Below are 219,603 nucleotides of genomic sequence, written 5' to 3' on the forward strand. Positions count from 1 at the left end.
CTGCACAGGTTCTTGCCCAGATCGATCCCCAGGATCACAATGTTCATGGCTCGCTCCTTCCTCTCAAATCAGCACCAGCATCCTAGCCGATGCTTCTCAGGAGGGGCGGGCCATCCCATAAAACGCTGTTCGCCCTTGAGCAGGCCCGCACCGATATCGCACGGCGACGCCAGCGCTGGCGCTCCTGGCAGTCCGGTCTTGATCCGCAACGCCTGGTCTTCATCGACGAGACCTGGATCAAGACCAACATGGCGCCGCTGCGAGGCTGGGGGCCGAAAGGCAAGCGCCTGCGCGGCTTCGCTCCACACGGCCACTGGCGAACCCTGACCTTCCTCGGCGCGCTGCGCTGCGACCGGCTGACGGCGCCGTGCGTCTTCGACGGGCCGATCAACGGCCAATGCTTCCGCGCCTATGTCGAACAGCAACTCGTACCGCTGCTCGAACCGGGCGACATCGTCGTCATGGACAATCTCGGCTCCCACAAGGCGGCCGCCATTCGCCAGATCATCTGCGCGGCCGGCGCACGGCTCTGGTATCTGCCGCCCTATTCGCCCGACCTCAATCCGATCGAGCAGGCCTTCGCAAAGATCAAACACTGGATGCGAGCCGCTCAAAAGCGAACCATCGAAGAGACGTGGCGACACGTCGGCAACCTCGTCTCAACCATCGAACCAGGCGAATGCGCCAACTACTTCAAGAACGCCGGATACGCTTCCGTCAAAACATGAAATGCTCTAGGCGGCAGGGCCGGCGCCTTCCGGCTGGCCATGCCGGCCGTCAGGACGACCGGTTCGCCCGCGCCAGCCCGTGCGCCACCAGCCGATCGATGATTTCGGGATAGCTGACGCCGCTTGCCGCCATCGCCTTGGAATACATGCTGATGTCGGTGAAGCCGGGGATGGTGTTCAACTCGTTGACGAGAATGCGCATGTCCGACGTCACGAAGAAATCGACGCGCGCCATGCCGTCGGAAGGCCCTTGCCGCCATCGCGCGGAGCTTGCCTTCGACCTCTTCGGGCAGTTGCGCCGGCACTTTCAGGGCCGCTCCGTCTTCATCGATATATTTGGCGTCGTAGCTGTAGAAGCCGTGGCTTTCGGCGGGCACGATCTCGCCCGGCCGGGACACGAAAAGCCCGCCGTCCGCGTCCTCCAGCACGCCGCATTCGATTTCGCGGCCGCTTATGAACTCCTCGGCGAGGAGCTTGCTGTCGTGCCGGAATCCCTCGGCCAGCGCCGCCTCGTATTCGCTTGCGGTCGCGACCTTGCTGACGCCGACGGACGAGCCCTGGCGTGCGGGCTTGACGAACAGCGGCAGCCCAAGCGCGCGCTCCAACTCCGCGAATGGCGGGACGGCGTCTTGGCGGATGGTGGCCGAGCGGGCGGCGGGCAGGCCGGCTTCGTTCAGCAAGCGCTTGGCGATGTCCTTGTCGAGCGCGGTGGCGGAGCCGAGAACGCCGCAGCCGGCAAGCGGGACCCGCGCCACCTCGGCCAGGCCCTGCGCCGCGCCGTCCTCGCCGTGCAAGCCATGCAGGACAGGGAACAGGATGTCGATCTTCGCCGCCTCGCGAGGCGAACCGTCGGCTGCGATCGCCACCATCCGCCCTTGTCCGCCCGGAACGAGGCAGATTTCGGTGCCGCTGGCGGGCTTCGCCAGCACGCCTTCGTCGAAGCCGCCCAGCAGCCAACGCCCCTCGCGGGTGACGAAGACGGGAACCGCATCGTATTTGGCCGGGTCCAACGCCCGCATGACATTGGTTGCCGACAGCACCGAGACGTCATGCTCGGCGGAACGTCCGCCATAGAGCACGGCAATGCGAAGCCTGTTCGAGACCATGCGATCCTTCCCGTGAATCTCTACGCTCGTATAGGAGATACTGGATCAGATCGATGCCGGGGCCAATGCGGCGTGTTGCACCCGGCCTTCCGGCTGGCGGCTGTCGCTCAGCCTTGCCAGACGCCCTCCCGGCGCAGGTCGTCCATGGTGCGCGAGATGCCCTCGCGCAGGATCGCCACCATCTCGTCGATCTGCTCTTTCGTGATGGTCAGCGGCGGCGACATCACGCACATGTTGATCAGCGGCCGCACCAGCAGGCCGAGTTCCTGGCAATGGGCGTCGATGCGGTTGCCGACGTCCTTGTCCAGTTGCAGGGGATTGCGGCTTTCGCGGTCGGCGACGCATTCCACGCAGGCCATGAGGCCGAGACCGCGCACTTCGCCGACCAGCGGCAGTTCCTCCAGCGTCTTCAGCCGGGCCTGGAAATAGGGTGCGACGGTACGCACATGGTCCAGCACGCCTTCTTCCAGAAGGTCGAGATTCTTCAGCGCCACCGCGCAGCCGACGGGATGGCTGCTGTAGGTCAACCCGTGCGAGAACACCGCGTCGGGATGGTTGGAGCGCCGCAGTTCCTCCATCAGGCGGCCGGCGATGACCACGCCGCCGAGCGGGAAATAACCCGAGGTGACGCCTTTGGCGAAGGTGATCATGTCCGGATCGATGCCGAAGACGTCGCCGGAGGCGAAGACATGGCCCAGCCGCCCGAAGGCGGTGACGACCTCGTCGGAGATGTAGAGGATATCGTTTTCGCGGCAGATCTCGCGGATGCGCTTCAGATAGCCGTCGGGCGGCACAACGACGCCGCCGGAAGCCTGCACCGGCTCGCCGACGAAGGCGCCGATCCGGTCGGCGCCGACCCGTTCCACCGTGGCGCGGAATTCCTCCACCAGTGCATCGCCGAAGGCTTCCACGCTCATGCCATTCGGCCGGCGGAAGGGATCGGGCGAGCCGAGCTTGACGACCAGCGCGTCGGCGCCGTCCATCCAGTCGCGGTCGCGCGGGCGGCCGTTCAGCGAGGCCGACAGATAGGTCGAGCCGTGATAGGCGCCGCCGCGCGACAGCAGCAGCTTCTTCTCCGGCCGGCCGCGCACATTGTTGTAGAACTGCATGAAGCGCAGCGCCGTCTCGACGGCCGACGAGCCGCCGGTGGTGAGGAACACATGGCTGAGTTCGCCCGGCGCGTGCCCGGCGATACGGCGGGCAAGTTCCGCCGAAGGCGTGCTCATCGTATACCAGGGCGTGTTGTAGGACAGTTCCATCGCCTGGTCGTACATGACCTGGGCGAGTTCCTTGCGGCGGTGGCCGACATTGACGCACCACATGCCGGCGGGGCCGTCGATGAGCCGCTTGCCGTCGGCGTCGATGATGTAGATGCCTTCGCCTTCGCCGATCAGCGTGCGGGCTTCCGCGCCGACGGAGCCCGCGGCCGGCCAGGGCTGCACCAGATGGCGCTCGGCCATCGACACGGCGTCGCCGCCGCTGCGTCCGGCCGCCTGTTCCGTCGCCTTCAGGTTCTTTACCGCCGCCATGGCTCGCATCTCCTGTCCGAATTCCGCCGGTCCGGATGTCTTCTGGATCGTGACGACCCTGCCCGTGCCGGCTGTGGAACATGCTCTTCGGCGAGCATTTCTCACATCATATTGAATGTCTGTTCAATCAATATCTCAGAAATAGCGCTTGATTTCAATCCGTGAATGCGCTCATCATGCAGAAAGCCGGCAAGCCAGAACGCCGGCAGGAACCTGCGGTCTTTCGCACCCTCCGGGTGCCGGCGGCCGCCGCAGCCGGGCGGCTCCGGCGCGAGGGCACGCCTGGGGACCGGCGCGGCCTCAAAATGGGAAGGCAGCATGGCGGGACGACCCGGGCCAGCGACCGAACCGAGATCCGGGACCCCGCTGCGGGGTTCAGGGCGGCGCGGGTTCGAACAATGACGGCCGCTGCGGAACGGTCTCCCGCTCTCGCCGCCGGCCGCGGCCGCAGCAGACAGGCTTTTCTGCAATCGGAATCCTTCCAGGGCCTGGCTCTGATCAGCCCCACTCTCCTCTATGCGCTGGTGCTTCTGGTGGCGCCGATCCTGGTGGTGATCGCCTATTCCTTCTGGAGCCAGCACTATCTCACCGTCGACCACAGCTTCACGCTGGACAATTACCGCGCCGCGCTGACCGAACCGATCTACCGCGACCTGCTCTGGCGTTCGCTCTACATCTCGCTGACGGTCAGCCTGTTCACGGTGGTGCTGGCCTATCCGATCGCCTATTTCATTTCCTTCCACGGCGGACGCCACAAGGGGCTGTGGCTGTTCCTCATCACCATCCCGTTCTGGACCAGCTACCTGCTCAGGGTCATGTCGTGGAAGGTGATCCTCGGCTACAACGGCGTGCTCAATTCGGCGCTGATGGGGCTCGGCATCACCAGCGAACCGTCCACGGCGCTGCTCTATAATTCAAGCGCCGTCATCATCACGCTCACCCATGCCTGGGCGGCGTTCGCCATCCTGCCGATCTTCGTGTCGCTGGAGAAGGTCGACCGCACGCTGGTCGAGGCGGCGACCGATCTCGGCGACGGGCCGCTGCGTTCCTTCCTGCGCGTGACGCTGCCGCTTTCGGCGCCCGGAATCGTCTCGGCGCTGCTCATCGTCATGATTCCGACCGTGGGCGACTACGTCACGCCCAAGCTGGTCGGCGGCAAGGACGGCGTGATGATCGCCAACGCCATTCAGGCGCAGTTCGGCAAGGCGGCCAACTGGCCGCTCGGCGCGGCGCTTTCGGTGACCACCATGATCGTGGTCAGCCTGATGGCGGGCGCGGCCGTCTTCATCATCCGCTCCGCCGCGAGGCTGGCAAGATGAGCGCGCGCGGCCGCGGCCTCAAACGCCTGCTGCCCGGCGGAAGCTGGCTGTCCGCTTACGCGCTGGCCTATGTCGTCTTCCTCTACCTGCCGGTGCTGTTCCTGCCGATCTTCTCGATCAACACCGCGGCGACGCCGAAATTCCCGCTCTCCGGCTATACGTTCAAATGGTACGAGGGCCTGCCGCATACGCCCGAACTGCTCGATGCGGCCTGGAACAGCCTGATCGTCGGCGTCTCCGCCTCCGTCCTGTCCACCGTGTTCGGCATATTGGCGGCGCGGGCGATCACACGCTACCGCTTCCCCGGGCGCCGGCCGATCGCCGGCCTGATCATGGCGCCGCTGGTGCTGCCGGAGGTGATCGTGGCCATCTCCATGCTGCTGGTGTTGCTGCAACTGGGGCTCAGCCTGTCGCTGTTCACCGTCGTGCTCGGCCATGTGCTGGTCTGCATCCCCTATTCGATGACGGTGCTGACCTCCGGCTTCGAAGGCTTCGACCGCAGCCTGGAGGAAGCCTCCGCCGATCTCGGCGAAAGCGCCTTCGGAACCTTTCGGCGGGTGACGCTGCCGATGGTGGCGCCGGCCATCATCTCCAGCCTGCTGGTGTCCTTCACCATCTCGCTGGACGAATTCATCATCGCCTTCTTCCTCACCGGCACGGAAGCGACGCTGCCGATCTACATCTGGGGGCAGTTGCGCTTCGCCGCGAAGCTGCCCGGCGTGCTGGCGCTCGGCACGCTGCTGCTGATCGGTTCGTTCCTGCTCTTGTCGATCGCCGAAATCCTGCGCCGCCGCGCCGCCCGGCGCACGCAATCCGAAGGAGTCCTCCATGGCTGACCGTGCCGGGCCCGATCATGTTGGACACGCCGGACCTGGCCGGTCCGGCCGGCCGATGATCGAGATCCGCGAGGTGACGCGCAGCTACGGTGCCTTCAAGGCGCTGGACGACGCCAACCTGACCATCAACGAAGGCGAATTCTTCTCGCTGCTCGGGCCGTCCGGCTGCGGCAAGACCACCTTGCTGCGCATGATCGCCGGCTTCGACACGCCGACCAGCGGCTCGATCACCGTCGACGGACAGCCGATGGACGGCATCCCGGCCAACCGGCGCCCCACCAACATGGTGTTCCAGAGCTACGCCATCTTCCCGCATCTCAATGTCGAGCAGAACGTCGCCTATGGGCTGAAGCGGCTGAAGCTCGGCGCCACGGAGGAGAAGCGCAGGGTCGAGGAGGCGCTGGCGCAGGTGTCGCTGTCCGGTCTGGGCAAGCGCGGCGCGACCGAGCTTTCCGGCGGGCAACGGCAACGCGTGGCGCTGGCGCGCGCGCTGGTCATGCGGCCGAAGGTGCTTTTGCTGGACGAGCCGCTGTCGGCGCTGGACAAGAAGCTGCGCGAGCAGATGCAGGTGGAACTGCGCCGGCTGCAGCAGGCCGTCGGCATCACCTTCATCCTGGTCACGCACGACCAGTATGAGGCGCTGGCCATGTCCGACCGCATCGCCGTCATGTTCGGCGGCCGCATCGCGCAGGTGGCGTCGCCGAAGGAGATCTACCAGCGCCCGGTCAACCGGCAGGTGGCCGACTTCCTCGGCGGCATGAATTTCGTCCGTGCCGAGATCGTGGAGGAGAACGGCTCGACGCTCACCGTCGACACGCTCGGCTTCGGCCGGGTGCGGACCCGGAAGCCGGCCGGTTTCGCCCGCGGCGGGCCGGCAGCGACGCTCGGCATCCGGCCCGAACGCCTGCGCCTGCTCTGGGACGACGAGACGTCGGAGTTCCAGGTGGCCGGCAAGGTCATGGAGCGCCACTATTTCGGCGAGATCACCCATCTGATCGTCGACATACCGGGGCTGGAAAAGCCGCTGTCGGTGACCGAGACCAACGATTTCGGCGCCGACGACATCCCGGTCGGCGCGCCGATCCGGCTGGCCTACGATCCCGACGCGCTGGTGGCGCTGGCCGATTGAGCGGCCGGCAACGCCCTATTTGTCCGTGATGATCTTGACCTTGTCGCCGGCCGATACCGTCGCGCCGGGGGCAAGCGCGTTCAGCACGCGGAACAGGTCGAGCTTGCGGTCCACGCCCACCATCATGGCCGACAGCGTGCCGATGTTCTGGCCGGGTTTGACGGTGACGACGCGGATGCGCAGCGGCTTCAGCGCCGCCTTTTCCTGGGGCGTGAGAACGTGGAAGGAGCCGCTGACGGCGCGCGCCACGGAAGCCAGCGCGGTGCTGGATGCGGGCGCCGCGGTGAGCAGCCGGTAGACCTGGTCGCCGGCGCGGATGACGGTGATGTCGAACTGCCAGTTGTCGGCGCGGGCGCTGGCGACGGCGGCCTCGTTGCCGTTGATCGTCTCCTGGCGCACGCTGGCGTCGTCCAGCCCGGTCACCCAGCCGCTGCGGATGTAGTCGGTCAGCGAGCGGCCCTTGTCGAGCGAGACGCCGTCGAAGCGCACGGCCATGTCGCCCGGCCCGGCCGCCGTGACGGCGGCGGCGGAATTGTCGATCACGAAGCCCTCGGGCACGGAGAAGGTGATGCCGAGCCTCGGATGCAGGAAGACGTTGCCGCGCACATAGCCTTCCTCGGCGGTGTCGCCGTAGAGAATGCCGTCGATGCCGGCCAGGAAGGAATCGCGGTCGCGGGTGCCGACGCCGGGCTGGCCGAACTGGCGCGCGTGGCGCTGGGCCAACTCGATGCGCTGCGGCGTGTTGGGATGCGTGGCGAGGAAGTCCAGGCTGGCGTCGGTGGCGCCGCTGATGGAACGGAAATCGGTATAGGCCGACATGGATTGCAGGAAACGCGCGGCGGCATAGGGATCGTAGCCGGCTTCACCGACCGACTTGATGCCGATGGCGTCGGCTTCCAGTTCCTGGTTGCGGGAGAACTGCGCCAGCCGCAGCTTGTTGCGGATCAAGGCCGCCCGCGCCGTCGGACTGTCGCCGAGGATGTCGGAGACAACCTTGGTGGCGAGCCCTTCCTCGGCCTCCAGCTTCTGCCTGGCCAGTCCGTGATTGGCGGTGACATGGCCCATCTCGTGCGCGATGACGGCCGCCACCTCGGAGGAATCGTTGGCCAGAGCCAAAAGCCCGCGGGTGATGTAGAGATAGCCGCCCGGCAGCGCGAAGGCGTTGACGTTGGGCGAGTTCAGGATGGTGATGCGGTAGGCCTGCGTGGGATTGGCCGAGACCGTGGTCAGGTTGCCGACCACCTTGGCGACCATGCGCTCCAGCTTGGGATCGGAATATTCGCCGCCATAGGTGGCGAGGATGCGCGGGTGCTGCGCGCGGGCCAGTTCGGCCAGCTTGTTGTTGGCGGTGACGCTGTCCACCGTCACCGGCTTGTCGGAAGGCTGGAAGCTGGATTCCTCAAGGCTGCCGGGCAGCATCGACTGGCAGGCGGCAAGCGACAGGGCGAGCGCCGCCAGCGCGAAAGCGCGCGCCAGCGTCTTCAGTGCGGCGGTGTTGCGGGCCGTCGACAGGTCGGCTTCCTTTCAGCGTCGTTGCGGCGAATCAGCCGGCGGTTGAGTCGATCTCGCGCTTTTCAAATCGAAAGCAGCCACACTCAACCCTGCATGGCAAGCAAGCGCCCCGATCCGGGATGGGGGTTTGACCGTAAATTATGTCCGCTTGCGGGCAACATCGCGTGATACGTCCTCATTGTTGCCGATATAGCGCCGGAATGCCTCGGGTCCAGTGCCGGTGAAGAAGTCGGCGGCCGAGCCGGAAGCCGCCACCTTGCCGTCCTCGAGGAACACGACGCGATGGGCGATGCGGCGGGCATCCCGTGGCTGGTGGGTGACGAAAAGCACCGTCATGCGCCGCTCGGCCTGCAAATTGTCCAGCAGGTCCAGCATATCGTCGCGCAAGGCCGGGCCGAGCGAGGCGAAGGGCTCGTCCAGCAGCAGCACCGGCCGCTCGCGCACCAGCACGCGGGCAAGCGCCACGCGCTGGCGCTCGCCGCCGGAGAGTTCGCGCGGCAGGCGCTGCTCCTTGCCGCCGAGGCCGGTGCGGGCGAGCGCATCGGCTATCGCCCTGCGGTCCTCGTGCGACAATTTCAGCGAAGGAGAACGGCCGAGGCCGACATTCTGCGCCAGCGTCAGGTGCGCGAACAGGTTGTTTTCCTGGAACACCATCGACACCGGCCGTTGCGCGGGCGGCGTGGCGGTGACGTCGGCGCCGCCGATCAGGACGCGGCCGGCGGCCGGCGCTTCGAAACCGGCGACGAGGTTGAGCAGCGTGGATTTGCCGGAGCCGCTGGCGCCCATCACCGCCGTGATCTCTGCGGCCGGGAAGTCGGCGTCGTAGACGAATTCGGCGTCGCCATAGCGGAAGCGCACGTCGTCCAGCCGGACCGGCAGTCCTGCCGTATTCCTCGCAATGCCGCTGGCTTGCAGGTCGTTCATGCGGGCCGTTCCCTTCCCAGCCGCCCGGCGGCGAGCGTCAGCGCCAGACACACGGCGCCGAGCAGCAGCGCCAGCCCGGCGGCGTCGGCCGTGCGATAGCTGCCCATGCGCGCCAACAGCAGATAGGGCAATGTCTGCACGGAATCGCTGCCGAACAGCGCGATGACGCCGAGATCGCCGAGCGAGAGTGCCATGGCGAAGGCGAAGGCGGTGGCGAGCGGGCGTTTCAGCCCCGGCCAGTCGATCAGGCGCAGCCGCGTCCAGCCGGCAATGCCGAGTTGCGCGCACAACCGCTCGTGCCGCTCGCTGGACGCGTCATAGGCAGGGCGTACGGCCCGGATGGCGAAGGGCACGGCCATCACGGCATTGACGGCCACGACCATGACGGGGGCAACCGCAAAGACGTCGCCGAAATGGCGCAGAAGCATGAACCAGCCCGCGCCGACGACGATGGGAGGCACCACCAGCACGAAGCCCGCGCCGGTGTCGGTCAGCGTTTCCAGAAGCGTCCTGCGGCGAAGACCCCGGCCGAGCGCAAGGGCGCGGCGCGCCATTGCCAGGGAGAGCGCAAGGGCGGCCGCCAGCAGGGCCGACAGGAAGGCCAGCACGATGCTGGTGAGGGTCGCCTGCCGGACCGAACTCTCCGCCGCCAGCCGTGCGAGGTCTGCCTGGAGGCCGGCCGCGACGGTCGCCGCCATCGGACCCGCGACGAAGACCAGCGCCAGCATGATGAGGACCGCGTTCATGATGGTTTCGGCGCGGCCGGGCGACAGATATCGGCGCGGCGCCACCGGCAGGTTGGCGTCGCCGGTCGTGTTGGCGCCGAGCCTGGCGAGCGCGATGACGACGACGGCGGTGAGTGCCACCTGAAGCAGGGTCAGCGTCACTGCCCGCGCGGGGTCGAAGTCGAAGCGCAGGGCCTGGTAGATGGCCACTTCCAGCGTCGAGGCGGCGGGGCCCCCTCCCAGCGTCAGCACGATGGTGAAGGAGGTGATGCACAGCATGAACACCAGCCCGGCGACGCCCGGCAGGGACTGCCGCAGCGCCGGCCATTCGACCAGCCGGAAAGCCGAGCGGGCGTCCATGCCAAGCTGGCTGGCCAACCGCCACTGGTCGGCCGGGATGGTCTGCAGGGCTTCCAGGAACAGGCGCGTGGCCAGCGGCATGTTGAAGAAGACATGCGCGATGAGGATGCCCGACAGGCCATAGATGCCGGGCCAGGCGCCGCCCGACAGGCTACCGAAAATGCCGGTGAAGTAGCCGGCGTTGCCATAGAGCGCCAGGACGCCGAGCGCCGCGACGATGGCGGGCAGGGCCAGCGGCACGGCGAAGAGCTGAAGCACGAACTCGCGGCCGGGAAAGCGCGGGTGGCGCGACAGCGCCCGCGCCACCAGCAGTGCGGGCAGGACCGACAGTATGGTGGAAAGCGCCGCCTGCCACAGCGTGAAGCGCGCGACACGCAACAGATAGGCGTCGAAGGCAAGCGCCGCGCTGCCGAAATCTCCTGCTCCTTCGGCGGCGAGGCCGGCGAAGGCGCCGCCGATCAGCAGGCCGATGAAGGCGAGGGCAAGGATGCCGGCAAAGATGCGGAAATCGGGAGAGGCCATCACTACCGGGCACCCCCCTCTGGCCTGCCGGCCATCTCCCCCTCAAGGGGGGAGATCGGCAGCTTCGCGGCCGCTACCCATCCCACTGCTCCGGTGATTGGCGGAAGCCGTGCGGCCGTTGGCCGGTAGGCCAGAGCGGGGTCAAGGCCGGCGATCACCCTGGCAATCCTTCTATTTGCTCATGACGGACAGCCATTCGTCCACCCAGGCCTTGCGGTTCTTCTCGACCTCCTCGGGGCTGAAGATGAGCGTCTTGGCGGGCTTCACGAGCTTGTCGAAGGCCGGATTGAGCGGCTTGTCGGTCTTGCCGGCGGGGAACATCCAGTTGGTTTCGGGAACGGCGTCCTGGAAGTCGGGCCCGGTCATGAAGGCCAGGAACTTCTGCGCCAGCGGGTTCTTCGCGCCGGTGGTGGTGATGCCGGCGACCTCGACCTGAAGATAGTGGCCTTCCTCGAAGGAGGCGGCCTGGTAGCGATCGGTCTTTTCCTCGACCATGTGGTAGGCCGGCGAGGTGGTGTAGGACAGCACCATCGGCGCCTCGCCCTTGGTGAACAGGCCGTAGGCCTCGCTCCAGCCGGGCGTGACGGTGAGCACCCGGCCCTTGAGCTTGGCCCAGGCGTCCGCGGCCTTGTCGCCATAGACCGACTTGACCCACAGGAGCAGGCCGAGGCCCGGCGTGGAGGTGCGCGGGTCCTGGATGGCGATCTTCTGGCTCGGGTCGCCCTCGACCAGTTCCTTCAGGCTTTTCGGCGGGTTCTTGAGCTTCTCGGTGTCGTAGACGACGGCGAAATAACCGTAGTCGAAAGGCACGAAGATGGCGTCGTTCCACCCGCCGGGCACGTTGACCTCTCCAACCTTGCCATGCGGCACGAAAAGGCCGCTCGCCCTGGCGTCGGCGGTCAGGTTGGTGTCGAGGCCGAGCACCACGTCGGCCTTGGTCGCCTTGCCCTCGAGCTTGACGCGGTTGAGCAGCGCGACGCCATCGGCGACGGAGACGAAATCGACCTCGCAGTCGCACGCAGCCTCGAAATTCTTCTTCACCACCGGGCCGGGGCCCCAGTCGGCGGTGAAGCTTTCATAGGTGTAGACGGTGAGTTTGTCCTTCGCCGCGGCCGGCAGGGCCGTGGCGGCCAGCGCCAGGGCGGGAAGCAGGAACGACAGTATCTTGCGCATCGGCGCCTCCTTGCAGGTGTTGCGGGAATTGAGGCGCCGGGTTTCCGAACGTCTAATCCCTCCGCCGGTACAAACCGGATCAGGTTCAGCGGGTTGGCGATCACGCCTCTCAGCCGGTCCGCGCGCAGCGTCCGGCACCCCGTTAGAGCATCCGGACACATAGGGCGGGCCGCGGTGCCGCGCAAGCTAAGTTTGCGGCGCGGGCGCGCTGCAGGGCCTGCAAGGCAGCCTTTGCGCAGGCGAGCGGGCCGCGCCCGAGGCGCGGCCTTCCGTTTGGCCGACCGGACTGGTAAGGCGAGGCCATGAGCCGTTTCACCCTCCTGCTCGGCGGCGACCTCGCGCGCACGCCCCGCCTCGACCGCCAGATCGCCGGCAGCCGCGTCATCGCCGCCGATTCCGGCATCCTCCATGCCTTGCAGTTCGGCGTGACGCCGGAGCTCTGGGTGGGCGATTTCGATTCCGCGCCGCCGGATCTTCCGGCCAGCCTCGCCATCGTCCCGCAGCGGAAATTCCCGGCGGAGAAGGACATGACCGACGGCGAACTGGCCGTGACCGCCGCGCTGGAGCAGGGCGCGACCTCGCTGGTGTTGGCGGGTGCCTTCGGCGGCGCGCGGGCGGACCATGCCTTTCTGCACATGGCGCTGGCGCTGCGGCTTGCCGAGGCCGGAACCACGGTGCTGCTGACCAGCGGCGCGCAGGAGGGCGTGCCGCTGCTGCCGGGCCGGGCCGCCTTCGACTATGAAGACGGGACGCTGTTTTCCGTGCTGGCGTTTTCCGGGCTTTCCGGCCTCACCGTTCAGGGGGCGAAGTGGCCGCTCGCGAACGTCGAAGTCCCGTTCGGCTCCTCGCTCACCCTTTCCAACGAGGTGCGCGGCCGGCTGGAGATCGGGCTCGGCCATGGCCGGGCCTTGCTGCTTGCCCATCCCTCGCGAGCATGAGTGCCGCGTACAATCTGATATATCAATTGATATATCAAATGAAAACGAACGCCTATCATAAGTCACCGGGAAACGCGTAACTGACATGGCCCCTCCGCTCCTCAACCTTGCCGGCATCAAGCTGACCTTCGGCGGCACGCCGTTGCTCGACGGTGCCGATCTGGCCGCCGGGCCGGGCGACAAGATCGCGCTGGTCGGCCGCAACGGCTCCGGCAAGTCGACGCTGCTCAAGATCGCCGCCGGTCTGGTCGAGCCGCAGGACGGCGAGATGTTCCGCCAGCCTTCGGCCACGGTGCGCTACCTGCCGCAGATGCCGGACATGGAAGGCTTCGACAGCGTGCGCGCCTATGTCGAGGCCGGGCTTGGGCCGGCGGACGATCCGCACCGCGCCACCTATCTGCTGGAGCATCTGGAACTGACGGGGGAGGAGCGTCCGACGGACCTTTCCGGCGGCGAGGCGCGGCGGGCCGCGCTTGCCCGCGTGATGGCGCCGGAGCCTGATATATTGCTGCTCGACGAGCCCACCAACCACCTCGACCTCTCCGTCATCGAATGGCTGGAGGAGGAGCTGATCCGCACCTCGTCGGCGCTCGTCGTCATCTCGCACGACCGCCGCTTCCTGGAACGCGTCTCGCGTTCGACGGTGTGGCTGGACCGGGGCCGCACGCGGCGGCTGGACAGGGGCTTCGCGCATTTCGAGGAATGGCGCGACCAGGTGCTGGAGGAGGAGGAGCGCGAGCAGCACAAGCTCGGCCGCCAGATCGTACGCGAGGAGCATTGGCTGCGCTACGGCGTCACCGCGCGGCGCAAGCGCAACATGCGGAGGCTGGGCGAATTGCAGGCCATGCGCCAGCGCTTCCGTAGCCACCGCGGCGCGGAGGGCACCGCCAGTCTGGTGGCAAGCGATGCCGCGGAGTCCGGAAAGCTGGTGATCGAGGCCAAGGCGATCGACAGGAGCTTCGGCGACAATTCTATCGTGAAGGGTTTTTCCACGCGCATCCAGCGCGGCGACCGTGTCGGCCTGGTGGGCCCGAATGGCGCCGGCAAGACGACATTGCTCAAGATGCTGACAGGTGAGCTGGCGCCGGATGCGGGCACGGTGCGGCTCGGCGTCAACCTGGAAATCGCCACGCTCGACCAGAAGCGCGAGGCGGCCCATCCCGACGAGACGCTGGCGCACTATCTCACCGACGGGCGCGGCGAGAACCTGGTCATCAACGGCGAGCAGCGCCATGTCGTCTCGTATATGAAGGACTTCCTGTTCAAGCCGGAGCAGGCGCGCACGCCGGTGCGCGAGCTTTCCGGCGGGGAGCGGGCCAGGCTGCTGCTGGCGCGCGTGCTGGCCCGGCCGGCGAACCTGCTGGTGCTGGACGAGCCGACCAACGATCTCGACATGGAGACGCTGGACCTGTTGCAGGAACTGGTCGCGGGCTTCGCCGGCACCGTGCTGCTGGTCAGCCACGACCGTGATTTCCTCGACCGCACCGTGACCAGCGTGATCGCGCCGGACGGAGGCGGGCGCTGGGTGGAATATGCCGGCGGCTATTCCGACATGCTGGCCCAGCGAGGCGGCAAGCGGCTGGAGGAGCGCAAGACCCGCGACAAGGCGGCCGGTTCCGAGGGCCCGGCGGCGCCGGCCTCGCGGCCGAAGGAGCCGTCGAAAAAACTCTCCTACAAGCAGAAATTCGCGCTGGAGGCGCTGCCGAAGAAGATCGAGGCGGTGACGGCCTCCATCGCGCGGCTGGAGGACGCGATCGCCGATCCCGCCTATTACGAGCGCGACCCCGCGGGTTTTCAGAAGACCATCGCCGCGCTCGACAGGGAACGGGTGACGCTGGCTGCGCTCGAGGAGGAATGGCTGGAGCTGGAGATGCTTAGGGAAGAGCTGGAGGGGTGAGGAGTGGTCGGCCTGTGGCCGACGAAAAGCCCCTGAATGGGCTTTTCGAACGACGAACGCCCGAGGCCATAGCCGAGGGCAGGAGTGGAACGACGAACGGTGAAAGTCCGGTTTGCCTTCGGGCAAATCGGAACGTCCGGTGGACGTTTCGAAGGACTTGAACGCCCGAAGGGCAGAAGGCCGGCCTACGGACGGTAAAAGGCCGACCCCTCCATGCCGCCGGCTCCGTTTTGCGCCACGCGGCGCCATCGCGCCAGGTACGGTTCCGCAGGTTGGCGGTCGCGCTGCGGCACGGCCAGCAGCCCGGCGACGTAATAAAACAGGAAGCTGCCGACGACGTAGGGCGTGATGACGTCCACCTCCACGAAGGACCGTACCAAAAACATCGTGGCGATGCCGAAGGCGATGAGGGATGCCGGGTCTTTCCGGGCACCTGCGAAGCGCCGCAGCAGGCCGAAGGGGATGCGGATCATCAGCAGCGCGATCAGCAGGACGCCCACGACGCCCAGCTCCACCAGCACCTCGATATAGGTGTTGTGGAAGTGGAAGCCGGCGCGCGAGCCGATGTAGAATTCGTCCCACAACCGCTCGGCTTCGGAAAACCCCTGCACCCAATAGGCCTGGTAGCCGACGCCGAAGACGGGCGCGTCGGCCGAGGCCGCCAGGCCCTGGCTCCACAGATAGGTTCGCCCGGTGAGGGTGGAATCCTTGCCGAAGGCGCCAAGCACGAGATCGAAGGCGCCCATATTGGCGGCTGCGAAGACCAGCACCAGCGTCACCATGAAGCCGGCTATCAGGGCGCCCTTGCGGGTGGACGGCGAGAACCACATGGCGAATTTGAGACAGAAGAGCACGGCGAGCGTGGCCACCAGCGCCAGCACCGAGGTGGCGGACTGCGCCTTGACCAGCGTTACCGCGGACAAGGTGGCGCAGACCGCGGCCAGAATCCGCACCAGCCCGCGTTCACGCAGGGCAAAAAGCGCTGCGAAGCCGAAGAAGATGCCGAGCGAGGAAAACAGACCGACCTGGTTCTTGGAGGAAAAGGCGCCGACGAAGCTGTAGGTTCCGTCGAGCGGGTCGAAGTCGTACTGCCCGACCATCAGCGAATAGAGCAGGACGACGAGGATGCCGGCCATGGCGCCGACGCTCATCGTGCGGATGCCGACCGTGCGCGCGGCGATCAGGGCGCAGATCACATGCGACAGGAGCTGGATCGCGGCGCGCAACGTGATGGACGGCGCGGCCGACCAGAAGACCGACAGGCAGGCGAAGACGGCGAAGGCGATCACCCAGAGAAAACGCCAGTAGCGATCCAGGACGCGCCGGTGGTCGACCAGCACGAGCGGCAGCCAGCAGGCATAGTAGGCGAGGATCGAAACCTGACCGAAGCGGGTGGAATAGGCGAAGACGAAGATGGAGAGCGCGACGGCGGCTGAGCCGTACCAGAAATTGCGGTCGGGATCGACCAGGAGGGCCTTGGGGATCTTCATCTCGTCGCTCTCGACGAAGGGGCGCGGCCAGGCCGGACCCCTTCACCGCGTGTGCCTCAGTTGGAGTTCACGCGCGCTGCGGGCGCGGCGACCTCGACCTTGACCACGTCGCCGGGAAGCACGGCGGTGCCTTCCTCGGCATCCATTTCCGAGGACTTACCGTCTGCGCTGCGCACGATCTTGAAATGCACTGCCGGCGCTGAGCCGGAGTTCGCGCTTGCCGCCGCCTCCGGCGCCCGGTCCAGCGCCTCCGTCATCAGGCCGGAATACATGCCCATCTTGACGTTGAGTTCGTTGAGGTCGGACTCGGTCTGCTGGCGGGTCTGCGCGACCTCGGTGTCGCGGTCGTTCTGCAGGCTGGTCGCGTCCTGCGTGGCCTTGGCGATGTCCTGCTTGGCGCGCAGGCTCGCCGTCTCCATGTCGAGGATCTTGCCCTCGAGCTCGGCATTGCTCTGCTCCAGCGTCAGGATACGCTGATTCACGACAAGGCCCTTCTCCTGAAGATTGCCGAGGCTCTTCAATTCCGTGCGCGAAAGGTCGAGCTGCCGGTTCTGGGTAGCGATCTTCTGCTGCAGCGATTCGATCTCGGATTGCAGCAGCTTCTTCAGGTCGTCGAGGCCGGAAAGCTGCAGCCGCAGCCGCTTTTCGCGCGCCGCCATCAACGCCGTCTCGTCGGTGATCAGCTTGCGTCCGGCGTCCGTCTTGCGCAATTCGTCCGGGAACTCGATCTCGGGCTTGTTCTCGGCTTCCGCGACCAGGCGCGCGCGCCGCGCCAAAAGGCCGTTCCGCTGCGCCACCAGGACGTCGTAATTGCCTTGCGCGTTGATGAAGTCGCGCGGCGCGCCGGCTCCGGCGCCCTCGGACCGGCGCAAGCCGCCGGCGAGGCTGAAGGCCTTCAGGACCGTGAGCTGGGGATCGTAGGGATATTTACCGGGATTCTGGACGTCGCCGGCAATGAAGACCGGACGGAACTCGGCGATCTCGACCGACGCTTCGGGACGGTCGGGCAGGCCGAGCTTCTGCTGGAGCTGCTCGCCGATCTCGGCAGCCAGTTCCGCGGCGGTCTTGCCGCGGGCGACGAGCTGGCCGGCAAAGGGCATGGAGATGTCGCCCGAAGGGCCGACGACGTAGTCGCCGTTGAGCGTCGCCCAGTCGCGCACCGCGCCTTCGGCGCTCTGCCATTCGGCGACGCGGATGCGCAGCTTGTCCATCGTGTCGAGCTGGTAGTCGCTTGCCTGGGCTGCCGCCACGAACGTCGCCATCAGGAGCAAAACCGCGCCCAGAAGGGAGCGGACGAAGATCGGGGCGGGACCGATTGCGAGGGAGGTCTTCAAATGTCTGCCATCCTTTTTCGACACGCGGACGCGGGCGGGCGCAGCCGGTCAGTAGCTGCCGCGCGAGGAGAACACGGCCGGAACGGTCAGCACCAGGATCTTGATGTCGGATGTGAACGACCAGTTCTCGACATAGTAGCGGTCGAAGGCGACGCGGGTGCCATAGGACACGTCGTTACGGCCGCTGACCTGCCACAGGCCGGTAAGACCGGGGCGGGAACGCAGATAAAAAGGCGCCGCATTGCCGTAAAGCTCGAGTTCGTCCTTCACCACGGGGCGCGGGCCGACAAAGCTCATCTCGCCGCGCAGGATGTTGACGATCTGCGGCAGCTCGTCCAGCGAAAGCTTGCGCAGCACCGCTCCCACGCGGGTGACGCGCGGATCGTTCTGCAGCTTGCGGGTGGCGTTCCATTCCTCGCGCTCGGAGGGGTTGGCCGCCAGATACGCGGCCAGGACCTCATCGCCGTTCTCGACCATGGTGCGGAATTTCCAGCACCGGAACACATTGCCGTTCCGGCCGACGCGGCGGTGCCCGTAGATCACGCTGCCGCCGTCGGAGAGCTTCACCAGCGCCGCGAGCATAAGCAGCAGCGGGCTGAGCACCACAATGCCGGCGAGCGCACTGGCGATGTCGAAGCCACGCTTGAACGAACCTCCTATCGCAGGGGGGGCCTCGTTCTGCGATCGGGCCGAGAATCTGTTGGCCAATCTGGCGGCGTACCTCATTTCATGCTGCTCCGCAAAATAGTCTCGTGATTTGATGCTGCAATGCAGCACGCGAACAATAGGGTGCTGGATATGTCACGTCTGTGATGAAAATCGGTCGCGCCAATCGCGACTTGGTCATATTTTGTAACAATTAGAAATAATTCGAGTTTTTGCAAGCGTATATGCGAGTACTATTCTGTAACATAAATCAATTATACATTTTACATGTGTGATTTAACTGCAACAGCCTCTGTCTAGATTTAGTAAGAGCAAAATTTGAATTATTGAATTCAAAAATATGCGGAGAACTGCATTTCAGTAGAAATCCTCGAAAACCATGCGGTCACTTTGAGCGCGAGCGTCGCCAAGTGTTTTCGGAACCTGTGGACAGGTCTATCCGCAGCCTGTGCATGGTTAAAGCGGCAGTCGCATCACGCTTAAGGCCGTGTTGCGCAGTGTTGCCTAAATTCTTATATTTGGTGGTGTGCGGGCGATTGCGGAACCGAGGCTTCAGGCTCTGAAAATGGAGAGTCCGGAAGCGTCGGGACATGGATGTAATCTATGCCCGCTTTGGCGGGAGTCTGATCTTGCGTGAGGGATTTCGAACCACGCGACATATGAACAGCGCGAAGGAATAGGATGTCCTTCCTGCTGTTCCTCAGGGGCTTTGTGATCGCGCTGGCCGCTTTTGCCATAGCGACCTATGCGATTACGCAATCGTTCTGGACGACTTTCGTCAATACCGTGATTTGCGCCGTGCTGATCCAACTCGGCTATTTTGTGGCGATTCTTTTCCTGGTCTGGCGTTCCGGCGCGCCCGGAAAGCGGAGCGGCGCGACGACCCGCAACGACGGCGGAGCCGTTGCGGAGGATGCCAAGGCCGAGGGCAAGGCCGCGCCCTTGCCCGGCGTGGGTCGCTCGACGCTGCCCTGACCGGCCAGACCGGCGGCCCGCGTTGCGGAACACTCCCTGTCATCAAATCGCCTTCCGAAGCTGACAAAGCGCGGGGGCCGGTCGCGGCTTGCGGCCGGCAACATGGGCATCATGGGGCAGAGCCTTGGTCGCAAAAGAGCGGCCGATTTGGAATCCAGCAAGCGGAACCCGGTATGGAATCGCCCACAGTCTGCGTCATCATCGCTGCCAGGAACGCCGAGGCCACGATCGGCAGGGCGGTCGGTTCGGCCTTGCGCGAGGCGCGCGTCAGCGAAGTCGTCGTCGTCGACGACGAATCGAGCGATGCCACCTGCGAAAGGTCGCTTGCCGCCGACGACGGCAGCGGACGCCTCGCCATCGTCAGGCTGGACCGCAACCAGGGCCCCGCCCATGCGCGAAACAGGGCCATCGCCGGCACGAAAGCGCCGCTCATCGCCATTCTGGACGCCGACGATTTCTACCTGCGCGGCCGCTTCGACACCCTGCTCGACGGCGAGGACTGGGATTTCGTCGCCGACAACATCGTCTTCATAGACGAGCGCATCGCATCGCACGCCGAACCGGCCGTGCCGCGCTTCGAGGCCGCGCCCCGCTTCCTCGACATGGCAGGCTTCGTCGAAGGCAACATCTCCCGGCGCGGCGCTTCACGCGGGGAGATCGGTTTCCTGAAGCCGGTCATGCGGCGCGCCTTTCTCGACCGGCACGGCCTGCGCTACGACGAAGGCCTGCGCCTGGGTGAGGACTACGATCTCTATGCGCGGGCGCTGCTGAAAGGCGCGCGCTACAAGATCGTCCATGGCTGCGGCTATGGCGCGGTGGTGCGCGCGAATTCGCTGAGCGGCCGCCACCGGACGCAGGATTTGAAGCGCCTCTACGAGGCCGACCGGGCGATGCTGGCCTCGGGCGAGGTGCCGCCGCAGGCGAAAGCCGTGCTGCGCCGCCATGAAAGCCATGTGCGCGCCCGCTACGAGCTTCGCCATTTCCTCGACCGCAAGGCCGAAGCCGGGTTCATCCGCGCCGGGTTCGGGGCGCTGATGCGCCCGGCCGCCCTGCCGGCCATCGCCTGCGGGATCGGCGCGGACAAGCTGGAAGCCTTCCGCAACAAGCGAGGCGCCAAGGCCGAACCAGGTCCGATGCCGCCCCGCTACCTGCTCGCGGCCCGGGTCGGCGCTCAGAAATAATCCCGGCGCACGCCGGCAAGCACGTCGCGCAGACGATCCTTCTTTTCGCCCAGCGCGCTGTCGGCGCTGAGCTGCGGCGCAGCCTTGCGCGCCTGCCGCAGCGCCAGGATGGAGGGCGCGGCCAGAACCTTCTTCGCTGCCGAGCGCAGCGCAGACCTTGGCTCCGGCCTGGCCATCACCAGCGTGTCCGCCGGTTCGCTGCTGTCCGGGCCGTTCGCTTCAAGCCGGCGGGCCTCGAAGCTGATGCCCCAGAAGCGGCCGCCCTTGGTGATCGCCTCGGCGCGCGACGAGATCGGAATCTGCCGGGGCCGGTAGTGCACGCCGAGCGAGGCCGCCCAGTCCTGCCATTTGAAGCTGTTGATGCTTTGCGAGGTCGTCACCGCGACCCAGGGCACGCGGAAGGCGTCGGCGAGGATAGCGGCGTGCATCGATTCGGCGACCACCAGTTCGGCCTGCGCGATCGCCCGGATCACCGCCTTGGCCTCCCCGCAAGGGTCGACATAGCCGAGGCCCGCGTCCTGGCACACCGTCGGCCAGATGCCGCCGACCGTCGATTCCCAATGCGGCACGAACACAGCGCCGCCGTTCTTCGGCAGGTTCCGGAATTCCGGCATGTCGGCCACCATCACGGCGGGATCGACGATGCCGAACTTCTTCTCGTCGAAACCGAGTTTGCGTGCCGTCAGCGGTCCGCGCAAAGCCCGCACGTCCCATTCGCCGGCGTCGGAAAGGTCGGGCGCGCTGCCGTAGCCGAATCCGCTGCCGATGACGAGTTTTTTCCCGCCATCCGGCAAAAGCGCGGTGTTCAGCACTGTGCCGACGCCGACCAGCAGCACGTCGCTGCGGACTTCCCGCAACCCCGGCAGGAGGAAATCCCAAAGCCAGAGATTGAGGTCGTCGCCGAAATTGCCGTGCGCGGATTCCCAGTAGAAAGGTTGCATGTCGCTCCTCCTATCTGGAGATCTTGCCGACGGCGAGCTGGACCGCGCTGCGCAATATCTTAGGGTCTCGCCATGCCCATTGCGCCAGTTGCCTGAACTGCGGCGCCTTGCGCGCCTTCACCAGACGCGCCTGTCCCCACAGCGCCTGGTTGCGCGCCGTCTGCTTGTAGGCCTCTATCGAAGCGCGGTCGGCCGCCTTGTGCGGGAAGCGGCTCTCGAGATGGTCCAGCGCGACCCAGGTGTTGAACTGCTGCTTCAGGAACAGAGGCGAATCGGCGCCCATGCCGTGGAAGATGTTGATGCCTTCGCCGCGCACCGCGCCGATCGCTTCGGAAAGCACAGTGCGGCGCGCATTGCGCACGCAATCGTAGAAGAACAGCACGTCCTCGGCCGCCAGCCGCAGCGCGGCCTCGAAGCGGATCCTGCGGAACAGCGCCTCGCCGATGACCATGCAGGACAGGTGCATGAAGCTCCAGTTCCTGAGCATCGTGCCGGCAAGGTCCGGTATCTCGACCAGGGGCGGGTCGTCGGCAAGGCGGACCGTCTCGGTGGTGGCCGCGAGATCGGCGACGCCGAAATGGTAGTAGAACGCTTCGCCCCCCTTGATCGACGCCCAATAACAGTCTGCATCAAAAAGTGACAGGGCGGTCACCGCGTTGGCGAGATGATGGGGCGTCCACTCGTCGTCGGAATCGAGGAAGGCCGCATAGGCGCTGTCGGCCGGCACATGGTCCAATCCCATGTTGCGCGCCCCGCCGGGACCTGCATTCGGTTGTTTTATAAGCGTAATCCGCGCCCGTTCTTCGGCGGAAAAATCCTGGAGATCGTTTTCGGCGGGCAAAGGCGAACTGTCGTCGACGACGACGATCCCGAAATCCGGATGGGTTTGGGCAAACACGGAGCGGAGCGCGCGGGCCAGGATTCCGGGCTCTCGCTGGTAATAAGGAATGATGACTGTGCACTTCGTCATTTTTTCGCGCCTTCAGGAGTCTAGGGGGCCGCCAAGGGCCCGATGAAATCCGGTCGGTGCCCCCCGCAGGGCTCGCTGACGAACAGAGTCCGATCTCGAAAGGAACGGCGCCCGTCCATGCCGACAGCAGTTAATCTCAAAACCGTGACAAACAATGTCGGCTGGAGCGTGCTCTCCAAGACCAGCACATTCGGGCTGAAGTTTGTCACCGTCCCGATCCTGGCGCGTATCCTGTCGCCGCAGGAATTCGGCGTGGTGGCGGTCGCGCAGACCGTGGTGATGTTTCTCTCCATGATCGGCAGCGCCGGCCTTTCCGCCTCCCTCGTGCTCGAGAAGGAGGAGGACGAGGAGACGGTGCACTCCGTGTTCTGGGTCAATCTCGCCGTCGCGGTGGCGATGTCGGCCTGCATCTATATATGGGCGCTGCCTTTCGCCGGCTGGCTGGGCGCGGAGGAGGCGGCCTATCTCCTGCGGGTCATGGCCTTCCTGGTGCCGCTGCAACTGTGCGGCGACGTCGCCTATTCGCTGCTGGCGCGGCGCATGGCCTTCAGCAAGGACGCGGCCTGGAGCGTGTTTTCCGAATCGGTCGGCGCGGTCACGGCCGTGGTCCTGGCCCTGCTCGGCTTCGGCGTCTGGTCGCTGGTGGCGCAGCTGTTCGTCTCCGCCCTGGTGCGGCTGGGCGGCCTGTTCTACGCCACCGGCTATCGGCCGAAGCCGATGCTGTCGTTCGCCAAGGTCGGCGCGCTGACCAAATACAGCCTCGGCATCATGGGCTCGGAAATCTTCAATTTCATCACCTTCCAGTCGCCGCTGGTGGTGGTGTCGCGCTATCTCGGGCTTGCGGACGCCGGCGCCTATTCGGCGGCCAACCGCTTTTCCAGCATCCCGAATCAGGTGCTGCTGGCCGGGCTGATGGGCGTGCTGTTCCCGGTCTTCAGCCATATGAGCGACGATGCGCGCCGGCGCTCGGACGCGCTGATGCTGAGCACGCAGGTCACCACCGTCGTGCTGGCGCCGCTGATGTTCGGCCTGTGGGCGGTGGCGGAACCCGGCATGTTCCTGATCTTCGGGTCGCAATGGGCGCATGCCTGGCCGGTGCTCGGCCTGCTCGCCATCTCCAAGGGCATCATGTCGCCATGCAGCACCTATGTGCCGTTCCTGAAGGGAGCAGGGCGCTCGAACGTGCTGTGGTGGGTGGCCATGCTGCGCGCCGCGCTGGTCTATGGCTTCGTCAGCTACGGCGTGATGACCGGCGGTCTCGTCGCCGCGATGGTCTGGCTGTGCGTGGCCAACGCCGTGACGCTGGTGTTCTATTCGTGGGCCGTGTTCCGCACCAACAACACCGCGTTCCTGTCCAGCTTCTACGTGACGACGCGGCCGATGATCGCCTCGGTCATCATGGCCATGGCGGTGCGCTTCCTGCTGGAGCACGTCAAGGCCGGGCTGCCGGGCGGCGTCTGGTGGAATGCGGTGGCGCAGGTGGCGGTGGGGGCTGCGGCCGGAGCCGCCATCTACGGGCTGCTGCTGCTTCTCACCGAGCGCGATCTGCTGCGCAAGCTGCTGGAGCTGGTGCAGGAAAGGAAGGCGCGGGTGGCTTGAGCGCGGATATTCACCGGAAGGCGGCGTTCGCAAACGGGCTCGAAAGCCGCAGAATAGAGCGGCGAATCACGCAGGGAGGGATTCCCGCCATGGCCTTGTTCAATTTCCGGTCCCGGCCGTTCCGGGTCAGAAGCCTGCAGCGGGACAGCGAGACCGATTCGGGACGGCTGGCCGACTTGTGCCGTTTTCTCGATGATTTCCGCGCCGCGATCGTGCAGGAACGCGACGGATTGCGCGCGCGCCAGCAAAGCGTGGCCGACCGCGCCGCATTCTCGCAGCAGTCGCTGGAGGAGGACCAGCCGGACGCGGCCATGTCGACGGCGGTGGACCGGCTGACGGACGCCATGATGCGCTACGACGTCAGGCTCAGGGCGCTGGAGCGGCAGATCGATTTCGTTACCGAGATGCGCGCGCAGGTGGACCGGTTCCCCCTTGAAAACGAAGAGGTCGGCGCGCCCGGAAAAATTGCCGGCAATTGAAGCCTTAACTCGCGATCATAAAAAGTTACCGGCCGGAAGCCGGTAATTCGGCCGCGCGCCACAATACCATCCCGTGGCCGTCATATGTGCATTGCAACATACGCTCGAAATTGAAGCGGCCCCGAATTGGGGACCCGAACAGAAAGTAGGACGGCTGCTATGTTGAGAATGCAGGTGCGAGACCCCTTGGCGTACCTCTTGTTGGGCGCTTTCGCACTGTCGGCGTCGGCTCTGCCCGCGCACGCGGTGGACGCAGGCCAGGCGGACGGCAAATCCTTCGTGGAGACGTTCGATCGTCTCGACAAGAACCGCTGGTACATATCCGACGGCTGGTCGAACGGCGACCACCAGAACTGCACGTGGTCCGCCAAGCAGGTGCGCGTCGAGGACGGCAAGCTCAAGCTCGGTTTCGCCAAGCAGGACTACAAGCAGCGTCATTATGTCTGCGGCGAGGTGCAGACCAAGGAACGATTCGGCTACGGCACCTTCGAGGTGCGGATGAAGGCTGTTTCCGGCTCCGGCCTGAACAGCGGCTTCTTCAGCTATATCGGCCCGGTCGACAAGCAGCCGCATGACGAGATCGATTTCGAGGTGCTGGGCAAGGACCCCTCGAAGGTGCAGGTCAACCAGTATGTCAACGGCAAGAGCGTGGGCAGCGCCAAGCTGGCGGAAGTCTCCGGCGGCGCCGACAAGGATTTCCACGATTACGCCTTCGTATGGGAAAAGGACCGGATCGCCTGGTATGTCGACGGCAAGCTGGTCGACGAGGCGACCGATCCCGCGAAGCTGCCGAGCCATGCTTCGAAGATTTTCCTGAGCGTGTGGGGCAGCGATACGCTGACGTCCTGGATGGGCGCGTTTTCCGATCCGGGCCAGCCCATTGCGGCCGAGGTGGAGCGCGTCGCCTATACGGCGCCGGGCGAGGCCTGCCAGTTCCCCGAATCGATCGTCTGCAAGCTGAAACAGGGCACGCAATGAAAACCGTAACCTGTCGGCAATCGGCATCGGACCGACGAAACTTTAGTCGGTGAAGCATCCCATGCTGCATGTTTTGTACCTGGTCCATGATCTCTGCGACCCGGCTACCAGCCGGCGTGTCGCCATGCTGGAGGCCGGCGGCGCGCGCGTCACGCTGGCCGGATTCCGGCGGCGCGAAACCTTGCCCGATTTCGGCGGCATAACCCCGCTCGACCTCGGCATGACGGGCGACCGCGCCTTCGGCCAGCGCCTCGTCGCGGTGGGCAAGGCCGCGCTGACGCTCGGCGCGAAGCTCAAGGGCGTGGCAAGGCCGGACGTCATCATCGGCCGCAATCTCGAAATGCTGGCGCTGGCCAACCGGGCGCGGGCGATCTTCGGGGCGGACGTGCCCGTCGTCTACGAATGCCTCGACATCCACCGGCTGCTGCTGGGGCAGGGCGGCGTGTCCAGGGCAATGCGCGGCGCGGAAAGGTTCTTCGGCCGCAATGCAGCGCTTCTCATGACCAGTTCGCCGGCCTTCGTGCGCGACTATTTCGAAGCCTACGGCCAGTCGGGGGCGCCGGTCATGCTGCTCCAGAACAAGACGCTGGATCTGTCCGGCGCCGCTTTGGAGGCGGCGCGGCCGGCATCGTTGCCGAAAGATGGCGAGCCGTGGCGGATCGGCTGGTTCGGTGCGCTGCGCTGCGCCAAATCGCTGAAACTGCTCGCGGCCTTCACGCGCGCCATGGAAGGCCGGTTCGAGGTGGTGCTGCGCGGCCGGCCAGCCCATGTCGAGTTCGAAAATTTCGATGGTTTCGTCCGGGATGAGCCCTATCTGCGGTTCGAGGGCGCCTATCGCAATCCCGACGACCTGCCCGCGATCTATGGCGAGGTGCATTTTTCCTGGGCCATCGATTTCTTCGAGGAAGGCATGAATTCCAACTGGCTGCTGCCCAACCGGCTCTATGAGGGCTGCCGCTTCGGCGCGGTTCCGATCGCGATGGAAGGCACGGAGACGGCCCGTTTCCTCGCCGAGCGCCGCCTCGGACTGTCGCTCGACGAGCCGAAGGCCGAGAGGCTCTCTGCCTTGCTCGGAAACATGGATGCCGAAAGTTACGTCGCGCTGCGCGACGCGGTGGCGGCGCAGGATCCGGGCACATGGATTTGCGGCCCTGCCGATTGCCGCAGGCTGGTGGAACGGTTGGGCCGCGTTGCGGGCGGCGTGTACGGCGAAAGCTTCGCGGAGGTCGCGGCATGAGCAGCGAAATCCTCGAAAGACCGGAAATCGAGGTGCGGCCGGCCAATCTCGGCCGCTGCATGGTGGTGATCCCCTGCCTCAACGAGGTGGATCACATCGGCGACCTCATCGACCAGCTTCTTGAGCCGGCCGAGCGGCTCGGCATGAAGATCGTGGTGGCCGACGGCGGCAGCACGGACGGGACGCGCTCGACGGTGCGCGAGATCACCGAGACCGAGCCGCGCGTCGTACTGCTGGAGAATCCGCGTCGCCTGCAAAGTGCTGCGCTCAATCTGGCGGTCGCCGAATTCGGCCATGAAGCCGACTATCTCATCCGCATCGACGCGCATGGCGGCTATCCGGACGATTATTGCGAGCGGCTTCTGGAAGAGGCGCTCGAAACCGGGGCCGATTCGGTCGTGGTTTCCATGGCGACGATGGGGTTCGGCCCGTTCCAGAAAGCGACGGCGGCGGCGCAGAACTCCAAGCTCGGCAATGGCGGCTCGCCGCATCGCGAAGGCGTGCCCGGCCACTGGACCGATCATGGCCATCACGCCCTGATGCGGGTCGAGGCTTTCCGCGCCGTCGGCGGCTACGATGAAAGCTTCAGCCACAACGAGGACGCGGAACTCGACCACCGGCTCGCCGCTGCCGGGTATCGCATCTGGATGACCGACAAGACCTTCATGACCTATTATCCGCGCGCTACGGCGGGCGCGCTGTTCAGGCAATATCTCGGCTACGGCCGGGGCAGGGCCAGGAACATCATCAAGCACGGCACCCAGCTCAAGACCCGCCAGGCGATCCCGCTCCTTGTGCTGCCGGCGGTGGCCGGCACGTCGCTCGCCGTGCTGTCCACGACCGCGCTCATTCCGGCGGCGCTGTGGGCGGCCGCCTGCCTGGGCTATGGCACGTGGATGGCGGTGAGCCAGCGCAATCCCTACGGGCCGCTGGCCGGCGTGTCGGCCATGGTCATGCATCTGGCGTGGTCGACCGGCTTCTGGCTGGAATATCTCAAGGCGTGGCGGCAGCAGCCCTGGAAGAAGCGGGAGGCGCCGGCCGCATGACCAACCGTCCCGCAAGCCCCGGCATGACGGCGGTCGATATCTGCGTATGCACCTATCGCCGGCCCTATCTTGAGCAGACGCTGCGCTCGCTTGCCGCCCTCGAACTGCCGGCGGCGCTTCGGGCGCGGGTGATCGTGGCCGACAACGACAGCGGGCCGAGCGCGCGCGAACTGGTCGAGGCGATGGCCAAGGAACTGCCGTTCGAGCTTCGCTATGTCCATTGCCCCGCATCGAACATCTCGCTTGCCCGCAACGCCTGCCTCGATGCCGCGGAGGGGGATTTCCTGGCCTTCATCGACGACGATTCCACCGTCTCGCCGCAGTGGCTGGCCCGCCTGGTCGAAATGGCGACGGACTCCGGCGCCGACGCGGTGCTCGGCCCTGTGCGCGCGGCCTATCCGCCATCCGCGCCGGCCTGGATGCGGCGCGGCGATTTCCACTCGACCGGGCCCGTGCGGGTCGGCGGCGAAATCCGCACCGGCTACAGCGGCAACGTGCTGCTTGCCCGGGCCTCCGCCCATGTGAAGGGCCGGCGCTTCAATCTGGCGCTCGGGCGCAGCGGCGGCGAGGACACGGAATATTTCTCCCAGCTCCACCGTTCAGGCGGCAAGATCGCCTATGCGCCGGACGCCGTGGCCTATGAGCCGGTCACGGACGAACGGGCGCGCTTTTCATGGCTGGCGAAGCGGCGCTTCCGTTCGGGCCAGACCCATGGCCGGTTGCTGGCGAGCCGGCATCGCGCCCTGCCGCAGGCCTGCCTGGCCGCGGCCAAGGCGGCTTTCAGTTTCGGCGCGGCTGTCGTCTTCGCGGCCATTGCGCACCGGCGCAACAGGCAGGCGCTGCGGGGCGTCATGCATGCGGGCGTGGTCAGCGGCCTGCTCGGCCTGCGCGAAATCCGCCTCTATGGCGACGATCCGGCGAAAGGGCAGACCCATGCAGCCTGACGTCTCCTTCGTGATCGCGGCCTACAACGCCGAAAACGGTATCGCACGGGCTGTCGAAAGCGCGCTGGCGCAGCGGGACGTCACGGTCGAGGTCGTCGTGGTGGACGATTGCTCGCGCGATCGCACGGTCGAGATCGCCCGGGCTTTCCCGCCGGAACAGGTCAGAGTGATCGCGCTCGACGAAAATCGCGGGCCGGGCGGCGCGCGCAATGCGGGGTTCGATGCCGCCACCGGACGCTGGATCGCTGTGCTCGATTCGGACGACACCGTGCATCCCGGCAGGCTGCGGTGCTTGATCGACCGCGCCGAGGCGGCGGATGCCCAGATCGTCGTGGACAATATCGAAGTGGTCGAAGAACCGGACGGGCGGCAGGCCATGTTCGACACGGATTTCCTCGAAGCCTGCCCCACGCTCGGCCTCGCCGACTTCATCGCCGGCAACATCATGTTCGAGGGCAGGTTCTCCTTCGGCTATGTGAAACCGGTCTTCGAACGCACGTTCCTGAAGCGCCAGGGGCTGCGCTACGACGAGACGCTGCGCATCGGCGAGGACTACGTTCTCCTGGCTTCGGCCCTCGGGCGCGGCGGCCATTGCGTGGTCGAGCCGCGCGCCGGCTACAGCTACCACATCCGCGGCGGGTCGATCTCGCGCGTGCTGGAACTACATCACGTGGAGGCGATGTTGCGGGCCGATGCCGAGTTCGTGCGTACGCACCGGCTCGATCCGCAAGCGGCCGCCGCGCAGGCGCGGCGTACCAGGAGCCTTCGGCAGGCGGCGTCCTTCCTGTTGCTGGTGCGCCAGTTGAAGGAAGGCACGCCGTTGCGGGCGGCAGGCACGGCACTGCGCGATCCGGCGGCGCTGCGGCATCTCAGGATGCCCATCGCGGCACGGCTTCAGCGGCTGGCATCGTCCTTGCGGCCGGCCAAGGCCGCGTCGGAAGCCTGACGCGCAACGATCCGAATTCGGCGGGGATCCGATTCAACGAGGAAAGATGGGAATGAGAAAAGTCAAAAAGGCGGTGATTCCGGTCGCGGGGCTCGGCACGCGGTTCCTTCCGGCGACCAAGGCCATGCCCAAGGAGATGCTGACCGTGGTGGACCGCCCGGTCGTGCAATATGCGGTCGACGAGGCGCTGGAAGCCGGCATCGAGCACATCGTGTTCGTTACCGGGCGCAACAAGCATGTCATCGAGGACTATTTCGACATCCAGCCGGAACTGCTCGACACGCTGACCCGCTCCGGCAAGCACGAGCAGCTCGCCTCGCTGAACCGGCTGCAGCCGCAGCCCGGCACCATCTCCTTCACCCGCCAGCAGGCGCCGCACGGCCTTGGCCATGCGGTGTGGTGCGCCCGCGACATCGTCGGCGACGAACCCTTCGCGCTCCTGCTGCCGGACATGGTTTCCTTCGGCGAGAAGGGGTGCCTGTCGGGCGTGATGGACCTCTACGAGCAGACCGGCGGCAACGTCGTCGCCGTCGAGCAGTGCGATCCGATGGAGACGGGCAGCTACGGCATCGTCGGCAAGGGCGCCAGGGTGGGACCGGGCTTCGCCATCACCGGAATGGTCGAAAAGCCGGCGCCGGAGGCGGCGCCCTCGAACTACTACATCAACGGCCGCTACGTGCTTCAGCCCGACATCTTCGACCTGCTGGACACGCAGGAGCGCGGCGCCGGCAACGAGATCCAGCTCACCGACGCCATGGTGCGGCTGGCGACCAGCCAGGAATTCTTCGCCTCGCCGTTCGAGGGGCGCATGTTCGACTGCGGCTCCAAGGACGGCTTCATCCAGGCCAACGTCGCCTTCGCGCTCGCCCGCGACGACATTCGCGGCATGGTGCTTGAACCGATCGAGGAGATGATCGTTTCCCGCAGACGCCGCATCCAGGCGGCCTGAACAACGGACGGACGACACGGCCGCGGCGCCAGCCGCCGCGTCCGGCATTTCAATGAAAGCGACGCTGACAGGCAAGCTCATGAACCATGGAAGTTTCCCATTGAAGAACCGGGGCATGATGCCTGCTGCGGGCACGGACGAGTTCCTCGATCTGGACATGCTCGTCGCGGCGGCGCGGCGGCGGATGCGGCTCGTCGGCCTGTTCGCGGTGCTGGGCCTGATCCTGGGCGCGCTCTACCTGGTGTTCACGCCGGCCATCTACACGGCCTCCACCCGTATCCTGCTGGACGACAGCCTGACCAAATTCGCCGAGGACAAGCAGCCGCCGGCGGCAGGCGCGCAGGCCGACGCCATGGTGCTGAGCGAGGTCGAGATCCTGAAGTCCAGCCGTCTCGCCCGCGCCGTGGTGATGTCGCAGAAGCTTCAGGACAACGAGGAATTCCTCGATCCGCCGCGTTCGCCGATTGCCTGGCTGAAGGGGGCGGTGAAATCCGTCGCCGGTCTGTTCTCTTCGCCCCCGCCGCAATCGGCCGGCTCGGTCGAGAATGCCAAGATAGGCAAGGCGGCGGCGTTGCTGCAGGCCGGGCTGACGGCCGAGCGCGTCGGCCGAAGCCTCGTCATCGAGCTGTCCTTCGAGGACCATGATCCCAAGCTCGCCGGCGCGATCACGCGCGCCTATGCGGATGCGTATCTGTCCGACCATCTCGACGCCAATTTCGACGCGACCGAGCGCGCCACCGTGTGGCTGCAGGGGCGCTTGAACGATCTGCGCGACAGTTCCCAGAAGGCGGCGCTCGAAGTCGCGCAGTTCAGGGCCAAGACCGGCCTGACGGCGGCGCGCGGCGAGCTGATGTCGGAGCAGCAGCTTTCGGACCTGAACAGCCAGCTCATCCTTGCACAGGCCGACACGGCCAACGCCTTCGCCCGCTACAACCAGTTCAAGGCCATCCTGGACAGCGGTCCGGACAACGCGGTCAAGAACGCCACGATCCCGCCGGAAAAGGGCACGAACGGCAACAACACCACCGTCATCAACGACATGAAGTCCCGTTATCTCGGCATGTCCAAGCGGGAGCAGGACATTTCGAGCCGCTTCGGCGAGGACCATCCGCAGGCGGTGGCCTTGCGCCGCGAAGAGGCGGACCTGACCAAGCAGATCTTCGCCGAACTGCAGCGCCTGACCGAGAGCTACCGCAACGAATATGAGGTGGCCAAGTCGCGCGAGGACTCGCTGCGGACCAATGTCGCCGATCTTTCCGGCAAGAACTCCAAGACCGGCAAGGACCAGGTGGAACTGAGCAACCTGGAGCAGAAGTCGCAGGCGCTCTCGACACTCTACCAGGCCTTCCTGGCGCGCTACGAGCAGGCCTCGCAGCAGCGCTCCTTCCCGATCGCCGAAGCGCGGATCATTTCACAGGCGGACGATCCGGTCTCGCCGTCGAGCCCGCGCAAGACCATGGTTCTGGGCCTTTCGCTGGTGCTCGGCATTTTCGCGGGCATCGCCGGCGGCGCGATCCAGGAATTCCGCGAGCGCTTCTTCCGCACAGGCGACGACGTGCGCGATTCGCTCGACATGAACTTCCTCGGCTACCTGCCCATGATCGGCAACCGGCTGGTCGAAGCCGGCCGCAAGACCGCGTCCGACGCCGAGAACGCGGGCAGGCAGCCTAGCCCGGAAACGGTCACGCCGCGCATGCTGCGGGTGGCGATCAACGCGCCAAGCTCGTCCTTCGCCGAAACCTTGCGCAATGTGAAACTGGCAAGCGACGTCGTGCTGCACCACAATCCGTGCAAGGTGATCGGTTTCGCTTCGGTGCTGCCGCGCGAGGGCAAGACCACGGCGGCCGCGAATTTCGCCGGCCTGCTGGCCGCGAACGGCGCGCGCACTTTGCTGATCGATGCCGACCTGCGCAATCCGGGCCTCAGCCGCAGCCTGCCCCTGCTGCCCGAGCGGGGGCTGGTGGAAGCGATCGTCGGCGAAATCCGCTGGCAGAACGCCTGCCTGACCGACCGTAAGACGAGGCTGACCATCCTGCCCACGGTCGGGCGCCGCAGGCTGTCGCACACCAGCGAGCTGATCTCCGGGCAGGGCATGGCCAGCCTGCTCGAAGACATGCGCAATTCCTTCGACTACATCGTGGTGGACCTGCCGCCGCTCGGCCCGGTCGTGGACGCCAAGGCCTTCGCGCCTCTGGCCGACGGTTTCGTGCTGGTGGCCGAGTGGGGCGCGACGCCGCGCGTTCTCGTGCGCTCGGTGCTGCAGACGGAACGCCAGATCGCCGCCAAGACGCTCGGCATGGTGCTCAACAAGACCGATATGAAGAAGCTCGACCGCTACGGCCAGCTCGGCGGCGCCGAGAAATATCTCGACCGTTACGGTTCCTATTATATCGAAGAGACCGCGGCGGGCGGGAAGGCCAACCGCATGGAGACGGCGTGATTCCAGGCACGCACGGCTTTACCGCGCAGGCTTCAGTTGCCGAGATATCGGCCCTTGTCCTGCCAGATGCGCAGGCCGGTCAGGCGACCGGTGAAGAACGCGCCGGTGTCGAGGTTGACCCTCATGCCGTCGCGCCTCGCCTCCTCGATGGGGGTGTGGCCATGCACGACATAATGGGTCAGCAGGTGGGCGCGTTCGAAAAAGGCGGAGCGGATGAACACCAGGTCCGTGTCCGTCTGCCTGTCGAGCGCGACGCCGGGCCGGATGCCGGCATGGACGAAAACATATCTTCCCGCTTCCACGAGCACCGGCAGGGAACGCAGGAAGGCGACATGGTCCGGCGGGATCGCGTCGCGGATCGCCTCGTCGATCTGCCGCTCGTCCCGGTAGAGGTCGAGCAGCCGCCGGTGGTCGATGCCATAGGAGAGCAATGTCGGCTCGCCGCCGATACGAAGCCATGATTGCAGGCTGGTTCGCCCATCCAGATAGTCCAGCATGGCGATCTCGTGATTGCCGGCCAGGCAGATTCGTTCGAAGCCTGGCGGCGGCGGCGCGACCAGATGGTCGAGGACCTGCGCCGAGGCGGGGCCCCTGTCGACATAGTCGCCGAGCATCAGGATCAGCTTGGCCACGGGCAATGTCGAGGCGTCTTCGGCGATGTTCCTTTCGAGCGCCAGCAGCTCGTCAAGGCAGCCATGCACGTCACCGACCGCATAGACGGCCGTGCCGCTCAGGTCGAGCTTCAGCCGAGGTCGCGGGTCCCGCTCGCGCGTCCTGCCCCGTCCGAAAAGCTGTCCGAGGCGCATCATCCGCAGGAGCGAGCCCGCCGGCCGCAGCAAGGCATGAGGGCCTGCTCCGTCTGGGCGGCCGGCCATCGCCGGCCTTCGCCGCACCGGCAGGCAAAGCTTTCCGAACATACCGGCATCGTCTGCGTCTCCGTGCGCGCCTCATCGTCGGCCGTCCTGCGACCGTAGCTCCGAATAGCTTGCACCATCAAACCCTTCAAGGAGAGGGAACTTGAAGAACAATACCCTTCAACCCGCCATTGCCCGCGTGCCGCCCGAACTTTCCGAGCGCGTCAGGATTGCCCGTTTCCTCTGCATCTTCCTGATGATGTTCGTTCACGTCCAGGCGGGAATTGCCGAGAACGTCTATGACCGCGACGCCGGCGTCTTCGACATCGTCTATTTCGTGTTTTCGCGGCTGCTGGGGCTCAGCTCGGTTTCGCTTCTCAGCGTCGTTTCCGGCTATTTCATCGTCTCCAGCCTCGCCAAGGCAGGTGCGTGGCGATTGAGCCTGTCGAAGCTGCGCACGCTCGTCGTGCCGCTGGTGGCCTGGAACCTGCTCATGCTGGCGCTGCTGGCGGTCTATGGGCTGCTGACCGGCAAATGGCAGGACATGCCCGAGCTGTCGGTCATGGGGCTGGCCGACGCCATCCTGGCGCTCGTCAACTGGCCGGTGGACGTGCCGCTCTGGTTCCTGCGCGATCTGTTCGTCTGCTGCCTGCTTTCGCCGCTGCTCTATGCGGGGCTGAAGCGGCTTCCCGTCGTGACGATCCTGGCACTGGTCGTCTTCATGGTGTTCGGCGACGGGTGGTTCATCATGCAGCGGCCCCAACTGCTGCTGTTCTTCGGACTCGGCATGTGGCTGCGCATCGCCAATCCGGAAATGCACACGATAGACCGTGTGGCGCGCCTGCTGGCGGTCGGGCTCGCGGTCATGATCGCCGTGTTCCTGACGATCCGGTTTCAACGCATCCTGCTCAGCGAAATGGATGAGACGCTGAGGCTTGCGCTCGACACGCTGCTTCGCGTCACAATGGCGGGCGGCTTCTGGCTGTTCACCGGGGCGATCAGGCATTCCATGCTGGCCAGCCTGTGCATGAGGATGGAGCCCTATGCGTTCTTCCTGTTCTGCAGCCACGCGATCCTGTTCAATTTCGGCGGCATGGCCTTCCGCCGCTTCTTCGGCAATTACGGGTCGGACCTGTTTCCGGTCACCTTCTTCTCGCTGCCCGTCATCGCCGTGTTCTGCGCGGTGGCCGGCCTGCAGACAATACGCGGGTCGCGCGTGCTGCTGTTCCTTTTCAACGCCGGGCATGGCGTGCCGCCGCTGAGGCAATCGCCGCAGAAAGACCGGGTGCCGGAGCGAAGTCGCACCGGGTCGCCCGATCAAATGGCGCTCAGGCGCGGGAAGGGCTAGCTTCCGTTCACCAGGCCGAGGATCAGGCGCTGGATGGTGCCGCCTTCGCCGTGCTCGACGCGGTCGAACTCACGGCTGCGCCGCCGCTGTTCCTGCGACAGTTCGGACAGCCGCCCGGTCAGCATCTGGCGGATCTTGCGGCAATCCGGATCGTCGGGAACGGTAAGGCCGACGCTGTATTGCTCGATGGCCCTGACCATGTCCTTGATCGTCTCGCCATGCACCTGCTCATGCGCGCGCATGCCGGCAAGGAAAATGTCCCAGCGCTTCTGCGTCGCCGGGTCCAGATGCCCGCCGGGCCGCGGCAGCGTATAGGTGATGACAAGTTTCGGCCGTGCGGACACGAGGGTGCAGGCGCCGTTGCGAGGCACATAGTTGCGCGACCAGGTCAGCTTGAAATTGGTGTGCGCGATCGTGCGTACCTTGTCGCCGACGAGGGGCCCCCGCTCGCCGATCGAGGCGTAGAGCTCGGGTCCGGTGGCGCCGGCGATGGCATAGGTCTCGACCTTCTCGACCGCCTTCCACGCCGCCTGCGCCATTGCAGGGGCTGGAGCAAGAAGCACCGCCGAAAGAAGGCACAGCCCGATTCCCGCTCCGAGAGGCAACTTCCCGGCCGGGGAGGGTCGTATCGGGGTCGAAACGACGGACAGTCTTCGCGGCAACCGCACGATCCTTGCGCCGCCTATCCGGAAGTCTTGGCCTGCCAGGCCTTCAGCGCATCGTCGAACACCTTTTCGCCGGGAATGCCCTTTTCCATGGTCAGCAGGGCGCGGCGGCCGGATTTGTAGACGACGGGAATGTCGATCCAGTCCTGCTTACGCAGCAGCGTCAGGTTGGCGTCCTCGTCGGCCTTGGTGTCGTTCAGCGCGACCAGGAAGAAGCCGTCGCCAATCTTGGCCGGAATGCCGATCAGCGGGCTGCCGGCCTCCTGCTCGGTGCCCTTCATGGCGATGCGCAGCACGTTGTCGATGCCGCCGCCCTCGAACCCGTCAGGCGTCAGGAAGATCATCTCGATGATGTGGCTGGCCGGCAAGGTCTGGTCCGTGTTGCGGCGGATGGTCATGCGCAACTGGATATTCTTGCCGGGGATGGTCGCCTCGGCGTGGATCGTGGGCTCGGGCGGAGCGTCGCCGCCCGGCGATTCCTGGACCAGCGACCAGACGATGTTGCCCGGCTCGGCCGAACCCTCGGAAACGTTGGTGCGCTCCTCGTAGAAGATCGCCTTCTGGCCGACCGCCAGTTGCTGCTGGTTGTTCGGCGCGGCGCCCGCCGCTGGCGGTGTCGCCGTGGGCGACGGCTGTTGGGCCGCGGGTGCCATGGCCGGCGGCTGGGTGGTGAGCGCCACGATGGAGGTGCCTTCACCCACGCCATTGGCGCCGCTGGCGGGGCCGGGATCGGTCTCCTTGCCGTCAGGCAGCAGCCTTTGCGTGAATTTGGTCGGCTGGCTGGTCTCGCCGCTCGGCTCCGGCGTGGCGGCAGACGGCGCCGCTCCGGATGCGGGCGCGGGTTGCGCCGGTTTGGCGGGCGTGCCCGGCTGCGCAGGTTTGGAATCGGCCGTCTGCTTCGCCGGTTCGCTTGCCGGGGTGCCGGACTTGCCCGACCACCACGCATAGCCGACGCCTCCGGCGACCAGGACGATCAGGCCGGCCGCGACCAGCCGGCCGTAGCCGCGCTTCGGCCTGTCATACGGGGCCTCGGTTCGGGTCTCGTCGTCGTCGGAGAAGGCGAAATCCCGGTCGTGTACCTCCGGGCCGAGGCTTGCGGCTGCATCGTCCTCGGTCTCAGGTCCGGGGCCGCCGGTCTTTGCCGATGACGGCTCCCGGTCGGGCTCCCATCCGGGGGCCTCCGGGGCCCTCGGCGGGGGCATCGGAATGGCTTCCGTCTTCGGGCGCGGCCATACCGGCCCCGATACCGTCAGTTCCTGGCCGTCCGGAACGGGCGGCTTTGGCGTCTCGGCCCTTGCCGGCTCGGGCCTGGGCTCCGTCGGGACCGGCAGGGTGCGCGCAGGCTCGCTGCTTGTCGGCGCTGGCCTGGCCGGTTCGGTTCTGGCCGGTTCGTTTCTGGCAGGTTCCGGCTTCGCCGGCTCGACCTTCGCGCCAGGCCGCACGTGGTTGGGCTGGTTCCTGTTGCGGTCGATGGAGGAGAATATGTTCTCCAGCTCGGCCAGCGGATCGATGGCGGGCGCGGGCTTGGCGTAGTCGCGCTCCACCGAGGCGATGGCGTCCTCCAGCGCGCGCTTCTGGCGCTCGGCCATGGCGGCGGGTGGCGGTGGGTCGATCGCCGCCAGTTTCGCCGCGATGGTGGAGCGCGCCTTGTCGTACACCCTGGCGCGGATTTCCGGTGTCGTCTCGCCGAGGCCGTCGAGCGTCTTTTTCAGAACCGCAACGAAATCTGCCATGCTTCCAATCGACCTGCGTTGCCCGGCCGGTCTGCCTCGACCGGCAAGCTTCGGGAAATATTCGAAAAACTAGTCCTGGAATGGATCAGTCACAAGTATCGTGTCCTCCCGCTCCGGACTTGTGGACAAGAGCGCGACCGGCGCGCCGATCAATTCCTCGATATAGCGCACATATTTCACGGCTTGCGCCGGCAGGTCGTTCCAGCTGCGGGCGCCGGCGGTGGTGCCCTTCCAGCCTTCGAGCGTCTCGTAGATCGGCTCGACGCGTGCCTGCGCGCCCTGGCTCGCCGGCAGATAGTCGATCTCCTCGCCGTCCAGCCTGTAGCCGGTGCAGACCTTGATCTCGTCCAGCCCGTCGAGCACGTCGAGCTTCGTCAGCGCGATGCCGTGGATGCCGTTGACGGCCACGGCCTGACGCACCAGCACGGCGTCGAACCAGCCGCAGCGGCGCTTGCGGCCGGTGACCACGCCGAACTCATGGCCCTTGGTGCCGAGATATTCGCCGACTTCGTTCTTCTGCTCGGTCGGGAAGGGGCCTTCGCCGACGCGGGTGGTGTAGGCCTTGGTGATGCCGAGCACATAGCCGATCGTGCCGGGCCCGACGCCCGCGCCTGCGGCCGCCTGGCCGGCAACCGTGTTGGAGGAGGTCACGAAGGGATAGGTGCCGTGGTCGATGTCCAGCAAGGTCCCTTGCGCGCCCTCGAACAGGATCCGCTCGCCGGCGCGGCGACGATCGTCCAGCACCTTCCAGACGCGGTCCATGTAGGGCAGGATGGCGTCGGCGACCGAGGTCAGCTCGGTCATGATCGTCTCGTGCGAAACTTCGGCATGGCCAAGCCCGCGCCGCACCGCATTATGATGCGTCAGCAGCCGGTCCACTTTCTGCGGCAAAGTTTCCAAGTCCGCCAAATCCATCACCCGCACTGCGCGCCGGCCCACCTTGTCCTCGTAAGCGGGGCCGATGCCGCGGCGGGTCGTGCCGATCTTCGTGCCGGAATTGGAGGCGGCGTCCTCGCGGAATCCGTCCAGTTCCCGGTGCAACGACAGGATAAGCGCGGTGTTTTCGGCGATTTTCAGGCGATCGGGCCCGATCTCGACGCCCTGGTCCTTCAGCTTCTGCACCTCGGCCACGAAAGCGTGCGGGTCGAACACGACGCCGTTGCCGATGATCGACAGCTTGCCCTCGCGCACCACGCCGGACGGCAGCAGGGAGAGCTTGTAGACCTTGCCGTCGACGACCAGCGTGTGGCCGGCATTGTGGCCGCCCTGGAAACGCACCACCACGTCGGCGCGCTCCGAAAGCCAATCAACGATCTTGCCCTTGCCTTCGTCGCCCCATTGCGAGCCGACGACCACCACGTTGGCCATGTCTTCATCCCTTGAAAATACATGCAATCCAGGCGCGAAGCCCGCAACGACTGGCCTCTATAGAGCAAAGGCGCGGAAAGTGCGAACCGCTTTTCGGTCAAATCCGGCATGTGCGCAAAAAGATGGCGAGGCTTTTTGCAGGCCAGGACCAATCCTTTGCGGTGCAGGCATCATTTACGCCTGTGCCTTGCGCGGGCAAGGTGCCGCCGGAGGATTCCGAGCGATGCACCGTAGCGCCTACCCGCTGCTTCTGGCGACCACGCTGTTCTGGGCCGGCAACGCGGTGGCCGGAAAGCTGGCGGTCGGCCATGTTTCGCCGATGCTGCTGACGGAGTTGCGCTGGCTGGTGACCATGATGGTGCTCGCCGTTCTCGGCAGGCGCCGTCTCGCGGCGGACTGGCCGTTGCTGCGTCCCCGGCTGGGGCTGCTGCTGTTCCTGGGGCTGCTCGGCTTCACGGTGTTCAGCGTGGCGATGTACTGCGCGCTGCTCTACACCTCGGCGACCAATGTCAGCATCGAGCAGGGCGGCATGCCTGTGTTCGTCTTCGCCGCGTCCTTCATGCTGTTTCGCACGCGTGCGACCGCCGGCCAGTTGCTCGGCTTCCTGCTTTCCTTCGCCGGCGTGCTGGTGACGGCGACCCATGGCGAGATGCGCAGGCTGCTGCATCTGGACGTGAATTTCGGCGACGCGCTGATGCTGCTCGCCGTCGTCGCCTACGGTCTCTACACGGCCGCCCTGCGGCTTCGGCCACAGGTGCACTGGATGAGCCTGATGACGGTGCTGTGCCTCGGCGCCACGCTCGGCGCCATTCCCTTCGTCGTCGCGGAGGCGGCGGCCGGCGCGCTGATCGTGCCGGATGCGGCCGGGCTCGCCATCGTGGTCTATGTGGCGGCGTTCCCGTCGCTGATCGGGCAAGCGTTCTACATCCGCGCCGTTTCGCTGATCGGGGCCAACCGCGCCGGCCTGTTCATCAATTTCTTGCCGCTGTGGGGCGCGCTGCTGGCCGTGCTCGTGCTGGGCGAGACGTTCCAGCCCTATCATGCGCTCGCGCTCGCACTGGTGCTGGCGGGCGTGGTGCTGGCCGAGTCCAGCGGCCGCAGGCTGGCCGCCGCCGGCTCCTGACATCGGCCGCCGCTACAGCAGGCCGGCCCGCGAAAGGTCCCGCATCAGCCGGCTGGCGCCATAGGTCCAGGGCGGGCATTCGGTCGAAAGCTGGACCCGGTTGACGAGGGCGCCGAACCTGTCGGATGCGATGGTGACGATATCGCCGGGATGGTGGGTGAAGCCCTTCCCGGCCTCGCCGCGATCCATGACCGGGGCAAACATGGTGCCGAGATAGAGCACCATCCCGTCCGGATATTGATGATGCGGGCCGAGCGCCGCCGCGACCAGCTCTTCCGGCGAGCGGCTGATCTCGGCCATGGAGCTTTCGCCTTCGAGCACGAAGCCGTCGTCGCCCTCGACCTTCAACCGCACCACGGCCTTCTTCACGTCGGCCAGCGAGAAGCTGTCGTCGAACAGCCGGATGAACGGTCCGAGCGAAGCGGACGCATTGTTGTCCTTGGCCTTGCCGAGCAGCAGGGCCGAGCGCCCCTCCACGTCGCGCAGGTTCACGTCGTTGCCGAGCGTGGCGCCGACGATGACGCCGCGGCTCGATGCGACGACGGCGACCTCCGGCTCCGGATTGTTCCAGGTCGAGACCGGATGCAGGCCGACATCGGCGCCGTAGCCCACCGAGGCCATGGGCTGGCATTTGGTGAAGATCTCGGCGTCCGGACCGATGCCGACCTCCAGATATTGCGACCACACGCCGCGCGCGACCAGCCGCGCCTTGCATTCCGCCGCTTCCGGCGATCCGGGTTTCAGTTTCGAGAGGTCGTGGCCGATCAGGTCCGCGATGTCGGCTCGGATCGCCTCCGCCTTTTCGGCCGAGCCGCGCGCCTGCTCCTCGATGACGCGCTCCAGCAGCGAGACGACGAAGGTGACGCCGGAAGCCTTCACCGCCTGCAGGTCCACGGGCGAGAGCAGGTAGGGCTTCGCCGTGTTCCTGAAGGCGGCCATGCTGTTGGAGACGATGTCGGCCAGCGAGCCGATCGCCTTGCCCCGGGCGTTGGCGGCATGGCTGGCCGGGTCGTCCAGTTCGCAGACGTCGCGCACGGTCGGCGCGTGTTTCGAGGTGATGTCGAAGACGGTGCCGTCGCGTACCGTCACGATTGCCGGGTGCGGCCAGCCCTCGGCGAAAGCCCGGCCGAGGAAGGTCCCGTCCTTTGGCAGTTGAGCGGTATCGTCGGTCATCGTCCGTCTCCCGGCATGGTGTGCTCACGAAGCAGCGTAGGCAACACTTTGCGGCATCGCCGGTCAAGTGACGGAAGGCAGGAGGGCGCGGCCGGACCGCGCCCCGTGAGGAACAGCCTACATCCCGTTCACGTCGAACTGCAGCGGCTTGGCCGAGTCGATCGACTTGTGTGCCCGCACCTTGGCAAGCACGTCCTGCGGGAACGGCGCGTCCAGATAAAGCAGCGCGATGGCGTTGCCGCCCGGCCTGTCGCGTCCCAACGCGAAGTTGGCGATGTTGACGCCGTTCTCGCCGCAGACCGTACCGAGCAGGCCGATGATGCCCGGCGCGTCGGCATTGGTGGTGTAGAGCATGTGCTGGCCCACCTCGGCGTCGAGATTGATACCCTTGATCTGGATGAAGCGCGGCTTGTGGTCGGAAAAGCAGGTGCCGGCGATGGAGCGGGTCTGCTTCTCGGTCTTGACGGTGAGCTTGATATAGCCGTCGAACACGCCCGACTTGTCGCGCTTGACCTCGGCGACGATGATGCCGCGCTCCTTCACCATGATCGGCGCCGACACCATGTTGACGTCCGCCACCTGCGGACGGATCAGGCCGGCAAGGGCCGCGCTGATCAGCGCGCGCGTGTTCATGGCGGCGGTCGAGCCGTCGAACAGGATCTCGACTTCCTTGATCGGATCTTCGGTGACCTGGCCGACAAAGGCGCCCAGCACCTCGGCGAGCTTGACGAACGGCTTCAGCCGCGGCGCTTCCTCGGCCGTGATCGAGGGCATGTTGATGGCGTTGGAGACCGCGCCCTTGATGAGATAATCCGACATCTGCTCGGCGATCTGCAGCGCCACGTTCTCCTGCGCCTCGGTCGTCGAGGCGCCGAGATGCGGCGTGGTGACGACGTTTTCCATGCCGAACAGCGGGTTCTCGGTCGCGGGCTCGACTTCGAACACATCGATGCCGGCGCCGGCCACCTTGCCGCTCTTCAGCGCGGCGATGAGATCGGTCTCGACGATCAGGCCGCCGCGCGCGCAATTGATGATGCGCACGCCGTTCTTCATCTTCGCGATCGCATCGGCGTTGATGATGTTGCGCGTCTTGTCGGTCAGCGGCGTGTGCAGGGTGATGAAGTCGGCACGCGCGAGCAATTCGTCCAGCTCGACTTTCTCGACGCCGAGCTCGGAGGCGCGATCCTCCGACAGGAACGGATCGAAGGCGACGACATGCATCTTCAGGCCGACGCCGCGTGAAGCGACGACGGAGCCGATGTTGCCGCAACCGATGACGCCCAGCGTCTTGCCGGTGATCTCGACGCCCATGAAGCGGTTCTTCTCCCACTTGCCGGCGTGAGTGGACGTGTTCGCCTCCGGAATCTGGCGCGCCAGCGCGAATATCATGGCAATCGCGTGCTCGGCTGTGGTGATGGAATTGCCGAAGGGCGTGTTCATCACGATGATGCCGCGGCGGCTGGCGGCCGGGATATCGACATTGTCGACGCCGATGCCGGCGCGGCCGATGACCTTGAGATTGGTCGCGGCGGCGATCAGCTTCTCGGTGGCCTTGGTGGCCGAGCGGATGGCGAGGCCATCATACTGGCCGATGATTTCGGCGAGCTTTTCCTTGTCCTTGCCGACATCGGGCAGATAGTCGACTTCGATGCCGCGATCCTTGAAGATCTGCACGGCGGTGGGGGAGAGCTTGTCCGATACGAGTACGCGAGGTGCCATAAGAGGCCTCCATCAGGTGAAATTCAGACTTGGGGAAACGAGGCGACCGTCCCAACACGGTCGCCGAAAGCCTTGACCTCAGGCCGCCTTCTTCAGCGCGGCCTTCTGGTTCCGGAACGCCCATTCGAGCCAGTGCGTCAGCGCCTCGAGATCGGAGGCCTCGACGGTCGCGCCGGTCCAGAAACGCAGGCCCGACGGCGCGTCGCGGTAGGCGCCGATGTCATAGGCGACGCCCTCCTTGTCGAGAGCGGAGACGATGCCCTTGGCGAAGGCGGCCTGCGCCTCGGCGTCGAGCGCGGACACTTCCGGATCGACGATGGTGAGACACACGGAGGTGTTGGAGCGCGTGGCCGGATCGGTCGCCAGATTGGCGAGCCAGGGCGACATCTCGACGAAGGCGTCGATGACCGAAAAATTGCGGTCGGCGCGGGCGATCAGGGCATCGAGGCCGCCGATCGATTTCGCCCAGTTGAGCGCGTCGAGATAATCCTCCACCGCCAGCATGGACGGGGTGTTGATGGTCTCGCCCTTGAAGATGCCTTCGATCAGCTTGCCGCCCTTGGTCAGGCGGAAGATCTTGGGCAGCGGCCAGGCCGGCTTGTAGGTTTCGAGCCGCTCGACGGCGCGCGGCGACAGGATGAGCATGCCATGCGCGCCTTCGCCGCCCAGCACCTTCTGCCAGGAGAAGGTGACGACATCGAGCTTGGCGAAGTCGAGCTTCTGCGCGAAGGCGGCGGAAGTGGCGTCGCAGATGGTCAGGCCCTGGCGGTCGGCGGGGATGAAATCGGCGTTCGGCACGCGCACGCCGGAGGTCGTGCCGTTCCAGGTGAAGACCACGTCGCGGTCGAAATCGACCTGGGCAAGATCGGGCAGCGCACCATAAGGCGCTTCGAAGATGCGCACGTCCTGCAGCTTGAGCTGCTTGGCCACGTCGGTGACCCAGCCGGCGCCGAAGCTCTCCCAGGCGAGCATGTCGACGCCGCGAGCGCCGAGCAGGGACCAGAGCGCCATTTCTACCGCGCCCGTATCGGACGCCGGCACGATGCCGATGCGATAGTCGGCCGGAACCTGCAGGACCTCACGGGTGAGGTCGATCGCCTGCTGGAGCTTGGTCTTGCCGATCTTGGCGCGGTGGGAGCGACCGAGGGCGGCGTCTACGAGGGCTTGGAGGGACCAGCCGGGGCGCTTTGCGCAGGGGCCGGATGAGAAATTGGGATTGGCCGGACGCACGTCCGGCTTCTGCAGAGTCGTCATGTTTTATCCTATCCTTCCAGATAGCACGCCCCTCGTTGGGGAGGGGTGGCCCACTCGCGGAAATACAGGAATGCCCGAAAACGCGCAAGAGGTAACGCGGGCACGAAGCCATGGGAATGCAGGAGAGGCGGCCGCCAGGGCCGGGCGGACTGGCGGTCCGTGCCGTTAATCCCCCATTTGGGGGTGGTGCCTTTCGGCCTTATGCTGTAGGGGCGGCCAAAGGAAATTTCCGGGGTAGATCTTGTCGGAACAAGCGGAAAAAAGCGCTCAGCACGAGCGCACGGACGATCACGGCTGCGGCAATCCCGATCTGTACAATCCGTGGGAGCGGGAGCTTGCCTTCGAACACTCCCGTCTCGATCACATGCCGATGTCGACTTCCGGCGAAGCGGGGGCGATCGGGGTTTCCGACGAATGACGGAACTGCTGATCACCATAGTGCCGATGATGATGGTGCTGGGCGTCCTGTTCTGGGTCGACGCGCGCTAGCACAGGCCCGCCGGTCTTGACGAGCGGCGCAATCGTTTGCGCCGCTCCTGTCCCCGGATGCGGGGGTGTCACCAGTTGCGGACGCAATAACCTCGCGGCGACAGGTGCAGGCCGCGCGGACACGCCCTGGCCACCGGCCTGTTGCGGACGCAGACGCCGCGGGGGGTGAGATGGAAGCCTCGGCCGCACCAGTTGCGCGGCGCCGGGCGGCGCGGCACGCAGCGTCCCCAGCGGTTCATCACCCAGCCCGGTCCGCCGCAGCGCCAACCGACCTGCTCAAGCGGAGTTGCCGTCGTATGTGCAGGTTGCCCCGGTGCAACGGGATATGAAAAGGAAGGTGTCGCGAACGACATCAGGCCACCGATCAAAGCGATGGCGCCGACAAGTTTTGCGGAATGCATGCGCAATTCTCCATTCAGCTTCCCGCCCGCAGGTGAAGCTAGCGCGGACAGGCTGAACGGAGGATGAACCGTTCCGTATCGACGGTTTTGCAGAGGATGCGGCAAGTCGCCATCACTTTGCGCCGGGCATCGAAGCCGCTATACCGCGCGGGAGGGTTCGTGATATGCGCTCGGGCCTCTTGCGGCCGCCATGGACAGGCCGTTGGCGGTGGGCGGTATCGGCTATGACAAGAACCGGAAGCGTTTTGGCTGGGAAGATCTTGGACTGGGGCGGGCTGACCCTATGGGTGGCCGGCTTCTGCGCCATTCTGATCCTGTCGAGCCTTGCGCCGGACAACCGCTCGGTGGTCCCGGCCTATCGGCTCGCGGCCGAGATGTTCGCGGCGGGCAAGCCGCTCTACAATCTCGACCTGGCGATGGGCTATCTCTATCCGCCGGCCTTCGCGGCGCTGTTCATGCCCTTTGCCAAGCTCGGACCGGTCGCCGGCGACCTGTTGTGGCGCCTGCTGGGCTTTGCGGTGCTGACCTATGCGGCGGTGCGCCAGGTCGCGCGGCTCGATCCGGGCAACCGGGTCTGGATGCTGTCCTACGGGCTGTTCCTTGCCGTGCCGGTCGCCGCGGGGGCGTTGCGCAACGGCCAGGCAACCGTCTTGCTGACGGGCGCCTGCTGGCTGCTCGTGCTGTCCGCGCTGGAGGGCCGCCGTGCCGAAACCCTGCTGTGGGCCACGCTGGCGCTGATCGCCAAGCCGACGGCCATCGTGGTGCTCCTGCTTACCGGCGCATTGCGGCCGAAGCTCATTCCGACGCTGCTGCTGTCGGTGCTGCTGCTCCTGCTGCTGCCCTACGCATTCGCGCCGGCCGGCTATGTCAACCAGCTCTATGGCGACTTCTCCAAGCTGATGACCTCCATGTCGTTCGACCGGTCGAAGGCGTTCGAGCCGGCGGATTTCACCGCGCCCTTCGCCGCCATGGGCGTGCCGCTTTCGGAGAACCTGGCGACGGGAATCCGTATCGTTGCCGCGTTCGCCACGCTTTGGCTGGTCGTCTGGTACGACCGGAATCTGGACCGGCAGTTCAGCGGCCTTGCCGTCTTCCTCGCGGCCGCCTTCTACATGTGTATCTTCAATCCGCGTGTCGAGCACAACACATTCATCATGCTCGCTTTGCCGGCCGGAGTCGCGATCGCCGTGATGTGGGAGAACGGCAGCAGAGGCGCGCTGCATGCCGTGCTGGCGATCCTGCTGTTCCTTTCGGGACTTACCGGCCTGTTCGAACAGGTGCACGACCTGATCCGCCTCTGGTTCAGGCCGATCATCATGACCGTGATAACATTGCCGCTGCTGTGGTGGTTCCGGGCTTCTTCGCGCTCGCAGTCCCGCCTTTCCAGATTGGATACCCATGCCTGAACGCCGTCAGACGCTGGATATCGTCGCGCCCTTTTTGAACGAAGCCGAAACGGCCCAGGCATTTGCCCAGCTTCTCGACCGGCTCGAAGCCGAGGCGGCCCGCCGCTTCGGCCTGAAGACGCGCAAGATCCTGGTCGACGACGGGAGCAATGACGACAGCGTTCGACGCTTTTCGCAAAGCCTTGCCGGAAGCTGGGAGATCGTGCGGCTGAGCCGCAATTTCGGCAAGGAAGCGGCGGTGCTGGCCGGGCTCGACCGCGCCGACGCCGATCTGGTGCTGATCATGGATGCCGATCTCCAGCATTCCCTCGATACCGGCATGGCGCTGATCGCGGAATTGCTGGCCGATCCCGACATAGACGTGGTCTATGCGCGCAACGACCGGCGCGAAGGCAGCTGGCGCCGCAGCCAGCTCGCGCGGCTTTTCTACCGGCTGATCAACAGCAGCCAGCGTTTCGACATTCCCGAGAACGCCGGTGATTTCCGCATCATGCGCGGCTCCGTGGCGCGCGCATTCACCCGGCTGCGCGACAAGCGGCGTTTCAACAAGGGGCTCTACGCCTGGGCCGGGTTCCGCCACAGGGCGCTGACCTACTCCCCGGCGAAGCGGGGCGGCGGCACCAGCAAGTGGAGCCGCTGGAACCTCATCGCCTTCTCGCTGGAAGGCTTCACGTCGTTCTCCGTGGTGCCGCTGCGCATCGTCAGCCTGTGCGGGCTCGCCCTTGCGATAGCCGGCGGGCTCTACGGCGTGAAGGTGTTCTTCGAGGTCATATTCTTCGGCATTGCCGTGCCGGGCTATCCGAGCCTGCTCATGGCCGTCGTGATCCTCGGAGGTTTCAACCTGGCCCTGCTCGGACTGATCGGCGAATATGTCTGGGTGGCGCTGAGCGAGAGCAAGGACCGTCCCGTCTATATCGTGCGCGACATCGTCGGCGGCGGCGCGGACAAGCCGGAAGGATGATGCGGACGATCCGGCTGATAGCGGACGATTACGGTCTGTCGCCCGGCGTTTGCGGCGCGATCCTCGACCTGATCGATCGCGGCCGGCTCACCGGAACCGGCTGCATGACCGGCTTTCCGGAATGGGAAGCCGCGGCGAAGGACATAGGGCCGTTCGCGGGCAGGGCCGCGATCGGACTTCACCTGACGCTGACCGACCAACCCGCTCTGACCGGACCTTCCAGCCTCGTCCGCGACGGCCGGCTGCCGCCGCTTTCCGCGCTGGCGCTGCCGTTCAAACGGGGTTCGATCGCTGCGGCCGACATTCACGCCGAACTGGACGCCCAGCATGGGCGGTTCGTGGAGAGGCTCGGGCGGGAGCCTGACTTCATCGACGGACATCAGCACGTGCACTTCCTGCCGGCCGTGCGCGACTGGCTGCGCCGGCGGTTCGCAGGTTCGGGCTCCAGGCCCGCCCTGCGCGGTGCGCCGGCCCTGCCGCGAAGCCTAGACGGCCAAGCGGTGAAGACGGCCGCCGTTGCGGCGCTGGCGCGCGGGTTCGACCACGCCATGGAACGGACCGGCTTCAGGGTCTTGAAGCCGCTGTCGGGCATCTATGACTGGCGCCGGCCCGAAGGCTTCGTGCCCGCGCTGGCGGCAGCGGTTGCGGATTTGCCGGAGGAGGGCGTGTTCATGTGCCATCCCGGCCGTGTCGATGCGGTCCTCACTGCCCGCGACCCCATGCAGGCGGTGCGCGAGGTGGAGTTCGCATTTCTGGCGTCGGACGAATTCGCCGGGATGCTGGACCGTGCCGGTGCGGCGGTCAGGACCGGCGTGCGATGAGCGACAGGCCGCTGCGGTCCCTGGGAACCAAGATGGCGCGCTTCGCCGTCGTGGGGCTTGCCAACACGGTGATCGACCTGGCGGCCTTCAGCGTGCTTCTGTGGCTTTCGACGCCGCCGCTGGCGGCCAATGTCGGCGCCTGGTTCGTGGCCGTGCTGTTTTCCTTCGCGGCGAACGGCCTGTGGTCGTTCGAGCGTGACAGATCGATCCCGCTGGGCAACGCCTTTTTCCGGTTCATATCGCTTGGCGCGCTGATCTCTCTCGGCGTGTCCAGCCTGTCGATCGCGGCCCTGGCCGGCTGGACCGGCGTCTGGCCGGCGAAGATCGGCGGCGTCGTGGTGGCCGCGGCGCTGAACTTCCTCGCCGCGCGCTGGTCGATCGAGGGCAGGCTGGTCAGATAACGGGCGCTGCCCTACCAGAGGTCGTAGCGCAGCCCGACCTTGACCGCGTGATAGTCGACGCCCTTGGCGACGTTGAAGACGCCGTTGTCGTAGGTGACGTATTTGGCGCTCGGCACCGCGAAATATTCGTAGCCTACGTCCATCGAAACATTCTGGCTGAGACGATAGGACAGGCCGGCCCCGAGCGAATAGGCGAAATTCAGCTTGGATTCGGATTCGACCTGGCCGTCATAGCCTGCGGGATCGTCGCAAGCGAAGCCGCCGGCGCCGCTGGAATTGGGGGCCACTTCCTTACAGTTCTTCCGGCCCTCGGCCAGCGTATATTTGTTGTAAGCAAGGCCGATGCCGCCGCCGATATAGGGCGTCAGGCCGGAATAGGTGCCGAGGTCCACATAGGCGTTGGCCATGGCGCTGTAGCCCTTGTTCTCGCCGTAGGAGCCGACCTGGCAGTCCTGCGTGGTCGCTACCGGCTGGATGACGAGGGGATTGGCGCTCAGAACCACGTTGGTGTGGCCGTTACAGCCGTTGGCGACGAGTTGGGTATCGGAGAATTTGTTGCTCGGCAGGATGCCGAAGTTCAGCTCCGTCCTCAGATAGTCGTTGAGGTGGTAGCCTACGCCGACGCTTCCCAGGAGCTGGCTCCGCTTCTCGTCGAAATTGCTCAAGCCGACGAAATCCTGGACGTGCTTGTAGGGCTTGGTCAGGGCGAAGCCTATGTCGCCGCGCAGATACCAGCCCGAGCCGACCTCGACGGGCGTGTATTCAGGCGCCTGGTCCACATAGATCGGCGGATCGTAGTCGGCCGCATGTGCCGACGCCAAAGGCGACAGCGCGGTCACCGCAAGGGCGAGGCCCAAACGTACAGTCAGCTTCATGTTTGCAAACTCCCCAGCTTCAGCCGGTCGCGCCGGAAAAGCACAGCCGCCCACTGAGAAGCATTGTTAACCATAGTGGTTAAGTGGCAGTTAAGGATAACAGAGCGTTAGCGAAATATGCTTGTTACGCCATCGGGGTTCGGCGTGAGGCAGCCGCAGACCGGTGCGAGGCATTGGCGCCCCGCCCGGAAGCCTGCGCCCGACGCTAATCAGCGCTCGGTGAGTTTCAGTTCGATGCGGCGGTTCTTGGTGCGCGCCTCGTCCGTGCCGGCCGGGTCGAGGGGCTGGAATTCGCCGAAGCCGGCGGCGACCAGCCGGTTTGGCGGCACGCCATTGGCGATCAGGAATTTCACCACCGAGATCGCGCGGGCGGTCGACAGCTCCCAATTGTCCTTGTAGTGGCCCGTTCCCGAAAGCGGCACGTCGTCGGTGTGGCCATCGACGCGCAGCACCCAGTTGATCTCCGGCGGGATTTCCTTCTGCAACTCGATGATGGCGTCGGCCAGCTTCTTCATCTCCACCTTGCCGGCGTCGTTGATGACGTCGGAGCCGGTGGGGAACAGAACCTCGGACTGGAAGACGAAGCGGTCGCCGACGATGCGGATGTTCTCGCGATCGGACAGGATCTCGCGCAGGCGGCCGAAGAAATCGGAGCGGTAGCGGTTCAGTTCCTGCACGCGCTGGGCCAGCGCCACATTGAGCCGCCGCCCGAGGTCGGCGATCTTGGTGTTGGATTCCTTGTCGCGCTGCTCGGAGGCATTGAGCGCGTCTTCCAGCGCCGCGATCTGCTTGCGCAGCGCGGAAATCTGCTGGTTCAGCAGCTCCACCTGGCTCAGCGCTCGCTGGCTGATCTGGCGCTGGTTGTCGAGTTCGCCCGAAAGCGCGTTGGCGCGCGCATTGGCGGCATCGCCGGCGCCCGTGCCCTGCGCCAGCAACTGTTCCAGCCGGCCCTTTTCGGCCTCGGCGGCGGAAAGCGATGCCTGCAGGTTGGCAAGCGAATCCTGCGCGTCCTGGTTGTTGCTCTTCTCCAGCGCCAGGAGCTGGGTGAGTTCGTTGATCTGCGAGTTGAGGCGGTTCAGCACCGCGTCCTTGCCGGAAATCTCGCGCGTCAGCAGGAACTGCGCCAGCACGAAGACCGAAAGCAGGAACATGAAGGTGAGCAGCAGCGTCGACAGCGCGTCGACGAAGCCCGGCCAGTAGTCGATACGGCGATCGGCACGCCGCGCGCGGGCCAAAGCCATCAGCTGGGTTCCCGCTTCTTCAGGGCGTCGGCGATCTTCTCGAGCGTGTCGCGCATGGCGCGCTGCTCATCGGACTGGGCCTCGACCCAGTCGCGCATGATCTGCTGCTCGGAGCGCATGTTCTTGACCAGGCCGGAAATGCCGTCGGCCAGATTGGCCATGGCGGTGGCGACGCGCGGGTTGGAGCCGCCGTTCTCCTGCAGGCTGCGCAGCCGCTCCGACAGCGCCCTGATCTCGTCGGCCGAGCCGGACCGGGTGTCGGGCACGGTGATGTCGGACGACAGGTCGGTGACCGAGGACAGCCAGTTCTCCAGTTCCGTATAGAAGCGCGTCTGGGCGCGGCCGGCCTGGAGATCGAGGAAGCCGAGCACCAGCGAGCCGGACAGGCCGAACAGCGAGGACGAGAAAGCGGTGCCCATGCCCGCCAGCGGCGCCGACAGGCCTTGCTTCAAGGCGTCCAGAACGGCGGCGGCATCGCCGCTGCCGGGATCCAGCCCCTGGATGGTCTCGCCGATGGAGCCGATGGTCTTCAACAGGCCCCAGAAGGTGCCGAGCAGGCCCAGGAACACCAAAAGCCCGACCAGGTAGCGCGAGGTGTCGCGGCTTTCGTCCAAGCGCGTGGCGATGGAATCGAGCATGGTGCGCATGGAAGAGGTGGAGAAGGCCATCGAGGTCGAGCGGCCGAGCATCGCCTTCATGGGCGCGAGCAGAACGGGCTCCGTGGTTTCGGAGCCGGCCCTGAAGGAATTCACCCACCGCACCTCGCGAAACAGCCGGCCCACCTGCACGAAGGCCAGCAGGATGCCCACCAGCAGCACGCCGACGATCAGCCCGTTGAGCCCGGGGTTGGTGGTGAAGGCGGTCGAGATCTGCCGTGTCAGGATGATGGCGATGAAGGCGACGATGGCAAGGAACACCACCATCGTCATGACGAACACCTGGGGGCTGGAAAGCTTGTGCGGATCGTAGGTCAACACGTCCGTGCGCCGTCCCAATGCGAACGATCTGAGGAATGCCATCCGAGCCCCGTTTCAGAATGCGGCCGTACAAAATGCGCGAGTGCGACTCTAAACGGAAATACGGCCAAATTGAAAGGCGCTTGGCGCATCGCGGCGCTCGAGCCGGCTCCTGATCGCAGGCGCGGGGCGGGGGCCGGCGGCAATGTTACCGGCCGCAACCCTGTTTGACCGCACTTGCCACGATGTCGCCCTGCTCCAAGTTTTTCCTGAGACGACGAATCGTTTCTGGCGGAGACGCCTGGTTGAAAGAAAGACGGAATGCTTGGAATTGTCTTCCCATACAGTCGATAATGAGCGGGATACCCATCTGGACGCACTTAGAGGAGCTGGCATACTTCTGGTCGTCTTTGGACATTTGATCGAGCAGCCATCACAGAATTCGGAGATTCTTCAGGCTGCCTATATTGGCATCTACAGTTTTCATATGCCGCTTTTCGTATTCCTGTCCGGCGTTTTTGCACGCGAGGCGCTGCGTGGACGGGACTACCGCAAGATCATTTGGACCCTGTTCCTGCCGCTGATGCTGTTCCAGTGCGTCTATATCGGCATGAGCAAGGTGACCGGGTGGTACGCGTATTCGTTGCTCACGCCCTACTGGCTGCTGTGGTTCATCGCCAGCCTGATCTGCTGGCGGCTGCTCTTGCCGCTGTTCGCCTCGCCGGGCGGTCTTGCCCTGGCGGTCGTGGCGGCCGTCGCCGCAGGTTACGACGACAGCATCGGCTATGCGCTCAGTGCCTCGCGAACGATCTATTTCCTGCCCTTCTTCGTCCTCGGCCATCTCTACGGACCGCAACTGATCGCGGTGGTGCGCAGGCGTCCGTTCCTTTTTTGCTGCCTGTTCGTCGTCGCCATCGCGGCGGTGCTGCTGTGGTGGCGGCACGGGCTGAACGGCGCGGCGCTGACCGGCAGCCGCGACTATGCCAGCGGGGCGGCCGACAGCGCCCATCCGGCGACCGGCCGGCTGATGGCCATGCTGCTCGGCCTTGCCGCCATGCTGGGCTTTTCGGCCATCGTGCCGCGCGGCTCGGCCCTGTTGGGCTGGCTCGGCGAACGGTCGCTGTCGGTCTATCTTCTGCACGGGCTGGTGGTGATGGGGTTCGTCGGCTGGGGCGCCGTGAACATGATCCCGAATCCGCTGCTGGTTCCGGCGCTGGCGGCGCTGACGTTGCTGGTCTGCCTGATCACGGCGGCCGCGGATGCTCCCATGCGGCGCGTCTTCAGCCCGCCCGTACCGCAGGCCGCCTGAAGCGGTGCCTATAAGCGGCTGAAGACGAGCGCGTCGAACACGGCGGCGAGATGCAATCCCGCACCGGTGACCACGAAGCCGTGCCAGAGCGCGTTGTGGAAGCGCAGGCCCTTCCAGGCGAAGAAGACGACGCCGCAGGAATAGACCACCCCGCCCGCGACGATCAGCGCCAGCGAGACGGCCGGCAGGGTCTCCAGCAGCGGACCTGCGATCACCAGCCCGCTCCAGCCGATGGCAAGATAGAAGATGACGGCGAGCCGGTCGAAACGGCCCGGCAGGAGCACCTTGACGGCGATGCCGGCCATGGCCGCACCCCATATGACGGCGATCATCCAGCCGGCCAGTGGCTCGGCTTTCAACTGGGCCAGGAAGGGCGTGTAGGTGGCGGCGATGAGCAGATAGATGGCGGAATGGTCGAAACGGCGCAGCACCCATTTCGCCGGCGAGGCCACCGGCCAGAGATTGTAGGCCAGCGACACCGAAAGCACCGTCAGCAGGGACACGACATAGAAAACGGCGGCAATATATTCGCCCGGCGCGGCATGGAAGGCGGCCAGCGTCAGCAGGCACGAGCCGGCGGCGATGGCCAGCACGATGCCGACCGCATGAACGATCCCGTCGGCGATCAGCTCGGCGCGCGAATAGTGCCAGCGCCCCATGAAGGGGATATCGATATCGATTTCGCCCGGCCTGCGGCGCAGCGTTTGGCTTCCGTCGTTCATTTCTGGTCCTGCATTACCCCTATCTGGGTGGTTGCGGACCAGTATTTCAAGCTTCTGTTGCAGCACTATGGCTGCGGCGCCCGTGGGCGTAACGCGAAAGCGCCGCGGTCTTCCGGGGCCGCCTGATTCAGCGCGCCGAAACGGGCTTCTTCAGCGTCTTGAGCAGGGCGCGGTGGATGACCTCGTTGCCGGCGACGATCGAGCCGCTGTCCAGCATGTCCTGTCCGCCGGAGAGATCGGAGACGAAGCCGCCAGCCTCGCGGATCAGCAATATGCCTGCCGCCACGTCCCATGCCGATAGGTTGTTTTCCCAGAAGCCGTCCATGCGGCCCGCGGCGACATAGGCAAGGTCGAGCGCGGCCGAGCCCATGCGGCGGATGCCGGAAACCTCACCCATGACATTGCGCAGTTCGATCAGGAAATTGCCGTGGTGGCCGCGGCCGAGATGCGGCACGCCGCAGCCGATGACGCAGTCGGACAGCTTGGCGCGGGCAGCCACGCGCAGCCGCCGGTCGTTCATGAAGGCGCCGCCACCGCGCTCGGCGGTGTAGAGCTCATCCAGGGCCGGGTTGTAGATCACGCCGGCGACGATCTGGCCCTGCCGTTCCAGCGCGATGGACACCGAAAACATCGGAATGCCGTGCAGGAAATTGGTGGTGCCGTCGAGCGGGTCGACGATCCAGCGATGCTGGGCGTCGTCGCCCTCCACCGCGCCGCGCTCCTCCATCAGGAAGGAATAGCCCGGCCGCGCCTTGGAGAGTTCGGAAAAGACGATCTCCTCGGCCTTGCGGTCGGCCTGGCTGACATAGTCGCCGGGCCCTTTCATGGAGACCTGCAGGTTCTGCACCTCGCCGAAGTCGCGCGACAGCGAGCGGCCGGCCTTCATGGCGGCCTGTACCATGACATTCAGGAGAGCCGAACGGGCCATCTCTTCGTCCTTTCCGCCTACGATCTTATACCAGCTCGCGAAGATGCCGGCGCATCCGCGACCTGAAAAAAGCTCAAGCGCCGCTCGGGCTCACCCAAAGCCAGGTGCGTTGAGATCATCGAGCCTTGGTATCAGTCCGCGCGGCGGATGTAGGTGATCTCGTTGGTGTCGACGATGATCCTCTCGCCGGATTCGATGAAGGGCGGCACCATGACGCGAATGCCGTTCTCCAGCACCGCCGGCTTGTAGGACGAGGCGGCAGTCTGGCCTTTCACCACCGGGTCGGCCTCGGTGATGGTCAGCGTCACCTGGTCGGGCAGGGCGATGCCGATCGGCTTTTCCTCGTAAAGTTCCACGGTGACGGTCATGCCGTCCTGCAGGAAGGCGGCGCGGTCGCCGACGAAATCCTTCTGCAGCTCAAGCTGCTCGTAGCTCTCGGTGTCCATGAACACCAGCGCCTCGCCCTGTTCGTAGAGGAAGGAGAAATCCTTCTGTTCGAGGCGCACGCGCTCCACCGTCTCTGCCGAGCGGAAACGCTCGTTGAGCTTGGTGCCGTTGATGAGGTTCTTCAGCTCGACCTGGTTGTAGGCGCCGCCCTTGCCGGGCTTCACGTGGTTGGTCTTGACCGCCACCCAGAGGCCGCCGTCATGCTCGATGACGTTGCCGGGACGGATTTCGTTGCCGTTGATTTTGGCCATGATTGATTGGATTCCGGAAAGAAGATGGACGCCGAAAGGCGATTTCGGTGTTTCCAAGACCACAAATCGCCAAAAGAGGCAAGAGAGGTGGCTCAGCAACCTGCCTCCGCTGGCCTGCACCGATGCCGGGTCACGATGCATACATGCATTGGAAAAGGAGAGAAGCATGTACAAGCATATCCTGATCGCGACCGACGGTTCAGACCTGGCCGGGCGCGGGGTCCGGCACGGCATCGCGCTGGCCAAGGCGCTGGTCAGCAAGGTCACCGTAATCATGGCCACTGACCCGATGCCCCTGTCCGGGATCGCCCTGGGCGCCGGCTGGGTGCCTTCGACGGAGGAACTCGCCGATTACCGCGCGGCGCAGACGCGCTTTGCCGACGAGATCCTGTCGCGCGTGAAGGCCGAGGCCGCGCAGGAAGGCGTCGCCGTGGAACCGTACCACGTCGCGGATTCGCGCGCCGCCGATGCGATCCTGCAGACGGCGGCCGCGAAGGGTTGCGACCTGATCGTGATGGCCTCGCACGGGCGGCGCGGGGTCGAACGGGTGCTTCTCGGCAGCCAGACGGCGGAGGTGGTGGCGCATTCCGGCGTGCCGGTTCTGGTCGTCAGGTAGTTGCCGCCCTGGGGTGTCCGGATCAGGGCAGGCGGTTCGCCTTCTGGAGCGCCTGCCTGGTCTGGTCCTGGTCCAGGCCGTTGAGGAACCCTTCCATCTGGTTGTCGACAAGGCCGGCACGGCGGGCCACCATGTACCAGGCCGCGCCGGTGACGATGTCCGGGTCGACGCCGATGCCGCCCCGATAGAGCTTGGCGAGCCGGTTCTGGGCCGCGACATTGCCGCCCTCGGCAGCCCTCTTCATCCAGCCGAAACCGGATTTGAGGTCGCGCGTGCCGCCGCGTCCGTCGATCAGCCATTGAGCGAGATCGAGCTGGGCGGTGTCGTAGTTCTGCCGCGCGGCAAGCACCAGGAAGCGGCGCGCCTCGGCGTCGTCCTTGTTCTTGCCGCCGATGCCGTTGGCATAGATTTGCGACATGGCATATTGCGCGTCGGCGAGACCGGCGGCGGCCGCGCGCTCGTAATAGGGCGTGGCCCGGCCGAAGCCGGCGTCGCCGGGGTCTTCCTGAACGAGCAGCTGGGCGAAATTGAACTGCGCCAGCTGGTTGCCGGCCTCCGCGGACGCCTGCAGGAGCGCATGGGCGGCCTTCTCGTCCTTCTTAACATAGCGGCCGTCGAGCAACAGCAGGGCATACTGGAACTGGGCTTCGGGGATGCCGCGCTCGGCCGCGCGCGCATACCATTTCGCCGCCTCGGCCTGGTTCACCGGCACGCCGAGCCCGCGCGACAGGATTTCCGCCACGAGCGCCTGTGCGGCCGGGTCGCCGTTTCTGGCGCGTTCCAGCGCCAGATTGTAGGCGGTCTTGTAGAGGCCGCGCTGGTAGGCGCCGTAAGCGGCATCGGCAGGGCGCGCACCGAAGCGTGACGGATCGATCTTGTCCGCCGAGGGCAGGGGCGGCGGTTCTGCCACGGTGGCCGGCTGCGGCAGCGGGTTGGCGATCGGCCGGTCCATCTTCGGGGCGGCCCTGGTTCCGGCATCCGGCCCGTCGTTGGCCGCCAACGCCAGACCGGGCGCCGCCGTCAAGGCCAGCAGGAGGAGCCAGCGCCGCATCGTCAGTCCTCGAAGCGCGGCGCGCTGCGGTCGAGCAGCGCGTTGGCCTGGGCGACGGCGGCCGTCGGGTCGACGCCCTCGGCAAAGACCGCCGCAGACAGGGCCACGAATTCGGCGCCGGTGGCGGCGACGGCCTCGACCGAGGCAATCTCGGAGCCGGCCATGACGATGCAGGGGATCTCGATCATCTCGGCCCACCATCTGCCGAGCGCGAGGTTGCGCGCGTGCGGCTCCGGCTTGGTGTCGTAGCCGAACCGGCCGAAGAAGATGTAGTCGGGCCGTTCTTCGCCCAGTTCGAGCGCGTCGTCGCGCGTCTTGGCGCCGCCCGCACCGATCATCATCCTGTCCTGATGCCGTTCGATGGCGTCGGCGAGGTCCTCCGTGCCGCCTTCGACATGCAGCCCGTCGGCATGCACGCGGCCGGCGACACGGCTGTCGCCGGCGATCACGACGGCGACGCCGGCCGCCTGCGCCATGGGCACGATCTTTTCGGCGAAGGCCTGGAAGGAAGCTTCGTCCGACCCCTCCTGGGTCAGGATGAGCGAAGCGACGTCGCCGCCCGAAAGGGCAGCGCCGATGCGTTCGACCGCCACCGAGGGCGGTGCGATCAGCACGAGGCGGCAGCGGCTGGGCGGGGGCGTCTGGTTCATGGGTGGCGTCGATCCGGTTTCGCCTATGGCGGGCGAAGATGGTTGCATTGCGGCACCTGCTCGATTCACGCGCATTCGTCTAGGGCATGTTCCCGCCCGAAAACCGGTTTCCGCTTTCCGGGAACACGGCCTCGGATCGATCGATGCGTGAATGTCGACTGGTCCTAGACGAATGCTTGCGCATTGAACAGGTGCCGTGCGCGGCTAAAGACCGAGCTTGTAGCCTATGTGGGTCGGCTTGAAGCCGAGGCGGTCGTAGAAGCGGTGCGCGTCCGCGCGGCTGCGATCCGTGGTCAGCTGGACCTGCGCGCAGCCGCGGGCGCGGCACTGGGCGATCGCCCATTCCATCATGCGCTGGCCGAGCCGGGCGCCGCGGCGGTCGGATGCCACCCGGACCGCCTCGATCTGCCCTCTGGTCGCGCCCTTGTGCGACAGCCCTGCGATAAAGGTAAGCTGGAGCGTGCCGACGACGCGGCCGTCCTGCGTCATCACGGCGAGCAACTGGTTCGGATCCGCATCCACGGCCCGGAAGGCCTTTGCATAGCATTCGGCGGGCGGCTCGCTGGTGTCCTCCCGCGCTCGGCCGAGCGGGTCGTCGGCGAGCATGGCCACGATGGCCGCGATATCGCCTTCCTCGGCACGCCGGATCGCTATCTCGCTCATCCAAGGAATCCCTATCTTGTGAACGATCCCTGCATAGCCGTGGCCGTCGCAGGCGACAACCGGAACGAGCGGCCGGTCGGCCATCGCCTAAAAGCGGAATCCGGGGTAATCAGGCGACGCCCGCCCTCGAACGATCTTGCGCCATGATGGACCTGCTCGCCAATCCGTGGTTCTACGCCGCAGCCGTGCCTGCGGTTGTGCTCGTGGGGCTCTCCAAAGGCGGCTTCGGCGGCGCCGTCGGCTTCGTCGGCGTGCCGCTGATGGCGCTGGTGATGCCGCCGGTGCAGGCGGCCGCGATCCTGTTGCCGATCTTGTGCCTGATGGATGTCGCGGCGGTGTGGACATGGTGGGGCGTCTACGACCGCAGGATGCTCCTCGACATGCTGCCGGGCGCAGTCGCCGGCATCGGGCTCGGCTGGCTGACCGCCGCCGTCGTCACGGAGGAGATGGTGCGGCTGATCGTCGGCGCGGTCGCGCTGGCCTTCGTGCTGCGCTGGCTCTATCTCAAGCTCCGACATGGCGCGGACCATGCGGCAAGGCCCAATCGCCTCGCCGCCGCCTTCTGGGGCGCGGTCGCCGGCTTCACCAGCTTCGTCGCCCATGTCGGCGGACCGCCCTTCCAGGTCTATGCCCTGCCGCTGCGGCTCGATCCCAAGATATTGTCGGGAACGACGGCGATCTTCTTCGCCGTCACCAACGCGCTGAAGCTCATTCCCTATTTCGCGCTCGGCCAGTTCGACGCCACCAACCTCGCCGCCTCGCTCGCGCTGATGCCGCTGGCGCCGCTCGCCACCATGGCCGGCGCCTGGCTGGTCAGGCGCATGCGACCCGAGATCTTCTATCCCTTCACCTATGCGACCGTGGCGGTCGTCGCCGTCAAGCTGGTCTGGGACAGCCTCGCCGGGCTTTTCTAGCTTTCGGTATGAGATGACGGCGACGTCGCGCTGTCCTAGAACAAGGCAGGACGATCATTCTGGAGGGCCGCATGGCCAACCCCTACGAGCAGGACCTGGACAAGAACCCGGCGAACTACCAGCCGCTGACGCCGATCTCCTATCTGGAGCGCGCGGCGAAGGTGTTTCCCGATCATATCGCGATCATCCACGGCGGGAACCGGATCAGCTACCGCGACTTCTGGCGGCGCTCCTTGCAGCTTGCCTCGGCCCTGTCGAAGGCTGGCATCGGCAAGGGCGACACGGTGACGGTGATGCTGTCCAACACGCCGCCGATGCTGGAGGCGCATTTCGGCGTGCCGATGACCAAGGCCGTGCTGCATTGCCTCAACACCCGCCTCGACGCGGCGGTCATCGCCTTCCAGATCGATCACGCCGAGACGAAGGTGCTGATCGTGGACAGGGAGTTTTCCGGCGTGGTCAGGGAGGCGCTGGCCATCGCCAAGACGAAACCGCTGGTGATCGACTACGACGATCCCGATTATGCCGAGGATGCGCCCTATCCCAAGGGCGAACGCATCGGCATGCTGGACTATGACGATTTCATCGCCGGCGGCGATCCGGACTTCGCCTGGTCGATGCCCGACGACGAGTGGGACGCGATCTCGCTCAACTACACGTCCGGCACCACGGGCAACCCCAAGGGCGTCGTCTACCATCACCGCGGCGCCGCCTTGATGGCCTATGCGAACACCATCCATGCCGGCATGGGCAAGCACTGCGTCTATCTGTGGACGCTGCCGATGTTCCATTGCAACGGCTGGTGCTTCCCGTGGACCCTCGCGGTGCAGGCGGGCACGCATGTGTGCCTGCGCTGGGTGCGGCCCAGGGCGATGTACGCGGCGATCGCCGACCATGGCGTGACGCATCTGTGCGGCGCGCCCATCGTCATGTCGCTGCTGATCAACGCCGCCGACGAGGACAGGCGCGAATTCCCGCAGACGGTGACCTTCAACACCGCCGCCGCGCCGCCGCCGGAAGCGGTGCTTTCAGGCATGGCCGATGCCGGCTTCGCGGTCACCCACCTCTACGGGCTGACGGAAACCTATGGCCCGGCCGTGGTCAACGAATGGCACGAGGAATGGGACCGGCTCGACAAGGCGGCGCGGACGGCCAGGAAGGCTCGGCAGGGCGTGCGCTATGCGGCGCTGGAAGGGCTGACGGTGATGGACCCCGAGACGATGAGGCGGACGCCCGCCGACGGCGAGACCATCGGCGAGGTCATGTTCCGCGGCAACATCGTCATGAAGGGCTATCTGAAGAACAGGAAGGCCAGCGACGAAGCCTTCGCCGGCGGCTGGTTCCATTCCGGCGACCTCGGCGTCATGCATCCTGACGGATATCTCCAGATCAAGGACCGCTCGAAGGACATCATCATCTCCGGCGGCGAGAACATCTCCTCGATCGAGGTGGAAGACGTGCTCTACAAGCATCCGGCCGTCGCCGCCTGTGGCGTGGTCGCCCGCGCCGACGAGAAATGGGGCGAGGTGCCGGTCGCCTATGTGGAACTGAAGCCGGGCAAGACGGCGACCGAGGCCGAGATCCTCGATCACTGCCGGTCGCTGCTTGCCCGCTTCAAGATGCCGAAGGCGGTGATCTTCGCCGAGATTCCGAAGACCTCGACCGGCAAGATCCAGAAGTTCCGCCTGCGCGACATGGCGAAGCACGACTGACGCCGGTCTTTGGCAAGGCGGGGGACCCGCCGCCGGTCAGGCATGCGCGGGGGTCGTGCCCCGCGCATTGTTGCTGAGCGCAAGCGCGGCCCCGCCCAGCATCACCAGCGCCATGCCGCCCAGCACGAAGCGGTCGTCGAGCGTCGGCTTCAGCACCATGTCGGCGATGATGACGAGCATGACCGAATAGTCGAAGCGCGCGGCGCTGAGGATGCGGCGGCCTTGCGCCAGCGCGGCCGGGGTGAGGCCGTCCTTGGCGATCATCCTGCCCATCCTGTCGGCCGTCGGTTTGAACACCAGCATGCCGACGGAGAAGGTGACGAAGTAGCCGGCAAGGCCGATCACGATCCACAGTTCCGAAAAGCCGGCCCAGAAGCCGCACATGACGAGGCCGAAGGCGAGCGTCGCCAGCGACAGCGGCGCGAACAGCCGGTTGCCGAGCTCGCCCGTGGCGCGCATCGCCTGCAGCATGCTCTCGATATTGCCGGCCCGCTCGGCCCTTGCCGCCAGCAGCATCAGCGTGAAGCCGCCGCCGACCCATATCAGCGCACAGACGATGTGGAGGAATTTGACGATCGAATACCAGTCCATGTTTTATCCCTTTCCGAAACTTCCCCGCCCGAAGCGGGTGGCGATGGTCGCCGGTGAGGGCCGGGCGTCTAGCATTCGCCGTGTTTCGGAATGATGGCGGTTCGCATTCGTTTTGTTTCAAGTTGCCGCTACGCGAATGCCGTGGCCGGCGACAAGAACATCCTTTTCTGCTAATGTAACGATGTCGGCGGTCTTGGGAGGGTACCGCGGCATCGTCTCGAAACATCGCCGAAGAGAATGTGCATACGGAGGAGGACTGCCGGCCGGCGCGGATCGGGGCAGTCCGTTTCATTATTTCTGTCAATGGATCGGAGAACGGACATGCAAGGCGTTGCACGCAATTTCTTCACGCTGGCCGTCATCTATGCGCTGTGTGGAATGGCGCTCGGGCTGTATATGGCCGGCAGCCACGACCATACGCAAATGCCGACCCACGCACACACGATGGTGGCCGGCTGGCTGATGTCGATGGTATTCGCGTTCTTCTACCACCAGTTTCCGGCGGTGCGCGACACGACGCTCGCCAAGGTGCATTTCTGGCTGACGGCGGCAACCGGCATCGGGCTCCTGGTCAGCCTCTATATGATGCTCGGCGGAAACGAGGCAATCGAACCGGTGGTGGCGATGTTCTCTTTCGGCTTCTACGCCGCGCTGCTTCTGTTTGCGGTGATCGCGCTGCCGGCAGTGTGGCGGCCGGCCGCAGGCGCAGGCGTCTCGCCCGTCGCAAAGAGCCCGGCCGGGCATCTATCCTGAAAAAAATCAGCGCGCCATTAAGGCGCGGTTAAGCTTTACAGGCGTTTACTATGTCCATCCAGTGATCTGGATTCTTACCGAGTGGTTGGAGCCACTTTGTTTGACGCCTCCCTGTTTAACTCCTGAGAGCCGCCTCACCGCGGCTCTTTTTTTGTCCCGGGGCGTCACCAATTCGCCGTTAACCTTTTGTTAAACATGTGCTTGCCTTGCGCAAAGAGCGGGCGCATTTTCACGCATCCGTCGTATAGGGTGCGGGCGCGACGGACGGGCCGAATCAGCTCGCGACGGGCGAATGCAGGGAATGTCGATGAACGAAGCCTCGAAGGAAATCGCGAAGACCATCAAGCTGGCTGAGCGCCGGGTCTTCTCGCAATCCTTCAAGCCGCTCTACGGCGAGGGCATGGGCCTCGTGGAGCAGGCGGCCGAATATCTCGACGGCAAGGGCCGCGCCGAAGCCAAGAAGCTGTCGCGCCTGGCGGCCACGCTCTACGCGGCCGAATCGATGCGGCTCACCACCCGCCTGATGCAGATCGCGTCCTGGCTGCTTTTGCAGCGTGCGGCGAATTCCGGCGAGATGACCCGCGACCAGGTGGCTTCGGAAAAGTCCAAGGTGCGGCTGGACACCGCTTCCGCGCATGAGGACGCCGAAGGCTGGAACGAACTGCCGGCGGATTTCCTCGATCTGGTCTGGCGCTCGCTGCGGCTGCAGGCCCTGGTGCGGCGCATGGACGAGGAAATCTACGGCAGCAGCGCGATCGCCCAGCCGCAGGGGACACGGCGCAGCAATCCCGTCTCCGACCAGATCACCCTGCTCAACACCGCTTTCGGTCGCGGATAATCCTCCGCAGGTTTCCGGTTTGTTCACATTTCGCTGGCATCGCTGACCCGCTGAACTAGAGTGGGGCGATGGGGCAGGCGATTCGAATCATCGGCATCGATCCGGGGCTGCGGCGCACCGGCTGGGGCGTCGTGGAAAGCCTCGGCAATTCGCTGCGCTTCGTGGCCGCCGGGACCGTGCGCTCCGACGACAAGGCGCCGCTGGCGGCAAGGCTGTGTCAGCTGCACGACGGCCTGAGCGGCATATTGCACCGCGAAGCCCCGCACGAGGCGGCGGTGGAACAGACCTTCGTCAACAAGGACGCCACCGCGACGCTCAAGCTCGGGCAGGCGCGCGGCGTCGCCATGCTGGTGCCGGCCCTTGCCGGGCTCGTGGTGGCGGAATATGCGCCGAACGCGGTCAAGAAGACGGTGATCGGCGTCGGCCATGGCGACAAGAAGCAGATCCACATGATGGTGAAGGTGCTGTTGCCCAAGGCCGCGTTCGATACGGACGACGCCGCCGATGCGCTCGCCATCGCCATCTGCCACGCCCATCACCGCCAGAGCGCGGCCTATCGCATGAGCGTGCCGGCATGACGGGGGAGCGCGCGATGGCGGGGACGGGGCGATGATCGGCAAGCTCAAGGGGACGGTCGACGAGATCGAGGAAGACCACTGCGTGGTCGACGTGCATGGCGTCGGCTACGTCGCCTTCTGCTCGGCGCGCACGCTGGCCGCATTGCCGTCCCGGGGCGAGGCGGTGGTGCTGTTCATCGAGACCTATGTGCGCGAGGACATGATCCGGCTCTACGGCTTCCAGTCCGCGCTGGAGCGCGAATGGTTCCGCATGCTGATGAACAATGTGCAGGGCGTCGGCGCCAAGGTGGCGCTGGCGGTCCTGTCCACGCTTTCGCCGGCCGATCTCGCCAACGCCATCGCCTTGCGCGACATCGCCATGGTTTCGCGCGCGCCGGGGGTCGGCAAGAAGGTGGCCGAGCGCATCGTCACGGAACTGAAGAACAAGGCTCCGGCCTATGCCGGCGAGGCGACGGGCACGATCGGGCTGAAACAGGAAATCGGCGAAGGCGTGGCCGCGGCGCCCGTTGCCGACGCCGTCTCGGCGCTGACCAATCTCGGCTATTCGCGCGACATCGCCGCCAATGCGGTGGCGGCGGCGCTGAAGGCGGCCGGCGAGGGGGCGGATTCGGCCAAGCTCATCCGCTTCGGACTGAAGGAACTGGCGCGGTGAGCCGCTTGCCCATGTGCCACTCGCATGGCAAGAGGGCCGTATGAGCCTTTCTCCCCGCCTCATCTCCTCGGAAAAGCGCGGCGAGGACGCGGACCAGACGCTCCGCCCGCAGACGCTGGAGGACTTCGTCGGCCAGGCGGCGGCGCGCGCCAATCTGAAGGTCTTCATCGAGGCGGCGAAGGGACGTGCGGAAGCGCTCGACCATGTGCTGTTCGTCGGTCCGCCCGGGCTCGGCAAGACGACGCTCGCCCAGATCATGGCGCGCGAGATGGGTGTCAACTTCCGCTCCACCTCCGGCCCGGTCATCGCGAAGGCTGGCGATCTCGCCGCCCTGCTCACCAATCTGGAAGACCGCGATGTGCTGTTCATCGACGAGATCCACCGGCTGAACCCGGCCGTGGAGGAAATCCTCTATCCGGCGATGGAGGATTTCCAGCTCGACCTTATCATCGGCGAGGGTCCGGCGGCGCGCTCGGTCAAGATCGACCTCGCCCGCTTCACGCTGGTCGCCGCCACGACCCGCCTCGGCCTCATCACCAATCCGCTGCGCGACCGCTTCGGCATCCCCGTGCGGCTGAACTTCTACACCGTCGAGGAACTGGAGCTGATCGTGCGGCGCGGGGCGCGCATCCTGGGAATGCCGCTCGGCGACGACGGCGCTGTGGAAATCGCGCGGCGGGCACGCGGCACGCCGCGCATCGCCGGCCGGCTTCTGCGGCGGGTGCGGGATTTCGCTTCCGTCGCCGGCGCCGAACTGGTGACGCGCAAGGTCGCCGACGAGGCGCTGTCGCGGCTGGAAGTGGATGCGCTGGGGCTGGATGCGCTGGACCGGCGCTATCTCAACATGATCGCCCGCAATTTCGGCGGCGGCCCCGTCGGCATCGAGACCATCGCGGCGGGACTTTCCGAGCCGCGCGACGCCATCGAGGACATCATCGAGCCCTATCTCATCCAGCAGGGCTTCATCCAGCGCACGCCGCGCGGGCGGGTGCTGACCGCCAATGCCTGGCGCCATCTGGGGCTGGAAGCGCCGAAGGATTTCGTCCAGCAGCAGATCAGCCTGTTCCAGGAAGAGAGCTGAGCCGTGGCGGACGACGGCACGACAGATCCGCTGTTGGGCGGCATTTCGGGAGCGCTTACCGATTTCGGCCACCGGCTGATGGCGCGCGTCTACTATGCCGACACCGATTTTTCCGGCGTGGTCTATCACGCCCGCTATCTCGAGTTCCTCGAGCGCGGGCGCTCGGATTTCCTGCGGCTGGCCGGCGTTCATCACACCGAGCTTGCCGAGGGCATCCATGGCGAGCGCATCGTGTGGGTGGTGCGGCGCATGGAGATCGATTTCCGCGCGCCGGCGCGCATCGACGACATCCTTACCATCGATACCCGCACCGAAAGCATTTCGGGCGCCCGCATCGTCATGGCCCAGCAGATCAGGCGGGCAGATGAGGTGCTGATCGACGCCAGGGTGGAAGCGGCCATCATCGGCGAGGGCGGCCGCCCCCGGCGCTTCCCGAAGGACTGGATCGCGGCCTTCATGCCGAGAGCCTGAAGCTCTTTTTCGGCCGGCCTGTCTGCGTGCGCGCAATTTTCAGCGCGTGAAATGCGCTGCGATACGGCGCGATTCCGGCCCTAACGGATCCTTAACCATAACGGTTCATGAAAAGAACGGTGAGAATTGGAGGAATCCGAGTGCCTTCGTTTCACCAACATTTGCCCTAAGAAAGGCCGCGAAAGGCGCATTTGGGGCATTTCCGGAAGCTTTGCAACGGATAACCAAGGGATGCGCAGGGGCTAGCCGCAAGCCACGCCCGGATTCTTTAAGGAACGAATGATGGAAAATATCGCACTCGCCGAACCGGGCGCGCATTTGTCGATTTGGGCCCTGTTCATGCAGGCAAGCTGGGTCGTCAAGCTGGTCATGCTCGGTCTGCTCGCCGCCTCGATCTGGACCTGGGCGATCATCGTGGACAAGCTGGTTTCCTATGCGCGCATGCGCGTGGCGCTGAACCGCTTCGAACAGGTGTTCTGGTCGGGTCAGTCGCTGGAGGAGCTCTACCGCACCCTGGCCGATCGAAAGACGACCGGCATGGGCGCAATCTTCGTGGCGGCGATGCGCGAGTGGAAAAAGAGCTTCGAGAAGGGTGCCAAGTCGCCGCTCGGCCTGCAGACCCGCATCGACAAGGCGATGGACCTTGCGTTGACGCGCGAGATGGAGCGGCTGGAAGGCCGTCTCGGCTTCCTCGCCACCACCGGTTCGGCCGCGCCCTTCATCGGCCTGTTCGGCACGGTGGTCGGCATCATGACTTCGTTCCAGGCGATTGCGGCGTCGAAGAACACCAACCTGTCGGTCGTGGCGCCGGGCATCGCCGAGGCGCTGCTGGCGACCGCCATCGGCCTGCTGGCGGCCATTCCCGCCGTCATCGCCTACAACAAGCTGTCATCGGATGCGAACAAGCTGGGGGTCAAGATGGAGGGCTTCGCCGACGAGTTCTCCGCCATACTCTCGCGCCAAATCGATGAAAAAGTCATGCAGAAGGCAGCCTGAGGTCAGATCATGGGAATGTCCGTAAGCGCAGGCGGCTCCGGCCGGGGCGGGCGCGGCCACAGGCGGCGCAGCCGCCACCATGGCCTGATGTCCGAAATCAACGTCACCCCGATGGTCGACGTCATGCTGGTGCTGCTCATCATCTTCATGGTGGCGGCGCCGCTTCTGACCGTGGGCGTGCCGATCGACCTGCCGGAAACGCAGGCCAAGGCGATGAACTCCGACACCCAGCCGATCACCGTCTCGGTGAACCAGGAGGGCAAGATCTATCTCCAGGAAACCGAGATCCCCATCGACGACGTCGTGTCCAAGCTCGAGGCCATCTCCAAGACCGGCTATGACGAGCGCATCTACGTGCGCGGCGACAAGCAGGCCGACTACGGCACCGTCATGAAGGTGATGGCCCGCATCTCGGCGGCCGGGTACAAGAATCTCGGCCTCGTCACGTTGCAGGAACAGGATCAGTAATCTTGCGCGCCGGCCTCACCACATCGGTGATCATGCATGCGGCGCTGCTCGCCTTCGGCCTGTTTTCGCTCAGCGCGCCGGCGGCGTTCGAGGTGACCGACGTGGAGGCGCTGCCGGTCGACATCGTGCCGCTGGAATCGATCACGCAGATCCAGCAGGGCGACAAGAAGGCGACCATGCGCGACAAGCCGGCCCCGACGCCGACCCAGCGCCCGGACGTCGTGGCCGACGCGCAGAACGTCGGCGACAACAGCGTCGACACCGACAAGCCGCCGACGCCGGAAGCCAAGCCCGTTCCCGTGCAGGCGAACAATTCGCCGCCGCCTTCGCCCAAGCCTGCTGACCTGACGAAGCCGGAGGATGCACCCAAGCCGAAGGAAGAGCCGAAGCCGACGCCCGCCACCGAGGTGACGCCGGTTCCGCAGCCAAAGGAAGAGGTCAAGCCCGATCCGGTCAAGCAGCCCGACCCGAAGCCGGAGCCGGTGAAGAAGCCGGAGCCCGCGCCGAAGCCGCCGGAGCAGAAGACCGCGGCGGAGCCGCAGCTTTCCACGCCCGATCCGATCGCCGACACGATAGCCGCCGACAAGCCGAGCGAAGCCGTCGCCCTGCCGAACGCGGCGCCCGCGCCGGAGACCAAGCCGCAGCCGAAGCCCGCACAGGCCGAGACGGCCAAGGCGCCCGAGCGGAAGGACGCCGAAAAGCCGGTGAAGCAGGCTTCCTCGCGGCCGAAGTCGGACGAGAAATCCTTCAACGCGGACGAGATCGCCGCGCTGCTCGACAAGCGCAAGCCTTCCGGCGGCGGCGCCAAGCGCTCCACCCAGCAGGCCTCGCTCGGCGGCGAGAAAACCACCGGCGGCAACAAGCTGTCGCAGAACGAGATGGATGCGCTGCGCCAGAAGCTGGGCGGCTGCTGGAACATCCCGGCAGGCGTGGACGACGCCGAGACCCTGAAGGTTTCGGTGCGCTTCCGGCTCGACCGCTCCGGCGCGCTGGAGGGTCGCCCGGAGATCATTAAGGGCGGCGCGGCGTCGGGACCGGGCCGGACTGCGGCCGAATCGGCGGTGCGCGCGGTGCAGAAGTGCGCTCCCTTCAACCTGCCATCCGACAAATACGATACCTGGGCGGAAGTCGTGGTCAATTTCGACCCGAGCGACATGTTCTGATCCATCCGCTGCAAGATCCACGAGGCTGAACGCATGAAGAAACTGCTCCCCACGCTCATGATGATCGGCGCGCTTGTCACCGGCATGAGCGCGATGGCCACGCTGCCGGCACACGCGCTGGTGGAGATCGACGTCAACAAGGGCAATATCGAGCCGCTGCCGATCGCCATCACCGATTTCCTGGCCGGCGACCAGCTCGGCGCGGAGATTTCCGGCATCGTGACGGCCGACCTGAAGCGTTCGGGCCTGTTCGCGCCCATCGACAAGAGCGCCTTCATCGAGAAGATCTCCAACCCCGACGCCGCTCCCCGCTTCGACGACTGGAAGGTGATCAACGCGCAGGCGCTCGTCACCGGCCGGGTCAGCAAGGAAGCGGACGGGCGCATCCGCGCCGAGTACCGGCTGTGGGACACTTTCGCCGGCCAGCAGCTCGCGGGCGAGCAGTTCTTCGCCAACAACGCCAATGTGCGCCGCATCGGCCACATCATCGCCGACGCCATCTACGAGCGCCTGACCGGCGAGAAGGGCTATTTCGATACGCGGGTGGTGTTCGTGGACGAGGCGGGCGCCAAGAACGCCCGCAAGAAGCGGCTGGCCATCATGGACCAGGACGGCTTCAACGTGCGCTACCTGTCCAACGGCTCGGCGATCGTGATGACGCCGCGCTTCTCGCCCAACCGGCAGGAAATCACCTACATGTCCTATGAGAGCGGCCAGCCGAGGGTCTACCTGCTCCAGATCGAGACCGGCCAGCGCGAGCTTGTCGGCAACTTCCCGGGCATGACGTTCGCGCCGCGCTTCTCGCCTGACGGCCAGCGGGTGATCATGAGCCTGCTGCGCGAGGACGGCAATTCCAACATCTTCTCCATGGACCTGCGCAGCCGCCAGACCACGCGGCTGACCGATTCCACGGCGATCGACACCTCGCCTTCCTATTCGCCGGACGGCTCGCAGATCGTCTTCACCTCGGACCGCGGCGGCGGCAGCGGGCGTTCCCAGATCTATGTCATGGGCGCGGACGGCTCCAACCCGCGCCGCATCTCCTTCGGCGACGGCGTCTACTCGACGCCGGTGTGGTCGCCGCGCGGCGACCTCATCGCCTTCACCAAGCAATCGGGCGGCCAGTTCCAGATCGGCGTGATGAAGACCGACGGCTCGGGCGAGCGTATCCTGTCCACCGGCTTCCAGCAGGAAGGGCCGACCTGGGCGCCGAACGGCCGCGTGCTGATGTTCTTCCGCGAGGCGCCGGGCGCCGGCGGTCCCAAGCTCTATTCCGTCGACCTGACCGGGCGAAACGAACAGGCGGTGCCGACCAAGGGCTATGCGTCCGACCCGGCATGGTCGCCTTTGCTGGATTGATTTGCCGGCGCATTGCGCGCAGGCCTGGACCAGTGGAAAGCGGGGCCGAAAGGCCCCCTTTTTCATGAGGTGGTCGCGTTTTGGCCGTATTTGCGCCTACGGTGCCCGCGCAGCCAGGGGCATTTGCGGCAGGGTGGAATCATCTTGCGGTGGCACGGATGCGGCCGGGCGAGCAGTAGGGCATGTTCTTTTCCGAAGATTGGTTTCCGCGTTTCGGGAGCATGTTTTGAGGCGTGGGCGCGGCGCGGACGGCTGCCGCAACGGAATTTTAACCGTGTTTGTTGAATGCGGATTAACCCAAACGTGGTTACTGACGGATCAACGAATTCACTCGAATTGCGAAGGAGAGGCGGCATGCGCCGTATCGCAGCACTTACCAGGAATCCGGCCATGATCGCGCTGGTCGCCGCGCTGGCGATCGCAGGCTGCGCATCGAAGAAGACCCCCAACAGCGCCGCCGATCTCGGCCTCGGCGGAGCGGGCGGCTCGGCCACCCCGGGTTCGGCCCAGGACTTCACCGTCAATATCGGCGACCGCATCTTCTTCGACACCGACTCCTCGTCGATCCGCGCCGACGCCCAGCAGACGCTGGCACGCCAGGCGCAATGGCTGAACAGGTATCGTCAGTACAACATCGTCGTGGAGGGCCATGCCGACGAGCGCGGCACCCGCGAATACAACCTGGCGCTGGGCGCCCGGCGCGCCGCCGCAACGCGCGACTACCTGATTTCGAAGGGCGTCGCCGGCGGCCGCCTGAAGACCATTTCCTACGGCAAGGAGCGTCCGGTCGCCGTCTGCGACGACATCTCGTGCTGGTCGCAGAACCGCCGCGCCGTCACCACGCTCTCGGGCGCCGGGTCCTGACCGGCAGCCGGTCGGCACAAATGCAACACCATCGTGGGAAAGGCGGCCGGACGGCCGCCTTTTTCGCGCATATCAGCGTGAAACAAAATTTGGCCGAAGTCTCGCGTCCTGTTAAGACGCAGATGCCCGGACCGGCGCACGCCCTGCGCTGCGGACGGTGCGCGGGCGGCACAAGTGATATCGATGGCGAGAGACCAATGCATTTCAGATCCATCCTGAGCGGTACGCTAGCCGTTCTGCTGGCCGCCAGCATGGCGGCGCCGGCCTTCAGCGCCGGTAACGGCCAGCAGGGCGACGGCGGCTTTTCCCTCCATTTGCCGAAAATCGGCCTGCCGGGGGTTTTCGGCAGCAAGGCAACCGATGACACGACGGCGGCGCCGGTGCGCGTGGCGCAGTCTGCGGACGGCTCGTCGGCCGGCCTGCAAGACCAGATCCGCAGCCTCAACGGCAAGATCGAGGAACTGAACTTCCAGGTCCTGCAGATGCAGGAGCAGATCCGCAAGACGCAGGAAGACAACGAGTTCCGTTTCCAGCAGCTCGAACAGGGCGGGGGCTCCGGCGGCGGCTCGCAGAAGAAGTCCGACGCATCCGGCAGCGGCAACGATCGGTCGGTGGCGCAAGCCCCGGCCGGCGCCTCGCAGGCTAATGGTGCGAGCCAGTCGCCGGCCGCTTCCGCCGCACCCTCCGGGGGGGCGGCTTCGTCCGCCGACGAGCAGTCGATCGGCGACATCATCGTCGATTCCGGCAATGGCGAACCCGGCAAGCTGATCCACGGAGCTCCGCCGAAGAGCCTTGGCGCGATCACGGTCGACAAGAACGGCAACGTGATAAGCGCCGACCCTTCGTCGCAGGCCGCGGCTCCCGCAACGTCGGGCAAGAGCGGGCAAGACTCGCAGGTGGCGGCGTTGCCGGCGACCGGCAATGCCGAGGAGCTTTACCGCAACTCCTACCAGTTCATCCTGTCTGGCGACTACAGCACCGCCGAGAAGGGCTTCCGCGACCACATCGCCCGCTTCCCCAAGGACCCGAAGGCGGCCGACGCGCATTACTGGCTGGGTGAATCGCTGCTCGGGCAGCAGAAATATCGTGACGCCGCCGAAGTGTTCCTTGCGGCCTCGAAGGACTATTCCAAGGCCAAGAAGGCTCCCGACATGCTGCTGAAGCTCGGCATTTCGCTGGTTGCCCTGCATCAGCGCGACGTTGCCTGCGCCACCTTCAGCGAGATCGGCAAGCGCTATCCCGACGCCTCGTCCGCGCTCAAGGAGCGCGTAAAGCAGGAACGGTCGCTGGCGGCGTGCTGACGCTCCACACCATTTCCGGTCCGGCCCCGGACCTTTTCCGACAGATCGATCTTTCCGGCGGCATCGTCGCGGGCGTCTCCGGCGGCAGCGATTCCACCGCGCTGTTTCTGCTCCTCAAGCGCTATCTCGACCAGGCCTTTCCGAAAGCCCCGCTTTTGGCGGTGACGGTGGACCATGCCCTGCGGCGCGAGTCGGCGGCCGAGGCGAAGGACGTTGCCCGCTTCTGCGCGGATCGCGGCATCGCCCACCGCGCCATGGTCTGGAACGGCGAGAAGCCGGCGCGGGGCTTGCCTGCCGCCGCCCGCCAGGCGCGCTACCGCCTGCTGGCACAGGCGGCTGCCGATGCCGGGATCGCCATGGTCGCCACCGGCCACACCGCCGACGACCAGGCCGAGACGGTGCTGATGCGCTCGCTCAGGGACGGCGGCGGCTACGGGATGGCCGGCATGGCGCCGGCCACGCTCTACGATCACAGGGTCTGGATCCTGCGGCCGCTGCTCGGCCTGCGGCGCAGCGAACTTCGCGACTTCCTGCGGGCCGAAGGCGCGGACTGGCTGGAGGACCCGACCAATGCCGACGAAAGCTACGAACGACCGCGGACCCGCGCCGCGCTGCGCTCGGACGATGCGCGGTTCGGCGAGATCCTGGCACGGGCCGGCGAGGCTGCGCGGATCCGAACGGATCTCGGCCGAAGGGCAGCCGAGCTGATCCGGGCCCACGCCGGTCTTCCCGTACAAGGGCTGGTGCGGCTCGCCCGGGATTTCATTGTGACTCCGGACCGCCCGGCAGCGGTCCATGCCCTCCGCATCCTGCTGGCGACCGTCGGCGGTGTGGCCTACCTGCCCGACGCCGCCCGCACGCAGGCGCTTTTCGCCCGCATCGCCAAGGCGCCGCAAGGCGCGCCGCTTCGCGCCACATTGTCGCGGACGGTGATCGACGCGCGCCGCGGCGCAATCTTCCTTCACCGGGAACTGCGCGGCCTGCCGCCCGCGCAAAAGGTATCTTCCGGGTCGGTCTGGGACGGCCGGCGGCGGATCACTTTCGGCGACGAAACCGGCGGCTTGGTGATCGGGCCGCGCGGCATGGAGCCTGTGGCAGGTGTTCCGGCGCAACCCGCCGATGTGCCGCAAAGCCTTGCGCGCCGTGCGCTGGCCGCGGAGCCTGTAGTCCTCAAGGCTGGGCTGGATCGCAAGACCCGCACTGAAAACGCTGCGGGATTCCAGATACGGCCGGTCGCCGCGCCGTTCGCGCATTTCCTGTCCTGGTTCGACCTGGCGCCCGCACGCGCCGTATCGGCGCTGATCGGCGCGGGCGCCGTCCCGGAATTGCCATGGGCCGGAAAAGGTGCATTCCCGCCCGCCGAAAGCTTAACCGAAACGCGCGGTTATGCTTGGCAACGACAGGCGCTCTCCCTATGTTAGGGCCAAGCCTTTCCTCGACCTGCGCACGCCCGAAGGCGGCGCCAACGGAACGATAAATGAATCCGAACTATCGCAATCTCGCGCTGTGGGCCGTTATAGCTGTCCTGCTCATCGCGTTATTCAACCTGTTCCAGACGCCGCAGACGCGCGGGGCCTCGACGGACATCCCCTATTCGCAGTTCCTGCAGGATGTCGCGTCCGGCCGCGTCAAGGCGGTGACGATCGCGGGAGACCGCATCAGCGGCAATTATTCCGACAGTTCCAGCGGCTTCCAGACCTATTCGCCCGGCGACCCGACGCTGGTGTCGCGCCTCGAGGAGAAGAACGTCGTCATCAACGCGCGGCCCGAGACGGACGGCTCCAACACGCTGTTCGGCTATCTGATTTCCTGGCTGCCGATGATCCTGATCCTCGGCGTGTGGATCTTCTTCATGCGCCAGATGCAGTCGGGCTCCGGCCGGGCCATGGGGTTCGGCAAGTCCAAGGCCAAGCTGCTGACGGAAGCGCATGGCCGCGTCACCTTCCAGGACGTCGCCGGCGTGGACGAGGCCAAGCAGGACCTCGAGGAGATCGTGGAGTTCCTGCGCGATCCGCAGAAGTTCCAGCGGCTCGGCGGCAAGATCCCGCGCGGCGTGCTGCTCGTCGGCCCTCCCGGCACCGGCAAGACGCTGCTCGCGCGCTCGGTCGCGGGCGAGGCGAACGTGCCGTTCTTCACCATTTCCGGTTCGGACTTCGTCGAGATGTTCGTGGGCGTCGGCGCCAGCCGCGTGCGCGACATGTTCGACCAGGCCAAGAAGAACGCACCCTGCATCATCTTCATCGACGAGATCGACGCGGTCGGCCGCCATCGCGGCGCCGGCCTGGGCGGCGGCAATGACGAGCGTGAGCAGACGCTGAACCAGTTGCTGGTCGAGATGGACGGCTTCGAGTCCAACGAGTCCATCATCCTGATTGCCGCCACCAACCGGCCCGACGTGCTCGACCCGGCGCTGCTGCGTCCCGGCCGCTTCGACCGTCAGGTGGTGGTGCCGAATCCGGATATCGTCGGCCGCGAGAAGATCCTCAAGGTGCATGTGCGCAACGTGCCGCTGGCGCCGAACGTCGATCTCAAGACGGTCGCGCGCGGCACGCCGGGCTTTTCCGGCGCGGACCTGATGAACCTCGTCAACGAGGCGGCCCTGATGGCGGCGCGGCGCAACAAGCGCCTGGTCACCATGGCCGAGTTCGAGGACGCCAAGGACAAGATCATGATGGGCGCGGAGCGCCGCTCGTCCGCCATGACGCAGGCTGAGAAGGAACTGACCGCCTATCACGAGTCTGGCCATGCCATCCTGGCGCTCAACGTGCCCTCGGCCGACCCGCTGCACAAGGCCACCATCATCCCGCGCGGGCGCGCGCTCGGCATGGTCATGCAGTTGCCGGAAGGCGACCGCTATTCGATGAGCTACAAATACATGATCTCGCGGCTCGCTATCATGATGGGCGGGCGTGTCGCTGAGGAGTTCAAGTTCGGCAAGGAGAACATCACCTCCGGCGCCTCCTCCGACATCGAGCAGGCGACGAAGCTGGCGCGCGCCATGGTGACGCGCTGGGGCTTCTCCGACAAGCTCGGGCATGTGGCTTACGGCGACAATCAGGAAGAGGTCTTCCTCGGCCATTCGGTGGCGCGTCAGCAGAACGTTTCGGAAGAAACGGCGCAGATCATCGACGCGGAAGTCCGCCGCCTGATCGACGAGGCCTATTCCACCGCCAGGTCGGTGCTGACCAAGAAGAAGAAGGACTGGATCGCGCTGGCCGAAGGTCTCCTGGAATACGAGACGCTGTCCGGCGACGAGATCAAGCAGCTTCTGGCCGGCAACAAGCCGGCGCGCGATCTGGGCGACGACACGCCGCCGTCCCGCGGCTCGGCCGTGCCGAAGGCCGGCAGCAGCGGCCGCCGCAAGAAGAAGGGCGGCGAGGAGCCCGACGCCGGCATGGAGCCGCAGCCGTCGAGCTGAGCAGAACGTCTCCGGAAAGATCGAACACCGCGGCTTGCCGCGGTGTTTTCGTTTGGGGGCATGTTTTCTGCACTGGTGGCTGGACGGGGATGGCCGCCAGATACCGGGAACGAACATGAAGCGTGCGCAGCGGTCAATGCTGAGGACATCAGGCTGCGGACCGTGGCTGCGGACACTGAGTTGGGGACACTGGGCTGCGGACACTGGGCTGCGGAAGACACGGGGCGAATGCCTGCGATGCCGTTATGAACGCCCGGCCGTCCGGCCTCCGGCGTGGGTGCGATCGACTGCTGGGCTCAAGAGGAGAGGGAGAGCGCCCGTGCTCCGATCCTGGCGCGACTTTTCCATAAGCCTGCAAGACGAGGCTGAAGGCCAAATCCCGCTTCCTGTTCTTCACGGCCGCCAGGACCTGGACGGCCCAAAGAAAAACCCGCGAGGGAAGCCTCGCGGGTTCGATGGTTTGCGAAAAGAATGTTTCGCGCGGATCAGCCCTTCAGGCGGGCGTTGCAGAGGCTGTAGAAGCCGCCGCCCTTCTGGATCCACTTCAGGCCGCCGAGGCTGTTGGAATCCTTGTTGGCATAGTACTGGTCGAGGCAGGTGTGCATGCGGGCCTTGCCGGGCGTTTCGCTGCTGTATTTCTGCGAAATCGCGGTGGGGAACTTCACGCTACCCGGCGCCTTGGTGGTCGGCGCCTTGGGCTCGCCCTTGTAGGTGGCCTCGTCGGCACTCGGCACAGTTTCGTCGTCCGAGGCACCGGCGCCGCACTGCGCCTTGCGGAAGTCGTTCCACTTCATGCCTCCCAGCGTACCGGCACTCTTGGCGGCCTGATACTTGCTGCTGCACTCGGCCATGGTGAGGCCCTTGCCGTCGCCGCTGTCGCTGGCGGCTTTGGACGTCTTGGCGGGCTTCATGGTGTTCGTTGCGGCACTGGCGCCCGCGCCGCACTCGGCCTTGCGGAAATCGTTCCACTTCATGCCATTGAGCGTGCCGGCGCTCTTGGCGGCCTGGTACTTGGCGGAGCATTCCGACATGCTGAGGCCGGCGCCCGAGGAGTCGGAAGCGGCAGACTTCTTCGTCTTGGTCGTGCCGGCGTCGTCGGAGGCCGCCGTCTTGGCCTTCTTTGCCGGCTTGGCGGTGCTGTCCTGCGTTGCCGCGCCGTCGTCGGTTCCGCACTCGGCCTTGCGGAACTGGTTCCAGGTCTGGCCGTTCAGCGAACCGGCCGCTTTGGCGGCCTGATATTTGGTGGAACAGTCCGCCATGGTCAGCGCGCTGGCCGGCGAGGCCAGAAACAGCGTGACGACGGCAAGGCCCGTCAGTGAGGCAAGTCGATCAATGCGCATGGGTCTCTCCGTTTTCGCCCAAGAACCGTCCCTTCCGCAGAAATAGCGCTCAACGATCGGTTGCGCCAGTGGGGAGCTGGATGATAACCGTTGCGCGCTCCCCCGCGAGAATTGCCACCATTGCGTCGCATTTTTGGCAGGGGAACGGATTTCTAAGGTTTCGTAACATAAGATCATACATTGTGATGACTGGACGTCGGACAGTTATGGCATTACGGGCCAACAAGCTTCCGACAAGGATGGGCAGTATATGTCAGGACGTTATTTCGGGACGGACGGTATTCGAGGGCGCGCCAACAAATTCCCGATGACTGCCGAGATCGCGATGAAGGTGGGAATGGCCGCGGGTCTTTCCTTCCAGCGCGGCGCCCATCGTCATCGGGTCGTGCTCGGCAAGGATACCCGCCTGTCCGGCTACATGATCGAGAACGCGCTGGTTGCCGGGCTGTGCGCCGCCGGCATGGACGTGTTCCTGCTCGGCCCGATCCCCACGCCGGCAGTCGCCATGCTGGTGCGTTCGCTGCGGGCCGATATCGGCGTGATGATCTCCGCCTCGCACAATCCATATTACGACAACGGCATCAAGCTGTTCGGCCCGGACGGCTACAAGCTTTCCGACGAGATCGAGCAGCGCATCGAATCGATGCTGGACGAAGACATCGAGATGGCGCTGGCCGATTCCGACGGGCTCGGCCGGGCCAAGCGCGTCGATGGCGTGCATGACCGCTACATCGAGTTCGCCAAGCGCACGCTGCCGCGCTCCATGTCGCTGTCGGGACTGCGCATCGTGGTGGATTGCGCCAACGGCGCCGCCTACAAGGTCGCGCCCGCAGCGCTTTGGGAACTCGGTGCCGAGGTCGTCGCCATCAATGTCGAGCCCAACGGCTTCAACATCAACAAGGAATGCGGCTCGACCCATCCCGGCGAGTTGCAGAAGAAGGTGCACGAGGTGCGGGCCGACATCGGCATCGCGCTCGACGGCGACGCCGACCGCGTGGTGATCGTCGATGAGAACGGCACCGTGGTCGACGGCGACCAGATCATGGCGATGATCGCGGAATCCTGGCACCAGAGCGGCCATCTGGCCGGCGGCGGCGTCGTCTCCACGGTGATGTCCAATCTCGGGCTGGAGCGATTCCTGAACGGCATGAACCTGCAACTGCATCGCACCAAGGTCGGCGACCGCTATGTGGTGGAACACATGCGTGCGCACGGGCTGAATGTCGGCGGCGAGCAGTCCGGCCACATCGTGCTGTCCAATTTCTCCACCACCGGCGACGGGCTGGTTTCGGCCTTGCAGGTGCTGGCCTGCATCAAGCGGCAGAACAAGCCGGTCAGCGAGTTGTCGCGCAAGTTCGAGCCGGTGCCGCAGGTGCTGAAGAACGTGCGCATCTCCGGCGGCCAGCCGCTCGAGGCGGCTCCGGTCAAGGAAGCCATCGAGGAGGCCCGCAACCGTCTCGGCAAGAGCGGCCGCCTCGTGATCCGGCCTTCCGGCACCGAGCCGCTGATCCGCGTCATGGCCGAAGGCGACGATCCCAAGCTGGTCGAGACGGTGGTGGACGATATCGTCGGAGCGATTTCCGAGACCCGCACCGCCGCCTGAGCGCGAAACGCCAGTCCCGGCTGCCGGCAGTAGTCCAGGGTCGCCGCCCTTTCTCGCTTCCAGGTCGGTGCTAAGCCGGCGTAACTGCCCTGCAAGAGCGCTTGCAGGGCCTGGTGATGGACCGTCAGTCCACCGGCTTGATGTCGCCCAGCCGGATGAAGCCGAGCGACGCCTTGCCCTTGACGATCCTGAGCGGCATCGTCGGCTTGTTGCCGAGCAAGGCGAGGGCGGCGAAGCCCTGCCGGATCTGGTCCGCCTTCTCGGGGATGGCCCCGGCCAGCACCTCCGCCACCGCCTTGGGGTTCTGCAGGGCGATCGTCAGGTCGGCGTCGATCAGGCCGTCGGCACCGACCGAGACGGGGCCCGAAACCGAAACCCGCGCCTCGCCCGAGGACAGTTCGAGATTGGCGATCTGCGCGGCCTGTCCCCTCAGGGTTTTCGGCACCGCCGCAAGCAGGACGACGCCGTTCTTCAAGGTCGCCGCGCCGCTTCCGTTCAAGGGTGGCACCGTGCGGCCGCCGATGGCCTGGGGATCGATCTCAAGGTCCGAGAAGCGGCCGGCATAGTCGAGGTCCTGCCCCTGGGGGCGCAGTTCGGCCGTGGCGTTGCCGACGCTGAACAATTGCACCGGATCGCTGTCGTCGGCCGGGTCGGTCTGGCCCGAAAGCCCTTCGGCGTCGAGCGTAACGCCGCGCGGCAACGGCCAGGAGAGCGAGGCTTCGGCGTTCAGCCTGTCCCAGTCGATCCACAGCGGCGCCATGCCCGGCGCCGTCATGCGCAACGGGCCGCCGATCTCGGCCGTGGACAGCCATGGCCGGGGCAGGCCCGCCACCGCGTTCAGCTTGCCGGCGGAAGCGGCGACGCTGTGGGCGTCGTCCTCATAGGCCATGCTGTCGCAACTCACGTTGAAGCGCAGCGGATAGCCGCTCACCTGCATGTTGGCGCAGGCCGCCTGGATGCCCTTGGTGTTCAGGGCCAGAACAGCGTTGTCGGCTTCGTTGCGGACGCGTTCGGCGAGCCAGAACCAGCCCGCGCTGTAAAGGCCAAACAGCAGCAGGACCAGCAAGACAAGCCACCACAGGCTGCGGCGGGGTTTCGGCTGGCGCTCGTCACTTGACGTCATGCTGCGGCTCTCGCTACGCGTGGGAGGTTCCGGAATGGCGCCGGCAATGGCAGCCAGCACCGGAAAGGGACAGGGAAGGCCGGCGGGGCGCGCCCCTACGGCCCATACAGGCTTCGCATATGGGCGATTTTTGGGTTTTTGGCTATGGTTCGCTGATCTGGCGGCCGGGTTTTGCGCATGTCGAGACGCAGCGGGCGCGGCTGTTCGGCTATCGCCGCTCGCTCTGCGTCTATTCCTTCGTGCATCGCGGCACGCGCGAGCGGCCGGGCCTGGTGCTCGGCCTCGACCGCGGCGGCTCGTGCGTCGGGCTCGCCTTCCGTGTGCCGGGAGAGTTGCGGGAGGAGATCGTCGGCTATCTGCGTGAACGCGAGCTGGTGACGCATGTCTATCTTGAGCGGATGCTCGACGTGCGGCTGGCCAGCGGCGAAAGCGTGCCCGCCGTCGCCTACGTCGTGGATCGGCGCCATGAGCAATATGCCGGCGCGCTGGGCGAGGCGGACGCCGCCGCCGTGGTGGCGGGTTCCGCCGGGCAGTCGGGCCGTAACGAGGACTATCTCTTCAATACCATAGAGCATCTGGAAGCGCTCGGCATCCGCGACCGCTGGCTGGAGGGCGTTGCGCGACGTGTCGGCGGGCATGGCAAAGAAGAGGAAGCAAAAGCGCTGTCAAGCCTTTGATATGGGAATCACGGAGCCTAGGTTAGGGGCGAATCGACGTTCATGCAGCGCCTCGTTTCATGAATGCCGATCGGTCCCGGACCGGAAGCGTCCCGCTTCGCCAAGCATTGGAGACTAGCCTTGCAAACACGCCGCCTTGGTTCCACCGCCCTCGAAATCGCGCCGCTCGTCCTGGGTGGCAATGTCTTCGGCTGGACGGCGGACGAGAAGACCTCGTTCGATCTGCTCGACCGCTTCGTGGACGCCGGCTTCAATGCCATCGACACGGCGGATGCCTATTCGCGCTGGGCGCCCGGCAACAAGGGCGGCGAATCGGAAACCATCATCGGGAAATGGATGAAGGCGCGCGGCAACCGCGACAAGGTGATCGTCATCACCAAAGTTGGCTCAGATATGGGGCAGGGGAAGAAGGACCTTTCCGCGGCCTATATCGAGAAGGCGGCCGAGGCCTCGCTGAAACGTCTCCAGACGGACGCCATCGACCTCTATCTGTCGCACTGGCCGGACCCGACCGTGCCCTATGAGGAAACGCTCGGCGCCTATCAGAAGCTGATCGCGGCAGGCAAGGTGCGCCATATCGGTGCCTGCAATCTCGACGCCAGCCAGTTGCGCGCCGCGCTCGATGTCGCCAGGCTGCGCGACCTGCCGCGCTACGAGGTGCTGCAGCCGGAATACAATCTCTACGACCGCTCCTCCTTCGAGGGGCCGCTGCGGGACCTGTGCATGGCCGAGGGACTGGGCGTCATCAGCTACTACGCTTTGGCCAAGGGCTTCCTTTCCGGCAAATACCGCGGCATCGGCGATCTCGGCAAAAGCGTGCGCGGCGAGGGCGTCAAAGCCTATCTCAACCCGCGCGGCATGCGCATCCTGGCGGCTCTGGACGGCATCGCAGCACGGCACGCCGCCGCGCAGGCGGAGGTGGCCCTGGCCTGGATCATGGCGCGTCCGGGCATCACCGCGCCGATCGCCAGCGCCACGAGCCTCGAGCAGATGAATAGCCTGGTCAGGGCGGCTTCGCTGAAGCTCAGCCAGGCCGATATCGCCGAACTGGACAAGGCCGGCGCCTGAGCGGCCGGCGGTAGCGGATCAGTCCGCGGTTTCGGCCTTCAATTCGGCCAGCCGCTTCACCGCCGTGGGCGGCAGCGGCGGCGGGTTGGATGCCTGCGCCGCCTCGACCAGCAGCCGGTCGCATGCGGTCTCCGTCTCGCCGACCAGGCGTCGCATGAATTCCTCCTTGTCGAGCCCGGGCGGGATCGGCGCGAGGAAGCGGGCGCGTATGGTGCCGGGAAAGCGCAGGAACTTGCGGCGCGGCCAATAGAGGCCCGCCTGATGCGCGACGGGCACCACCGGCACGTTGAGCTGCTTGTAGAGTTCCACGATGCCGTATTTGTAGGCCGGTTCCGCGCCGGGCGGCCGGCGCGTGCCTTCGGGATAGATGATGAGCTGGCGCGGATTGCGCGCCAGTTCCTGCCGGGTGGCCGCGACCACGGTGCGCAGCGCCTTGGAGCGGCTGCCGCGATCCACCGGGATCATGCGCATCTTCAGGACGTACCAGCCGAAGAAGGGGATCCAGGTCAGTTCCCGCTTCAATATGTAGAGCGGATCCTTCAGATAGGGAAAAAAGGCGATGGTGTCCCACAGCGACTGGTGTTTCGGCGCCAGGATGAAGGAGCCTTCGGGCAGGTTCTCCTGGCCTGTTATCTCGCTGCGGGTGCCGGCAATCTTGTCGTAGAGCCACAGGCTGCTGCGCGACCAGAATTTCGGCACCAGCCAGGCCCGGTGCCGTGGCGACAGGAAATAATAGGGGGCCCACAGGATCATCTGGACGACCAGGCTGGCGTAGAAGGCCAGGTTGAACGCCAGCGAACGGATATAGAGCATGCGCGAAGGCCCGGGAGGACGGCGAAGGAACGAGTGCGCTGGTTACACCAAAGCCGGATCAAAAGGAAAGCCGGACGATACGATACCGGCGCGCTTTGATGGTTCTAGCGCCGCAATATGGGGATTTCAGCCAGTGCGATGCCGCCCGGCGTCGGTTTCACCGGTACGACGCCGCGCGCCAGCGCCAGCAGGTATTTGTTGTATTCGGTGAACATCACGCGCAACGCCTCTGGCTTGGTCAGCCAGCTTCCGTCGCCGAGATCGGCGTTGACGACCGGGTACGGCTCCAACCGCGCGCCATGCAGCAGCCGGCCCATTTCCAGCAGGCTGCGGGGCATATGATAGTTGTTGGTGACGAGAATGACGCTGCCATAGGCGTGGTTTTCCACCCATTTGGCGCTTTCCTCGGCATTGCCGATCGTGTCCAGGGCGGCCCGGTCGATGTCCACGCAGCAGGAGAACAGCCGCTTGTCGCCGCCGGTGGCCACCTGGATCTGGCGGCGGGTCGCCGACGGGTGCACGCCGCTGATCAGGAGCCGCTCGCCCTTGCCCGACGCCAGCAGGCCGAGCGCCGCGTCCAGGCGCGACTGGCCGCCGGTCAGCACGATGATGGCGTCTGCCTTGGCCGGGTCGGCCGGGGTGCGCAGATGGCTGACATGGCTGGCGAACCAGCCGAAACCGCCGACGAAGGCCGCGATCGCGATCGAAAGGACAGCGGCGACAAGGCGCAGGATCGACCAGCGGCGCGGCTTGCGACCGTCAAAGGCGGCGATACCCGTTACGACGGGCGCCGATTCGATGGAGTCAGGGCCCTTCATCACCATACCGTTAACCCTGAATTGCGTCGTTTGATAGATGGCAGATCGGTCGAGGCGGCCGAAACCTCCGGTCGATCGTCCCGCCCAGGCTCGCCTCAGCCATCGGTCTGCCGTACTTCAATGTCGCTCAGATAGGCGATCACGGTGGCGTGCGAGGTCGCGGCCGTCAGCGCGCCGATCACCAGCACCATGAGCGCGACGCCGAGATAGCCGGCCCAGCCGATGGAGAAGGTTCCGAACAGGGCTGCCGCCTGATCCGCCTGCGGGGTCGCCATGTTGCGGCCGGCCCACCACGAGAAGGCGATGAAGACCAGGATGGCGGCGGCGCCGCCGCCGCCGGCGCCCTTCATGCCCGTGACGAGGAACTGGCGGCGGAATTCGCGGGCTATGAAGCGCGCCTCGGCGCCGACGAAATGCAGCACCTCGATGATGTGGCCGTTGCCGGCCATGGCGCCGCGCGTGGCGAAGACGACGGTCAGAACCGTTGCCGACAGCATCAGCGCCAGCACGGCGATGCCGGCGGTCACCGTGGTGTGGGCCATGGCGACCAGCCGGTCCACCCAGGTCCGGTGGTCGTCAAGCGAGGCGGTGGGCAGCTTTGCAGCGATCGCCGTGCGCAGGGCAGCGAAATCGGGCGGATTGTTCTCATCGATGGTGACGACGACGAGGCGCGGGACCGGCAGTTGGTCGATGTCGAGGCCGCTCCCCAGCCACGGCTCGAGAAGCCGCGCCGTCGCCTCGCGGTCGACGATCTTGGTGCCTTTCACGCCGGCGAAGCCGGAGGCGATCTCGGCGGCGCTGGCGAGCGAGGCTTCCATGTCCAGCCCGTCGGCCGGCTTTATCTGGATCGTCGCCTCGCGCGATATCTGGTTTTCCCAGACCGAGGCGGTGTCGCGCACCAGCGTCACGGCGCCGAATGTCAGGCAGGACAGGAAGGTCATGATGGCGATGACGCAGACCAGCGCGCGGCCGGCGATGTTCTGCGCCGGCACGATCGGCGTCATCCTGCGCAAGGCGCGCGGCTGCGCGGCGGCTGCCTCCGTCCGGTCCGTCCTGTCATGGCCGGCGACGGTGCCGGGAGCGGGCATCTCAGTCATAGATGTCCAGCCTTCCGCCGGACAGGATTAGGCGGCGCGCGTCCACCTGGTCCATGAGGCCGAGATCGTGCGTGGCGATGACGACGGCGGTGCCCAGCCGGTTCAATTCGATGAACAGGCGCAGCAGGCGCCGCGCGAGCTGCGGGTCGACATTGCCGGTCGGCTCGTCGGCGAGCAGGATTTCCGGCTGCTCGATCAGCGCGCGGGCGATCGCGGCGCGCTGCTTCTCGCCGCCGGAAAGGACCGGCGGCAGAACATGCATGCGCTCGCCAAGGCCAACCCATTTCAGCAGTTCGGTCACGTCGGTGCGGTAGCTGGCCTCCTCGCGGCCGCGCACGCGCAGCGGCAGGGCGACGTTCTCGTAGGTGGTCATATGATCGAGCAGGCGGAAATCCTGGAACACCACGCCGATGCGGCGGCGCAGCAGCGGCAGTTCGCGGCGCGAGATCAGCGAGCGGTCCTTGCCGAAGACGGTGACCAGCCCGCGCGTCGGCTTCAGCGACAGGAAGAGCAGACGCAACAGCGTCGTCTTGCCGGCGCCGGACGGCCCGCTGAGGAACTGGAAGGAGCGCTCCGGGATCTGCAGGGTGATATCGCGAAGGATTTCAGGTCCCATGCCATAGCGAAGACCGACATTTTCGAAGCGGATCACGTTCGACGACCCGGATTATCCTGTTCGATGAATTTGCCGGGCGAAGCGGCGCCCGTTTCTACGAAACGACCATGTGCCGGTATCGTTAACGGTCGGTTAAATTTTAGGGCTTTCGAACGTGGCAAAAGGGCTCCGAAGGGGGAAGCGTTAACCATTTCAGGTTACGAAATGGCAACGGACAGCGAACAGGGACGAACAAGGCCGCGATGGCCGAGCAACGCTACGCACGCCCGGTTTCCGGCGAAATCATGACCGGCGCCGGCCCGGCGCCCTCGGACATGCCGAATCGCGACCGCGACGTGGTCGAGGCCGAGTTCGAGGTCCTGCCCGGCCAGCCCGCCGGCACGAGCGCACCCAACCCGCGGGAAGAGCGGCCGTCCGCCGCGCCCGAGGGCATGGACATGCTGCGCCGGGCCGAACCGCAGGTTTCGCGCAGGCGCGGCCTGCGCGGCGGGCCGGCCTTCTGGACCGCCGGCATCAGCCTCGCACTGGTCGCCTTCTGGGTTTGCGGCGGGCATATGCTGGTGCGCCAGGCTTCCGCCCTTGCACAGCATGGAGAGGAGGCGGCGCTCAGCATTTCGGGCGTCACGTCCCGCGTCGACAGTTCGGGGCCGAAGTCCGTGCTCATCGTCGACGGCGAGGCCGGCAATGACGGCGTCGCGGCGGCCGCCCTGCCGCCGCTCGCCGTGAACGTGACCGGCAATGACGGGCGGATCACGCGCTACAGGCTGGGGACATCCGGCCGTCCGCTGGCGCCGGGCGAAAGATTTGCCTTTTCCAGCCGCGTCGAGGTGCCTAGAAACGGGGTTACGGCCGTCTCGGTCAGCTTCGCCGAATAGGCATCATCTTTGAAGGAAGGGCGCTTCATGCCGGTCGTGCGCGGCAAGGAAATCGAGGTTCTGTTTTCGGCGTCGGCCATCGCTCGCCGCAACCTGGAACTGGCCAAGGAAATCGCGGCTCACGACTACCAGGATCTGCTGGTCATCTCGATCCTGAAGGGGTCGTTCGTCTTCGCGGCCGATCTCATCCGCGCCATGCACGATGCCGGGCTTTCGCCGGAGGTCGAGTTCATCTTCATTTCCAGCTATGGCGCCGGCACCGAAAGCGGGCAGGTGCGGGTGTTGCGCGACATCGACAACGAGGTCGCCGGGCGCGACGTGCTGCTGATCGACGACATATTGGAATCGGGCAAGACCTTGCAGTTCACCCGCGACCTGATGATGTCGCGCGGCGCCAGAAGCTGCTCCCTCGCCGTGCTGCTCGACAAGCGCATGCGCCGCAAGGCCGAGATCGACGCCGATTATGTCGGTTTCGATTGCCCCGACTATTTCGTCGTCGGCTATGGCATGGATGTCGGCCATGCCTTCCGCGAACTGCCTTTCGTCGGCGTGGTCAAGGGCGACGCCTGAGCCGGCGCGGCCGCCTCAGGACAGCGGGCGCGGCACGAAAATTCGTCCTCTCGCGCGGCTTTCAGGGAAAGTTTAACGATTGGGCGCCAATGTCCGGCGCATGGCAAAGCTACTGATCGTCGAGGACGACGAGTCCGTCCGCACCCTTTCCGCCCGCGCGCTGGAGCGCATCGGCCATTCCGTCGACGTCGCCGCCGACGGGGCACAGGGGCTGGATTGCATCAAGGCATCGCTTGGCGGCTACGATCTCGTCGTCTCCGACATCCGCATGCCGGAAATGGACGGCATCGAGATGGCGATGACGGCCGCGGCGACGTTCCCGATGCTGAAGATCATGCTGATGACCGGCTATGCCGAGCAGCGCGAGCGGGCCGAGGAACTGAACGGCATCGTGCTCGACGTCATGCAGAAGCCGTTCACCCTGGCGGAAATCCGTGACCGGGTCGGCCGGGCGCTGGCCTTGCCGCGAGCCGCATAGGCGACAGCCACCGGCTCGCCGCGATCTTTCATCTGCGCATGTCAGGCGCGGATTCCCCCTGTTTTTGCGCATCCCCTGATCCGCAGCCGGCCCGTTTTTCGGCCGACATGCCAAAAGAAACCCGCCAGCTTTCGGCCGGCGGGCATGAGAGTGAGGACCGCTTGTCCGCAGCCGTCGTGGCCGCGTGGCAATGGTAAGGTAACTATCCCTCACCGTTTGACATGTGGCAAACGAATTGGGATGATAGCTGATATCAACTTTTCTGATGTCGATTCATGCGGTTCTCTCTCGACAGCGATCTGCTGCGCACCTTCGTGGCCGTAGCCGACACCGGGAATTTCACCAAGGCCGCCGAACTGGCCGGCCGCACCCAGTCCGCTGTTTCCATGCAGATGAAAAAGCTGGAGGGCATGGTCGGCGGCGCCCTGTTCGAGCGGGGATCGCGCGGCGTGGCGCTGACCCGGCGTGGCGGCGAACTCATCACCAATGCCCGCCGTATCGTCGCGCTGCTGGACGAAACGGCGGCCTCCATCACCGCGCCGCCACTGGGCGGCCTCGTGCGCATCGGCATTCCGGCCGAATATGGCGATGCGATATTGTCGCGGGCGCTCGGGGCCTTCGCCATGAGGCATCCGCATGTCGAGGTGACGGTGCGTTACGCCCATTCCGCCTCGCAGATCAGGTCGCTCGCGGCAGGGGAGCTCGACCTTGCGGTTGTGTTCGAATGGCAGGGCCATGACAGCGGCGAGGTGCTGATGCACGACCCGACGGTGTGGGTGACGTCCGAATTCCACGATACGCACCAGCGGCGGCCGGTGCCGATCGCGCTCTACAATCGCGAAGGCTGGTGCCGCGACTATGCGATCAGGTCGCTGCAGGACGGAGGCCTCGGCTATCGGGTCGCCTATACCTGCGACACCAATGGCGGCTTGCGGCTGGCGGTCACATCGGGCCTGGCGATCGCGCCGATCTCGCGCAGCAACATTCCCGCCGGGTGCCGCCAACTTACGGCCGAGGAAGGTTTCGGCCATGTCGATGCGTCCAATGTTGTGCTGCATCGCAATCCGGCAGCCTCCGGAGAGGCCATCGATGGCATGGAGAGCGCCATCCGGGAAGCGTTCTTCAGCCGATAAAACACGTTGCCGGCGCCCGTGGTCGCGCCGGGCTTTGCCATGTGGAACTGCTCGCCGAAGCGCCGGTCCGTGCCGAAGCCTATTTCAGCTCCAGCAGCCGCTCCAGATAGGAGCGCTCGACATCGGGCGAGAGCGCGTTGCCCAGCCGCTTGCGGATGGCTTCGAGGATCTGGCGCGCGCGCTGCACGTCGATCTCGTCGGGCACCTTCACCGAATCGCCGAAATCCGGCCCGTTCGTGGCGCGGGGCCGGCCAAGCGGATCGCGGTCCGCATTCTCGCCGCGGGCGCCGCGTCCGCCCTTGCCATCGTCACCCTGCATGGCCTGCAATTGCTGCATCATGTCCTTGGCGCCGCGCCGCAGCGCCTCCAAGGCGCGGCCCTGCTGGCCGACGGCCTGTTCGCCTTCGCCCTGGCCCAGCGACTGCTCGGCATCGCCCATGGCGCGGCCAGCCTCGCCGAAACCTTCATTCGGCTCCATGCCCATGCCTTCGAGGCTCTTCTTCAACTGGTCCAGATCGCCCTGCAGCTTGCCCTGGCCTTCCTGCAACTGCTTCAGGGCGTCGGCGAATTCCTGCGGCGTCATCGGCTTGCCGTTCTGGGGCTTGCCGTTCTGCCCCTGCTTCGGGCGCCCCTGGCTGCCGGGCTGGCCCTGCTGGTCGTCCATGCCGAACTCGTCCTGCCGGTCCTGGCCGTTCTGGCCGCGCTGCATCTGGTCCAGCCGGAAGGTCTCGTTCATCATCTCCTGCTGGCGCCGCATGATCTCGCCGAGCTTGTCCATCTGCTGGCGCATCTCGCTGTCTTCCTGGCTCGGCTGCTGGCGGCGGCCGGCCTGAAGGTTGTTCATCATGTTCTCCAGTTGCGACAGGAGTTGCTGGGCCTGGTCGCGATTTCCGGATTTGGCGAGGTTCTCGATCTGGTCCATCAGCCGCTTCAGGTCGCTCTCGCGCAGCTCCTGCGCGCCCTGCGGGGTCTGCATGGCGTTCTGGTTCTGCTGGTTGCGCTGGGCGAATTCGCGCAGGAACTCGTCCATCGCCTGGCGCAGTTCCTTCATCGCCTTGTCGATCTCCTGGTCGCTGGCGCCGTTCTTCAGAAGATCCTGCAGGTTCTGCTGCGCCTGGCGCAGGCGCTTCTCGGCGGCCGAGAGATCGCCTTCCTCGATGCCCAGCGCGATGTCCCACAGATAGGACACGACGCCGCGCAACTGGTCGTCGTTCTGCGCCAGCTTCAGGCGGCTGCGGGCGCTCATCAGCGCCAGATAATGCGCCATGTTGCCGAAAGTGTCTTCCGGGCGCAGCGTGATGGCGTCCATCAGACCGAGCACGCGCGGCTTGGCATTGGCGTCGAGCCCCAGCAGCCGGCGCTGTTCGATCACCGCGCGCGCGAGCGGATTGGTGAAGGGCCGCTCCGGCATCACCACCGTCTTGGTCTCGCTCCTGGCGGTTTGGCCGGCGTCGTCGGTCGCTTCGAGGGTCAGTTTGATCTGGCTGCCGGCCCAGACATGCTGGGTGAGGTCCTTGCTGGTCCTGGCCGTATCGGCCTTGCCGCCGCGGCGCGGCAGCGTAAGCGGCATATCCGGCGCGTCATAGAGCGGATGTGCCTTCGGGGGCTGCGGTTCGGCCAACGCGAAATCGGCCTTCGCCGAAGCCGCGCCATAGTCGTCATCGATCTTGTAGTTGAGCTCGAAGGCGCCGTTGACGGCACGCTTGGGCTCGCCCGCGAAGGCGATGTGCGGCGGACGGTCGGGAATGACCTTGAAGGCCCAACGGCCCAGTTCGTCCCCGCCGGATTGCAGCACCAGCGTACCATCGCTGTCGAGCTTTCCGGCGAACTGCCGCGCGGCCGCGGCAGCCGAAGCGGGGGGCGCCAGCGGCTGCGCCTTGTTCGCGGCCGCGTCCGGTTTCTCCGGGTCGATGGCGCGGCTGGTCCCGTTCGCGCCGGTGAAGCCCAGCGTCTCGTCGCCTGATCCGCCGGTTATGCGCAGCGCAAGGGCGCTGCCCGCCGGCACGGTGAAGACGCTGCCGCTCTGGCTGACGCCGGCGGTGAGCAGGACGGGGGGCTTGCCCGTATAAGCGGGCGGCGTGACCCAGGCGTCGATGCGCGGCGGTACTGCCTCGACGCTGGCGCGCGGCCGGAACGCGTCCGCGACGCGACCGCCGAGCGGGCCATAGGAAAAGGCCAGCGCCACGACGAAGAGCAGGGCGACGACGGCGCGCAGGCCCCACGGGTCGCGTTCGGGAATGCGCGTGCGCGGCAGATCGGCGCCGAGCCGGTCGAGGCGGGCGGCCATGCGGCGCTGGTGTTCCTGCCACAGCGCGTGCGAAAATCCCGTTTCGGGGCCGCTCAGGCGGTCGGCCTGGGTCCGGATGGGCGCATGGAGCAGAGCGTTCGCGGCCTCGATCCGGCGGTCGACCTCGCCTGGCTGGGGCGAGCGGAAAAAGCGCAGCGGATAGAGGCAGGCCAGACCGGCGATGGCGAAGCCGGCAAGCACGGATAGCCGTGCGGTGTCGGGCAGGCGCGCGAACAGGCCGAGCCAGGCGAGGCTGAGGAAAAGCCCGACAAGCAGGACCAGCGGCAGGACCAGCGGCCAGCCGCGTTCCACGACCATGACGGCACCCGTGGCGAGCCGGCTTGCGGCCAGTCGCGCCCGAAGGCCGTTGGTATTTGCTGCGGGGCGTTCCGTCATCGACCCTTCATCGTCGGCCTGCAAGAGCCCGTCTCGGGACCGGCCGAACGGACGCGGTCCCTCCTCGGAAGCATAACAGCAAACACGGCAAAGGCGAGGCGGTTCCATGAAAGGGCGGCGATTGCGGCCGCCCGCCGGCTACGGACCTTAAATCGCTTATCGAGCGGACGGATTCAAACGACGCGCTTCAAGTTCTTGTTCAAGCATGCCGTCGTCCCGAAACCGGTTCCCACTTTCGGGCGACATGCTTTAGAGCCAGTCCGGCAGCCGGTCCTGTCCGATCAGTTCCTCATAGCTGCCGCGCGGGCGCACTACGGCAAAACGATCGCCGTCGACCAGCACTTCCGGCACGAGCAGGCGGGTATTGTAGGTGCCCGCCTGCACCGCGCCATAGGCTCCGGCAGTGCCGACGGCGATCAGATCGCCCGCCTTCATGGCGGCCAAGTCGCGGTCCAGCCCCAGATAGTCGCCGGTCTCGCAGACCTGGCCGACGACGTCCACCTTCATGCGCGGCGCGCCGGCGGGCGGCTGCACGACAGGGCGGATGTCGTGGAAGGCATCGTAGAGCGTCGGGCGGATCAGGTCGTTCATGGCCGCATCGACGATCAGGAAGTTCTTCGCGTCGCCTTCCTTCACATAGATGACTTCCGACACGAGGATGCCGGCATTGCCGACGATCATGCGGCCAGGCTCGAACATCACCTTCAGCCCGAGCCTGGTGACGTGCTTCTTGACGACGGCGGCATAGGCGTCCGGCAGCGGTGGCGGCGCGTTGTCGACGCGATAGGGAATGCCCAGGCCGCCGCCGAGGTCCACATGCTCGATTTCATGGCCGTCGGCGCGCAAGGTGCCGACGAGTTCCGCCAGCAAGGCGAAGGCGTCGTCGAAAGGCTGCAACTCGGTGATCTGGCTGCCGATGTGGGTGTCGATGCCCGTGACCCTGATGCCCGGCAGTTCGGCCGCGCGGGCATAGACGGCGCGGGCGCGCTGCCAGGGTATGCCGAACTTGTTCTCGGCCTTGCCGGTGGAAATCTTCCTGTGGGTCTTGGCGTCCACGTCCGGGTTGATGCGCAGCGAGACCGGAGCCGTCTTGCCGAGCGCCACGGCGCGGGCGGACAGGAGCTCCAGTTCCGGCTCGGATTCGACGTTGAAGCACAGAATGCCCGCCCCAAGCGCGAAATCAATCTCGCGCGCAGTCTTGCCGACGCCCGAGAACAGGATCTTGCCGGCCGGAATGCCGGCGGCCAGCGCCCGGCGCAACTCGCCTTCCGAGACGACGTCGGCGCCCGCGCCGAGCTTCGCCAGCGTCGTCAGCACCGCCTGGTTGGAGTTCGCCTTCATGGCGTAGCAGACCAGCGCGTCGAGATCGGCGAAAGCCTGGCTGAACACGCGGAAGTGGCGCGTCAGCGTCGCCGTCGAATAGCAGTAGAAAGGCGTGCCGACTGCGGCGGCGATGTCGGGGATCGCCACGTCCTCGGCATGGAGCACGCCGTCGCGGTATTCGAAATGGTTCACTTTGGGTGGTTCCGAACGCTACTGGATGAGCCTGTCGAGGATGAAGGGCTTGTTCCTGTCCGGCTTCTGCGGCTCCGGCGGCAGCGGCTGCTTGGCCTTTTCGGCGTCCTTGCGGGCCTGCACCGCCGCGTCATAGGGCGTCAGCGGGTCGCCGCGACGCCCGCAGGCCGTCACCGCCGCCATCGTGGCCACAAGCGCCAGCGTCACCATCATCCTGCCTGCGGTCATCGGTCCACCCGTGCTGCCTTGCATATGCCGTTGCCGAAGACCCGAGGCATCTCCCGGGTCCGATCATCCTGCGCAAAGTGCTATAATCGAGTTGCGCCGCCTTTGCACCCCGCTATCAGGCCTTGGCCAGCCTCTTCTTCCAATAGCGGACCTGTTTGCGCACTTCCGCCGGCGCGGTGCCGCCGAAACTGGAGCGGCTCTTCACCGAGTTCTGCACGGCAAGCACGGAAAAGACGTCGTCCTCGATGCCGGGATGGATCGCGCGCAGGTCCTCCAGCGAAAGCTTCTCCAGCCCCACCTTCTTCTGCTCGGCCAGCGCCACGGCACGGCCGGTGACGTGATGCGCCTCGCGGAAGGGCAGCCCGAGCCGCCGCACCAGCCAGTCGGCAAGGTCGGTGGCGGTGGAATAGCCGGAGCCCGCCGCCTTCTTCATCGCCGCGACGTTGACGGTCATGTCGCGCACCATGCCGGTCATGGCGGCCAGCATCAGGTCCAGCGTCTCGGCGGCGTCGAAGACGGCCTCCTTGTCCTCCTGCATGTCCTTGGAATAGGTCAGCGGCAGGCCCTTCATGACGGTGAGCAGCCCGACCAGGTGGCCGTTGACGCGACCGGTCTTGGCGCGCACCAGTTCGGCCGCGTCGGGGTTCTTCTTCTGCGGCATGATCGACGAACCGGTCGAGAACTGGTCCGAAAGCCGCACGAAGCCGAATTGCGGCGTCGACCAGATGACGATTTCCTCAGCCAGCCGCGACAAATGCGTGGCGCAGATCGCGGCGATGCCGAGGAATTCCAGCGCGTAGTCGCGATCCGACACGCTGTCGAGCGAATTGCGGGTCGGTTCGCGGAAGCCGAGCGCACGCGCCGTCATGTGGCGGTCGATGGGAAAACCGGTGCCGGCGAGCGCCGCCGCTCCCAGCGGGCTCTCGTCCATGCGTCCGATGGCGTCGCGCACCCGCGACAGGTCGCGGGAAAACATCTCCACATAGGCCATGCAATGGTGGCCGAAGGTCACCGGCTGCGCCGTCTGCAGGTGGGTGAAGCCCGGCATGACGGTCGATGCATGCTCTTCAGCACGTTCGAGGAAGGCCCCGATCAGGCCCTTCAGCGCCTCGGCGACGCGGAAAAGCTCGTCCTTCACCCAGAGGCGGAAATCCACCGCCACCTGGTCGTTGCGCGAGCGCGCCGTGTGCAGGCGTCCGGCCGCCGGCCCGATCAACTCGGCAAGGCGCGCCTCGATGTTCATGTGGATGTCCTCTAGGCGGGTCGAGAATTTGAACCTGCCGTCCTCGATCTCTTTCAGGATCGTGTTCAGGCCGTGAGCGATCTTTTCTTGATCCGCCGCCGAAATGATGCCTGTCTTGGCGAGCATTTCGCTATGGGCGAGCGAGCCGCGGATGTCCTGCGCGTAGAGCTTCCGGTCGAAGCCGATCGAGGCGTTGATGGCTTCCATGATCGCCGCCGGACCCGAGGCAAATCGTCCGCCCCACATCTGGTTGCTGGCCTTGCTGTCGTCCATGGCTATAACCCGTCGCAATAACCCGTATCGGGAGCAGTCTTGAAAAATGGCAGAGCGCAAACTCTTTCCGGCCCCGCGCCTCATCCTGGCCGCCCTCGTTGCCGGGGCGCTGGCGGGCGCGGTCGCGGTATATGTCAAGGAAAGCCATCTTGGCAACGATGGCAAGGATCAGGGCGCGACGGCGCAGGCCGGCGGCAGCGGGCCGAGCGCGGAAGACACCGCCTGCGCGGCCAAGGCCGGCCACGCCAAAACGGTGGCTGCTGCAGCGACGGGGCAGGTGGCTGCGCTGATGCCGGCCGAACCGCCGCAATCGGTCAAGACGTTCGCCTTCAACGGTCCTGACGGCAAGCCGACGACCATAGCCGGCATCACCGGCAAGGACGGGGGCGGCAAGACGCTTCTGGTCAACCTGTGGGCGACGTGGTGCGCGCCCTGCCGGGCCGAGATGCCGGCGCTCGACGCGCTGCAGAAGGAGATGGGCGGCGACAGGTTCGAGGTGGTGGCCGTCAACGTCGATGCCGGGGCCGACGAGAAGCCCAAGAAGTTCCTGCAGGACATCGGCGTCAAGTCGCTCGGCTTCTACCGCGACGCCTCCATGGCGCTGTTCAACGAGGCCAAGCAGCGCGGGCTGGCGCTCGGCCTGCCGGTGACGATGCTGGTCGATGGGCAGGGCTGTCTTATCGGCCACATGAACGGTCCCGCCGAATGGGCGAGCCCGGACGCCAGGAAGCTGGTCGAGGCCGCGCTGGCGCCCTGAGCGGCGGAGTTACCGGTTCAAAATCAGCCGCAGAAATGGGCGTTCGAGAGGAAGCGTCGAAGCAAAAAGGGCGGCATCCTTCCCGGATGCCGCCGTTTTGATTTTCGCCGCTGCAAGCCGACGTCAGGCGAGATACTGCCCGCCATTGGCCGAAATGGTGGAGCCGGTGATGAAGCCGGCGTCGTCCGAGGCCAGGAACGCCACGCAGCGCGCGATCTCGTCCGCCTCGCCCAGCCTGCCGACCGGGATCTGCGCGATGATGCTCTCGCGCACTTTCTCCGGCACCGCCATCACCATGTCGGTGGCGATGTAGCCGGGGCAGATGACGTTGACGGTGATGCCGGCGCGCGCGCCTTCCTGCGCCAGCGCCTTGCTGAAGCCGATGTCGCCGGCCTTGGCCGCCGAATAATTCGCCTGGCCCATCTGCCCTTTCTGGCCGTTGATCGAGGAGATGGTGATGACGCGGCCGAATTTTCTTTCCCGCATGCCGCTCCAAACCGGGTGCGTCATGTTGAACACGCCGTTGAGGTTGGTGCCGATCACCTCGTTCCACTGCTCGCGCGTCATCTTGTGGAACATGCCGTCGCGGGTGATGCCGGCATTGTTGACCAGGATGTCGACCGGCCCGAGATCGGCCTCGACCTTTTTGATGCCCTCGGCGCAGGCGTCGTAGTCGGCGACCGACCATTTGTAGACCGGGATGCCGGTCTCGGCCTTGAACTTCTGGGCGGCCTCGTCGTTGCCGGCATAGTTGGCGGCGACCTTGTAGCCGGCGTTCTTGAGGCCGATCGATATGGCGGCGCCGATGCCGCGGGTTCCGCCGGTGACGAGTGCTGTCCTGCTCATGATGTTCTCCTCCAGAACTTGTTATGGCCAGTAAAGGAGAGAATGCGGCGAGAGAGCAACAGGAAAATCGAGCGAGATGGACAAATCGATCAAAAAACAGCGGTGAAATAATCCTGAGGCAAGAAAAATTACCCAGGTCAGGCATGTCGCCCCGACCCGGGTGTTCTTCGGCTTCTTCTTGCCCTACCGGAATATTTCTTTATTCGTTGCTGACGCTTACATTCCTTCGACGCACATGGCCACACCCATGCCGCCGCCGATGCACAGCGTGGCCAGGCCCTTCTTGGCGCCGCGGCGCTTCATTTCATGAACCAGCGTGTTGAAGATGCGCGCGCCCGATGCGCCGATCGGGTGGCCGATGGCGATGGCGCCGCCATTGACGTTGACGATGTCCGGGTTCCAGCCGAGCCCCTTGTTCACGGCGCAGGCCTGCGCCGCGAAAGCCTCGTTGGCCTCGACCAGATCGAGGTCGCCGACCGACCAGCCGGCCTTTTCCAGCGCCTTCTTCGAGGCAGGGATCGGGCCGGTGCCCATGACGGACGGATCGACGCCGGCCGTCGCCCAGGAAGCGATGCGCACGAGCGGCGTGATGCCGCGCCGCGCAGCCTCTTCCTCCGTCATCAGCACCACGCCGGCCGCGCCGTCATTGATGCCGGAGGCGTTGCCGGCGGTCACGGTGCCTTCCTTGTCGAAGGCGGGCTTCAGCTTCTGCATGGCGTCGATGGTGGCGCCATGGCGGATGTATTCGTCGTCCTCGACCACCGTGTCGCCCTTGCGGCCCTTGACCGTGACGGCGACGATCTCGTCCTTGAACTTGCCGGCCTTCTGCGCGGCCTCGGCCTTGTTCTGCGAGGCGAGCGCGAACCGGTCCTGGTCTTCGCGGGTGATCTGGAACTGGCGGGCGACGTTCTCGGCGGTGACGCCCATGTGGTAGCCGTTGAAGGCGTCCCACAGACCGTCCTTGATCATGGTGTCGATCATCTTGTAGTCGCCCATCTTCACGCCGGCGCGAAGGTGCTCGGCATGCGGCGACAGCGACATGGATTCCTGCCCGCCTGCCACGATGACCCTGGCGTCGCCGGTGGCGATCTGCTGCATGCCGAGGGCGATGGCGCGCAGGCCCGAACCGCAGACCTGGTTCAGGCTCCAGGCCGAAGCCTCCTTCGGCACGCCCGCCGCCATCGACGCCTGGCGGGCCGGGTTCTGGCCCTGCGCGGCCGTCAGCACCTGGCCGAGGATCACCTCGTCCACCTCTGTGGCCTCGACGCCGGCGCGCGCCAGCAATTCCCTGATGACGATCGCGCCCAGTTCATGAGCGGGCATGGCGGCGAAAGAACCGTTGAAGGATCCCACGGGCGTGCGCGCCGCGCTGGCGACGACGATGGAGCTGGAAGCGGGCATGAGCGGTCTCCAGAGGACGGTTTCCAGAAAGGTCTCGGACTTTTCTTGCCCTTTCCGGGGCGCGAGTCAAACCGGAAATGGCAGCGCCGGCGGCTGGAAACGGTCGATGCTGCGTTGCGAAGCATCGATGCTCCGGGCGGCAAAAATCATGCTGCGCAGCATTTTTCGCGGGCCTCGGCGCGACGGATATTTCCCGCACTGCACAAACCGCTTGGAATTGTGGCGGTTTTGCGCATATCCTCGACCGGCATGCAATCGTCACCGGCCGCTTACAGGGCTTGCCGGTGTCCCGCGGGAGGATCCGGATGGCAGCGAAAGACGAGCCGGTGGTCATCAAGAAATACGCCAACCGCCGCCTCTACAATACCGGGACCAGCACCTATGTGACGCTGGAGGATCTCGCCGAGATGGTGAAGAAGGGCGAGGACTTCACCGTCCAGGACGCCAAGACCGGCGAGGACATCACCCATCCTGTGCTGACGCAGATCATCTTCGAGCTGGAGAACAAGGACGGGCAGAACATGCTGCCCATCTCGTTCCTGCGCCAGCTCATCGCCTTCTACGGCGACCAGATGCAGATGATCGTGCCGAGCTTTCTCGAACAGTCGATGATCGCCTTCTCCAAGGAACAGGAACGGCTGCGCGAGCAGATGAAGACGGCGATGGGCAAGACGCCCATGGACGTGATGAAGATGGCGACGCCGATGAAGGCGATCGAGGAACAGACGCGCCGCAACATGGAGATGTTCCAGAACGCGATGCGCATGTTCACGCCCTTCCCGCAGGCGGGCGCAGGCGCGGCGACGGTGGACCCGGCGACGAGGGAAGCCCCCGAGCCGCCCGCCAAGTCCGACGACCTGCAGGAACTGAAGGAGCAGATCGCGGCCATGCAGCGCAAGCTCGACAAGATGTCCTAGAGCTCTTTTGAAAATCCCGCGGGGCCGGGCTTTGAACGGCTCCGGCCGGCAATCAGCCGAACGTATCCTTGTAGCGGTCGCGCAGCACGTTCTTCTGCACCTTGCCCATGGTGTTGCGCGGCAATTCGTCGACGACGAAGATGCGGCGCGGCTGCTTGAAACGGGCGATCGTGCCAGCGATCGCGCCAAGCAGCACGGTTTCCGACAGGTCCGCGCCGTTGCGCGGCACGACCACGCCGACCACGCCTTCGCCCATGTCGGGATGCGGCACGCCGATGACCGCCGATTCGGCGACGCCGGGCTGCTCGTCCAGAAGCAGTTCGATCTCCTTCGGGTAGATGTTGTAGCCGCCCGAGATGATCAGGTCCTTGGCGCGGCCGACGATGGTGACATAGCCGTCGGCGTCCATGGTCGCGAGGTCGCCTGTGATGAAGAAGCCGTCCGTCCGGAATTCCTGCGCGGTCTTTTCGGGCATGTTCCAGTAGCCCTTGAAGACGTTGCGGCCCTTCACCTCGATGATGCCGACCTCGCCCGGCGGCACCGGCGCGCCGGTCTCCGGGTCGACGATGCGCAGCGCGACGCCCGGCAGCGGCTGCCCGACCGTGCCGGCGCGGCGCTCGCCCTTATAGGGGTTGGAGGTGTTCATGTTGGTTTCGGTCATGCCGTAGCGCTCGAGGATGCGCTGGCCGGTTCGGGCCTCGAAGTCGCGGTGGGTCTCGGCCAGCAGCGGCGCCGAGCCGGATATGAACAGCCGCATATGCCCGGTCAGGGCGCGGTCGAAGCGCGGATCGGCCAGCATGCGGGTGTAGAAGGTGGGCACGCCCATCATGGTTGTGGCGCGCCGCATGTGCGCCGCCAGATCGTCCATGTCGAGGCCGGGCAGGAAGACCATGCCGCCGCCGGCCAGAAGCGTGACGTTGCTGGCCACGAAAAGGCCGTGGGTGTGGAAGATCGGCAGGGCATGGAGCAGCATGTCGGCGGCGGTGAAGCGCCATGCATCCACCAGGGCCTCGGCGTTGGAGAGCAGATTGTCCTGGGTGAGCATGGCGCCCTTGGACCGTCCCGTCGTGCCGGAGGTGTAGAGCAATGCGGCAAGGTCGTCCGGACCGCGTTCGGCGGCGGCAAAGCCTGCCGGCTGGTTGCGGGCAAGGTCGGCAAGCGTTCCGCCGCCGTCCGCGTCCAGCGTCAGCAGCGCCGATTCGGCCTTTTGCGCCACGGGTTCCAGCGCGGCGCGCGAGGCGCTGTCGCAAACCAGCAATTTCACGCCCGCATCGGTGACGAAATACTCCACTTCGGCGGGCGTGTAGGCCGTGTTCAGCGGCAGGAACACCGCGCCGGCCGTCACGCAGGCGGCATAGACGCCGAGCGCCTCCGGCGATTTCCTGGCTTGCAACGCAACGCGGTCGCCGGGTTGCACGCCGCTTGCGGCGAGGGCGTTTGCCAGCCGCGCCGCCAGCCGCATGAACTCCGCATAGGAGATATCGCGGCCGTCTTTGAGGGACAGGAAGACCGCTTCGTTACCCTCATGCGGGCGAAAGAGCGCGTCATAGAGCGGGTTTGGCATCACGGAGCCGTCCTGTTCGATAGCGGTTTCCCTTTCCAGCACTCCGCGCCTCCAGCCACAAGCGTGAATATCGCCCTGGCATTTGCGCTCCGCTCCGCTCTTGCCTACACAGGCACGTCGAAACGCATCAGGCTGGCCTAAAATGACTGAAACCAAGCTCGTCCCGGTCTTCGACGGCCACAACGACACGCTGCTCCAGCTTTATCGCTCGCCCGAGCCGGACAAGGAAAAATTGTTCATGCAGGGCGCCCCGGCGAACTGGCATATCGACCTGCCGCGCGCGAAAAAGGGCGGCTTTGCCGGCGGCATGTTCGCCATTTTCCCGCCGCCGCCGGAAAAGTCCGGCGGCCCGGTGCCGGCGATGCCCGGCGGCGACGAGAAGCTGCCGCCCGAGCTTCCGATGGACGAGGCGCGGGTTTCGACCCTGGCCATGGCCTCGATCCTGTTCAGGCTGGAGCGGGCCGGCGCGCTGAAGATCTGCCGCAAGGCCGCCGACATTCGCGCAGCCATGGCGGCAGGAACCATCGCGGCGGTCTTCCACATCGAGGGCGTGGAGGCGATCGATCCCGAACTCGCCCTGCTGGACGTGCTTCATGCCGCCGGGCTGCGTTCGCTCGGGCCGGTGTGGAGCCGGGCGAACGCGTTCGGCACCGGCGTGCCGTTCCGCTTTCCCTCGTCGCCCGACATCGGCCCGGGGCTGACGGATGCCGGCAAGGCGCTGGTCAGGGCCTGCAACCGGCTGGGGATCATGGTCGATCTGTCGCATCTCAACGAGAAGGGTTTTCGCGACGTCGCCGCCATCAGCATCGCGCCGCTGGTGGCGACCCACTCCAACGTGCACGCCATCAGCGCCAGCGCACGCAACCTGACCGACTGGCAGCTCGGCGCGATCCGCGAGACGCGCGGCATGGTGGGCCTGAATTTCGCGCGCGGCTTCCTGCGGCCGGACGGCTCCATGATGCGGGACGCCGATCTCGACACCATGCTGCGCCACATCGACGTCTTGCTGGAAAAGGTCGGCGAGGACGGCGTCGGCCTGGGTTCCGATTTCGACGGGGCGCAGATACCTTCCGCGATCGGCGACGTTTCCGGCCTGCCGAGACTGATCGCGGCCTTTGCCGCGCATGGCTACGGAAGCGAACTGATCGAAAAGATCGCCTGGAAGAACTGGATCAGGGTGCTGGAGCGCACCATCGGGTAGGCCGGCGAGCAACTATCGCCTGTCGGCGAAACCCATGCGCTTCAGCCAGTCCTTGCCGACGCCACGGTCGCGGATGATCGGCAGCGGATCTTCCGCGTCGAGCCGCGAGCAGATGCGATAGATTTCCAGCGTCTCGGCATCCATGGCGCCGCGCTTGTGGAACCACATGGCCGCCGCATAACGCGTGCGGCCGGACCATGCCTCGCCGAGCGGCATGTTGACCAGCCGCCACTGCTCGGCGAAGTCGGGGTCCTCCTCGTCCATGCTCAGAACTCCGGCGGGCGGGCGACCCTGATGGACAGTCGCCACCGTCCCGGTTTTCGCTTCTTCCGGTTTCAGCAGCCTCGCACGGCAAAGAGCGTCCGTCCAGATATTTTGAATGAATGTTCAACAAACAGCATTGTGTTTTGCGGCAAGCGGAGTAGGCTTCCGGGCATCAGGAGCAATGAGGGCCGCCCAGCCATGCAGAAGGTTCTTGACAGCAACGCGCATCGTCTTGCTGATCTGCGCGGGTGGAAGCCGGGCGAGGAGCGCTAGCCGGCAATGTGGAGCATGGCGGCAGCGATGAAGACGACGCAACGGCAGGCGGCGAAGGCCGCCGACAGAACCGATTCCGAGCGCCGCGGCCGCAAGGCCTCCAAGGAAACGCGGCAGCTGCAGCTCATCGAGGCCACCATCGATTCCCTGGCCAAGCGCGGCTATTCCGGCACCACCATGGCGGACGTGGCCGACGGCGCGGGGCTGTCGCGCGGCATCGTCAACTTCCATTTCGAAAGCAAGGAAAAGCTGCTCGTCGCCACGCTGCAGCATATGTATGACGAATATTCGGCCCATTGGCGGACCGCGCTGGCCAAGGCCGGCGACGACCCCGCGCGGCGCCTGCAGGCGCTGGTGGCGGCCGATTTCGACCGTTCGATCTGCAACAAGCGCAAGCTCGCCGCCTGGTGCGCCTTCTGGGGCGAGGCGAAAACCCGCCCCACCTATCAGGCCCTGTCGGGCGCGCGCGACGCGGACTACCAGAACACCATCCTCGATCTCTGCCGCCTCCTGAAGCAGGACGCCGGCTACGCCTACGATCCGCAGGCGATCGCACTGGCGCTGAGCGCCTTGCTGGAAGGGTTGTGGCTGCGGCTGATGATGGGGGCGGAAAATGTCAGCCGCGAGAGCGCGCTTCAGGCGGCCAATGAATTCCTGAAATCGGTGTTTCCCGCGCATTGCGCTGGCGAGACGGGGAGGCCGGCGAAGGATTGAACCATCGGCAACCGGGAGGAAGGAACTATGAAGACTGTGACGCGGCGCCTGACGATGGCATTGGCGCTGGCCGCCTCGCTGGCGGTGTCAGCCGGCGCCATCGCTTTTGCGGAGGACAAGGACCTGATCGTGTTCGATTGGGCCGGTTATGAAGCGCCGGGCTTCCATCCCAAATATGTCGAGAAATACGGCGACTCGCCGACCTTCAGCTTCTTCGGGGAGGAGGAGGAGGCCTTCCAGAAGATCCGCTCGGGCTTCAAGGCCGACCTTGCCCATCCCTGCTCGCAGAATGTCGTCAAATGGCGCGAGGCGGGATTGCTGCAGCCGCTCGACCCTTCCAAAATCACTGGATGGAAGGACCTCAACCCCCAGATCATGGCGATGAAGGACCTGGTCTATTCCGATGACGGCAAGGTCTGGTTCCTGCCGTTCGAGTGGGGCAATACGCAGCTCACCTACAACAGCGAGAAGGTCGACGAGAAGGACATCCAGTCGGTACGAGCCTTCGCCGACCCCAAGTTCAAGGACCGGGTGTCGATCGGGGACAATGTCGACGACGCCTATGCGCTGGCCGCGATCGCCATAGGGCTCAAGAACGGCGCGATCATGAACGACGAGCAGTTCAAGCAGGCCTCGGATTTCCTGCGCCAGGTGCACAAGAACGTGCGTCTCTACTGGACCGACACGACCGACATCGTGCAGGCGCTTTCGGGCGGCGAGATCGATCTCGCCTGGGCCTGGAACGACGCCACCGTGCAATCCGTCGCCAACGGCGCGCCGATCAAGACCAAGAAGGACACCAAGGAAGGCTTTTCGACCTGGGTGTGCGGCTATGTGATGTTCAAGGACGCGCCCGGCAACAAGGACAAGGCGTATGATTTCCTCAACGCCATCAACGATCCGCAGGTCGCCAAGACGCTGGTGGGCGACTGGGGATACGGCCATGCGAACGTGAAGGGCATGGAGGGCGTCGCGCCAGAGGTGCTCAAGGAAAAAGGCTACGATGCCGCGCTGGAGCAGACCGACAGGGTGTGGTTCCAGTCGCCGGTGCCGTCCGACCTCAAGCAGAAGATGATCGCCGAGTTCGAGAAGATCAAGGCCGGGTACTGACTGGCCGGCACGGCTGGGACGCGATCGCCTTCAAGCGTACCGTTGTCCTAAAACCGGTTCCCGTTTTCGGGCGACATGCCCCAGCCGGCCGCTCGCGCCGTCACGCCGCCAGGAATTCCGGGTTTTGCCGGACCAGTTCGACCTTGAGCTTCTGCAGCGCCCGCGCCTCGATCTGGCGCACGCGTTCCTTCGAGATGCCGAGCGTGGCGCCAAGCTCTTCCAGCGTGGCGCCCTCGTCGGTCAGCCGCCGCTCCTCGATGATGCGCAGTTCGCGTGCGTTCAGCGCGCCGAGCGCGGCGCGCAGCCAGCCTGAGCGGCGTTCGATGTCGATGGTCTCGCCGACCACTTCGTCGGGCAGCGGGTCTTCGGAAACCAGGAAGTCCATGCGCTCGGCGCTGCCGCCCTCGTCGGCAAGCGGCGCGTTGAGCGAGCTGTCGGGTGCCGACAGGCGCGAATCCATCATCGCCACGTCGGCTTCTGGCACGCCGAGCGCCGCCGAGACCTGGCGATAGACGGCCGCGTTGGACAGCGGTTCGGTCCCGTTGGCCAGCTTGGCGCGCAGGCGCCTAAGGTTGAAGAAGAGGGCCTTCTGCGCCGAAGAGGTGCCGCCGCGCACGATCGACCAGTTGCGCAGGATATAGTCCTGCATCGACGCGCGGATCCACCAGGTCGCATAGGTGGAGAAGCGCACGTCCCGCTCGGGCTCGAAGCGGGCGGCCGCCTCCAGCAGCCCCACATGGCCTTCCTGCACCAGGTCGCTGATCGGCAGGCCGAAATGCCGGAAGCGGGTCGCCATGGCGATGACCAGCCGCATGTGGGAGACGGCGATGCGGTGCAGCGCCTCCTGGTCGTCGGCTTCCTTCCACCGCCTGGCCAGTTCGTGCTCCTCGTCGCGCTCGAGGTAGGGGGCGGCCATCGCAGCGCGGATGAACGTGCGTCCAGCTGTGTCTTCCATGGGACTCTCCCGGCAGTCTGGCTGTCGACCGATGGCGCCTGCGCTTGAAAAGCCCGGAGGGCGCCCTACAACAACGCACAACAACGTGCCGCTGAAACGATTGTTCCAGTGCCGCTTGCAGGCCGTTCTTGGGAATGACGCAGCGGCAGGAGCCGGCCGACCGGGAGCGGGACCGGATTTTGAGCATTTCATTCCGGAAATCTTGCTTGTTTGAAAATCTGTTGCTTAAATCGCCGGGAGAGTTCTGCCAGATTCCGCTTCATCCGCATCGGGCGGCGGTTGTCGTCGACCCCAAATCCAGGATCACAAAAAGATGAAATGGCTGAAATCGCTGCTCGTGGCCGCAACCGTCCAGGTGCTGGCCGTGACCGCCGGGCATGCCGGCGACAATCTGGACAAGATCAAACAGGCCGGGGCGATCCGGATCGGGACGGAAGGCACGTATGCGCCTTTCACCTATCATGACGCCTCGGGCGCGCTGGTCGGCTTCGACGTCGAGATCGGCCGCGAGATCGCCAAGCGGCTGGGCGTCAAGGCCGAGTTCCTCGAAGGCCGCTGGGACGGCCTGATCGCAGGGCTGGACGCGGACCGCTACGACGCCGTCATCAACCAGGTCGGCATCACCGACGCGCGCAAGCAGAAATATGATTTCTCAGAGCCCTACATCGCCTCCAAGGCAGTGCTGATCGTGCGCGGCGACAACGACACGCTGAAGAGCTTCGCCGACCTCAAGGGCAAGAAGTCGGCACAGTCGCTGACGTCCAATTTCGGCAAGCTCGCCGAGCAGAACGGCGCCGAGCTGGTCGGAACGGACGGCTTCGACCAGTCGATCCAGCTCGTGCTCAACGGGCGCGCCGACGGCACAATCAACGACAGCCTGTCCTTCTACGATTTCAAGAAGCACAAGCCCGACGCGAATGTGAAGATCGCGGCGCAGGAGGAGAATGCCGATTATTCCGGCGTGATCGTGCGCAAGGGCCAGCCCGAGCTGGTCGCGGCGATCAACAAGGCGCTGGACGAGATCAAGGCGGACGGCACCTACAAGAAGATCGCCGACACCTATTTCGGGCAGGACGTTTCCAAATAGGACTCCTGCCTTGGGCTGCGGTCAGCGGCTCCTCCAAGGCGGCGTGCCGGCCCGGCCCGCCGCTTTTTCGTTTGCTTCGGGTGCGGCTTCGGCGATTGTAGCGGAATCCCGCCGCCCATGCTCCTGAGGGGAGAAGATTCGTGACGCACTGGCTGCAACTGATGCTGGAGTCGCTGGGGCCGCTATTATGGGCGGCGCTGGCCTTCACCGCCCCGCTGACGCTGCTGTCCTTCGCCCTGGGGCTGACGCTCGGCCTGATCGTGGCGCTGGTCCGGCTGTTCGGGCCCGCGCCGCTGGTGGCCGTCGTGCGCTTCTACGTATGGATCATTCGCGGCACGCCGTTGCTGGTGCAGCTGTTCCTCATCTTCTACGGCCTGCCGGCGGCCGGCGTCGTGCTCGACGCCTTCCCGGCGGCACTGATCGGTTTCACCCTGAACATCGGCGCCTATTCCTCCGAGATCATCCGCGCGGTCATCAGCTCCGTGCCCCGCGGGCAATGGGAAGCGGCCTATTCCATCGGCATGACCTGGAGCCAGGCCATGCGCCGCACCATCCTGCCGCAGGCGGCGCGGGTGGCGGTGCCGCCGCTGTCCAACACCTTCATCTCGCTAGTCAAGGACACTTCGCTCGCAGCCGCCATCACCGTGCCGGAGCTGTTCCAGGCGGCCCAGCGCATCGTCGCCGTCACCTACGAGCCGCTGATCCTCTATATCGAGGCGGCGCTGATCTACCTGGTGATGAGTTCGGTGCTTTCGGCGCTGCAGGTCAGGCTGGAGAAACGGCTCGGACGCTATGGCGGCTTTCTGGAGGCGCGGTCGTGATCGAGCTGAAGAACATCGAGAAGCGCTTCGGCACCAATCTGGTGCTGAAGGACGTCAGCGTCGCCATGAACGAAGGCAGCGTGACCGCGCTGATCGGCCCTTCCGGCGGCGGCAAGAGCACGCTGCTGCGCTGCATCAATCTTTTGGAAATCCCGACCTCGGGCACGGTTCGCATCGGCGAGGAGGCCCTGACCTTCCGCCCCGGCGCGCGGGTGCCTTTTCGCGACATCCAGCGGCTGCGGCGCCAGACCGGCATGGTGTTCCAGAATTTCCAGCTGTTCCCGCACCGGACGGCGCTGGAAAACGTCATGGAAGGCCTGGTCACGGTGCTGAAATGGCCGCAGGACCGGGCGCGGGCACGGGCGATGGAGTTGCTGGAAAAGGTCGGCATGGCGGCCAAGGCCGATGCCTGGCCGGCGACGCTTTCAGGCGGGCAGCAGCAGCGCGTCGCCATCGCACGCGCGCTGGCGCCGTCGCCCAGGGTGCTGCTGTGCGACGAGCCGACCTCCGCGCTCGACCCGGAACTGGCGCAGGAGGTGGTCGACGTGCTCGGCCAGCTTGCCCGCGAAGGCACGACCATGGTCATGGCCACCCACGATCTCAGGCTCGCCTCGAAGGTTGCCGACGAAGTGGTCTTCCTCGACGCCGGCACCATCGTGGAGAAGGGGCCGGCCGAGGGCATCTTCTCCAACCCGGCGCATCAGCGCACCAGACGCTTCATCGCCACGCTGCGACAGGAGCAGGAAGCGGCCCGGGCGAAAGAGGCATAGGCTCCTGGCAAGGCGCGAACCGGTTTACGCCGGAAATGCGCAGAAACAAAAGATGCGGCGGGAGGCCGCCGAGGCTCCGCCGCATCCCTCGCAGCTTCAGTGGCCGCTCTGGCCGTCCGGTTCGAGATAGGCGATGCGCAGCATGTTGGTGGAGCCCGGCGTGCGCAGCGGCACGCCGGCGGTGATGATGATGCGGTCGCCCGGTTCGCCGAAATCTTCCTCGAAGGCGATACGGCAGGCGCGGCTGACCATGTCGTCGAGGTCCGTAGCGTCTTCCGACACCACGCAATGCGTGCCCCAGACCAGCGACAGGCGGCGCGCCGTCTCCAGGATGGGCGACAGGGCGATGATCGGCACCTGCGGCCGTTCACGCGCGGCGCGCAGCCCGGTGTTGCCGGACGCCGTGTAGGTGACGATGGCCGATAGCTTCAGCGTCTCGGCGATTTCCCGTGCCGCGAGCGAGATGGCGTCAGCGCCGGTGGCTTCCGGAGCGGCGCGCTGGCCGTTGATGACGGAGGCATAGGTGGGATCGCGCTCGACCTGTTCGGCGATACGGTTCATGGTGGCCACAGCTTCGACCGGATAGGCGCCGGCGGCGGATTCGGCCGAGAGCATGATGGCGTCCGCGCCCTCGAAGACCGCCGTCGCGACGTCCGACACCTCGGCGCGCGTCGGCACCGGGGCGGAGATCATCGATTCCAGCATCTGCGTGGCGACCACCACCGGCTTGCCGGCGCGGCGCGCGGCGCGGGTGATCTGCTTCTGGATGCCCGGCACCGCCTCTAGCGGCATCTCGACACCGAGGTCGCCGCGGGCGACCATCAGCGCATCGGACAGTTCCATGATCTCGTCCAGCCGCTTTACCGCCTGCGGCTTCTCGATCTTCGACAGGAGCAGGGCACGGCCGCGTGCGATCTTGCGCGCCTCCGCGAGGTCTTCCGGGCGCTGGATGAAGGAAAGCGCGATCCAGTCCACGCCCGCGGCGAGCGCGGCGTCGAGATCCTTGCGGTCCTTCTCCGTCAGCGCGCCGACCGGCAGGTCCGTGTCGGGCAGGGAAACGCCCTTCCTGTCCGAGATGCCGGTCCCGGCGACGACCGTGCAGACGATCGACCTGCCATCGCCGCTGAGGGCCTTCAGCTCCAGTTTGCCGTCGTCGATGAGCAGGCGATGCCCGGGCTCGACCGAGCGCAGGATTTCGGGGTGCGGAAGATGGACGCGCGTGGCGTCGCCCGGCGTGGGATCGTCGTCCAGCGTGAAGGTCTGGCCGACGGCCAGCGTTTCCTTGCCCCTGGCGAACTTGCCGACGCGCAGCTTGGGGCCTTGAAGGTCGGCAAGGATGCCGATCGGACGGCCGACAGCCTTCTCCACATCGCGGATGCGGCCGACCAGCGTGCGCATCAGGTCATGATCCGCATGGCTCATATTGATGCGGAACACGTCGGCGCCCGCTTCGAACAGCCGTTTCAGCATGGCCTCGTCGGAGGAGGCCGGGCCGATGGTGGCGAGGATCTTGACCTTGCGGCTGCGTCTCATGGATGTCCGTTGCTTCCCGTAGGTGCGGCGGCGCCCGCGCTCGGGGCGGCGCCATCCGTTGAAGGCTGATCGGTGAGCTGGACCATCCAGTTCGCCTGTTCGCCCGTGTCGTATTCCTGGAAACCGGCGCGCTGGAAGCCTCGGGCGACGCAGTCCGTCACGCCGGCGATCTTGAATTCCTTTTCCGCCACGCACATGCTGATCGGGCCGTCCCAGCGCCCGCCGCGCTCGGCGTCTTCCGCATAGAGATAGTAGAACCGCGACGACAGCGGCCCTTCGATCAGCGTCTTGCAGCTCGAGGCGTCGATGTGCCACCAGCCCTCGGTGATCCAGCCGGCCTTGGCGCGATAGCCGATGCCGACGCCGACCAGGTTCTGCGTCGCGTTGCAGACGCGGAAATCCGCCCGCGCCGGCGACGCCGCGACCAGCGGCATCACGAGCAGCGCGGCAAGCATCGTCAGCGGCAAGGCAAAGGCCCTGCGCGCGCGCGGCCTGCCGGCGGATTGCATTGTAGAACCCCTCGGGAATGTCAGCGACATGTTCGGTTGCCCCTTTTCGGAAAAGTCCGGGCGCATGTCAACGCGCAGAGCCACCCAAATCCAATCGATTTAGACGGGCAAGCCGAGCGGTCCTTCGCGTCCTGCGCATGATTTCGGTAAAAACCTTGGCCAAACAACGGCATTGCGCGCGTGTCCGCTTCGTGGGATCACCAGACTAGCACCCTGCCCGCCGACCAACGGACCGATTTTCCCCGCCGATGACCCGATCCACAGTTTTCGCTCCCTTCGACATGGTCGAGGGCGACCGCGCCAAGGGCCTCGTGCTTCTGGCAGACCATGCACGCCGCGAACTGCCGCAGGAATACGGCGATCTCGGCCTGCCTGCCGCCGAATTCGGCCGGCACATCGCCTATGACATCGGCGTCGAGGCGGTGACGCGCGAACTGGCCGCGCTGACCGGCGCGCCGGCCGTGCTGGCGGGGTTCTCGCGGCTGCTCATCGACCCGAACCGCGGCGAGGACGACCCGACGCTGATCCGCCAGCTCTATGACGGCACCATCGTGCCGGGAAACTATCCGCTGGCCGAGGAAGAGCGTGAGCGGCGGCTGGAGAACTTCTACCGGCCTTATCATGACGCGGTGGCGGCAATGATCGCCTCGGTGGCGGAAGCTGCCGGGCAGGCGCCGCTCATCCTGTCGGTCCATTCCTTCACGCCGGTCATGCAGGGGCGCATCAGGCCGTGGCATGTCGGGATCCTCTGGGACAAGGACGGCCGTGCGCCGCGCCCGCTGATCGAGGCGTTGGCGGCCGACGGCAGCCTCGTCGTGGGCGACAACGAGCCCTATGACGGCGCGCTGCGCGGCGACACCATGTTCAAGCACGCGACCGCGAACGGCCTCGCCCATGCGCTGGTGGAGATAAGGCAGGACCTCATCGCCGACGGCGCGGGCGCGCTTGCCTGGGCAGAGCGGCTGGCGCCCATCGTTGACGCCATCAACCGCCGGCCCGATATACATGAAGTCAGGATGTTCGGCTCCCGCACGGATCGAGCGTGAGGGAAAGCCGGCTCAGGGAGCCTTGAAGATGACCGGGATCACCGAAGACCAGCAGCGCGATTTCGAAGCCGCGGCGTTCCGCCGGCTGCTCCGGCACCTGCGCGAGCGCAGCGACGTGCAGAACATCGACCTGATGAACCTCGCCGGCTTCTGCCGCAACTGCCTGTCGAACTGGTATCGCGAGGCCGCCGAGGCGGAAGGCGTGGCGCTCACCAAGGACGAATCGCGCGAGATCGTCTACGGCATGCCCTATGCCGAGTGGCAGAAACTCTACCAGACGGAGGCTTCCCAGGCGCAGAAAGCGGCCTTCGAGGTCAATCGTCCCAAGGACCATTGAGGCCGCCGGACCTGTCACGACACCGGTGTGCAAGCGGGCCGCGCTGGCCTAAAGCCTGCCCGGTTCGTTCGCTTGACTGGGACTTAAATCGATCTAGGTTGCGCGAATCTTCGTAAAACACCGTTCGGAGTCATCATGGAGGCGGTCAACGCCATGCAGTCCGCCGTGCGCGGCCGCTGGGCCGTCGCGGCCATGTTCTTCATCAACGGATTCCTGACGGGAAGCTGGGCGCCGCAGATTCCGGTGTTCCTGGCGCGGCTCGACATCTCCAAGTTCACGCTGGGCCTGCTCATCCTCGGTTTCGGTCTCGGCGCGCTGGTCTTCATGCCGCTGTCCGGCTACCTGATGTCGAGGCATGGCTCGCGCGCTGTGCTGCGCGGCTTCGCCTCAGTGGCGGTGTTCGCGCTGCTGCTGGTGGCGCTGGCGCCCAACGTGCCGCTGGCGGCGGTGGCGATGGTCCTGTTCGGCGGCTTCGCCGGGGGCATGGATGTGGCCATGAACGCCAACGCGGTTGCCGTGGAGCGGCGCCTGTCACGGGCGGTGATGTCGTCGTCGCACGGCTTCTGGAGCCTCGGCGGCTTCGCCGGCGGTGGCGCAGGCGGCATGGTGATCCAGAATTTCGGCCCGGTGATCCACGCCGCGCTGGTGACCGCGGTCGCCATCGCCATGCTGGCCGTCGCCGCACCGCGCCTGGTCGCCGACCACCGCCAGCCCGCAGCGCACGCCCACCGCAAATTCTCCCTGCCGGCTTCGCCCGCTATCTATCTGGTCGGGCTGATGGCGCTGCTTTCCATGATTCCCGAAGGCGCCATTCTCGATTGGGCCGCGCTCTACCTCAAACAGGAACTCGGCGCGGACCTCGCCACGGCGGGGCTCGCCTTCGCCTTCTTCTCCGGCACCATGTCGCTGATGCGCTTTGCCGGCGATGGCGTGCGCAACCGCTTCGGCGCGGTGAAGACCCTGCGCATATCCAGCCTGATCGCCGCCTTCGGCATTCTGGTCGCGGCGCTGGCGCCCTGGCCGTGGCTGGCGATCGCCGCCTTTTCCTTCGCCGGGCTCGGCATCGCCAACATGGTGCCGATCGCCTTCTCGGCGGGCGGCAACCAGCCGGGCCTGGCGCCCGGCACGGGCATGAGCGTCGTCACGACGATGGGTTATTCCGGCATATTGATCGCGCCATCGGCCATCGGCTTTGCCGCCGAACATGTCGGCTTCTCGCCGGTCTTCGTCGTGCTGGCGGGCTTCCTGGTCGTGGTGTGCCTGATGTCGAACCTCGCGCGCGGCGCGGATTTCGCGCCTCAGCCGGCAGAATAAGGCAATCGGCAGAGCGGAATCGCGAAAGGCGGAAGGCCCCGGCCCTCCGCCTTTTCCCCGTGGTCAGACCCGGGCGGGGATCAGATCCGGCCCATGAGCAACAGGATCAGGACGACGACGAGGATCACGCCGACAATGCCGGACGGGCCGTAGCCCCAACCACGAGAATAAGGCCAACTCGGCACAGCCCCGATCAGGATCAGAATAAGAATGATTACCAGTATGGTGCTGAGCGTCATGGACAGTCCCTCGCTTTGAGTTATGCGACGGAGAGACAATGCGAAAACCCGCCCCGCGGTTCCGGGCGGGCCTCATATGATCTTGGGGCTTAATCGGCGGGTTCCCGGATTTCAATCTTGACTGGTGCAGTCAACTATTGGTAACCGCTGTCCATCGGATCGCCCTCAGTCGAAGGACAAAGCCATGAAATCCATTCTTTCCATGCTGGTCGGGACCGCCGCGCTGGCAGCAGGCCTCCCAGCCGCGCCGGCACTGGCGCAGGACGACGGCATCGTCGTCTACAATGCCCAGCACGAGAGCCTTGCCAAGGAATGGGCGAAAGGCTTCACCAAGGAAACCGGCATCAAGGTGACGCTGCGCAATGGCGGCGACAGCGAGTTCTCCAACCAGATCGTCGCCGAGGGCGCGTCCTCGCCGGCGGACGTGTTCCTGACCGAGAATTCGCCGGCCATGGCGCTGGTCGAAAGCGCGGACCTGTTCGCGCCGGTCGATGCCGATACGCTGGCGCAGGTGCCGGAGAACTACAGGCCTTCCAGCGGCAAGTGGACCGGGGTGGCGGCGCGCAGCACGGTCTTTGCCTACAACAAGGACAAGCTGAAGGAAGACCAACTGCCCAAGTCGATGCTCGACCTTGCCGATCCGGCCTGGAAGGGGCGCTGGGCCGCGTCGCCTTCGGGAGCCGACTTTCAGGCGATCGTCAGCGGCCTGCTGGAACTGAAGGGCGAGGAGGCCACCGCGGCGTGGCTGAAGGGCATGAAGGCCAACTTCACCGCCTATCGCGGCAACGGCACGGTGATGAAGGCGGTGAACGCCGGCGAAATCGACGGCGGCATCATCTATCACTACTACTACTTCGGCGATCAGGCCAAGACCGGCGAGAACAGCAAGAACGTGGCCCTGCACTATTTCAAGAACCAGGATCCGGGGGCGTTCGTGTCGATTTCGGGCGGCGGCGTGCTGGCTTCCAGCAAGCATCCGAAGGAAGCGCAGGCGTTCCTGAAGTGGGTCACCGGCAAGGGCGGCCAGGACGTGCTGAAGAACGGCACGTCCTATGAATACGCGGTCGGCGCCGGCGATGAATCCAATCCCAAGCTGGTTCCGCTGGCCGATCTGGACGCCCCGAAGGTGGACCCGAAGAAGCTCAACTCCAAAAAGGTCACCGACCTGATGACGGCAGCCGGCTTGCTTTAGCCGACATTAGCCGTAAAAGGGATGCTCCCGCGCATATCCGGAGCGGGAGTGTCCTGTTTTCGAAAGGCCGATATCATGAACCGAACCCCCGGTCGCGCTCCCTGCCGCCCGACCGTTTCGGCCGGCCTTCAAACCGCGTGAAGCGATGGCATCGTCGGCCGGCTATGCGCATTCGGACGTCGCGGTCAGGGCTGTGACGGGCCGGAGTCTGCGCCGCCGCCCCATGCCCTGGATCGCGATCGCGGCGGTGCTGGTGTCGCTGCTCGCGCTGCTGCCGCTCGGCTTCGTGGTCGTCGCCGTGGTCCAGGCGGGATGGCAAACCGTGGCCGCCCTGGTGTTCCGGCCGCGCGTCGGAGAGCTTCTGGCCAATACCGCGCTGCTGGCGATCTTCGCCGTGCCGATCTCGGCGGCGCTGGCTCTGGCGCTCGCCTGGCTGACCGAGCGCAGCGACCTCCCCGGCGCGCGGCTGTGGTCGTGGCTGTCGGTCGCGCCGCTGGCGGTTCCGGCCTTCGTCCACTCCTATGCCTGGGTGACGCTGTTTCCGGGCATGAACGGGCTGTGGGCCGGCGTGTTCATTTCCGTCATCGCCTATTTCCCGTTCCTCTATTTGCCGATCTCGGCGGCGATGCGCCGTCTGGACCCCGCGCTGGAGGACGCCGCCGCATCGCTCGGCCTGAGCCCGGGGCGCATCTTCCTGCGTGTCGTGCTGCCGCAGATGCGGCTCGCTCTGTGCGGCGGCGGGCTGCTGGTTGCGCTGCACCTTTTGGCCGAGTACGGACTTTACGTGTTCATCCGCTTCGACACTTTCACCACGGCGATCGTCGACCAGTTCCAGTCGACCTTCAACGGCGCGGCGGCCAACATGCTGGCCGGCGTGCTGGTGGTCTGCTGCCTAGTGCTCCTGGGTATCGAGGTGCTCGCGCGCGGCGAGGAACGCTATGCGCGCGTCGGTTCCGGCGCGGCGCGCCAGCAGCAGCGCGCCCGGCTCGGCCGCATGACGCTGCCTTGCATGATGTTGCCGATCGTCGTCGCCGCGCTGTCGCTCGGAGTTCCCTTCACCACCATCGGCCGCTGGCTGATCGCCGGAGGCGCCGGCGTCTGGCGCCTGGACGAGATCGGCCTGGCGCTGGGGCAGACGCTGTTCCTTGCGCTTGCCGGCGGGCTGCTGGCGACACTTGCGGCAATTCCGATGGCGTGGATGTCGATCCGCTCGCCGGGCCGCCTGCAAAGAATGCTGGAAGGCACCAACTACATCGTCGGCTCGCTGCCGGGCGTAGTGGTGGCGCTGGCGCTGGTCACGATCACCGTCCACGTCGCGATGCCGCTCTACCAGACGCTGTTCACGATCATATTGGCATATGGGCTGATGTTCCTGCCGCGCGCGCTGATCAGCCTGCGCGCCTCGGTCGCACAGGCGCCGGTCGAACTGGAACGCGCCGCAGGCAGCCTCGGCCGTCCGCCCCTGAAGGCGCTCTGGGCCACGACGATCCGCCTGTCCGCGCCGGGCGCAGCCGCCGGGCTGGCGCTTTCGGCGCTCGGCATCCTGAACGAACTAACCGCCACGCAGATGCTCGCGCCCAACGGCACGCGCACGCTGGCCATGGCGTTCTGGAACTACAGCGGCGAGATCGACTACGCCGCAGCGGCGCCTTACGCGGCGATCATGGTGGCGATGTCGCTGCCGCTCACCTGGCTGCTTTATGTCCAGTCGAAACGGATGGCCGGACGATGAGCCTTCTCGAACTGCACGGTCTTTACAAGAACTACGGCCCGGTCGCTGCGCTGGCCGGCGTGGACATGGCCGTGGCGCCCGGCACGCGCACGGCCATCGTGGGGCCGTCCGGCTGCGGCAAGACCACGCTCCTGCGGCTGATCGCCGGCTTCGAGGTTCCCGACAAGGGCCGCATCGTGCTCGACGGACAGGTTCTCGCCGACGAGACGGGCAGCGTGCCCGCCCATTTGCGCGGCATCGGCCTCGTCGCCCAGGACGGGGCGCTGTTCCCGCACCTGACCATTGCGGAGAATATCGGCTTCGGCCTGGCACGCAGCACCGCGCGGCGGCAGGAGCGCATTGCCGAGCTTGCCTATATCGTCGGGCTGGACGCCGCCATCCTGAAGCGGCGGCCGCACCAGCTTTCCGGCGGGCAGCAGCAAAGGGTGGCGCTGGCCCGCGCGATGGCGATGAAGCCGCGGCTGATGCTGCTGGACGAACCCTTTTCCGCCCTCGACACCGGCCTGCGCGCCTCGATGCGCAAGGCGGTGGCCGAGATGCTGGAGGCGGCCGGCATCACCACCATACTGGTGACGCACGACCAGGCCGAGGCGTTGTCCTTTGCCGATCAGGTCGCCGTCATGCGCGAAGGCCGCTTCTCGCAGGTCGGCACGCCGCGCGAACTTTATCTCAAGCCGAAGGACCGAATGGTGGCCGAGTTCCTCGGCGAGGCGATCGTGCTGCCGGCGAGGGTGGGCGGCGGTTTCGCCGAATGTTCGCTGGGTCGCATCGCGCTTGAAACCAAGGACAAGCGCGATCTCGCCCGCATCATGTTGCGGCCCGAGCAGGTGATGCTGGAGCGCGCGACGCGCGAGGAAGCCATGGCGGCGCGGCCGGGCCAGCTCTATGGCGAGGTGACCGACCTGGAATTCGGCGGCGCCACATGCTCGGTGGCGGTGAAGCTGCTGAACAGTCTCGATCCGCCCGAGGCGGCAGCCATCGGCAGCACGCCGCTGATGTTGCGCAAGGCCGGCACCGACGCGCCGTCCGTGGGCGAGATCGTGCGCATTCACGTGGTCGGCGCCGCGCACGTGTTTTCCTGAAACCGCGGCTTCGGGCCGGATTCCGAAACGGCGCGGATTGCAAGCCTTTTTCGAAGTTCTCCTGACGCGCCTGTCCCGTTTCGGCACGGAAAAGTTAATGCCGGGCCGGAATCCCAGGCCGCAGCGGCTCCCCGCTTGTGGACAATCGGTGGATAAGCTGTGCGGTGCACAATATGTTGTAGGGAACGAAACGGGAAAACCTACGCATCGCCGATTCGTCGCCGATTCGTTCCGGCTTTGGCCGGAACGTTAACGCGAAGCCGGCCGCGAGGCGGCGAAATGATTAATCCGCGTTAAGAAATCGCATTCTTTTCAAGGCCTTGCGCTCGAATGGCACGTCGAGCCGCCGCATGGCCGACGCCAGCAGGCAAAAAAGTTAACAACGGCGTTTCATGTGACGAGCCAGGCTCCTCTGCCGATTCACGATCTGGTGCGGAGCGGCTGCCGAAAGTCCATATCTAGCCGTGAACGAAGCATGAATCAGCGAGAGTCAGTGATTCGTCGCCGATTCGTTCCAGACTCGTTCCGAACGTTAAAGGCCGAGGCGGCGGGAGCAGGGCCCTGGCTGTGAACGGGGCGCGGAACATTATGCTTTCGCTCGCGCCTGCGAATGCCTATGTGTCGGCTGTCATCAGTGCGCGCGGGGGCGCGCATCCGAGGAATACGGACGAGAAGGTTTCTCTCCAGGCCGATGGATATCCAGCTGACAAAGACCGCGCCGAGGGCGGGGCAGGCGGCCGTGAAACAGCCGCTGATCCTGTCCGGCCGTGACGTGACGGCCGTGCTCGGGCCCACCAACACCGGCAAGACGCATCTGGCGATCGAACGCATGGTGGCGCATGAGAGCGGGGTGATCGGCCTGCCGCTGCGTCTCTTGGCGCGCGAGGTCTATGGGCGGCTGTGCGAGAAGGTCGGCGCAAGCAAGGTGGCGCTCGTCACCGGCGAGGAGAAGATCCAGCCCGCCGGCGCGCGCTATTCGGTGTGCACCGTAGAGGCGATGCCGCGCGAAACGGACGCGGCCTTCGTGGCGATCGACGAGGTCCAGCTCGCCAACGACCTGGAACGCGGCCATATCTTCACCGACCGCATCCTGCATCTGCGCGGGCGGCAGGAGACGCTGCTGCTCGGCGCCGCCACCATGCAGGGCATCCTGCAGAAGCTGCTCAAGGGCGTGTCGGTGGTGACGCGGCCGCGGCTGTCGCATCTCGCTTATGCCGGATCCAAGAAGCTCACGCGCCTGCCGCGCCGCTCGGCCATCGTCGCCTTCTCGGCCGGCGAGGTCTATGCCATTGCCGAGCTGATACGCCGCCAGCAGGGCGCCGCCGCGGTGGTGCTGGGCGCGCTCAGTCCGCGCACGCGCAACGCCCAGGTTGCGCTCTACCAGTCCGGTGACGTGGACTATCTCGTCGCCACGGACGCCATCGGCATGGGGCTCAACCTCGACGTCGATCACGTCGCCTTCGCGCAGAACCGGAAATTCGACGGCTACCAGTTCCGCCAGCTCACCGCAGCGGAACTCGGCCAGATCGCCGGCCGCGCCGGACGGCACCTGCGCGACGGCACCTTCGGCGTCACCGGCCGGGTCGATCCGTTCGACGACGATCTGGTGCAGAAGATCGAGAGCCACGATTTCGAGCCGGTGAAGGTGCTGCAGTGGCGCACAGCCGACTTCGATTTCGCCTCGCTCGATGCGCTGAAGCGCTCCATCGAAACCAACGCCCCGGTGGAAGGGCTGACGCGCGCCCTGCCGGCTGTGGACGCGCAGGCGCTGGAATATCTGTCGAAGGACGGCGACATCCGCGCGCTCGCCACCGGCCACCAGCGCGTGGCGCTTCTGTGGGAGGCCTGCGCGTTGCCGGACTATCGCAAGATCGCGCCGGCCCAGCATGCCGACCTCGTCGCCTCGATCTATATGGACCTGGCGCGGCGCGGCCATGTCGACGAGGACTACATGGCCGTGCAGGTGCGCCGGGCCGAGACGACAGAGGGCGACATCGACACGCTCTCGCATCGCATCGCGCAGATCCGCACCTGGACTTTCGTGTCCAACCGTCCCGGCTGGCTGGCCGATCCGACACACTGGCAGGAAAAGACAAGAGAAATCGAGGACAGACTGTCGGATGCGCTGCATGAGCGGTTGACGAAACGCTTCGTAGACCGCAGGACTTCCGTCCTCATGCGGCGCCTTAGAGAAAACACCATGCTTGATGCCGAAATAAGCGCAAACGGAACGGTCCTCGTAGAGGGCCATCATGTCGGCGAGTTGCAGGGGTTCCGCTTCACCGCCGACCAGAGCGCCGGCGGCGAGGACGCCAAGGCGGTGCGCGCGGCCGCGCAGAAGGCGCTGGCGGCCGAATTCGAGGCGCGCGCGGAGCGCTTCGCCGCTTCCGGCAACAACGACATCGCGCTCGGCTCCGACGGCACGCTGCGCTGGATCGGCCAGCCGATCGGCACGCTGGTGGCGGGCGAGGACGCGCTGAAGCCGCGTCTGGTGCTGTTCGCGGACGAGCAGCTTACCGGCCCGGCGCGCGACAAGGTGGCGGCGCGCGCGGAGCGTTTCGTCAATTTCCAGATCGAGCAGTTCCTGAAGCCGCTGGCCGAGCTGAAGGCGACGGATCAGCTTTCCGGCATTGCGCGCGGCATCGCCTTCCAGCTCGTGGAGAATTTCGGCCTCATCAACCGGCGCGACATCGCCGAGGACATGCGTTCGCTCGACCAGGAGGGGCGGGCGGCGCTGCGGCGGCTCGGCGTGCGCTTCGGCGCCTACCACATTTTCGTGCCTTCGCTGATCAAGCCCGCCCCGGCCGGGCTCATCACGCTTCTGTGGGCGCTGAAGAACGACGGCAAGGACAAGCCGGGCTTCGGCGACGTGGTCAACGCGCTGGCGACCGGGCGCACGTCGGTCATGGTCGATCCGGCTTTCGACAAGACGTTCTATCGCCTTGCCGGCTACCGCAATCTCGGACGGCGCGCCGTGCGCGTCGATATCCTCGAGCGGCTGGCCGACCTGATCCGTCCGGCCACCAACTGGAAGCCGGGCCTCGGTCCCCGTCCGGACGGGGCCTATGACGGCCAGTCCTTCATGGTGACGCCGCCGATGATGTCTATCCTCGGCGCCACTGCCGACGACATGGAAGAGATCCTGAAAGGTCTGGGCTACCGGGCCGAAGCGAAGCCGGCGGACGAGGTCAAGGCGAAGCTGGAGGCCCTGGACGAGGCCACGCGGCAGGCGGCAGAGGCCAAGGTGGCCGCCGAGGCGGCGGCGCAGCAGGCCGAAGCTGTGGAAGACTTGCAGGAAGAGCAGGCCACGCCGGAGCAGCCGGCCGAGCATGCCGGCCCGGCCGAAGCTCCGGAGGCTGCGGCGGCAGGCGCGGAGCCGGCGGCCGTCGTCGAAAAGGAAGCGAAAGGCGAGCCGCAGGAAGCGGCTTCGGCGAGCGCCGGCACGGTGGCGGCCGAGGCGGGCGAAAGCCAGGCTGAAGACGCTGTTGTTGGGCCAGGCGCCGAGGCTGCTGCCGCGGAAGCTCCGGTCGAGGCCGAGGAGCCGAAGCCGATCCTGCTCTGGCGGCAAGCCCGCTTCGAGCGGCATCGCGGCCAGCGCCCCGAGCATCGCCAGCGCGGAGGCGCACGCCAGGCTCAGACGGCCGAAGGCCGTCAGCAGCATGCGGACGGCAAGGAAGAAGGCCGCCCCCGCTTCAAGGGCAAGCCCGGCGGCAGGCCGCAGGGCGAGCGCCAGGAAGGGCGCCCCGAGCGAAATGGCGGCCACAACGAGCATCGCAGGCAAGGTGGCCATGGGGGCGGCGGCCATGGGGGCGGCAAGAGCGGTCAGGGCGGTAAGCCGGCTTTCCAGTCCCGGCGAGACGAACGCCCGGCGCGGATCGATCCCGATTCGCCCTTCGCCAAGCTGGCCGCGCTGCGGGACCAGCTGAAGAAATAGATGCCGTCGCGTTGCGTGCGCGCGGCTGAAGCCAGCCGCTGAACCCGATGTCCGCCGAAGGCCGGCAGCGCATCGACAAATGGCTGTTCTTCGCCCGGGCGGTCAAATCGCGCTCGCTGGCCGCCAAGCTGGTGGCCACCGGGCGGGTTCGCATCAATCGCGACAAAGCAGCGCAGGCATCCGATCTGGTCAGGCCCGGCGACGTGCTGACCATGACGCTGGATCGCCGCATCCTGGTGTGGAAGGTGGTGGCTCCAGGCGCGCGGCGCGGCCCGGCCGAGGAGGCGCGCACGCTGTACGAGGACCTTTCGCCGGCGCCGGCTCCGCGCGGCGTCGAGGATGCGATCGCACCGCTGCGGGAGGCCGGCAGCGGGCGGCCGACCAAGAAGGAACGGCGCCAGACGGACCGGCTGCGCGACGAGGACTGACCGGCTCTTCGCTGGCTGCCGGAAAAACGTTCCGCATTGGGCCAACGGCCCGGCAAACGGCACCCTTGCCAGCGCCCGACAAAGGCGTTACCTGACCGGCGAAGATTTTGACAGACGGGACCTTCCCGGAGCCGCCGATGACCTATGTCGTGACCGATAATTGCATTAAATGCAAGTACATGGACTGTGTGGAGGTCTGTCCGGTCGATTGCTTCTACGAGGGCGAGAACATGCTCGTCATCCATCCCGACGAATGCATCGACTGCGGCGTGTGCGAACCCGAATGTCCGGCGGACGCCATCAAGCCGGACACCGAGCCCGGGCTCGACAAGTGGCTTCAGGTCAACTCCGAATATGCCGAGAAGTGGCCGAACATAACCACCAAGAAGGAGCCGCCTGCGGACGCGGCGGCCTTCGACGGCGAGGCAGGGAAGTTCGAGAAATATTTCTCGGCCGAACCCGGCGGCGGTGACTGACGGCGCGCCACGGCGTATATAGTATCGGTCTGGGTGACCTTGCGTCAGCCTGCCGCAGCAGATCGGGACTTGACGGAGGCCGTCTCCGTATCCCTTCGCGCGTGCAGCAAATTCTTGATTCTTCCGACTTTTTGTGCTAGATATAGGTCACATGCCTCGTGACATATGTCGATTTATGGCTGAAAGCGGCCTTAATCACTGAAAGGTGAGTTACGCAACCCGGACCAGAGCGATCTTGGACCAGGCGACCGCGATTGCGGCATGCCGGGTCCGGCTTTACCGGGCGAACTTGCTTGTCATTCGGCCAACCGGATGCGCCGGGCGCAGGTTCATCGCCGCAGGACGCCGGTGCATTATTTGAGATGAGGCGGTGGACCGATCCCGCATGATCGGGCGCCGTTTCGGCCGGGTCAACCGGCAGCCCGTGTTCAGCCGGCAGCAAGCCGGCGCCACAACCAAGGAGTTCTGGGCGTAATGGCAACCACCACACCGCAGAAGAAGCCCGTATCGGCCGCGCGTCACGGTTTCAAGACCGGCGAGTTCATCGTCTATCCCGCTCACGGCGTCGGGCAGATCGTGTCCATCGACGAGCAGGAAGTCGCCGGCATGAAGCTGGAGCTTTTCGTGATCGACTTCCAGAAGGACAAGATGCGGCTCAAGGTGCCGGTCGCCAAGGCCACGTCCATCGGCATGCGCAAGCTGTCCGAGACCGACTATGTCGACCGCGCGCTGAAGGTCGTGCAGGGTCGCGCCCGCGTGAAGCGCACCATGTGGTCGCGCCGCGCCCAGGAATATGACGCCAAGATCAATTCCGGCGACCTGATCTCCATTTCGGAAGTGGTGCGCGACCTCTACCGCGCCGACAACCAGCCCGAGCAGTCCTATTCCGAGCGCCAGCTCTACGAAGCCGCGCTCGACCGCATGGCGCGCGAGATCGCTGCCGTCAACCGCATGTCGGAGACCGAGGCCGTGCGCCTCATCGAGGTCAACCTCAACAAGGGTCCGAAGCGCGGCGCCAAGGCGGACAACGAGGAAACCGAGCAGGAAGAGGCCGCCTGAGCCTTCTTCGCTCCGGCGCAGAGACAGAACCCGGCCCTTGAGGCCGGGTTTTTCTTTGCCTTGGAGAACTCGCGCCTATGCGCGGCCGGGCAGTCCGAAGGGTACAGCGCCGCCGCGTATTCTGGAAAAAAGGGGCAGAGTAGTCTCCCGCCCATCATGTGGGAGCAGCGATACGGTCCGAGAATGGCACTACGGCCGGTCGTGCCTCAGATGCCTTCCCCGGCCAGGTCCTCGGACAGCGTTGCCACCTGGTTCTGGGCGTTGCGGGACATGGGATAGATGTCGAGCACGCGCTGCCACGCCTCCAGCGCGTCCTGCTTGCGGCCAGTGTCGGCCATGATCGCGGCCAGACCGGACAGGGCGCCGAAATGGCGCGGCTCCAGTTCCAGCGTCTTGAGGATGTCGGCCATCGACTTGGCGTAGTTCTTCATCAGGAAATGCACGGAAGCGCGGCGGTTCCAGCCTTCCGCATAGGACGGATCGAGGGTCACCACCTCGTCGAGGAAATCGAGCGCGACGTCGTATTTCTGCTCCTCGACCGCCTTCTGCGACCATTGCATCATCAGGTCGATGGAGGCACTGCCGGACTGCGCCCATTCCTGCCAGATCTGTGCGACGATACGCTCGGCGGCCTTTTCGTTGCGCTCGCGCTTGAGGGCGGCGAACAGCTTGTCCAGCCGTTGGGACCTGGTCTGGGGCAGGGTATCCGCAGGCGGGGGCGCCGCACCGGGAGCCGCCTGCCGAGGCGGCTGCGCCGGCGCCTGCTCCTGGGCCGCGGCAGGCAGAAGCTGGGTGGCCGATAGAAGAAGCGCGCAAAAGACAACATTCCGCATTCCGGGGAATCTATCCCCCGGCTGCGGAACGTCAAACGGAAACATGGAAGGCCGGCCGGCGTGCTCGCAATTCAGGCAGCGTCCGGCCCTGCCGCGACTCAGCCCTGGCGAGCCTTGTAGCGCGGGTCGGTCTTGTTGATGATGTAGATGCGGCCCTTGCGGCGAACCAGGCGGTTGTCCCGGTGACGCGCCTTGAGCGCCTTGAGCGAGTTCTTGATCTTCATGGTCGTGCCCGTTCCTGAGCCCGCTACGGGCCGATGTTTAAAACGCGCCCGAAGGCGCGCTCGAATGGTGCCCGGCTCATAGACGAGGAGGCTTGCCCGTGTCAACCGTCCGCGAGCCGGACTGCGCCTGAACCGACGGACACGACCCCGGTATGGCATGTATCGCGCGCCGTGGCGATGTCCTGTCATCCTGCCGCTTGACCAATCCATAACTCTATGGTTATGCATAAAGCCATAACCAACGGGTTATCGATTGCGATGCCGGAGACTCGCGACCTGCTTTTCAAAACGCTTGCCGATCCGACGCGGCGCGCCCTCTTCGAAAGGCTGTGCCGCGAAGGCGAGATGACGGTCGGGGCGCTGACGGCTCACGCCGGGGTCTCCCAGCCGGCGGTATCGAAGCATCTCGGCGCGCTGAAACAGGCGGGGCTGGTGCGCGACCGCCACCAGGGGCGCCAGACGCATTACAGCGCACAGCCTGACGCGCTTGCCCCGCTGGTCGACTGGACGAGCCGCATGGCCGGATTCTGGGAAAGCCGGCTCGATGACCTCGAAGACCTGCTGAAGAGGATGGATCAATGAACGAACTGCCGACCGGGACGCTCTCCGTCGTCGTCGAACGGGATATCCCTTATCCGCCAGAGAAGATCTGGCGCGCGCTCACGCAACCTCAGCTAATCGAGGAATGGCTGATGAAGAACGACTTCAAGCCGGTGGTGGGGCACAGTTTCAACCTGCGCGGCGAATGGGGCGGCACGCTGGACTGCGAGGTGCTGTCCGTCGAGCCGAACCGGACATTGTCCTACAGCTGGAACTTCAGCCACGACGATCCGGCCTTCAACCTGAGGAGCGTGGTGACATTCACGCTTGCCTCCACCGGCGCCGGAACCCGCCTGCGAGTGGAGCAGTCCGGTTTCCGCCCGGACCAGAAGCAGGCCTATGGCGGCGCCAAGGCCGGCTGGCCGCAGTTCCTGGCGAAGCTGGAGCAAGTGCTGGCACGGGCCGTCTGACCGGCCCGGAAGAAGTTTCAAACCAGATGATTTTAGCGAGAGGAGGTTCGATTGGGCTGGAATAAATGGATTCGGCAAACGCATCGCTGGCTGGCCGTCGCCTTCACGGCGACCGTCATCGCCAACTTCGTGGCCATGGCGCTCGGGACGCCGCCCATGTGGGTGGTCTATTCGCCGCTGCCGCCGCTCTTCCTGTTGCTGTTCAGCGGTCTTTACATGTTCGTGCTGCCCTACACCGCCAAAGGACGTGCGGCGCGCGCCGAGGCTTAGCCTTGGTACGAGCCGGAAATCTTCAACGGCCGGTCGGCGATCCCAGCCGGGTGAAATGACCCATCTTGCGGCCGGGCCGTGACTCGGCCTTGCCGTAGAGGTGCAGCACCACGTCCGGCTGGGCGAGCAGGGCGGGCGCCTTGAGGACCTCGTCGCCGATCAGGTTTTCCATCACGCAGTCGAAATGGCGTTGCGTCCAGCCCAGCGGCAGGCCGGCAATGGCGCGGATATGCTGCTCGAACTGCGAGACGGTGCAGGCCGCTTCCGTCCAGTGGCCGGAATTGTGCACGCGCGGCGCGATCTCATTGACGAGCAAAGAGCCGTCTTCAAGCACGAAGAACTCGACGCCGATGACGCCGACATAGTCCAGTTCCCCGAGGATTTTCCACGCCGCGGTTCTGGCGGCTTCCGCCGTGGCGGCCCCAATGCGGGCCGGCAGGGTGGAAGTGTGCAATATGCCGTCGCGATGGACGTTCTCGGCCGGGTCGTAGGCGGCGAGGCCGCCATCGGCGCCGCGCGCGGCGATCACCGAAATCTCGCGCTCGAAGGGTACGAAATCCTCGAGGATCAGCGGCACGTTGCCCATCGCCTCGCAGGTGCCGGAAAAGCCGCTGCCCGTCATGTTGCGGAAGACGCGCTGGCCCTTGCCGTCGTAGCCCATGCGGCGCGTCTTCAATACGCCGTTGCCGTGGAACCTGGCGAGCGCGGCAGCCAGCTGGTCGTCGTCATCCACGGGAGCGAAATGCGCGGTGGGGATGCCGATGCCGTTCAGGAACTGCTTTTCGACCATGCGGTCCTGCGCCACTTCCAGCGCCCTGGGCGGCGGGAAGACAGGGACCAGCGCCGCCAGCGCGTTGGCGCCGGCCACCGGCACGTTCTCGAACTCGTAGGTGACGACCGCGCAGCCGTCGGCAAGATCGGCAAGTGCCGCGGTGTCGTCATAGGCCGCGACGATCTGGCGGTCCGCCACCTGCGCGGCCGGGCAGTCGGCCTGCGGTTCGAGGATCGCCGTGTGATAGCCGAGGCGCGCGGCCGCCATCGCCAGCATGCGGCCAAGCTGGCCGCCGCCGATGATGCCGATCGTGGAATCGGGCGGAAGCGGGGTCATGGCGCGTCGACCGGCTCGACGGCGACCTTCGCCGTCTGGGCCGCGCGCCAGGCGTCCAGCCGGCCGGCCAGCGCCTTGTCGGACAGCGCCAGCACGGCGGCGGCGAGCAGGGCCGCATTGGCGGCGCCGGCCTTGCCGATGGCCAGCGTGCCGACCGGGATGCCGGCGGGCATCTGCACGATGGAAAGAAGCGAATCCTGGCCGGACAAGGCCCTGGATTCCACCGGCACTCCGAAGACGGGCAGCGGCGTCATCGCAGCCGTCATGCCCGGCAGGTGCGCCGCGCCGCCGGCGCCGGCGATCACCACCTTGTAGCCGGCCGCCTTGGCGCCCTTGGCGAAATCGTAGAGCCGGTCGGGCGTGCGGTGGGCGGAGACGATCAGGCTCCTGTGGGAGATACCCAGCGCCTCGAGGATTTCGGCGGCATGGCGCATCGTGGCCCAGTCGGACTGGCTGCCCATGATGATGGCGACGTCGGCGCTTTTGTCGTGCAACTGCGCACTCCTCGGTGGAAATCGCGCCTTAGCTCAAAATCTGGAATCGGGCAAGGAGAGGCGGCCAGCACCGGCCGGTCAGGCGATTATGTCGGGTATGAGGCGGTCTTCCAGCTTCTGGACCCGGTCCTTCAGCATGAGCTTTTTCTTCTTCATGCGCTGGATCTGAAGCGGATCGCAGCCCATTGCGATCATCGCGTTGATGGCTGCATCGAAATCGGCATGTTCCTGTTTCAACCGCGCGAATTCGAGGCGAATTTCGGCCTGTTCCTGTTCCGACATGTCCACCATTCTGCGAGTTTCATCGCCGGGAATGCACCGAGCGGGCGCGCGCGGCCGGCGTCCTTTCGCCGGTGCGCAGCCCATAGCACATTTCAGCCTGTCGGGGAATGCTACCATACATCATTCGACATAGGTGACCTTTGGTGGCAGAGTGTCACGCAGCCGTCATGTTGGCGGGTCTTTCCGGGATTCGCTCAAGGCGGTCGCAATCGAGCAAACCATGAAAGGGAGAACCAATCATGTCTCTTGCATCCCATCTTGAGGAGCTGCAGAGGAAGCATGGCGACATCGAGCGCGAGCTCGACGAAGCGATGCTGCATCCTTCGGTTGACGATCTGGAGATCGCCAATCTCAAGCGGCGCAAGCTGGCTCTCAAGGACGAGATCGAGAAACTGAGGACGCTTCCCACGACGCATTGAAGTGCGTTTCGATCGCATACCAACTCCCCCAGGATGATTCCCATATTCCGGCGGCAGGTGGTCGCCGGAATATGATCTGCCTCACATTCGCATAGCCATGTTGAAGCACGGCGGCATCTTTCAGGCTCGCCCGGTGCGCTGCAGGCATCTGTTCTTTGCGCATATCCCGGTTCCGAAACCGGTTTCCGTTATCGGAAGGTTGTTTCAAGCCTTGCCTCGCAAGCCTCATCGGCGCGGAATGCGCATCCCGTCCGAAAGCGGCCATGATTGCGGCCGACAACGCGCTGCGGGGGCTGATTGCCGGGCATGAGCCATAGCCGATATCGATATTCGACCGGCCGAACAGGTCGGCGCCATTGACAAGGCGGCCGGCGTCGGCCACCTCATGCACGGATTTCTGACACGAGGCACCGGCATGACCGGGTATTTTTCGTCTCCATTTCCGCGCCGCGCTTGCGTCGGCGTCGATGTCGGCGGCGTCATGGTCGGCGGCACCGCTCCGGTCGTGGTGCAGTCGATGACCAATACGGACACGGCCGATGTGGACGCGACCGTGCGGCAGGTTGCCGCGCTTTCGCGCGCCGGCTCCGAGATCGTGCGCATTACGGTCGACCGCGACGACAGCGCCGCCGCCGTGCCGAAGATCCGCGAGCGGCTGGAGCGGCTCGGCATCCACGTGCCGCTGGTCGGCGACTTCCACTATATCGGCCACAAGCTCTTGGCCGACCATCCGGCCTGCGCCGAGGCGCTGGCGAAATACCGCATCAATCCCGGCAATGTCGGCTTCAAGGACAAGAGGGACCGGCAGTTCGCCGATATCGTCGAAATGGCGATCCGGCATGACAAGCCGGTGCGCATCGGCGTCAACTGGGGGTCGCTCGATCAGGAGCTGCTGACGCGGCTGATGGACGAGAACCAGGCCGCCGGCTCACCCTTGACCGCGCAGGAAGTGACGCGCGAGGCCATCGTGCAGTCGGCCATCCTGTCGGCCGAGATGGCCGAGGAGATCGGCCTGCCGCGCGAGAAGATCATCCTGTCGGCCAAGGTCAGCGGCGTGCAGGACCTGATTGCCGTCTACACGATGCTGGCGCAACGGTCAGACCACGCGCTGCATCTCGGCCTCACCGAAGCGGGCATGGGTTCGAAGGGCATCGTCGCCTCCTCGGCGGCCATGGGCATCCTGCTGCAGCAGGGCATCGGCGACACGATCCGTATCTCGCTGACGCCCGAGCCCGGCGGCGACCGCACACGCGAGGTGCAGGTGGCGCAGGAACTGCTCCAGACCATGGGTTTCCGCCAGTTCGTGCCGATCGTCGCGGCGTGCCCCGGCTGCGGCCGCACCACCTCCACGGTGTTCCAGGAACTGGCGCAGTCGATCCAGGAGGACATCCGCCGCAACATGCCCGTCTGGCGCGAACGGTATCCGGGCGTCGAGCAGCTCAAAGTGGCTGTGATGGGCTGCATCGTCAACGGGCCGGGCGAATCCAAGCATGCCGATATCGGCATCTCGCTGCCGGGCACCGGCGAGACGCCCACCGCGCCCGTGTTCATCGACGGCCGCAAGGCGGCGACCTTGCGCGGCCCGAACATCGCCGCCGATTTCGAGAAGATGGTCGGCGACTATATCGAGCAGCGCTTCGGGCAGGGCGTCAGGGCAAAGGCGGCCGGATAGGCCGATGCGCGCGGCGTTCGGCGCTTTCCTTGCCGCTTGTCTTCTCTGCCTTGCCACCGGCGCATATGCCGATCCGCCCATGCCCGGCAAGCAGCGGCTGATCGGCCGCGTCTGCGAACTGATCGAGGCATCCGCCAACGGCGCGGGCCTGCCGAGGGAATTCTTCGCCCGGCTGATCTGGAAGGAAAGCCGCTTCGATCCGAATGCGGTCAGTCCGGTGGGCGCCGAGGGCATCGCGCAATTCATGCCGGGCACGGCGAAGATGCGCGGGCTCGAAAATCCTTTCGACATCGAGCAGGCCATTCCGGCCTCGGCGCGCTACCTGGCCGAGCTGAAGGCGGGATACGGCAATCTCGGCCTGGCCGCCGCCGCCTACAATGCCGGCGAGAGCCGGGTGTCGCGCTGGCTCGCCTCCGGCGGGTTCCTGCCGCTGGAGACGGAGGCCTATGTGCTCGACGTGATGGGCGAGCCGGTGGACAATTTCACCGACAGGAGCCATGCCGGAACGATCCGTCCGCTGGACAAGAAGCTGAACTTTGCCGTGGCCTGCCGCCATCTGCCGGTGATCATGTCGCAAACGGTGGCGATGGCCTCGATCAACGTCAAGCCGTGGGGGGTGCAGGTGGCCGGCAATTTCCGCCGTGCCGCCGCCATCCGGCAGTGGCAGCGCGTGCAGGGGCGCTTCCCCGCGCTGCTGGCGGGCTACGACCCGGTTGTAAGCCGCGTGCGCACGCCCATGGGCCGGCGGGGCGTCTATGCGGTGCGGATCGGGGTCGACGACCGTACCGGCGCGGATCGCATCTGCCAGAAGCTGCGCGGGGCCGGCGGCTCCTGCGTGGTGATGAGGAACCGATGAGCCCTGGACGCGACGAACCGGTCAGGACAGCCGACCCGCTCTATACCGATCCTGATCTGGTGCAGTTCTACGACGTCGAGAACCGGGGCGGGGCGGATTTCGACTATTGCGTCGCCTTCGCGCGGGATGCGGGCTCGGTGCTCGATCTCGGCTGCGGCACCGGCCAGCTTGTGGCCGCGTTAAGCGCCGGGCGATGCGTCGTCGGCGTGGACCCGGCAGAAGCGATGCTCGATGTCGCCCGCAGTCGGCCCGGTGGAAAGAGCGCGCAATGGGTGAGGGCGGACGCGCGCGACGTGCGTCTTAGGCAGAAGTTCGACCTGATTTTGCTGACGGGCCATGCCTTCCAGGTGTTCCTGACCGACGCCGATCGCAAGGCCGTGCTGGAGACGATCGCGGCGCATCTCGAATCCGGCGGGCGCTTCCTGTTCGACACCGCAATCCAGCCGCCGAGGAGTGGCGCGAATGGACGCCGGAGAACTCGCGCCGGTCCATAGTGCACCCTCGGCTGGGTGTGGTGACGGCATGGAACGATGTCGCCTGCGACGCCGCCACCGGCGTCGTGACCTACCAGACCTTTTATCGACCGGAAGCGGGCGACCGTGTTCTTCAAGCGCGATCGTGCATAGCCTTCCCGGCCAAGGAGGAGGTTGCCGCGGCGATAGCGGAAGCCGGGCTTGCCGTCGATCGCTGGCTCGGCGATTGGCAGGGCGCGCCCTGCACGCCTGCTTCCTGCGAGATCATTCCGCTGGGATGTCTGGCCTGATGCGGGACATGCTGCCCGTCAGGCCGTTTTCGCCACGTCGGCCTCGCGCAGCCAGGTGGCGATCTTGGCGCTGAGCCGGTCCGGCGAGATCGGCTTGGCCAGGTAGTCGTCCATGCCGGCTTCGATGCATTTGTCGCGGTCGCCTTTCAGCGCGTGCGCGGTGACGCCGATGATGGGCGTGCGGGCGCCGCCGGCCTCTTCGATCGCACGGATGGCGCGCGTGGCCTCGTAGCCGTTCATCTCCGGCATCGATACGTCCATCAGGATCAGCCTCGGCGCCAGCGCACGGTACATTTCCACGGCGGTGCGGCCGTTGGCGGCGATCCTGTAGCTGAGGCCGAGCCCGCTCAGGATCTGGCCGAAGACGAGCTGGTTCACCTCGTTGTCCTCGGCTACGAGTATCTCCACCGGGCGGTTCGCGGCGGCGGGATCGGGGTCGGCCTGCGCCGGCGTGCCGCGGATGACGGTGAAAGCGGGAGCCGGCGCCTGCAGGGACCTGGCCGGCGCGGGCTGGTTGCCGGCGGCCGCAACAGGCGGCGGGGATTGCCGCACGAACTGAGCCGGTTTGCTCGATTGCGATCGCGCTTTCTGGATGACGGAGATGACCGTGCCCAGCAGCACGGCCGAGCGCGCGGGCTTGGTAAGGTGCGCGGCGATGCCGAATTCCACGATGAGCCTGCCGAAGTCCACCTGGTCGACCGAGGTCAGCAGCACCACCGGGATGGAGGCGAGCCGGTCGTCGGCGGCGATGGCGCGCGCCACGTCGGCGCCGGTCATGCCGGGCATCTGGTAGTCGAGGACGACGCAGTCCACATGGGCGCCGAGCTGCACGGCGCGATCGAGGAAGGCGAGGCCGACGGCGCCGCTCTCTGCCGCCGCGCAGTCGAAGCTCCAGCTCCGCAGCTGCTCCAGCAATATGTCGCGGTTCACGGGATTGTCGTCGATCACCAGCACGCGGGCCCCGGTGACATCCACGGGCACCACCTCGTCGCGCGAGACGGCTTCATGCGCCGGCATCGGCACCGAGAACCAGAAGACCGAGCCACGCCCGATCTCGCTTTCGACGCCGATCTGGCCGTTCATCAGGTCGACCAGCCGCGCGGCGATGGCCAGTCCCAGCCCAGTGCCCTCGTGGCGGCGGGTGGAGGAGCCGTCCACTTGCGCGAACTGCTCGAACACGTTCTGCAGCTTGTCGGCGGGAATGCCGATGCCGGTGTCCTCCACCCGGATCTTGAGATGCGCGATGCCGTCGGCCGTCTCGCCGCTGACGTCGATCAGCACATGGCCCTTCTCGGTGAATTTCACCGCGTTGCCGAGCAGGTTGGTGATGATCTGGCGGAACCGGCCGGCATCACCGACCACATAGGCGGGCAGGCGCGGATCGACGCGCACGATCAGCTCGATGTTCTTCTCGGCGACGCGGGCGGACACCAGCGTGGCGACGTCCTCGACGGCCTCGGCGATACGGAACGGCGTGGGATCGAGCGTGAGCTGGCCGGCATTGATCTTGGAGAAATCGAGAATGTCGTTGATGATGGTCAGCAGCGCGTTGCCGGATTTCACGATCACGTCGGTGAAGGTCTTCTGGCGCGGCGTCAGCTCTGTCTTGGCCAGGAGTTCGGCCATGCCCAGCACGCCGTTCATGGGCGTGCGGATCTCATGGCTCATATTGGCCAGGAATTCCGATTTCGCCCGGTCTGCGGCTTCGGCCTTGAACAGGGATTCGGCCGTCTCGGCGAAGGCGCGGCGAATGGCCTTCTCCATCGGCCGGAAAATCCAGAAGGCGACGCCGGCCAGCGCGCCAGCCAGCAGCAGGGTCCCCCACATCAGGATCCGGTCGCTTTTGGCGTCGGCCGTGCGGCGTTCGGCATCCATGGCGGTACGGGCGCGCTGCAGCATGGGTTGCGCGAACAGCTCGTTCTGGTTGCGGATCTCGCGATAGCTCCAGTTGTCCAGCGTCCTGGCCTGGCCCATCTGGTTCAGGTTGCGGGCCATGTCCTTCGCCGACCACAACAGGTAGCCGTTCACGGACGCGGCCTGCAATTCGTCCTTCGTTTCATTGCTGACGCGCGGGGCGATGGCCGTGATCTGCGCGGTCAGGCCGTCCATCCCGCGCAGGACCCGCTCGGCATGGGCGCGCGCGGCGTTGCCCAGTTCCTCGCGCGTGTCCGGTCGCAATGCCGTCGCCGCGGTTTCGGCGAAACTCGAGGCCCGGTTCAGCTCCGCAGCGAACTCCAGCAACTCGGTGCTTATGATGTCTACCTCGTGGCGGTAGGAGTTGGTGCGGTTCAAGGTCGCCACGACGCCTGCCGCGGCAAGCGCCAGGACGAGCAGGCCCGACAGGTAACGAATCCGGACGGACCGGATGAATGAAGTGTATTCAGGCACGCTGATCCCCACCCAATGCGCGCAATTCTAGCGGTCGGGATTACGCCTCATTGACCATTAAGATTCCGTTCCGGGCGCGCAGGGGGCCGGATCAGCTGCTGCGTACGGCAATGAAACGCGCCGCCGCCTTCAGCAAATACGCGGCTTCGCCATAGGGTTCGAGCAGGGCGCTCGCCTGGCCGACCAGCCCGTCGAGCTGCCGGCGGGCCCAGTCCGGCCCGTGCAGCGCCACCAGCGTCGCCTTGCCGGCGGCGGCGTCCTTGCCTGTCGCCTTGCCCATGGTGGTGGCGTCGGCGGTCAGGTCGAGCAGGTCGTCGGCGAGCTGGAAGGCGAGCCCGATGGCGGAACCGAATTCGGCAAGTCTTTCACGATCCGGAGCAGGGGCTCCGGCGACGACGGTGCCCGCCTCGCAGGCGAAGCGGATCAGCGCGCCGGTCTTCATCGCCTGGAGCCGGATGATGCCCGCTTCGTCGGGAAGGTCGCGGGCGGCGTCGAGGTCCAGCATCTGGCCGCCGGCCATACCGCCGAGGCCGGCGGCGCGCGCCAGCGCCAGCACCAGGGCCGCCCTGCGCTCGGCCGGCAAGGGGGTGGCTTCGTCCGCGACGATGTCGAAGGCGAAGGTGAGAAGCGCGTCGCCCGCCAATATGGCGGCGGCCTCGTCGAAGGCCTTGTGCACCGTGGGCTGGCCGCGGCGCAGGTCGTCGTCGTCCATGGCCGGCAGATCGTCATGGATCAGCGAATAGCAATGGATGCATTCCAGCGCCGCCGCGACACGCAAGGCGGCCTCGCCGTCGGCGGAAAACAGCGCGGCGCTCTCCAGCACCAGGAAGGGGCGCAGCCGTTTGCCGCCGTTCAGCACGCCATGACGCATGGCCGCCATGAGCCGCTCCGGCCGGTCGATCTCGCCCGGCAGGGCGCGCGCGTCCAGAAGCCGGCGCAGCAAGGCCTCGACCGCGCCTGCCCGCTCCGAAAGCGCGGTTTCGAACGCAATATGATCGTCTTTTGCCATGGCCGCGAGCGGTAGCCGACACTCAGACATTGCGCAAGCAGCCAAGCGCCTTTATGCCGGAGAAGGGTTTCGACCCATGGGCTTGACCGAGGTGGGACGGGTTGGCGGAACCGATCATCGACCACGAGACCGAAGGGCTGGACATGACGGCGCGGTCGAGGCGCGGCTCGAAGAGCGGTCTCAGCTATTGGGCGCGACGGGCATTCAAGGTGGCCGTGGCGCTGGCGCTCGTGCCGGTGGTGCTGACGCTCCTTTACGCGCCTTCCTTCGTGCACCCCATTTCGACCCTGATGCTGAAGGACCTCGTCACCTTCCAGGGCTACGACCGCCGCTGGGTGTCGCTCGACGAGATCGCGCCGGTGCTTGCCAATTCGGTCATCATGTCGGAGGACGGCCAGTTCTGCTTCCACTACGGCATAGACATCAACGAGTTGCGGGGCGTGGTGGACGACGCGCTGGCCGGCGAGGCGACGCGCGGCGCCTCCACCGTCACCATGCAGACGGTGAAGAACCTGTTCCTGTGGACGCGGCCGGCCAGCACCATACGCAAGGGGCTGGAACTGCCGCTGGCGGTCTATTTCGACGCCGTGCTGTCCAAGCGGCGCATCATGGAAATCTATCTCAACATCGCCGAATGGGGGCCCGGCATCTACGGCATAGAGGCCGCGGCGCAATATCATTTCGGCGTGTCGGCCCGCAAATTGTCGCGCCGGCAGGCGGCGCTGTTGACGGTCGCGCTGCCCAACCCCTACATCCGCAACCCGTCCAAGCCCGGGCCCGGCCTGCGGCGTCTGGCCTCGCTCATCGAGCGGCGGGTCATGCGCTCGGCCGCCTATGTCGGCTGCCTCGACTGAGCCGGCATCAAATATTTTCACGACGGGCTGGCCAAACGGCCGCAGGGCGTGTATAGGCACGCCACTTTCTTCTAGAATTCGGCCCGAAAGGCCCTTTCACGAGGGCGATGCGGGTCTTTGACCGATTGAATGGAGCACATCCATGGCCGTACCGAAACGAAAAACCTCCCCGTCGAAGCGCGGTATGCGTCGCGCGGCCGATGCGCTCAAGGCGCCGACCTATGTCGAGGACAAGAATTCCGGCGAAATGCGCCGTCCGCATCACATCGACCTGAAGACCGGCATGTATCGCGGCCGTCAGGTGCTGGAGCCGAAGGAAAGCTGATCGGCTTTTTTCTTCGTGGAATTCGAGGACCGGCCGTCGTGCCGGTCCTTTGTTTTTGTGCGGCGTCTTTTTTGCGGCGTCAGGACGCTTCGGCCGTCCGTGCGGTGACGGTCGCCTCATACGCGGCCTGGAGACGGGCCCGCACGGTTTGATGCGCCGGCTTCGGCTCGCCCATGCCGAGATGCTCCTGGCGCAGTTCGTCCATGAACGCCTCCCATAGCGCCGGCCCGCCTTCTTCGAGCAGGCGCGCGCGGATGGACAATTCCTCGCTGACCGGCAGCCATTTGCGCCCCCAGGCGCCAAGCTGGGCCAAGACCGGCACCAGCGAGATCGACATCTCCGTCAGGCTGTAGATCGCCTTCTGCTTGTGGCTGGGGTCGTCCGCCCTGGTCAGCATGCCGAGCGCGAGCAGCCGCTTCAGCCGATCCGCCAATATGTTGGAGGCGATGCCTTCCAGCGAGTTGTTGAGCAGTTCGCGGAAATGACGCCTGCCGCCGAAGATCATGTCGCGCAGGATGATCAGGCTCCAGCGGTCGCCGAACACTTCCAGAGAAAGATTGATCGGGCATTCCGACCGCAGATCCAGGCTCATTTCCGATTCCCCAAAACCGGTTGCATTATCATATCGGTGCCTATATGCTGCAACCAATTGCAAAATGCAATCAGTTTCGAATTGACGGCCGAGAGGAGCAGCCATGTCCCTGACGTTGCATTTCCACCCGCTTGCGTCGTTCTGCTGGAAGGCGCTGGTCGCGCTCTACGAGAACGACACGCCGTTTACGCCGAACATCGTCGATCTCGAAGACGAGCGGTCGCGGGCGGCTTTCCTGAAACTGTGGCCGCTCGGCAAGTTTCCGGTGCTGGAGGACACGGCGCGCGACCGGGTGGTGCCGGAATCGAGCATCATCATCATCGAATATCTGGCGACCCATTATCCCGGCCGCGCCGCGCTGCTGCCTGCCGACCCGGACACGGCGCTTCGGGTGCGGCTGGCCGACCGCTTCTACGATTTCTACGTGCACGAACCGATGCAACGGGTCGTCGCCGACCGGCTGCGGCCCGAGGACCGGCGCGACGCATTCGGCGTCGAGCAGGCGCGGGCGCAGATCCGGACTTCCTACGCCATCATCGAGCACGGCATGGCCGACAGGGACTGGGCCGCCGGCAGCTCCTTCACCATGGCCGACTGCGCGGCGATGCCGTCGCTGTTCTATGCCAACAAGGTGGAGCCCTTCGGCAAGGAGCACGCCAACGTCGCCCGCTACCACGACCGCCTGCTGGCGCGCCCATCCGCCGTCCGGGTGATCGAGGAGGCAAAGCCCTATTTCCACATGTTCCCCTACAACAAGGGCTGAACCGGGAGAGAACCGTGATGACCAGGGGCAGGGCCGACCGGGTGAAAAGCTATTTCGACGCCTATCTGACGGGCAGGCGCGACGTCATCGAGGCCGCCCTCGCAGATGACTTCACCTTCACCAGTCCCTATGACGACGCGATCGACCGGGCGGCCTATTTCGAGCGCTGCTGGCCGGGCCATGGCCTGTTCAAATCCATCGAGGTCGAGCGCGCCTGCGAGGACGGCGATGCCGTGCTCGTGGTCTGCCGATGCGAGATGAAGAACGGCAAGTCGTTCCGCAACATGGAGTTCCACCGCTTCGAAGGCGACAGGCTCAAAAGCGTCGAGGTGTTCTTCGGCGCCAGCTATCGCGACGGCAAGTTCGTCGCCCAGCGCCCGCCCGGATAGGTCAGCCGGCTTGCCAGAATTGGTCGAGCCAGATGTTCAACGGGGTGAAGCCGTCGCCCGAAACGGCATAGACACGGCGCGTGCCCTCCGCGGTGGCGCTGACCAATCCCGCCTCGAGCAGCACTTTCAGATGCTGCGAAACCGCCGGCCGCGACACCGGCAGGCCGGCCGCCAATTCGTTGACGGTCTTGGGTCCGCGCCGCAACTCTTCCAGCAGGTGCCGGCGGTTCGGGTCGGCGATGGCGGCAAATGCATCGGCGAACGTCATGCGCCATTTGTGCGGCAAAGTTGCAGAAATCTCAACCTTCGGCTTCCGCGGGTGCGCGCGGGTCGGCTTTTTCGGGGGGCGCCGGGTCGAGTTCCGCAGGCGTGCGGGGGTCGAGCCGCACGGCCTCCGGGGTGACGGCACGCTCGGCCGGCTGCGTCTTGAAGGCCTCGCGATCCTCGATCGGCACCGGCGCGCGCTGGCGGATGCGCAGCATGGTGTAGCCGGCCAGCGCCAGATGCGCCAAGGCTGTGGCCAGGAACAGTCCTTCGGGCCGAATCCGGTCCATCAGCGCGGCGGCAAGCAGCGGGCCGATCATGGTGCCGAAGCCGTAGAGCAGCAACAGGCCGCCCGAGACCTTGACGAAGTCCTCGGGCGAGGCGTGGTCGTTGGCATGGGCGACGGCGATGGAATAGAGGATGTAGGCGAAGGCGCCATAGGCGGCGGTGAAGACGATCACCAGCGTGCCGGAGCGGAACTGGAACAGGAAGAGCAGCAGCGCCACCAGCGCGCCGGCGAAGGCCGCACCGGCCAGCACATAGCGGCGGTCGGTCCGGTCGGAGATGCGGCCGGCGGGTATCTGCATCACTGCGCCGGCGACGACCACCAGGCTCATCATCAACGCGATCTGCGCCGTGGAGATGCCGATGCGCGCGCCATAGACGGCACCCAGCGTGCCCCATGCGCCGTTGGCGATGCCGATCAGCAGGCAGGCCACAGAGGAGACGGGCGAGTTGACGTAAAGGCCCTTGATGTCCAGCGACACGTCCTGCAACGGTTTCGGATGGGCGGCGGTCGACACGGCGGTCGGGATCAGCGACAGGCAGAAGAAGATGCCGGTGATCATGAACAGCGAGGCCGAGCGCACATCGCCGCCGGCCACGATCATCTGCCCGGCCATGATCGAGGCATAGGTCACCATCATGTAGAGGCCGAACACGGTGCCCCGGTTTTCGTTCGTGGCGCGCTCGTTCAGCCAGCTTTCGATGACCATGAAGGCGCCGGCCATGGTGAAGCCGGTGAAGGCGCGCAGCGCAATCCAGACGGTTTCCTCGACGACCAGGCCGGTCAGCAGCGCAATGATGGCGCCAATGGCGGCGAAGGTGCCGAAGGCGCGCACATGGCCGGCCCGGCGCACGATGCGCGGCGCGAAGAAGCAGCCGGCGACGAAACCGCCCGCCCAGGCCGTGCCCATCAGGCCGAGCGAGGTGGTCGAAAAGCCCTCCACCTGTCCGCGCAGGGGCAGCAGAAGCCCGTGCAACCCGGAGGCGGCCAGCAGGAAGGCGGTTCCGCGAAGCAGGGAAAGGATCGGGCGGTAGGCTGCGAGCATCGATTCGGTCCGTTACGGAAGGCCGCAGGATCGTCGGCCGGGCGTCACCTGACAACAGGTCGTTTCGGGCTTTTCGGCGGCGGGCGCCGCCGGTGCGGCGTTCAGCGACGGAACAGGGCCTCGGCGGCCGACTTGGTGGTGTCCTTGGCCTTCAATTCGGCCTCCAGCCGGGAAATCTCGACGCGCAGGAGCGCGATGCGCTCGTTTAGTTCCCCGACCGACAGGAGCGACAGGTCCTGGCCTATTTCGTGCCGCGCCGGCTTCTTGCGGGGCTCGTCGTCGAAAACCGCCATGTCTGGCTCCTCCGTTGCCGATTTTTGCCGTTGGGCATTGATCCCGAGGGGCAGAGCATACATAGCGCAGGAGCGGGGATGCAAATAGCCGGCGAACGCTGGACGAGACGGAGAGCTTGACCATGGCGAACGAAACCCTTCCGACGAAGATGCATGCAGTCGCCATCTCGATGCCCGGCGGACCGCTGGTGTTGAAGCAGGAACGGCGCAACGTGCCGAAGCCCGGTGCGGGCGAAATCCTGATCCGGGTCCATGCCGCCGGCGTCAACCGGCCGGACGTGCTGCAGCGCAAGGGCGCCTATCCGCCGCCGCCCGGCGCTTCCGATCTTCCCGGCCTCGAGGTCGCGGGCGAGGTGGCGGCACTGGGCGAGGGCACGGCGCGCTGGCGCGTCGGCGACCAGGTCTGCGCGCTGACCCCGGGGGGCGGCTATGCCGAATATGTCACGGTGCCGGGCTCCAACGCCTTGCCGCTGCCGCCCGGCTTCACCTATTCGGAAGCCGCTGCCGTGCCCGAAACCTATTTCACCGTCTGGCACAACGTGTTCGAGCGCGGCGCGCTGAAGGCCGGCGAGACGCTGCTGGTGCATGGCGGCACGTCAGGCATCGGCACCACGGCGATCCAGCTTGCGTCGGCCTTCGGCGCCCGCGTCCTCGCCACGGCCGGCAATGCCGAAAAATGCGAGGCCTGCCTGAAGCTCGGCGCCGAACGGGCGATCAACTATCACGAGGAAGACTTCGTCAAGGCGGTCAAGGAGGCCACGGACGGCGCGGGCGCGAACGTCATCCTCGACATGGTCGGCGGCGACTATGTCAACCGCAACTACAGCGCGGCAGCGGTGGAAGGGCGGATCGTGCAGATCGCCACACAGGCGGGGGCGGTCGCCAGCGCGGACTTCTCCAAGCTGATGGTCAAGCGGCTGGTCCATACCGGCTCGACGCTCAGGCCGCGCACCGCCGAGTTCAAGGGCGAGGTGGCCGCCGCGCTGGAGGCGCAGGTTTGGCCGCTGCTCGCCACGCGCAGGGTGGCGCCGGTGCTCGACATGATCTTCCCGCTCAAGGAAGCCTGGCGTGCGCATGAGCGCATGGAGGAGGGCGAGCATATCGGCAAGATCGTCCTCGACGTCGGCTGAACGTCCACTCAAAACTAGGCCGGAAATGCGTTTCCCGAAAGCCGGGAAACGCCCGGCTGGCGGGCGTTTCGCAGCATTTACGATTCATTTATGTTGCAATGCACAAAAGCATTGCTGTTATGCAAAAGCGTCTGTTCATTTTTCGGGCGGCACAGCCTATCTGAGCGTCATCGAATTCACATTCCGAACGCACAGACTGGAGAAAGAAAATGAACCTGATCCGCAGCTACAAGAACTGGCGCCGTTACAACCAGACCGTCCGCGAACTGAGCCGCCTCAATGCGCGCGAGCTGGACGATCTCGGCATCAACCGTTCCGACATCGAGCGCGTCGCCCGCGCCGCGCTCTAACCAAGGCGCATGTATTCATCCCGAAACCGGCCGCCGTTTTCGGGAGACATGAACCGAGAGTAGAAAGAACCGAAGACTGGCGCGCCATCCCGGCCTGCGCCGCCGGTTCCGAGCCCGCCGGACCAGTCCGGCGGGTTTTGTTTTGGGCGAATGCTCGTCGGCTGTTGGCCGGCGACCTGCTCCCCCGCCCCCTGCGAAAGCCCGGCCTTGCGACCGCGACCCGGCCGGACGTGCCGATGTGCATCGTCTTCGGGACGATGGCCCGGAAATTCTTGCCCCTGCGGCCGAACGCGTCTATATAAGCCTCGATTTCCCATACTGGTGGCTTCAAAACCACCGCCCGCGTCGGGAACGCGGGCGAACGAGAAGGAATTTTCGATGGCCAACACGCTGCTGATGCCCAAGGCGACCGCCGTCTGGCTGGTCGACAACACCGCGCTCTCCTTCGACCAGATCGCGCAGTTCTGCTCGCTGCACCCGCTCGAGGTGAAGGCGATCGCCGACGGCGAATCCGCGCAGGGTATCAAGGGCATGGACCCGGTCATCACCGGCCAGCTCACCCGCGACGAGATCGCGCGCGGCGAGAAGGACATCAACTATCGCCTGAAGCTCTCCGAGCCCAAGGTGCGGGTGCCGGAATCCAAGCGCAAGGGGCCGCGCTACACGCCGCTGTCGAAGCGCCAGGACCGGCCCAACGCCATATTGTGGCTGGTGCGCAACCATCCCGAACTGAAGGACGCGCAGATCTCGCGCCTCGTCGGCACCACAAAGTCGACCATCGAGCAGATCCGTGGCCGCACGCACTGGAACGCGGCCAATCTCGTGCCGATGGACCCGGTGACGCTGGGCCTCTGCTCGCAGATCGATCTCGACCTCGAAGTGCAGCGCGCCTCGCGCGGCCGCGAGCAGGCGCAGCCGGTTGCCGGCGATACGTTGCTGCCGGCTTCGCTAACGGAGCGTTTGACGCCGGAAGCCGCGAAGACGCGCGACGAAGAGGAAGAACTGGACGCCGACGCCGTCTTCGCAAAGCTTTCCGCCCTGAAGGGCAAGCACGAAGACGACGAGGAAGAATAGGCGGCCGGTACGGTGGCTAGGCGAAGCTTGTTTCGGTTGCGGGAACGCCGGTCTCGGTGACCGGCCGCTTCCTCAGGGCATTCCCGCTTTCTTCGAAACGCGAAAACGCTCCATTCCTTTGTTCCTAGGCATTTCCGAGCGGAAAACCGCCACGCGTTTTTTCCTGGAAATGCTCCGGTCGCTTCAGGCGCCGCGGGCGGTCGGCCCCATGCCATAGGCTTCGCTGCGCTCGACGGCACGATAGAAATCCGCAAGCTGCTTGCCGCGCTCCGGCTTGAAGGTGTGGCCGGCGATGACGACCGAGGAAATGCGGTCGATGCGGAAGGCGCGGAAATCGCCGCGCATCTCGCACCAGGCGATCAGCGTCCACACCTTGCCCCAGAACCACAGGCCAAGCGGGCGGATGTCGCGCCTGGTGCCGCGCCCGGCCTCGTCGTTGTAGTCGATGGTCAGCACCTGCCGCTTCTCGACCGCGCGCTCGATCAGGTCGATGGCCTCGCGCGCCGCATCGCTCACCACCCACATGGGCGTGTGGATTTCGGTGCGGGCGATGCGGTCCTTTTCCGCATCGGGCAGCACGGCGCCGATCTTGACCAGCGCCTCGTCGGCGGCCCGCGCCATCGCCGCGCCGCCGAAGGCGCGCACCATGCGCGCGCCGGCCACCAGGGCCACGATCTCGTCACGTGTGAACATCAGCGGCGGAAGGTCGAAACCCTCCCTCATCATGTAGCCGACGCCCGCCTCGCCGTCGATCGGCACCCCGGTCGATTGCAGGTCGGCAATGTCGCGGTAGATGGTGCGTTCGGAAACCTCGAGCCATGCCCCTAGCTTCTGTGCGGTGACCAGCCGGCCGCCGCGCAAATGCTGGACGATCTGAAAAAGCCTGTCGGCGCGTCGCATCGTATTCCTCCGGCAAGCAAGTGCGAGACCGGACGGAAGCACAAACCTCCATCAGATCTCTCATGAGCTACCAGCCCCTCGTCCCGAGCTTATCGCATGATCCTCCTGACAGCATAGTGTCAGGAGACGGCACCGTATTCCCTGGCGAACAGCGCCCGCATTTCAGCCAGTTGCCCGCGCTGATCGGGAAGCAGCGCGCGGAGGAACTCGATCGCGAAGGTGCCGGGGGCCGATCCCGGCGCGGACACGATCCTGCCGTCCGTTACCGCGTGCGTCACGTCGCGGTAGTGCGCAGCGCCCGCATAATTCGGGAGATGCTTCAGGATCCAGTCGCGGCCATTGCTGGTGTGGCCGGCGTTTTCGAACAGGCCGGCGCGGGCCAGCGCCAGCGTGGCGCCGCAGATGCCGCCGACGATCCCGCCGCGCCGCGCCACGGCCTTGAGCAGGGCGGAAACGTCAGGGGCCTCTTGCGTGGCCCAGGTGTCGGAGCCGATGACGGCGAGCGCGTCCAGGTCCTCGTTGACGGAGGGATCGGCCGAACGGTCGGGGATCAAGCGCAGGCCGGCCATGGAAGTCACCGGTTGTCCGTCCGGCGAGAGGGAGACGACTTCCGCGCCGAACCAGTCCACGGCGGAAGCGGCCAGCAGCCCGTATTCCCAATCGGCGAAGCCGGGAATGAACAGGACTCCGATCTTCCTGCGTCCAGCCATGTCGCGTTCCTTCTGCTGCGGGATAGGGCTTCTATCTGGGCATCGCCGCGCGATTGTCCAAGCGCCGGCGCGCAAATATCAATGCCTGGAACTCTCGCGCTCGGCATTACGGTCCGGCCAGCCGATGTCGGCGCGAACATGTGCCGGCAAGGAGTTCAGCAGGCGTTCCGTGCGGATCTCGTTGCGGATCGTGCGCACCTTGCCGGCATAGGTCGTCAGCAACGTGAAAACGGCGAAACGGGTCATTGCAGCCTCCTCTCGGTTGACAGGAGGCATCATCGCATACCCCTGCTGACAGCAGCCCGTCAGGAGCGGGAAGGGGCGGTCAGATGCCGATGCCGCGCGCCTTCAGCGCCGCGATGATCTCGTCCAGTATGGCCGGATCGTCGATGGTTGCCGGCAGCTTCCATTCCTCTTTGTCGGCGATCTTCTGCATGGTGCCGCGCAGGATCTTGCCGGAGCGTGTCTTGGGCAGGCGCTTGATCGTCACCACCGTCCTGAAGGCGGCGACCGGGCCGATCCTGTCGCGCACGAGCCCGATGGCTTCCTGCTCGATCTCGGTGCCGTCCCGTGAGACTCCGGCGTTCAGCACCACGAAGCCGAGCGGCACCTGGCCCTTCATGGGGTCCGCCACGCCGACCACGGCGCATTCGGCCACGTCCGGGTGTTCGGCCAGCACCTCCTCCATCGCCCCGGTCGAAAGCCGGTGGCCGGCGACGTTGATGATGTCGTCCGTGCGGGCCATGACGAAGAGATAGCCGTCCGCGTCAAGTATGCCGGCGTCGGCGGTCTTGTAACAGCCCGGGAACTCCTCGAGATAGGCCTGCCTGAACCGGCTGTCCGCGTTCCACAGCGTGGGCAGGCAGCCGGGCGGCAGCGGCAGCTTCAGCACGACATTGCCCAGCGTGCCGCGCGGCACCTCATGGCCGGCATCGTCCAGCACGCGGATGTCGTAGCCCGGCATCGGCACGCCGGGCGAGCCGTATTTCACCGGCAGCATGCCGAGCCCTACCGGGTTATGGGTGATCGGCGCTCCGGTCTCGGTCTGCCACCAGTGGTCGATGACCGGGACGCCGAGCGCCCGCTCCGCCCATTTGACGGTTTCCGGATCGGCCCGTTCCCCTGCCAGGAACAGGGTGCGGAACTTCGACAGGTCGTATTTCGCCACGAATTCCGCCTTGGGGTCCTGGCCCTTGATGGCGCGGAAGGCGGTCGGTGCGGTGAACAATGCCGCCACGCCATGGTCGGAAATCACCCGCCAGAAGGTGCCGGCGTCGGGCGTGCCCACCGGCTTGCCCTCGAACATCATGGTGGTGCAGCCGGCCAGCAGCGGCGCATAGACGATATAGGAATGGCCGACCACCCAGCCGACATCGGAAGCGGCCCAGAACACCTCGCCCGGCTTCACGCCGAACTCGTTCTCCATCGACCAGTGCAGCATGACCATATGGCCGCCATTGTCGCGCACAACGCCCTTGGGCTGGCCGGTCGTGCCGGAGGTATAAAGCACATAGAGCGGATCGGTGGCGGCGACCGGCACGCAATCGACATTGGCGCCCGCCGCCTTCTCGCGGGCCACGGCATCGGCGTAGTCGATATCGCGGTCCGGCGTCAGGTCGCAGCGCAATTGCTCGCGCTGGAGGATCAGGCAGCGATCGGGCTTGTGGCGGGCAAGCTCTATGGCGCCGTCGAGCAAGGGCTTATAAGCGACGGTGCGGCCTGGCTCCAGCCCGCAGGAGGCCGACACGATCAGCTTCGGCCGGGCGTCGTCGATGCGGGTCGCCAGTTCGCGCGCTGCAAAGCCGCCGAACACCACCGAATGCACCGCGCCCAGCCGCGCGCAGGCCAGCATGGCGATAGCCGCTTCCGGCACCATGGGCATGTAGATGATGACGCGGTCGCCCTTCGCCACGCCCTGATTGCGCAGCACGGATGCCAGCGCCACCACCTCGCGCCGCAGTTCGGCGAAGGTGAACCTCCGCACCGTTCCGGTCATGGCGCTGTCGTGGATCAGGGCGAGCTGGTCGGCGCGGCCGGCTTCCACGTGGCGGTCGACCGCGTTGTGGCAGGTGTTGCACAGCGCGCCGGGGAACCAGCGGCCATAGACGCCGTCCTTCGGTTCGAAGACCTTATCGAAGGGGCGAAACCAGTCGATCGCGCCGGCGGCTTCGGCCCAGAATGCCTCGGGGTCGCTTTTCCAGGCCGCATAGACCTCGTGATAGCGTGAAGCCATGGCCGTTCCTCCCGTCGCATGCTCGCTTCCGGGATTCTTAGCGCCTGTGCCGGATCGCCGTCCATCTTACCATGGTCGCAGGCCGGGCGCGGAACCTTTGACAGCGCGCCGCGGGGCTGCTCAAAGGCGGTTCATGTCGAAGCTCCTCGCGCTGCTCATCCTTGCCGTCATGGCCATCCAGATCGTCAAGCCGCTCGGCGTGCCGGGGCTGAGGCGGCGCCGCGATTTCTGGAAGCTCGCCGTGATCGCGCTGGCGGCCATCTCGCTCACCGCCGTGCTCGGGCACGACTGGTAGCGCCGGCCTATCGGGAGACTCGCCGTTCGTTCAGCGGCAGCAGCTTTCCCGAATCTCCTCCAGCCCCTCGTACTCGTCGTGCAGGCGCATCCAGCTCATCATGCCGCGGCTGTCCTCGTTGCGGCCCTTCGGGGTCAGGTCGAGATAGTGATACGCGCCGATCAGCGCGTCGCCGCCACGGGCCCGCACCATGAAGGTGAGATAGATGTTGCCAGCCTCGTCCCTGTAGAACACGCTGGCGCCCGGAAGCTCCCGGCTTTGCAGCGGGCGTGCCTCGAAATTATAGGTCGTGTCGCCTTCCGCGATCTGGCGGTCCGTGAACGAGACTTGCATGTCGAAGTTGAAGTCGCTGGCGTAGGACGATACCCAGTCGAACTTCCAGCCCATGCGGCGCTTGTAGGGCAGCAGCTCGCTCAACGGAGCGCGCGAGACCACGACCAGCGAGACGTCGTGATGGCGGATATGCTGTTCGGCGCCGTCGATGTGGTCGGCCAGGAAAGCACAACCGGGGCAACGGTGGCTGTTTCCGGGACCCTGCATGAAATGGTAGACGATCAGCTGGCCCCTGCCCTTGAACAGATCGGCCAGCCGTTTCGGTCCCTGCTCGGTCTCGAAGACGTAGTCCTTGCGCATCTTCAGCCAGGGCAGTTCGCGCCTTTCGGCGGCAATGGCGTCGCGCAGGCGGGTCAGTTCCTTCTCGCGTGCCAGATGTGCCTTGTGGGCGGCAAACCATTCCTCCTGCGAGACGACGCGGTTGTTCGGCATGTCGGTTTCTCCCTTGCTTCACGACAAGGACGCCCTGAACGGACGGATACCGACATTTCCGCGGGAATTTTTGCCGCACAATAAAAACCCGGGCGCGAGAGCCCGGGTTCGTGAGGAGACCGGCGCGGAAATGCCGATCGGATGGCCTTGAGGCCGACGCCTTCTGCGGCGCGAGCTATTCCTTGACGCTGGACGCCTGGAAAATGCTGTCGATCGCCGAAACCAGCGCGGCGTTGAATTCGGCGTCGCTCTGCTGCGCCGTCAGTCCTTCGGTCAGCGCGCGCGAGAAGGAAGCGATCATGCCGACATTGTGCCTCAGCTTGTCGTTCGCCTCGTCGCGGGAATAGCCGCCGGACAGGGCGACCACGCGCATGACGCGGGGATCGTCCACCAGCGGCATGTAGAGGTTTGGCTTCGTCGGCAGAGTCAGCTTCAGCATGACCTGCTTGCCGGCCGGCACCTCGTCGAGATGCTTGCGGATCTCGGCGAGCAGGATGTCCTCGGCTTGCGCCTTGTCGGGAATCGAGATGGTCACCTCCGGCTCGATGATCGGCACGAGGTCATGCGCGAGGACCTGCCTGGCGACCTCGAACTGCTGGGCGACGATCGCCGCGATGCCTTTCGGGTTCGCCGCGTCGATGACCGAGCGTTCCTTGGTGCCGAAGATTCCCTTCGCCACGGCGCGCTTCAACAGCGCGTCGAGGTCCGGCATCGGCTTCATCAGCTTGACGCCGTCCTTCTCCTCCGCCAGGCCCTTGTCGATCTTCAGGAAAGGCACCACGCGGCGCCTCTCCCACAGATATTGCGCGGTCGGCGTGCCGTCGATGTCGCGGTCCATGGTCTGCTCGAACAGGATCGCACCCATGACCTTGTCGCCGGTGAAGGCTGGCGACTTGATGATGCGCGTGCGCATCTGGTGAACGAGGTCGAACATTTCCGCGTCATTCGACCAGGCGCTTGCGTCGATGCCGTAAAGCTTGAGCGCCTTCGGCGTGGAGCCGCCCGACTGGTCGAGCGCCGCAATGAAGCCGGCCTTGTGTGCGGCCTGGGCGGCCATGTCCTTGTTCATCTCATTCTCCCAAAGTGGACTGATTTCCAAATCCAATACATCAAGCTGCGCTCTAGAGCATTTCGCGGCAAGGTGAAATCACCTTGCCTCATGGAAACATGCCCGCGCCCGACCGAACTGTCCTGGCGCCGGCATGTTCGAGGCAGGCCTCAAGCCTTCAGCACGTCCACGCCGGGCAGCGGCTTGCCTTCCATCCATTCCAGGAAAGCGCCGCCGGCGGTCGAGACGTAGGTGAAGTCGTCGGCCACGCCGGCATGATTGAGCGCCGCCACCGTATCGCCGCCACCGGCCACCGAGACCAGCTTGCCCGCCTTCGTGCGGGCTGCCGCGTGCCTAGCCGCCGCCACCGTCGCCCGGTCGAAGGGCTCGATCTCGAAGGCGCCGAGCGGTCCGTTCCACACCAGCGTCGCGGCGCGGTCGATCCACTGGTTGACCGCTTCGACGGTCTTGGGGCCGACGTCGAGGATCATGGCGTCGGCCGGAACCTTATCGACCGCGACCGTCTCGCTGGCGGCGCCGGCCTTGAATTCGCGCGCCACCACGGCGTCGGAAGGCAGGATGATGGCGCAGCCCGACTGCGCGGCCTCGATCATGATCTGCTTGGCGGTGCCGGCCAGATCATGCTCGCACAGCGACTTGCCGACATCGGTGCCGCGGGCGGCGAGGAAGGTGTTGGCCATGCCGCCGCCGATCACCAGCGCATCCACCTTCTTCACCAGATTCATCAATAGGTCGATCTTGGTCGAGACCTTGGCGCCGCCGACGATGGCGATGACGGGCTTGACCGGGCTGCCGAGGCCTTTTTCCAGGGCGTTCAGCTCGGCCTGCATGGTGCGGCCGGCATAGGCAGGCAGGTGGTGCGCCAGCCCTTCGGTGGAGCAATGCGCGCGGTGCGCGGCCGAGAAGGCGTCGTTGACGTAAATGTCGCCATTGGCGGCGAGCGCCTTGGTGAATTCGGGATCGTTCTTTTCCTCGCCCTTGTGGAAGCGGGTGTTTTCCAGCAGCAGGATGTCGCCGTCCTTCATGCTCGCAACTGCGGCGGCCGCTTCCGCGCCGATGCAGTCGGCGGCAAAGGCAACCGGCTTGCCGATCATGGCCGACACGGTGTGGGCGATCGGGTCGAGCGAGAACTCCGGGGCAGGGCTGCCTTTCGGGCGGCCGAAATGCGCGAGCAGGATGACCTTGCCGCCCTTCTTCGACAGTTCGTCGATGGTCGGGATGATGCGCTCGATGCGTGTCGCGTCGCTGACCTTGCCATCGGTGACGGGAACGTTGAGATCGACGCGCAGCAGGACGCGCTTGCCGCGGATGTCGCCCATGTCGTCGAGTGTCCTGAAGCCGGCCATTTCCACCTCTTTCTCCAAAGTTGCCGGGACCATAGCGGCCGGCGCGTTCTATGCAAGGCCGCTCGGGCCCGGCCGCGAAAATCTGTCGCGGCGCCGTCAGGCCTCTCCGCCCGCCTTTTCCGCCGTGGTCATGGCGGGCGGGCCGCCCGTCTCGTCCGAGGCGTGTTTCGGGCCGGCGGGGTGGCGCCATTTGCGTATGAGTTCTGCGATGCGGTCGCCGATCTCGCCCGCGCTCAGGAACACCGGCACTCGTGCCACGGGCGCGGTCGGCTCGAAGGACAGGCCGAGCGCGGTGATGCGGCCCTTGTCGTCGACGTCGCGCACGATCAGCTCGATCGGTCCGATCGGCACGCGATCGGCATATTCGGCATGGCCGTCCAGCCGCTCCACCACCAGCGCGCCGATGGTCAGCTTGCGCTCCTCCTCGGTCAGGCCGGGCGCATAGGCCTGTTCCAGCTCTTCGGCGGGGCGCGCGGGGTCGAGGGCGAAGGCGCCGAAGAATTCGGCATCCTCGGGTTCCACCACGGCGCGGCTGGCGAACAGCTTGTCGAGCAGGCGCGGATAGCGGTCGGGCACGAAGATGTAGACATTGTCGCCGGCCTGCAGCCGGCCCATGTCCTGGAAGCGCATGGAACGCCCCTCGCGCACCACCAGGGACGGCCTCGCCCAGCGCGGAATGCGCTCGCCCCGCGCCACCGGGCTGCCCGGCACGACGCGATAGGCCAGCAACTCGTGATGGGCGGAGCCCGGCAGTTCCAGCTCGACCTTGTCCAGCGGGCCCATGCGGGCGGGCACGATCAGGCCGAGGCGGCGCGCCAGCGGGCCGACGGTCCAGCCCTGCACGACAAGCGACACCAGCACCACGATGAAGGCCGTGTTGAAGATCAGCCGGCCGTGCGGCAAGCCGCCGAGCAGGGGCGTGATGGCCAGCAGGATGGAAACCGCGCCCCGCAGTCCGACCCAGGAGACGAAGGCCACCTCGGGACGCGGCAGGCGGAACGGCACCAGGCAAAGCCATACCGCCACCGGTCTTGCGAAGAAGGCCAGGAACAGGCCGAGCAGGATCGCCGGCAGCAGGATCACGGGAAATTGCGAGGGCGTGGCGAACAGGCCGAGGATCAGGAACATGATGATCTGCGCCAGCCAGGAGATGCCGTCCTGGAAGCGCTTCAGGGTGCTGACGGCGCGGATGTCGGAATTGCCGGCGACCAGGCCCGCCAGATAGACCGCCAGGAAGCCCGAGCCGCCGATGGCGCCGGCACCCGCAAAGACCATCAGCGACAGGGTCAGCACGAAAATGGGCAGCAGTCCCCGGTCGAGATTGAGCAGTTCGACCAGCCGCACGATGGCCATGCCGCCGACGATGCCGGCGGCCGCGCCGAGCCCCATGGTGACGACGAAGCCCAGGACAAGGTCCGCCACCAGCACCCTGGCTTCCGGATTGGCGCCGGCCGCGATGATTTCGACCAGCGTGATGACGAGGAAGATCGCGATCGGATCGTTGGTGCCGGATTCGACCTCCAGCGTCGAGCGCACGCGTTCGCGCAGGTTGATGTCGCCGGCGCGCAGCAGGAAGAACACGGCCGCGGCGTCGGTCGAGGCGACGGAAGCGCCGAGCAGGAAGGATTCCAGCCAGCTCAGGTCCAGCAGGTAGAAGGCGGCCGCGCCGAACAGGCCGGTGGTGAGGAGCACGCCGACCGTGGCGAGCGAAAGCGCCGGTGCTGCCGCCTGCCGCAGCACTTTCAGCGGCGTGCCGAAACCGGAATCGAACAGGATGACCGCCAGCGCCAGCGAGCCGGCGAAATAGGCGACGCGGGCATTGTCGAATTCGATGCCGAGGCCGTCGGCGCCGCTGGCCAGCCCGATGCCGAGGAAGAGCAGCAGCAGCGGGGCGCCGAAGCGGAAGGCGATCAGGCTCGAAAACGCGGCGGCCAGAACGAGGCCAGTGCCCACCAGCGTGACGAGATAGATCGCATGCTCCATCCAGGACGGCCCCTCTATGCCCCCGGGGTCATGATCCATCACTGGTCGAAATGGCGCAGATCCCGGATTTCCGCTTTAACGCAGAGTGGGGCGAAGACATGGCCGCCGCAAGCCGCGGCGACATTTTTTGCCCCGCCGGCCGGAATTTTCCGCGCAACCATGAAAGTCACCAAGAAAAAACGCCCGGCGAGGCCGGGCGTCTTGCGGTTTCGGCGGCTGACAGGCGGATGTCAGGCGATGGTCTTGCCCATGGCCACGGCCGTGTCGGCCATGCGGTTGGAGAAGCCCCACTCGTTGTCGTACCAGGACATGACACGGACGAGGTTGCCGTCGATCACCTTGGTCTGGTCCAGCGCGAAGGTGGAGGAGGCCGGGTTGTGGTTGAGGTCCACCGAGACCAGCGGCTCCTTGGTGTAGGCGAGGATGCCCTTGAGCGGGCCCTCGGAGGCCGCCACCAGCGCGGCATTGACCTCGTCCACGGTCACCGGCTTCTTCGACACGAACTTGAAATCGATGACCGAGACGTTCGGGGTCGGCACGCGGATCGACACGCCGTCGAGCTTGCCCTTCAGTTCCGGCAGCACCAGGCCGACGGCCTTGGCGGCGCCGGTGGAGGTCGGGATCATCGACATGGCGGCGGCACGGGCGCGGTAGAGGTCCTTGTGCATGGTGTCCAGCGTCGGCTGGTCGCCGGTATAGGCGTGCACCGTGGTCATGAAGCCCTTCTCGATGCCGAAGGCGTTGTTCAGCACCATGGCCACCGGCGCCAGGCAGTTGGTGGTGCACGAGGCGTTGGAGATGACGATGTGGTCCTTGCTGATCTTGTCGTGGTTCACGCCATAGACCACGGTCAGGTCGGCGCCGTCGGCCGGGGCCGAGACGATGACGCGCTTGGCGCCGGCCGCCAGATGCGCCGAAGCCTTCTCCTTCGAGGTGAAGATGCCGGTGCACTCGAGCGCGATATCGACGCCCAGTTCCTTCCAGGGAAGCTGGGCCGGGTCCTTGATGGCGGTGACCTTGATGGCGCCGCTGCCGATGGAGATGGTGTCGCCATCCACCTTCACTTCGTGCGGGAAGCGGCCGTGCACGCTGTCGTAGCGCAGCAGATGCGCGTTGGTCTCGACCGGGCCGAGATCGTTGACCGCGACCACCTGGATATCCTTGCGGCCCGATTCGTAGATGGCGCGCAGGATATTGCGGCCGATGCGTCCAAAGCCGTTGATGGCAACCTTAACCGTCATTTTTTGATTCTCCTGGGAGCGATACAGTCAATTCTTGTGCAGGCGCGCTTCGGCAGCCTTCGCCGCGGCTTCGGCGGTTATGCCGAAATGCGGGTAGAGCTTTTCGATCGGGGCGGATGCGCCGAAGCCCTTCATGCCGATGAAGATGCCGTCCGAGCCGATGATGGCATCCCAGCCCTCGCGCACGCCGGCCTCGATGGCCATCCTGATGCCGGCCTTGCCGAGCGTCTTCTCGCGATAGGCCTCGTCCTGTTCGGCGAACAGCTCGAAGCAGGGCACGGAGACGACGCGGGTCGGATGGCCGTGATCCTGAAGCAGCTTGCGGGCGCCGAGCGCGATCTCGACCTCGGAGCCGGTGGCGAAGATGGTGACCGCCGCCTCGCCGCCGTCGGCGGCCGCCAGCTCGTAGGCGCCCCTGCCGCAGAGGTTCTCCTCGACATAGTCGGCGCGCAGCGCCGCCAGGTTCTGCCGGCTGAGCGCCAGCGTCGACGGCGTCTTCTGGTGCTTCAGCGCAAGCTGCCAGCATTCCGCCGCTTCCATCGCGTCGGCCGGCCGGAACACCATATGGTTGGGAATGGCGCGGAGCGCCGCCAGATGCTCGACCGGCTGGTGGGTCGGGCCATCCTCGCCGAGACCGATGGAATCATGGGTCATGACGAAGATCGAGCGGATGCCCATCAGCGAAGCCAGCCGCATGGCCGGGCGGGCGTAATCGGAGAAGCACAGGAAGGTGCCGCCGTAAGGGATGATGCCGCCGTGCAGCGCCAGCCCGTTCATGGCAGCGGCCATGCCGTGCTCGCGGATGCCGTAGTGCACGTAGCGCTGGCCGTAGTCGAGCGGGGTGATGTTCTTGGTCTGGCTGGTCTTGGTGTTGTTGGAGCCGGTGAGGTCGGCGGAGCCGCCGATCGTCTCGGGCACGATGCCGTTGATGACCTCCAGCGCCATCTCCGACGACTTGCGGGTGGCCACCTTTGGCTTGTCGGCGGCCAGCTTCTTCTTGTAGTCGGCGATCGCCGCGTCGAAGCCGGCGGGCAGGTCGCCCTTCATGCGGCGTTCGAATTCGGCGCGCAACTCGGGCTCGGCCTTGGCAAGGCGCGCTTCCCAGTCGGAGCGGGCCTTGGCGCCCTTGCCGCCCGCTTCACGCCAGGCGCCGAGGATGTCGGCCGGAACCTCGAAGGGCGGCGAATCCCAGTTGAAGAATTTGCGGGCGCCGGCGATTTCCTCGGCGCCGAGCGGCGAGCCGTGCGCCTTGGCGGTGCCGGCCTTGGTCGGCGCGCCGAAGCCGATCGTGGTGCGGCAGGCGATCAGGCTCGGCTTGTCGGAATGGCGCGCCGCCTCGATGGCGACCGCGATCGCCTCGGGGTCGTGGCCGTCAACCAGCGTCGCGTCCCAGCCGGAAGCGCGGAAGCGGGCGAGCTGGTCGGTGGAATCGGCCAGCGACACCGGACCGTCGATGGAGATGTCGTTGTGATCCCAGAAGACGATCAGCTTGTTGAGCTTGAGGTGTCCGGCCAGCGTCAGCGCTTCCTGGGAAACGCCTTCCATCAGACAGCCGTCGCCCGCCAGCACATAGGTATAGTGGTCCATCAGGTCGTTGCCGAAGGCGGCGTTCATGATGCGCTCGCCCAGCGCGAAGCCGACCGAATTGGCGAAGCCCTGGCCGAGCGGGCCGGTCGTGGTCTCGATGCCGGTCGCATGGCCGTATTCGGGATGGCCTGCGGTCCTGGAGCCGAGCTGGCGGAAATTCTTGATTTCCTCGATGGTCATGTCCTCGTAGCCCGTCAGGTAGAGCAGCGAGTAGAGCAGCATCGAGCCGTGGCCGGCCGAGAGGATGAAGCGGTCCCGGTCGGGCCAGTGCGGGTTCTTCGGGTCGTATTTCAGGAAGCGGGTAAACAGCACCGTGGCGATGTCGGCGCAGCCCATGGGCAGGCCGGGGTGGCCGGAATTGGCCTTTTCGACGGCGTCCATGGACAGAAAGCGGATCGCATTGGCCATCCGGTCATGTTGTTCGCGCGAGGGCATGGTTCCTCCAGGTAAGGTGAGGGGCTGGGAGAGCCTTCAAAAGGTGCGCGACACATAGCAGGAGGGCGCTTCGAGTCAACAAATCGCTGCTTTTTCACCGTTCGACGCGGATGAACGGCGATTGGCCCGGCGCCCGACAGAGGTCGGCGACGGCTCCCAGTGTAGCGTTTGCGGGGGACAGCGCGAGTGCTTTGTTGACGCATGGTTCAGGCGCCGCCTAATGTTTTGATGGTAACGCGTTCTGATCGCGAACCGATTCGGTGATGGGCGGGGTGCAGGACAAGAACCATGACCGGGGACACGACGCTCAAGGAAGTGATCGCCAGGCTGGGCGGAGCCATAGAGAGCCTTGAAAATGCCGTCGCGGCACGGCTCGAGCACGAGCGCGACTATTCCGAGGCCGAGGCCGAGGTGCAGCGCATGAATGCCGACCGCTCGCGGCTGGCGCAGGAACTCGACAATTCCGAAGCGCGGGCCGAACGGCTGGAAGACGCCAACAAGGAAGTGTCGCGCAGGCTGGTGACCGCGATGGAGACCATCCGCGCGGTGCTCGACAGGTAGGAGCCTCACCATGGCGCAGGTCACGGTTTCCATCGACGGCAAGCAGTACCGCATGGCCTGCGACGAGGGTCAGGAGGAGCACCTCATCGACCTCGCGGAGCGCTTCGACCGCTATGTCATGCACCTGAAGGATTCCTTCGGCGAGATCGGTGACCAGCGGCTCACCGTCATGGCCGGCATCATGGTCATGGACGAACTGACCGAGCTGCAGAAGCGCATCAAGGGCATGGAGAGCGAGGTGCAGACCCTGCGCAAGACCCGCGACGATGCTCTGAACAAGGCCGACAAGAACGACCAGGCGCTGACCGGGGCGCTCGGCGCGGTGGCCCAGCGCATCGAGGACCTCGCCGAAAAGCTGAGCGTGCGGCCAAACTCCGGCTGATTGATCCCGGCCGCGCCGTCATGGCGCGGCGAACGTCCGGCGAAATCGCTTGCGGCCCTCCTTGCAGGCGGATTTAATGTCCCCGATCCAGCAAGCCCGCAAAGGCTGCGCCTGCCGTTGGCCGGCGCAATCGGCGGCACGCTGCAACGCAGGAAGGGAAAGACCATGAGCCTTCGCATCAACGACACGGCCCCGGATTTCACTGCCGAGACGACCGAGGGGCCGATTCATTTCCATGAGTGGATCGGCGACGGCTGGGCGGTGCTGTTCTCGCATCCCAAGAACTTCACGCCGATCTGCACCACCGAACTGGGCACGATGGCGGGGCTGGAAGGCGAGTTCAGGAAACGCAACGTCAAGATCATCGGCATCTCGGTTGACCCGGTGGAGAGCCACCGCAAGTGGAAGGCCGACATCGAGAAGGCCACCGGCAACGCGGTGCACTACCCGATGATCGGCGACCGCGACCTCAAGGTCGCCAAGCTCTACGACATGCTGCCGGCCGGCGCGGGCGACACCTCCGAAGGGCGCACGCCGGCCGACAACGCCACGGTGCGGTCGGTGTTCGTCATCGGCCCGGACAAGAAGATCAAGCTCATCCTGACCTACCCGATGACGACGGGGCGCAATTTCGCCGAGATCCTGCGCGCCATCGATTCCATCCAGCTCACGACGAAATATCCGGTCTCCACGCCCGCGGACTGGAAACCGGGCGAGGACATCGTCATCGCCGGCTCGGTGTCGGACGAGGAGGCCACCAAGCGCTTCGGCGCCTTCGAGGCCATCCTGCCTTACCTGCGCAAGGCCAAGCAGCCGTCTGGCTGACGTATCCCGGAACAATTTTCGGTCTCAGGCGAGCCTGCGGCAACACGGTTCTTGACTGGCGGCGTTCTGCGCACGACCATGCTCCGATCAAGCAGTCACGGAGAAAATCATTTCCCGTGACTGCCAGCGGAGAGGGGAGCTGGAAGTGGACGTTTCGACTGCTCGGCCCATGGTCACCGGCTTCTATGACAAGCCGACGGGATCGATCCAATATGTCGTTGCGGACCCGGTCACCCGACATTGCGCCATCATCGATCCCGTGCTCGACTTCGACGAGAAATCGGGCGCGACCGGCACCGCCAACGCCGATGCGCTGCTCGACTTCATCAAGGAGCAGGAATTCACGCTCGAGTGGATCCTGGACACCCATCCCCATGCCGACCATTTCTCGGCCGCGTATTATCTGAAGCAGAAGACTGGCGTTCCGACCGCCATCGGGGCGCGCGTCACGGACGTCCAGAACCTCTGGAAGGTGATCTACAACTGGCCCGATTTCCCGGCCGACGGCTCGCAATGGGACCGGCTGTTCGCCGACGGCGAGAGCTTCTCGATCGGCCGGCTGCCGGTGCGGGTCATACATTCGCCGGGACATACGCTCGCGTCCATCACCTATGTCGTGGGGGATGCCGCCTTCATCCACGACACGCTGTTCATGCCCGACAGCGGTACGGCGCGCGCGGATTTTCCGGGCGGCAGCGCCGCGCGGCTGTGGCGTTCGATCCAGGATATTCTGGCGCTGCCCGACGAGACGCGTCTGTTCACCGGCCACGACTATCAGCCGGACGGACGCGAGGCGCGCTGGGAAAGCACGGTGGCGGAGCAGAAGGCGACGAACAGCCATATGTCCACCTGCCGTTCGGAAGCGGAGTTCGTCGCGGTGCGCGAGGCGCGCGACAGGACGCTGCCGATGCCGCGCCTGATCCTGCATGCGCTGCAGGTCAACATCAATGGTGGGCGCCTGCCCGAGCCGGAGGCCAACGGCCGCCGGTACCTGAAGTTTCCGTTGAACGCCTTGTAAGCAAGGCACGCATCCTCTTCCGACAGGGCCAATCGCGAGTCGTCAGGGCAGCGCGTGCAACCTCTCCATGCCCCGTGCATTGATCTTGCGCGAGGGACGAAATCGAAGTTGGAGACGTTCCATGAGAAAACTGCTCGCCATCGCGGCTGCCGCACTGCTTGCCAGCGGCTCCTTTGCTTTCGCCCAAAGCTCCTCGTCCGGCCAGAGCGGCCAAACCACGATGCCCAAACCGTCAACGAATTCGATGTCCGACACATCCGTGGTCACGGGCGCAAAGGTGGACACTCCCACCTTTATTAAAACCGTTCCAAGCGCCAACGAATTCGAGATCCGGTCGTCGGAAATGGCGTTGAAGAAGGCTTCCGGTGCCGATGTAAAGAAATTCGCCAGGCAAATGGTCAAGGACCACACCAAGGCCGGCAAGAACTTCAAGGCCGCGCTCAAGAAGGTCGAGTCGGCATCGGCCGATGCCAACCCGCCGCTGCAACCCAAGGAGCAGCAGATGCTGGACGAGCTCAAGGGCCTTTCAGGGGATCAATTCCAGGCGAAGTACATCGAAATGCAGACGCAGGCGCATGAGGAAGCCGTGGCGCTTTTCAGCGGATATACGCATTCCGGTGACAATCCGGCGCTGAAGGAGTTCGCCAAGAAAACGCTGCCCACGCTCAAGATGCACGAGAAAATGATCAAGGAAGTGGGCGCGTCGCACAAGGGCTGATCGCGGCATTTCCATCGAGCAGTAGCCAGGCAAGGCCACAAAAGAAAGCGGCGCCGGAAGATCCGGCGCCGCAGTCGTCTTCAATTCGGGTCGGCGCTTAAGCGGCCGGCTGCGCCTCTATGGTGCGCAGGGCCTGCGCCTGCTTCTTGGCGGCGGCTTTCACCGCATCCTGCACCTTCTCGAAGGCGCGCACCTCGATCTGGCGCACGCGCTCGCGGCTGATGTCGAACTCGCCGGACAGTTCTTCCAGCGTCAGCGGCTCTTCGGCCAGACGGCGCGCCTCGAAGATGCGGCGCTCGCGGTCGTTGAGCACCGACATGGCGCCCGCCAGCATGTTGCGGCGGTTGTCCAACTCGTCCTGCTCGATGAGCATCTGCTCCTGGCTGTCGTGGTCGTCCACCAACCAGTCCTGCCACTCGCCGGACTCACCTTCGCTGGCGCGGATGGGCGCGTTCAGCGAGGCATCGCCGGACAGGCGGCGGTTCATCGACACCACCTCCTCCTCGGATACGTTGAGGCGGGTGGCGATCTCGGCGATCTGGTCGGGCTTCAGGTCGCCCTCGTCGAGCGCCTGGATCTTGCCCTTCACCTTGCGGAGATTGAAGAACAGCCGCTTCTGATTGGCGGTGGTGCCCATCTTCACCAGGCTCCACGAACGCAGGATGTATTCCTGGATCGAGGCCTTGATCCACCACATGGCATAGGTGGCCAGCCGGAAGCCGCGCTCCGGCTCGAACTTCTTCACGGCCTGCATGAGGCCGACATTGCCTTCCGAGATGACCTCGCCGATCGGCAGGCCGTAGCCGCGATAGCCCATGGCGATCTTGGCCACGAGCCGGAGGTGGCTGGTGACGAGCTTGTGGGCGGCATTGGTGTCGTCATGCTCCTGATACCGCTTGGCGAGCATGTACTCTTCCTGCGGCTGGAGCATCGGAAAGCGACGGATTTCTTCCAGATAGCGGGCCAGGCCGCCTTCCCCGGAAACGATGCTTGGTAGTGTCTGGGCCATTACAGCGCCCTCCCTCTTTGACGTGATGCCCCCGAAACGCGGCGGGCATATGACGCGGACGCCGAAGCGCACGTCCACGGAACCAGCTTATATAGGAACAAAACCGGAAAATATAGCGTTTGTTCAACTCGAAACAGTGTGTCACGGTAAAGTGAACAACGCCAGTCAGGTTTATTGAAGGACAGTTCAAAACTCGCGAAACGCCTGGACAAGCTCCGACATATCGCTTGGCATCGGGGCTTCGAACGCTATCGTCATATGGGTATCCGGATGCCGGAATTCAAGCAGGCGTGCGTGCAGAGCCTGGCGCGGGAAGGCTTTCACCTTTTCCCGCAACGGCTCGGGCAGGCGGTTGGCCTTGGTGCGGAAGGCCTGGCCGTAATCGGGATCGCCCACCAAAGGGTGGCCGATATGGGCCATGTGAACGCGGATCTGGTGCGTCCGGCCGGTCTCCAGCCGGCATTCAACCAGCGCGGCGTCGGCAAATTCCTTCCGGTCTTCGCCGAAACGTTCCTGCACGGTGAAGTGGGTGACGGCATGGCGGGCGTCGTCGCGGTGTTCCGGCACTACGGCGCGGCGCACGCGGTCGGAGGCGCGGCCGAGCGGAGCGTCGATGGTGCCGACGGCGCGCGAAGGAATGCCCCAGACCAGCGCGACATAGGCGCGCTTGAGGTCGCCTTCGCGGCCGTGATCGGCGAAGGCTTCCGAAAGGGCGCGGTGGGCACGGTCGGTCTTGGCTACCACCATGACGCCGCTGGTATCCTTGTCCAGCCGATGCACGATGCCTGGCCGCTTCACGCCGCCGATGCCCGACAGGCTCTCCCCGCAATGGTGGATCAGCGCATTGACCAGCGTGCCGGTCCAGTTGCCGGCGCCGGGATGCACCACCAGCCCGGCCGGCTTGTTGATGACGATGAGCGCGTCGTCCTCGTAGAGGATGTCGAGGGCGATTTCCTCGCCCTGCGGATCGGCCGGCTCGGGCTCGGGCAGGGCCACCTCGACACGCTCGCCGGCCGCGAGCTTGCGCTTGGCGCTGTCGGCGACATTGCCACCGATGCGCACGGCGCCCTGCTTGATGAGCGCCTGCACCCGGCCGCGCGAGAAATCCGGCGCCATCCGCGCCGCTAGCCATTGGTCGAGCCGAAGGCCAGCGGCGTCCGCGCCGGCTTCCAACACTATCAATCCTTGCCCGTCTTCGCTATCAGGTGCGCCCATCGAAACCGTTCCGGGATTTTCTCGCCCATGGCCAGGATGGACGAAGAGGAAGACAAGCCGCTCGACCCGCATGTCGAAAACGTGCGCCGGAAACTCGTGCGCTTCATGGCGGTCAATCTCGGCCTGCTTTTCCTTGCCCTTATGGTGGTGGGCGGCGCGCTTGTCTACAAGTCCCGCAGCGCCCGGGCGCCTGCGGCATCGCCAGCCGCTGAAATCCCGACCCCTGCCGGCGCCCCGCTGGCGGGCGACATCGTGCTGCCGGTGGGGGCGAAGATCATGTCGCAATCGCTGTCGGGCAACCGGGTCTCGATCGATGCCGAACTTGCCGATGGCGGCCGAACGATCTTCGTCTATGATTTCGCCGAACAGCGCATGGTCGGCCGCTTCGCCATCCGCAACCGCTGAAACAAGATCCCGGAAATTCCAGATCATGCGCCAGCAGGATGCAGAGGCCGGTTGGAGCGAAATTTCCGTAATTGGCTCCATCTGCTGCGGGAACTGATTTCGGCCTGTTGCTTTTCCGAATTCGGCAGTCTATATGGCGCCTCACGGCTGCGCCCATCGTCTAGCGGTCAGGACGGCGCCCTCTCACGGCGCAAACAGGGGTTCGATTCCCCTTGGGCGTACCAATCCTCCTTTTGCAGTCAAAGATTTCAATAAGTTATCTTCGGTTTCGCCTAACCCCTCTGGCTGGTTAGGCAATTTGATGTCGAAGGAATCCGCCATCTTCGTCATGGCGGCCATCGACAGGCGCTTCTGATCTGCCTCGCGGATATAGGTCATCACCTCGTTGATATTCTGGTGGCCCGTTATCGCCATGATTTCCGGCGCGCTTGCCCCAGCTTCCGCCAGACGTCGGCAAGCAGCCTTCCGCAAGCCGTGAGGCGATGCCTGTGCGGTTATCCCGGCGTCGGCAGCCGCTTCGGTAATGAAGCCGGTGAATGCCTTCTCCGAACGCGCCTTGCCGAAGCTCGTAATGATGAACGTCTCGTCCTTGCGCGGCCTGTCTTTGAGGAAGCGCCATAGCTCATCATGAATCGGGATGGATAGCTCGACGCCGGTCTTCTGCGCCGTGATCTCAATCCGTTTCCCGAATACATGCTTCCAGCCCACGCGAACCGCATCAGAACGGCGCAGGCCGGTGTAGAGCAGGATCTCGAAAGCCACCCGCTGCGGCGTGTCCCTCGCCCACTTGACGCGGAATGCCGCGATGTTCTGCTCGCTCCAGGTGCGATAGCCAACGGTCTTCTTGCGGACGCGCTTGGCCTCCTTGACGGGATTGGAGCGCGCCAACCCAGCGCCGATCGCGAACTCGAATAGCTGGCGGAGCCGTTTGCGCATGTGGATGGCCGCGCCGGGCTTTAGCTCGTCCAGCACGCGGTTGACGTCGACGGTGCCCATTCCAGCCAGCGGAAGGTGTCCATAGCCCTTGCGGAACCGCTCCAGCGTATTCCGATAGGTCTGCTGGGTGATGGGCGCCAGCGCGCGAAATTCGACGGACTGGTAGTATCGCCCGATCGCCGCCGATACCGAACCGGCAGGCGTCTGCGGGCTGACAGGCGCGCCCTCGCCTTCCATGGCCTTGTGGTAGGCAATCCAGAACGCTTCGCTGTACAGCGGGCCGGGAAGCACGATCTGCTTCTGGCCGGGGCGCCGCAGATAAATGCGAACCGTACCGTGGCGATCAGCGTAGGTGTTTACGTATCGGGGCTTGCGGTGTCTTGCCAATGTCTTTCCCATGCGGTCGCTTCAGGGGTGTTGTCGTTAGCGGGCGAAACGCCCGGCTTGCCGTCGAACAAAAAGTCGAGGTCGTGACGGTCGTAAATCTCAACGCCGAACATGCGGCGCGGCGCCGGGATTTCTCCCAGCGCACGCTGCTTGTCGAAATGGCTTGGTGATATGCCGAGGTACGCCGCAGCGGCAGCCCTGCGAAGGCCGCGCGGCGCGACGCCAATCGGCAGCGCACCACGGTTATCGTTGTCGGCGCGCATTTAAGATGCCATCGAGTGGATGGGTCGCGAGCGATGCCCAAAGACGATTCGGCGCTCCTTCTTCGCGATGTCTTTGTGGCCACTAACGTCGGCCCGACGAATCGCCGCTATCGTCTCGGCCGCGGAACCCGTAATCGTGTAAATATTGTGCACCCACCCGGTCTGCCAGTTGTAATCCGCGTCAGCCAATGCGCGCCTGACAATGGCGGGCAGTTTCTCGAAAATGGCGAAGTGATCCGGTTCGTACTCGCCATAATTCATGTTCACGTCGCGCTTCATCGCGGCCCCTCCATCATCGCCATGATGTAAGTCTCGGCGCCGATCTCGCGCAGTGCACCAAGCCTCAACCGTTCCGGCAGAACGCCCCATGCAGCGAAAAAATCCGACAGGACAAGCTCGTCATCTTCATTGGGTTGAATGGGCTTTGTCGCCTTTCGCCGTGCGGCCCTCATCGCCGCTTTAACTTCTGCTGCGGTATCCCATTCCGGCTCGGGCTTCTCGACTTTCTGACGCGCTGATCGAACCTCTGCGGCAATCGTGGACGTCTTCAACTTCTCACCCGCGGCGATGCGCTCCACCAGTCGCTCGCGAACATCATCCGGAACAGATGGAGCGGCGAGCTTCATCAGGTTCGTGGGCGAAGTCTGCGAAATAATTTCGCACCGATCGCCGAAAACTTCGGCCGATCGGATGAAAAGCTGCGCCAGCCTGACGCTGATGCCGCACTCGGACTCGCACCATTCGGCAAAGATGGCGAGTTTGACTGCTTGCCGTGCCTTCACGAGGTCGCGGCCGATCTCGATCATGTCGGCCGCCGTCCGCTTCAATCGCTTTCGGATGCCAACTGCGCATCGATGAAGGATGGCTGATGCGTCCGCGTCCATCGATGAATATGAAAAGAGATCCTTCACTGCTCCTCCTGTGGCCGGTGCTGTCAATATTCGGTACGTTTCATGTACCGGTCGTCAAGTGGCCCGCCGCCGTTGGCGCAGCGACGGGCCGGTCACTCTACGCGTTTGGCGCCGCGGAGCGTCCTAACAGGGCATGAGCCTGTAAGTGCCCACCCACTCTTTCCCATCCACTTCCTTCCAGTGGACAAGCCACCGCCCTTCGCCATCGAAAATAGCGCGGATGGCGCTGCGGCCTTTGATATTGTCCCGCATTCTGCAAGGCACGTTCTCCGTGTCGCGTTCGCCCAGGCCGGCGGCGCAAAGGCAGGGTTGGCGTTTCGCCTTTTTGGATTTGGTGGCGGCGGTTGCGTGGGCGTTCATTCGGGGTGCTCCTGTTGATTGATTCCGATAATGTTGATAGGAATATATCAATCTGGAATCATGTCAATAGGAAGCAATCATTTTGATTGAAAAGTATCAAGTCAGTGGTAGGCAGATTGCTGCCGGGCGCGCGCTAACCGGCCTTGATCAGAAAAAGTTAGCAGACGCCGCCCGCATTTCGTTGCCCACGCTAAGACGCATGGAGGCAAGTGAAGGACAAGCGGCTGGCCTGCCCAATAACGTGCTTGCGGTACGCGCTGCCCTCGAAACCGCCGGCGTAATCTTCATCGATAGCAACGGCGACGGGCCGGGGGTTCGGCTCAGAAAAGATTGACTCCTTTCCGACCAAGGCGCAGCATTCTCCGGGGTTAGGGGATGGGGGCAATGAAAGATCCGGAAGAATTACTCGTCTTTGGCAACGACCGTATTACAAGCCGACAGATCGACGAGCTAATTGGCCTTGCCCGCGGCCTCGTTGCCGACAGCCATATCAACCAGCAAGAGGTTGAATTTCTCCAGAAATGGTTGGCGGCAAATCTACATATCAGCGGCCAGCCGATTGTTCATACGCTCTACCGCCGAGTGAATGAGATACTTGCGGATGGTATTGTTGATGACGATGAAAAGGCTGAATTGCTCGATACGCTAAACCGATTTTCAAACCGTGATTTCGAGCTCGGCGAGGTTCTTAAATCAACGACTCTCCCACTGTGCAATCCGGCTCCCGAGATCGAGTTTGAAGAGCACCGCTTCTGTTTCACTGGCACCTTCAACTTTGGACAACGGAAAGACTGTGAGCGCGCCGTAGAGAACCGGGGCGGCGTGACCGGCAGTATTACGCAGAAGACCGATTATCTAGTGATCGGGATTTACGCGACCGACTCGTGGAAGCACTCGTCCTTTGGAAATAAAATCCTAAAGGCGGCCGAGTTGCGAGATGCAGGCTATCCGGTGCGGATCGTGAGTGAGGAGCATTGGGTGAAGCATCTGTAGCACTGGTCGTTAGGATTGCGTGGTGCATGTAACGGAGTCTTCGTACTAAGCAGCCTCCACCGCCACACCCAACTGCCACGGCGCCGCCAGCCGCACATAGCCGCCGGGCTTTTTCGTTGACTCCCTCTCCCCCCGCCGCCGCGACGATAACGGCGTATTGAGCTACTCATGACGTCCAAGCCGATCCTGCTCTATGGGCTAACTCCTGCGCAGATCGCGCTCATTGATCGACTGGCCGCAGCCGAGAACGGCATCAACCTGGACAAGCTCGAATACCGTGAAGTTGTCGTGTGGATGGAACTCAACAAGCTCGGCATGGCCAACATGACGGTCCAACGTCGCAAGTCCGTCATCGTGCTGACCGATCTTGGCGCACGGGTCCGCGACGCCGGCTACCTATCCAAGAAGCCTATCGTGCGCCTAACCGAGCCGCAGATCGCCGCGTTGCGCTTCCTCGCCGGAGGGCCGCGTACCTTTAGCGATATGCCGGGTCACATGGTCGACGTTTGCCGTCGCCTCGGCATACGCGGATGGGCCGAGTGGAAGGGAGAGGTTGACGGGCCGAACTGGATGCGGATCACAGCCGCAGGGTGGCAAATCTTGAAGTTGGTAGACTCCTCCGGCAAAGTGACAATTTAAATGCCACTTTTGGGAACGTTCGCGGAACATTCTCAATCTTTGGCTCGTCTCTCCTAGTCGTCCCTGAGTTGTATCTGCACACGATATATGTTTTCCTCCCCGAGGGTTTGGGAGAGAAACATGAAATCGACAATTGCGGCTGTTGCCGCGTTAGCGCTGCTATCCGGCTGCGCATCGGTCGTGCGCCGCCGAAGAAAGGGCCGGTCAAAACCGGGCCGCATCTAAGCTAAGGATTTGGCCACCGACGTTGACGTCTTTGATTTGACGGACGCATGTTGGTGGTGGAATGAAATGGGGATGGCACTATGAGCGTCGAAGAAAAGCTTCGTGTATTGGCGGATCGCATAAGAACTCATTCCAGTGCGATGCTTACCGAAGAGGCACTCAAAACGGCAATCGTTCTGCCGTTCCTTTCGGCGCTCGACTACGATGTTTTTAATCCTGATGAGGTCATTCCAGAATTCTGCGCAGACGCAGTTGGGAAGAAGGGCGAGAAGGTTGATTACGCCATTAAGATCGATGGCGAAATTCGTATTCTCATTGAATGCAAGCCGATTTCTACAATTTTGGAGAAGTTGCACCTGGCACAATTATATCGTTATTTCTCGGTAACAAATGCCAGGTTCGCGATACTAACAAACGGTCGAACATTTCATTTTCACACAGACTTGGTCGCTCCTAACAAGTTGGATGAGCGCCCCTTCCTCACGTTCGATCTATCTGATCTTCAAGGTCAGTTGACGGTGGAATTGAAGAAGTTCGCCAAAGGCGAGTTCAATGTTGACGGTATCCTCCAGTCGGCGCACCGCCTCAAATACACCTCCGCGATCAAGAAAGAGATAGCCAGTGTGATGGAAAATCCGCCAGAGGACTTTGTCCGCATGGTGACGGGTGATCTCTATCAGGGCCGATTTACCGCTCAAGTGAAGGAGCAGTTCACGCCCATGGTGAAGGCGGCATTCCGCGAAATTGTCCGAGAGTCGGTGCAATCCAGGTTGTCCAACGCCTTGGCCGAAACCGAGGTGTCGGAGATTGGTGCCGACGACGTTGAGTCGGAAGAGGTCGTGACCACCGAGGAGGAACGTGAAGGCTTTATGATTGTAAGAGCAATCGTTCGGGATATTCTGAAGCCCGCACGGGTCGTTATGAGAGACCAAAAAAGCTATTGCGGTATTCTTATCGACAACAACAATCGAAAGCCATTGGTCCGCCTCTGGTTTAATCGTAGTGTGAAATATCTTGGCCTTTTCGACGGAGAGAAGGAAGACAAGGTAAAAGTCGACAGTCTTGATGAAATATATGAGCACGCAGACCGTATCAGGGAAACTGCGAAGGCCTACGTAGTCGCGTAGGCCCTCAAGCCCGGCACAATCTTCTCCCCCACCTTATCCTCCGGCCACACATGGATCCTTTCCACCGTGCAGCCGTCTCGCCGAACGATCGTCAGGTCGATATGGCCGCCGACCGCGTGAATGGCAGGGCAAGCCGGGGCGCCCAGAGGCACATGCTTGTGGCGGCGCATATTGTTGAAGATCGGTAGCGCGGCCTCGCGCAACCCGTCTTGAAGGTTGAAGCCATCAAAATCGGCTTCACTAGAAGCGCCGGCCACCACCAGGTCTTCGCAAGCGGCAATGGAATACCGCTCGCGGCCCGTGCCGTAAACATCCTCGGAAACCAGGTGCAGAAGCTGCGGCCCGTCCGTTTCCGAGATGGCGGCGACGAGTAGCTCGAAGGCCGGGCACGGCGCGTTGATTGCCGCGTAGAAGTTTGCCAGGAATTCGATTTCCTCCAGCGCCTCGTCAACGCTGCTCGCCTCATCGGCGCGGCGCGTAAACTGCTTCGCTACGAACTCAACGTTGCCGGACGCACCGCGGCCAGTGACGGCCAGCGGCAGGCGTTCGGCATGCCATACTTTCCGCTCGATCGACTTCAAGGCTCCCGTGTTCTCGTCGTATTGGGCACCGTCCGACAACATCTCAATCCTGTCGTCGTACACCTTCGCCATAAACGCGCTCATGCCGTCGCTCCATAAATTCCGCCCACTATGGCGCCGCCGGATTCGTTAACGCCGAAAAGACGATCCAGGCCCAGGTTGATTAACTTGTCGGCCAGGCGCTTCAGTGCATCGCCAAGCGCGTCCGCAGCCGATTTCCCGCTGGTCAGTCCGTCGACGAATGTGCCGGCGAAATCGCGCGCCGCTCCGTTCGCTTCCTCAGCCGCCTGTCGGACTTTGTCCTGCGATTCCGCAAGGCGGTCAGCCTCAGCGCTGGCACTCGCATATGCGTCCGCAGCGTTGTCGATCTCGGCCGCAAGCTGCGGGGTAACTTCTTTTCCGGCCTTCTGCGCGGCGGTCAGCAATTCCTGCTTGGCACGGGCTTTCTCGACGGCATAACCATAGTCGTCGACGAGCGGGTTAATGCCTGCCATGGCGGTCGTCTCTGCCTGAATGGCGGCGGTGCGTTCTTTTATCGACTGGATCTCGCGCTGGTAGTCATCCTGCCGCTGACGCGTGCCTTTCTTTCCGCCCGCTACCGGATAGTCGTCGAGCGTGATCGGCTTGGTGACGGTGCCGTTCTTGACCGTGATCTCAGTGCCGCTGCGGCCTTCCTTCGGCACGGTATACGTTGTACCGGCGAAGGCACCGTCAATCCGTTCCTGAATTCGGCCGGGACCGATGTACGGCTTCGCGCCGTAGGACTCGCCCACTTTGGCAAGGCCGGTCGCCTGTCCGAAATCCGCGGCGGCCTGGAGAACAGCGTCAGTAGCCTTATTGATCCAGCCCACAAAACCGGCGATCGGCCCATCGCCGACACCGGAGAAGACGCTGCCGATTTCCTGCAATGCCTCCGTCAACGGCCCGTTCAAAAACCGCGTCAGCATCTTGGTGGCCTCGGTCGAATCGTCGAACCTGGTGGCGACGTCAACCAGGACATTTTGCAACCGGACGAATGCCCCCGAAACGGTCTGCTCGGCTCCGGCCGCTCGATCGGCCAAGGTCGTGGCACCCGCGGAGAACCCAGCGAAAAAAGCCTTAGATGAAAGCTTGCCGTCGACAACCAGTTGTTTCAGCTTGGCAACACTACCGCCGGCCTCCTTGATGCCAGCCGCCGCGGCCTGTGCAATGGTGGGGGCGCCTTCGAGGATGCTGTTGAATTCTTCAGCATGAACGGTGCCGCTACCCAACGCCTGGCCAAGCTGAAGCAGCGCGCCGCTCGCCTCAGTGGCGTTAGTACCGGCAACACGCAGCGCCAGAGCTACATTGTCGGTAAACTTGAGCAACTGCTCAGACGATACGCCGAGGTCCTTCTGTTGTTGTGCGGCGCGGCCATAAAGCGTGACCAGCGCTTCGATCGGCGCCGAGTTCTTCTGTGCGGACGCGAATAGTCGCTGATACACCTTGTCCAGTTCGGCGCCAGCCAGCCCTGCAACCTTCAGCGCATTTTTAATATGCGTCGCGCTGTCCAGCAGGTTCTTCACGGCACCGGCCGAAAACCCGGCCGCAAGACCGCCAAGCAGGCCTTTGCCGAGGCCGAGGCTGAATTCCTGCTGAATGCCACCAAGTGACCGGCGGAGGCTCGCGCCGAGGCCGGCAGTTTGCCTTTTGACCTGATCGACGCCCTTTTGGAAATTGGCGCTATTCAGACCCAAGTCGACATAGATACCACCAAGGCTAGTTGCCATCGGCAACCTCCTCAACCAGGTCCGCCATTTCCGCGCCGGCTGTCTTGTTTTCGAAATAAGCGCGCAGCGACTTGCCTACTTCTGCGCCAACAGCAGGCACACCGTGCTCGTCGATCAGCCTGCCGGCCTGCTCGACATCGATAAATGCGTACGGCATTTTCGGGTATTGTGCTGCCATGACGCCCGCGGCCAGTAGCGCGCGCAATGTCGAAAGCGACGGGCCGCTTCTGGATTCCAGTTCCGCTATCATGTCGACAAACGGCCGACCGAGCGCTGCCTCGGCCGCACAGATCGAGTTGGTATTGAATAATAGATTCACTTGGCTATCCCTTTCTTTGCGGCGCGCGCTGCAATACGCTTGGCTGATTTTTCCATTTCGATTTTCAGGTCGGCGGCGATGTCGCGCGGCACGCTCCGTTCGCCTTGCCGTAACGCCGGCCCCATGAAGGGCTGCGCGCCGGAATGGCGCGTGCCAAACTCAGCGAAGATCGCGTGCGGGGCCGTCGCTTGGACGCGCACGGTTGCGGAGGCACCTTGGCCGGCAGCGGCACGATTGGCCCCACGAGCCGCGATGGCGGCCTCTTCCTTGCTGGCGCCGCCGCGCATGGCTTCAGCGAACGCGGCTTTGCCCGCGTTGTGCCGAATGACTTCCATTCCAATACTCTTTCGAAGTGCGCCCGTCCGAACCGGCGCTGCCGTCTTGGCGGCGTCTACAATGGGTTTGGCGGCACGCTTCAGGGCGCGTTCGAGGATCCCGCGCTGAGTGGATTTCTTGAATTGTTCGAGACCTCGCTGAAGCTCGGCGAGGCCTTCGATCTTCAATGCGGTTGCCATGGGTCTCCCTCCCGGCCTCGGGCCGGGTTAACTGTGTTCATTCGCATTTAATTAAATTCATCGCCGTATGGGGTCGTATGGGCATCGACCTAAAATCCGCATTGCTGCTGTTCGGGCCGATAGTGATGGCGCTCGGCATCGCCGTGGCCATCGTTGCGTTTGGTGATCCGAATTTGCCGGTTGGCGTCGACCCGACAACGACAGCAGCGACGGGGCGCTAGGGCGCGGACCCTCATATTTTCAATTGGAAAAATGCGCGCGTTGGGGCCGGACCGGTCCTCTGGATTCGGCGCTGGGAGAGACTACGATCGCCCCCCCCCGGCCTCGCGCGCGTTGCGCGCGCACGCGCGAGGCGAAAACTGTATTTGCGTTGTTGCGAGGGGACAGGCGCCGCTAGGCGCGGGCGTGGCTCCAGGGATCAGAGCCGCCCCCTACCTGGCCAGCGCCAAGGCGAGTACCAAGGCGCAGGCTGCTGCAAATGCAAGCCGCGCCGTCATGCGATGCCGCGCAGCTTCTGTTCCATCTCAGCCCTCATGCGGACACGGCGCGCGGCGGCTGAAGCGTTGGTGTGGGTGAGACTAGCGCTAGTTGTCGGGTATGCTGGGTTGTAGGTCAGCGTCACCTCGAACAGATCGACGTCTGTAAGTGTGCGCAACGGCAACTTTTCGCCACCGTCCTGCCATGTCTCGGCTTGCGCTCGGAAGCTGAAGCTGCAGCCCTTCACGTCCTGTCTTCCGACCGTTCCGAGAGCGGTTTGCCCTTCCGGTGTCGTGGGGTCGACATCAAGCGAGAACCACAGACCGATTCGATCTTGCCGAAGCGTCAACGTTCCTGCGGTCGTGCGGCCGAGCACACGCCCGGAGTCGTGATCGAGTAGTGCGGTGACATCCGGTCGCTCGCGTAATGTACGGGTAAATGCGCCGGGTGCCAGTCGCTCGCGGAACTCGCCGGCAATAACGGTCTCGTCCCCAAAGCGGGCCGCATACCCGGAAATGACATTATCTGCCAACCGTCGCCTCCGCAGCTTTCAGCCTAGCCTCGCGCATTCCGAGCTTTGACTTGGCACGCAAAGCGCGTGCAATGGCTTCCGGCGAAGTGTCGGCGTACCGAACCTCGCCGCCCGGCATGACAATGCGGCGACTGGATTTGCCACGGCGTTCGGTCGATCTCTCAAGCATAGTAGCGGGCCTCCTTTGCCTCACGAAGATATCGTTGAACGTGCCCGTCGCGGACGTCGCCGAGGAAGCGCGGAGGCATCGGCACAAGCTGGGTCCAGGCGATATCTTCGGCCTCCAGATCGTTCCTCAGTTGTTCATATTCCCGGTGCGCCGCGTTCACCGCTTCCAGCGCCTTGCAAATTGCGGCAACGCGTTTCGCATATTCAGGCCGTACAGCCTCGCAAATGGTGACGCTTGCCGTCGTTCGTTCACTCCGTAGGCGCTCTCGGATAACACCGTGCGCCTGCTCGATGTCACCAAGCTGACGCGTGATTTCGGCAACGCGAGCGCGGGCGTGCGATTTTGAAAAGCCATCGCCCTCATCGCCCAGCAATTCGGCAACGCGCACGGTGGATGCGGTACGTGTGTCGGCCTCGATCTGCTGGATCAAATCCGACCGCTCGCGCTCCAGGCCGGAGCGTAGCTGGTCAAGTTCCCGACGCTTATCGAGCAGGCCGGCGTAAACGGCGCTCGACTCTTCCAGGGAAGGAACGCGGAATTCTTCGGCCGCAGCAGCGACTTTCTTCAAAAGTGCCATATCAATTTTCTCCGAAAAGATTGCGCGCGGCCAGGAACAGGGCCGCGTATGGAATTACAGTCGCCCGGCGTTGCTTGGCCGACTGCCAATGACCCGCGAGCGAACCGGGCGGCAAAAAGCGCGCTACGCCGTCCGCTGCGTGAAAGGCAACCTCCGGCCAGGTCGCGACCACCTCGACGTCGAACTTCGACTGGCCATCGCCGTAAGCAGTATTCCAGATGATGTCGTGCAGGACATCGAAGGCCGTTCGCCTGGTCGGCCGAATTGCCTCCGGCATCACCGACACGCCGACGCCGTTCGGCGTCGTGCTGGCCAGTTCGGTTGTTGCCTTTGTGACCTTTGAGAGCGGCGCGCCCGACGCTATGGCAAGCAGAAGCAGCGCGAAGTCCGACTCGTTGATCGCGACGGCGACGCCGGGTGCACCGGGTGTAAGCAAATTGTCTTCGAGAAGGCGGCGCGCGACGGTGCGCGTGCGCGCGGCCGGAAAGCCGCCGTAGGTTTCTAGGACCGCGGCGGTCGCGGCGAGGGTGGCCATGTAGTGGCTCCTTTCGTTGGAAAAATGCGCGAAATGCGAATGTTGAGTGCAAAAAGAAACCGCCGGCCCTTACGACCGGCGGCGCCGCGGCTAGACCTCGCGGAAAGGTGTTGACGCCCGAAGGGCGCTCAATTGGTCCCGCCTCGGCTACTGGCCGAAAGACGGGATGCCCGTCGCCGTGAAGGGGCGACGGCGGGCGCGCGCCGCTGGGGGCGGCGCGGAAATGGAGGAGCTTACTTCCTATCTTATACCTTGGCGGCGAAAATGGGCTATTATCGCCGTAATATCAGTCACTTAATATTATGCAGCCATCTTGCGCCACAGCGGGTAAATCCGCCGTCGCGGCTTCGGCTGCAACCATCGGGGCAACGGCAGGGCACTGGCCGCCAGATCAGCCCTCCGTGCCTCGGCGCGGGTTTCGCAGCGCCGCTCCCTTGCTTTCTGGAATTCGTCTACCAGCCGGAACTCGCAGCGCAACGCGTCAATGGCTGCGTAGATCATTATCTTTGCCTCCCGGCTCCGAGCGCCGAACTTGTAGCCAAGACGGCCGCCTATGGTGGTCAGGTCGTCACCATCAACGGCACTCTCAAAAACATCCAGCAGCCTACGCTCCCCGAACTGGATGCCAGTCTCGATAACCGCAAGCCGCGCGACCAGCAGCGGAAACTTGGCGTCGAGTCGGTCTAGTGCGTCGAAGGCACGCGCATGAAACTTCATCGGGACGATGGCGTATTTCTCGTCGGTCGCGATCTGACGGTGTTGCCCTACACCTTCTCCGCCTTTGGCCGCTTGTCGCGTTTCGCGGTAGGATACTTTCCCGCTCTCGGCACTCTTCGTCCAACCTGACTTAGCCGCCTCGTCAATGGCTTCCGCTCCGCGCATCTTGAGTGTGCGCGCCGCAACCTCGACGCCTTGCTCATCGCCGCCGCCCGCGTCTCGACCATACGGCGATGCCTCGGCAGCAGTTACGAGCCGCCGGTATCGGAGAACTACAGCGATATCGTCTCCGCGACCGTCTCGCCGGAGGGACTCCAGCAGCGGCCAGGCCAGCGCGTTGTTGTTTGCGCTGCCGTCCCATTTGCGACCAGGACGGCGGCGCGCGGCGGCGTTGTGGGTTGCGATGGCTGCGGTATCCTCCAGATTGCGCAACGCCGCCCTGGCGCGCCCTGCGGCCCGTTCTGCGGCGGTCTGGTTGGACGCCCCGGCCGGCTTGTCGTCGCGGTCTTCGCGGCTCGGCCGGTCGATGTCGTCCATAACGTTGTTGTCGTTGTCCGCCGCGATCTGGCGCGCACGATAGGCCGCCGTGAATACAGGCGTGTTGTCGTTGTCCGCCTTCCGCGCGGGTCGCTTCATTGGCCTGGTGGCCGTCTCCGGCGGTTCTGGAAGATCGTAAGCTTCTTGGCCTTTCATGCCGAGCGCGGCGGCCGAGCGAGCATTCACATAGCCGGTGCCGTGAACATAAAGCATAATCGAGCCGGACGGTGCCGGCTGTTCTGTGGTGGTCATTTTTTGAAGTTCCCCAGATTGGCCGCACCCCGCAGCCATAGTTGGTTTTGCGGCCATGGCCGCGTCCCGAAACCGCCACCCTCCGTGGCGGGTATAGGCAGGTGTCACGCTGCCAGTTGGCGCCTCAATGAGACGTCAACCTATATCATCTAGTGTCGGAACTATCCGTAAACACTAAATATAGTGTTATCGGCTGATTTATTCCAGTCGGCGCACCGGGCAACCCGGTTGATGCGCATCGTTTTTGCTCGCCTCCTATCCAATATAGTGTTTTCAGGTGGATTTCCCCAGCCGCCACGGAGAACGGGCAGAAATGCGTGAAAACGCACGCTTTCCGATTGGAGATTTTGAAGGGGGTTCCGTCCACGCAAGGGACGCATGACCTATAAAAAGGCGACTCCCTCGAAACCGTCAAGGATTCGTTTTTATCGAATTTGTGACCCCAACATATTGTGTGTCACGCATGCGGATAACGGGGATTTCTGATTTCGAGAATTCAAAAGATTCGTTTTAGTTCTGCGTGAGAACACAGCGGGTTTGGGCTGGTGTGGGCTGTTGGACTTCAAATCGCCCCATGTGCCCGGCCAGACAGGAACGGCTGCCTGGCCATTGCCGCCCGAATGTCGGCAGGTTGATCGGGATCGTTGATAATCGACAATCCGAACTCGACGAGCGACAAGTCTTTCGGGCGCGCCCAGATCATACGTCGCACTTTGCCGGCCGCGCTCAATGAGCCTTTCGGCCTGCCGGCGCCAGGGCGTCGCCCGCCCTTTTGATTTTCTGACTTTTTGGTTTCCATTTTGCCCTCGTAAAATCGTGGCTAGACGGGCCGGTCCGCAGGGGAAGCGCCAGCACTTCTGAGGCGCCCCCCGGGGGGGGGGCGGCGGAACGCTTCGACGGCGGCGGCGTTGTGCTGACGCCAACAAGGATCGCTGACATGGCCGACGAAGACACCAACACAACGCGCGTCGCAGACGCCGCCCGGAAATTAACCGATGACACCGAAGCGGCATTGCGAAAGGAAATCGCAAGTCTGAAGCGGCAGCTAACCCGGATGACGAACCAAATGGCCGGCCGGTCTGAGGAAGTCGGCGAAGAGGCAAGCGGCTGGTACGATAACGCTGCCGATCGGGCAGCGCGAACCACCGAGACGCTGAAGGCGCAGGCGCAAACCGTTTCCGACACGGTGCGCGAGAATCCCGGCACGCATAGCGGTGCGCTTCTGCTAGGTGGTATGCTTGGCTTGGCGGTCGGCGTGATGCTCGGCCAGCACGAAAGCCGTAACGCCCGATGGTGGGAGCGATAACATGTTGCGGCTAATCCTGATGGCCGTCTCCGGCTATGCGGCCTACCGTGTCGCGGTCGGCGTCGCCGCCGAGAACCAGACGCGACAGTTGCTGCCGGCACCGTCGCCCGCTAACCGTCTGCAGGTGGGAGCGCGCAGACGTCAAGCCACCTCCCGCTGATCTGTGTCGTTCTGATTGTCCGGCTTGAGATCGGGCCGCTCTCGATAAAGCTCAGCCCAGCTAATGCGCCTGCCGCGCAATGCGCCGTTATGCTTAGCGGGTTGGCCGGTCAGGTCGGTCGGTTCTGCGGTGGTGGAGGTCAAGGTCTGATCCTTTCTGATGAGAACGCACCGGCAACCGAATGCCGGCGCGCAAATTTTAACGTGCCGGCCGTTGAACCGCTACACCGGCCAGACACTCCCTTCCGTCGTCGGGATTACTTCACCGCCTTCCAGCGTCTTCAGGACAACGAAATCCAGGCAATCGGAACCGGGGTTTGTCACAACCCCAACGACGCGCACCCGCTCGTCATCGACCGTCTCCGCGTCGAACGGCTCGATCGGCATCAGCGCCCCGACGCGCCGCGCGTCTTCGGCCAGCTTGGCGGCATGGTCGGTGAGTGCGCCGAGGAAGGCGTGATACATTTCCTCTCCGTCCATCATGCGGCCTCCGCGAGGTCGTCCGATGCCGGCGCGTAGTCCAGCCCGCCCTTGTATCGCGGCATGACGGTGATCGGTCGACCGGAAAGGGCTTTCAGTTGCTCCTCATTCTCGACGTTCTCGACGCCCAGTGCCCGGAGCATGCGGCTGAATTCTCTCTGCGCATCGATCTGCGTTTCCTGCTCTGGATGGTTGATATGAATTTCATGGCTCCATCGTTCCGCTTCGCCCCGCTCGGCGAACATAAAGGTGAAAATCGAGTGCGTTGTCGAAACCTCGTAGAAATCGACATCGACAATATCGACGACGCGCATGGGGCGCTCCTCTGGCTGCTGGCGGCCCGTCACATGGGATTCCGAATCCGCCTTCCGCGCCTTGTCCCTCTTCTTGGCGATGGCCGCCTCTTTCGCGTCGACATAGACTTCCGGCAGGTCTTCGTCGTACCGCTCGCCGGCCAGCCAATTTGCCGGCGTAGGGATCCATTTCTTGTCGACGGGGTGCTCGCGGTAGTGCTCCGCCCACCGGCCAGCCTCTAGGATGATGCGTTCGGCAAGCTCTGGCGAAGGTGCAAGCTTATCCCATGCCGCCTTGGCCTTGGGCTTCTGATATTTGCGGGGAAATACAATCCAGAAGCGATCGAACGCGCTCTCCGGGTCCCTCGAACCCGGCGCGGTGGCCGTAAGGCCATCCGAAGCCGGGGGTTCGAGGGTATCTATATTTCCTACCTTACCGTCTGCCGGCTTTGTAAGCCGGCACGGTAAGTAGGATTCGCTGCACACGGGTTCAGCGCTAGGATCGCTAGTGCTGCACAAGGGTTCAGCACCAGTGCTGCACAAGGGTACAGCACTAGCTAGCGCTGTAGATGGGTGCAGCACTAGCCAATTTGGGGTGTACTCGGCGGGGCGGGTTCCTATGCCGGGATGCAGGCTGAAGAAGCCCCATTCCACCAATTCCCGGCAAGCCTTGATGACCGTATGCTGCGACAAGCTGGCCGCTTTCTCGATATAGCGGATGCTGGCGCGGCCGCCGCCATGCTTCTGCATAAACCTGTCGATGATTACCCAGGCCACGGCAGCATGACGGCCGGTTGTGCGACGGTCAGACAGGATTGCGCCCAGCGTCCACCACTGCGCTAGCAGCGTGCCCGGCTTTGCGGTGCGCGGTTCTTTAGTCTCTGCCATTGGCGGTCGCTCCTTGAATGGCGGCAATCACCGCCAAAGCTGCGTCGGGCTGGAACGTCACGGCGGCGCGCCCAAAAACGTTCGGGCCGAAAACCCGAAGGCCGGCCTTGGTTTGTTTCAGGATCAGGTTGTTAAGGCGGATGCCGTCGACCTCGATGTCGACACGCGCTATCGCGCCGCCGCCGGATTGCTCCGGTCGGTACGAAATGATTTGCAAGGCGATCTCCGTGCAATGTTGGGTTAGGCGTTCTCGGAAAAACGCCATAAGAAACAATGGTACGAAGGTTAGGCGATTTGCGCCCTACCCTATTGTTTTTACTTGCTTATGATTGTCCCCTTGGGCGTACCAATCTCTCCAGAGCTTCGAGTTACCACATAGTTGTCCAGCGCGGCGACGACCGCTTCCGCCAATCATAGCGCACCAGCGCCTCATGTCGTTCCCGGCGATGATCGGAAGCAGCAGAAACGGCGGGAACCGGCAAAGCAAAACCCCGCCGGAGAGGCGGGGTTTGTCTTGGGCGATCGTTTATTTTCGATCGTTCGGCGAAGGCCCGAAAAATCAGAACGGCGAATCCGGGAAATAAAATTCCTTGGCGTTGTCCTTCGTCACCAGCGTGGCGTCGAGGATGAAGGAGCCGCGCACCGGGACCTGGTCGTAGAAATTGGCGGCGGTGAGTTCCATCGCCGTGCCGATCATTGCCGGCGGGTAGAGCACGTCGACCGGGACCAGCTTGTCGCCGTCCATCACCTTCTTGACCATGTCCTTGGAGCCGGCGCCGGCGATGACATACTGGATGTCGGTGCGCTTGGCCTGCTCGATGGCCTGCAGCACGCCGACGGCCATGTCGTCGTCCTGGCACCAGACCACGTCGATCTTCGGGTGCTTGGTCAGGAAGTCCTGCATGACCTTGAAGGCGTCGTCGCGGTTCCAGTTGCCGAACTGACGGTCGAGAACCTTGACGTTCGAGCCGGCGATGCCCTTGTCGAAGCCGTCCTGGCGCTGCTGGTCGATCGGGATCGGCAGGCCGCGGATGACCACCACCTGGGCGTCGGGCGTGTGCTCCTTGATGTACTGGCCAGCGACTTCGCCAAGCGCGGGGTTGTTGCCGGCGACGTAGAGGTCACGCACGGAATTGTCGTTGTTCGACGGCGCGCGATCGACCAGCGTGACGAACGAGCCCTTGTCCTTGACCTCCTTGATGGCGTTGACCAGCGGGTCGGGATCCGACGGCAGAATGACCAGCGCGTCGATGCCCTGCACGGCGAGGTCCTGCACGGCATTGGCCTGCGAGGCTGCGTCCGGTGAGGTCTTGACGATGACGTTGAGGCCGGGATGCTCGGCCATCAGCAGCTTGGCCACGCGTTCGGCGTGGAAGACGATGCCGGCCGTCCAGCCGTGGTCGGCGGCCGGAATGGACACGCCGATGGTCACCTTCTTGTCCTGGGCGTGGGACACGCTCATCAGCGCCGCCATGGCGACGGCGGCTAGGCCCAATAGTCGTTTGCGCATGCTCTCCTCCAATAATAACAGGGGTCTGGTGGGTGAAGGCCGGGTGCCCCGCTGGCCCGGCCGATTCGCTAGGTCCTCCTCAGCGATCTTTGCACCAGCATGGCGATGATGATGATCGCTCCCTGGATCGCGCCGATGAGGTATTCGCTGACGAAGTTCGACAGCAGCATGATGTTGCCGACGATCTCGAGGATGAAGGCGCCGCAGATCGTGCCCCAGATGCGCCCCACGCCGCCGCGCAGCGCGGTGCCGCCGACCACGACGGCGGTGATGGCCTGCAATTCCCACATCAGGCCGGTGGTGGCCGAGGTAGAGCCGAGGCGCGGGATGTAGAGCAGGCAGGCAACGGCCACGCACAGCCCCTGGACGACATAGGTGATGGTGCGCACTCGCGCCACAGGTATGCCGGAATAGCGCGCCACGTCCTCGTTGGAGCCGACGGCCAGCACATGGCGGCCGTAGCGCGTGCGGTAGAGCACGAAGGCGCCGAGCGCTGCCGTGGCCAGGATGATGAGGATGGGAACCGGCACGCCCAGCACCGAGCCGAAATAGGCGGGACGGTAGAGCGCCTGCACCTCCGGAGAGCGCAGCGTGATGGCGCCGCCCTGCGACAGCCAGGTGGTCAGGCCCCGGAATATGCCCATCGTGCCCAGCGTGGCGATGAAGGGCTCTATCCTGCCTATGGTCGTGATCAGGCCGTTGGCGAGGCCGCAGGCGGCGCCCAGCAATATGGCTACGACGACCGCGGCGGCCAGCATGGTGCCCGGCCCGGTGATGACGCCGCTGTTCAGGAACATGATCGTCAGGCTGGCGACGAACGCCACCATGGAACCGACCGAAAGGTCCAGCCCGCCCGCCGAGATCACGAAGGTGGCGCCTACCGCGATGATGGCGATGAAGGCGCTGCGGGTGATGACGTTGAGCAGATTGTCGATCGAGATGAAGTTGGGGTTGGCGAAGGCGCCCAGCACCAGAAGCAGCGCCAGCGCCACGAAGGGCGCCACGGCCGTCAGGTCGATGCTGCGTTTGGGCACCACGGGTTTCGGTTTGTCTGCTGCGAGGTCGGTCATGGTGCTGCTCTAAGCGGCCTCTCCGGTTTTGACGCCCGTGGCGAGGACGACGATCCTGTCTTCGGTCATGTCGGCGCCCGCCACCTCGCCGACGATGCTTCCCGAGCGCATCACCACGATGCGGTCGCAGATGCCGATGAGTTCCGGCATCTCGGAGGAGACGACGATGATCGAGCGCCCTTCCTCGGCAAGCTGGGCGATGAATTTATAGATCTGTTCCTTGGTGCCGATGTCGATGCCCCTGGTGGGCTCGTCGATGATGACGATACGGGGATCGAGCATCATCATCTTGGCCAACAGCAGCTTCTGCTGGTTGCCGCCGGAGAGCTGTCCGGCCAGCATGTCCTTGCGGCCGGCGCGGATATCGAATTCGGCTATGGCCTTGTCGAGTGCCGATGCTTCCTTGGCGCGGTCGATCTGGAGGCTGCGCACAAAGCGGGCAAGCGAGGCCAGCGTCAGGTTGGTGCGCAGGTCCTTGGCCAGCAGCAGGCCCTTTCCCTTGCGGTCTTCGCTGAGATAGACGATGCCGGCCTTGAGGCTGGCGGCGACATTGCCGAAATGCATGGGCTGGCCGTTGAGCCGCACCGTGCCGTGCCCCGGCCGCAGGCCGACGACGCCTTCCATCAGCTCGGTGCGCCCGGCGCCGACAAGACCGGCGAAGCCGAGGATCTCGCCCTTGCCGAGCCTGAAGGAGGCGTGCCGGGCGAAGCCCGGTACGGAAAAGTCCTCGACATCGAGCACGGTTTCGCGAGCAGAGGCGGCCTGATGGTCCGGATAGAGCTTGGCCACGTCGCGGCCCACCATGAGCTTGGCCATGTCGACCGGCTGCAATTCGGATGCCTGGCGCGTTGTCACGAGCCTGCCGTCGCGCAGCACCGTCACCCTGTCTGCGATCTCCTTCACCTCCTGCAGGCGGTGCGAGATGTAGAGCACCCCGGCGCCCTTGGCGCGCACGTCGGCGATGACCTTCAGCAGCGCCTCCGTTTCGACCGGCGTCAGCGAGGCGGTCGGTTCGTCGAAGATCACCACGCGATGCGGCACCAAAAGCACGCGCGCGATCTGGACGAGCTGCCGCTGGGCGATGGAGAGCTGCCCGACTATTGCCTTCGGGTCGATGTCGGCGCCAAGGCCGCGCACGGCCCGGCGCGCGCCTTCGTTCATGGTGCGGTCGTCCATGGTCAGGCCGTTGCCGAGTTCGCGGCCGAGATAGACGTTCTGCGCAACCGTCAGGTCAGGCGCCAGCAGGATTTCCTGATGCACCAGCACGATACCGCGCCGCTCCGCATCGACCGGGCCGGTCAGCGTCACGGCTTCGCCGTCGATGCGCAATTCGCCGCGGCTTGGCTGGAGGTGCCCGGCCAAAAGCTTCATCAGCGTGGATTTGCCCGCCCCGTTCTCGCCGATGATGGCATGCACCTCGCCCGGCCGCAGGTCGAGATTGATCTCCTTCAGCACCTCGACCGGGCCGAATGATTTCGAAAGACCGACCGCTTCGAGCAGCGGCGCGCCGGATGCGGAAGGGGAGGCGGGGTCGCTCATCACACCTTGGTCCAGACGTTGCCGGCCCGGGAGGAGGCCACGGCGGCTTCGATGAAGCGCATGCCGGCTAGCCCGTCCTCGACGGTGGGGTAGATCACCCCGGCTTCCGGCTTGTTGCCGTCGCGCGCGGCGCGGATGGCGCGTGCCGCTTCGGCGTAGATGGTGGCGAAGCCTTCCAGATAGCCTTCCGGATGGCCGCCCGGCACGCGGCTGACGCGCGCGGCCTCGGGCCACGCGCCGGCGCCTGCGCGGGTGAGCAGTTGCTTTGGCTCGCCGAAGCGGGTGAACCAAAGATAGTTCGGGTCGGCCTGCGTCCATTCCAGCCCGCCCTTGGTGCCGTAGACGCGCAGTTTCAGCCCGTTCTCGTTGCCGACAGCGACCTGGCTCGCCCACAGCATGCCGCGCGCGCCGCCCTTGTAGCGCAGCAGGATCTGCACGTCGTCGTCCAGCAGGCGGCCGGGCACGAAGGTGGTGAGTTGCGCTAGCAATTCGTCGGTCTCCAGACCGGTGACGAAAGAGGCGAGGTTGTAGGCATGGGTGCCGATGTCGCCGACCGACCCGCCAGCGCCGGAACGCTTGGGATCGGTACGCCATTCGGCCTGCTTGGAACCGGAAAGCTCGGCGCGCTCGGTCAGCCAGTCCTGCGGATATTCCGCCTGCACCAGGCGGATGTCGCCGAGCTCGCCGGCAGCGACCATGGCGCGCGCCTGCCGGATCATCGGATAGCCGGTGTAGTTGTGGGTCAGCACGAACACCTTGCCGGTCTTCTTCACCAGATCGACCAGTTCCTGCGCCTCGGCGACGGTGGTGGTCATGGGCTTGTCGCAGATGACGTGGATGCCGGCATTCAGGAACGCCCTGGCGGCGGGCGCGTGCACGTTGTTCGGCGTGACGATGGAGACCGCCTCTATGCCGTCGGGCCGCGCGGCCTCGGCCTTGGCCATCTCCTCATAGGAGCCATAGGAGCGATCCGGCGCGATGCCGATCTCGGCCGCCGAAGCCTTGGCGCGCGCGGCGTCGGACGAGAGCGCGCCGGCCACCAGATCGAACTGGTCGTCGATACGCGCGGCGATGCGGTGCACCGCGCCAATAAAGGCGCCCTGGCCGCCGCCCACCATGCCGAGCCGGATGCGTCCGGCGCTGTTTTCCTGCCTGCTGCCTTCGATCGCCATGGTCAGCTCCTGTCCAGGCCGAGCATCTTGCGGTTGGCGGCGTCGTCCGTACCGGCGCCGGCGAAGTCGTCGAAGGCATGTTCGGTGACGCGGATGATGTGGTGCTTGATGAACTCTGCGCCCTCGCGCGCGCCGTCCTCGGGATGCTTCAGCGCGCATTCCCACTCCAGCACCGCCCAGCTGTCGAAGTCATAGGCGGTCAGCTTGGAGAAGATGCCGCCGAAATCGACCTGCCCGTCGCCGAGCGAGCGGAAGCGGCCGGCGCGGTCGACCCAGCTCTGGTAGCCGCCATAGACGCCCTGCCTTCCGGTGGGGTTGAACTCGGCGTCCTTCACGTGGAAGGCCTTGATGCGCTCATGGTAGATGTCGATGTAGTCGAGATAGTCGAGCTGCTGCAAAACGAAGTGCGAGGGATCGTAGAGCAGGTTGGCGCGGCCGTGGTTCTTCACCCGCTCCAGGAACATCTCGTAGCTGACACCGTCGTGCAGGTCCTCGCCCGGATGGATCTCGTAGCAGATGTCGACGCCATGCTCGTCGGCGTAGTCGAGCAGCGGTGTCCAGCGTTTGGCCAATTCGTCGAAGGCCGTCTCCACCAGGCCCGCCGGCCGCTGCGGCCAGGGGTAGACATAGGGCCAGGCCAGCGCGCCGGAGAAGGTGGCGTGCGCCTTGAGGCCGAGATGCTTCGAGGCGCGGATGGCGCGCCGCACCTGGTCCTTCGCCCATTCCGTGCGGGCGGCCGGATCGCCGCGCACTTCCGGCGCGGCGAAACCGTCGAAGGCGGCGTCATAGGCAGGATGCACGGCGACGAGCTGGCCTTGCAGATGCGTGGAAAGCTCCGTGATCTCCAGCCCGTGGCCGGCGGCGACGCCCTTAATCTCGTCGGCATAGTCCTTGGAATCGGACGCCTTCTTCAAATCGAACAGGCGTGCGTCCCAGGTGGGGATCTGCACCCCCTTGTAGCCCAGCGAGGCCGCCCACCCGCAGATCGCGTCGAACGAATTGAAGGGGGCCGCGTCGCCGGCGAACTGCGCCAGGAAAATGGCCGGGCCCTTGATGGTCTTCATGTGTCTTCTCCCAATTTCTTGCAGCGCGCGTGCGGCGGCGCTTACGCGGCGCTCTCAAACATATCTGTTGACGATGTTTTCGAGATATTCCTGGCGACCGGAGCGCGGCTGCGGGTCGAGGTTGCCGGCCTCGACATAGTGGGCGATCTCCTCCAGCGTGTAGCCGCCGGCCAAGGTCTTCTTGGCGTATTCACCGTTCCAGCCGGCATAGCGCTCCTCAAGCGGGGCGATCAGCGCCTTGTCCTCGACCATCCTGGCGGCCGCCTTCAGCCCGCGCGCGCAACAGTCCATCGCGCCGATATGGGCGATCAGGAGGTCCTGCGGATCGAGCGACTGGCGGCGCAGCTTGGCGTCGAAATTGGTGCCGCCGGTGGTGAAGCCGCCGGCCCGCAACACCTCGTAATAGGCCAGCGCCATCTCCGGCACGTTGTTGGGGAACTGATCGGTGTCCCAGCCCGACTGGTAGTCGTTGCGGTTCATGTCGATGGAGCCGAAAATGCCGAGCGCGGCCGCCAGCGCCAGCTCGTGCTCGAAAGAGTGGCCGGCAAGAATGGCGTGGCCCTGCTCGATATTGACCTTGACCTCCTTCTCCAGACCGAACTCCTTGAGGAAGCCGTAGACGGTGGCGACGTCGTAGTCGTACTGGTGCTTCGTAGGCTCCTGCGGCTTCGGCTCGATCAGGATGGTGCCCTTGAAGCCGATCTTCTTCTTGTAATCGACGACCATGGACAGGAAGCGGCCCGCCTGCTGACGCTCGCGCTTCAAATCGGTGTTGAGCAGCGTCTCGTAGCCCTCTCGCCCGCCCCACAGCACATAGTTCTGGCCACCAAGGCGCATGGTCACGTCCATGCATTTCTTCACCGTGGCGGCGGCGTAGTAGAACACCTCCGGATCGGGATTGGTGGCGGCGCCTGCCATGTAGCGGCGGTGCGAGAACAGGTTGGCCGTGCCCCACAGAAGCTTCACGCCGGTCTCGGCCTGCTTCCTGGCGAAGAGATCGGCGATCTCGTCCAGCCGGGCAGCGCTTTCGGCGAAATTCCTGCCTTCCGGGCGCACGTCGGCGTCGTGGAAGCAGTAGAAGGGCACGCCCAGCAGCGCGAACATCTCGAAGGCCACGTCGGCCTTGAGCCTGGCCTTGTCCATATCGTCGCCGAACCACGGCCGCTCGAAGGTCTGGCCGCCGAAGGGGTCGCCGCCCGGCCAGGCGAAGGAATGCCAGTAGGCGACGGCAAAGCGCAGGTGGTCCTCCAGCCGCCTGCCGGCGACCATCTCGTCCTTGTCGTAGAAGCGGTAGGCAAGCGGATTGGTCGAATCCGGGCCTTCATAGCCGATCCTGCCGATATCGCCGAAGAAGCCAGTGCTCATGAAGGGATGTCCGTCGCTTGCTTGAATGAACCGGATGCCGAAAGGGCAGCCCCGCCAGCCGGATTTGCGTACCTCATGGGAGAGAGTAGCCCGATCATGGCAGATTGTCCCTCAGATAAATCTCGATGCGGATATGCTCTTGGCCTTCCACCACGGGCGTGCCGTCGATCAGCGCCTTCAGGATGCGGATGGCGCTGCGGGTCTCGTGGCCGGCGTCCTGGCCGATGACGGCGTCGAACAGGCCGTCGCGCAGCGCCTTGCGCGCATGCGCGGTCAGCTCGTGGGCCACGACCGTCAGGCCGCGCCCGGCCTGATTGCCTGACAGCACCTCGATGACGCCGCGGTTGCCGGCGCCGATATTGTAGAGGCCGATGACATCCTTCTCGCGCGCGAGGCATCCGGCCAGCACCTGGCCGGTGGTCTGCGCGTCGTCGCGCCCTTCCAGCACGGGCAGGCATTCGAGGTGTGGAAACTCCGAGCGGATGACCTGGTCGAAGCCCATGCGCCGTTCGACATGGTCGCGCACCAGCATGGAACCGGCGATGAGCGCGATCTTGCCGGGGCGCGCCCCCAAAAAACGGCCGATCAGGCTGGCGGCGGTGCGTCCGGCCGCCACATTGTCGATGCCGACATAATGGTTGCGGCGGAAGGCGGGCACGTCGGAAACCAGCGTCACCACCGGAATGCCGATCTGGTGCAGGCGCGCAAGGGCCTCGCGCACCTCGGCGGAATCGGTGGCGACAAGCGCAACGCCCGAAACCGCGGACAGATCGAGAGCGTCCAGCACCTTGGCCAGCGCCGTGCCGTCGAAGGGCGGCACGGTCACGACCTCGACCTCGACCCGGTCGAGCGCGGCGCGGCGGCCGGCCTCGACCGCCTGCGCCTCGAGCGTGCGCATGAAGGTGTTTGGGCCACTCGGGATGACGAAGACGAAGCGGTAGCTGCGCTGCTTGGCGAGGTTGGCGGCGGCGATGTCGCGCACGAAACCCAGCCGGGCGATGGCCGCCTCGACGCGCGCGATGGTCGCCTCCCGCACGCCCGCGCGCCGGTTGAGCACCCTGTCGACAGTGGCAAGGCTGACGCCGGCCTCCTCGGCCACGTCACGGGTCGTCGGACGCACTTTCATTCCTCCCATTTGAGGTTCGTAGCGCAAATTTTGAGGTACGTAAATCGGAAATGTTCGAGATGCTGCCCGTCACGGCAAAGAGCCGGCGCGGTTTGGCAAAGCCGGCCTACATAGCGGAGGATTTCGGACGAGGAGGACCTATTGGCACATGACGCGGACGCGCACGCCGGCGGTCGTGGCGCCGCCGCATGTCAGCGGGTCCGCCGATGCGGGCGGGGTAACCTGCTCGGCCCGCTCGCGGGCGGGCTTGCGGGGCTTGGGGCGCCGCTTGTCGGTTCTGGCCGGCGAAGCCGGCCGCGTCGCCTGCGGCGGAACGGGGAAGACGGTCGCCCCTTCGTAGGAGGGACGCATCTCGTCGGGCTGAGGGCCCTTGTCCCAGAAGCGCCTCATGTCGAGCCGTTCGGGAATGACGACGGTGCCGTCGCCGCTGCGCGCGCAGCCGCCGACGGCGAAAGGCAGGCACACCAACAATCTCAACAGACGCAAGCGATCGGAAGCCACGGCGGAAAAGTGATAGCGTGAGGGCGGCGGCACCTGCAAGCCTTTCGATCCTCGTGCGACGAATGCCGGTCGCGCGTGCCGGGTCGCGTCTCGTTAAGGTTAGCCAATCATTAAGCCTTGTCGTGCACTGTTCGCCCGCGGATTGCGGTTGGGGGAGGCCGCGCGGGCTTGCGGGGAACGGATAATGGAGACAGGGGACGGAACGGTCGCGCCGGAAGCGCGATCGGCTGGCGCCGGAATTGAGGGAGCGTGGTTTTCGGTCGAGGCGCTGCGCGAACTTGTGAACGGCGATTGCGGTTGGCTGTGGGAAACCGACGCGGAGCACCGCCTTTCCTGGCTGTCCGATTCCTATCAGGCCGCTACCGGGATCGACCCCGCGAAAGTCCTCGGCCGTTTCGTATCCGCGCCTGATCGCGGTAGCTCGGGGGGTACCGCCGGAGCCCTGCTGCCGCCCGAAGCGGAGGCGCAACGCCCCTTCCGGGATTTCCTGTTTGAATTGAAGGACAGCCGGACCAGGTGCCGCTGGATCAGCGCTGCAGGCACCCCCCGATTCGACGGGACGGGTGCTTTCCTCGGCTATCGCGGCAGCGCGCGCGACGTCACCGGACTGCTGGAGAACTTCGAGGGCCTGCGCGGCGTCGAGGATTGCAGCGGGGCCCGGCTTTCGGATCTGCAGCGGACGATCGACCTGCTCGACATGGGCATCGTCATTGTCGATGCCGAGCTGAAAACGGAACTCATCAACCGGGCCTTCTACCGGATGTGGGACGCGCCGCTCTCGCAGGTCTCCGTGGGCTGCCCGTTCAGGGCGCTGATCGACTTCTATCGCCAGGACGGCCTTGCCGATGTCGCCGACGAAGACTGGGAAGGATATGTCGCCGGCCGGCTCGCCGAGATACGGGCCGGCGACGTCGCCCCGCGCGAGTTCGTCCGCAGCGACGGCCGCTCCACCATCTATTCGGTCGGGACGCTGTCGGGCGGCAAGCGGCTGATCTCCTATTACGACGTGACCGAGCTGAAGAAGCGGGAAAAGGCGCTGCGCGAGACGATGCAGCAGAACGACCTGTTCCGCAGCCTCATCGACAACGTGCCGGTCTCCATCTACGCCAAGCGCTCCGACCTCCGGCAATTCTACGTCAACAAGGGCTGGTGCGACCTGACCGGCATCGCCCTGGAAGACGCCGTTGGCAAGACCGACATCGAGATCTTCGGCGAGGACGGCCACGCCTTCGTCGAAAGCGATCTTGCCGTGCTGCGGACCGGTCAAACGCAGGAGACCGAGGAGACGGTGACGGCGGCCGACGGCACCGTGCGCCACCAGTTCTCGCGCAAGGGCGCGATGATCGCCTCCGACGGTTCGCTCTACCTGATCGGTTCCACCACCGACATCACCGAACTCAAGCAGCGCGAGGTGGAGCTGCAGGAAGCGCGCCACCGCGCCGTGCTGGCCGACCGGGCCAAGTCGGAATTCCTGGCCAATATGAGCCATGAGATCCGCACGCCCATGAACGGCGTGCTGGGCATGGCGGAGCTTCTGGCGAAGTCCGATCTCGATCCCAAGCAGAAAACTTTCACCGACATCATAGTGAAGTCGGGCAATGCGCTGCTCACCATCATCAATGACATTCTCGACTTCTCGAAGATCGACGCGGGGCAGCTGATGCTCGATCCGGCCCCGTTCAATCTCGCAGAGGCCATCGAGGACGTCGCCACGCTGATGTCGACGCGCGCCAAGGAGAAGGACCTGGAGCTGATCGTGCGCGTCCAGCCGGGCCTGGACGGCATGTTCGTCGGCGATGTCGGGCGCATCCGCCAGATCGTCACCAATCTCGTCGGCAATGCGGTGAAATTCACTGATGCCGGCCATGTGCTGGTCGACGTCACCGGCCAGAGGACGCAGGCGGGCACGCTGCTCACCGTATCGGTCACCGATACCGGCATCGGCATTCCCGAAGACAAGCTCAAGCCGATCTTCGAAAAGTTCAGCCAGGTCGATACATCCTCGACCCGGCGTCACGAAGGCACCGGGCTGGGGCTCGCCATCACCTCGCGGCTAGTGGATCTGATGGGTGGGGACATCGGCGTGGAAAGCGCCGAGGGCAGGGGCTCCACCTTCTGGTTCTCCGTGACGCTGCCGGATGCGGAGCGTGCAGGCCGGCGGCGCATCACGCCCATGGACGTCACCGGCGCGCGCGTGTTGATCGTGGACGACAATCCGGTGAACCGCTCGATCCTTTCCGAGCAGATGGCGTCATGGACATTCGATTCCTGTGCCGCCGCCAGCGGCGCGGAAGGCCTGAAGGTGCTGGCCGCCGCCGCTGCATACGGCATCCCGGTCGATTGCATCGTGCTGGACTACCAGATGCCCGGCATGTCCGGCGCGGAGATGGCGGCCATCGTGCGCAGCACGGAGGGCCTGGCGCAGACGCCGATCGTCATGCTCACCTCCGTCGACCAGGCTTCGGCCGGTGCCGCATGCCGCGATCTCGGCATCGACGCCCAGCTCATCAAGCCGGCGCGCTCTTCGGCCCTGCTGGAGGCGCTGGTGGCAGCCATCCAGAGGCATCGCGCCGCCGCGACGCCGGAACTGCATGGGCTTTCGCCGTCGGTGCAGATCGCCGCGGGCGAGGCCGAAGCGCCCGGACAGGCGCACGCCTCGCCGGCGGAGCGGGCGGCGCTTCAGGTCCCCTCGGCCCGGCCACGCCAGATGCGGGACGGAACAGGCGGGCTGGATATCCTGGTCGCAGAAGACAACGAGGTGAACCAGCTCGTGTTCACCCAGATCCTCGGCGAGACGGGCTACACTTTCCAGATCGTGGACAATGGCCGCAAGGCGCTGGAGGCATCGGCGAAGCTGATGCCGCGCATGATCCTGATGGACGTGTCGATGCCGGAGATGAACGGACTGGAGGCCACTTCGGAGATCCGCAAGCGCGAGGCGGCCGACGGCAGGCATGTTCCGATCGTCGGCGTCACCGCGCATGCGCTGAAGGGGGACCGCGAGCGCTGCCTGGAGGCGGGAATGGACGACTACCTGCCCAAACCCATCAGCCCCAGAGCGCTCACCGACAAGCTGGAGCGCTGGCTCGGGCAGGAAGAAGCCGTGCGGCGGCATGCCGTATGATATCCGGCGGCTGTCGGAAAAGAGGGGCGGGGCTGCGGAATTGTCCCTTCGCGGCCGGCTGGCACCGGGAAGCTTGGCGGCCAGGCACAAACGACTGATTCCGTTCGGCAAGTTCGGCAGGGCGCGAGCTGGCCGCTGGCGAAACGCCGGTCTGGCCGGCGTACGCGTAACCGGACCGACACGAAACTGTCATGCGACTGTAATAAACCCGGTTTATGGCCACCCCGACGCCGCAGGAAGGCGTTCTGAGACCATATACGAACAGGAGCAGGCCACATGAGACATTTCATCCGCTCGGCGGCCGTTGCGATCGCAATGGCTGCGGCGTCCGCCCTTACCGTTTCCGCTTCTCTCGCAGCGGACATCTCCGGCGCGGGCGCGACCTTCCCGTACCCGATCTATGCCAAGTGGGCAGATGCCTACAAGAAGGAGACCGGCGTCGGCCTCAACTACCAGTCCATCGGCTCGGGCGGCGGCATCAAGCAGATCAAGGCCAAGACCGTGACCTTCGGCGCCTCCGATGCGCCGATGAAGGGCGAGGACCTCGAGGCCAACGGCCTGGCGCAGTTCCCGATGGTGATGGGCGGCATCGTGCCGGTCGTCAATCTCGAAGGCGTCAAGCCGGGTGAGCTGGTGCTCGACGGCACCACTCTGGCCGACATCTTCCAGGGCAAGATCACCAACTGGAACGACGAAGCCATCAAGAAGCTCAATCCGGACCTCAAGCTGCCCGACCAGGCGATCGCCGTCGTGCACCGTTCGGACGGCTCGGGCACGACCTTCAACTTCTCCTACTATCTCGCCGACGTGAACGCCGAGTGGAAGGAAAAGGTCGGCGTCAACACCGCTCTGGAATGGCCGGTCGGCATCGGTGCCAAGGGCAATGAGGGCGTGGCCAACAATGTCGCCCAGACCGGCGGCGCCATCGGCTATGTCGAATACGCCTATGCCAAGCAGAACAAGCTGACCTATGCCGACATGATCAACAAGGAAGGCAAGAAGGTCGAGCCGACCGCCGCCGCGTTCTCGGCCGCGGCCGCCAACGCCGACTGGTCCTCGCAGCCGGGTTATGGCGTCATCCTCGCCAACCAGCCGGGCGCCGAGTCCTGGCCGATGACGGCCGCGACCTGGATCCTCGTCTACAAGAAGCCCCAGGATGCCGACGCGACCGCCCAGGCGCTGAAGTTCTTCTCCTGGTCCTACGACAAGGGCGACAAGGCCGCCAACGAACTGGACTACGTCCCGATGCCCGACAACGTCGTGAAGAGCGTCGAGGAAATGTGGTCCAAGGACATTGTCGGCTCCGACGGCAAGCCGCTCTTTTCGGCCATGTAAGATCCCTGCCCAAGACGGGGGGCGCCTCCGGGCGTCCCCCGCCTCCTGACCGGAAGAGGCATTCATGACAGTCGTTTCCGAAGCCCTGTCCCGAACGGCGGCAATGGAGGCCAGAGCCGCCACGGTGCGACGCTTCGCGCTTACCGACGCGGTTTTCCGCGGCATCACCCGCGCCTCTGCAATACTGGTCCTTCTGATCCTCGGCGGCGTCGCCATCTCCCTGGTGGTCGGCTCCTGGCCGGCCCTGTCGGCCTTCGGCCTTTCTTTCCTGACGACCGAATCCTGGAATCCGGTGACCGAAAAGTTCGGCGCCCTGGCGCCGATCTACGGCACCATCGTCACCGCGGCCATCGCCGTGCTGATCGCCGTGCCCATCGGCATCGGCATCGCGATCTTCCTCACCGAGCTTTGCCCGCGCCCGCTGCGCCGCCCGATCGGCATTGCCGTCGAACTTCTGGCCGGCATCCCGTCGATCATCTACGGCATCTGGGGCCTGTTCGTATTCGCGCCCTTCCTGCAGACGAACCTGCAACCCTTCCTCATCAACCTGTTCCATGGCGTTCCGGGGCTTTCCAGCCTGTTCGCGGGCCCGCCCTACGGCATCGGCCTGCTGACCTCGGCGCTGATCCTGGCGATCATGGTGCTGCCCTTCATCACCTCCATCACCAAGGACGTGTTCGACACCGTGCCGGCGGTGCTGAAGGAATCGGCCTACGGCATCGGCTGCACCACCTGGGAGGTGATGCGCCGCATCGTCATTCCCTACACCCGCGTCGGCATCATGGGCGGCGTCATGCTCGGGCTCGGCCGCGCGCTGGGCGAGACGATGGCGGTGACTTTCGTGATCGGCAACGCGCACCGTATCAGCGCCTCGCTGTTCGCGCCGGGCACCACGATCTCGGCCACCATCGCCAACGAGTTCACCGAGGCGGACGGCGAGCTTTATACGTCCTCGCTGGTGGCGCTGGGCCTCATCCTGTTCGTCATCACCTTTCTGATCCTCGCCGCCGCGCGTTTCATGCTGCTGCGCCTCGAACGCCGTACGGGAGCCTGAGCCATGTCCGCAGCCTCTTCGCTCCACAGCCGCCGCAAGGCCAGGAACGCGGTGATGATGACGCTGTGCCTCGTCGCGGCCGGCATCGGCCTCGCCTGGTTGGCGCTGATCCTCGGCGCGCTGGTCTACAAAGGGCTTTCAGGCCTTTCGCTTGCGGTCTTCACCGAGATGACGCCGCCTCCGGGCGACGCCGGCGGCCTGCTCAACGCCATCGCCGGCTCGGTGGCGATGACGATCATCGCCGTCGTCGTCGGCACGCCCATCGGCGTGCTCGCGGGCACATACATGGCCGAATACGGACGGTACTCGACGCTGACCACGGTGGTGCGCTTCATCAACGACATCCTCCTGTCGGCGCCGTCGATCATCATCGGCCTGTTCGTCTACGAGCTTATGGTGAGGCCGATGGGGCATTTCTCAGGGCTCGCCGGTGCCGTGGCGCTGGCCATCCTGGTCATTCCCGTGGTGGTGCGCACCACGGAGGACATGCTGAACCTGGTGCCGAACGCGCTGCGCGAGGCGGGCACGGCCATCGGCGCACCGCGCTGGGTGGTGATCCGTTCCGTCGCCTACCGCGCGGCCCTGTCCGGCATCGTCACCGGCATCTTGCTGGCCATCGCCCGCATCTCGGGCGAGACGGCGCCGCTCCTGTTCACCGCGCTCAACAACCAGTTCTGGTCGAGCAACCTCAACGCGCCGATGGCGAGCCTGCCGGTCACCATCTTCCAGTTCGCGCTCAGCCCCTATGAGGAGTGGCAGCAACTGGCCTGGACCGGCGCCCTCATCATCACGCTCACCGTCCTGGGGCTGTCGATCTTCGCCAGAAGCCTGACCGGACGCAAGCTTTAGAGAGGACAGATGAAACCGATGTTGTCCGCTGAAACCGTCATGGCCGAACCGGTCGTCGAGAAGGCCAAGATCGAGGTGAAGAACCTCAATTTCTACTACGGCGAGTCCAAGGCGCTGAAGGACATTTCATTGTCCCTGCCCGAGCGCAGCGTCACCGCCTTCATCGGCCCCTCGGGTTGCGGCAAGTCCACGCTGCTGCGCGTGCTGAACCGCATCTACGAGCTTTATCCCAAGCAGCGCGCCGAAGGCGAGGTGTTGCTCGACGGCGACAATATCCTGGCGCGCTCGCAGGACCTGAACCTGTTGCGCACCAAGATCGGCATGGTGTTCCAGAAGCCGACGCCGTTTCCGATGTCGATCTACGAGAACATCGCCTTCGGCATCCGGCTCTACGAGAAGCTGTCGAAATCCGAGATCGACGGCCGCGTGGAACAGGCGCTGAAGCGCGCCGCGCTGTGGGGCGAGGTCAAGGACAAGCTCCATGCCAGCGGCCTGTCGCTGTCGGGCGGCCAGCAGCAGCGGCTGTGCATCGCCCGCACCGTGGCCGTGAAGCCGGAAGTGATCCTGCTCGACGAGCCGGCATCGGCGCTCGACCCGCTGTCCACCGCCAAGATCGAGGAACTGATCGACGAATTGCAGGCCGACTACACCATCGTCATCGTCACCCACAACATGCAGCAGGCCGCGCGCGTCTCCAGCAAGACCGCCTTCATGTATCTGGGCGAACTGATCGAATTCGACCGTACCGAGAAGATCTTCACCTCGCCGCGCGAGAAGCGCACGCAGGACTACATCACCGGCCGCTTCGGCTGACATCGGCTGCGAAAGAAGACAGGACCATGAGCGAACATATCGTCTCCTCCTTCGACGAAGACCTGAAGCAGGTCGGCAAGCTGATGCGCGACATGGGCGAACTCGCCGGGGCAATGGTCGCGGATTCGACCCGGGCCCTCATAGAGGCCGACAACGCGCTGGCCCAGCGCGTCGTCTCCGACGACGCCATCATGGACGCGCGCCAGCGCGAACTGGACACGCGCGCCATCACGCTGATCGCCAAGCGCCAGCCGATGGCCGACGACCTGCGCTCGGTGGTCGGGGCGATCCGCATGGCCGGCGATTTCGAACGCATAGGCGATCTCGCCAAGAACATCGCCAAGCGCGTCGGCGCGGTCGGGCAGGGCATGGTGCCGCGCGAGCTGGCGCATTCCATCGACTCGATGGCGGAACTGGTGCTCGAGCAGGTGTCGGGCGTGGGCGAGGAATATGCGGCAGGCAATGCCGCCGCGCTGGCGACGCTGCGCGACAACGACGCGCGCATCGACGAGAAATACACCTCCGTGTTCCGCGAACTCCTGACCTACATGATGGAGGACCCGCGCAACATCACCGCCTGCACGCATCTGCTGTTCTGCGCCAAGAATCTGGAGCGCATCGGCGACCATGTGACGAACATCGCCGAGAATGCCTATTATGTGCTCACCGGCGAGCAACTGTCGCCCAACCGGCCGAAACATGACGAGACGGCCATGTCGGCGCCTGCGGCGTAAGGACGGGACAGCCAGATGATTGCACCGCGTATCATGGTGGTGGAGGACGAGGAGCCGCTGGGCGTTCTGCTTCGCTACAATCTGGAATCCGAGGGCTACCAGGTCGAGGTGGTGGCGCGGGGCGACGAGGCCGAGATCAGGCTGCAGGAGCACGTGCCGGACCTGCTGGTGCTGGACTGGATGGTGCCGGCGGTGTCGGGCATCGAACTGTGCCGACGCCTCCGGATGCGGCCCGACACGGAACGGCTGCCGGTGATCATGCTGACGGCGCGCGGAGAGGAAAGCGACCGCGTGCGCGGGCTTTCCACCGGCGCAGACGACTATCTGGTCAAGCCGTTCTCGATGCCGGAATTCATGGCACGGGTGAAGGCGCTGCTGCGCCGGGCCAAACCGGAAGTGCTGTCTTCGGTGCTCAAGGTAGGCGACATCGTGCTCGACCGCGAGTCCCACCGCGTCTACCGCAAGAAGGCCGAGATCAAGCTCGGCCCGACCGAGTTCCGGCTGCTGGAATTCATGATGCGGCATCCGGGCCGCGTGTTCTCGCGGGCGCAACTGCTCGACAATGTGTGGGGCGAGACGATCTATATCGACGAGCGCACGGTGGACGTCCATGTCGGGCGGCTGCGCAAGGCGGTCAACAACGGCCGCATGCCCGATGTCATCCGCACCATCCGCGGCTCCGGCTACGCGATCCGCGAAGACTGATTACCGACGGGGAGTTTGCTTATCCGGCGGGCTGGCCTTGCTGGCCGGGCGCCAGGATCTCCTGGTCGACGAAGGTCAGCGCGCGCATGGCGCAGCCTTCGCGGATCAGGGCGAGTTCGTCCGGCTCCGTATCGAAGGAGATGGAGCCTGAATGCTGGCCGCCCGCCGTGCGGGCGATCGCCTGCCGCAGCGCGGGCTCGATCAGGTCGAAAGCCGTGGCGCCCACGCCGACCATGGTGACGGGCGCCGGGTCAATGAGCGCGAACAGGCTGCCCAGCCCATAGCCGAGCGCCTCGCCGGCCTTGCGATAGGCTTCGCGTTCCGGCCCCTCCGCAGCGCGCGCCTTGTCGGCCAGCGCCTTCATGTCGGCGTCGCCGATGTCTGCCGGGGGCGTGTCCTCGCCGAGGCCGTGGGCGTTGCGCCAGATCGCATAGTTGCCGGCATAGGCTTCCACGCAGCCGCGCCGCCCGCAGCGGCACAGCGCGCCGCCGGGCCGGTGGATCATGTGGCCGAACTCGCCGCCCGAGGAATGCGTGCCGACGAACAACTCGCCATTGAGCACGATGCCCATGCCGATGCCGTGCGACAGCAGCATGGCGATGAAATCATGGCGATAGCGGTCGGTGCCGCGCCAGCGCAGCCCCACCGCCATCATGTTGCAGTCGTTTTCCATCGTGGTCGGAATGCCGAAGACGTCTTCCAGCACATCCGCCAAGGGAATGTCCGTGTGCGGGGTGATCGGCGACCACAGCATGGTGCGGGCGCGGGAATCGGTTATGCCCTGCACCGCGAGCGCGATGCGCAGCACGCGCCTGCCCGCAACCGCCGGATCCCGCAGCCGGTCGCGCACGATCGAAACGCAGGCGTCCGCCAGCGCGGCGCGGGGCAGGGCGAGCGTGTCCAGCCGGCGCTGCTCCTCGGTGACGACGCGGCCGGCATAGTCGATCACCGTGACGGCCAGGAAATTCAGGGACAGCACCAGGGTCACCACCGCGGCGGCCCGCGGATCGAGTTCCAGTCCGATCTGCGGCCGCCCGCGCTTCAGCGGCGAGGCGCCGCCACGGCTCTGGGCAAGCACGCCTTCGGCGATGAGATCGGACGAGATGGCCGAAATGGTCGAATTGCTGAGGCCGGTGATCGCCGCGATCTCCGTGCGCGAAGGCTGGCCGCTGCGCCGCACGGCCGCGATCACCATGGCGCGGTTGCTCCGGCGCAGGTCGTCGTGGCGGATGCCGACGGTCATGGGCTCGTCTTCCTCGCGCCGATACCGTATGATCATCTCTCGGCTTTCGACCAGATAGTGGCAGAATAGCGGTCCGCTGTCATATATTAATTTCGGAGCTCGAAAAAAATTATGACGCCGCGCGAATCCCCGTTGACAGCCGCCTTCGCTTAGGTCACGCTTTTTTCGAAGCTCGAAAAAAAGCTTCGATACGGCCCGTAGAAGTTCGCAGGCGCCGTTGGGCGCAGGGAGGAAATCATGAGGAAGATCACTGCCGCCGTTCTGGCGGGCGCCGTCATGTCGCTGGCCCTGGTGTCGGCCGCCGAGGCCAAGGGTAAGGTCATCGGCGTCTCCTGGTCCAATTTCCAGGAAGAGCGCTGGAAAACCGACGAGGCCGCGATGAAGAAGGCGATCGAGGCCGCCGGCGACAAGTACATCTCGGCCGACGCGCAGTCCTCAGCCGAAAAGCAGCTTACCGACGTCGAGAGCCTGATCAGCCAGGGCGCCAATGCGCTCATCATTCTGGCGCAGGATGCCTCCGCCATCGGACCGGCTGTGCAGAAGGCGCTGGACGAGGGCATTCCGGTGGTCGGTTATGACCGGCTGATCGAGAACAAGGACGTCTTCTACCTGACCTTCGACAACAAGGAGGTCGGCCGCCTGCAGGCGAAGGGCGTCTTCGCGGTCAAGCCGGAGGGCAACTATGCCTTCATCAAGGGCTCGTCCGCCGATCCGAACGCCGACTTCCTGTTCGCCGGCCAGATGGAGGTGCTGAAGGGCGCCATCGATGCCGGCAAGATCAAGAATGTCGGCGAGGCCTATACCGACGGCTGGCTGCCGGCCAACGCGCAGAAGAACATGGAGCAGATCCTGACCGCCAACGACAACAAGGTCGATGCGGTGGTGGCCTCCAACGACGGCACCGCCGGCGGCGCGATCGCGGCGCTGCAGGCACAGGGCCTTGCCGGTTCCGTTCCGGTTTCGGGCCAGGACGGCGACCATGCCGCGCTGAACCGCATCGCGCTCGGCACCCAGACCGTGTCGGTGTGGAAGGACGCGCGCGAGCTCGGCAAGAACGCCGCCGAGATCGCCTCGCAACTCGCCGACGGCAAGAAGATGACCGACATCCCGCATGTGCAGGACTTCACCACGCCCGGCGGCAACACCGTCAAGTCGGTGTTCCTGACCCCCGTCGCCATCACCAAGGACAACCTCAACGTGGTGATCGACGCCGGCTGGATCAAAAAGGACGAAGTCTGCGCCGGCGTGAAGGCCGGCAGCGTCCCCGTCTGCAACTGAGGCCGACATCGACGCCTCTGCCGGTTTCGCCGTTCGCTCGAACGGCGAAACCGGACTTCTTCGAGCTTTCGCAATTCGGCAGGCGCCGCGCCTTCGTGAAATCGCCTCGGCGTCTTTCTTTCGACTTCTATGGAAGTCGGAAAATCCGTAGACTCGGGTGTCGGAGGCTGCGCCAGACGGACCCCGGCGGGAGGAGATCATGACCGACACGACCACCGGCCAGCCGGTCGACACGGCACGCGCATCCGAAATCGGAGCGGTCGGCCGCTTCCTCAAGGCGACCGAACTGGATGTGCGCATGCTGGGCATGGTGGCGGCGCTGATCGTCATCTGGGTCGTCCTGCATCTGCTGTCCGGCCGCCTGTTCCTGACGCCGCGCAATCTCTGGAACCTGTCGGTCCAGACCTCGTCCGTCGCCATCATGGCGACCGGCATGGTGCTGGTCATCGTCATGCGCAATATCGACCTGTCCGTCGGCTCGCTCGAAGGCGTGCTGGGCATGGTCATGGGCGTGATGCAAACCGAAATCCTGATCCGCGTCTTCGGGCTGTCGCTCGGAAATCCCTGGATCTGGCTGCTCGCGCTGGCCGCGGGGCTGCTGCTCGGCGTCGTCATCGGCGCCTTCCAGGGCTTCGTCATCGCCTATATGGAAGTGCCTTCCTTCATCGTCACGCTCGGCGGCCTGCTGGTGTGGCGCGGCGCGGCCTGGTGGATCACCAGCGGGCGCACCGTGGCCCCGCTCGACGCCACCTTCCAGCTCATGGGCGGCGGCCCGCAGGGCTCGATCGGCGCGACCTGGAGCTGGGTGGTCGGCCTCGTCTCCTGCCTTGCGGTGGCCGCGCTGCTGGTCAATGGCCGCCGCCAGCGCAAACGCTTCAAATTCCCGCAGCGCCCGATGTGGGCGGAGGTGTTCCTGGGGGCGGTGGCATGCGCCGCCATCCTCGGCGCGGTCTGGGTCGCCAACTCCTATCCCTGGCCGATCGGCATCGTGAACCGGTATGCCGCCGCACACAACATCACCGTTCCGGAGGGCGGGCTGTTCATCGCCCACGGCATCGCCATCCCCGTCCTGATGGCGGTCGCGGTCGGCATCATCATGACCTTCGTCACCAACCGCACCCGCTTCGGCCGCTATGTCTTCGCCATCGGCGGCAATCCGGAGGCGGCCAACCTGGCCGGCATCAACACGCGCTGGATCACGATGAAGGTGTTCATCATCATGGGCGTGCTGGCGACGGTCAGCGCCGCGATCTCCTCGGCGCGCCTCAACGCTTCCACAAACGCGCTGGGCACGCTGGACGAACTACTCGTCATCGCTGCGGCCGTCATCGGCGGCACGTCTCTGGCGGGCGGTTCGGGCACGGTGCTGGGTGCCATGCTCGGTGCGCTGCTGATGCAGTCGCTGCAATCGGGCATGGTGCTGCTGGGCATCGATTCGCCACTGCAGAGCATCGTCGTCGGCGCGGTTCTGGTCATCGCGGTGTGGCTCGACACCGTCTACCGCAAGCGCGTCTAGGACCGGGAGGACACCATGGCCGATACCGAGCTTCGCGATCCCGACACGGCGCCGCTGGTGGATCTGAGAAACATCTCCATCGCCTTCGGCGGCATCCGCGCCGTCGACGACGCCTCCGTCGATCTTTATCCCGGCGAGGTGGTGGCGCTGCTCGGCCACAACGGCGCCGGCAAATCCACCCTGATCAAGATATTGTCCGGCGCTTACAAACGCGACGCCGGGCAGATTTTCGTCAACGGCGAGGAGGCGTCCATCTCCAATCCGCGCGATGCCAAGAAATACGGCATCGAAACGATCTACCAGACGCTGGCGCTGGCCGACAATGTCGACGCCGCCGCCAATCTCTTCCTCGGCCGCGAACTGAAGACCGGCTGGGGCACGCTCGACGACGTGGCGATGGAGGCGGAGGCGCGCAAGGTGATGGGGCGGCTCAATCCGCGCTTCCAGCGCTTCAAGGAGCCGGTGGTGAAACTGTCGGGCGGCCAGAGGCAGTCCGTGGCGATCGCCCGCGCCATCCTGTTCAACGCCCGCATCCTGATCATGGACGAGCCGACGGCGGCGCTCGGCCCGCAGGAAACCGCGCAGGTCGGCGAACTGGTCAAGCAACTCAAGGCCGACGGCATCGGCATCTTCCTCATCAGCCACGACATCCACGATGTCTTCGACCTTGCCGACCGCGTCTGCGTCATGAAGAACGGCCAGGTCGTCGGCACGGCGCGCACCCAGGACGTGACGCAGGACGAGGTGCTGGGCATGATCATCCTCGGCAAGTGCCCGCCCGGCGCCATTCCGGGCCCGGGGGCGCTCAAGATCGCCGCTTAGGCGGTAAACATAGCCGGCTAGTTTCATGCCGGCATGGGCCATGCCTGTCGCGGCATGAAGCAATGTCATCGCTGTGGCATACGTGCCATTGTGTTGGCACCGGGGTTTGCTATGAAGGGCTCCCCGACTGACCCGAGTGCATCAGCCTTTGAAAAAGCTCTTTCCGATCATTGCGTTCGTAGCTGTCGCGTTGATCAGTCTGGCGATGGCGGGCTTTGCCTATTTCGCCACCCAGGAAGCCGCCCGAATCAAGTTCGAGGCGACGGTGGACGATGCGGTGAACCGGATCGAAAGCCGTGTCGACCTGCATCTGTCGCTGCTGCGCGCCACCGCGGCCCTGTTCGATGCCCATGACGGCAACGTGGCGGCCGGCGAATTCAAGGAATTTTTCGACGCGCTCAACATAAGCCAGCATTTCGCCGGCCTGCGCGGCATCGGCTATCTCAAGCTGATCAAGCGGGGCCAGGAAGCAGCGGTGGAACGCGACATCCGGTCAGGCACCGGACTTGAGCGCAAGATCTACCCGCAGACGGACCAGCCGCTGCGGGCGCCGATCGTGCTGTTCCAGCCGCTCGGCACGGGCAACGCCGCCTTGATCGGCTACGACATGATGACCGACCCGGTGCGCCGTGACGCGATCGAGCAGGCGATACTGGACAACAAGCAGCACGCGACCGGGCCGGTGATGCTGGGAGAGAACACCGGGGCGGAGCAGATCTTTCCCGGGTTCCTGGTGTTCGTTCGGCTGATGGTGAAGAGCGGCCCCGGCACGGATGCGACCCCTTCGGTCGGCGGCTTCCTGTATACCGCGTTCCGGGCGCGCGACCTGTTCCAGACGGCGCTGGCCAAGGCGCCGCTCCTGCCTGTCAATATCGAGGTCTACGACCAGAAGCTTGATCCGGACCACCTTCTTTTCCGGTCCGAGACGCCGCCGTTGGCGTCCCTGGGGCAGCACCTCGTCGCTCAACGCGGGGTCGAGGTCGCCGGGCGGAAGTGGCAGATCCTGTTCCGGCCGACCAGCGCCTTCGTCCCTCCGTCCTCGCGCCTGGTGCCGATCACGCTGGGGCTGTTCGGATTGCTGCTGGCGGGCGCCATCGCCCTGGTGGCGCGCTACCAGGAACGGGCTTACGACGCCGTTTCGCTATTGCACGAAACAACGGAAAAGAGCCTGCTCGAGAAGGAGCTGATGCTCCAGGAGATGAAGCACCGCATCAAGAATTCCATCGCGCGCGTCCTGGCCATCGCACGGCAGACCGCCGCCGGGGCGACCGACGTGCGGGAATTCTCGACCTCGTTCGCGGCCCGCCTGCAGGCCATGGCCGCCTCGCAGGATATGCTGACCCGCTCACGCTGGCAGAAGGCCGATCTCGGCGACCTGCTTCGGATCGAACTTGGCCAGGTGTTCGGCAAGGAACTGCCTAACGATCTGCTGTCGGGGCCGCAGGTGCTGCTGGACGAAACGACGACGCAGGCGCTCGGGCTGACCTTCCACGAACTGGCCACCAACGCGCTCAAATATGGCGAGGCCGGCAACTCGGTCGGTGCGCTTAAAGTGAGCTGGAAGACCGAACGGGCGCGGCAGAAACGCGAGCTCGTGCTTCATTGGCGCGAATCGGGCCACACCAAGCTCGAGATGCCGAGCAAGACCGGTTTCGGCACGAAGCTGATCGACATGAACATCACGCGCGAGCTCGGCGGAACGATCGAGCGCCAGTTCGAAGAGGACGGACTGAAGGTGAAGATCAGGATACCGCTGCAAGCCTGACGGACGCCGCTGTTGCAGCGGCGCCGCCGGAAGGCTGCCCGCGCAAACAAAAAAGGGCCGGCGCTTGCCGGCCCTCTTTCGTTCGCCTGAGACCCGATCAGTTGCAGCGGGCGGTGTAGATGCGACCGGTGCGCGGGCTGCGATACTGGCAGTATCCGTTGCGCAGGTTGCGAACCAGAAGGCCGGAACCGGCGCCCACGGCCGCACCGATGGCCGCACCCTTCCAGCCGCCGACCGCGCCGCCGATCAGGGCACCGGCGCCGGCACCGACGCCGACGTCCTGTTCGGTCGTGGTGCAGCCGCTGACAGCCGCAACCATAGCCACCGCAATCATTATCTTACGCATCTGAAATTCCTCTCACTTGATGTCCCTCGCTTTACAGCACCCATTCCTCTAGCACGGAGGCATGGATTTCGTCCGCCAGAAAGCTTTTTCTGGCTAAGATAGTGTTTCTCCGGCCATTTCAGCCGGATTTACCTCCACATACTTGCACGAACGTCCCCATCATCCGCAAGCGATCTCACTCGGTCTCGAAATTTCCGTGGGGCACGACGAGCGTGTAGTTGAGGTGCTCGTTGGCGATGTCGAGCGTGGCCGTGCCGTTCAGCGAAACCGGCACCACGCGTTCCAGCGCGACCGATCCGAACCGCTTGCGCCCGCGCTTCCTTTCGGTTCCCGGCAGGCGCTCGCTCCATATCAGCGACAGCGAGGTTTCGCCGTCAGTGCCGTTGAGGCCGGCGGTCACGGCGACGCTGCCGTTGGGTTGAGACAGCGCGCCGTAGCTGACCGAGTTGACCGCCAGTTCGTGCATGGCAAGGCCGATATGCAGCGCGGCGTTCGGGTTGAGGAAGGGGTTGGCCCCCTCGAAACGCAGGCTGTGTTCCGGGTCTGCGCCATAGCGCGCGACCTGGCCGGCGACCAGTTCACGCAGTTCGGCGCCGCGCCAGTTCGACGAGGTCACGAGGTCCTGCGAGGAGGCGAGGGACTGCAAGCGGCCGCGAAAGCGGGTGAGGAAATCGGAAATGCTGTCGGAATGACGGCCCGTCTGGCTCGCGATGCTCTGGATGATGGCGAGCAGGTTCTTGGAACGGTGGCTCACCTCGCGCAGCAATGTCTTCAGCGTCTGCTCGCGCCGCTTCTGCTCGGTGGTTTCCACCTTCGTGGTGAGGATGCCCTGCACCTCGCCTTTGCGGTCGAAATCGGGATCCACCCAGATTTCGAACCAGCGCACCCCGTTCTCGCCGGGGATGCTGATCTCGAACCGTTCGGAGTTGCCGGACGCGATGACGTTCCTGCGTGCGGCCTCTATCCGCTCCGATTGCGTTTCGGGGAGGAAATTCTGCAGGCCGCCGCCTTCCGCATGCGACACCCACGGAGCCAGCATGTTGCGGGCCCATACGGTCTTGAGATCCTTGTCCTGGTACAGGACGGCCACCCCGGCATTGCGCAAGGCATTCAACAACGCCCGCCCGAGTTGATCCTCTTGCAAGCCCGACTGCGGCGACATCATCTCGCCACCATTCGTGTTGTCCACCCTGGAAACCATATGCCTAGCTGCCGCCGCGCCTCCCTTGATTGCCTAAATTAGCGGATATCCGTTCAAGAAAGGTTCCGCCGGACCTCATTTCCCTGCGGATCTGGGGCCCGGCGGCGGCTGGAAACCGTTTGAGGGGTGCGGCTTCCAGTTTGCCTTGGAACTGGTTCCGGCAGGCCTCACGCGCGCCTGAAAAGCCCCGCCAGCAACGAGATGATCAGGAACGCCAGGAATATGAAGAACAGGATCTTGGCCAATCCGGCCGAAGCGCCGGCGATTCCACCGAAACCGAGCGCGCCGGCTATGATTGCCACGACAAGGAACACAAGGGCCCAGTAGAGCATCGTCAAACTCCTTCCGATGTTGCGGCAAAACGTCGGGCCGCTGACATTTGTTCCGGATCGTCGTGTAAATTATGCCTGTCACGGCGCGGTTTCACGCGGCGGCCTTGGCGTGGCGGTCGAAGAACAATGCCTGACTTATCAGTGCCTTGACCATGTCCGGGTTGAAGGGCTTGGTGACGAGGAACGCCGGCTCCGGCCGCTCGCCGGTGAGCAGGCGCTCGGGGAAGGCGGTGATGAAGATCACCGGCACGGGCGAAGCCGACAGGATCTCGTTGACCGCCTCGATGCCGGAACTGCCATCGGCGAGCTGGATGTCGGCGAGCACCATTTTCGGGTGCGTCCTGCCGAACATCGCCACGGCTTCGGCGTGCGTGCGGGCGATGCCCACGACGCGGTGGCCGAGGCTCTCCACCATCTCCTCGATGTCCATGGCGATCAGCGGTTCGTCCTCGATGATGAGCACTTCGGTCGCGACCTGACGCGAAATCTCGTCGCTCGCCTCCGACAGCAGTTCCGAGAAGGTCTCCTCGTCCACGTCGAGGATTTCGGCCGCCTCGGCTTCGGAAAAACCTTCCACCGCCACGAGCAGGAAGGCCTGGCGCGGCAGCGGCGCCAGCGCATTCAGGTTGGCTGCGGCACGCTGCTCCCAGCCTGCCTGCGCTTCCTCCTGGGGCACGCGGATGGCGACGGAGGTGAACAGCCGGGCGAAGACCTTGTAGATGGCGATGCGGTCGCTGGACGCTTCCGGGAAAATGCCCGAATCGGCGATAATGGCCTCGAGCATCGCTGCGACCATGGCGTCCCCGCTTTCCTGGGAACCCGACACGGCACGCGAGAAACGGCGCAGATAAGGCAGGTGTGGAGCGATGGTGGCGGACAGGTTCATTGTGGACGTCTCCCTCAGCGGACGTGAAAAGGTCGGGCGCGCGCGGGCGCAGCACCCTCAAACGCTTACTGCCGCAAAAAGTTCCGATACGGTGGAACTAATGGATGGGCAAGACGTTCTGGACCGATCGGCCGGAGGAGGAGCCGCTTGCCTTGCGCCCGGGTGGCTGGGGCACCCGTCTCGAGACAAGTGACAAGGCAAATATTGAGGGCGAAACGTGAAAGAAGCAACGAAAACCGCAACGGCGGACACCGCTGGGCGCCAGCTTTCGGGCGATCCCTTGGGAACGAATTCCGAAATCGGCCGCAAGCTCAAACAATATTACGATGATCTGGTTTCCGACGAGGTGCCTGACCGCTTCGCCCAGTTGCTGGCGCAATTGGAACAGACCGAAGCCGCGCATAAGAAGGGCTGACGCATGGGGGCTTCGCAAGGCTTCAAGACCGACCTGCTTGCCTCGATCCCGAGCCTGAGGGCATTTGCGGTATCGCTTACGCAGAATGCCGACCGGGCCGACGATCTCGTGCAGGAGACGCTGGTCAAGGCATGGGACAAGCAGCAGAGCTTTCAGCTCGGAACCAATCTGAAGGCGTGGCTGTTCACCATCCTGCGCAACGAATTCTATTCGCAGATGCGCAAGCGCGGCCGTGAGGTGCAGGACAGCGACGGCGTCATGACCGGACGGCTGGCCGTTCATCCCGCCCAGCACGGCCAGCTCGATCTGAAGGACTTCCGCGCCGCGCTGGAGCAGCTTCCGGAAGACCAGCGGGAAGCGATCATCCTGATCGGCGCCTCGGGCTTCTCCTATGAGGAGGCGGCCGAAATTTGCGGCTGCGCGGTCGGAACCATCAAGAGCCGGGTCAGCCGCGCCCGGTCGCGCCTGCAGGATATCCTGAAGATTTCCGGCGACGACGAGTTCGGGCCGGACGCGATCTCGGCCCAGGTCATGGGCTCGTCGGCGGCCTGAGCCTTGGCGTCAGTCCGCGGCGCTCCCGCGCCGCAGGGCTTGCGCCAGTGCTTCCACGAGGTCGTTGCCGGCATAGGGTTTTTCGACGAAGCCTACCCCCGGCAACAGGGCGCCGATCTCCTCCGTGGTCAAATAACCGGAGGCGATGACGAAAGGCATGCCCAGCGCGAGGAGGCGGCGCGAGAACTCGAGCGTCGATTCCCCGTTCAGCATCATGTCGACGATCGCCGCGTCGAAATGCTTGCCCAGGCTGTCGGCCTCGATCTCCGACAGGTTCTGGACGATGGTGACGTCTTCGGCGCCATTGTCGCGGCATAGCTGCTCGACATCCATGGCGATCAGATATTCGTCTTCGAGCACGACGATACGCACGCCTTCGAGCGGCAGCGCAGATTCTTCCGGCAGTGGAGACATGTGCGACACCCCTGTTTCGACCTGCCTCATGCCCGCAATCCGCCGCCGCGTCATTTAAAAAAGACATATTGCGGTGTAGACGAGAGGAACTTTTTCCGCGCGCAAGGCGTTGAAGTCCACTTTTCCCACCACAGAGGGGCTACATGGCGGGGCAAAACGAGGGATCTTCCACACGCCGTTATCCGTGCGAAAAATGCCCGCTGAGGCCGTTGCCGCTGTTCCGCGAATTCGAAAGCCAGGAACTGGCTTTCATCAGCACCTTCAAGAAGGGCGAGCTTGCGGTCGACAAGGGCGCCACGGTCCTGGTGGAGGGAAGCCACAGCGCCCATCTCTATACGGTTCTGTCGGGGTGGGGCTTCCGCTATAAGCTGTTGGACGATGGCCGCCGCCAGATCCTCAACTACGTCATGCCGGGCGACCTGATCGGGCTGCAAGGCACGGTGATGGGCGAAATGCAGCATTCCATCGAGGCGCTTTCGCCTCTGCTTTTGTGCGTGTTCGAACGCGAGCAGTTGCCGGAACTCTACCGCAAGCATCCCGGCCTCGCCTTCGACATCACCTGGCTCGCCGCGCGCGAGGAGCGCATGCTGGACGAGAATCTGCTCAGTGTCGGGCGCCGGTCGGCGCTGGAGCGGGCGTCCTATCTCATCGCCTTCATCTTCGCGCGGGCGACCGGCCTGGGACTGAACGACAGCAAACCGATGCAGATTCCGATCACCCAGCAGCATATCGCCGATACGCTCGGCCTTTCGCTGGTCCATACCAACAAGACCTTGCGCAAGCTGTCGTCACGTGGATTGATCGTGTGGCGCGACGGGGGCTGCGAAGTGATGGATCCCGAGGCGCTGCAGAAGCTGTCCGGCTGGAGCGGGCTCGGCGATACGCGCCGCCCTCTGGTGTGAGCGACAACGCTGCCTGTACGCGCGCTCTGTTTGGGGAACCTTACGTCGCAAGCTACGTTTGAAGCCGGAGAACCGTAGGAGTTGAGAATGGCCGCGAACGAAAGCAAATCGATCAAGTCGTCTCCCGAGGCGCAAACCGCGTCCGAGCTGGAAGCCGATATCCGACAGCTTCGGGACGATATCGAGAAGCTTACCAGGCAATTGGCGGCCACCGGCCAGCAAGGCTACGGCACGGCCAAGCGTGCGGCGGCCGAGGGCGTCGAACAGTTGCGGGTTCAGGGGGAGGCAGCCATGGAGAGCCTGCGCGGCAACGCAAAGGAACTGGAAGAGCAGTTGCTGGCTACCGTTCGCGAAAAGCCGGTGACCTCGCTGGCGATCGCGGCCGGTATTGGCTACCTCTTCGCGCTGCTGTCGCGTCGCTGACGCCATGGGGCTGCTGACATCGCTGATCACCGGTCTTGCTTCCGGTGAAGCGTATGCGGCGCTGAGGCGCGCTCGGCTGGCCGCGATCCTCTATTCGCTGGCCGGCCTGTGCTGCCTGTGCGGCATCGGCTTCCTGATAGGCGCCGCCTTCATCTGGTCGGAACGGCATTTCGGTCCCATGGCGTCCGCGCTGGGCTTCGGCATCGGCTTTCTGGTCCTTGCCGGAGTGTTCGTGCTGGCATTCCGCATTTCGGGCAGCAGCCGCAGGCGGCGGCGCGAAAAGCGCCGCAAGGCGGACATGACGGCGATCGGCGTTTCGACCGCACTGGCGCTTCTGCCGACATTGCTGCGGGGCAAGGGCAGACTGAGCCTCCTGGCCAGTCCGATCGTGGCGCTCGCTGCCTATGCGATCTATCGCGAGAATGCCGGACGCCACAACGACGACGACCGGGATTCCGGCGCGGGCATATAGCCGACCGGCGGGCCGGACCGAAGGCGCGGCCGCCGGCGATGGCGGCGCGTCCAGGCCGACATTTGGTTTCCCGCACCGGCCTGGCGGAAGCCCGGCAGGAACATTTTCCGGGGGGCGGTCGTTAGCCGTCAGGAACCCTTCTGAAATCCAAGCGCCTCGAAGCAGCGCTTCATTGGCGCCAACCAACGGAGGTCGATCCGTGGTTAAGACCGTTCCCGAAAACAAGGCCCGTCAGGGAAGGCTGGGCCGTCCCGTCCTCATCATCCTCATCGCCGCGTTGCTGCTGGCCCTCGCCGCGTGGGGCGGGGTCGAGCTCTATGGCGAGATGATCAAGACCCCGGCCACCCAGCAGAACCAGACGACAGGCGGCTGATCGGCTACGTATTGGCGGGAACCAGCACTTTCAGCGCGCCCGGATGCTGCTCGAAAATGGTCTCGTTCTCGAGGCGCACCAGCTCGCCGTCCATTACGGCTTTCCAGCGCCGGCGCCGGCCGCGGATCTTCAGGACGACCTTCTTGCCCTGGTGCGTCTCGACATGCGGGCTGTCGTGCCATTTGCCGCGCACGGCATCCAGCACCAGACGCAGCAATTCCGTTTGCCGCTGCGCCATCATCACATAAACGCCCAGCACGCCGCCGGCCGGATCGTCGGCGTAGGGCAGATAGTTTCCGCCGAAGAGGTTGTTGGTCACGCCCAGTCCGGTCGCGCGCGCGTCGATCTCCACGCCGTCGATCGTCAGCGCCACGTCCATCGAGCGGGGGTTCCTCAGTGCGATCCAGGCGGCACGCACGGATGCGCGCATTTTGCCGAGGCGCGAGCCGAATTCCATCTTTTCGCGCAAGGCCACCATCCGGGCGTGCATGCCGGTGGAAAACTGATGAATGAAGGGCTGGCCGTTCGCGGTCACGATATCGGCGGACGCGATCTCTCCGGTGGCGAACGTCTCTATGGCGTGCTCGAGCGTCTGCGGAATCCGGAGGCTGCGGGCGAACAGGTTCATGGTGCCGGCCGGCAGGACGGCGAGCGCCTTCGGCGAATCCATCAATCGCGCCGCGGCCGCCGATATGGTTCCGTCGCCGCCGCCGGCCATCACGACATCGAAGCCTTCGCGTGCGGCTGCGCGGTCCAGAGCCTTGGCTATGTCGCGGCCATGCACGATTTCGATGTCGAGCTCGTGCCCGGCTCGTTCAAGCACCTCGCGCAGGGTTCGAGAGAGCGCGTCGAGGTCGGTGGTGCGCAAAGTGCCGCCGTCCCGGTTCAGCACGACCGCAAAGCGCATTTTGCCTCCGTCGGTTCAAGTCGTTGAATTGGAAGTCGTTTTCCTGTTTGGCGAAGTGCTTGCCATGGCAGATGGGAAGTGCCGGCCGTGCCCGCAACCCCTGCCGCATCCAAAAGGTTCCCGGAAAAATCGCCCGACGCCCGCGTGCCTGGTCCGATCTCGGAACAAGACGGCGGTCACGACGTTGTGAATTCGTTGAGATGCCGCGCTCGGCTTTCCCCGCGACGGTTCTGCCGGGCGCGGCGTGCATGAACAAGCACGCACGAGGAGTAAACTATCATGATCCGCAAGCTTTTGGCCACGACCGCGCTGGCCATGGTCGCCGCCTCTGGCGCCCTCGCGCAGGACACGACCGCGCCAGCTCCCGCGGCACCCGCAACGCAGAATGCCGCACCGACGACCCCGGCCGTCAAGGCGGAGGGGCAACTCGCCACCAATATCATCGGTGAAAGCGTCTACAACGGGACCGGGGACAGCGCGCAGAATATCGGCAAGGTGACGGACGTCGTCTTCGACAAGGACGGCCAAGCCAAGTCGGTCGTCATCGGCGTCGGCGGCTTTCTGGGCGTCGGCTCGAAGGACGTGACCTTTGACTTTTCCAAGCTGCAATGGGCCGAGAAGAACGGCGACCGCTGGCTCGTCGCCAAGACGACCAAGGAGCAGCTGACGGCGCAGCCGGCATTCGACGACACGCCGTTCAAGCCGGCACAGCCGCCTGCGGCCGCGCAGCCATCGACAACCACGGCGCCCGCGACCGACAATACCGCGCAGAACGCACCGGCCACGGCCCCCATCGAACCGGCCAAGCCCGCGTCGATCGACCAGGGCCAGCTCGCCTCCGCGATCATCGGTGAGAACGTCTATAACGGCACCGGCAGCGACGCGCAGGATATCGGCAACGTCAACGACATCGTCCTGTCCAAGGAGGGCAAGATGCAGTCGCTGGTGATCGGCGTCGGCGGCTTCCTCGGCCTTGGGCAGAAGAACGTCGCCTTCGATCACGACAAGGCCAAGCCGATGGAGCGCGGCGGCGATCGCTTCCTGGTGGTCGAGGCCACCAAGGAGCAGTTGCAGGCGCTGCCCGACTTCGACCGCAAGGCCTATGACCCGGCGCCCGCGGCGGCAGCCGCCGGGGCGGAAACGGCGCCGACCATGACGCCGACGACCGATACGGCGCAGAACTCGACTGCCGGCGAGCAGGCAGGCAAGCCGGACACGACCGAGACCGCGGCGATCGACAAATCCACGCTCACCGCGCTGCCGGAGGACAAGATCAGCGCCGACAACCTTATCGGCACGACGGTCTATGGGTCGAACGACGCCAAGGTCGGCAAGATCGGCGACATCGTGCTGAGCAGCGACAACAAGGTCGACGCGATCGTCGTGGATGTCGGAGGCTTCCTCGGCATCGGCGCCAAGCCGGTCGCCATCGGCATGGACAACCTGAAATTCATGACCGACAAGGACGGCAAGAACTACCTCTACACGAACTTCACCAAAGAGCAGCTCGAAGCGCAGACGGCCTATGACAAGGGCAGTTACGCCGAGAACCGCGACAAGCAGCGCATGGTGCTGAAGCCGTAAGGTCGCGTTGGGAGGAAAGCGAGCCCGCGCCGGAGAGCGGCGCGGGCTTTTTCTCGTTCCGGCTCCGGCCGACTTGCAGGCTGCCAGTGAACGAATGCTTTTGATCGTTCACTTTTGCAGCACAGTCCTTCCGGTGTTCGCGCCCTTTGCCGTCCGGTGCTGCGACCGCATATTGGCGGGGAGAGCGGCGGCTGCCGCCAAAAAGGGAGCGAAGCACCATGCTCGACCAGATCAAGGGACTGCATCACGTCACATCCATGGCGGCGGACGCGCGCCAGAACAACGATTTCTTCACGCATAAGCTCGGCTTGCGCCGCGTCAAGAAGACCGTCAATTTCGACGCGCCCGACGTCTATCATCTCTATTATGCCGACGAGCTCGGCACTCCGGGCTCGGTGATGACCTATTTCCCGTTTCCGCATATCAGCAGGGGCCGGCCGGGCGTAGGCGAGGTCGGCACGACGGTGTTTTCGGTGCCGGAAGGAACGCTGGGCTATTGGGAAGACCGCTTTGCCAAAGAAGGCGTCGGCGGTCTGGCCCGCGAGGAACGGTTCGGCGAGAAGCGGTTGACCTTCACCGGCCCCGACGGCGACCGTTTCGCGCTGGTGGAAGACAAGGCCGACAGCCGCGCGCCCTGGGCCAGAGGCGGCGTGCCGGCCGACGAGGCCATCCGCGGCTTCCATTCCGTATCGCTCCGGCTGAGGGACGCGGGCGCCACGGAGGAACTGCTGAAATTCATGGGTTATGAAGAAATCGACCGGGAGGGCGCCATCCGGCGGCTGTCGATCGAGAACGGCAACGGTGCCGATCTCGTCGACATCGAGACCTTGCCGGGAGCGCCCGTGGCCGGCCTCGGTGCCGGTTCGGTTCATCATGTCGCCTTCGCGGTGGAAGACCGCGCGCGCCAGCTCGAGGTCCGCAAGGCGCTGATGGATACGGGCTATCAGGTCACGCCGGTCATCGACCGGGATTATTTCTGGGCGATCTATTTCCGCACCCCGGGCGGCGTGCTGTTCGAGGTGTCCACCAACGAACCGGGTTTCGACCGCGACGAGGACACGGCACATCTGGGCGAAGCGCTGAAACTGCCGGCCCAGCACGCGCATCTGCGGCCATATCTCGAACAACACCTGCAGCCGCTCGAGGATTAGGAGATCGCCATGGCAAAGGACGCCTATGTTCATAAGGTGCTGCCCGGAAAGCCGGGCGGCCCTCTCCTGTTCGTCTTCCACGGCACCGGTGGGGACGAGAACCAGTTCCTGCCGCTCGGGCGCGACTTCGTTCCGGCGGCGACCGTCATCTCGCCGCGCGGCGATGTCTCCGAATTCGGCGCGACCCGCTTCTTCCGGCGAACCGGCGAGGGCGTCTACGACATGGACGATCTCGCGCGGGCGACGGGAAAGATGGTCGGGTTCGTCGAAGCCCATGCCGCCGACGCTGGTGCGTCGACGGTTCTCGGGCTCGGCTATTCCAACGGTGCCAACATTCTGGCTTCGGCCCTCTTCGCCCGGCCGTCGCTGTTCGACGCGGCGGTGCTGATGCATCCGCTGATTCCGTTCCGCCCCGATATAAGCGGAAGCTTCGCCGGCCGGCGTGTTCTGGTGACGGCCGGTCGCCGCGATCCCATAGCTCCGGCCGATCTGACGGAACAACTGGCGGCCGGTCTGAGAGGCGGCGGCGCCGACGTGACAGTCGAATGGCACGAAGGCGGCCATGAGCTGCGCGCGAACGAGATCGAAATGGCAAGATCGTTCCTGTCGGAAGCGGCGCAGCGCCGCCCGGACCCGGCCGTATTCCGACAAAGCACCGACCGGACCGCAAACGGGCGCTAATTCATCGCCGGGACCTGAAAAACGAGCGCGAGAAATGCGCTCGTTTTTTATCGTCCTGCAGCGCCTGCGCCTGGTTAATCGACAAATCTGGCGCTTTATGGCTCGACAATCGGCTACACACGTATAACGTGTAGAAAATTGCTTAAGCATGACTATGCGCGAGTTCCTGTCCGCCGGCCTTCGCTTGTTTTCGGCAACTGTTCCTTAAGGGCGTTTCGCCATGGTCCAACCATAACGTGTGGCGTGAGGCGGAGCAGTTTAAGTGACAGCGGGGAATGAAGCCGGTTCCAGCCCGCGCAAATGCCTGGACGCGGCGTTTCTTGCCGCCGGCTTTTTCGTAGCCGGCTCGGTTTCGATCCTGGTATCCCGGTTCAGCGACGGCATCGCGGGGGTCTGGTTCGCCAACGCGCTTGCTTTCGTGATGCTGGCGCGTCGCGCGAGGCGGCCGGGCGTTCTGGATTTCATCGCGCTGGCGGCAGGCTCGCTGGCGGTTAACGTCGTTTTCTTCAGCGATCTCGCGACGGTGCTGATCCTGCCCTTGATCAATGCCGGGCAGGTGATGCTTTCGCTTTACCTGGTCCGCAGGGCGGTGGGCGGGCCGCCGTTGCGGATCGCGAACGCGGGCGAGTTCGTGCAGGTCCTGGGCCTGGCCGGCATAGCGGCCACGGCGGCGGCCGTGCTGGTGTTCTTGCCGGTCACCAGCTGGTATGGAGGCTGGCCGCCGCTTTGGACCGGCTGGACGCTGATGTCCGCCAACGCCCTCGGCTACGCCATGGTGCTGCCGCCGCTGCTGTTCGGCTCACGCGCGGCCTTGGCAAAGCTCAGCAGCTTCGACGGGTTCGCACGCGTGGCGACGGTATGCCTCGGCTCTGCGGGCGCCGGCTGTTTGTCGCTGGCGTGGAGCGAATTCCCCTTTGCGCTGGCCATGCTGCCGTCGTTGCTCGCGGCGCTTTATCTGACCGTGTTCGAGGCGGCGCTGGTCTGCAGCTTCACCGGAGCGGCGCTGATGGCCGGTGCCATGGTCGGGCTGGTGCCCGGCCACGGCCACGGTGCCGCCGCGTTCAGCGGCGGGTTCCAGCTGGCCGTCGCGATCGCCGTGCTGACGCCGCTGATGGTGGCGCAGTTCGTGCAGCAGATCGTTGAGGGCCGCCGGCGCATAGCGGATGCCGAGACGCGCTGGAATTTTGCGCTGACAAGTACGGGGCAGGGCATCTGGGATCTCGACGTGCGCAAGGGCCGCATCTCCTATTCGGATGGCTGGGCGAAACTGCTGGGATATGAACCGGACGAGCTGGACGGCGATCCGGATCATTGGCTGACCCTGATCCATCCCGACGACCGGCAAGCGGTCGAGACGGCGGATCGAGCGCATCAGGACGGCAGGACGCCGTATTTCGAAGCCGAGTTCCGCATACGCCGCAAGGACGGGCGGTGGATCTGGATACTGGACCGAGGCAAGATCATCGAGCGCGACGGCGACGGCAACGTCGCGCGCGCCATCGGGAGTTTCACCGACATCACCGCCCGCAAGGAGGCGGAACAATGGCTTGTGCATTCCGCGGCCATGCTCGAGGCCGAGAAGGAGCGTCTGCGCGTCACCTTGCAGTCCATCGGCGATGCGGTGATCTGTACCGATCCCTTGGGCTCCGTGACCTTCATGAACCCGATCGCCGAGAAGCTCACCGGAGTGGCGGCGACGGAGGCCATAGGGCGGCCGCTGGCGAAGGTCTACATGGCCGTGGATGAAGACACCGGCCAGCCTCTGGACCTTGAAGCCATATTCAACGGCCGTCGCCTTGTCGACCACAACAGCCGCGCCGTTTTGCTGAAACGCAACGGCACCCGATGCAGCATCCGCCAGGTCATTTCCTCCATCCGGACCGGGGAAGGCAAATGCGACGGCTCGATCATCGTGTTCCAGGATTTTACCGACGCCCGCACGCTGCAGCGCCAGCTTGCCTACGCCGCCGCGCATGATGCGTTGACCGGCCTGCCGAACCGCTCAAGCTTCATCCGCACCATGAAGGCGCTGGTCGAGACCGCGCAGGCCGGCAGCATGTCGCGCCAGTTCATGTTCATCGATCTCGACCGGTTCAAGCGGGTCAACGACACGGCGGGTCATGCCGCGGGCGACGCGCTGCTGAAACTGTCGGCGCAGGCGATCAGGAATGCGCTCGGGCCGGGCGATATCGTCGCCAGGCTCGGCGGGGACGAGTTCGCCGTGCTGCTCAAGTCCGGCTCGGCCGCCGCCGCGGAAATCACCGCGAAAACGGTAATCGAGGCGGTTCTCGCCCTGGAGTTCGTGTGGAACGATCACGTGCACCGGATCGGCGCCAGCATCGGAATCGCGCCGGTCGACGCAGATAGCGGCGAGGTCGATGAAATCATCGCACGGGCGGATGCCGCCTGCTATGCCGCCAAGGCGGCCGGCCGAGGCTGTTTCCGCATCGCCGTGGCGGGCACCGCCGAAACCCCGTTCCTTCCCCCGGCGGTGGCCGCCGGCTCATGACCTCGCGGCCGGCGGTCCCGACCAGTCAACAGGGACCGGTCGGGGGAGCCGTCAGCGGGTCGGAACCGGATGCTCGCCGCGGTAATCGTAGAAGCCGCGGCCTGTCTTGCGGCCGAGCCATCCGGCCTCGACATATTTCACCAGAAGCGGGCAAGGACGGTATTTGGAGTCCGACAGGCCTTCGTGCAGCACCTGCATGATCGAGAGGCAGGTGTCGAGGCCGATGAAATCGGCGAGCTGCAGCGGCCCCATCGGATGGTTGGCGCCCAGCCGCATCGCCGTGTCGATGGCCTCGACCGTGCCGACACCCTCGTAAAGCGTGTAGATCGCCTCGTTGATCATCGGCAGCAGGATGCGGTTGACGATGAACGCGGGGAAGTCCTCCGAAACGGTGATCGTCTTGTCGAGCGAGCCGACATAGGCCTTGGCGATCTCGAAAGTGCGGTCCTCGGTGGCGATGCCGCGCACGAGCTCGACCAGCTTCATCACCGGCACCGGATTCATGAAATGAATGCCGATGAAGCGCTCCGGCCGGTCGGTCTGCGAGGCGAGCCGCGTGATCGAGATCGAGGAAGTGTTGGTCGCCAGCACCGCCTCGGGGTTGAGCTGCGGGCAGAGCTGGGCAAAGATCTTGCGCTTGACGGTCTCGTCCTCGGTCGCCGCCTCTATGACGAGATCGGCCTCGGCCAGCGCCGCGAGGTCCGACGCGGACGCAATGCGCGCCATGGCGTCCCTGCGCGTCTTTTCCTCCAGCTTGCCGGAGCCGACCTGGCGCGCCATGTTGCCGCTGATGGTGGCGATGCCCTTCTCGATGCGGTCGCCGGAAATATCGTAGAGCAGGACCTTGTAGCCCGCCAGCGCCGAAACGTGGGCGATGCCGCCGCCCATCTGGCCGGCGCCGATAATGCCGATCGTCTCGATCTTGCTCATTGTCCTTTTTCCCGTCCGATCGAATTTGTGCAGCGCAAACTATAAAGGCGGGGCGACTTCGTCCACCCCGCCCCGCTTAATTTAATACCGCACCGCCGGGAGCGTCAAAGCGCCTTTTGCAGTTCCGGCAGGACGACGAAGAGGTCCCCGACGATGCCGTAGTCGGCGACCTGGAAGATCGGGGCTTCCTCGTCCTTGTTGATGGCGACGATGACCTTGGAGTCCTTCATGCCGGCCAGATGCTGGATGGCGCCGGAGATGCCGCAAGCGATGTAGAGGTCGGGGGCCACCACCTTGCCGGTCTGGCCGACCTGCCAGTCGTTCGGCGCGTAGCCGGCATCGACCGCAGCTCGGCTTGCACCAACCGCCGCGCCCAGCTTGTCGGCGACGGGCAGGATAACTTCCTGGAACTTCTCCGCCGAGCCGAGCGCGCGGCCGCCCGAGATGATGATCTTGGCCGAGGTGAGCTCCGGCCGGTCGTTTTCCGACAGCCTGTTCTCGACGAAGCTGGACAGGCCCGGATTTGCGGCGGCGTTGACCGTCTCCACCGCAGCCGAGCCGCCCTCGGGCGCGGCCTGGAAGGAGGCCGTGCGCACGGTGATCACCTTCTTCGGTCCGCTGGCCTGCACCGTCTGGATGGCGTTGCCGGCATAGATCGGCCGCTTGAAGGTGTCGGCCGACACCACTTCGATGATTTCCGACACCTGCGCCACGTCGAGCAGGGCCGCCACGCGCGGCGCGACGTTCTTGCCCGAGGACGTGGCCGGCGCCACGATGGTGTCGTAGTTGCCGGCGAGCGAAACCACCAGCGCGGCGGTCGGCTCCGCCAGCCGCTCGGCCAGTTCGTCGGCCTCGGCCAGCAGCACCTTGCGCACGCCCTTCAGCTTGGCGGCGGCGTCGGCAGCCGCCTTGGCGCCCTTGCCGGCGACCAGCACGTCGACGTCGGAGCCGATCTGGAGGGCGGCGGACAGCGCCTTCGCCGTCTGGTCGGAGAGATGGTCGTTGCCGTGTTCGGCGATCAGAAGAATTGCCATTCTTTTATCCCTTTACTTCAGATGCCCGATTTGAGGTCAGGCCGAAGCGAAAATGGTGACGTTCGAGAACCGGGGCGGAGCGTACGTCCGTACGTGAGCACCGGAAGCGGAGGACGGCGCCATTGGCAGCCCGGCCTCAGCTCAAATCCTCATAGAACGCCGGCTTCGTTCTTGAGCTTGTCGACCAGTTCGGCCACGGTCTTGACCTTGACGCCGGCCTTGCGGCCGCCCGGCTCCTCGGTCTTGAGCACCTTCAGGCGCGGCTTGACGTCGGCGCCGAAATCGGCCGGGCTCTTCTCGTCGAGCGGCTTCTTCTTGGCCTTCATGATGTTGGGCAGCGAAGCATAGCGCGGCTGGTTGAGGCGCAGGTCCGCCGTCACGATCGCCGGCAGCTTCAGCTCCACCGTCTGCAGGCCGCCGTCCACCTCGCGCGTCACCTTGGCGTGGTCGCCGGCGATCTCGACCTTGGAGGCGAAGGTGCCCTGCGACCAGCCCAGCAGCGCCGCCAGCATCTGCCCGGTCTGGTTGCTGTCGTCGTCAATGGCCTGCTTGCCGAGGATGACGATGCCCGGCTGCTCGGCCTCGGCGACGCCCTTGAGCACCTTGGCCACGCCCAGCGGCTCGACAGCCTCGTCCACCTTGACCAGGATGGCGCGGTCCGCGCCCATGGCGAGCGCGGTGCGCAGCGTCTCGGCCGCCTGTGCGGGACCGACCGACACCACCACGATCTCTTCCGCCTTGCCCGCCTCCTTCAGGCGGATCGCCTCTTCCACCGCGATCTCGTCGAACGGGTTCATCGCCATCTTCACATTCGCAAGCTCGACGCCCGAGCCGTCCGCCTTCACCCGAACCTTCACATTCGCATCCACAACGCGCTTTACCGGGACGAGAACTTTCATTGGCATGTCACCTCTCAAGATGTTCTGGACGCGCAATAGCAGCGCGGTTCCGCCCAGAGTTGTCGAATGCCGACATCCGGCATGAAAATTTAAGACTCCGGCCGCCTCGGGCCTTCGAAGGCGGGCGGACCCTAGTTTCCGCAGGCTTGCCCGTCAATATCGGCTACGCAACCAAATCGGTTGAAACAATGCTGCGTCTAGCGACCGTCCCAAGGGCCCCGGGGGTGGGGCGGAAGCGGCTCGGCGGCCTCGCTCTCGGGCACGGCGGCGGGAGCCGCGGCGAGGTCCGACAAGACATCGCGACGGCGCAGGACGAAGACCAACACCGCGCCGGTGAGGATGCCGCCCACATGGCAGGCCCAGGACACCTCGTCCTCGCCGCCGCGCAGGAAAAGGACGAACTGCGTGCCGATCCAGAGCGCGAGCACGACATAGGCGGGAATGCGCAAGGGAATGCGGGCAAAGGCCAGTATCCATACCTTCACGCGCGGATAGAGGATCAGGTAGGCGGTCACCACGCCGGCGATCGCGCCGGAGGCGCCGATCAGCGGCGCCTGGGAATCAGGCGCGACCATGCCGTGCAGCAACGCGCCGCCGACCGCGCAGGCGAGGTAGAAGACCAGATAGCGCAGGTGGCCGAGCGCGTCCTCGACATTGTCGCCGAAGACCCACAGGAACAGCATGTTGCCGCCGAGATGGATAAGGTCGGCGTGCAGGAAGGAATAGGTGACGTAGCTGAGGGTTTCGGGGACGACGATGTATTGCGGGGCGAGTTCGGCCGTGTGGTGCACCACGGACGGGATGAAGCCGAGGCCGAGCATGGCGGCGTTGGTGAAGTTCTCGCCGGCGAAAACCGTGCCGAAATAGACGACGACGTTCAGCGCGATCAGGCCGATCGTCACATATTGGATGCGGATGAACCGCAGGCGATTCGAGTCGTAGAGGGGAATGAACATGCGTCCTCTCCGCTACGGCAGGAAGGTTGCGCGCGCAGGCCCGGGCGCTGTCACCGGTTCTGGCCGGGAACCCATAGCACGTCGGCGGCGCCCTTGTCATTCAAGGTGCGGGCGGCCACGAACAGCAGGTCGGACACGCGGTTGATGTATTTCATGCCCTCGCGGTTGACGTGCTCGGCCGGGTCCTGCGCCAGGGCCACCATGACCCGCTCGGCGCGGCGCGCCACGGTGCGGGCGAGGTGCAGGGCGGCCGCGGCCGGCGAGCCACCGTTCAGCACGAAGGAGCGCAAGGGCTGCAGGTCCTTGTTGAGAAGGTCGATGTCGTGCTCGAGACGCTCCACCTGGGAAGCTGCGATGCGCAGCGGCTCATAATCCAGCGGCTTGCCGGTGTCCGGCACCGCAAGGTCGGCGCCAAGGTCGAACAGGTCGTTCTGGATGCGGCCGAGCATCGCGTCCACCGCCGGGTGGGCGCTTGCCGTATGGGTGCGCGCAATGCCGATGCAGGCGTTCGCCTCGTCGATCGTGCCGCAGGCTTCGACGCGCAGGTCCGATTTCAGTCGGCGCTCGCCGCTGCCGAGGCCCGTGGTGCCGTCGTCGCCGGTGCGGGTGTAAATCTTGTTCAGCCTGACCATGGTCTTTCCTGTCCGCTCCACTACTTGCGCGTGAAATAGACCACCAGCAAAAGGAGGGCGATGGCCACGGCCTGGAGCAGCACGCGCGCCTGCATCAGCTTGTTCGAGGTGACGCCGGAACCACCCCGCATCATGTTGACCAGGCCACGGATCAGCACCGCGACCACCGCGATCATGGCGACTACGGCTAGGAATTTCAGGGCGGTTTCCATGAATGCGTCCAATCGGTTGCGCCGGGACCCGGCGGCATGCGGCGACCGGCAAACCCGGAGTTTCTCCCAAGGGTTGCCATGTGCGGCAAACCTTTCACATATTCGCGGGCCATAGACAATCGCAGGGAAAGCTATTGCTGCGCAACATCGTCGCCCTGAAACGCGTGATCTATGACGTGGTGGGCCATTTCACCAATGACGACGGCTGGGCAATGGCCAGTCATCTGGCCATAACGTCGCTGATGGCGCTGTTCCCGTTCCTGATCTTTGCCACGACGCTCGCCTCCTTCCTCGGCGCGCAGGCCTTCGCCAGCACGGCCGTGCATATCGTGTTCGACACCTGGCCGCCCCAGATCGCCCAGCCGATCGCCCGCGAAGTGCTCAACGTGCTGACGGTGCAGCGCACGGACCTTTTGACCTATGGCGTGGTGCTGGCGGCCTTCTTCGCGTCGAACGGGATCGAGGCCGTGCGGACCTCCCTCAACCGCGCGTACCGGGTGACCGAGACGCGCGGCATCGTCTATCGCAGGGTGCAGAGCCTGGTCTTCGTGCTCATCGCCACCGCCAGCTTTCTCGTGATCAGCGTGCTGTTGGTGCTCGCGCCGCTGCTGGCACGCCTTGCGGAGGCCCGGATCGAGTGGATACAGCCCTATATGGGCACCATCACGCTGTGGCGGTACGTCATCGCGACGGCCGTGATCGTGCTAGGGCTGTTCGCGGTGCATTACTGGCTGCCGGCCGGGAAACGAAGGCTCGTCTCGATCGTGCCCGGCATCCTGTTCACGCTGATCGCCTGGCTGGTCGGCTCGACCGCCTTCGCCACCTATATCGACCATTTCTCGTCCTATGTGACGACCTATGCCGGCCTCGCCTCGATCATGATCGCGGTGGTGTTTCTCTACATCATGTCGGCGATCTTCATCCTCGGCGGAGAGCTTAATGCCGCCATCACCCGCTATCTGGAGGCGCGCGCCCGCGTTCCCGGCTGAAACTCCACTCAGGCGGTCCGGTTCACCTCGCCCGCAGGACCGAGGTCCGGGACGGACCCTGCGCGGTGGCAAGGCCGACGCCGAACGTGGTGATCGCCATGCCGGCGATCTGGACAAGGGTCAGCTGCTCGCCGAACAGCGCCCAGGCCATCAATGCCGTCGCCGCCGGCACCAGATAGAACAGCGAGGCGACCTTCGATATCTCGCCTTCGCGGATCATGACCATCAGCAGGAAGATGGCGCCCACCGACAGCACCAGCACCAGCCAGGCGAAGGCGAATATCAGTTCGCCATTGACGATGACGGTGCGTGTTTCGAAAGCGAGCGAGGCCAGCGTCATGACGGCCGCGCCGCCGACATATTGCCAGAGCGTCACCGCCACCAGATTGCCGCCGGAGGCGAAGCGCTTCTGCCAAATGGTGCCGACGCTCATGCCCAGCACCGCGACGACGGACGCGGCGAGGGTGGCGGTCGTAACGCCCCCGCCGAGGGTGCCGAGCTTCGGCCACAGCACGACGACGACGCCGGCAAAGCCGGCGGCCAGCCCCAGCCAATGGCGCGGCAGCAAGGTTTCGCCCAGCAGCGTGCCGGCGATCACGGCCGTTATCAGCGGCTGCAGGCCGACGATCAGCGCCGACAAGCCCGCCGGCATGCCGCGATGGATCGCCCAGAACACGCCGCCGAGATAGATGCCGTGCATCAGGATGCCGGCGATCATGGCGTGCAGGGCCTGGCCGCGCCGAGCCCATTGCGATCCGGTCGCAAGCACGATCGCGGCAAACAGCAGCGCCGCCAGCACGAAGCGCACGGCCAGGAAGGTGAAGGGCTCCGCCCAGGGCATGGCATAGCGGGCGCCGATGAAGCCGGTGGCCCAGAGCACGACGAAAGCGGCCGGCAGGAACTGCTTGAAATGATGCATTGCGCTGGGAACCCGCCGCCTGGTGTATGATCTGCAGCCTCGATTGCTCTAAAGCCATTTATTTTCGCAAGCAAAATGAAATGGCTGACCCATAGATTCACGTGAATTGAACGGTACTGCGGTTTCGAAAGGGAATCGTGATGCTGCCGGATATCGATCCCATCGTGCTTTGCTTCGGTTTTGTCGCGGTCGCTGCCGTCGCCTTCTTCTTCGGCATGATGATGGATGCCGTCATGCATGAAGGCGGCTTCGGCCCCACCGGAAATGCCATGCTGTTCGTTGTCGGCTTTGTGGGCGCGCTTTATATCGCGCATCTGCAAAGGATGGATTTCGAGGACGTGAAACTGGTCGCGGGCTGCGGTTTCGGCGGCGCGTTGGCCCTGTTCAGCGTCGTGGCGCTGCTGAAGGCCGGTCTCGCAAGGCGCTAGAGACCAACCATCCGCCGGATGTCGCTTGGAGTGGCACCGGCCGCGCGCAGCGCCGAAAGGCCGGTGTCGGCAAAGCTCTTCGACAATTTGCGCCCGTCCGGTCCCAGGATCAGCGGATGGTGGAAATAGCGTGGCTGCGGCAGGCCGAGCAGGTCCTGCAGCAGGCGTTGCACGCCGGTGGCGGCGAAGAGGTCCATGCCGCGCACGACGTGGCTGACCTCCTGCAAGGCGTCGTCCAGCACGACCGAAAGGTGATAACTGGTCGGGATTTCGCGGCGTGCGACGATCACGTCGCCCCAGTCCTGCGGTCGCGCGGCAATCTCGCGGGAGGAAGAAAGCGCAGCGTCGATGATTTCCGTCCATGCCAGTTCCTGCCGCGTGCGC

At 65.3% G+C, this 219,603-nt stretch carries 228 protein-coding genes, 1 tRNA gene, 2 pseudogenes and 1 riboswitch (1 of these 232 only partly in view); of the genes and pseudogenes, 119 read left to right on the top strand and 112 right to left on the bottom strand.

Annotated elements, in window-relative coordinates; genetic code table 11:
* Positions 1 to 113: 113 nt before the first annotated feature.
* Positions 114 to 728, top strand: a pseudogene (locus QU595_RS18275) (IS630 family transposase); the annotation flags it as partial.
* Between the two features lie 49 nt (positions 729 to 777).
* Here QU595_RS18275 and QU595_RS18280 read toward each other — a convergent pair.
* The 3 genes and pseudogenes from QU595_RS18280 to QU595_RS18290 all read right to left on the bottom strand — a co-directional run bounded on the left by QU595_RS18280 (position 778) and on the right by QU595_RS18290 (position 3,683).
* Positions 778 to 1,768 (bottom strand): annotated as a pseudogene (locus tag QU595_RS18280) (D-alanine--D-alanine ligase family protein).
* A 173-nt stretch (positions 1,769 to 1,941) separates the two neighbouring features.
* Positions 1,942 to 3,363, bottom strand: coding sequence for an aminotransferase (locus tag QU595_RS18285; RefSeq protein WP_315924540.1), 1,422 nt, complete (start codon positions 3,361 to 3,363; stop codon positions 1,942 to 1,944).
* A gap of 101 nt (positions 3,364 to 3,464) precedes the next feature.
* Positions 3,465 to 3,683 (bottom strand): hypothetical protein, encoded by a 219-nt coding sequence (locus QU595_RS18290; RefSeq protein WP_315924542.1) that lies wholly within the window; start codon positions 3,681 to 3,683, stop codon positions 3,465 to 3,467.
* Positions 3,684 to 3,761: 78 nt separating this feature from the next.
* Between QU595_RS18290 and QU595_RS18295 the strand changes: the two genes are divergently transcribed.
* From QU595_RS18295 to QU595_RS18305, 3 genes are read left to right on the top strand one after another with little or no spacing between them, the layout of a single operon-like run.
* Positions 3,762 to 4,682, top strand: a complete 921-nt coding sequence (locus QU595_RS18295) for an ABC transporter permease (RefSeq protein ID WP_315924544.1) — start codon at positions 3,762 to 3,764, stop codon at positions 4,680 to 4,682.
* The gene (locus tag QU595_RS18300) at positions 4,679 to 5,518 is read left to right on the top strand and encodes an ABC transporter permease (protein ID WP_315924546.1); all 840 of its coding nucleotides are present in this window, start codon (positions 4,679 to 4,681) and stop codon (positions 5,516 to 5,518) included. Before QU595_RS18295 ends, QU595_RS18300 begins: the two co-directional genes overlap by 4 nt.
* A gap of 55 nt (positions 5,519 to 5,573) precedes the next feature.
* Positions 5,574 to 6,647 (top strand): ABC transporter ATP-binding protein, encoded by a 1,074-nt coding sequence (locus QU595_RS18305; protein WP_315925670.1) that lies wholly within the window; start codon positions 5,574 to 5,576, stop codon positions 6,645 to 6,647.
* A 15-nt stretch (positions 6,648 to 6,662) separates the two neighbouring features.
* Here QU595_RS18305 and QU595_RS18310 read toward each other — a convergent pair whose 3' ends face one another.
* The 4 genes from QU595_RS18310 to thiB all read right to left on the bottom strand — a co-directional run bounded on the left by QU595_RS18310 (position 6,663) and on the right by thiB (position 11,863).
* Complete coding sequence (locus QU595_RS18310; RefSeq protein ID WP_315925672.1) at positions 6,663 to 8,132, bottom strand: M48 family metalloprotease; 1,470 nt, start codon at positions 8,130 to 8,132, stop codon at positions 6,663 to 6,665.
* A gap of 165 nt (positions 8,133 to 8,297) precedes the next feature.
* Positions 8,298 to 9,083 (bottom strand): thiamine ABC transporter ATP-binding protein, encoded by a 786-nt coding sequence (gene thiQ, locus QU595_RS18315; RefSeq protein ID WP_315924548.1) that lies wholly within the window; start codon positions 9,081 to 9,083, stop codon positions 8,298 to 8,300.
* On the bottom strand, positions 9,080 to 10,690 hold the full coding sequence (gene thiP, locus QU595_RS18320; RefSeq protein ID WP_315925674.1) for a thiamine/thiamine pyrophosphate ABC transporter permease: 1,611 nt from the start codon (positions 10,688 to 10,690) through the stop codon (positions 9,080 to 9,082). The genes thiQ and thiP overlap by 4 nt, the downstream gene beginning before the upstream one ends.
* Before the next feature lie 171 nt (positions 10,691 to 10,861).
* Positions 10,862 to 11,863, bottom strand: a complete 1,002-nt coding sequence (thiB, locus tag QU595_RS18325) for a thiamine ABC transporter substrate binding subunit (protein ID WP_315924550.1) — start codon at positions 11,861 to 11,863, stop codon at positions 10,862 to 10,864.
* A 39-nt stretch (positions 11,864 to 11,902) separates the two neighbouring features.
* Positions 11,903 to 12,015, bottom strand: a riboswitch (TPP riboswitch).
* A gap of 150 nt (positions 12,016 to 12,165) precedes the next feature.
* On the opposite strand from thiB, the gene QU595_RS18330 reads away from it, so the two are divergent.
* Both QU595_RS18330 and QU595_RS18335 read left to right on the top strand, forming a co-directional pair.
* Positions 12,166 to 12,801 carry a thiamine diphosphokinase gene (locus QU595_RS18330; RefSeq protein ID WP_315924552.1) on the top strand — a complete coding sequence of 212 codons (636 nt, stop codon included), beginning with the start codon at positions 12,166 to 12,168 and terminating at the stop codon, positions 12,799 to 12,801.
* A gap of 85 nt (positions 12,802 to 12,886) precedes the next feature.
* Positions 12,887 to 14,698, top strand: a complete 1,812-nt coding sequence (locus QU595_RS18335) for an ABC-F family ATP-binding cassette domain-containing protein (RefSeq protein ID WP_315924554.1) — start codon at positions 12,887 to 12,889, stop codon at positions 14,696 to 14,698.
* Between the two features lie 185 nt (positions 14,699 to 14,883).
* On the opposite strand, the gene QU595_RS18340 is transcribed toward QU595_RS18335, so the two are convergent.
* From QU595_RS18340 to QU595_RS18350, 3 genes are read right to left on the bottom strand one after another with little or no spacing between them, the layout of a single operon-like run.
* Complete coding sequence (locus QU595_RS18340) at positions 14,884 to 16,188, bottom strand: O-antigen ligase (protein ID WP_315924556.1); 1,305 nt, start codon at positions 16,186 to 16,188, stop codon at positions 14,884 to 14,886.
* 56 nt (positions 16,189 to 16,244) lie between these two features.
* Complete coding sequence (locus QU595_RS18345) at positions 16,245 to 17,522, bottom strand: polysaccharide biosynthesis/export family protein (RefSeq protein ID WP_315924558.1); 1,278 nt, start codon at positions 17,520 to 17,522, stop codon at positions 16,245 to 16,247.
* 48 nt (positions 17,523 to 17,570) lie between these two features.
* Positions 17,571 to 18,248: a sugar transferase gene (locus tag QU595_RS18350; protein WP_315924560.1), complete on the bottom strand. Its 678-nt coding sequence runs from the start codon at positions 18,246 to 18,248 to the stop codon at positions 17,571 to 17,573.
* 621 nt (positions 18,249 to 18,869) lie between these two features.
* On the opposite strand from QU595_RS18350, the gene QU595_RS18355 reads away from it, so the two are divergent.
* Together QU595_RS18355 and QU595_RS18360 are read left to right on the top strand one after the other, a co-directional pair.
* Entirely contained in the window at positions 18,870 to 19,163 is a 294-nt protein-coding gene (locus QU595_RS18355) for an exopolysaccharide production repressor protein (protein ID WP_315924562.1), read from the top strand.
* A gap of 173 nt (positions 19,164 to 19,336) precedes the next feature.
* A complete protein-coding gene (locus QU595_RS18360) occupies positions 19,337 to 20,344 on the top strand; it encodes a glycosyltransferase family 2 protein (protein ID WP_315924564.1) in 1,008 nt (335 codons plus the stop codon).
* Here the strand turns inward: QU595_RS18360 and QU595_RS18365 are convergent.
* Positions 20,335 to 21,285, bottom strand: coding sequence for a polysaccharide pyruvyl transferase family protein (locus QU595_RS18365; RefSeq protein ID WP_315924566.1), 951 nt, complete (start codon positions 21,283 to 21,285; stop codon positions 20,335 to 20,337). The genes QU595_RS18360 and QU595_RS18365 overlap by 10 nt on opposite strands.
* Positions 21,286 to 21,295: 10 nt before the next feature.
* On the bottom strand, positions 21,296 to 22,255 hold the full coding sequence (locus tag QU595_RS18370; RefSeq protein WP_315924568.1) for a glycosyltransferase family 2 protein: 960 nt from the start codon (positions 22,253 to 22,255) through the stop codon (positions 21,296 to 21,298).
* A gap of 117 nt (positions 22,256 to 22,372) precedes the next feature.
* On the opposite strand from QU595_RS18370, the gene QU595_RS18375 reads away from it, so the two are divergent.
* From QU595_RS18375 to QU595_RS18415, 9 genes are all read left to right on the top strand, one after another.
* On the top strand, positions 22,373 to 23,854 hold the full coding sequence (locus QU595_RS18375) for a lipopolysaccharide biosynthesis protein (RefSeq protein WP_315924570.1): 1,482 nt from the start codon (positions 22,373 to 22,375) through the stop codon (positions 23,852 to 23,854).
* A gap of 89 nt (positions 23,855 to 23,943) precedes the next feature.
* A complete protein-coding gene (locus tag QU595_RS18380) occupies positions 23,944 to 24,333 on the top strand; it encodes a hypothetical protein (RefSeq protein ID WP_315924572.1) in 390 nt (129 codons plus the stop codon).
* A 159-nt stretch (positions 24,334 to 24,492) separates the two neighbouring features.
* The gene (locus QU595_RS18385) at positions 24,493 to 25,311 is read left to right on the top strand and encodes a glycoside hydrolase family 16 protein (protein ID WP_315924574.1); all 819 of its coding nucleotides are present in this window, start codon (positions 24,493 to 24,495) and stop codon (positions 25,309 to 25,311) included.
* A gap of 61 nt (positions 25,312 to 25,372) precedes the next feature.
* Positions 25,373 to 26,548 carry a glycosyltransferase gene (locus tag QU595_RS18390; RefSeq protein ID WP_315924576.1) on the top strand — a complete coding sequence of 392 codons (1,176 nt, stop codon included), beginning with the start codon at positions 25,373 to 25,375 and terminating at the stop codon, positions 26,546 to 26,548.
* Positions 26,545 to 27,594 (top strand): glycosyltransferase family 2 protein, encoded by a 1,050-nt coding sequence (locus QU595_RS18395; protein WP_315924578.1) that lies wholly within the window; start codon positions 26,545 to 26,547, stop codon positions 27,592 to 27,594. The genes QU595_RS18390 and QU595_RS18395 overlap by 4 nt, the downstream gene beginning before the upstream one ends.
* Positions 27,591 to 28,538, top strand: a complete 948-nt coding sequence (locus QU595_RS18400) for a glycosyltransferase (RefSeq protein WP_315924580.1) — start codon at positions 27,591 to 27,593, stop codon at positions 28,536 to 28,538. Before QU595_RS18395 ends, QU595_RS18400 begins: the two co-directional genes overlap by 4 nt.
* A complete protein-coding gene (locus QU595_RS18405) occupies positions 28,528 to 29,484 on the top strand; it encodes a glycosyltransferase family 2 protein (RefSeq protein ID WP_315924582.1) in 957 nt (318 codons plus the stop codon). The genes QU595_RS18400 and QU595_RS18405 overlap by 11 nt, the downstream gene beginning before the upstream one ends.
* A gap of 52 nt (positions 29,485 to 29,536) precedes the next feature.
* Positions 29,537 to 30,433 (top strand): UTP--glucose-1-phosphate uridylyltransferase, encoded by an 897-nt coding sequence (locus QU595_RS18410; protein WP_315924584.1) that lies wholly within the window; start codon positions 29,537 to 29,539, stop codon positions 30,431 to 30,433.
* A gap of 115 nt (positions 30,434 to 30,548) precedes the next feature.
* The gene (locus tag QU595_RS18415; protein ID WP_315924586.1) at positions 30,549 to 32,873 is read left to right on the top strand and encodes a polysaccharide biosynthesis tyrosine autokinase; all 2,325 of its coding nucleotides are present in this window, start codon (positions 30,549 to 30,551) and stop codon (positions 32,871 to 32,873) included.
* Positions 32,874 to 32,905: 32 nt separating this feature from the next.
* On the opposite strand, the gene QU595_RS18420 is transcribed toward QU595_RS18415, so the two are convergent.
* Positions 32,906 to 33,748, bottom strand: a complete 843-nt coding sequence (locus QU595_RS18420) for a metallophosphoesterase family protein (protein ID WP_315924588.1) — start codon at positions 33,746 to 33,748, stop codon at positions 32,906 to 32,908.
* A gap of 142 nt (positions 33,749 to 33,890) precedes the next feature.
* On the opposite strand from QU595_RS18420, the gene QU595_RS18425 reads away from it, so the two are divergent.
* Entirely contained in the window at positions 33,891 to 35,075 is a 1,185-nt protein-coding gene (locus QU595_RS18425; protein ID WP_315924590.1) for an acyltransferase, read from the top strand.
* Here the strand turns inward: QU595_RS18425 and QU595_RS18430 are convergent.
* The 3 genes from QU595_RS18430 to QU595_RS18440 form a co-directional block, all read right to left on the bottom strand.
* A complete protein-coding gene (locus tag QU595_RS18430; protein ID WP_315924592.1) occupies positions 35,072 to 35,614 on the bottom strand; it encodes a DUF922 domain-containing Zn-dependent protease in 543 nt (180 codons plus the stop codon). The genes QU595_RS18425 and QU595_RS18430 overlap by 4 nt on opposite strands.
* Before the next feature lie 143 nt (positions 35,615 to 35,757).
* Entirely contained in the window at positions 35,758 to 37,473 is a 1,716-nt protein-coding gene (locus QU595_RS18435; protein ID WP_315924594.1) for a hypothetical protein, read from the bottom strand.
* A gap of 69 nt (positions 37,474 to 37,542) precedes the next feature.
* On the bottom strand, positions 37,543 to 38,841 hold the full coding sequence (locus QU595_RS18440) for an adenylosuccinate synthase (protein ID WP_315924596.1): 1,299 nt from the start codon (positions 38,839 to 38,841) through the stop codon (positions 37,543 to 37,545).
* Positions 38,842 to 39,064: 223 nt separating this feature from the next.
* Between QU595_RS18440 and QU595_RS18445 the strand changes: the two genes are divergently transcribed.
* Entirely contained in the window at positions 39,065 to 39,964 is a 900-nt protein-coding gene (locus QU595_RS18445; protein ID WP_315924597.1) for a DMT family transporter, read from the top strand.
* A 12-nt stretch (positions 39,965 to 39,976) separates the two neighbouring features.
* Here QU595_RS18445 and QU595_RS18450 read toward each other — a convergent pair whose 3' ends face one another.
* The 3 genes from QU595_RS18450 to QU595_RS18460 form a co-directional block, all read right to left on the bottom strand.
* Entirely contained in the window at positions 39,977 to 41,137 is a 1,161-nt protein-coding gene (locus QU595_RS18450) for a fumarylacetoacetate hydrolase family protein (protein ID WP_315924599.1), read from the bottom strand.
* 117 nt (positions 41,138 to 41,254) lie between these two features.
* Positions 41,255 to 42,856, bottom strand: coding sequence for a phosphoglycerate dehydrogenase (serA, locus tag QU595_RS18455; protein ID WP_315924601.1), 1,602 nt, complete (start codon positions 42,854 to 42,856; stop codon positions 41,255 to 41,257).
* 78 nt (positions 42,857 to 42,934) lie between these two features.
* Positions 42,935 to 44,110, bottom strand: a complete 1,176-nt coding sequence (locus tag QU595_RS18460) for a phosphoserine transaminase (protein ID WP_315924603.1) — start codon at positions 44,108 to 44,110, stop codon at positions 42,935 to 42,937.
* A gap of 241 nt (positions 44,111 to 44,351) precedes the next feature.
* Between QU595_RS18460 and QU595_RS18465 the strand changes: the two genes are divergently transcribed.
* Complete coding sequence (locus QU595_RS18465) at positions 44,352 to 44,528, top strand: hypothetical protein (protein ID WP_315924604.1); 177 nt, start codon at positions 44,352 to 44,354, stop codon at positions 44,526 to 44,528.
* A gap of 139 nt (positions 44,529 to 44,667) precedes the next feature.
* Here QU595_RS18465 and QU595_RS18470 read toward each other — a convergent pair whose 3' ends face one another.
* The gene (locus QU595_RS18470; RefSeq protein ID WP_315924606.1) at positions 44,668 to 45,000 is read right to left on the bottom strand and encodes a hypothetical protein; all 333 of its coding nucleotides are present in this window, start codon (positions 44,998 to 45,000) and stop codon (positions 44,668 to 44,670) included.
* A 245-nt stretch (positions 45,001 to 45,245) separates the two neighbouring features.
* Here QU595_RS18470 and QU595_RS18475 point away from each other — a divergent pair, with 245 nt between their 5' ends.
* Genes QU595_RS18475 through QU595_RS18490 form a run of 4 tightly spaced genes read left to right on the top strand, consistent with a single transcriptional unit; the run spans position 45,246 to position 48,589 of the window.
* Positions 45,246 to 46,406 (top strand): glycosyltransferase family 87 protein, encoded by a 1,161-nt coding sequence (locus tag QU595_RS18475; RefSeq protein WP_315924608.1) that lies wholly within the window; start codon positions 45,246 to 45,248, stop codon positions 46,404 to 46,406.
* Positions 46,399 to 47,367 carry a glycosyltransferase family 2 protein gene (locus tag QU595_RS18480; RefSeq protein ID WP_315924610.1) on the top strand — a complete coding sequence of 323 codons (969 nt, stop codon included), beginning with the start codon at positions 46,399 to 46,401 and terminating at the stop codon, positions 47,365 to 47,367. The genes QU595_RS18475 and QU595_RS18480 overlap by 8 nt, the downstream gene beginning before the upstream one ends.
* A complete protein-coding gene (locus tag QU595_RS18485) occupies positions 47,364 to 48,188 on the top strand; it encodes a ChbG/HpnK family deacetylase (protein ID WP_315924612.1) in 825 nt (274 codons plus the stop codon). Before QU595_RS18480 ends, QU595_RS18485 begins: the two co-directional genes overlap by 4 nt.
* Entirely contained in the window at positions 48,185 to 48,589 is a 405-nt protein-coding gene (locus QU595_RS18490; RefSeq protein ID WP_315924614.1) for a GtrA family protein, read from the top strand. Before QU595_RS18485 ends, QU595_RS18490 begins: the two co-directional genes overlap by 4 nt.
* Positions 48,590 to 48,600: 11 nt before the next feature.
* Here QU595_RS18490 and QU595_RS18495 read toward each other — a convergent pair whose 3' ends face one another.
* The 3 genes from QU595_RS18495 to QU595_RS18505 all read right to left on the bottom strand — a co-directional run bounded on the left by QU595_RS18495 (position 48,601) and on the right by QU595_RS18505 (position 51,724).
* The gene (locus QU595_RS18495) at positions 48,601 to 49,464 is read right to left on the bottom strand and encodes an outer membrane beta-barrel protein (RefSeq protein ID WP_315924616.1); all 864 of its coding nucleotides are present in this window, start codon (positions 49,462 to 49,464) and stop codon (positions 48,601 to 48,603) included.
* Positions 49,465 to 49,673: 209 nt separating this feature from the next.
* The gene (locus QU595_RS18500; protein ID WP_315924618.1) at positions 49,674 to 50,705 is read right to left on the bottom strand and encodes a peptidoglycan -binding protein; all 1,032 of its coding nucleotides are present in this window, start codon (positions 50,703 to 50,705) and stop codon (positions 49,674 to 49,676) included.
* Positions 50,705 to 51,724 (bottom strand): MotA/TolQ/ExbB proton channel family protein, encoded by a 1,020-nt coding sequence (locus QU595_RS18505; protein WP_315924620.1) that lies wholly within the window; start codon positions 51,722 to 51,724, stop codon positions 50,705 to 50,707. The genes QU595_RS18500 and QU595_RS18505 overlap by 1 nt, the downstream gene beginning before the upstream one ends.
* 142 nt (positions 51,725 to 51,866) lie before the next feature.
* On the opposite strand from QU595_RS18505, the gene QU595_RS18510 reads away from it, so the two are divergent.
* Positions 51,867 to 52,970 carry an acyltransferase family protein gene (locus tag QU595_RS18510; RefSeq protein ID WP_315924622.1) on the top strand — a complete coding sequence of 368 codons (1,104 nt, stop codon included), beginning with the start codon at positions 51,867 to 51,869 and terminating at the stop codon, positions 52,968 to 52,970.
* An 8-nt stretch (positions 52,971 to 52,978) separates the two neighbouring features.
* Here the strand turns inward: QU595_RS18510 and trhA are convergent, their stop codons facing one another.
* The 3 genes from trhA to efp all read right to left on the bottom strand — a co-directional run bounded on the left by trhA (position 52,979) and on the right by efp (position 55,318).
* Entirely contained in the window at positions 52,979 to 53,692 is a 714-nt protein-coding gene (trhA, locus tag QU595_RS18515; protein ID WP_315924624.1) for a PAQR family membrane homeostasis protein TrhA, read from the bottom strand.
* Between the two features lie 127 nt (positions 53,693 to 53,819).
* Positions 53,820 to 54,620 carry an inositol monophosphatase family protein gene (locus QU595_RS18520; RefSeq protein ID WP_315924626.1) on the bottom strand — a complete coding sequence of 267 codons (801 nt, stop codon included), beginning with the start codon at positions 54,618 to 54,620 and terminating at the stop codon, positions 53,820 to 53,822.
* Between the two features lie 131 nt (positions 54,621 to 54,751).
* A complete protein-coding gene (gene efp, locus QU595_RS18525) occupies positions 54,752 to 55,318 on the bottom strand; it encodes an elongation factor P (protein ID WP_315924628.1) in 567 nt (188 codons plus the stop codon).
* Positions 55,319 to 55,484: 166 nt separating this feature from the next.
* Here efp and QU595_RS18530 point away from each other — a divergent pair, with 166 nt between their 5' ends.
* Entirely contained in the window at positions 55,485 to 55,934 is a 450-nt protein-coding gene (locus tag QU595_RS18530; RefSeq protein ID WP_315924629.1) for a universal stress protein, read from the top strand.
* Positions 55,935 to 55,956: 22 nt separating this feature from the next.
* Here the strand turns inward: QU595_RS18530 and QU595_RS18535 are convergent, their stop codons facing one another.
* The 3 genes from QU595_RS18535 to QU595_RS18545 form a co-directional block, all read right to left on the bottom strand.
* The gene (locus QU595_RS18535; RefSeq protein WP_315924631.1) at positions 55,957 to 56,985 is read right to left on the bottom strand and encodes a tetratricopeptide repeat protein; all 1,029 of its coding nucleotides are present in this window, start codon (positions 56,983 to 56,985) and stop codon (positions 55,957 to 55,959) included.
* Positions 56,986 to 56,987: 2 nt separating this feature from the next.
* Positions 56,988 to 57,635: a thiamine phosphate synthase gene (locus tag QU595_RS18540; RefSeq protein ID WP_315924633.1), complete on the bottom strand. Its 648-nt coding sequence runs from the start codon at positions 57,633 to 57,635 to the stop codon at positions 56,988 to 56,990.
* A 204-nt stretch (positions 57,636 to 57,839) separates the two neighbouring features.
* The gene (locus tag QU595_RS18545; protein WP_315924635.1) at positions 57,840 to 58,298 is read right to left on the bottom strand and encodes a GNAT family N-acetyltransferase; all 459 of its coding nucleotides are present in this window, start codon (positions 58,296 to 58,298) and stop codon (positions 57,840 to 57,842) included.
* A 143-nt stretch (positions 58,299 to 58,441) separates the two neighbouring features.
* Between QU595_RS18545 and QU595_RS18550 the strand changes: the two genes are divergently transcribed.
* Both QU595_RS18550 and QU595_RS18555 read left to right on the top strand, forming a co-directional pair.
* Positions 58,442 to 59,212, top strand: a complete 771-nt coding sequence (locus tag QU595_RS18550; RefSeq protein WP_315924637.1) for a sulfite exporter TauE/SafE family protein — start codon at positions 58,442 to 58,444, stop codon at positions 59,210 to 59,212.
* 71 nt (positions 59,213 to 59,283) lie between these two features.
* Positions 59,284 to 60,924 carry an acyl-CoA synthetase gene (locus tag QU595_RS18555; protein WP_315924639.1) on the top strand — a complete coding sequence of 547 codons (1,641 nt, stop codon included), beginning with the start codon at positions 59,284 to 59,286 and terminating at the stop codon, positions 60,922 to 60,924.
* Between the two features lie 36 nt (positions 60,925 to 60,960).
* Here the strand turns inward: QU595_RS18555 and QU595_RS18560 are convergent, their stop codons facing one another.
* Positions 60,961 to 61,515, bottom strand: coding sequence for a DUF2269 family protein (locus QU595_RS18560; RefSeq protein ID WP_315924641.1), 555 nt, complete (start codon positions 61,513 to 61,515; stop codon positions 60,961 to 60,963).
* A 321-nt stretch (positions 61,516 to 61,836) separates the two neighbouring features.
* Here QU595_RS18560 and QU595_RS18565 point away from each other — a divergent pair, with 321 nt between their 5' ends.
* The 14 genes from QU595_RS18565 to ftsH all read left to right on the top strand — a co-directional run bounded on the left by QU595_RS18565 (position 61,837) and on the right by ftsH (position 75,457).
* Complete coding sequence (locus QU595_RS18565) at positions 61,837 to 62,268, top strand: hypothetical protein (RefSeq protein WP_315924643.1); 432 nt, start codon at positions 61,837 to 61,839, stop codon at positions 62,266 to 62,268.
* Between the two features lie 307 nt (positions 62,269 to 62,575).
* On the top strand, positions 62,576 to 63,106 hold the full coding sequence (locus tag QU595_RS18570; protein ID WP_315924645.1) for a DUF1465 family protein: 531 nt from the start codon (positions 62,576 to 62,578) through the stop codon (positions 63,104 to 63,106).
* A 68-nt stretch (positions 63,107 to 63,174) separates the two neighbouring features.
* The gene (gene ruvC, locus QU595_RS18575; RefSeq protein WP_315924647.1) at positions 63,175 to 63,684 is read left to right on the top strand and encodes a crossover junction endodeoxyribonuclease RuvC; all 510 of its coding nucleotides are present in this window, start codon (positions 63,175 to 63,177) and stop codon (positions 63,682 to 63,684) included.
* Positions 63,685 to 63,715: 31 nt separating this feature from the next.
* Complete coding sequence (ruvA, locus tag QU595_RS18580) at positions 63,716 to 64,336, top strand: Holliday junction branch migration protein RuvA (protein WP_315924649.1); 621 nt, start codon at positions 63,716 to 63,718, stop codon at positions 64,334 to 64,336.
* Between the two features lie 40 nt (positions 64,337 to 64,376).
* Positions 64,377 to 65,417: a Holliday junction branch migration DNA helicase RuvB gene (gene ruvB / locus QU595_RS18585; RefSeq protein ID WP_315924651.1), complete on the top strand. Its 1,041-nt coding sequence runs from the start codon at positions 64,377 to 64,379 to the stop codon at positions 65,415 to 65,417.
* 3 nt (positions 65,418 to 65,420) lie between these two features.
* On the top strand, positions 65,421 to 65,888 hold the full coding sequence (gene ybgC, locus QU595_RS18590) for a tol-pal system-associated acyl-CoA thioesterase (RefSeq protein WP_315924652.1): 468 nt from the start codon (positions 65,421 to 65,423) through the stop codon (positions 65,886 to 65,888).
* A 282-nt stretch (positions 65,889 to 66,170) separates the two neighbouring features.
* A complete protein-coding gene (tolQ, locus tag QU595_RS18595) occupies positions 66,171 to 66,884 on the top strand; it encodes a protein TolQ (protein ID WP_315924653.1) in 714 nt (237 codons plus the stop codon).
* A gap of 9 nt (positions 66,885 to 66,893) precedes the next feature.
* Positions 66,894 to 67,352, top strand: coding sequence for a protein TolR (tolR, locus tag QU595_RS18600; RefSeq protein ID WP_315924655.1), 459 nt, complete (start codon positions 66,894 to 66,896; stop codon positions 67,350 to 67,352).
* A gap of 2 nt (positions 67,353 to 67,354) precedes the next feature.
* Positions 67,355 to 68,515, top strand: coding sequence for a hypothetical protein (locus QU595_RS18605; RefSeq protein ID WP_315924657.1), 1,161 nt, complete (start codon positions 67,355 to 67,357; stop codon positions 68,513 to 68,515).
* Between the two features lie 57 nt (positions 68,516 to 68,572).
* Positions 68,573 to 69,874: a Tol-Pal system beta propeller repeat protein TolB gene (gene tolB, locus QU595_RS18610; protein WP_410000535.1), complete on the top strand. Its 1,302-nt coding sequence runs from the start codon at positions 68,573 to 68,575 to the stop codon at positions 69,872 to 69,874.
* Between the two features lie 354 nt (positions 69,875 to 70,228).
* Positions 70,229 to 70,738, top strand: coding sequence for a peptidoglycan-associated lipoprotein Pal (gene pal, locus QU595_RS18615; RefSeq protein WP_315924661.1), 510 nt, complete (start codon positions 70,229 to 70,231; stop codon positions 70,736 to 70,738).
* A gap of 197 nt (positions 70,739 to 70,935) precedes the next feature.
* Positions 70,936 to 72,039 (top strand): tol-pal system protein YbgF, encoded by a 1,104-nt coding sequence (ybgF, locus tag QU595_RS18620; RefSeq protein ID WP_315924663.1) that lies wholly within the window; start codon positions 70,936 to 70,938, stop codon positions 72,037 to 72,039.
* Positions 72,033 to 73,460, top strand: coding sequence for a tRNA lysidine(34) synthetase TilS (gene tilS, locus QU595_RS18625; RefSeq protein ID WP_315924665.1), 1,428 nt, complete (start codon positions 72,033 to 72,035; stop codon positions 73,458 to 73,460). Before ybgF ends, tilS begins: the two co-directional genes overlap by 7 nt.
* Before the next feature lie 56 nt (positions 73,461 to 73,516).
* Entirely contained in the window at positions 73,517 to 75,457 is a 1,941-nt protein-coding gene (gene ftsH / locus QU595_RS18630) for an ATP-dependent zinc metalloprotease FtsH (protein ID WP_315924667.1), read from the top strand.
* 485 nt (positions 75,458 to 75,942) lie between these two features.
* On the opposite strand, the gene QU595_RS18635 is transcribed toward ftsH, so the two are convergent.
* The gene (locus QU595_RS18635; RefSeq protein ID WP_315924669.1) at positions 75,943 to 76,797 is read right to left on the bottom strand and encodes a hypothetical protein; all 855 of its coding nucleotides are present in this window, start codon (positions 76,795 to 76,797) and stop codon (positions 75,943 to 75,945) included.
* Positions 76,798 to 77,047: 250 nt separating this feature from the next.
* Between QU595_RS18635 and glmM the strand changes: the two genes are divergently transcribed.
* Complete coding sequence (gene glmM, locus QU595_RS18640; RefSeq protein ID WP_315924671.1) at positions 77,048 to 78,400, top strand: phosphoglucosamine mutase; 1,353 nt, start codon at positions 77,048 to 77,050, stop codon at positions 78,398 to 78,400.
* Between the two features lie 124 nt (positions 78,401 to 78,524).
* Here glmM and QU595_RS18645 read toward each other — a convergent pair whose 3' ends face one another.
* The gene (locus QU595_RS18645; protein WP_315924673.1) at positions 78,525 to 79,523 is read right to left on the bottom strand and encodes a DUF2125 domain-containing protein; all 999 of its coding nucleotides are present in this window, start codon (positions 79,521 to 79,523) and stop codon (positions 78,525 to 78,527) included.
* A 119-nt stretch (positions 79,524 to 79,642) separates the two neighbouring features.
* On the opposite strand from QU595_RS18645, the gene QU595_RS18650 reads away from it, so the two are divergent.
* Together QU595_RS18650 and QU595_RS18655 are read left to right on the top strand one after the other, a co-directional pair.
* Entirely contained in the window at positions 79,643 to 80,200 is a 558-nt protein-coding gene (locus QU595_RS18650) for a gamma-glutamylcyclotransferase (RefSeq protein ID WP_315924675.1), read from the top strand.
* A gap of 120 nt (positions 80,201 to 80,320) precedes the next feature.
* Entirely contained in the window at positions 80,321 to 81,268 is a 948-nt protein-coding gene (locus QU595_RS18655; RefSeq protein ID WP_315924677.1) for an aldo/keto reductase, read from the top strand.
* A gap of 18 nt (positions 81,269 to 81,286) precedes the next feature.
* Here QU595_RS18655 and QU595_RS18660 read toward each other — a convergent pair whose 3' ends face one another.
* The 4 genes from QU595_RS18660 to ftsE form a co-directional block, all read right to left on the bottom strand.
* Positions 81,287 to 82,081, bottom strand: a complete 795-nt coding sequence (locus QU595_RS18660) for a 1-acyl-sn-glycerol-3-phosphate acyltransferase (protein ID WP_315924679.1) — start codon at positions 82,079 to 82,081, stop codon at positions 81,287 to 81,289.
* 104 nt (positions 82,082 to 82,185) lie between these two features.
* Positions 82,186 to 82,905, bottom strand: coding sequence for a YdcF family protein (locus QU595_RS18665; protein ID WP_410000526.1), 720 nt, complete (start codon positions 82,903 to 82,905; stop codon positions 82,186 to 82,188).
* A gap of 89 nt (positions 82,906 to 82,994) precedes the next feature.
* Complete coding sequence (locus tag QU595_RS18670; protein WP_410000527.1) at positions 82,995 to 83,996, bottom strand: cell division protein FtsX; 1,002 nt, start codon at positions 83,994 to 83,996, stop codon at positions 82,995 to 82,997.
* Positions 83,989 to 84,648, bottom strand: coding sequence for a cell division ATP-binding protein FtsE (ftsE, locus tag QU595_RS18675; protein WP_315924681.1), 660 nt, complete (start codon positions 84,646 to 84,648; stop codon positions 83,989 to 83,991). Before ftsE ends, QU595_RS18670 begins: the two co-directional genes overlap by 8 nt.
* Positions 84,649 to 84,854: 206 nt before the next feature.
* On the opposite strand from ftsE, the gene QU595_RS18680 reads away from it, so the two are divergent.
* The 4 genes from QU595_RS18680 (at position 84,855) to QU595_RS18695 (ending at position 87,668) form a co-directional block, all read left to right on the top strand.
* On the top strand, positions 84,855 to 85,487 hold the full coding sequence (locus QU595_RS18680) for a hypothetical protein (RefSeq protein ID WP_315924683.1): 633 nt from the start codon (positions 84,855 to 84,857) through the stop codon (positions 85,485 to 85,487).
* 27 nt (positions 85,488 to 85,514) lie between these two features.
* Positions 85,515 to 86,057 (top strand): hypoxanthine phosphoribosyltransferase, encoded by a 543-nt coding sequence (gene hpt / locus QU595_RS18685; RefSeq protein WP_315924685.1) that lies wholly within the window; start codon positions 85,515 to 85,517, stop codon positions 86,055 to 86,057.
* A gap of 100 nt (positions 86,058 to 86,157) precedes the next feature.
* Positions 86,158 to 86,535 carry a response regulator gene (locus tag QU595_RS18690; protein ID WP_315924687.1) on the top strand — a complete coding sequence of 126 codons (378 nt, stop codon included), beginning with the start codon at positions 86,158 to 86,160 and terminating at the stop codon, positions 86,533 to 86,535.
* 275 nt (positions 86,536 to 86,810) lie between these two features.
* The gene (locus QU595_RS18695; protein WP_315924689.1) at positions 86,811 to 87,668 is read left to right on the top strand and encodes a LysR substrate-binding domain-containing protein; all 858 of its coding nucleotides are present in this window, start codon (positions 86,811 to 86,813) and stop codon (positions 87,666 to 87,668) included.
* A 79-nt stretch (positions 87,669 to 87,747) separates the two neighbouring features.
* Here the strand turns inward: QU595_RS18695 and QU595_RS18700 are convergent, their stop codons facing one another.
* From QU595_RS18700 to argH, 4 genes are all read right to left on the bottom strand, one after another.
* Positions 87,748 to 90,351 (bottom strand): TIGR02302 family protein, encoded by a 2,604-nt coding sequence (locus QU595_RS18700; RefSeq protein WP_315924691.1) that lies wholly within the window; start codon positions 90,349 to 90,351, stop codon positions 87,748 to 87,750.
* Between the two features lie 249 nt (positions 90,352 to 90,600).
* A complete protein-coding gene (lysA, locus tag QU595_RS18705; protein WP_315924693.1) occupies positions 90,601 to 91,866 on the bottom strand; it encodes a diaminopimelate decarboxylase in 1,266 nt (421 codons plus the stop codon).
* 18 nt (positions 91,867 to 91,884) lie between these two features.
* Positions 91,885 to 92,094 carry a hypothetical protein gene (locus QU595_RS18710; RefSeq protein WP_315924695.1) on the bottom strand — a complete coding sequence of 70 codons (210 nt, stop codon included), beginning with the start codon at positions 92,092 to 92,094 and terminating at the stop codon, positions 91,885 to 91,887.
* Positions 92,095 to 92,209: 115 nt separating this feature from the next.
* Complete coding sequence (gene argH / locus QU595_RS18715) at positions 92,210 to 93,610, bottom strand: argininosuccinate lyase (protein ID WP_315924697.1); 1,401 nt, start codon at positions 93,608 to 93,610, stop codon at positions 92,210 to 92,212.
* A gap of 46 nt (positions 93,611 to 93,656) precedes the next feature.
* Here argH and tlpA point away from each other — a divergent pair, with 46 nt between their 5' ends.
* Positions 93,657 to 94,367: a thiol:disulfide interchange protein TlpA gene (gene tlpA, locus QU595_RS18720; protein WP_315924698.1), complete on the top strand. Its 711-nt coding sequence runs from the start codon at positions 93,657 to 93,659 to the stop codon at positions 94,365 to 94,367.
* A gap of 123 nt (positions 94,368 to 94,490) precedes the next feature.
* On the opposite strand, the gene QU595_RS18725 is transcribed toward tlpA, so the two are convergent.
* Complete coding sequence (locus QU595_RS18725) at positions 94,491 to 95,213, bottom strand: beta-ketoacyl-ACP reductase (RefSeq protein ID WP_315924699.1); 723 nt, start codon at positions 95,211 to 95,213, stop codon at positions 94,491 to 94,493.
* Between the two features lie 216 nt (positions 95,214 to 95,429).
* Positions 95,430 to 96,614, bottom strand: coding sequence for an acetyl-CoA C-acetyltransferase (locus QU595_RS18730; protein ID WP_315924700.1), 1,185 nt, complete (start codon positions 96,612 to 96,614; stop codon positions 95,430 to 95,432).
* 305 nt (positions 96,615 to 96,919) lie between these two features.
* On the opposite strand from QU595_RS18730, the gene phaR reads away from it, so the two are divergent.
* A complete protein-coding gene (phaR, locus tag QU595_RS18735; RefSeq protein WP_315924702.1) occupies positions 96,920 to 97,531 on the top strand; it encodes a polyhydroxyalkanoate synthesis repressor PhaR in 612 nt (203 codons plus the stop codon).
* A 52-nt stretch (positions 97,532 to 97,583) separates the two neighbouring features.
* Here phaR and QU595_RS18740 read toward each other — a convergent pair whose 3' ends face one another.
* Entirely contained in the window at positions 97,584 to 99,095 is a 1,512-nt protein-coding gene (locus QU595_RS18740) for a malonyl-CoA synthase (protein WP_315925680.1), read from the bottom strand.
* A gap of 142 nt (positions 99,096 to 99,237) precedes the next feature.
* On the opposite strand from QU595_RS18740, the gene QU595_RS18745 reads away from it, so the two are divergent.
* Entirely contained in the window at positions 99,238 to 100,296 is a 1,059-nt protein-coding gene (locus QU595_RS18745) for a dipeptidase (protein ID WP_315924703.1), read from the top strand.
* Positions 100,297 to 100,308: 12 nt separating this feature from the next.
* Here QU595_RS18745 and QU595_RS18750 read toward each other — a convergent pair whose 3' ends face one another.
* Positions 100,309 to 100,560, bottom strand: a complete 252-nt coding sequence (locus QU595_RS18750) for a hypothetical protein (protein ID WP_315924705.1) — start codon at positions 100,558 to 100,560, stop codon at positions 100,309 to 100,311.
* Between the two features lie 300 nt (positions 100,561 to 100,860).
* Here QU595_RS18750 and betI point away from each other — a divergent pair, with 300 nt between their 5' ends.
* Complete coding sequence (gene betI / locus QU595_RS18755; protein ID WP_315924706.1) at positions 100,861 to 101,547, top strand: transcriptional regulator BetI; 687 nt, start codon at positions 100,861 to 100,863, stop codon at positions 101,545 to 101,547.
* Positions 101,548 to 101,574: 27 nt separating this feature from the next.
* Positions 101,575 to 102,657 carry an extracellular solute-binding protein gene (locus QU595_RS18760; protein ID WP_315924707.1) on the top strand — a complete coding sequence of 361 codons (1,083 nt, stop codon included), beginning with the start codon at positions 101,575 to 101,577 and terminating at the stop codon, positions 102,655 to 102,657.
* 100 nt (positions 102,658 to 102,757) lie between these two features.
* Here QU595_RS18760 and QU595_RS18765 read toward each other — a convergent pair whose 3' ends face one another.
* On the bottom strand, positions 102,758 to 103,612 hold the full coding sequence (locus tag QU595_RS18765) for an RNA polymerase factor sigma-32 (RefSeq protein ID WP_315924708.1): 855 nt from the start codon (positions 103,610 to 103,612) through the stop codon (positions 102,758 to 102,760).
* Between the two features lie 313 nt (positions 103,613 to 103,925).
* Here QU595_RS18765 and QU595_RS18770 point away from each other — a divergent pair, with 313 nt between their 5' ends.
* The 3 genes from QU595_RS18770 (at position 103,926) to QU595_RS18780 (ending at position 106,290) form a co-directional block, all read left to right on the top strand.
* Positions 103,926 to 104,699 (top strand): amino acid ABC transporter substrate-binding protein, encoded by a 774-nt coding sequence (locus QU595_RS18770; RefSeq protein ID WP_315924710.1) that lies wholly within the window; start codon positions 103,926 to 103,928, stop codon positions 104,697 to 104,699.
* Positions 104,700 to 104,839: 140 nt separating this feature from the next.
* Positions 104,840 to 105,520 (top strand): amino acid ABC transporter permease, encoded by a 681-nt coding sequence (locus tag QU595_RS18775; RefSeq protein WP_315924712.1) that lies wholly within the window; start codon positions 104,840 to 104,842, stop codon positions 105,518 to 105,520.
* Positions 105,517 to 106,290, top strand: coding sequence for an amino acid ABC transporter ATP-binding protein (locus tag QU595_RS18780; RefSeq protein ID WP_315924713.1), 774 nt, complete (start codon positions 105,517 to 105,519; stop codon positions 106,288 to 106,290). The genes QU595_RS18775 and QU595_RS18780 overlap by 4 nt, the downstream gene beginning before the upstream one ends.
* A 96-nt stretch (positions 106,291 to 106,386) precedes the next feature.
* Here the strand turns inward: QU595_RS18780 and pyk are convergent, their stop codons facing one another.
* The gene (gene pyk / locus QU595_RS18785) at positions 106,387 to 107,823 is read right to left on the bottom strand and encodes a pyruvate kinase (protein WP_315924715.1); all 1,437 of its coding nucleotides are present in this window, start codon (positions 107,821 to 107,823) and stop codon (positions 106,387 to 106,389) included.
* Positions 107,820 to 108,278: a DUF1036 domain-containing protein gene (locus QU595_RS18790; protein ID WP_410000536.1), complete on the bottom strand. Its 459-nt coding sequence runs from the start codon at positions 108,276 to 108,278 to the stop codon at positions 107,820 to 107,822. The genes pyk and QU595_RS18790 overlap by 4 nt, the downstream gene beginning before the upstream one ends.
* A gap of 302 nt (positions 108,279 to 108,580) precedes the next feature.
* Here QU595_RS18790 and QU595_RS18795 point away from each other — a divergent pair, with 302 nt between their 5' ends.
* From QU595_RS18795 to QU595_RS18805, 3 genes are all read left to right on the top strand, one after another.
* Positions 108,581 to 109,378 carry an N-formylglutamate amidohydrolase gene (locus tag QU595_RS18795; RefSeq protein WP_315924719.1) on the top strand — a complete coding sequence of 266 codons (798 nt, stop codon included), beginning with the start codon at positions 108,581 to 108,583 and terminating at the stop codon, positions 109,376 to 109,378.
* Between the two features lie 28 nt (positions 109,379 to 109,406).
* A complete protein-coding gene (locus tag QU595_RS18800; protein ID WP_315924721.1) occupies positions 109,407 to 109,715 on the top strand; it encodes a DUF1244 domain-containing protein in 309 nt (102 codons plus the stop codon).
* Positions 109,716 to 109,850: 135 nt separating this feature from the next.
* Complete coding sequence (locus tag QU595_RS18805; RefSeq protein WP_315924723.1) at positions 109,851 to 111,029, top strand: MFS transporter; 1,179 nt, start codon at positions 109,851 to 109,853, stop codon at positions 111,027 to 111,029.
* An 80-nt stretch (positions 111,030 to 111,109) separates the two neighbouring features.
* On the opposite strand, the gene QU595_RS18810 is transcribed toward QU595_RS18805, so the two are convergent.
* Entirely contained in the window at positions 111,110 to 111,268 is a 159-nt protein-coding gene (locus tag QU595_RS18810) for a DUF3309 family protein (RefSeq protein WP_315924725.1), read from the bottom strand.
* Between the two features lie 184 nt (positions 111,269 to 111,452).
* Here QU595_RS18810 and QU595_RS18815 point away from each other — a divergent pair, with 184 nt between their 5' ends.
* From QU595_RS18815 to QU595_RS18845, 7 genes are all read left to right on the top strand, one after another.
* Positions 111,453 to 112,460 carry an iron ABC transporter substrate-binding protein gene (locus QU595_RS18815; RefSeq protein WP_315924727.1) on the top strand — a complete coding sequence of 336 codons (1,008 nt, stop codon included), beginning with the start codon at positions 111,453 to 111,455 and terminating at the stop codon, positions 112,458 to 112,460.
* A 223-nt stretch (positions 112,461 to 112,683) separates the two neighbouring features.
* Positions 112,684 to 114,192 (top strand): iron ABC transporter permease, encoded by a 1,509-nt coding sequence (locus tag QU595_RS18820; protein ID WP_315925682.1) that lies wholly within the window; start codon positions 112,684 to 112,686, stop codon positions 114,190 to 114,192.
* A complete protein-coding gene (locus QU595_RS18825; RefSeq protein WP_315924729.1) occupies positions 114,189 to 115,274 on the top strand; it encodes an ABC transporter ATP-binding protein in 1,086 nt (361 codons plus the stop codon). Before QU595_RS18820 ends, QU595_RS18825 begins: the two co-directional genes overlap by 4 nt.
* A gap of 691 nt (positions 115,275 to 115,965) precedes the next feature.
* The gene (locus QU595_RS18830; protein WP_410000528.1) at positions 115,966 to 119,208 is read left to right on the top strand and encodes a helicase-related protein; all 3,243 of its coding nucleotides are present in this window, start codon (positions 115,966 to 115,968) and stop codon (positions 119,206 to 119,208) included.
* 47 nt (positions 119,209 to 119,255) lie between these two features.
* Positions 119,256 to 119,636: an RNA-binding S4 domain-containing protein gene (locus QU595_RS18835; RefSeq protein ID WP_315924731.1), complete on the top strand. Its 381-nt coding sequence runs from the start codon at positions 119,256 to 119,258 to the stop codon at positions 119,634 to 119,636.
* A gap of 137 nt (positions 119,637 to 119,773) precedes the next feature.
* Positions 119,774 to 120,112 (top strand): ferredoxin FdxA, encoded by a 339-nt coding sequence (gene fdxA, locus QU595_RS18840; RefSeq protein ID WP_315924733.1) that lies wholly within the window; start codon positions 119,774 to 119,776, stop codon positions 120,110 to 120,112.
* A gap of 474 nt (positions 120,113 to 120,586) precedes the next feature.
* The gene (locus QU595_RS18845) at positions 120,587 to 121,171 is read left to right on the top strand and encodes a CarD family transcriptional regulator (protein ID WP_315924735.1); all 585 of its coding nucleotides are present in this window, start codon (positions 120,587 to 120,589) and stop codon (positions 121,169 to 121,171) included.
* Positions 121,172 to 121,377: 206 nt separating this feature from the next.
* On the opposite strand, the gene QU595_RS18850 is transcribed toward QU595_RS18845, so the two are convergent.
* Together QU595_RS18850 and ykgO are read right to left on the bottom strand one after the other, a co-directional pair.
* Positions 121,378 to 122,004 carry a hypothetical protein gene (locus tag QU595_RS18850; RefSeq protein ID WP_315924737.1) on the bottom strand — a complete coding sequence of 209 codons (627 nt, stop codon included), beginning with the start codon at positions 122,002 to 122,004 and terminating at the stop codon, positions 121,378 to 121,380.
* Positions 122,005 to 122,102: 98 nt separating this feature from the next.
* On the bottom strand, positions 122,103 to 122,228 hold the full coding sequence (gene ykgO / locus QU595_RS18855) for a type B 50S ribosomal protein L36 (RefSeq protein ID WP_035022199.1): 126 nt from the start codon (positions 122,226 to 122,228) through the stop codon (positions 122,103 to 122,105).
* A gap of 258 nt (positions 122,229 to 122,486) precedes the next feature.
* Here ykgO and QU595_RS18860 point away from each other — a divergent pair, with 258 nt between their 5' ends.
* Genes QU595_RS18860 through QU595_RS18870 form a run of 3 tightly spaced genes read left to right on the top strand, consistent with a single transcriptional unit; the run spans position 122,487 to position 123,508 of the window.
* Entirely contained in the window at positions 122,487 to 122,810 is a 324-nt protein-coding gene (locus QU595_RS18860) for a metalloregulator ArsR/SmtB family transcription factor (protein ID WP_315924743.1), read from the top strand.
* Positions 122,807 to 123,238 carry an SRPBCC domain-containing protein gene (locus QU595_RS18865; protein WP_315924745.1) on the top strand — a complete coding sequence of 144 codons (432 nt, stop codon included), beginning with the start codon at positions 122,807 to 122,809 and terminating at the stop codon, positions 123,236 to 123,238. Before QU595_RS18860 ends, QU595_RS18865 begins: the two co-directional genes overlap by 4 nt.
* Before the next feature lie 51 nt (positions 123,239 to 123,289).
* Complete coding sequence (locus QU595_RS18870) at positions 123,290 to 123,508, top strand: hypothetical protein (protein WP_315924747.1); 219 nt, start codon at positions 123,290 to 123,292, stop codon at positions 123,506 to 123,508.
* Between the two features lie 22 nt (positions 123,509 to 123,530).
* Here the strand turns inward: QU595_RS18870 and QU595_RS18875 are convergent, their stop codons facing one another.
* The 3 genes from QU595_RS18875 to QU595_RS18885 form a co-directional block, all read right to left on the bottom strand.
* On the bottom strand, positions 123,531 to 124,616 hold the full coding sequence (locus tag QU595_RS18875) for a 5-(carboxyamino)imidazole ribonucleotide synthase (protein ID WP_315924749.1): 1,086 nt from the start codon (positions 124,614 to 124,616) through the stop codon (positions 123,531 to 123,533).
* Positions 124,613 to 125,110 carry a 5-(carboxyamino)imidazole ribonucleotide mutase gene (gene purE / locus QU595_RS18880; RefSeq protein ID WP_315924751.1) on the bottom strand — a complete coding sequence of 166 codons (498 nt, stop codon included), beginning with the start codon at positions 125,108 to 125,110 and terminating at the stop codon, positions 124,613 to 124,615. Before purE ends, QU595_RS18875 begins: the two co-directional genes overlap by 4 nt.
* A gap of 78 nt (positions 125,111 to 125,188) precedes the next feature.
* Complete coding sequence (locus tag QU595_RS18885; RefSeq protein ID WP_315924753.1) at positions 125,189 to 125,392, bottom strand: YdcH family protein; 204 nt, start codon at positions 125,390 to 125,392, stop codon at positions 125,189 to 125,191.
* A 239-nt stretch (positions 125,393 to 125,631) separates the two neighbouring features.
* On the opposite strand from QU595_RS18885, the gene QU595_RS18890 reads away from it, so the two are divergent.
* The 5 genes from QU595_RS18890 (at position 125,632) to QU595_RS18910 (ending at position 129,102) form a co-directional block, all read left to right on the top strand.
* Positions 125,632 to 125,811 (top strand): YdcH family protein, encoded by a 180-nt coding sequence (locus QU595_RS18890; RefSeq protein ID WP_315924755.1) that lies wholly within the window; start codon positions 125,632 to 125,634, stop codon positions 125,809 to 125,811.
* Positions 125,812 to 126,226: 415 nt separating this feature from the next.
* Positions 126,227 to 127,483, top strand: a complete 1,257-nt coding sequence (ispG, locus tag QU595_RS18895) for a flavodoxin-dependent (E)-4-hydroxy-3-methylbut-2-enyl-diphosphate synthase (protein ID WP_315924757.1) — start codon at positions 126,227 to 126,229, stop codon at positions 127,481 to 127,483.
* 4 nt (positions 127,484 to 127,487) lie between these two features.
* On the top strand, positions 127,488 to 128,339 hold the full coding sequence (locus QU595_RS18900) for a lytic transglycosylase domain-containing protein (RefSeq protein ID WP_315924759.1): 852 nt from the start codon (positions 127,488 to 127,490) through the stop codon (positions 128,337 to 128,339).
* On the top strand, positions 128,336 to 128,833 hold the full coding sequence (locus QU595_RS18905) for a class I SAM-dependent methyltransferase (protein WP_315924761.1): 498 nt from the start codon (positions 128,336 to 128,338) through the stop codon (positions 128,831 to 128,833). Before QU595_RS18900 ends, QU595_RS18905 begins: the two co-directional genes overlap by 4 nt.
* 20 nt (positions 128,834 to 128,853) lie before the next feature.
* Positions 128,854 to 129,102: a hypothetical protein gene (locus QU595_RS18910; RefSeq protein WP_315924763.1), complete on the top strand. Its 249-nt coding sequence runs from the start codon at positions 128,854 to 128,856 to the stop codon at positions 129,100 to 129,102.
* Between the two features lie 18 nt (positions 129,103 to 129,120).
* On the opposite strand, the gene QU595_RS18915 is transcribed toward QU595_RS18910, so the two are convergent.
* Both QU595_RS18915 and QU595_RS18920 read right to left on the bottom strand, forming a co-directional pair.
* On the bottom strand, positions 129,121 to 131,490 hold the full coding sequence (locus QU595_RS18915) for a response regulator (protein ID WP_315924765.1): 2,370 nt from the start codon (positions 131,488 to 131,490) through the stop codon (positions 129,121 to 129,123).
* A 91-nt stretch (positions 131,491 to 131,581) separates the two neighbouring features.
* Positions 131,582 to 132,499 (bottom strand): farnesyl diphosphate synthase, encoded by a 918-nt coding sequence (locus QU595_RS18920; protein WP_315924767.1) that lies wholly within the window; start codon positions 132,497 to 132,499, stop codon positions 131,582 to 131,584.
* A gap of 143 nt (positions 132,500 to 132,642) precedes the next feature.
* Between QU595_RS18920 and QU595_RS18925 the strand changes: the two genes are divergently transcribed.
* Entirely contained in the window at positions 132,643 to 133,353 is a 711-nt protein-coding gene (locus QU595_RS18925) for a transglycosylase domain-containing protein (protein WP_315925686.1), read from the top strand.
* 142 nt (positions 133,354 to 133,495) lie between these two features.
* Entirely contained in the window at positions 133,496 to 133,678 is a 183-nt protein-coding gene (gene rpmF / locus QU595_RS18930; RefSeq protein WP_315924769.1) for a 50S ribosomal protein L32, read from the top strand.
* A 79-nt stretch (positions 133,679 to 133,757) separates the two neighbouring features.
* Here rpmF and QU595_RS18935 read toward each other — a convergent pair whose 3' ends face one another.
* Positions 133,758 to 134,270 carry a helix-turn-helix domain-containing protein gene (locus tag QU595_RS18935; RefSeq protein WP_315924771.1) on the bottom strand — a complete coding sequence of 171 codons (513 nt, stop codon included), beginning with the start codon at positions 134,268 to 134,270 and terminating at the stop codon, positions 133,758 to 133,760.
* Positions 134,271 to 134,373: 103 nt separating this feature from the next.
* Here QU595_RS18935 and QU595_RS18940 point away from each other — a divergent pair, with 103 nt between their 5' ends.
* Together QU595_RS18940 and QU595_RS18945 are read left to right on the top strand one after the other, a co-directional pair.
* Positions 134,374 to 135,033 carry a glutathione S-transferase family protein gene (locus tag QU595_RS18940; protein ID WP_315924773.1) on the top strand — a complete coding sequence of 220 codons (660 nt, stop codon included), beginning with the start codon at positions 134,374 to 134,376 and terminating at the stop codon, positions 135,031 to 135,033.
* A gap of 17 nt (positions 135,034 to 135,050) precedes the next feature.
* A complete protein-coding gene (locus QU595_RS18945; protein WP_315924775.1) occupies positions 135,051 to 135,422 on the top strand; it encodes a nuclear transport factor 2 family protein in 372 nt (123 codons plus the stop codon).
* Position 135,423: 1 nt separating this feature from the next.
* Here the strand turns inward: QU595_RS18945 and QU595_RS18950 are convergent, their stop codons facing one another.
* The 3 genes from QU595_RS18950 to QU595_RS18960 form a co-directional block, all read right to left on the bottom strand.
* On the bottom strand, positions 135,424 to 135,690 hold the full coding sequence (locus tag QU595_RS18950) for a metalloregulator ArsR/SmtB family transcription factor (RefSeq protein WP_315924777.1): 267 nt from the start codon (positions 135,688 to 135,690) through the stop codon (positions 135,424 to 135,426).
* A 31-nt stretch (positions 135,691 to 135,721) separates the two neighbouring features.
* Positions 135,722 to 137,017, bottom strand: coding sequence for an MFS transporter (locus tag QU595_RS18955; RefSeq protein WP_315924779.1), 1,296 nt, complete (start codon positions 137,015 to 137,017; stop codon positions 135,722 to 135,724).
* Between the two features lie 101 nt (positions 137,018 to 137,118).
* Positions 137,119 to 137,310, bottom strand: coding sequence for a DUF1192 domain-containing protein (locus QU595_RS18960; RefSeq protein WP_315924781.1), 192 nt, complete (start codon positions 137,308 to 137,310; stop codon positions 137,119 to 137,121).
* 149 nt (positions 137,311 to 137,459) lie between these two features.
* On the opposite strand from QU595_RS18960, the gene QU595_RS18965 reads away from it, so the two are divergent.
* The 3 genes from QU595_RS18965 to QU595_RS18975 all read left to right on the top strand — a co-directional run bounded on the left by QU595_RS18965 (position 137,460) and on the right by QU595_RS18975 (position 139,864).
* On the top strand, positions 137,460 to 138,440 hold the full coding sequence (locus QU595_RS18965) for an NAD(P)H-quinone oxidoreductase (protein WP_410000537.1): 981 nt from the start codon (positions 137,460 to 137,462) through the stop codon (positions 138,438 to 138,440).
* A gap of 209 nt (positions 138,441 to 138,649) precedes the next feature.
* Complete coding sequence (locus QU595_RS18970) at positions 138,650 to 138,790, top strand: DUF1127 domain-containing protein (protein ID WP_315924786.1); 141 nt, start codon at positions 138,650 to 138,652, stop codon at positions 138,788 to 138,790.
* Positions 138,791 to 139,168: 378 nt separating this feature from the next.
* Positions 139,169 to 139,864 carry a DUF1013 domain-containing protein gene (locus QU595_RS18975; RefSeq protein ID WP_315924787.1) on the top strand — a complete coding sequence of 232 codons (696 nt, stop codon included), beginning with the start codon at positions 139,169 to 139,171 and terminating at the stop codon, positions 139,862 to 139,864.
* 183 nt (positions 139,865 to 140,047) lie between these two features.
* On the opposite strand, the gene QU595_RS18980 is transcribed toward QU595_RS18975, so the two are convergent.
* The 4 genes from QU595_RS18980 to QU595_RS18995 form a co-directional block, all read right to left on the bottom strand.
* Positions 140,048 to 140,764, bottom strand: coding sequence for a YafY family protein (locus QU595_RS18980; RefSeq protein ID WP_315924788.1), 717 nt, complete (start codon positions 140,762 to 140,764; stop codon positions 140,048 to 140,050).
* 119 nt (positions 140,765 to 140,883) lie between these two features.
* Complete coding sequence (locus QU595_RS18985) at positions 140,884 to 141,474, bottom strand: type 1 glutamine amidotransferase family protein (protein ID WP_315924790.1); 591 nt, start codon at positions 141,472 to 141,474, stop codon at positions 140,884 to 140,886.
* 78 nt (positions 141,475 to 141,552) lie between these two features.
* Complete coding sequence (locus QU595_RS18990; RefSeq protein WP_315924792.1) at positions 141,553 to 141,720, bottom strand: hypothetical protein; 168 nt, start codon at positions 141,718 to 141,720, stop codon at positions 141,553 to 141,555.
* Between the two features lie 79 nt (positions 141,721 to 141,799).
* Positions 141,800 to 143,707, bottom strand: coding sequence for a propionyl-CoA synthetase (locus tag QU595_RS18995; protein ID WP_315924793.1), 1,908 nt, complete (start codon positions 143,705 to 143,707; stop codon positions 141,800 to 141,802).
* 133 nt (positions 143,708 to 143,840) lie between these two features.
* Here QU595_RS18995 and QU595_RS19000 point away from each other — a divergent pair, with 133 nt between their 5' ends.
* Entirely contained in the window at positions 143,841 to 144,002 is a 162-nt protein-coding gene (locus QU595_RS19000) for a hypothetical protein (RefSeq protein ID WP_315924795.1), read from the top strand.
* A 30-nt stretch (positions 144,003 to 144,032) separates the two neighbouring features.
* Here QU595_RS19000 and QU595_RS19005 read toward each other — a convergent pair whose 3' ends face one another.
* From QU595_RS19005 to tkt, 6 genes are all read right to left on the bottom strand, one after another.
* Entirely contained in the window at positions 144,033 to 144,767 is a 735-nt protein-coding gene (locus QU595_RS19005; RefSeq protein WP_315924797.1) for a thioredoxin family protein, read from the bottom strand.
* Positions 144,768 to 144,942: 175 nt separating this feature from the next.
* The gene (locus tag QU595_RS19010; protein WP_315924799.1) at positions 144,943 to 145,836 is read right to left on the bottom strand and encodes a fructose bisphosphate aldolase; all 894 of its coding nucleotides are present in this window, start codon (positions 145,834 to 145,836) and stop codon (positions 144,943 to 144,945) included.
* Positions 145,837 to 145,985: 149 nt separating this feature from the next.
* Positions 145,986 to 147,182, bottom strand: coding sequence for a phosphoglycerate kinase (locus tag QU595_RS19015; protein WP_315924801.1), 1,197 nt, complete (start codon positions 147,180 to 147,182; stop codon positions 145,986 to 145,988).
* A gap of 96 nt (positions 147,183 to 147,278) precedes the next feature.
* Complete coding sequence (locus tag QU595_RS19020) at positions 147,279 to 149,165, bottom strand: potassium/proton antiporter (RefSeq protein WP_315925688.1); 1,887 nt, start codon at positions 149,163 to 149,165, stop codon at positions 147,279 to 147,281.
* A gap of 230 nt (positions 149,166 to 149,395) precedes the next feature.
* Positions 149,396 to 150,406, bottom strand: coding sequence for a type I glyceraldehyde-3-phosphate dehydrogenase (gene gap, locus QU595_RS19025; protein WP_315924803.1), 1,011 nt, complete (start codon positions 150,404 to 150,406; stop codon positions 149,396 to 149,398).
* A gap of 27 nt (positions 150,407 to 150,433) precedes the next feature.
* Positions 150,434 to 152,428: a transketolase gene (tkt, locus tag QU595_RS19030; RefSeq protein ID WP_315924805.1), complete on the bottom strand. Its 1,995-nt coding sequence runs from the start codon at positions 152,426 to 152,428 to the stop codon at positions 150,434 to 150,436.
* A 288-nt stretch (positions 152,429 to 152,716) separates the two neighbouring features.
* Between tkt and QU595_RS19035 the strand changes: the two genes are divergently transcribed.
* The 5 genes from QU595_RS19035 to QU595_RS19055 all read left to right on the top strand — a co-directional run bounded on the left by QU595_RS19035 (position 152,717) and on the right by QU595_RS19055 (position 155,932).
* Complete coding sequence (locus tag QU595_RS19035) at positions 152,717 to 152,989, top strand: DUF4164 domain-containing protein (RefSeq protein ID WP_315924807.1); 273 nt, start codon at positions 152,717 to 152,719, stop codon at positions 152,987 to 152,989.
* Positions 152,990 to 152,999: 10 nt separating this feature from the next.
* Positions 153,000 to 153,371 carry a cell division protein ZapA gene (locus QU595_RS19040; RefSeq protein WP_315924809.1) on the top strand — a complete coding sequence of 124 codons (372 nt, stop codon included), beginning with the start codon at positions 153,000 to 153,002 and terminating at the stop codon, positions 153,369 to 153,371.
* 165 nt (positions 153,372 to 153,536) lie between these two features.
* Complete coding sequence (locus QU595_RS19045) at positions 153,537 to 154,196, top strand: peroxiredoxin (protein WP_315924811.1); 660 nt, start codon at positions 153,537 to 153,539, stop codon at positions 154,194 to 154,196.
* Between the two features lie 169 nt (positions 154,197 to 154,365).
* Positions 154,366 to 155,214, top strand: a complete 849-nt coding sequence (locus tag QU595_RS19050; protein ID WP_410000538.1) for an MBL fold metallo-hydrolase — start codon at positions 154,366 to 154,368, stop codon at positions 155,212 to 155,214.
* Positions 155,215 to 155,335: 121 nt separating this feature from the next.
* Positions 155,336 to 155,932, top strand: coding sequence for a DUF4142 domain-containing protein (locus QU595_RS19055; RefSeq protein ID WP_315924814.1), 597 nt, complete (start codon positions 155,336 to 155,338; stop codon positions 155,930 to 155,932).
* A gap of 97 nt (positions 155,933 to 156,029) precedes the next feature.
* Here the strand turns inward: QU595_RS19055 and rpoH are convergent, their stop codons facing one another.
* Together rpoH and QU595_RS19070 are read right to left on the bottom strand one after the other, a co-directional pair.
* Positions 156,030 to 156,941: an RNA polymerase sigma factor RpoH gene (rpoH, locus tag QU595_RS19060; RefSeq protein ID WP_410000529.1), complete on the bottom strand. Its 912-nt coding sequence runs from the start codon at positions 156,939 to 156,941 to the stop codon at positions 156,030 to 156,032.
* Between the two features lie 186 nt (positions 156,942 to 157,127).
* Entirely contained in the window at positions 157,128 to 158,156 is a 1,029-nt protein-coding gene (locus QU595_RS19070) for an RluA family pseudouridine synthase (protein WP_315924815.1), read from the bottom strand.
* A gap of 27 nt (positions 158,157 to 158,183) precedes the next feature.
* Between QU595_RS19070 and QU595_RS19075 the strand changes: the two genes are divergently transcribed.
* Positions 158,184 to 158,561 (top strand): fimbrial protein, encoded by a 378-nt coding sequence (locus QU595_RS19075; RefSeq protein WP_315924816.1) that lies wholly within the window; start codon positions 158,184 to 158,186, stop codon positions 158,559 to 158,561.
* Between the two features lie 149 nt (positions 158,562 to 158,710).
* A tRNA-Glu gene (locus tag QU595_RS19080) sits at positions 158,711 to 158,785 on the top strand.
* Here the strand turns inward: QU595_RS19080 and QU595_RS30230 are convergent.
* The 5 genes from QU595_RS30230 to QU595_RS19100 form a co-directional block, all read right to left on the bottom strand.
* Positions 158,745 to 159,896 carry a tyrosine-type recombinase/integrase gene (locus tag QU595_RS30230; protein WP_410000539.1) on the bottom strand — a complete coding sequence of 384 codons (1,152 nt, stop codon included), beginning with the start codon at positions 159,894 to 159,896 and terminating at the stop codon, positions 158,745 to 158,747. The genes QU595_RS19080 and QU595_RS30230 overlap by 41 nt on opposite strands.
* Positions 159,854 to 160,147, bottom strand: a complete 294-nt coding sequence (locus QU595_RS19085; protein WP_315924817.1) for a hypothetical protein — start codon at positions 160,145 to 160,147, stop codon at positions 159,854 to 159,856. The genes QU595_RS30230 and QU595_RS19085 overlap by 43 nt, the downstream gene beginning before the upstream one ends.
* Positions 160,148 to 160,426 (bottom strand): hypothetical protein, encoded by a 279-nt coding sequence (locus QU595_RS19090; RefSeq protein ID WP_315924818.1) that lies wholly within the window; start codon positions 160,424 to 160,426, stop codon positions 160,148 to 160,150.
* Positions 160,423 to 161,058, bottom strand: a complete 636-nt coding sequence (locus QU595_RS19095; RefSeq protein WP_315924819.1) for a hypothetical protein — start codon at positions 161,056 to 161,058, stop codon at positions 160,423 to 160,425. Before QU595_RS19095 ends, QU595_RS19090 begins: the two co-directional genes overlap by 4 nt.
* Before the next feature lie 123 nt (positions 161,059 to 161,181).
* On the bottom strand, positions 161,182 to 161,418 hold the full coding sequence (locus QU595_RS19100) for a hypothetical protein (protein ID WP_315924820.1): 237 nt from the start codon (positions 161,416 to 161,418) through the stop codon (positions 161,182 to 161,184).
* An 82-nt stretch (positions 161,419 to 161,500) separates the two neighbouring features.
* Here QU595_RS19100 and QU595_RS19105 point away from each other — a divergent pair, with 82 nt between their 5' ends.
* The 4 genes from QU595_RS19105 (at position 161,501) to QU595_RS19120 (ending at position 164,402) form a co-directional block, all read left to right on the top strand.
* Positions 161,501 to 161,752: a transcriptional regulator gene (locus QU595_RS19105; protein ID WP_315924821.1), complete on the top strand. Its 252-nt coding sequence runs from the start codon at positions 161,501 to 161,503 to the stop codon at positions 161,750 to 161,752.
* Positions 161,753 to 161,802: 50 nt separating this feature from the next.
* Complete coding sequence (locus QU595_RS19110; protein WP_315924822.1) at positions 161,803 to 162,411, top strand: BRCT domain-containing protein; 609 nt, start codon at positions 161,803 to 161,805, stop codon at positions 162,409 to 162,411.
* Between the two features lie 168 nt (positions 162,412 to 162,579).
* Positions 162,580 to 163,050, top strand: coding sequence for a hypothetical protein (locus QU595_RS19115; protein ID WP_315924823.1), 471 nt, complete (start codon positions 162,580 to 162,582; stop codon positions 163,048 to 163,050).
* A 305-nt stretch (positions 163,051 to 163,355) separates the two neighbouring features.
* Positions 163,356 to 164,402: a type I restriction enzyme HsdR N-terminal domain-containing protein gene (locus tag QU595_RS19120; protein ID WP_315924825.1), complete on the top strand. Its 1,047-nt coding sequence runs from the start codon at positions 163,356 to 163,358 to the stop codon at positions 164,400 to 164,402.
* On the opposite strand, the gene QU595_RS19125 is transcribed toward QU595_RS19120, so the two are convergent.
* The 4 genes from QU595_RS19125 to QU595_RS19140 are packed head-to-tail and all read right to left on the bottom strand — an operon-like array spanning position 164,387 to position 167,565.
* The gene (locus QU595_RS19125) at positions 164,387 to 165,067 is read right to left on the bottom strand and encodes a hypothetical protein (protein ID WP_315924827.1); all 681 of its coding nucleotides are present in this window, start codon (positions 165,065 to 165,067) and stop codon (positions 164,387 to 164,389) included. The genes QU595_RS19120 and QU595_RS19125 overlap by 16 nt on opposite strands.
* Positions 165,064 to 166,731: a tape measure protein gene (locus tag QU595_RS19130; RefSeq protein ID WP_315924830.1), complete on the bottom strand. Its 1,668-nt coding sequence runs from the start codon at positions 166,729 to 166,731 to the stop codon at positions 165,064 to 165,066. The genes QU595_RS19125 and QU595_RS19130 overlap by 4 nt, the downstream gene beginning before the upstream one ends.
* Complete coding sequence (locus QU595_RS19135) at positions 166,721 to 167,050, bottom strand: hypothetical protein (RefSeq protein WP_315924832.1); 330 nt, start codon at positions 167,048 to 167,050, stop codon at positions 166,721 to 166,723. The genes QU595_RS19130 and QU595_RS19135 overlap by 11 nt, the downstream gene beginning before the upstream one ends.
* Entirely contained in the window at positions 167,047 to 167,565 is a 519-nt protein-coding gene (locus QU595_RS19140) for an HK97-gp10 family putative phage morphogenesis protein (protein ID WP_315924834.1), read from the bottom strand. The genes QU595_RS19135 and QU595_RS19140 overlap by 4 nt, the downstream gene beginning before the upstream one ends.
* Before the next feature lie 77 nt (positions 167,566 to 167,642).
* Here QU595_RS19140 and QU595_RS19145 point away from each other — a divergent pair, with 77 nt between their 5' ends.
* Complete coding sequence (locus QU595_RS19145) at positions 167,643 to 167,786, top strand: hypothetical protein (protein WP_315924835.1); 144 nt, start codon at positions 167,643 to 167,645, stop codon at positions 167,784 to 167,786.
* A gap of 272 nt (positions 167,787 to 168,058) precedes the next feature.
* On the opposite strand, the gene QU595_RS19150 is transcribed toward QU595_RS19145, so the two are convergent.
* The 5 genes from QU595_RS19150 to QU595_RS19170 form a co-directional block, all read right to left on the bottom strand.
* Positions 168,059 to 168,574, bottom strand: a complete 516-nt coding sequence (locus QU595_RS19150; protein WP_315924837.1) for an HK97 family phage prohead protease — start codon at positions 168,572 to 168,574, stop codon at positions 168,059 to 168,061.
* A gap of 161 nt (positions 168,575 to 168,735) precedes the next feature.
* The gene (locus tag QU595_RS19155) at positions 168,736 to 169,320 is read right to left on the bottom strand and encodes a hypothetical protein (protein WP_315924838.1); all 585 of its coding nucleotides are present in this window, start codon (positions 169,318 to 169,320) and stop codon (positions 168,736 to 168,738) included.
* A gap of 1 nt (position 169,321) precedes the next feature.
* Positions 169,322 to 169,855 (bottom strand): hypothetical protein, encoded by a 534-nt coding sequence (locus QU595_RS19160; RefSeq protein WP_315924839.1) that lies wholly within the window; start codon positions 169,853 to 169,855, stop codon positions 169,322 to 169,324.
* A gap of 300 nt (positions 169,856 to 170,155) precedes the next feature.
* Positions 170,156 to 171,361, bottom strand: a complete 1,206-nt coding sequence (locus QU595_RS19165) for a hypothetical protein (protein WP_315924841.1) — start codon at positions 171,359 to 171,361, stop codon at positions 170,156 to 170,158.
* A gap of 562 nt (positions 171,362 to 171,923) precedes the next feature.
* Positions 171,924 to 172,160 (bottom strand): hypothetical protein, encoded by a 237-nt coding sequence (locus QU595_RS19170; RefSeq protein WP_315924843.1) that lies wholly within the window; start codon positions 172,158 to 172,160, stop codon positions 171,924 to 171,926.
* 138 nt (positions 172,161 to 172,298) lie between these two features.
* Here QU595_RS19170 and QU595_RS19175 point away from each other — a divergent pair, with 138 nt between their 5' ends.
* Positions 172,299 to 172,667, top strand: a complete 369-nt coding sequence (locus QU595_RS19175; RefSeq protein ID WP_315924845.1) for a hypothetical protein — start codon at positions 172,299 to 172,301, stop codon at positions 172,665 to 172,667.
* A 141-nt stretch (positions 172,668 to 172,808) separates the two neighbouring features.
* On the opposite strand, the gene QU595_RS19180 is transcribed toward QU595_RS19175, so the two are convergent.
* From QU595_RS19180 to QU595_RS19235, 12 genes are all read right to left on the bottom strand, one after another.
* Positions 172,809 to 172,970 carry a hypothetical protein gene (locus QU595_RS19180; protein WP_315924847.1) on the bottom strand — a complete coding sequence of 54 codons (162 nt, stop codon included), beginning with the start codon at positions 172,968 to 172,970 and terminating at the stop codon, positions 172,809 to 172,811.
* A 78-nt stretch (positions 172,971 to 173,048) separates the two neighbouring features.
* Complete coding sequence (locus tag QU595_RS19185; RefSeq protein WP_315924849.1) at positions 173,049 to 173,309, bottom strand: hypothetical protein; 261 nt, start codon at positions 173,307 to 173,309, stop codon at positions 173,049 to 173,051.
* Entirely contained in the window at positions 173,306 to 174,487 is a 1,182-nt protein-coding gene (locus tag QU595_RS19190; RefSeq protein WP_315924851.1) for a hypothetical protein, read from the bottom strand. Before QU595_RS19190 ends, QU595_RS19185 begins: the two co-directional genes overlap by 4 nt.
* Positions 174,474 to 174,752: a hypothetical protein gene (locus QU595_RS19195; protein ID WP_315924853.1), complete on the bottom strand. Its 279-nt coding sequence runs from the start codon at positions 174,750 to 174,752 to the stop codon at positions 174,474 to 174,476. Before QU595_RS19195 ends, QU595_RS19190 begins: the two co-directional genes overlap by 14 nt.
* A gap of 294 nt (positions 174,753 to 175,046) precedes the next feature.
* Entirely contained in the window at positions 175,047 to 175,997 is a 951-nt protein-coding gene (locus QU595_RS19200; RefSeq protein ID WP_315924855.1) for a substrate-binding domain-containing protein, read from the bottom strand.
* 68 nt (positions 175,998 to 176,065) lie between these two features.
* Positions 176,066 to 177,067 (bottom strand): ABC transporter permease, encoded by a 1,002-nt coding sequence (locus tag QU595_RS19205; protein WP_315924857.1) that lies wholly within the window; start codon positions 177,065 to 177,067, stop codon positions 176,066 to 176,068.
* Between the two features lie 9 nt (positions 177,068 to 177,076).
* A complete protein-coding gene (locus tag QU595_RS19210) occupies positions 177,077 to 178,606 on the bottom strand; it encodes a sugar ABC transporter ATP-binding protein (protein WP_315924859.1) in 1,530 nt (509 codons plus the stop codon).
* A complete protein-coding gene (locus QU595_RS19215) occupies positions 178,606 to 179,778 on the bottom strand; it encodes a Gfo/Idh/MocA family oxidoreductase (RefSeq protein WP_315924861.1) in 1,173 nt (390 codons plus the stop codon). The genes QU595_RS19210 and QU595_RS19215 overlap by 1 nt, the downstream gene beginning before the upstream one ends.
* Positions 179,779 to 179,780: 2 nt before the next feature.
* Positions 179,781 to 180,842 (bottom strand): sugar phosphate isomerase/epimerase family protein, encoded by a 1,062-nt coding sequence (locus tag QU595_RS19220; RefSeq protein ID WP_315924863.1) that lies wholly within the window; start codon positions 180,840 to 180,842, stop codon positions 179,781 to 179,783.
* Between the two features lie 54 nt (positions 180,843 to 180,896).
* Complete coding sequence (gene xylA / locus QU595_RS19225) at positions 180,897 to 182,207, bottom strand: xylose isomerase (RefSeq protein WP_315924865.1); 1,311 nt, start codon at positions 182,205 to 182,207, stop codon at positions 180,897 to 180,899.
* 94 nt (positions 182,208 to 182,301) lie between these two features.
* Positions 182,302 to 183,327, bottom strand: coding sequence for a LacI family DNA-binding transcriptional regulator (locus tag QU595_RS19230; RefSeq protein WP_315925694.1), 1,026 nt, complete (start codon positions 183,325 to 183,327; stop codon positions 182,302 to 182,304).
* Between the two features lie 144 nt (positions 183,328 to 183,471).
* The gene (locus QU595_RS19235; protein WP_315924867.1) at positions 183,472 to 183,798 is read right to left on the bottom strand and encodes a hypothetical protein; all 327 of its coding nucleotides are present in this window, start codon (positions 183,796 to 183,798) and stop codon (positions 183,472 to 183,474) included.
* Positions 183,799 to 184,531: 733 nt separating this feature from the next.
* On the opposite strand from QU595_RS19235, the gene QU595_RS19240 reads away from it, so the two are divergent.
* From QU595_RS19240 to phoB, 7 genes are all read left to right on the top strand, one after another.
* Positions 184,532 to 186,958, top strand: a complete 2,427-nt coding sequence (locus QU595_RS19240; protein WP_410000540.1) for a response regulator — start codon at positions 184,532 to 184,534, stop codon at positions 186,956 to 186,958.
* 276 nt (positions 186,959 to 187,234) lie between these two features.
* Positions 187,235 to 188,293 carry a phosphate ABC transporter substrate-binding protein PstS gene (gene pstS, locus QU595_RS19245; protein WP_315924871.1) on the top strand — a complete coding sequence of 353 codons (1,059 nt, stop codon included), beginning with the start codon at positions 187,235 to 187,237 and terminating at the stop codon, positions 188,291 to 188,293.
* 64 nt (positions 188,294 to 188,357) lie between these two features.
* Positions 188,358 to 189,347, top strand: coding sequence for a phosphate ABC transporter permease subunit PstC (gene pstC / locus QU595_RS19250; RefSeq protein WP_315924873.1), 990 nt, complete (start codon positions 188,358 to 188,360; stop codon positions 189,345 to 189,347).
* A gap of 3 nt (positions 189,348 to 189,350) precedes the next feature.
* Positions 189,351 to 190,196 (top strand): phosphate ABC transporter permease PstA, encoded by an 846-nt coding sequence (gene pstA / locus QU595_RS19255; RefSeq protein WP_315924875.1) that lies wholly within the window; start codon positions 189,351 to 189,353, stop codon positions 190,194 to 190,196.
* Between the two features lie 9 nt (positions 190,197 to 190,205).
* Positions 190,206 to 191,009, top strand: a complete 804-nt coding sequence (pstB, locus tag QU595_RS19260; protein WP_315924877.1) for a phosphate ABC transporter ATP-binding protein PstB — start codon at positions 190,206 to 190,208, stop codon at positions 191,007 to 191,009.
* Between the two features lie 26 nt (positions 191,010 to 191,035).
* Positions 191,036 to 191,743: a phosphate signaling complex protein PhoU gene (phoU, locus tag QU595_RS19265; RefSeq protein WP_315924879.1), complete on the top strand. Its 708-nt coding sequence runs from the start codon at positions 191,036 to 191,038 to the stop codon at positions 191,741 to 191,743.
* Positions 191,744 to 191,758: 15 nt separating this feature from the next.
* Complete coding sequence (phoB, locus tag QU595_RS19270) at positions 191,759 to 192,448, top strand: phosphate regulon transcriptional regulator PhoB (protein WP_315924881.1); 690 nt, start codon at positions 191,759 to 191,761, stop codon at positions 192,446 to 192,448.
* Positions 192,449 to 192,467: 19 nt separating this feature from the next.
* Here phoB and QU595_RS19275 read toward each other — a convergent pair whose 3' ends face one another.
* Positions 192,468 to 193,691 carry an ROK family protein gene (locus QU595_RS19275; protein WP_315924882.1) on the bottom strand — a complete coding sequence of 408 codons (1,224 nt, stop codon included), beginning with the start codon at positions 193,689 to 193,691 and terminating at the stop codon, positions 192,468 to 192,470.
* Positions 193,692 to 193,928: 237 nt separating this feature from the next.
* Here QU595_RS19275 and xylF point away from each other — a divergent pair, with 237 nt between their 5' ends.
* The 4 genes from xylF (at position 193,929) to QU595_RS19295 (ending at position 199,072) form a co-directional block, all read left to right on the top strand.
* Positions 193,929 to 194,969 carry a D-xylose ABC transporter substrate-binding protein gene (gene xylF / locus QU595_RS19280; protein WP_315924884.1) on the top strand — a complete coding sequence of 347 codons (1,041 nt, stop codon included), beginning with the start codon at positions 193,929 to 193,931 and terminating at the stop codon, positions 194,967 to 194,969.
* A gap of 199 nt (positions 194,970 to 195,168) precedes the next feature.
* Positions 195,169 to 196,485 (top strand): sugar ABC transporter permease, encoded by a 1,317-nt coding sequence (locus tag QU595_RS19285; RefSeq protein WP_315924886.1) that lies wholly within the window; start codon positions 195,169 to 195,171, stop codon positions 196,483 to 196,485.
* A gap of 15 nt (positions 196,486 to 196,500) precedes the next feature.
* Positions 196,501 to 197,307 (top strand): ATP-binding cassette domain-containing protein, encoded by an 807-nt coding sequence (locus QU595_RS19290; RefSeq protein ID WP_315924888.1) that lies wholly within the window; start codon positions 196,501 to 196,503, stop codon positions 197,305 to 197,307.
* Between the two features lie 148 nt (positions 197,308 to 197,455).
* Positions 197,456 to 199,072, top strand: a complete 1,617-nt coding sequence (locus QU595_RS19295) for a CHASE domain-containing protein (RefSeq protein ID WP_315924890.1) — start codon at positions 197,456 to 197,458, stop codon at positions 199,070 to 199,072.
* Positions 199,073 to 199,169: 97 nt separating this feature from the next.
* Here QU595_RS19295 and QU595_RS19300 read toward each other — a convergent pair whose 3' ends face one another.
* The 4 genes from QU595_RS19300 to QU595_RS19315 form a co-directional block, all read right to left on the bottom strand.
* Complete coding sequence (locus QU595_RS19300; protein WP_315924892.1) at positions 199,170 to 199,418, bottom strand: YMGG-like glycine zipper-containing protein; 249 nt, start codon at positions 199,416 to 199,418, stop codon at positions 199,170 to 199,172.
* A 175-nt stretch (positions 199,419 to 199,593) separates the two neighbouring features.
* Complete coding sequence (locus tag QU595_RS19305) at positions 199,594 to 200,583, bottom strand: sensor histidine kinase (RefSeq protein WP_410000541.1); 990 nt, start codon at positions 200,581 to 200,583, stop codon at positions 199,594 to 199,596.
* A gap of 203 nt (positions 200,584 to 200,786) precedes the next feature.
* Positions 200,787 to 200,951, bottom strand: a complete 165-nt coding sequence (locus tag QU595_RS19310; protein WP_315924896.1) for a DUF1328 domain-containing protein — start codon at positions 200,949 to 200,951, stop codon at positions 200,787 to 200,789.
* Positions 200,952 to 201,042: 91 nt separating this feature from the next.
* Complete coding sequence (locus tag QU595_RS19315) at positions 201,043 to 201,837, bottom strand: response regulator (protein WP_315924898.1); 795 nt, start codon at positions 201,835 to 201,837, stop codon at positions 201,043 to 201,045.
* A gap of 217 nt (positions 201,838 to 202,054) precedes the next feature.
* Between QU595_RS19315 and QU595_RS19320 the strand changes: the two genes are divergently transcribed.
* Both QU595_RS19320 and QU595_RS19325 read left to right on the top strand, forming a co-directional pair.
* Positions 202,055 to 202,252, top strand: coding sequence for a NepR family anti-sigma factor (locus QU595_RS19320; protein WP_315924899.1), 198 nt, complete (start codon positions 202,055 to 202,057; stop codon positions 202,250 to 202,252).
* Between the two features lie 3 nt (positions 202,253 to 202,255).
* Positions 202,256 to 202,804, top strand: a complete 549-nt coding sequence (locus tag QU595_RS19325) for an RNA polymerase sigma factor (RefSeq protein WP_315924900.1) — start codon at positions 202,256 to 202,258, stop codon at positions 202,802 to 202,804.
* A 9-nt stretch (positions 202,805 to 202,813) separates the two neighbouring features.
* On the opposite strand, the gene QU595_RS19330 is transcribed toward QU595_RS19325, so the two are convergent.
* A complete protein-coding gene (locus QU595_RS19330; RefSeq protein ID WP_315924901.1) occupies positions 202,814 to 203,248 on the bottom strand; it encodes a response regulator in 435 nt (144 codons plus the stop codon).
* 113 nt (positions 203,249 to 203,361) lie between these two features.
* Between QU595_RS19330 and QU595_RS19335 the strand changes: the two genes are divergently transcribed.
* The 4 genes from QU595_RS19335 (at position 203,362) to QU595_RS19350 (ending at position 205,388) form a co-directional block, all read left to right on the top strand.
* Positions 203,362 to 204,120, top strand: a complete 759-nt coding sequence (locus QU595_RS19335) for a Crp/Fnr family transcriptional regulator (RefSeq protein ID WP_315924903.1) — start codon at positions 203,362 to 203,364, stop codon at positions 204,118 to 204,120.
* A gap of 87 nt (positions 204,121 to 204,207) precedes the next feature.
* Positions 204,208 to 204,543: a hypothetical protein gene (locus QU595_RS19340; protein WP_315924905.1), complete on the top strand. Its 336-nt coding sequence runs from the start codon at positions 204,208 to 204,210 to the stop codon at positions 204,541 to 204,543.
* 4 nt (positions 204,544 to 204,547) lie between these two features.
* Complete coding sequence (locus QU595_RS19345; RefSeq protein WP_315924906.1) at positions 204,548 to 205,015, top strand: hypothetical protein; 468 nt, start codon at positions 204,548 to 204,550, stop codon at positions 205,013 to 205,015.
* A gap of 199 nt (positions 205,016 to 205,214) precedes the next feature.
* Positions 205,215 to 205,388, top strand: coding sequence for a hypothetical protein (locus QU595_RS19350; protein ID WP_315924907.1), 174 nt, complete (start codon positions 205,215 to 205,217; stop codon positions 205,386 to 205,388).
* A 4-nt stretch (positions 205,389 to 205,392) separates the two neighbouring features.
* Here QU595_RS19350 and QU595_RS19355 read toward each other — a convergent pair whose 3' ends face one another.
* Positions 205,393 to 206,295 carry a diacylglycerol kinase family lipid kinase gene (locus QU595_RS19355; RefSeq protein WP_315924908.1) on the bottom strand — a complete coding sequence of 301 codons (903 nt, stop codon included), beginning with the start codon at positions 206,293 to 206,295 and terminating at the stop codon, positions 205,393 to 205,395.
* Between the two features lie 279 nt (positions 206,296 to 206,574).
* Here QU595_RS19355 and QU595_RS19360 point away from each other — a divergent pair, with 279 nt between their 5' ends.
* The 4 genes from QU595_RS19360 to QU595_RS19375 all read left to right on the top strand — a co-directional run bounded on the left by QU595_RS19360 (position 206,575) and on the right by QU595_RS19375 (position 212,220).
* Positions 206,575 to 207,879, top strand: a complete 1,305-nt coding sequence (locus QU595_RS19360; RefSeq protein WP_315924909.1) for a PRC-barrel domain-containing protein — start codon at positions 206,575 to 206,577, stop codon at positions 207,877 to 207,879.
* Between the two features lie 218 nt (positions 207,880 to 208,097).
* On the top strand, positions 208,098 to 209,030 hold the full coding sequence (locus QU595_RS19365) for a VOC family protein (RefSeq protein ID WP_315924910.1): 933 nt from the start codon (positions 208,098 to 208,100) through the stop codon (positions 209,028 to 209,030).
* 9 nt (positions 209,031 to 209,039) lie between these two features.
* Positions 209,040 to 209,711: an alpha/beta hydrolase gene (locus QU595_RS19370; RefSeq protein ID WP_315924912.1), complete on the top strand. Its 672-nt coding sequence runs from the start codon at positions 209,040 to 209,042 to the stop codon at positions 209,709 to 209,711.
* 262 nt (positions 209,712 to 209,973) lie between these two features.
* Positions 209,974 to 212,220 carry a diguanylate cyclase domain-containing protein gene (locus QU595_RS19375; protein ID WP_315924914.1) on the top strand — a complete coding sequence of 749 codons (2,247 nt, stop codon included), beginning with the start codon at positions 209,974 to 209,976 and terminating at the stop codon, positions 212,218 to 212,220.
* Between the two features lie 51 nt (positions 212,221 to 212,271).
* Here the strand turns inward: QU595_RS19375 and QU595_RS19380 are convergent, their stop codons facing one another.
* From QU595_RS19380 to QU595_RS19405, 6 genes are all read right to left on the bottom strand, one after another.
* Positions 212,272 to 213,150: a 3-hydroxybutyryl-CoA dehydrogenase gene (locus tag QU595_RS19380; protein WP_315924916.1), complete on the bottom strand. Its 879-nt coding sequence runs from the start codon at positions 213,148 to 213,150 to the stop codon at positions 212,272 to 212,274.
* A 104-nt stretch (positions 213,151 to 213,254) separates the two neighbouring features.
* Positions 213,255 to 214,184 (bottom strand): electron transfer flavoprotein subunit alpha/FixB family protein, encoded by a 930-nt coding sequence (locus QU595_RS19385; RefSeq protein WP_315924917.1) that lies wholly within the window; start codon positions 214,182 to 214,184, stop codon positions 213,255 to 213,257.
* Between the two features lie 149 nt (positions 214,185 to 214,333).
* Positions 214,334 to 215,083: an electron transfer flavoprotein subunit beta/FixA family protein gene (locus tag QU595_RS19390; RefSeq protein ID WP_315924919.1), complete on the bottom strand. Its 750-nt coding sequence runs from the start codon at positions 215,081 to 215,083 to the stop codon at positions 214,334 to 214,336.
* Between the two features lie 197 nt (positions 215,084 to 215,280).
* Entirely contained in the window at positions 215,281 to 216,039 is a 759-nt protein-coding gene (locus QU595_RS19395; protein WP_315924921.1) for a rhomboid family intramembrane serine protease, read from the bottom strand.
* Between the two features lie 50 nt (positions 216,040 to 216,089).
* Entirely contained in the window at positions 216,090 to 216,671 is a 582-nt protein-coding gene (locus tag QU595_RS19400; protein ID WP_315924923.1) for a cob(I)yrinic acid a,c-diamide adenosyltransferase, read from the bottom strand.
* Between the two features lie 20 nt (positions 216,672 to 216,691).
* On the bottom strand, positions 216,692 to 216,883 hold the full coding sequence (locus QU595_RS19405; RefSeq protein WP_315924925.1) for a twin transmembrane helix small protein: 192 nt from the start codon (positions 216,881 to 216,883) through the stop codon (positions 216,692 to 216,694).
* Positions 216,884 to 217,017: 134 nt separating this feature from the next.
* On the opposite strand from QU595_RS19405, the gene QU595_RS19410 reads away from it, so the two are divergent.
* Complete coding sequence (locus QU595_RS19410) at positions 217,018 to 217,872, top strand: YihY/virulence factor BrkB family protein (protein ID WP_315924927.1); 855 nt, start codon at positions 217,018 to 217,020, stop codon at positions 217,870 to 217,872.
* Positions 217,873 to 217,894: 22 nt separating this feature from the next.
* On the opposite strand, the gene QU595_RS19415 is transcribed toward QU595_RS19410, so the two are convergent.
* On the bottom strand, positions 217,895 to 218,791 hold the full coding sequence (locus QU595_RS19415; protein ID WP_315924928.1) for a DMT family transporter: 897 nt from the start codon (positions 218,789 to 218,791) through the stop codon (positions 217,895 to 217,897).
* A gap of 140 nt (positions 218,792 to 218,931) precedes the next feature.
* Between QU595_RS19415 and QU595_RS19420 the strand changes: the two genes are divergently transcribed.
* Positions 218,932 to 219,219: a hypothetical protein gene (locus QU595_RS19420; protein ID WP_315924930.1), complete on the top strand. Its 288-nt coding sequence runs from the start codon at positions 218,932 to 218,934 to the stop codon at positions 219,217 to 219,219.
* Here QU595_RS19420 and gluQRS read toward each other — a convergent pair.
* A protein-coding gene (gluQRS, locus tag QU595_RS19425; RefSeq protein ID WP_315924932.1) for a tRNA glutamyl-Q(34) synthetase GluQRS crosses the window boundary here: on the bottom strand, positions 219,216 to 219,603 show its end. The gene runs 488 nt beyond the window's last position; 388 of the gene's 876 nt are visible here — the last part of the coding sequence; the start codon falls outside the window, past its right edge; its stop codon occupies positions 219,216 to 219,218. The genes QU595_RS19420 and gluQRS overlap by 4 nt on opposite strands.

The sequence above is a fragment of the Mesorhizobium sp. SP-1A genome (assembly GCF_032460275.1).
Lineage (GTDB): Bacteria > Pseudomonadota > Alphaproteobacteria > Rhizobiales > Rhizobiaceae > Mesorhizobium.

Excerpts from the sequence above, each read along its gene's own strand:
- QU595_RS18285 (WP_315924540.1), bottom strand. The coding sequence starts at position 3,363 with ATGGCGGCGGTAAAGAACCTGAAGGCGACGGAACAGGCGGCCGGACGC.
- QU595_RS18290 (WP_315924542.1), bottom strand. The coding sequence starts at position 3,683 with ATGCTGCCTTCCCATTTTGAGGCCGCGCCGGTCCCCAGGCGTGCCCTC.
- QU595_RS18295 (WP_315924544.1), top strand. The coding sequence starts at position 3,762 with ATGACGGCCGCTGCGGAACGGTCTCCCGCTCTCGCCGCCGGCCGCGGC.
- QU595_RS18300 (WP_315924546.1), top strand. The coding sequence starts at position 4,679 with ATGAGCGCGCGCGGCCGCGGCCTCAAACGCCTGCTGCCCGGCGGAAGC.
- QU595_RS18305 (WP_315925670.1), top strand. The coding sequence starts at position 5,574 with ATGATCGAGATCCGCGAGGTGACGCGCAGCTACGGTGCCTTCAAGGCG.
- thiQ (WP_315924548.1), bottom strand. The coding sequence starts at position 9,083 with ATGAACGACCTGCAAGCCAGCGGCATTGCGAGGAATACGGCAGGACTG.
- thiP (WP_315925674.1), bottom strand. The coding sequence starts at position 10,690 with ATGGCCTCTCCCGATTTCCGCATCTTTGCCGGCATCCTTGCCCTCGCC.
- thiB (WP_315924550.1), bottom strand. The coding sequence starts at position 11,863 with ATGCGCAAGATACTGTCGTTCCTGCTTCCCGCCCTGGCGCTGGCCGCC.
- QU595_RS18330 (WP_315924552.1), top strand. The coding sequence starts at position 12,166 with ATGAGCCGTTTCACCCTCCTGCTCGGCGGCGACCTCGCGCGCACGCCC.
- QU595_RS18335 (WP_315924554.1), top strand. The coding sequence starts at position 12,887 with ATGGCCCCTCCGCTCCTCAACCTTGCCGGCATCAAGCTGACCTTCGGC.
- QU595_RS18340 (WP_315924556.1), bottom strand. The coding sequence starts at position 16,188 with ATGAAGATCCCCAAGGCCCTCCTGGTCGATCCCGACCGCAATTTCTGG.
- QU595_RS18350 (WP_315924560.1), bottom strand. The coding sequence starts at position 18,248 with ATGAGGTACGCCGCCAGATTGGCCAACAGATTCTCGGCCCGATCGCAG.
- QU595_RS18355 (WP_315924562.1), top strand. The coding sequence starts at position 18,870 with ATGTCCTTCCTGCTGTTCCTCAGGGGCTTTGTGATCGCGCTGGCCGCT.
- QU595_RS18360 (WP_315924564.1), top strand. The coding sequence starts at position 19,337 with ATGGAATCGCCCACAGTCTGCGTCATCATCGCTGCCAGGAACGCCGAG.
- QU595_RS18365 (WP_315924566.1), bottom strand. The coding sequence starts at position 21,285 with ATGCAACCTTTCTACTGGGAATCCGCGCACGGCAATTTCGGCGACGAC.
- QU595_RS18370 (WP_315924568.1), bottom strand. The coding sequence starts at position 22,255 with ATGACGAAGTGCACAGTCATCATTCCTTATTACCAGCGAGAGCCCGGA.
- QU595_RS18375 (WP_315924570.1), top strand. The coding sequence starts at position 22,373 with ATGCCGACAGCAGTTAATCTCAAAACCGTGACAAACAATGTCGGCTGG.
- QU595_RS18380 (WP_315924572.1), top strand. The coding sequence starts at position 23,944 with ATGGCCTTGTTCAATTTCCGGTCCCGGCCGTTCCGGGTCAGAAGCCTG.
- QU595_RS18385 (WP_315924574.1), top strand. The coding sequence starts at position 24,493 with ATGTTGAGAATGCAGGTGCGAGACCCCTTGGCGTACCTCTTGTTGGGC.
- QU595_RS18390 (WP_315924576.1), top strand. The coding sequence starts at position 25,373 with ATGCTGCATGTTTTGTACCTGGTCCATGATCTCTGCGACCCGGCTACC.
- QU595_RS18395 (WP_315924578.1), top strand. The coding sequence starts at position 26,545 with ATGAGCAGCGAAATCCTCGAAAGACCGGAAATCGAGGTGCGGCCGGCC.
- QU595_RS18400 (WP_315924580.1), top strand. The coding sequence starts at position 27,591 with ATGACCAACCGTCCCGCAAGCCCCGGCATGACGGCGGTCGATATCTGC.
- QU595_RS18405 (WP_315924582.1), top strand. The coding sequence starts at position 28,528 with ATGCAGCCTGACGTCTCCTTCGTGATCGCGGCCTACAACGCCGAAAAC.
- QU595_RS18410 (WP_315924584.1), top strand. The coding sequence starts at position 29,537 with ATGAGAAAAGTCAAAAAGGCGGTGATTCCGGTCGCGGGGCTCGGCACG.
- QU595_RS18415 (WP_315924586.1), top strand. The coding sequence starts at position 30,549 with ATGATGCCTGCTGCGGGCACGGACGAGTTCCTCGATCTGGACATGCTC.
- QU595_RS18420 (WP_315924588.1), bottom strand. The coding sequence starts at position 33,748 with ATGGCCGGCCGCCCAGACGGAGCAGGCCCTCATGCCTTGCTGCGGCCG.
- QU595_RS18430 (WP_315924592.1), bottom strand. The coding sequence starts at position 35,614 with ATGGCGCAGGCGGCGTGGAAGGCGGTCGAGAAGGTCGAGACCTATGCC.
- QU595_RS18435 (WP_315924594.1), bottom strand. The coding sequence starts at position 37,473 with ATGGCAGATTTCGTTGCGGTTCTGAAAAAGACGCTCGACGGCCTCGGC.
- QU595_RS18440 (WP_315924596.1), bottom strand. The coding sequence starts at position 38,841 with ATGGCCAACGTGGTGGTCGTCGGCTCGCAATGGGGCGACGAAGGCAAG.
- QU595_RS18445 (WP_315924597.1), top strand. The coding sequence starts at position 39,065 with ATGCACCGTAGCGCCTACCCGCTGCTTCTGGCGACCACGCTGTTCTGG.
- QU595_RS18450 (WP_315924599.1), bottom strand. The coding sequence starts at position 41,137 with ATGACCGACGATACCGCTCAACTGCCAAAGGACGGGACCTTCCTCGGC.
- serA (WP_315924601.1), bottom strand. The coding sequence starts at position 42,856 with ATGGCACCTCGCGTACTCGTATCGGACAAGCTCTCCCCCACCGCCGTG.
- QU595_RS18460 (WP_315924603.1), bottom strand. The coding sequence starts at position 44,110 with ATGACGACTCTGCAGAAGCCGGACGTGCGTCCGGCCAATCCCAATTTC.
- QU595_RS18470 (WP_315924606.1), bottom strand. The coding sequence starts at position 45,000 with ATGCATTCCGCAAAACTTGTCGGCGCCATCGCTTTGATCGGTGGCCTG.
- QU595_RS18480 (WP_315924610.1), top strand. The coding sequence starts at position 46,399 with ATGCCTGAACGCCGTCAGACGCTGGATATCGTCGCGCCCTTTTTGAAC.
- QU595_RS18485 (WP_315924612.1), top strand. The coding sequence starts at position 47,364 with ATGATGCGGACGATCCGGCTGATAGCGGACGATTACGGTCTGTCGCCC.
- QU595_RS18490 (WP_315924614.1), top strand. The coding sequence starts at position 48,185 with ATGAGCGACAGGCCGCTGCGGTCCCTGGGAACCAAGATGGCGCGCTTC.
- QU595_RS18495 (WP_315924616.1), bottom strand. The coding sequence starts at position 49,464 with ATGAAGCTGACTGTACGTTTGGGCCTCGCCCTTGCGGTGACCGCGCTG.
- QU595_RS18500 (WP_315924618.1), bottom strand. The coding sequence starts at position 50,705 with ATGGCTTTGGCCCGCGCGCGGCGTGCCGATCGCCGTATCGACTACTGG.
- QU595_RS18505 (WP_315924620.1), bottom strand. The coding sequence starts at position 51,724 with ATGGCATTCCTCAGATCGTTCGCATTGGGACGGCGCACGGACGTGTTG.
- QU595_RS18510 (WP_315924622.1), top strand. The coding sequence starts at position 51,867 with ATGTTACCGGCCGCAACCCTGTTTGACCGCACTTGCCACGATGTCGCC.
- trhA (WP_315924624.1), bottom strand. The coding sequence starts at position 53,692 with ATGAACGACGGAAGCCAAACGCTGCGCCGCAGGCCGGGCGAAATCGAT.
- QU595_RS18520 (WP_315924626.1), bottom strand. The coding sequence starts at position 54,620 with ATGGCCCGTTCGGCTCTCCTGAATGTCATGGTACAGGCCGCCATGAAG.
- efp (WP_315924628.1), bottom strand. The coding sequence starts at position 55,318 with ATGGCCAAAATCAACGGCAACGAAATCCGTCCCGGCAACGTCATCGAG.
- QU595_RS18530 (WP_315924629.1), top strand. The coding sequence starts at position 55,485 with ATGTACAAGCATATCCTGATCGCGACCGACGGTTCAGACCTGGCCGGG.
- QU595_RS18535 (WP_315924631.1), bottom strand. The coding sequence starts at position 56,985 with ATGCGGCGCTGGCTCCTCCTGCTGGCCTTGACGGCGGCGCCCGGTCTG.
- QU595_RS18540 (WP_315924633.1), bottom strand. The coding sequence starts at position 57,635 with ATGAACCAGACGCCCCCGCCCAGCCGCTGCCGCCTCGTGCTGATCGCA.
- QU595_RS18545 (WP_315924635.1), bottom strand. The coding sequence starts at position 58,298 with ATGAGCGAGATAGCGATCCGGCGTGCCGAGGAAGGCGATATCGCGGCC.
- QU595_RS18550 (WP_315924637.1), top strand. The coding sequence starts at position 58,442 with ATGATGGACCTGCTCGCCAATCCGTGGTTCTACGCCGCAGCCGTGCCT.
- QU595_RS18555 (WP_315924639.1), top strand. The coding sequence starts at position 59,284 with ATGGCCAACCCCTACGAGCAGGACCTGGACAAGAACCCGGCGAACTAC.
- QU595_RS18560 (WP_315924641.1), bottom strand. The coding sequence starts at position 61,515 with ATGGACTGGTATTCGATCGTCAAATTCCTCCACATCGTCTGTGCGCTG.
- QU595_RS18565 (WP_315924643.1), top strand. The coding sequence starts at position 61,837 with ATGCAAGGCGTTGCACGCAATTTCTTCACGCTGGCCGTCATCTATGCG.
- QU595_RS18570 (WP_315924645.1), top strand. The coding sequence starts at position 62,576 with ATGAACGAAGCCTCGAAGGAAATCGCGAAGACCATCAAGCTGGCTGAG.
- ruvC (WP_315924647.1), top strand. The coding sequence starts at position 63,175 with ATGGGGCAGGCGATTCGAATCATCGGCATCGATCCGGGGCTGCGGCGC.
- ruvA (WP_315924649.1), top strand. The coding sequence starts at position 63,716 with ATGATCGGCAAGCTCAAGGGGACGGTCGACGAGATCGAGGAAGACCAC.
- ruvB (WP_315924651.1), top strand. The coding sequence starts at position 64,377 with ATGAGCCTTTCTCCCCGCCTCATCTCCTCGGAAAAGCGCGGCGAGGAC.
- tolQ (WP_315924653.1), top strand. The coding sequence starts at position 66,171 with ATGGAAAATATCGCACTCGCCGAACCGGGCGCGCATTTGTCGATTTGG.
- tolR (WP_315924655.1), top strand. The coding sequence starts at position 66,894 with ATGGGAATGTCCGTAAGCGCAGGCGGCTCCGGCCGGGGCGGGCGCGGC.
- tolB (WP_410000535.1), top strand. The coding sequence starts at position 68,573 with ATGATGATCGGCGCGCTTGTCACCGGCATGAGCGCGATGGCCACGCTG.
- pal (WP_315924661.1), top strand. The coding sequence starts at position 70,229 with ATGCGCCGTATCGCAGCACTTACCAGGAATCCGGCCATGATCGCGCTG.
- ybgF (WP_315924663.1), top strand. The coding sequence starts at position 70,936 with ATGCATTTCAGATCCATCCTGAGCGGTACGCTAGCCGTTCTGCTGGCC.
- ftsH (WP_315924667.1), top strand. The coding sequence starts at position 73,517 with ATGAATCCGAACTATCGCAATCTCGCGCTGTGGGCCGTTATAGCTGTC.
- QU595_RS18635 (WP_315924669.1), bottom strand. The coding sequence starts at position 76,797 with ATGCGCATTGATCGACTTGCCTCACTGACGGGCCTTGCCGTCGTCACG.
- glmM (WP_315924671.1), top strand. The coding sequence starts at position 77,048 with ATGTCAGGACGTTATTTCGGGACGGACGGTATTCGAGGGCGCGCCAAC.
- QU595_RS18645 (WP_315924673.1), bottom strand. The coding sequence starts at position 79,523 with ATGACGTCAAGTGACGAGCGCCAGCCGAAACCCCGCCGCAGCCTGTGG.
- QU595_RS18650 (WP_315924675.1), top strand. The coding sequence starts at position 79,643 with ATGGGCGATTTTTGGGTTTTTGGCTATGGTTCGCTGATCTGGCGGCCG.
- QU595_RS18660 (WP_315924679.1), bottom strand. The coding sequence starts at position 82,081 with ATGCTCTATATCCGTTCGCTGGCGTTCAACCTGGCCTTCTACGCCAGC.
- QU595_RS18665 (WP_410000526.1), bottom strand. The coding sequence starts at position 82,905 with ATGGTGATGAAGGGCCCTGACTCCATCGAATCGGCGCCCGTCGTAACG.
- QU595_RS18670 (WP_410000527.1), bottom strand. The coding sequence starts at position 83,996 with ATGACTGAGATGCCCGCTCCCGGCACCGTCGCCGGCCATGACAGGACG.
- QU595_RS18680 (WP_315924683.1), top strand. The coding sequence starts at position 84,855 with ATGGCCGAGCAACGCTACGCACGCCCGGTTTCCGGCGAAATCATGACC.
- hpt (WP_315924685.1), top strand. The coding sequence starts at position 85,515 with ATGCCGGTCGTGCGCGGCAAGGAAATCGAGGTTCTGTTTTCGGCGTCG.
- QU595_RS18690 (WP_315924687.1), top strand. The coding sequence starts at position 86,158 with ATGGCAAAGCTACTGATCGTCGAGGACGACGAGTCCGTCCGCACCCTT.
- QU595_RS18695 (WP_315924689.1), top strand. The coding sequence starts at position 86,811 with ATGCGGTTCTCTCTCGACAGCGATCTGCTGCGCACCTTCGTGGCCGTA.
- QU595_RS18700 (WP_315924691.1), bottom strand. The coding sequence starts at position 90,351 with ATGACGGAACGCCCCGCAGCAAATACCAACGGCCTTCGGGCGCGACTG.
- QU595_RS18710 (WP_315924695.1), bottom strand. The coding sequence starts at position 92,094 with ATGACCGCAGGCAGGATGATGGTGACGCTGGCGCTTGTGGCCACGATG.
- argH (WP_315924697.1), bottom strand. The coding sequence starts at position 93,610 with ATGGACGACAGCAAGGCCAGCAACCAGATGTGGGGCGGACGATTTGCC.
- tlpA (WP_315924698.1), top strand. The coding sequence starts at position 93,657 with ATGGCAGAGCGCAAACTCTTTCCGGCCCCGCGCCTCATCCTGGCCGCC.
- QU595_RS18725 (WP_315924699.1), bottom strand. The coding sequence starts at position 95,213 with ATGAGCAGGACAGCACTCGTCACCGGCGGAACCCGCGGCATCGGCGCC.
- QU595_RS18730 (WP_315924700.1), bottom strand. The coding sequence starts at position 96,614 with ATGCCCGCTTCCAGCTCCATCGTCGTCGCCAGCGCGGCGCGCACGCCC.
- phaR (WP_315924702.1), top strand. The coding sequence starts at position 96,920 with ATGGCAGCGAAAGACGAGCCGGTGGTCATCAAGAAATACGCCAACCGC.
- QU595_RS18740 (WP_315925680.1), bottom strand. The coding sequence starts at position 99,095 with ATGCCAAACCCGCTCTATGACGCGCTCTTTCGCCCGCATGAGGGTAAC.
- QU595_RS18745 (WP_315924703.1), top strand. The coding sequence starts at position 99,238 with ATGACTGAAACCAAGCTCGTCCCGGTCTTCGACGGCCACAACGACACG.
- QU595_RS18750 (WP_315924705.1), bottom strand. The coding sequence starts at position 100,560 with ATGGACGAGGAGGACCCCGACTTCGCCGAGCAGTGGCGGCTGGTCAAC.
- betI (WP_315924706.1), top strand. The coding sequence starts at position 100,861 with ATGAAGACGACGCAACGGCAGGCGGCGAAGGCCGCCGACAGAACCGAT.
- QU595_RS18760 (WP_315924707.1), top strand. The coding sequence starts at position 101,575 with ATGAAGACTGTGACGCGGCGCCTGACGATGGCATTGGCGCTGGCCGCC.
- QU595_RS18765 (WP_315924708.1), bottom strand. The coding sequence starts at position 103,612 with ATGGAAGACACAGCTGGACGCACGTTCATCCGCGCTGCGATGGCCGCC.
- QU595_RS18770 (WP_315924710.1), top strand. The coding sequence starts at position 103,926 with ATGAAATGGCTGAAATCGCTGCTCGTGGCCGCAACCGTCCAGGTGCTG.
- pyk (WP_315924715.1), bottom strand. The coding sequence starts at position 107,823 with ATGAGACGCAGCCGCAAGGTCAAGATCCTCGCCACCATCGGCCCGGCC.
- QU595_RS18790 (WP_410000536.1), bottom strand. The coding sequence starts at position 108,278 with ATGCTTGCCGCGCTGCTCGTGATGCCGCTGGTCGCGGCGTCGCCGGCG.
- QU595_RS18795 (WP_315924719.1), top strand. The coding sequence starts at position 108,581 with ATGACCCGATCCACAGTTTTCGCTCCCTTCGACATGGTCGAGGGCGAC.
- QU595_RS18800 (WP_315924721.1), top strand. The coding sequence starts at position 109,407 with ATGACCGGGATCACCGAAGACCAGCAGCGCGATTTCGAAGCCGCGGCG.
- QU595_RS18805 (WP_315924723.1), top strand. The coding sequence starts at position 109,851 with ATGGAGGCGGTCAACGCCATGCAGTCCGCCGTGCGCGGCCGCTGGGCC.
- QU595_RS18810 (WP_315924725.1), bottom strand. The coding sequence starts at position 111,268 with ATGACGCTCAGCACCATACTGGTAATCATTCTTATTCTGATCCTGATC.
- QU595_RS18815 (WP_315924727.1), top strand. The coding sequence starts at position 111,453 with ATGAAATCCATTCTTTCCATGCTGGTCGGGACCGCCGCGCTGGCAGCA.
- QU595_RS18820 (WP_315925682.1), top strand. The coding sequence starts at position 112,684 with ATGCCCTGGATCGCGATCGCGGCGGTGCTGGTGTCGCTGCTCGCGCTG.
- QU595_RS18825 (WP_315924729.1), top strand. The coding sequence starts at position 114,189 with ATGAGCCTTCTCGAACTGCACGGTCTTTACAAGAACTACGGCCCGGTC.
- QU595_RS18830 (WP_410000528.1), top strand. The coding sequence starts at position 115,966 with ATGGATATCCAGCTGACAAAGACCGCGCCGAGGGCGGGGCAGGCGGCC.
- QU595_RS18835 (WP_315924731.1), top strand. The coding sequence starts at position 119,256 with ATGTCCGCCGAAGGCCGGCAGCGCATCGACAAATGGCTGTTCTTCGCC.
- fdxA (WP_315924733.1), top strand. The coding sequence starts at position 119,774 with ATGACCTATGTCGTGACCGATAATTGCATTAAATGCAAGTACATGGAC.
- QU595_RS18845 (WP_315924735.1), top strand. The coding sequence starts at position 120,587 with ATGGCAACCACCACACCGCAGAAGAAGCCCGTATCGGCCGCGCGTCAC.
- QU595_RS18850 (WP_315924737.1), bottom strand. The coding sequence starts at position 122,004 with ATGCGGAATGTTGTCTTTTGCGCGCTTCTTCTATCGGCCACCCAGCTT.
- ykgO (WP_035022199.1), bottom strand. The coding sequence starts at position 122,228 with ATGAAGATCAAGAACTCGCTCAAGGCGCTCAAGGCGCGTCACCGGGAC.
- QU595_RS18860 (WP_315924743.1), top strand. The coding sequence starts at position 122,487 with ATGCCGGAGACTCGCGACCTGCTTTTCAAAACGCTTGCCGATCCGACG.
- QU595_RS18865 (WP_315924745.1), top strand. The coding sequence starts at position 122,807 with ATGAACGAACTGCCGACCGGGACGCTCTCCGTCGTCGTCGAACGGGAT.
- QU595_RS18875 (WP_315924749.1), bottom strand. The coding sequence starts at position 124,616 with ATGACCCCGCTTCCGCCCGATTCCACGATCGGCATCATCGGCGGCGGC.
- QU595_RS18885 (WP_315924753.1), bottom strand. The coding sequence starts at position 125,392 with ATGTCGGAACAGGAACAGGCCGAAATTCGCCTCGAATTCGCGCGGTTG.
- QU595_RS18890 (WP_315924755.1), top strand. The coding sequence starts at position 125,632 with ATGTCTCTTGCATCCCATCTTGAGGAGCTGCAGAGGAAGCATGGCGAC.
- ispG (WP_315924757.1), top strand. The coding sequence starts at position 126,227 with ATGACCGGGTATTTTTCGTCTCCATTTCCGCGCCGCGCTTGCGTCGGC.
- QU595_RS18900 (WP_315924759.1), top strand. The coding sequence starts at position 127,488 with ATGCGCGCGGCGTTCGGCGCTTTCCTTGCCGCTTGTCTTCTCTGCCTT.
- QU595_RS18905 (WP_315924761.1), top strand. The coding sequence starts at position 128,336 with ATGAGCCCTGGACGCGACGAACCGGTCAGGACAGCCGACCCGCTCTAT.
- QU595_RS18920 (WP_315924767.1), bottom strand. The coding sequence starts at position 132,499 with ATGGCAAAAGACGATCATATTGCGTTCGAAACCGCGCTTTCGGAGCGG.
- QU595_RS18925 (WP_315925686.1), top strand. The coding sequence starts at position 132,643 with ATGACGGCGCGGTCGAGGCGCGGCTCGAAGAGCGGTCTCAGCTATTGG.
- rpmF (WP_315924769.1), top strand. The coding sequence starts at position 133,496 with ATGGCCGTACCGAAACGAAAAACCTCCCCGTCGAAGCGCGGTATGCGT.
- QU595_RS18935 (WP_315924771.1), bottom strand. The coding sequence starts at position 134,270 with ATGAGCCTGGATCTGCGGTCGGAATGCCCGATCAATCTTTCTCTGGAA.
- QU595_RS18940 (WP_315924773.1), top strand. The coding sequence starts at position 134,374 with ATGTCCCTGACGTTGCATTTCCACCCGCTTGCGTCGTTCTGCTGGAAG.
- QU595_RS18945 (WP_315924775.1), top strand. The coding sequence starts at position 135,051 with ATGACCAGGGGCAGGGCCGACCGGGTGAAAAGCTATTTCGACGCCTAT.
- QU595_RS18950 (WP_315924777.1), bottom strand. The coding sequence starts at position 135,690 with ATGACGTTCGCCGATGCATTTGCCGCCATCGCCGACCCGAACCGCCGG.
- QU595_RS18955 (WP_315924779.1), bottom strand. The coding sequence starts at position 137,017 with ATGCTCGCAGCCTACCGCCCGATCCTTTCCCTGCTTCGCGGAACCGCC.
- QU595_RS18960 (WP_315924781.1), bottom strand. The coding sequence starts at position 137,310 with ATGGCGGTTTTCGACGACGAGCCCCGCAAGAAGCCGGCGCGGCACGAA.
- QU595_RS18965 (WP_410000537.1), top strand. The coding sequence starts at position 137,460 with ATGCATGCAGTCGCCATCTCGATGCCCGGCGGACCGCTGGTGTTGAAG.
- QU595_RS18970 (WP_315924786.1), top strand. The coding sequence starts at position 138,650 with ATGAACCTGATCCGCAGCTACAAGAACTGGCGCCGTTACAACCAGACC.
- QU595_RS18975 (WP_315924787.1), top strand. The coding sequence starts at position 139,169 with ATGGCCAACACGCTGCTGATGCCCAAGGCGACCGCCGTCTGGCTGGTC.
- QU595_RS18980 (WP_315924788.1), bottom strand. The coding sequence starts at position 140,764 with ATGCGACGCGCCGACAGGCTTTTTCAGATCGTCCAGCATTTGCGCGGC.
- QU595_RS18985 (WP_315924790.1), bottom strand. The coding sequence starts at position 141,474 with ATGGCTGGACGCAGGAAGATCGGAGTCCTGTTCATTCCCGGCTTCGCC.
- QU595_RS18990 (WP_315924792.1), bottom strand. The coding sequence starts at position 141,720 with ATGACCCGTTTCGCCGTTTTCACGTTGCTGACGACCTATGCCGGCAAG.
- QU595_RS18995 (WP_315924793.1), bottom strand. The coding sequence starts at position 143,707 with ATGGCTTCACGCTATCACGAGGTCTATGCGGCCTGGAAAAGCGACCCC.
- QU595_RS19000 (WP_315924795.1), top strand. The coding sequence starts at position 143,841 with ATGTCGAAGCTCCTCGCGCTGCTCATCCTTGCCGTCATGGCCATCCAG.
- QU595_RS19005 (WP_315924797.1), bottom strand. The coding sequence starts at position 144,767 with ATGCCGAACAACCGCGTCGTCTCGCAGGAGGAATGGTTTGCCGCCCAC.
- QU595_RS19010 (WP_315924799.1), bottom strand. The coding sequence starts at position 145,836 with ATGAACAAGGACATGGCCGCCCAGGCCGCACACAAGGCCGGCTTCATT.
- QU595_RS19015 (WP_315924801.1), bottom strand. The coding sequence starts at position 147,182 with ATGGCCGGCTTCAGGACACTCGACGACATGGGCGACATCCGCGGCAAG.
- QU595_RS19020 (WP_315925688.1), bottom strand. The coding sequence starts at position 149,165 with ATGGAGCATGCGATCTATCTCGTCACGCTGGTGGGCACTGGCCTCGTT.
- gap (WP_315924803.1), bottom strand. The coding sequence starts at position 150,406 with ATGACGGTTAAGGTTGCCATCAACGGCTTTGGACGCATCGGCCGCAAT.
- tkt (WP_315924805.1), bottom strand. The coding sequence starts at position 152,428 with ATGCCCTCGCGCGAACAACATGACCGGATGGCCAATGCGATCCGCTTT.
- QU595_RS19035 (WP_315924807.1), top strand. The coding sequence starts at position 152,717 with ATGACCGGGGACACGACGCTCAAGGAAGTGATCGCCAGGCTGGGCGGA.
- QU595_RS19040 (WP_315924809.1), top strand. The coding sequence starts at position 153,000 with ATGGCGCAGGTCACGGTTTCCATCGACGGCAAGCAGTACCGCATGGCC.
- QU595_RS19045 (WP_315924811.1), top strand. The coding sequence starts at position 153,537 with ATGAGCCTTCGCATCAACGACACGGCCCCGGATTTCACTGCCGAGACG.
- QU595_RS19050 (WP_410000538.1), top strand. The coding sequence starts at position 154,366 with ATGGTCACCGGCTTCTATGACAAGCCGACGGGATCGATCCAATATGTC.
- QU595_RS19055 (WP_315924814.1), top strand. The coding sequence starts at position 155,336 with ATGAGAAAACTGCTCGCCATCGCGGCTGCCGCACTGCTTGCCAGCGGC.
- rpoH (WP_410000529.1), bottom strand. The coding sequence starts at position 156,941 with ATGGCCCAGACACTACCAAGCATCGTTTCCGGGGAAGGCGGCCTGGCC.
- QU595_RS19070 (WP_315924815.1), bottom strand. The coding sequence starts at position 158,156 with ATGGGCGCACCTGATAGCGAAGACGGGCAAGGATTGATAGTGTTGGAA.
- QU595_RS19075 (WP_315924816.1), top strand. The coding sequence starts at position 158,184 with ATGGCCAGGATGGACGAAGAGGAAGACAAGCCGCTCGACCCGCATGTC.
- QU595_RS30230 (WP_410000539.1), bottom strand. The coding sequence starts at position 159,896 with ATGGGAAAGACATTGGCAAGACACCGCAAGCCCCGATACGTAAACACC.
- QU595_RS19085 (WP_315924817.1), bottom strand. The coding sequence starts at position 160,147 with ATGCGCGCCGACAACGATAACCGTGGTGCGCTGCCGATTGGCGTCGCG.
- QU595_RS19090 (WP_315924818.1), bottom strand. The coding sequence starts at position 160,426 with ATGAAGCGCGACGTGAACATGAATTATGGCGAGTACGAACCGGATCAC.
- QU595_RS19100 (WP_315924820.1), bottom strand. The coding sequence starts at position 161,418 with ATGAACGCCCACGCAACCGCCGCCACCAAATCCAAAAAGGCGAAACGC.
- QU595_RS19110 (WP_315924822.1), top strand. The coding sequence starts at position 161,803 with ATGAAAGATCCGGAAGAATTACTCGTCTTTGGCAACGACCGTATTACA.
- QU595_RS19115 (WP_315924823.1), top strand. The coding sequence starts at position 162,580 with ATGACGTCCAAGCCGATCCTGCTCTATGGGCTAACTCCTGCGCAGATC.
- QU595_RS19120 (WP_315924825.1), top strand. The coding sequence starts at position 163,356 with ATGAGCGTCGAAGAAAAGCTTCGTGTATTGGCGGATCGCATAAGAACT.
- QU595_RS19125 (WP_315924827.1), bottom strand. The coding sequence starts at position 165,067 with ATGAGCGCGTTTATGGCGAAGGTGTACGACGACAGGATTGAGATGTTG.
- QU595_RS19130 (WP_315924830.1), bottom strand. The coding sequence starts at position 166,731 with ATGGCAACTAGCCTTGGTGGTATCTATGTCGACTTGGGTCTGAATAGC.
- QU595_RS19140 (WP_315924834.1), bottom strand. The coding sequence starts at position 167,565 with ATGGCAACCGCATTGAAGATCGAAGGCCTCGCCGAGCTTCAGCGAGGT.
- QU595_RS19145 (WP_315924835.1), top strand. The coding sequence starts at position 167,643 with ATGGGCATCGACCTAAAATCCGCATTGCTGCTGTTCGGGCCGATAGTG.
- QU595_RS19155 (WP_315924838.1), bottom strand. The coding sequence starts at position 169,320 with ATGGCACTTTTGAAGAAAGTCGCTGCTGCGGCCGAAGAATTCCGCGTT.
- QU595_RS19160 (WP_315924839.1), bottom strand. The coding sequence starts at position 169,855 with ATGGCCACCCTCGCCGCGACCGCCGCGGTCCTAGAAACCTACGGCGGC.
- QU595_RS19165 (WP_315924841.1), bottom strand. The coding sequence starts at position 171,361 with ATGACCACCACAGAACAGCCGGCACCGTCCGGCTCGATTATGCTTTAT.
- QU595_RS19170 (WP_315924843.1), bottom strand. The coding sequence starts at position 172,160 with ATGGAAACCAAAAAGTCAGAAAATCAAAAGGGCGGGCGACGCCCTGGC.
- QU595_RS19175 (WP_315924845.1), top strand. The coding sequence starts at position 172,299 with ATGGCCGACGAAGACACCAACACAACGCGCGTCGCAGACGCCGCCCGG.
- QU595_RS19185 (WP_315924849.1), bottom strand. The coding sequence starts at position 173,309 with ATGATGGACGGAGAGGAAATGTATCACGCCTTCCTCGGCGCACTCACC.
- QU595_RS19190 (WP_315924851.1), bottom strand. The coding sequence starts at position 174,487 with ATGGCAGAGACTAAAGAACCGCGCACCGCAAAGCCGGGCACGCTGCTA.
- QU595_RS19195 (WP_315924853.1), bottom strand. The coding sequence starts at position 174,752 with ATGGCGTTTTTCCGAGAACGCCTAACCCAACATTGCACGGAGATCGCC.
- QU595_RS19200 (WP_315924855.1), bottom strand. The coding sequence starts at position 175,997 with ATGCGCAAACGACTATTGGGCCTAGCCGCCGTCGCCATGGCGGCGCTG.
- QU595_RS19205 (WP_315924857.1), bottom strand. The coding sequence starts at position 177,067 with ATGACCGACCTCGCAGCAGACAAACCGAAACCCGTGGTGCCCAAACGC.
- QU595_RS19210 (WP_315924859.1), bottom strand. The coding sequence starts at position 178,606 with ATGAGCGACCCCGCCTCCCCTTCCGCATCCGGCGCGCCGCTGCTCGAA.
- QU595_RS19215 (WP_315924861.1), bottom strand. The coding sequence starts at position 179,778 with ATGGCGATCGAAGGCAGCAGGCAGGAAAACAGCGCCGGACGCATCCGG.
- QU595_RS19220 (WP_315924863.1), bottom strand. The coding sequence starts at position 180,842 with ATGAAGACCATCAAGGGCCCGGCCATTTTCCTGGCGCAGTTCGCCGGC.
- xylA (WP_315924865.1), bottom strand. The coding sequence starts at position 182,207 with ATGAGCACTGGCTTCTTCGGCGATATCGGCAGGATCGGCTATGAAGGC.
- QU595_RS19240 (WP_410000540.1), top strand. The coding sequence starts at position 184,532 with ATGGGCATCGTCATTGTCGATGCCGAGCTGAAAACGGAACTCATCAAC.
- pstS (WP_315924871.1), top strand. The coding sequence starts at position 187,235 with ATGAGACATTTCATCCGCTCGGCGGCCGTTGCGATCGCAATGGCTGCG.
- pstC (WP_315924873.1), top strand. The coding sequence starts at position 188,358 with ATGACAGTCGTTTCCGAAGCCCTGTCCCGAACGGCGGCAATGGAGGCC.
- pstA (WP_315924875.1), top strand. The coding sequence starts at position 189,351 with ATGTCCGCAGCCTCTTCGCTCCACAGCCGCCGCAAGGCCAGGAACGCG.
- pstB (WP_315924877.1), top strand. The coding sequence starts at position 190,206 with ATGAAACCGATGTTGTCCGCTGAAACCGTCATGGCCGAACCGGTCGTC.
- phoU (WP_315924879.1), top strand. The coding sequence starts at position 191,036 with ATGAGCGAACATATCGTCTCCTCCTTCGACGAAGACCTGAAGCAGGTC.
- phoB (WP_315924881.1), top strand. The coding sequence starts at position 191,759 with ATGATTGCACCGCGTATCATGGTGGTGGAGGACGAGGAGCCGCTGGGC.
- QU595_RS19275 (WP_315924882.1), bottom strand. The coding sequence starts at position 193,691 with ATGACCGTCGGCATCCGCCACGACGACCTGCGCCGGAGCAACCGCGCC.
- xylF (WP_315924884.1), top strand. The coding sequence starts at position 193,929 with ATGAGGAAGATCACTGCCGCCGTTCTGGCGGGCGCCGTCATGTCGCTG.
- QU595_RS19285 (WP_315924886.1), top strand. The coding sequence starts at position 195,169 with ATGACCGACACGACCACCGGCCAGCCGGTCGACACGGCACGCGCATCC.
- QU595_RS19290 (WP_315924888.1), top strand. The coding sequence starts at position 196,501 with ATGGCCGATACCGAGCTTCGCGATCCCGACACGGCGCCGCTGGTGGAT.
- QU595_RS19300 (WP_315924892.1), bottom strand. The coding sequence starts at position 199,418 with ATGCGTAAGATAATGATTGCGGTGGCTATGGTTGCGGCTGTCAGCGGC.
- QU595_RS19305 (WP_410000541.1), bottom strand. The coding sequence starts at position 200,583 with ATGATGTCGCCGCAGTCGGGCTTGCAAGAGGATCAACTCGGGCGGGCG.
- QU595_RS19310 (WP_315924896.1), bottom strand. The coding sequence starts at position 200,951 with ATGCTCTACTGGGCCCTTGTGTTCCTTGTCGTGGCAATCATAGCCGGC.
- QU595_RS19315 (WP_315924898.1), bottom strand. The coding sequence starts at position 201,837 with ATGAACCTGTCCGCCACCATCGCTCCACACCTGCCTTATCTGCGCCGT.
- QU595_RS19325 (WP_315924900.1), top strand. The coding sequence starts at position 202,256 with ATGGGGGCTTCGCAAGGCTTCAAGACCGACCTGCTTGCCTCGATCCCG.
- QU595_RS19330 (WP_315924901.1), bottom strand. The coding sequence starts at position 203,248 with ATGAGGCAGGTCGAAACAGGGGTGTCGCACATGTCTCCACTGCCGGAA.
- QU595_RS19335 (WP_315924903.1), top strand. The coding sequence starts at position 203,362 with ATGGCGGGGCAAAACGAGGGATCTTCCACACGCCGTTATCCGTGCGAA.
- QU595_RS19340 (WP_315924905.1), top strand. The coding sequence starts at position 204,208 with ATGGCCGCGAACGAAAGCAAATCGATCAAGTCGTCTCCCGAGGCGCAA.
- QU595_RS19345 (WP_315924906.1), top strand. The coding sequence starts at position 204,548 with ATGGGGCTGCTGACATCGCTGATCACCGGTCTTGCTTCCGGTGAAGCG.
- QU595_RS19355 (WP_315924908.1), bottom strand. The coding sequence starts at position 206,295 with ATGCGCTTTGCGGTCGTGCTGAACCGGGACGGCGGCACTTTGCGCACC.
- QU595_RS19360 (WP_315924909.1), top strand. The coding sequence starts at position 206,575 with ATGATCCGCAAGCTTTTGGCCACGACCGCGCTGGCCATGGTCGCCGCC.
- QU595_RS19365 (WP_315924910.1), top strand. The coding sequence starts at position 208,098 with ATGCTCGACCAGATCAAGGGACTGCATCACGTCACATCCATGGCGGCG.
- QU595_RS19370 (WP_315924912.1), top strand. The coding sequence starts at position 209,040 with ATGGCAAAGGACGCCTATGTTCATAAGGTGCTGCCCGGAAAGCCGGGC.
- QU595_RS19380 (WP_315924916.1), bottom strand. The coding sequence starts at position 213,150 with ATGAGCAAGATCGAGACGATCGGCATTATCGGCGCCGGCCAGATGGGC.
- QU595_RS19385 (WP_315924917.1), bottom strand. The coding sequence starts at position 214,184 with ATGGCAATTCTTCTGATCGCCGAACACGGCAACGACCATCTCTCCGAC.
- QU595_RS19390 (WP_315924919.1), bottom strand. The coding sequence starts at position 215,083 with ATGAAAGTTCTCGTCCCGGTAAAGCGCGTTGTGGATGCGAATGTGAAG.
- QU595_RS19395 (WP_315924921.1), bottom strand. The coding sequence starts at position 216,039 with ATGTTCATTCCCCTCTACGACTCGAATCGCCTGCGGTTCATCCGCATC.
- QU595_RS19400 (WP_315924923.1), bottom strand. The coding sequence starts at position 216,671 with ATGGTCAGGCTGAACAAGATTTACACCCGCACCGGCGACGACGGCACC.
- QU595_RS19405 (WP_315924925.1), bottom strand. The coding sequence starts at position 216,883 with ATGGAAACCGCCCTGAAATTCCTAGCCGTAGTCGCCATGATCGCGGTG.
- QU595_RS19415 (WP_315924928.1), bottom strand. The coding sequence starts at position 218,791 with ATGCATCATTTCAAGCAGTTCCTGCCGGCCGCTTTCGTCGTGCTCTGG.
- QU595_RS19420 (WP_315924930.1), top strand. The coding sequence starts at position 218,932 with ATGCTGCCGGATATCGATCCCATCGTGCTTTGCTTCGGTTTTGTCGCG.